The organism is Nonomuraea solani (assembly GCF_900108335.1).
Taxonomy (GTDB): domain Bacteria; phylum Actinomycetota; class Actinomycetes; order Streptosporangiales; family Streptosporangiaceae; genus Nonomuraea; species Nonomuraea solani.
Window position 1 is genome coordinate 693357 of sequence record NZ_FNVT01000003.1, and the last position, 230686, is coordinate 924042.

The 230686-nt window shown below is 70.8% G+C and carries 201 protein-coding genes, 1 other RNA gene and 1 pseudogene (2 of these 203 only partly in view); 78 read left to right on the forward strand and 125 right to left on the reverse strand.

From position 1 onward, the window contains the following. A protein-coding gene (locus C4V41_RS14285) for a serine hydrolase domain-containing protein (protein ID WP_103956291.1) crosses the window boundary here: on the forward strand, positions 1 to 766 show its 3' portion. 329 nt of this gene lie to the left of the window's left edge; the window shows 766 of its 1095 coding nt (coding positions 330-1095); its start codon lies beyond the left edge, outside the window; the stop codon is at positions 764 to 766. Position 767: 1 nt separating this feature from the next. On the opposite strand, the gene C4V41_RS14290 is transcribed toward C4V41_RS14285, so the two are convergent. The 3 genes from C4V41_RS14290 to C4V41_RS14300 all read right to left on the reverse strand — a co-directional run bounded on the left by C4V41_RS14290 (position 768) and on the right by C4V41_RS14300 (position 4431). Then, complete coding sequence (locus C4V41_RS14290; RefSeq protein ID WP_103956292.1) at positions 768 to 1073, reverse strand: hypothetical protein; 306 nt, start codon at positions 1071 to 1073, stop codon at positions 768 to 770. Between the two features lie 11 nt (positions 1074 to 1084). Then, positions 1085 to 3214 (reverse strand): hypothetical protein, encoded by a 2130-nt coding sequence (locus C4V41_RS14295; RefSeq protein WP_103956293.1) that lies wholly within the window; start codon positions 3212 to 3214, stop codon positions 1085 to 1087. A gap of 68 nt (positions 3215 to 3282) precedes the next feature. Next, positions 3283 to 4431 (reverse strand): DUF418 domain-containing protein, encoded by a 1149-nt coding sequence (locus C4V41_RS14300; protein ID WP_103956294.1) that lies wholly within the window; start codon positions 4429 to 4431, stop codon positions 3283 to 3285. A gap of 460 nt (positions 4432 to 4891) precedes the next feature. Here C4V41_RS14300 and C4V41_RS14305 point away from each other — a divergent pair, with 460 nt between their 5' ends. Further along, entirely contained in the window at positions 4892 to 5599 is a 708-nt protein-coding gene (locus tag C4V41_RS14305) for a hypothetical protein (protein ID WP_103956295.1), read from the forward strand. 58 nt (positions 5600 to 5657) lie between these two features. On the opposite strand, the gene C4V41_RS14310 is transcribed toward C4V41_RS14305, so the two are convergent. Next, complete coding sequence (locus C4V41_RS14310) at positions 5658 to 6200, reverse strand: hypothetical protein (RefSeq protein ID WP_103956296.1); 543 nt, start codon at positions 6198 to 6200, stop codon at positions 5658 to 5660. Positions 6201 to 6450: 250 nt separating this feature from the next. Continuing rightward, on the reverse strand, positions 6451 to 9219 hold the full coding sequence (locus tag C4V41_RS14315) for a helix-turn-helix transcriptional regulator (protein ID WP_235030113.1): 2769 nt from the start codon (positions 9217 to 9219) through the stop codon (positions 6451 to 6453). 102 nt (positions 9220 to 9321) lie between these two features. On the opposite strand from C4V41_RS14315, the gene C4V41_RS14320 reads away from it, so the two are divergent. The 3 genes from C4V41_RS14320 (at position 9322) to C4V41_RS14330 (ending at position 11328) form a co-directional block, all read left to right on the forward strand. Next, positions 9322 to 9936 carry a LysE family translocator gene (locus tag C4V41_RS14320; protein WP_103956298.1) on the forward strand — a complete coding sequence of 205 codons (615 nt, stop codon included), beginning with the start codon at positions 9322 to 9324 and terminating at the stop codon, positions 9934 to 9936. A 5-nt stretch (positions 9937 to 9941) separates the two neighbouring features. Continuing rightward, the gene (locus C4V41_RS14325; protein ID WP_103956299.1) at positions 9942 to 10481 is read left to right on the forward strand and encodes a TetR/AcrR family transcriptional regulator; all 540 of its coding nucleotides are present in this window, start codon (positions 9942 to 9944) and stop codon (positions 10479 to 10481) included. A gap of 124 nt (positions 10482 to 10605) precedes the next feature. Further along, positions 10606 to 11328, forward strand: coding sequence for a polysaccharide deacetylase family protein (locus C4V41_RS14330; protein WP_200823971.1), 723 nt, complete (start codon positions 10606 to 10608; stop codon positions 11326 to 11328). A 6-nt stretch (positions 11329 to 11334) separates the two neighbouring features. Here the strand turns inward: C4V41_RS14330 and C4V41_RS14335 are convergent, their stop codons facing one another. Genes C4V41_RS14335 through C4V41_RS14360 form a run of 6 tightly spaced genes read right to left on the reverse strand, consistent with a single transcriptional unit; the run spans position 11335 to position 19345 of the window. After that, complete coding sequence (locus C4V41_RS14335) at positions 11335 to 12525, reverse strand: hypothetical protein (protein ID WP_103956300.1); 1191 nt, start codon at positions 12523 to 12525, stop codon at positions 11335 to 11337. Between the two features lie 9 nt (positions 12526 to 12534). Continuing rightward, positions 12535 to 12915: a RidA family protein gene (locus C4V41_RS14340; protein WP_103956301.1), complete on the reverse strand. Its 381-nt coding sequence runs from the start codon at positions 12913 to 12915 to the stop codon at positions 12535 to 12537. Between the two features lie 9 nt (positions 12916 to 12924). Beyond that, entirely contained in the window at positions 12925 to 13992 is a 1068-nt protein-coding gene (locus C4V41_RS14345) for an alanine racemase (RefSeq protein WP_235030114.1), read from the reverse strand. A gap of 48 nt (positions 13993 to 14040) precedes the next feature. Further along, positions 14041 to 15570 carry an N-acyl-D-amino-acid deacylase family protein gene (locus C4V41_RS14350; RefSeq protein WP_103956302.1) on the reverse strand — a complete coding sequence of 510 codons (1530 nt, stop codon included), beginning with the start codon at positions 15568 to 15570 and terminating at the stop codon, positions 14041 to 14043. Between the two features lie 8 nt (positions 15571 to 15578). After that, entirely contained in the window at positions 15579 to 18665 is a 3087-nt protein-coding gene (locus tag C4V41_RS14355; protein WP_103956303.1) for a DUF4153 domain-containing protein, read from the reverse strand. Further along, positions 18662 to 19345, reverse strand: a complete 684-nt coding sequence (locus tag C4V41_RS14360) for a response regulator transcription factor (RefSeq protein ID WP_407669990.1) — start codon at positions 19343 to 19345, stop codon at positions 18662 to 18664. Before C4V41_RS14360 ends, C4V41_RS14355 begins: the two co-directional genes overlap by 4 nt. 72 nt (positions 19346 to 19417) lie before the next feature. Here C4V41_RS14360 and C4V41_RS14365 point away from each other — a divergent pair, with 72 nt between their 5' ends. From C4V41_RS14365 to C4V41_RS14375, 3 genes are all read left to right on the forward strand, one after another. Continuing rightward, positions 19418 to 20272 carry an arylamine N-acetyltransferase family protein gene (locus C4V41_RS14365; RefSeq protein ID WP_103956305.1) on the forward strand — a complete coding sequence of 285 codons (855 nt, stop codon included), beginning with the start codon at positions 19418 to 19420 and terminating at the stop codon, positions 20270 to 20272. A gap of 16 nt (positions 20273 to 20288) precedes the next feature. Next, positions 20289 to 21350, forward strand: a complete 1062-nt coding sequence (locus C4V41_RS65825; protein ID WP_103956306.1) for a protein kinase domain-containing protein — start codon at positions 20289 to 20291, stop codon at positions 21348 to 21350. A gap of 124 nt (positions 21351 to 21474) precedes the next feature. Beyond that, entirely contained in the window at positions 21475 to 21669 is a 195-nt protein-coding gene (locus C4V41_RS14375) for a hypothetical protein (protein WP_103956307.1), read from the forward strand. A 76-nt stretch (positions 21670 to 21745) separates the two neighbouring features. Here C4V41_RS14375 and C4V41_RS14380 read toward each other — a convergent pair whose 3' ends face one another. Then, entirely contained in the window at positions 21746 to 22057 is a 312-nt protein-coding gene (locus tag C4V41_RS14380) for a DUF3817 domain-containing protein (protein WP_103956308.1), read from the reverse strand. 2 nt (positions 22058 to 22059) lie between these two features. Further along, positions 22060 to 22845 (reverse strand): SURF1 family protein, encoded by a 786-nt coding sequence (locus C4V41_RS14385; protein WP_235030116.1) that lies wholly within the window; start codon positions 22843 to 22845, stop codon positions 22060 to 22062. Between the two features lie 105 nt (positions 22846 to 22950). Between C4V41_RS14385 and C4V41_RS62920 the strand changes: the two genes are divergently transcribed. Both C4V41_RS62920 and C4V41_RS14390 read left to right on the forward strand, forming a co-directional pair. Further along, on the forward strand, positions 22951 to 23124 hold the full coding sequence (locus tag C4V41_RS62920) for a hypothetical protein (RefSeq protein ID WP_200823972.1): 174 nt from the start codon (positions 22951 to 22953) through the stop codon (positions 23122 to 23124). A 92-nt stretch (positions 23125 to 23216) separates the two neighbouring features. Then, on the forward strand, positions 23217 to 24686 hold the full coding sequence (locus tag C4V41_RS14390; protein WP_103956309.1) for a flavin-containing monooxygenase: 1470 nt from the start codon (positions 23217 to 23219) through the stop codon (positions 24684 to 24686). Here C4V41_RS14390 and ggt read toward each other — a convergent pair. Continuing rightward, positions 24676 to 26403: a gamma-glutamyltransferase gene (gene ggt, locus C4V41_RS14395; RefSeq protein ID WP_103956310.1), complete on the reverse strand. Its 1728-nt coding sequence runs from the start codon at positions 26401 to 26403 to the stop codon at positions 24676 to 24678. The two genes, C4V41_RS14390 and ggt, sit on opposite strands and share 11 nt — an antisense overlap. Positions 26404 to 26498: 95 nt before the next feature. On the opposite strand from ggt, the gene C4V41_RS14400 reads away from it, so the two are divergent. After that, positions 26499 to 27605, forward strand: a complete 1107-nt coding sequence (locus tag C4V41_RS14400) for a sensor histidine kinase (protein WP_103956568.1) — start codon at positions 26499 to 26501, stop codon at positions 27603 to 27605. Then, the gene (locus tag C4V41_RS14405; protein ID WP_103956311.1) at positions 27602 to 28249 is read left to right on the forward strand and encodes a response regulator; all 648 of its coding nucleotides are present in this window, start codon (positions 27602 to 27604) and stop codon (positions 28247 to 28249) included. Before C4V41_RS14400 ends, C4V41_RS14405 begins: the two co-directional genes overlap by 4 nt. Here the strand turns inward: C4V41_RS14405 and C4V41_RS14410 are convergent. After that, positions 28230 to 29669: an FAD-dependent monooxygenase gene (locus C4V41_RS14410; protein ID WP_103956312.1), complete on the reverse strand. Its 1440-nt coding sequence runs from the start codon at positions 29667 to 29669 to the stop codon at positions 28230 to 28232. The genes C4V41_RS14405 and C4V41_RS14410 overlap by 20 nt on opposite strands. Before the next feature lie 51 nt (positions 29670 to 29720). Here C4V41_RS14410 and C4V41_RS14415 point away from each other — a divergent pair, with 51 nt between their 5' ends. From C4V41_RS14415 to C4V41_RS14445, 8 genes are all read left to right on the forward strand, one after another. Then, positions 29721 to 29924 (forward strand): hypothetical protein, encoded by a 204-nt coding sequence (locus tag C4V41_RS14415; protein ID WP_407669991.1) that lies wholly within the window; start codon positions 29721 to 29723, stop codon positions 29922 to 29924. Positions 29925 to 29933: 9 nt separating this feature from the next. After that, positions 29934 to 30389: a Clp protease N-terminal domain-containing protein gene (locus tag C4V41_RS14420; RefSeq protein WP_103956313.1), complete on the forward strand. Its 456-nt coding sequence runs from the start codon at positions 29934 to 29936 to the stop codon at positions 30387 to 30389. Positions 30390 to 30439: 50 nt separating this feature from the next. After that, positions 30440 to 31204: a class I SAM-dependent methyltransferase gene (locus C4V41_RS14425; RefSeq protein WP_103956570.1), complete on the forward strand. Its 765-nt coding sequence runs from the start codon at positions 30440 to 30442 to the stop codon at positions 31202 to 31204. Further along, positions 31188 to 31559 carry a VOC family protein gene (locus C4V41_RS14430; RefSeq protein ID WP_103956314.1) on the forward strand — a complete coding sequence of 124 codons (372 nt, stop codon included), beginning with the start codon at positions 31188 to 31190 and terminating at the stop codon, positions 31557 to 31559. Before C4V41_RS14425 ends, C4V41_RS14430 begins: the two co-directional genes overlap by 17 nt. A 129-nt stretch (positions 31560 to 31688) precedes the next feature. After that, positions 31689 to 31964, forward strand: a complete 276-nt coding sequence (locus tag C4V41_RS14435) for an SHOCT domain-containing protein (RefSeq protein WP_200823973.1) — start codon at positions 31689 to 31691, stop codon at positions 31962 to 31964. 91 nt (positions 31965 to 32055) lie between these two features. Continuing rightward, entirely contained in the window at positions 32056 to 32256 is a 201-nt protein-coding gene (locus C4V41_RS62925; protein ID WP_200823974.1) for a hypothetical protein, read from the forward strand. A 20-nt stretch (positions 32257 to 32276) separates the two neighbouring features. Further along, complete coding sequence (locus C4V41_RS14440; protein WP_268808604.1) at positions 32277 to 33152, forward strand: urease accessory protein UreH domain-containing protein; 876 nt, start codon at positions 32277 to 32279, stop codon at positions 33150 to 33152. 54 nt (positions 33153 to 33206) lie between these two features. Next, on the forward strand, positions 33207 to 34592 hold the full coding sequence (locus C4V41_RS14445) for a tetratricopeptide repeat protein (protein WP_146103657.1): 1386 nt from the start codon (positions 33207 to 33209) through the stop codon (positions 34590 to 34592). Here the strand turns inward: C4V41_RS14445 and C4V41_RS14450 are convergent, their stop codons facing one another. The 3 genes from C4V41_RS14450 to C4V41_RS14460 form a co-directional block, all read right to left on the reverse strand. Continuing rightward, the gene (locus C4V41_RS14450; RefSeq protein WP_103956317.1) at positions 34593 to 34958 is read right to left on the reverse strand and encodes a VOC family protein; all 366 of its coding nucleotides are present in this window, start codon (positions 34956 to 34958) and stop codon (positions 34593 to 34595) included. An 8-nt stretch (positions 34959 to 34966) separates the two neighbouring features. After that, positions 34967 to 36076 carry an alanine dehydrogenase gene (gene ald, locus C4V41_RS14455; RefSeq protein WP_103956318.1) on the reverse strand — a complete coding sequence of 370 codons (1110 nt, stop codon included), beginning with the start codon at positions 36074 to 36076 and terminating at the stop codon, positions 34967 to 34969. A 61-nt stretch (positions 36077 to 36137) separates the two neighbouring features. Beyond that, complete coding sequence (locus tag C4V41_RS14460; RefSeq protein WP_103956319.1) at positions 36138 to 37520, reverse strand: aspartate aminotransferase family protein; 1383 nt, start codon at positions 37518 to 37520, stop codon at positions 36138 to 36140. A gap of 296 nt (positions 37521 to 37816) precedes the next feature. Here C4V41_RS14460 and C4V41_RS14465 point away from each other — a divergent pair, with 296 nt between their 5' ends. From C4V41_RS14465 to C4V41_RS14475, 3 genes are all read left to right on the forward strand, one after another. Beyond that, positions 37817 to 39172 (forward strand): dipeptidase, encoded by a 1356-nt coding sequence (locus C4V41_RS14465; protein ID WP_103956320.1) that lies wholly within the window; start codon positions 37817 to 37819, stop codon positions 39170 to 39172. Between the two features lie 773 nt (positions 39173 to 39945). Continuing rightward, positions 39946 to 40560 carry an RNA polymerase sigma factor gene (locus tag C4V41_RS14470; RefSeq protein ID WP_103956321.1) on the forward strand — a complete coding sequence of 205 codons (615 nt, stop codon included), beginning with the start codon at positions 39946 to 39948 and terminating at the stop codon, positions 40558 to 40560. A gap of 65 nt (positions 40561 to 40625) precedes the next feature. Beyond that, positions 40626 to 41519, forward strand: coding sequence for a CU044_5270 family protein (locus C4V41_RS14475; protein WP_146103658.1), 894 nt, complete (start codon positions 40626 to 40628; stop codon positions 41517 to 41519). Here the strand turns inward: C4V41_RS14475 and C4V41_RS14480 are convergent. Continuing rightward, positions 41507 to 42046, reverse strand: a complete 540-nt coding sequence (locus tag C4V41_RS14480; RefSeq protein WP_103956323.1) for a TetR/AcrR family transcriptional regulator — start codon at positions 42044 to 42046, stop codon at positions 41507 to 41509. The two genes, C4V41_RS14475 and C4V41_RS14480, sit on opposite strands and share 13 nt — an antisense overlap. 92 nt (positions 42047 to 42138) lie before the next feature. Between C4V41_RS14480 and C4V41_RS14485 the strand changes: the two genes are divergently transcribed. After that, entirely contained in the window at positions 42139 to 42543 is a 405-nt protein-coding gene (locus C4V41_RS14485; protein WP_103956324.1) for an ester cyclase, read from the forward strand. Here C4V41_RS14485 and C4V41_RS62930 read toward each other — a convergent pair. The 4 genes from C4V41_RS62930 to C4V41_RS14500 all read right to left on the reverse strand — a co-directional run bounded on the left by C4V41_RS62930 (position 42537) and on the right by C4V41_RS14500 (position 44526). After that, entirely contained in the window at positions 42537 to 42710 is a 174-nt protein-coding gene (locus tag C4V41_RS62930) for a hypothetical protein (protein ID WP_200823975.1), read from the reverse strand. The two genes, C4V41_RS14485 and C4V41_RS62930, sit on opposite strands and share 7 nt — an antisense overlap. A gap of 9 nt (positions 42711 to 42719) precedes the next feature. Then, positions 42720 to 43307 carry a winged helix-turn-helix domain-containing protein gene (locus C4V41_RS14490; protein WP_103956325.1) on the reverse strand — a complete coding sequence of 196 codons (588 nt, stop codon included), beginning with the start codon at positions 43305 to 43307 and terminating at the stop codon, positions 42720 to 42722. A 45-nt stretch (positions 43308 to 43352) separates the two neighbouring features. Beyond that, positions 43353 to 43856 (reverse strand): pyridoxamine 5'-phosphate oxidase family protein, encoded by a 504-nt coding sequence (locus C4V41_RS14495; protein WP_103956326.1) that lies wholly within the window; start codon positions 43854 to 43856, stop codon positions 43353 to 43355. A 139-nt stretch (positions 43857 to 43995) separates the two neighbouring features. Then, the gene (locus C4V41_RS14500; protein WP_103956327.1) at positions 43996 to 44526 is read right to left on the reverse strand and encodes a cysteine dioxygenase family protein; all 531 of its coding nucleotides are present in this window, start codon (positions 44524 to 44526) and stop codon (positions 43996 to 43998) included. Positions 44527 to 44636: 110 nt separating this feature from the next. On the opposite strand from C4V41_RS14500, the gene C4V41_RS14505 reads away from it, so the two are divergent. The 3 genes from C4V41_RS14505 to C4V41_RS14515 all read left to right on the forward strand — a co-directional run bounded on the left by C4V41_RS14505 (position 44637) and on the right by C4V41_RS14515 (position 52261). Next, positions 44637 to 45497 carry a LysR family transcriptional regulator gene (locus C4V41_RS14505; RefSeq protein WP_103956328.1) on the forward strand — a complete coding sequence of 287 codons (861 nt, stop codon included), beginning with the start codon at positions 44637 to 44639 and terminating at the stop codon, positions 45495 to 45497. 21 nt (positions 45498 to 45518) lie between these two features. Then, on the forward strand, positions 45519 to 46145 hold the full coding sequence (locus C4V41_RS14510; protein ID WP_103956329.1) for a LysE family translocator: 627 nt from the start codon (positions 45519 to 45521) through the stop codon (positions 46143 to 46145). Between the two features lie 92 nt (positions 46146 to 46237). Beyond that, positions 46238 to 52261: a tetratricopeptide repeat protein gene (locus tag C4V41_RS14515; protein ID WP_103956330.1), complete on the forward strand. Its 6024-nt coding sequence runs from the start codon at positions 46238 to 46240 to the stop codon at positions 52259 to 52261. Here C4V41_RS14515 and C4V41_RS14520 read toward each other — a convergent pair. The 5 genes from C4V41_RS14520 to C4V41_RS14540 are packed head-to-tail and all read right to left on the reverse strand — an operon-like array spanning position 52251 to position 58486. After that, positions 52251 to 53837, reverse strand: a complete 1587-nt coding sequence (locus C4V41_RS14520; RefSeq protein WP_103956331.1) for an acyl-CoA synthetase — start codon at positions 53835 to 53837, stop codon at positions 52251 to 52253. The two genes, C4V41_RS14515 and C4V41_RS14520, sit on opposite strands and share 11 nt — an antisense overlap. A 45-nt stretch (positions 53838 to 53882) precedes the next feature. Beyond that, positions 53883 to 55031, reverse strand: coding sequence for a thiolase domain-containing protein (locus tag C4V41_RS14525; protein ID WP_103956332.1), 1149 nt, complete (start codon positions 55029 to 55031; stop codon positions 53883 to 53885). Positions 55032 to 55033: 2 nt separating this feature from the next. After that, positions 55034 to 56053 carry a thiolase domain-containing protein gene (locus C4V41_RS14530; protein ID WP_103956333.1) on the reverse strand — a complete coding sequence of 340 codons (1020 nt, stop codon included), beginning with the start codon at positions 56051 to 56053 and terminating at the stop codon, positions 55034 to 55036. Further along, positions 56050 to 56949, reverse strand: coding sequence for a Zn-ribbon domain-containing OB-fold protein (locus C4V41_RS14535; RefSeq protein ID WP_235030117.1), 900 nt, complete (start codon positions 56947 to 56949; stop codon positions 56050 to 56052). Before C4V41_RS14535 ends, C4V41_RS14530 begins: the two co-directional genes overlap by 4 nt. After that, entirely contained in the window at positions 56939 to 58486 is a 1548-nt protein-coding gene (locus C4V41_RS14540; protein WP_103956335.1) for an acyl-CoA synthetase, read from the reverse strand. The genes C4V41_RS14535 and C4V41_RS14540 overlap by 11 nt, the downstream gene beginning before the upstream one ends. 187 nt (positions 58487 to 58673) lie before the next feature. Here C4V41_RS14540 and C4V41_RS14545 point away from each other — a divergent pair, with 187 nt between their 5' ends. Further along, the gene (locus tag C4V41_RS14545; protein ID WP_103956336.1) at positions 58674 to 59483 is read left to right on the forward strand and encodes a crotonase/enoyl-CoA hydratase family protein; all 810 of its coding nucleotides are present in this window, start codon (positions 58674 to 58676) and stop codon (positions 59481 to 59483) included. A gap of 64 nt (positions 59484 to 59547) precedes the next feature. Here C4V41_RS14545 and C4V41_RS14550 read toward each other — a convergent pair whose 3' ends face one another. Further along, positions 59548 to 59901, reverse strand: coding sequence for a cupin domain-containing protein (locus C4V41_RS14550; RefSeq protein WP_103956337.1), 354 nt, complete (start codon positions 59899 to 59901; stop codon positions 59548 to 59550). Between the two features lie 85 nt (positions 59902 to 59986). On the opposite strand from C4V41_RS14550, the gene C4V41_RS14555 reads away from it, so the two are divergent. Next, positions 59987 to 60907 (forward strand): LysR family transcriptional regulator, encoded by a 921-nt coding sequence (locus C4V41_RS14555; protein ID WP_103956338.1) that lies wholly within the window; start codon positions 59987 to 59989, stop codon positions 60905 to 60907. Here the strand turns inward: C4V41_RS14555 and C4V41_RS14560 are convergent. Both C4V41_RS14560 and C4V41_RS14565 read right to left on the reverse strand, forming a co-directional pair. Continuing rightward, on the reverse strand, positions 60894 to 62000 hold the full coding sequence (locus C4V41_RS14560) for an NAD(P)H-dependent flavin oxidoreductase (protein ID WP_103956339.1): 1107 nt from the start codon (positions 61998 to 62000) through the stop codon (positions 60894 to 60896). The genes C4V41_RS14555 and C4V41_RS14560 overlap by 14 nt on opposite strands. A gap of 162 nt (positions 62001 to 62162) precedes the next feature. Further along, positions 62163 to 63086, reverse strand: a complete 924-nt coding sequence (locus C4V41_RS14565) for a DUF3068 domain-containing protein (RefSeq protein ID WP_103956340.1) — start codon at positions 63084 to 63086, stop codon at positions 62163 to 62165. Between the two features lie 179 nt (positions 63087 to 63265). Between C4V41_RS14565 and C4V41_RS14570 the strand changes: the two genes are divergently transcribed. Then, complete coding sequence (locus tag C4V41_RS14570; protein ID WP_160150280.1) at positions 63266 to 64411, forward strand: acyltransferase family protein; 1146 nt, start codon at positions 63266 to 63268, stop codon at positions 64409 to 64411. Here the strand turns inward: C4V41_RS14570 and C4V41_RS14575 are convergent. From C4V41_RS14575 to C4V41_RS14590, 5 genes are all read right to left on the reverse strand, one after another. Beyond that, a complete protein-coding gene (locus C4V41_RS14575) occupies positions 64332 to 68459 on the reverse strand; it encodes an alpha-(1->3)-arabinofuranosyltransferase domain-containing protein (RefSeq protein ID WP_160150281.1) in 4128 nt (1375 codons plus the stop codon). The genes C4V41_RS14570 and C4V41_RS14575 overlap by 80 nt on opposite strands. After that, positions 68456 to 69568: a glycosyltransferase family 4 protein gene (locus C4V41_RS14580; protein WP_103956343.1), complete on the reverse strand. Its 1113-nt coding sequence runs from the start codon at positions 69566 to 69568 to the stop codon at positions 68456 to 68458. Before C4V41_RS14580 ends, C4V41_RS14575 begins: the two co-directional genes overlap by 4 nt. After that, positions 69565 to 70368: a glycosyltransferase gene (locus C4V41_RS14585; RefSeq protein WP_103956344.1), complete on the reverse strand. Its 804-nt coding sequence runs from the start codon at positions 70366 to 70368 to the stop codon at positions 69565 to 69567. The genes C4V41_RS14580 and C4V41_RS14585 overlap by 4 nt, the downstream gene beginning before the upstream one ends. A 12-nt stretch (positions 70369 to 70380) precedes the next feature. Next, positions 70381 to 70515: a hypothetical protein gene (locus C4V41_RS65315; protein ID WP_268808600.1), complete on the reverse strand. Its 135-nt coding sequence runs from the start codon at positions 70513 to 70515 to the stop codon at positions 70381 to 70383. Between the two features lie 86 nt (positions 70516 to 70601). Further along, positions 70602 to 72161, reverse strand: a complete 1560-nt coding sequence (locus tag C4V41_RS14590; protein ID WP_103956345.1) for a hypothetical protein — start codon at positions 72159 to 72161, stop codon at positions 70602 to 70604. A gap of 82 nt (positions 72162 to 72243) precedes the next feature. Here C4V41_RS14590 and C4V41_RS14595 point away from each other — a divergent pair, with 82 nt between their 5' ends. Continuing rightward, complete coding sequence (locus tag C4V41_RS14595; RefSeq protein ID WP_103956346.1) at positions 72244 to 74073, forward strand: hypothetical protein; 1830 nt, start codon at positions 72244 to 72246, stop codon at positions 74071 to 74073. 14 nt (positions 74074 to 74087) lie between these two features. Here the strand turns inward: C4V41_RS14595 and C4V41_RS14600 are convergent, their stop codons facing one another. Together C4V41_RS14600 and C4V41_RS14605 are read right to left on the reverse strand one after the other, a co-directional pair. Next, positions 74088 to 76265, reverse strand: coding sequence for an acyl-CoA dehydrogenase (locus C4V41_RS14600; protein ID WP_103956347.1), 2178 nt, complete (start codon positions 76263 to 76265; stop codon positions 74088 to 74090). 64 nt (positions 76266 to 76329) lie between these two features. Beyond that, the gene (locus tag C4V41_RS14605; protein ID WP_146103659.1) at positions 76330 to 77466 is read right to left on the reverse strand and encodes a hypothetical protein; all 1137 of its coding nucleotides are present in this window, start codon (positions 77464 to 77466) and stop codon (positions 76330 to 76332) included. A gap of 80 nt (positions 77467 to 77546) precedes the next feature. On the opposite strand from C4V41_RS14605, the gene C4V41_RS14610 reads away from it, so the two are divergent. Together C4V41_RS14610 and C4V41_RS14615 are read left to right on the forward strand one after the other, a co-directional pair. Next, positions 77547 to 78977: an AMP-binding protein gene (locus C4V41_RS14610; protein ID WP_103956349.1), complete on the forward strand. Its 1431-nt coding sequence runs from the start codon at positions 77547 to 77549 to the stop codon at positions 78975 to 78977. An 18-nt stretch (positions 78978 to 78995) separates the two neighbouring features. Next, positions 78996 to 80057, forward strand: a complete 1062-nt coding sequence (locus tag C4V41_RS14615; protein WP_103956350.1) for a S1C family serine protease — start codon at positions 78996 to 78998, stop codon at positions 80055 to 80057. 1 nt (position 80058) lies between these two features. Here C4V41_RS14615 and C4V41_RS14620 read toward each other — a convergent pair whose 3' ends face one another. The 5 genes from C4V41_RS14620 to C4V41_RS14640 form a co-directional block, all read right to left on the reverse strand. Further along, a complete protein-coding gene (locus C4V41_RS14620) occupies positions 80059 to 80601 on the reverse strand; it encodes an OmpA family protein (RefSeq protein ID WP_103956351.1) in 543 nt (180 codons plus the stop codon). Next, on the reverse strand, positions 80585 to 81166 hold the full coding sequence (locus C4V41_RS14625) for a hypothetical protein (RefSeq protein WP_103956352.1): 582 nt from the start codon (positions 81164 to 81166) through the stop codon (positions 80585 to 80587). Before C4V41_RS14625 ends, C4V41_RS14620 begins: the two co-directional genes overlap by 17 nt. Positions 81167 to 81280: 114 nt before the next feature. Beyond that, positions 81281 to 84121 carry an AfsR/SARP family transcriptional regulator gene (locus C4V41_RS14630; RefSeq protein WP_103956353.1) on the reverse strand — a complete coding sequence of 947 codons (2841 nt, stop codon included), beginning with the start codon at positions 84119 to 84121 and terminating at the stop codon, positions 81281 to 81283. Positions 84122 to 84172: 51 nt separating this feature from the next. Next, entirely contained in the window at positions 84173 to 85651 is a 1479-nt protein-coding gene (locus C4V41_RS14635; RefSeq protein WP_103956354.1) for a serine/threonine-protein kinase, read from the reverse strand. 10 nt (positions 85652 to 85661) lie between these two features. Further along, positions 85662 to 86642, reverse strand: coding sequence for a GlxA family transcriptional regulator (locus C4V41_RS14640; RefSeq protein WP_103956572.1), 981 nt, complete (start codon positions 86640 to 86642; stop codon positions 85662 to 85664). A gap of 99 nt (positions 86643 to 86741) precedes the next feature. On the opposite strand from C4V41_RS14640, the gene C4V41_RS14645 reads away from it, so the two are divergent. Next, a complete protein-coding gene (locus C4V41_RS14645) occupies positions 86742 to 87149 on the forward strand; it encodes a hypothetical protein (protein WP_103956573.1) in 408 nt (135 codons plus the stop codon). On the opposite strand, the gene C4V41_RS14650 is transcribed toward C4V41_RS14645, so the two are convergent. The 9 genes from C4V41_RS14650 to C4V41_RS14690 all read right to left on the reverse strand — a co-directional run bounded on the left by C4V41_RS14650 (position 87094) and on the right by C4V41_RS14690 (position 99491). After that, the gene (locus C4V41_RS14650; protein WP_103956355.1) at positions 87094 to 88257 is read right to left on the reverse strand and encodes an ARPP-2 domain-containing protein; all 1164 of its coding nucleotides are present in this window, start codon (positions 88255 to 88257) and stop codon (positions 87094 to 87096) included. The genes C4V41_RS14645 and C4V41_RS14650 overlap by 56 nt on opposite strands. Next, positions 88254 to 89639, reverse strand: coding sequence for a hypothetical protein (locus tag C4V41_RS14655; RefSeq protein ID WP_103956356.1), 1386 nt, complete (start codon positions 89637 to 89639; stop codon positions 88254 to 88256). The genes C4V41_RS14650 and C4V41_RS14655 overlap by 4 nt, the downstream gene beginning before the upstream one ends. A gap of 120 nt (positions 89640 to 89759) precedes the next feature. Then, positions 89760 to 90377, reverse strand: coding sequence for a hypothetical protein (locus tag C4V41_RS14660; protein ID WP_103956357.1), 618 nt, complete (start codon positions 90375 to 90377; stop codon positions 89760 to 89762). After that, positions 90374 to 91210 carry a hypothetical protein gene (locus C4V41_RS14665; RefSeq protein WP_103956358.1) on the reverse strand — a complete coding sequence of 279 codons (837 nt, stop codon included), beginning with the start codon at positions 91208 to 91210 and terminating at the stop codon, positions 90374 to 90376. The genes C4V41_RS14660 and C4V41_RS14665 overlap by 4 nt, the downstream gene beginning before the upstream one ends. A gap of 287 nt (positions 91211 to 91497) precedes the next feature. Beyond that, a complete protein-coding gene (locus C4V41_RS14670) occupies positions 91498 to 91839 on the reverse strand; it encodes a DUF6300 family protein (RefSeq protein WP_103956359.1) in 342 nt (113 codons plus the stop codon). Beyond that, positions 91836 to 95390, reverse strand: coding sequence for a DNA polymerase III subunit alpha (gene dnaE / locus C4V41_RS14675; RefSeq protein WP_103956360.1), 3555 nt, complete (start codon positions 95388 to 95390; stop codon positions 91836 to 91838). The genes C4V41_RS14670 and dnaE overlap by 4 nt, the downstream gene beginning before the upstream one ends. Positions 95391 to 95534: 144 nt before the next feature. After that, complete coding sequence (locus tag C4V41_RS14680) at positions 95535 to 96644, reverse strand: DUF917 domain-containing protein (protein ID WP_103956361.1); 1110 nt, start codon at positions 96642 to 96644, stop codon at positions 95535 to 95537. Then, entirely contained in the window at positions 96635 to 98212 is a 1578-nt protein-coding gene (locus C4V41_RS14685) for a hydantoinase/oxoprolinase N-terminal domain-containing protein (RefSeq protein ID WP_103956362.1), read from the reverse strand. Before C4V41_RS14685 ends, C4V41_RS14680 begins: the two co-directional genes overlap by 10 nt. Then, positions 98196 to 99491 (reverse strand): purine-cytosine permease family protein, encoded by a 1296-nt coding sequence (locus tag C4V41_RS14690; RefSeq protein WP_235030118.1) that lies wholly within the window; start codon positions 99489 to 99491, stop codon positions 98196 to 98198. The genes C4V41_RS14685 and C4V41_RS14690 overlap by 17 nt, the downstream gene beginning before the upstream one ends. A gap of 683 nt (positions 99492 to 100174) precedes the next feature. On the opposite strand from C4V41_RS14690, the pseudogene C4V41_RS14700 reads away from it, so the two are divergent. Continuing rightward, a pseudogene (locus C4V41_RS14700) lies at positions 100175 to 102880 on the forward strand (S8 family serine peptidase). 353 nt (positions 102881 to 103233) lie between these two features. Here C4V41_RS14700 and C4V41_RS14705 read toward each other — a convergent pair. The 6 genes from C4V41_RS14705 to ftsE all read right to left on the reverse strand — a co-directional run bounded on the left by C4V41_RS14705 (position 103234) and on the right by ftsE (position 109255). Continuing rightward, the gene (locus C4V41_RS14705) at positions 103234 to 104367 is read right to left on the reverse strand and encodes a Fic family protein (RefSeq protein WP_103956366.1); all 1134 of its coding nucleotides are present in this window, start codon (positions 104365 to 104367) and stop codon (positions 103234 to 103236) included. A 218-nt stretch (positions 104368 to 104585) separates the two neighbouring features. Further along, positions 104586 to 104969, reverse strand: a transfer-messenger RNA (tmRNA) gene (gene ssrA / locus C4V41_RS14710). 293 nt (positions 104970 to 105262) lie between these two features. Then, complete coding sequence (locus C4V41_RS14715) at positions 105263 to 107122, reverse strand: penicillin-binding transpeptidase domain-containing protein (RefSeq protein ID WP_103956367.1); 1860 nt, start codon at positions 107120 to 107122, stop codon at positions 105263 to 105265. A gap of 20 nt (positions 107123 to 107142) precedes the next feature. Next, positions 107143 to 107610, reverse strand: a complete 468-nt coding sequence (smpB, locus tag C4V41_RS14720) for an SsrA-binding protein SmpB (protein ID WP_103956368.1) — start codon at positions 107608 to 107610, stop codon at positions 107143 to 107145. Positions 107611 to 107633: 23 nt separating this feature from the next. After that, entirely contained in the window at positions 107634 to 108545 is a 912-nt protein-coding gene (gene ftsX / locus C4V41_RS14725) for a permease-like cell division protein FtsX (protein ID WP_103956369.1), read from the reverse strand. 20 nt (positions 108546 to 108565) lie between these two features. Then, complete coding sequence (gene ftsE / locus C4V41_RS14730) at positions 108566 to 109255, reverse strand: cell division ATP-binding protein FtsE (RefSeq protein ID WP_103956370.1); 690 nt, start codon at positions 109253 to 109255, stop codon at positions 108566 to 108568. 202 nt (positions 109256 to 109457) lie between these two features. Between ftsE and C4V41_RS14735 the strand changes: the two genes are divergently transcribed. After that, positions 109458 to 109649: a hypothetical protein gene (locus C4V41_RS14735; RefSeq protein ID WP_103956371.1), complete on the forward strand. Its 192-nt coding sequence runs from the start codon at positions 109458 to 109460 to the stop codon at positions 109647 to 109649. Here C4V41_RS14735 and prfB read toward each other — a convergent pair. Then, positions 109635 to 110750 (reverse strand): peptide chain release factor 2, encoded by a 1116-nt coding sequence (gene prfB / locus C4V41_RS14740; RefSeq protein ID WP_103956372.1) that lies wholly within the window; start codon positions 110748 to 110750, stop codon positions 109635 to 109637. The two genes, C4V41_RS14735 and prfB, sit on opposite strands and share 15 nt — an antisense overlap. Positions 110751 to 110797: 47 nt before the next feature. On the opposite strand from prfB, the gene C4V41_RS14745 reads away from it, so the two are divergent. From C4V41_RS14745 to C4V41_RS14755, 3 genes are read left to right on the forward strand one after another with little or no spacing between them, the layout of a single operon-like run. Then, entirely contained in the window at positions 110798 to 111847 is a 1050-nt protein-coding gene (locus C4V41_RS14745; RefSeq protein ID WP_103956373.1) for a hypothetical protein, read from the forward strand. Positions 111848 to 111892: 45 nt separating this feature from the next. Continuing rightward, positions 111893 to 112120 (forward strand): hypothetical protein, encoded by a 228-nt coding sequence (locus C4V41_RS14750; protein ID WP_103956374.1) that lies wholly within the window; start codon positions 111893 to 111895, stop codon positions 112118 to 112120. Further along, positions 112117 to 112599, forward strand: a complete 483-nt coding sequence (locus tag C4V41_RS14755; protein ID WP_103956375.1) for a Clp protease N-terminal domain-containing protein — start codon at positions 112117 to 112119, stop codon at positions 112597 to 112599. Before C4V41_RS14750 ends, C4V41_RS14755 begins: the two co-directional genes overlap by 4 nt. Positions 112600 to 112710: 111 nt before the next feature. On the opposite strand, the gene C4V41_RS14760 is transcribed toward C4V41_RS14755, so the two are convergent. The 4 genes from C4V41_RS14760 to C4V41_RS14775 form a co-directional block, all read right to left on the reverse strand. After that, positions 112711 to 117585 (reverse strand): NAD-glutamate dehydrogenase, encoded by a 4875-nt coding sequence (locus C4V41_RS14760; protein ID WP_103956376.1) that lies wholly within the window; start codon positions 117583 to 117585, stop codon positions 112711 to 112713. Positions 117586 to 117623: 38 nt separating this feature from the next. Further along, positions 117624 to 118430: a tryptophan 2,3-dioxygenase gene (locus C4V41_RS14765; protein WP_200823976.1), complete on the reverse strand. Its 807-nt coding sequence runs from the start codon at positions 118428 to 118430 to the stop codon at positions 117624 to 117626. 85 nt (positions 118431 to 118515) lie between these two features. Next, positions 118516 to 118713 (reverse strand): zf-HC2 domain-containing protein, encoded by a 198-nt coding sequence (locus C4V41_RS14770; RefSeq protein ID WP_103956377.1) that lies wholly within the window; start codon positions 118711 to 118713, stop codon positions 118516 to 118518. After that, a complete protein-coding gene (locus tag C4V41_RS14775) occupies positions 118713 to 119267 on the reverse strand; it encodes a sigma-70 family RNA polymerase sigma factor (RefSeq protein ID WP_235030119.1) in 555 nt (184 codons plus the stop codon). Before C4V41_RS14775 ends, C4V41_RS14770 begins: the two co-directional genes overlap by 1 nt. Positions 119268 to 119406: 139 nt before the next feature. Here C4V41_RS14775 and C4V41_RS14780 point away from each other — a divergent pair, with 139 nt between their 5' ends. The 5 genes from C4V41_RS14780 (at position 119407) to C4V41_RS14800 (ending at position 125556) form a co-directional block, all read left to right on the forward strand. Beyond that, positions 119407 to 120021: a DUF4142 domain-containing protein gene (locus tag C4V41_RS14780; protein ID WP_160150282.1), complete on the forward strand. Its 615-nt coding sequence runs from the start codon at positions 119407 to 119409 to the stop codon at positions 120019 to 120021. Next, positions 120018 to 121523, forward strand: a complete 1506-nt coding sequence (locus C4V41_RS14785; RefSeq protein WP_235030120.1) for a DUF1996 domain-containing protein — start codon at positions 120018 to 120020, stop codon at positions 121521 to 121523. The genes C4V41_RS14780 and C4V41_RS14785 overlap by 4 nt, the downstream gene beginning before the upstream one ends. A 49-nt stretch (positions 121524 to 121572) precedes the next feature. Further along, on the forward strand, positions 121573 to 122400 hold the full coding sequence (locus tag C4V41_RS14790) for a ferric reductase-like transmembrane domain-containing protein (protein WP_103956379.1): 828 nt from the start codon (positions 121573 to 121575) through the stop codon (positions 122398 to 122400). Positions 122401 to 122461: 61 nt separating this feature from the next. Then, the gene (locus C4V41_RS14795) at positions 122462 to 124054 is read left to right on the forward strand and encodes an NADH-quinone oxidoreductase subunit NuoF family protein (protein WP_103956577.1); all 1593 of its coding nucleotides are present in this window, start codon (positions 122462 to 122464) and stop codon (positions 124052 to 124054) included. A gap of 110 nt (positions 124055 to 124164) precedes the next feature. Continuing rightward, positions 124165 to 125556 carry an FAD-binding oxidoreductase gene (locus C4V41_RS14800; RefSeq protein ID WP_160150283.1) on the forward strand — a complete coding sequence of 464 codons (1392 nt, stop codon included), beginning with the start codon at positions 124165 to 124167 and terminating at the stop codon, positions 125554 to 125556. 1 nt (position 125557) lies between these two features. On the opposite strand, the gene C4V41_RS14805 is transcribed toward C4V41_RS14800, so the two are convergent. The 4 genes from C4V41_RS14805 to C4V41_RS14820 form a co-directional block, all read right to left on the reverse strand. Next, positions 125558 to 126250 (reverse strand): L,D-transpeptidase family protein, encoded by a 693-nt coding sequence (locus C4V41_RS14805; RefSeq protein ID WP_103956381.1) that lies wholly within the window; start codon positions 126248 to 126250, stop codon positions 125558 to 125560. Positions 126251 to 126354: 104 nt separating this feature from the next. Next, positions 126355 to 127074 (reverse strand): ABC transporter permease, encoded by a 720-nt coding sequence (locus tag C4V41_RS14810; RefSeq protein ID WP_103956382.1) that lies wholly within the window; start codon positions 127072 to 127074, stop codon positions 126355 to 126357. After that, positions 127071 to 128588 carry an ABC transporter permease subunit gene (locus C4V41_RS14815; protein ID WP_103956383.1) on the reverse strand — a complete coding sequence of 506 codons (1518 nt, stop codon included), beginning with the start codon at positions 128586 to 128588 and terminating at the stop codon, positions 127071 to 127073. Before C4V41_RS14815 ends, C4V41_RS14810 begins: the two co-directional genes overlap by 4 nt. Further along, positions 128585 to 129502, reverse strand: coding sequence for an ATP-binding cassette domain-containing protein (locus tag C4V41_RS14820; RefSeq protein WP_103956384.1), 918 nt, complete (start codon positions 129500 to 129502; stop codon positions 128585 to 128587). The genes C4V41_RS14815 and C4V41_RS14820 overlap by 4 nt, the downstream gene beginning before the upstream one ends. A 113-nt stretch (positions 129503 to 129615) precedes the next feature. Here C4V41_RS14820 and C4V41_RS14825 point away from each other — a divergent pair, with 113 nt between their 5' ends. Together C4V41_RS14825 and C4V41_RS14830 are read left to right on the forward strand one after the other, a co-directional pair. Beyond that, a complete protein-coding gene (locus C4V41_RS14825) occupies positions 129616 to 130875 on the forward strand; it encodes a sensor histidine kinase (RefSeq protein ID WP_200823977.1) in 1260 nt (419 codons plus the stop codon). Further along, the gene (locus C4V41_RS14830) at positions 130872 to 131531 is read left to right on the forward strand and encodes a response regulator (RefSeq protein WP_103956385.1); all 660 of its coding nucleotides are present in this window, start codon (positions 130872 to 130874) and stop codon (positions 131529 to 131531) included. Before C4V41_RS14825 ends, C4V41_RS14830 begins: the two co-directional genes overlap by 4 nt. A gap of 20 nt (positions 131532 to 131551) precedes the next feature. On the opposite strand, the gene rhaS is transcribed toward C4V41_RS14830, so the two are convergent. The 5 genes from rhaS to C4V41_RS14855 form a co-directional block, all read right to left on the reverse strand. Further along, positions 131552 to 132634 (reverse strand): rhamnose ABC transporter substrate-binding protein, encoded by a 1083-nt coding sequence (gene rhaS, locus C4V41_RS14835; protein ID WP_103956386.1) that lies wholly within the window; start codon positions 132632 to 132634, stop codon positions 131552 to 131554. Then, positions 132634 to 133605 (reverse strand): ABC transporter permease, encoded by a 972-nt coding sequence (locus tag C4V41_RS14840; RefSeq protein ID WP_103956387.1) that lies wholly within the window; start codon positions 133603 to 133605, stop codon positions 132634 to 132636. The genes rhaS and C4V41_RS14840 overlap by 1 nt, the downstream gene beginning before the upstream one ends. Then, positions 133595 to 134638: an ABC transporter permease gene (locus C4V41_RS14845; RefSeq protein ID WP_235030121.1), complete on the reverse strand. Its 1044-nt coding sequence runs from the start codon at positions 134636 to 134638 to the stop codon at positions 133595 to 133597. Before C4V41_RS14845 ends, C4V41_RS14840 begins: the two co-directional genes overlap by 11 nt. Then, on the reverse strand, positions 134635 to 136131 hold the full coding sequence (locus C4V41_RS14850) for a sugar ABC transporter ATP-binding protein (protein WP_103956388.1): 1497 nt from the start codon (positions 136129 to 136131) through the stop codon (positions 134635 to 134637). Before C4V41_RS14850 ends, C4V41_RS14845 begins: the two co-directional genes overlap by 4 nt. Before the next feature lie 118 nt (positions 136132 to 136249). Then, a complete protein-coding gene (locus C4V41_RS14855) occupies positions 136250 to 137200 on the reverse strand; it encodes an AraC family transcriptional regulator (protein ID WP_103956389.1) in 951 nt (316 codons plus the stop codon). Between the two features lie 89 nt (positions 137201 to 137289). Here C4V41_RS14855 and C4V41_RS14860 point away from each other — a divergent pair, with 89 nt between their 5' ends. Beyond that, complete coding sequence (locus C4V41_RS14860; protein ID WP_200823978.1) at positions 137290 to 138168, forward strand: NADP-dependent oxidoreductase; 879 nt, start codon at positions 137290 to 137292, stop codon at positions 138166 to 138168. Between the two features lie 7 nt (positions 138169 to 138175). Here the strand turns inward: C4V41_RS14860 and C4V41_RS14865 are convergent, their stop codons facing one another. Genes C4V41_RS14865 through C4V41_RS14875 form a run of 3 tightly spaced genes read right to left on the reverse strand, consistent with a single transcriptional unit; the run spans position 138176 to position 141964 of the window. Beyond that, positions 138176 to 140134: an acetoacetate--CoA ligase gene (locus C4V41_RS14865; protein ID WP_103956390.1), complete on the reverse strand. Its 1959-nt coding sequence runs from the start codon at positions 140132 to 140134 to the stop codon at positions 138176 to 138178. A gap of 58 nt (positions 140135 to 140192) precedes the next feature. Further along, on the reverse strand, positions 140193 to 141050 hold the full coding sequence (locus C4V41_RS14870) for a serine hydrolase (protein WP_103956391.1): 858 nt from the start codon (positions 141048 to 141050) through the stop codon (positions 140193 to 140195). Continuing rightward, positions 141047 to 141964, reverse strand: a complete 918-nt coding sequence (locus C4V41_RS14875; protein WP_103956392.1) for a LysR family transcriptional regulator — start codon at positions 141962 to 141964, stop codon at positions 141047 to 141049. The genes C4V41_RS14870 and C4V41_RS14875 overlap by 4 nt, the downstream gene beginning before the upstream one ends. A gap of 87 nt (positions 141965 to 142051) precedes the next feature. Between C4V41_RS14875 and C4V41_RS14880 the strand changes: the two genes are divergently transcribed. Next, a complete protein-coding gene (locus C4V41_RS14880; RefSeq protein ID WP_103956393.1) occupies positions 142052 to 143677 on the forward strand; it encodes a penicillin-binding transpeptidase domain-containing protein in 1626 nt (541 codons plus the stop codon). A gap of 290 nt (positions 143678 to 143967) precedes the next feature. Here C4V41_RS14880 and C4V41_RS14885 read toward each other — a convergent pair whose 3' ends face one another. The 5 genes from C4V41_RS14885 to C4V41_RS14905 form a co-directional block, all read right to left on the reverse strand. Further along, entirely contained in the window at positions 143968 to 144675 is a 708-nt protein-coding gene (locus tag C4V41_RS14885) for an HAD family hydrolase (RefSeq protein ID WP_235030122.1), read from the reverse strand. A 72-nt stretch (positions 144676 to 144747) separates the two neighbouring features. Then, on the reverse strand, positions 144748 to 145374 hold the full coding sequence (locus C4V41_RS14890; protein ID WP_103956395.1) for an HAD family hydrolase: 627 nt from the start codon (positions 145372 to 145374) through the stop codon (positions 144748 to 144750). Positions 145375 to 145460: 86 nt separating this feature from the next. Continuing rightward, positions 145461 to 145907 (reverse strand): DUF2690 domain-containing protein, encoded by a 447-nt coding sequence (locus C4V41_RS14895; RefSeq protein ID WP_160150284.1) that lies wholly within the window; start codon positions 145905 to 145907, stop codon positions 145461 to 145463. A gap of 99 nt (positions 145908 to 146006) precedes the next feature. Continuing rightward, positions 146007 to 146516, reverse strand: coding sequence for a DUF6912 family protein (locus C4V41_RS14900; protein ID WP_103956397.1), 510 nt, complete (start codon positions 146514 to 146516; stop codon positions 146007 to 146009). Positions 146517 to 146602: 86 nt separating this feature from the next. Continuing rightward, positions 146603 to 147250, reverse strand: a complete 648-nt coding sequence (locus tag C4V41_RS14905; protein WP_103956398.1) for an HAD family hydrolase — start codon at positions 147248 to 147250, stop codon at positions 146603 to 146605. A 143-nt stretch (positions 147251 to 147393) separates the two neighbouring features. Here C4V41_RS14905 and C4V41_RS14910 point away from each other — a divergent pair, with 143 nt between their 5' ends. Beyond that, a complete protein-coding gene (locus C4V41_RS14910) occupies positions 147394 to 148188 on the forward strand; it encodes a F0F1 ATP synthase subunit A (RefSeq protein WP_103956399.1) in 795 nt (264 codons plus the stop codon). Here C4V41_RS14910 and C4V41_RS14915 read toward each other — a convergent pair. The 6 genes from C4V41_RS14915 to C4V41_RS14940 form a co-directional block, all read right to left on the reverse strand. Then, complete coding sequence (locus C4V41_RS14915) at positions 148185 to 149462, reverse strand: glycoside hydrolase family 3 protein (protein ID WP_103956400.1); 1278 nt, start codon at positions 149460 to 149462, stop codon at positions 148185 to 148187. The genes C4V41_RS14910 and C4V41_RS14915 overlap by 4 nt on opposite strands. Before the next feature lie 48 nt (positions 149463 to 149510). Next, positions 149511 to 151181, reverse strand: coding sequence for a phosphoenolpyruvate--protein phosphotransferase (gene ptsP / locus C4V41_RS14920; protein WP_103956401.1), 1671 nt, complete (start codon positions 151179 to 151181; stop codon positions 149511 to 149513). Next, a complete protein-coding gene (locus tag C4V41_RS14925) occupies positions 151178 to 151438 on the reverse strand; it encodes an HPr family phosphocarrier protein (protein WP_103956402.1) in 261 nt (86 codons plus the stop codon). Before C4V41_RS14925 ends, ptsP begins: the two co-directional genes overlap by 4 nt. 134 nt (positions 151439 to 151572) lie before the next feature. Next, positions 151573 to 152019, reverse strand: coding sequence for a PTS sugar transporter subunit IIA (locus C4V41_RS14930; protein WP_103956403.1), 447 nt, complete (start codon positions 152017 to 152019; stop codon positions 151573 to 151575). Between the two features lie 10 nt (positions 152020 to 152029). Then, a complete protein-coding gene (locus C4V41_RS14935) occupies positions 152030 to 152266 on the reverse strand; it encodes a glucose PTS transporter subunit EIIB (protein ID WP_103956404.1) in 237 nt (78 codons plus the stop codon). A 38-nt stretch (positions 152267 to 152304) separates the two neighbouring features. Then, entirely contained in the window at positions 152305 to 153339 is a 1035-nt protein-coding gene (locus tag C4V41_RS14940) for an SIS domain-containing protein (protein WP_103956405.1), read from the reverse strand. 125 nt (positions 153340 to 153464) lie between these two features. On the opposite strand from C4V41_RS14940, the gene C4V41_RS14945 reads away from it, so the two are divergent. From C4V41_RS14945 to C4V41_RS14960, 4 genes are all read left to right on the forward strand, one after another. Then, the gene (locus tag C4V41_RS14945) at positions 153465 to 154205 is read left to right on the forward strand and encodes a GntR family transcriptional regulator (protein ID WP_103956406.1); all 741 of its coding nucleotides are present in this window, start codon (positions 153465 to 153467) and stop codon (positions 154203 to 154205) included. Between the two features lie 61 nt (positions 154206 to 154266). Next, positions 154267 to 155607 (forward strand): PTS transporter subunit EIIC, encoded by a 1341-nt coding sequence (locus C4V41_RS14950; protein ID WP_103956407.1) that lies wholly within the window; start codon positions 154267 to 154269, stop codon positions 155605 to 155607. 67 nt (positions 155608 to 155674) lie between these two features. Continuing rightward, positions 155675 to 157000 carry a PTS transporter subunit EIIC gene (locus C4V41_RS14955; protein ID WP_103956408.1) on the forward strand — a complete coding sequence of 442 codons (1326 nt, stop codon included), beginning with the start codon at positions 155675 to 155677 and terminating at the stop codon, positions 156998 to 157000. A 194-nt stretch (positions 157001 to 157194) separates the two neighbouring features. Beyond that, complete coding sequence (locus C4V41_RS14960; RefSeq protein ID WP_235030123.1) at positions 157195 to 157641, forward strand: Rv3235 family protein; 447 nt, start codon at positions 157195 to 157197, stop codon at positions 157639 to 157641. A gap of 72 nt (positions 157642 to 157713) precedes the next feature. On the opposite strand, the gene secA is transcribed toward C4V41_RS14960, so the two are convergent. Then, on the reverse strand, positions 157714 to 160503 hold the full coding sequence (gene secA, locus C4V41_RS14965) for a preprotein translocase subunit SecA (protein ID WP_103956409.1): 2790 nt from the start codon (positions 160501 to 160503) through the stop codon (positions 157714 to 157716). A gap of 225 nt (positions 160504 to 160728) precedes the next feature. Between secA and C4V41_RS14970 the strand changes: the two genes are divergently transcribed. After that, complete coding sequence (locus tag C4V41_RS14970; protein ID WP_103956410.1) at positions 160729 to 160989, forward strand: HGxxPAAW family protein; 261 nt, start codon at positions 160729 to 160731, stop codon at positions 160987 to 160989. 392 nt (positions 160990 to 161381) lie between these two features. Further along, positions 161382 to 162566, forward strand: a complete 1185-nt coding sequence (locus C4V41_RS14975) for a winged helix-turn-helix domain-containing protein (protein WP_103956411.1) — start codon at positions 161382 to 161384, stop codon at positions 162564 to 162566. 620 nt (positions 162567 to 163186) lie between these two features. On the opposite strand, the gene C4V41_RS14980 is transcribed toward C4V41_RS14975, so the two are convergent. From C4V41_RS14980 to mtrA, 6 genes are all read right to left on the reverse strand, one after another. Beyond that, positions 163187 to 163885, reverse strand: a complete 699-nt coding sequence (locus C4V41_RS14980; protein ID WP_456093852.1) for a transcriptional regulator — start codon at positions 163883 to 163885, stop codon at positions 163187 to 163189. Between the two features lie 172 nt (positions 163886 to 164057). Beyond that, positions 164058 to 164726 carry a ribosome hibernation-promoting factor, HPF/YfiA family gene (hpf, locus tag C4V41_RS14985; protein ID WP_103956412.1) on the reverse strand — a complete coding sequence of 223 codons (669 nt, stop codon included), beginning with the start codon at positions 164724 to 164726 and terminating at the stop codon, positions 164058 to 164060. Positions 164727 to 165352: 626 nt separating this feature from the next. Beyond that, the gene (locus tag C4V41_RS14990) at positions 165353 to 166054 is read right to left on the reverse strand and encodes a ComF family protein (RefSeq protein ID WP_200823979.1); all 702 of its coding nucleotides are present in this window, start codon (positions 166052 to 166054) and stop codon (positions 165353 to 165355) included. A gap of 31 nt (positions 166055 to 166085) precedes the next feature. After that, positions 166086 to 167813 carry an LpqB family beta-propeller domain-containing protein gene (locus tag C4V41_RS14995; protein ID WP_103956413.1) on the reverse strand — a complete coding sequence of 576 codons (1728 nt, stop codon included), beginning with the start codon at positions 167811 to 167813 and terminating at the stop codon, positions 166086 to 166088. Next, positions 167800 to 169548, reverse strand: a complete 1749-nt coding sequence (gene mtrB / locus C4V41_RS15000) for an MtrAB system histidine kinase MtrB (RefSeq protein WP_103956414.1) — start codon at positions 169546 to 169548, stop codon at positions 167800 to 167802. The genes C4V41_RS14995 and mtrB overlap by 14 nt, the downstream gene beginning before the upstream one ends. Before the next feature lie 18 nt (positions 169549 to 169566). Next, a complete protein-coding gene (gene mtrA, locus C4V41_RS15005) occupies positions 169567 to 170244 on the reverse strand; it encodes an MtrAB system response regulator MtrA (protein WP_043620615.1) in 678 nt (225 codons plus the stop codon). A 495-nt stretch (positions 170245 to 170739) separates the two neighbouring features. Between mtrA and C4V41_RS15010 the strand changes: the two genes are divergently transcribed. From C4V41_RS15010 to C4V41_RS15030, 5 genes are read left to right on the forward strand one after another with little or no spacing between them, the layout of a single operon-like run. Next, the gene (locus tag C4V41_RS15010) at positions 170740 to 171771 is read left to right on the forward strand and encodes a glycerophosphoryl diester phosphodiesterase membrane domain-containing protein (RefSeq protein ID WP_235030125.1); all 1032 of its coding nucleotides are present in this window, start codon (positions 170740 to 170742) and stop codon (positions 171769 to 171771) included. Continuing rightward, on the forward strand, positions 171768 to 172394 hold the full coding sequence (locus C4V41_RS15015) for a DUF4129 domain-containing protein (protein ID WP_103956416.1): 627 nt from the start codon (positions 171768 to 171770) through the stop codon (positions 172392 to 172394). The genes C4V41_RS15010 and C4V41_RS15015 overlap by 4 nt, the downstream gene beginning before the upstream one ends. Next, on the forward strand, positions 172391 to 173572 hold the full coding sequence (locus C4V41_RS15020) for a DUF4350 domain-containing protein (RefSeq protein WP_103956417.1): 1182 nt from the start codon (positions 172391 to 172393) through the stop codon (positions 173570 to 173572). Before C4V41_RS15015 ends, C4V41_RS15020 begins: the two co-directional genes overlap by 4 nt. A 13-nt stretch (positions 173573 to 173585) precedes the next feature. After that, positions 173586 to 174542, forward strand: a complete 957-nt coding sequence (locus tag C4V41_RS15025) for an AAA family ATPase (RefSeq protein WP_235030126.1) — start codon at positions 173586 to 173588, stop codon at positions 174540 to 174542. After that, positions 174542 to 175915 (forward strand): DUF58 domain-containing protein, encoded by a 1374-nt coding sequence (locus tag C4V41_RS15030; RefSeq protein WP_103956419.1) that lies wholly within the window; start codon positions 174542 to 174544, stop codon positions 175913 to 175915. The genes C4V41_RS15025 and C4V41_RS15030 overlap by 1 nt, the downstream gene beginning before the upstream one ends. 246 nt (positions 175916 to 176161) lie before the next feature. On the opposite strand, the gene C4V41_RS15035 is transcribed toward C4V41_RS15030, so the two are convergent. Then, positions 176162 to 177154 (reverse strand): stage II sporulation protein M, encoded by a 993-nt coding sequence (locus C4V41_RS15035; protein ID WP_103956420.1) that lies wholly within the window; start codon positions 177152 to 177154, stop codon positions 176162 to 176164. A gap of 51 nt (positions 177155 to 177205) precedes the next feature. Between C4V41_RS15035 and C4V41_RS15040 the strand changes: the two genes are divergently transcribed. Continuing rightward, positions 177206 to 178105 carry an RDD family protein gene (locus C4V41_RS15040; protein ID WP_103956421.1) on the forward strand — a complete coding sequence of 300 codons (900 nt, stop codon included), beginning with the start codon at positions 177206 to 177208 and terminating at the stop codon, positions 178103 to 178105. A 22-nt stretch (positions 178106 to 178127) separates the two neighbouring features. Here C4V41_RS15040 and C4V41_RS15045 read toward each other — a convergent pair whose 3' ends face one another. Both C4V41_RS15045 and C4V41_RS15050 read right to left on the reverse strand, forming a co-directional pair. Further along, positions 178128 to 179498, reverse strand: coding sequence for an LVIVD repeat-containing protein (locus C4V41_RS15045; RefSeq protein ID WP_200823980.1), 1371 nt, complete (start codon positions 179496 to 179498; stop codon positions 178128 to 178130). Between the two features lie 207 nt (positions 179499 to 179705). Further along, complete coding sequence (locus C4V41_RS15050) at positions 179706 to 181109, reverse strand: LVIVD repeat-containing protein (RefSeq protein ID WP_103956423.1); 1404 nt, start codon at positions 181107 to 181109, stop codon at positions 179706 to 179708. Positions 181110 to 181270: 161 nt separating this feature from the next. Between C4V41_RS15050 and C4V41_RS15055 the strand changes: the two genes are divergently transcribed. After that, positions 181271 to 181918, forward strand: coding sequence for a DUF305 domain-containing protein (locus tag C4V41_RS15055; RefSeq protein WP_103956424.1), 648 nt, complete (start codon positions 181271 to 181273; stop codon positions 181916 to 181918). A gap of 4 nt (positions 181919 to 181922) precedes the next feature. On the opposite strand, the gene C4V41_RS15060 is transcribed toward C4V41_RS15055, so the two are convergent. Continuing rightward, a complete protein-coding gene (locus C4V41_RS15060; RefSeq protein WP_103956425.1) occupies positions 181923 to 183158 on the reverse strand; it encodes an adenosylhomocysteinase in 1236 nt (411 codons plus the stop codon). 81 nt (positions 183159 to 183239) lie between these two features. Continuing rightward, positions 183240 to 184667 (reverse strand): adenosylhomocysteinase, encoded by a 1428-nt coding sequence (gene ahcY, locus C4V41_RS15065; protein ID WP_103956426.1) that lies wholly within the window; start codon positions 184665 to 184667, stop codon positions 183240 to 183242. Between the two features lie 102 nt (positions 184668 to 184769). Here ahcY and C4V41_RS15070 point away from each other — a divergent pair, with 102 nt between their 5' ends. After that, positions 184770 to 185105 carry a MerR family transcriptional regulator gene (locus C4V41_RS15070; protein WP_103956427.1) on the forward strand — a complete coding sequence of 112 codons (336 nt, stop codon included), beginning with the start codon at positions 184770 to 184772 and terminating at the stop codon, positions 185103 to 185105. Here C4V41_RS15070 and C4V41_RS15075 read toward each other — a convergent pair. The 5 genes from C4V41_RS15075 to C4V41_RS15095 are packed head-to-tail and all read right to left on the reverse strand — an operon-like array spanning position 185102 to position 189109. After that, the gene (locus tag C4V41_RS15075) at positions 185102 to 186031 is read right to left on the reverse strand and encodes a cation diffusion facilitator family transporter (RefSeq protein ID WP_103956428.1); all 930 of its coding nucleotides are present in this window, start codon (positions 186029 to 186031) and stop codon (positions 185102 to 185104) included. The two genes, C4V41_RS15070 and C4V41_RS15075, sit on opposite strands and share 4 nt — an antisense overlap. A 48-nt stretch (positions 186032 to 186079) precedes the next feature. Continuing rightward, positions 186080 to 187186 (reverse strand): SIS domain-containing protein, encoded by a 1107-nt coding sequence (locus C4V41_RS15080; RefSeq protein ID WP_103956429.1) that lies wholly within the window; start codon positions 187184 to 187186, stop codon positions 186080 to 186082. After that, positions 187183 to 187350 carry a Trm112 family protein gene (locus tag C4V41_RS15085; protein WP_103956430.1) on the reverse strand — a complete coding sequence of 56 codons (168 nt, stop codon included), beginning with the start codon at positions 187348 to 187350 and terminating at the stop codon, positions 187183 to 187185. The genes C4V41_RS15080 and C4V41_RS15085 overlap by 4 nt, the downstream gene beginning before the upstream one ends. Then, positions 187347 to 188696, reverse strand: a complete 1350-nt coding sequence (locus C4V41_RS15090; protein WP_103956431.1) for a phosphomannomutase/phosphoglucomutase — start codon at positions 188694 to 188696, stop codon at positions 187347 to 187349. Before C4V41_RS15090 ends, C4V41_RS15085 begins: the two co-directional genes overlap by 4 nt. A 44-nt stretch (positions 188697 to 188740) precedes the next feature. Further along, positions 188741 to 189109 carry a DUF3499 domain-containing protein gene (locus C4V41_RS15095; protein ID WP_103956432.1) on the reverse strand — a complete coding sequence of 123 codons (369 nt, stop codon included), beginning with the start codon at positions 189107 to 189109 and terminating at the stop codon, positions 188741 to 188743. A gap of 267 nt (positions 189110 to 189376) precedes the next feature. On the opposite strand from C4V41_RS15095, the gene C4V41_RS15100 reads away from it, so the two are divergent. Together C4V41_RS15100 and C4V41_RS15105 are read left to right on the forward strand one after the other, a co-directional pair. Then, positions 189377 to 189817 (forward strand): metallopeptidase family protein, encoded by a 441-nt coding sequence (locus C4V41_RS15100; RefSeq protein WP_235030127.1) that lies wholly within the window; start codon positions 189377 to 189379, stop codon positions 189815 to 189817. An 84-nt stretch (positions 189818 to 189901) separates the two neighbouring features. Beyond that, positions 189902 to 190795, forward strand: coding sequence for an NAD-dependent epimerase/dehydratase family protein (locus C4V41_RS15105; protein WP_103956434.1), 894 nt, complete (start codon positions 189902 to 189904; stop codon positions 190793 to 190795). Here the strand turns inward: C4V41_RS15105 and C4V41_RS15110 are convergent. From C4V41_RS15110 to C4V41_RS62935, 4 genes are all read right to left on the reverse strand, one after another. Then, on the reverse strand, positions 190792 to 191067 hold the full coding sequence (locus C4V41_RS15110) for a DUF1905 domain-containing protein (protein ID WP_103956435.1): 276 nt from the start codon (positions 191065 to 191067) through the stop codon (positions 190792 to 190794). The genes C4V41_RS15105 and C4V41_RS15110 overlap by 4 nt on opposite strands. A gap of 13 nt (positions 191068 to 191080) precedes the next feature. Beyond that, positions 191081 to 191464: a VOC family protein gene (locus C4V41_RS15115; protein ID WP_103956436.1), complete on the reverse strand. Its 384-nt coding sequence runs from the start codon at positions 191462 to 191464 to the stop codon at positions 191081 to 191083. 279 nt (positions 191465 to 191743) lie between these two features. Next, positions 191744 to 192004: a WhiB family transcriptional regulator gene (locus C4V41_RS15120; RefSeq protein ID WP_020546325.1), complete on the reverse strand. Its 261-nt coding sequence runs from the start codon at positions 192002 to 192004 to the stop codon at positions 191744 to 191746. Positions 192005 to 192321: 317 nt separating this feature from the next. Further along, the gene (locus tag C4V41_RS62935; protein ID WP_200823981.1) at positions 192322 to 194346 is read right to left on the reverse strand and encodes a hypothetical protein; all 2025 of its coding nucleotides are present in this window, start codon (positions 194344 to 194346) and stop codon (positions 192322 to 192324) included. Positions 194347 to 194525: 179 nt separating this feature from the next. Between C4V41_RS62935 and cofD the strand changes: the two genes are divergently transcribed. The 3 genes from cofD to C4V41_RS15140 are packed head-to-tail and all read left to right on the forward strand — an operon-like array spanning position 194526 to position 197542. Further along, positions 194526 to 195464 carry a 2-phospho-L-lactate transferase gene (gene cofD, locus C4V41_RS15130; protein WP_103956437.1) on the forward strand — a complete coding sequence of 313 codons (939 nt, stop codon included), beginning with the start codon at positions 194526 to 194528 and terminating at the stop codon, positions 195462 to 195464. Beyond that, positions 195461 to 196768, forward strand: a complete 1308-nt coding sequence (locus C4V41_RS15135; RefSeq protein ID WP_103956438.1) for a coenzyme F420-0:L-glutamate ligase — start codon at positions 195461 to 195463, stop codon at positions 196766 to 196768. The genes cofD and C4V41_RS15135 overlap by 4 nt, the downstream gene beginning before the upstream one ends. 60 nt (positions 196769 to 196828) lie before the next feature. Beyond that, positions 196829 to 197542, forward strand: a complete 714-nt coding sequence (locus C4V41_RS15140) for a lytic polysaccharide monooxygenase (protein WP_103956439.1) — start codon at positions 196829 to 196831, stop codon at positions 197540 to 197542. 31 nt (positions 197543 to 197573) lie between these two features. Here the strand turns inward: C4V41_RS15140 and C4V41_RS15145 are convergent, their stop codons facing one another. From C4V41_RS15145 to C4V41_RS15175, 7 genes are all read right to left on the reverse strand, one after another. Then, entirely contained in the window at positions 197574 to 199325 is a 1752-nt protein-coding gene (locus C4V41_RS15145) for a substrate-binding and VWA domain-containing protein (protein ID WP_235030128.1), read from the reverse strand. 81 nt (positions 199326 to 199406) lie between these two features. Next, a complete protein-coding gene (locus tag C4V41_RS15150; RefSeq protein WP_103956441.1) occupies positions 199407 to 201953 on the reverse strand; it encodes a bifunctional FO biosynthesis protein CofGH in 2547 nt (848 codons plus the stop codon). Between the two features lie 49 nt (positions 201954 to 202002). Continuing rightward, on the reverse strand, positions 202003 to 202896 hold the full coding sequence (locus C4V41_RS15155; protein WP_200824007.1) for a DNA-3-methyladenine glycosylase family protein: 894 nt from the start codon (positions 202894 to 202896) through the stop codon (positions 202003 to 202005). Positions 202897 to 203011: 115 nt separating this feature from the next. After that, complete coding sequence (manB, locus tag C4V41_RS15160; RefSeq protein WP_235030129.1) at positions 203012 to 204091, reverse strand: mannose-1-phosphate guanylyltransferase; 1080 nt, start codon at positions 204089 to 204091, stop codon at positions 203012 to 203014. Between the two features lie 32 nt (positions 204092 to 204123). After that, entirely contained in the window at positions 204124 to 205239 is a 1116-nt protein-coding gene (locus C4V41_RS15165) for a glycosyltransferase family 4 protein (RefSeq protein ID WP_103956443.1), read from the reverse strand. Between the two features lie 93 nt (positions 205240 to 205332). Next, a complete protein-coding gene (locus C4V41_RS15170) occupies positions 205333 to 206241 on the reverse strand; it encodes a lysylphosphatidylglycerol synthase domain-containing protein (RefSeq protein WP_235030130.1) in 909 nt (302 codons plus the stop codon). After that, positions 206238 to 207065 (reverse strand): class I SAM-dependent methyltransferase, encoded by an 828-nt coding sequence (locus tag C4V41_RS15175; RefSeq protein WP_103956444.1) that lies wholly within the window; start codon positions 207063 to 207065, stop codon positions 206238 to 206240. The genes C4V41_RS15170 and C4V41_RS15175 overlap by 4 nt, the downstream gene beginning before the upstream one ends. A 105-nt stretch (positions 207066 to 207170) precedes the next feature. Between C4V41_RS15175 and C4V41_RS15180 the strand changes: the two genes are divergently transcribed. Genes C4V41_RS15180 through C4V41_RS15190 form a run of 3 tightly spaced genes read left to right on the forward strand, consistent with a single transcriptional unit; the run spans position 207171 to position 210292 of the window. Then, a complete protein-coding gene (locus C4V41_RS15180; RefSeq protein WP_103956445.1) occupies positions 207171 to 208241 on the forward strand; it encodes an SPFH domain-containing protein in 1071 nt (356 codons plus the stop codon). 17 nt (positions 208242 to 208258) lie between these two features. Continuing rightward, positions 208259 to 209314: a hypothetical protein gene (locus C4V41_RS15185; RefSeq protein ID WP_103956446.1), complete on the forward strand. Its 1056-nt coding sequence runs from the start codon at positions 208259 to 208261 to the stop codon at positions 209312 to 209314. Between the two features lie 9 nt (positions 209315 to 209323). After that, positions 209324 to 210292: a lysylphosphatidylglycerol synthase transmembrane domain-containing protein gene (locus C4V41_RS15190; RefSeq protein WP_103956447.1), complete on the forward strand. Its 969-nt coding sequence runs from the start codon at positions 209324 to 209326 to the stop codon at positions 210290 to 210292. On the opposite strand, the gene C4V41_RS15195 is transcribed toward C4V41_RS15190, so the two are convergent. From C4V41_RS15195 to C4V41_RS15205, 3 genes are all read right to left on the reverse strand, one after another. Then, positions 210193 to 211254: a glycosyltransferase family 4 protein gene (locus C4V41_RS15195; RefSeq protein WP_103956448.1), complete on the reverse strand. Its 1062-nt coding sequence runs from the start codon at positions 211252 to 211254 to the stop codon at positions 210193 to 210195. The genes C4V41_RS15190 and C4V41_RS15195 overlap by 100 nt on opposite strands. A 2-nt stretch (positions 211255 to 211256) precedes the next feature. Further along, positions 211257 to 212186: a glycosyltransferase family 2 protein gene (locus C4V41_RS15200; RefSeq protein ID WP_200823982.1), complete on the reverse strand. Its 930-nt coding sequence runs from the start codon at positions 212184 to 212186 to the stop codon at positions 211257 to 211259. An 82-nt stretch (positions 212187 to 212268) separates the two neighbouring features. Beyond that, positions 212269 to 214266 carry a glycosyltransferase family 39 protein gene (locus C4V41_RS15205; protein WP_103956450.1) on the reverse strand — a complete coding sequence of 666 codons (1998 nt, stop codon included), beginning with the start codon at positions 214264 to 214266 and terminating at the stop codon, positions 212269 to 212271. Between the two features lie 88 nt (positions 214267 to 214354). Here C4V41_RS15205 and C4V41_RS15210 point away from each other — a divergent pair, with 88 nt between their 5' ends. From C4V41_RS15210 to C4V41_RS15225, 4 genes are all read left to right on the forward strand, one after another. Beyond that, positions 214355 to 215779, forward strand: coding sequence for a hypothetical protein (locus C4V41_RS15210; protein ID WP_235030131.1), 1425 nt, complete (start codon positions 214355 to 214357; stop codon positions 215777 to 215779). 264 nt (positions 215780 to 216043) lie between these two features. Continuing rightward, positions 216044 to 217609, forward strand: coding sequence for an LCP family protein (locus C4V41_RS15215; protein ID WP_235030132.1), 1566 nt, complete (start codon positions 216044 to 216046; stop codon positions 217607 to 217609). Between the two features lie 172 nt (positions 217610 to 217781). Beyond that, positions 217782 to 218999 (forward strand): acyltransferase family protein, encoded by a 1218-nt coding sequence (locus tag C4V41_RS15220; protein ID WP_160150285.1) that lies wholly within the window; start codon positions 217782 to 217784, stop codon positions 218997 to 218999. A 56-nt stretch (positions 219000 to 219055) separates the two neighbouring features. Further along, positions 219056 to 220018 (forward strand): glycosyltransferase, encoded by a 963-nt coding sequence (locus C4V41_RS15225; protein WP_103956452.1) that lies wholly within the window; start codon positions 219056 to 219058, stop codon positions 220016 to 220018. A 95-nt stretch (positions 220019 to 220113) separates the two neighbouring features. On the opposite strand, the gene C4V41_RS15230 is transcribed toward C4V41_RS15225, so the two are convergent. Then, the gene (locus C4V41_RS15230) at positions 220114 to 221028 is read right to left on the reverse strand and encodes a hypothetical protein (protein WP_103956453.1); all 915 of its coding nucleotides are present in this window, start codon (positions 221026 to 221028) and stop codon (positions 220114 to 220116) included. Continuing rightward, a complete protein-coding gene (locus tag C4V41_RS15235; protein ID WP_103956454.1) occupies positions 221018 to 221494 on the reverse strand; it encodes an RNA polymerase sigma factor in 477 nt (158 codons plus the stop codon). The genes C4V41_RS15230 and C4V41_RS15235 overlap by 11 nt, the downstream gene beginning before the upstream one ends. Before the next feature lie 78 nt (positions 221495 to 221572). Here C4V41_RS15235 and C4V41_RS15240 point away from each other — a divergent pair, with 78 nt between their 5' ends. Beyond that, entirely contained in the window at positions 221573 to 222289 is a 717-nt protein-coding gene (locus C4V41_RS15240; RefSeq protein ID WP_103956455.1) for an acetoacetate decarboxylase family protein, read from the forward strand. A 2-nt stretch (positions 222290 to 222291) separates the two neighbouring features. Here the strand turns inward: C4V41_RS15240 and C4V41_RS15245 are convergent, their stop codons facing one another. The 6 genes from C4V41_RS15245 to C4V41_RS65325 all read right to left on the reverse strand — a co-directional run bounded on the left by C4V41_RS15245 (position 222292) and on the right by C4V41_RS65325 (position 228021). After that, a complete protein-coding gene (locus C4V41_RS15245; protein ID WP_103956456.1) occupies positions 222292 to 223176 on the reverse strand; it encodes a glycosyltransferase family 2 protein in 885 nt (294 codons plus the stop codon). A 183-nt stretch (positions 223177 to 223359) separates the two neighbouring features. Beyond that, complete coding sequence (locus tag C4V41_RS15250; RefSeq protein WP_103956457.1) at positions 223360 to 224127, reverse strand: CDP-alcohol phosphatidyltransferase family protein; 768 nt, start codon at positions 224125 to 224127, stop codon at positions 223360 to 223362. Continuing rightward, a complete protein-coding gene (locus C4V41_RS15255) occupies positions 224105 to 225145 on the reverse strand; it encodes an iron-containing alcohol dehydrogenase family protein (protein WP_200824009.1) in 1041 nt (346 codons plus the stop codon). The genes C4V41_RS15250 and C4V41_RS15255 overlap by 23 nt, the downstream gene beginning before the upstream one ends. A 28-nt stretch (positions 225146 to 225173) precedes the next feature. Further along, positions 225174 to 225908: a phosphocholine cytidylyltransferase family protein gene (locus C4V41_RS15260; RefSeq protein WP_103956459.1), complete on the reverse strand. Its 735-nt coding sequence runs from the start codon at positions 225906 to 225908 to the stop codon at positions 225174 to 225176. Positions 225909 to 225985: 77 nt separating this feature from the next. Next, positions 225986 to 226594: a DUF5941 domain-containing protein gene (locus C4V41_RS65320; protein WP_268808602.1), complete on the reverse strand. Its 609-nt coding sequence runs from the start codon at positions 226592 to 226594 to the stop codon at positions 225986 to 225988. An 11-nt stretch (positions 226595 to 226605) separates the two neighbouring features. Continuing rightward, complete coding sequence (locus tag C4V41_RS65325; RefSeq protein ID WP_103956461.1) at positions 226606 to 228021, reverse strand: CDP-alcohol phosphatidyltransferase family protein; 1416 nt, start codon at positions 228019 to 228021, stop codon at positions 226606 to 226608. 111 nt (positions 228022 to 228132) lie between these two features. Between C4V41_RS65325 and C4V41_RS15275 the strand changes: the two genes are divergently transcribed. After that, entirely contained in the window at positions 228133 to 229419 is a 1287-nt protein-coding gene (locus C4V41_RS15275; RefSeq protein WP_103956462.1) for a bifunctional cytidylyltransferase/SDR family oxidoreductase, read from the forward strand. 26 nt (positions 229420 to 229445) lie between these two features. Then, positions 229446 to 230686 carry the 5' portion of a CDP-glycerol glycerophosphotransferase family protein gene (locus tag C4V41_RS15280; RefSeq protein ID WP_235030133.1) on the forward strand. Its footprint extends 499 nt past the window's final position, so only the first 1241 of its 1740 coding nucleotides appear in the window; it begins with the start codon at positions 229446 to 229448; its stop codon lies beyond the right edge, outside the window.

The window sequence follows — 230686 nt, forward strand, 5'->3', positions numbered from 1 at the left end:
GCATTCGACGGGCGTACCGGGGCTGCCCGCGGACCTCACCCCCGAAGACCTGTGCGACTGGGAGCGGATGTGCGCGCTGATCGCCGGCGCGCGGCCCTGGTGGGAGCCGGGCGCCCGGACCGGCTACCACTCCTACACCTTCGGCTACATCGCCGGCGAGATCGTCCGCCGGGTGGCCGGCGCGCCCATCTCCGAGGTGCTCAGGCAGGAGGTCGCCGGGCCTCTCGGGGCGGCCGGGGAGCTGTTCCTCGGCGCGCCGCGAGCCGAGCTGGGCCGGTTCGCCCGGCTGGAGGACGCTCCGGGCTATGACGAGGCGCCCGACGGCTCTCCCGCGCTCGCGGTGGCGCCGCGCGGGGTGTGGCCCAGTGCCGCGTTCGGCAACCGCGCGGACGTGCTGTCGGCCCCGATCCCGGCGGGCGGCCAGATGACGGCCCGGGCCATGGCCCGCATGTACGCCGCCCTGCTCGGCCCGGTGGACGGTGTACGGCTGATCTCCGCGAACCGGCTTCGCGACGTGACCAGGCCCCTCGTGGATGACGTCGACCAGGTCTTCGGCAACCGCGCCGTCCTGTCGTGCGGCTTCGCCGTCGGCCGGCTGGGCGCCGATCCCGGCGACGCCAGGACCGTGTTCGGCTGGCCGGGCGCCGGCGGCTCCTACGCCTGCGCCGACACCGCCACCGGAGTGGCGTTCGCGGTGGTCAAGAACCGCCTCACCGCCGATTTCGGCACCGCCCAGACCATCGCCCGGATCGTCGCGGACGCCTGAGTCACCCGATGGTCAGACTGCTGTCGCCGTCGATGAAATAGAGGAAGTCCTCGTCCCCGCCGACCGAGGCGTCCGTGTAGTCGCCGTGGTGCGACCACGCGCCCCCGTCGTCCGCGACCGGCTCGGGAGCGGCCGGGGCCTCCCACCCCTGGTCCCAGCCGTCACCCCAGCTCTCTGTGGCCACGGCCGCCGAGGTGACCGCCACCGCGATGGCCGCCGGGATCCAGAACCGGGTCTCCGACGCCTCCCCGGTATACGCCCGCGCCGTCTCCCGTGCCCGGTCGAACTGGCTGGTGAAGATCGACATGGCGGCCTCCGTCAGAAGTCCAGGAAACGCGGTGTCCGTACGGCCTCGCGGGCGGCACGCAGATGGTCGGCGATCTCGCCCCGCCGCAGCCGTACGCCGGTGCCGCCCGGATAGCGGCGCATCACGTCAAGAATGGCCAATCGCCGCGCCACCGCGCGCAGCACCGCCGGCCGGGCGGCCTCGGGCGCGGCGGCCAGCTCCTGGCCGATGCGGCGGGCGGTCTCCCAGCGCAGGCCGAACACGTTCTCGGTGAGGACGTACCCGAGCACCGGCAGCGTGGTGGCGACCAGCGCGTTCCAGCGGTCCAGCACGATCGCCCAGCCGCGCTCGGCCTGGGCGGTCACCTGGGCCTTGCGCTGCTCGCCCTGGGCGTGCGACGAGTACGCCTGCGAGATGCCCGACACCGCGAACACCGGGTTGAGCAGCGCCGCCGCACCCAGCGACAGCGCCGCCGCCGCGTAGCCGACCTTGGGCAGCGCGTCGGGGTCGAGGTCCATCACCCGGGAGAGCCGCCCGGCGAGCTGCCCGGTCTCCGCCGCCGCCCGCTGCACCGGGGCGAGCGCGGCGCGCAGCCGGCCCTCCTGGGCCTTCAGCCAGTCCGGCTCGGCGCCGTTCGTGACCGCCGCCAGCAGCCGCGCGTCCCGGTGCCGCAGGAAGGCCGGCAGCACGGAGGCGACCTGGTCGAGGTGGGCCTGCAGCTCACCCAGCCCGACCTGCAGGACCGCGGCCACCCGCGAGCGCTCCTCGGCCTCTTCCGGCAGAGTGACCTCCTGGGACAGCCCGTCGGCGCCGACGTCGCCGAGCAACGCCGCGTGCAGCTCGTAGAACGGGCCGAACACGGTGTAGAGCAGGTAGTCCTCCTCCAGCCCGACGGCGGCCCGCAACATGCCGGGCACCCGCGCGGGCTCCGCGCACGCGTTGCTCCACGCCCTGACCTCGATGTGCAGGGCCTGGACCAGCTCGGGCGCGGCGACGACCTCAAGCTCGGTCCGCTCGGTCGTCAGCCGCACCGCCGCCCGCGGCAGCCCCGGCCGCCCCTCGACCGTCCTGATCGACTGGTACGGGATCCGCAGGTTGACCCCGGCCCCCTTGACCCGCATCCCGTCCGGCGCGAACGCGCACGCCACCGGCCGCCCGTCGGCCAGCTCGGCGGGCAGCACGCCGGAGGTGAGAGTGCGCTCGGCGGCGGCCCGCAGCTCCGCGTTCTGGTACAGCCGCCGCCCGAACACCTCGGAGGCGCACTCGACCGTCACCGGGCCGTGCGCCGGGCTGAACACGACGAACCGCTCGACGGTCCCGGCGATCCGGAGCCGCGGGTCGCCGAGATCGAAGTGCGCAAGCACCTCCTGAGTGTCGGGCGACTGGAACTCCAGCTCGTGCGCGCTGAGCACACAGTCCGCCTTTCCGTCGCCGCCTCCGTTCAGGCCGCGGAGCGTCACCGGCGCGGACGTGCCCACCGTGCGCGGCCCTGGGCCCGCCGACCCCATGACGGCCATGAAGGCCTGCCGGACCTGCGGGGTCACCAGGTGCAGGGTCGCGCCGGTGAGGAAATGCCCGCCGAGCAAAGCGCCGCCCCGCAGCGTGACTGCGCTCGGCCCGACGGGAGTCACGGTGACCCGGTTCACGGGCCACTCGATGGGGATGTCGCCGCGGCTGCGCAACTGCAGCCGGCCTCCGGCGACGACGACGTACGCGGCCAGCTCCTCCGGCGCGGAGCCGTCGGGCGCTGATTCGTACGCCAGGGTGATGGAGATCGCGCACGGGCTGATGAAGTCCGTCGCGGCGGCCCCGGGCATCAGCCGGCCGCGCAGCCCGGTCAGCGCGGTGAGGGCGGGCTGGTCCAGTTCGCCCGAGGTGAGCTGGATCGTCCTGCCCTGCGGCAGCCGCAGGTCGGCGACGAGCCTGGTGCTCGCGTCGACCAGTTCGATGGTGGCGTCGGGGTCGGCCGCCGGGTCGAGCGCGGTGACGACCGGGGTGCCGAGCCCGCCGGTGTCGTGCACGTACACGGCCGGCTGGTCGGTCAGCAGCAGGGAGCGGGTCCCGGTCCACGAGAATCCGGCGGACTGCCGCTCCATGAACAGGGGATGCAGGGAGCTGTCGAAGACGACCCGTCCTCGTACGGTTCCCCAGGCCACCGGCACGGCTGCTCCCTCCTGCCGTTTCTCCAGAATCGTGCTCTCCCAGAGCACCGGCGTACAGGGAGAAATACCTATTGGGCGATGGTGAGGCGGCGAAGGACGTACTCGACGGGGCCGTAGCGGTGGTTCCGCAGCCAGAGCGCGCTGAGCCAGAGCAGGACCGTGTAGATCACCAGGGCCACCCCCATCACCGCGATCGGCGCCAGCTTGCCCGCCAGCGCCAGGCCGTACCCGGTGAAGACCAGGCAGGCCAGGATCGACTGCCCGACGTAGTTGGAGGCCGCCACCCGGCCGGCGGGCGCCAGCGCGCGGCCCACGGCGGGGACGCGTCTGATGATCCTCAGCAGGGTGGCGACGTAGGCGGCGGCGAGCAGGATCGAGGTGACGCTGTTCAGGGCGGTGACGGCCGTCCCCGCGGCGCCGGAGCCGCTGGCGGTCACCGCGAGCAGGATTCCGCCCGGGATGCCCGCGCCGAAGCCGATCCACTGGATCCGCGGCAGCAGCCGGGACCATCGCCCGGTGTCCTCCAGCAGCCTGGACTTGCCCGCCGCCAGCCCGAACAGGAACATGGCCAGCGCCATCGGCCCCTGGAAGACCCAGACCATCGCGACGAGCGGCGGATAGAGCTTCAGTTGGAGGGTCAGGAAGTCGAGCGGGCCGCCGGTGGCCAGGGCCAGCGTCCGCGCCGCCACGGCCGGGTCGGCCGCCTGGGCCGCTCCGGTCTCCGGGACCAGGAGGCTCAGGAGCGCCAGGGCCGACAGCAGCAGGGTCATCACGCCGACGATGACGGACCCGGTGATGACGGCCGTCTTCGGCTTGACGTTGCGCATGGCCAGCAGGATCAGGCCGAGGACGGCGTACAGGGTGAGGATGTCGCCGACCCACAGCAGGATCCCGTGCAGCACACCGATCACGAACAGGCCCAGGCACCTGCGCAGAGTCCTGGCCGTCACGCTCGCGCCCGCCCGCTCGGCCGAGCGCATCTGCAGCGTGAACGAGTAGCCGAACAGGAACGAGAAGATGATGTAGAACTTGGTCAGCACGAAGGCGGTGATCGCCATGGCGACCGGCCCGTCGGGGATGGGCATGGTGCCGTCGATGGCGTAACCGGGGTCGGCGAAGAAGCCGATGTTCGCCACCAGGATGCCCGCCAGCGCGAACCCCCGGATCGCGTCGATCTCGTGGACCCGGGCGGGGAGTGGCGTGCGCAGTTGCGTCATGATCCCGAAGCTACGGACGGCGGGCGGGGCCCGGCATCGAACCTTGGTCGCGCCCCTGGCTACCAAAGCATCGCCCTGGGGAGTTTGTGGGGTAGTTGGGGCGCAACGTACAGGACTGCACCACAATGGGGGAATGGCATACCCTCCACAGCCTCCGCAGCCACAGCCCCACCCGCAAGGGCCCTGGGGTGCGCAGGGTCAGGGAGCGCCGCAAGGGTACGGCCCGCCCCAGCCTCATGGACCTCGGCAACCGCCGTACGGACCCCCGACCCAGCCAGGCCAGCACCCTCCGACCCAGCCTCAGAACCAGTACCCCCCAGGCCAGCACCCCCCAGGCCAGCACCCCCCAGGCCAGCACCCCCCGGGCCAGTACCCTCCGACCCAGCCCGGCCAGTACCCCCCGTCCGGCTACATCCCGCGCCCCCCGGCCAAGAGCAACACCGGCCTGATCATCGGCCTGGTGGCGGGCGTGGCCGTGCTCCTCCTGGGCGGCGCCGGCATCGGCGCGTACTTCTACCTGAGCTCCCCCGGCCCCGCCCCCATCAGCATGCCCACCATCACCCAGTCCTCGGACCCGCCAGCGTCCGACCCGCCATCATCCGCGCCTGCGGAGACTCCGACGGCCACCCCTTCCGAAACCCCGACGGACCCGGAGCCGTCCGAGACCACCGGCACCTCGAAGCGCGCGCAGCCGAACTCCCCGCTCACCCATAACGAGTTCAGCGACTGGAACTTCGCCCTGGGCGGCGTCAAGCACAAGGCCGACAAGGTGGCCGGCTGGACCTACAACTCGTGCGACCCGGTGGACGGCCAGGGCGTGCTGGCCAAGAACAAGTGCCAGCGGGCCGTCGAGCTCGCCTACTCCGCGTACGGCGGCCACCTCAAGGCGGTCCAGCTCATGATGTCCTTCCCCACCGAAAAGGCCGCCAAGACCGCGGCCGACCGGCTGGCGAAGCTGAGCTCGGACGCCGTGACCTGGCGAAAGAACAGGGCGCACAGCACGTACGCGTACGGCAAGGTCCGTTCGGGCGCGTCCAAGAAGTATCTGGTCGTCACGATCGTCACCGCGGACAAGTCGGCCCGCTCCAAGGCCACGAGCTTCCACGCGTACCTGCAGAGCGACCACGCCGGCTACTTCCTCCTGCGCGACCTGACCATCACCAGCTGACCCCGGACGCACGACGGTGGGCCGGCTCCCGAGAGCCGGCCCACCGGTCTCCACCGAATCAGCCGATGCTGAAGTGGCCCTTGAAGCCGGCGCTCTTCACCCCGCCGAACAGCGCGCCCGCCGTGCACTTGCCGGCCCCGCCCAGCAGGTTCGTGTCGAACTCACCGGTGAACCGCTGCCCCTCGAACACACCCTTCGTCACGACACCGGACACCTTGGCGGTGTTCAGCATGGTCTCGTCGATGGTCAGGTCGACCGTGCTGGTCTGCTTGCCACCGTTCACGGTCCACTCGATGGTGGCGGTACCCGTGCCACCGCCGAAGTCGCTCGCCACACAGCTCAGGTCCACGTCGCCGAACGTGGCGCTGAGGCGGGCGGAGGTGATGCCCATGTCGCTGTGGTCGATGCAGCCCCGCTCGGTGCCACGGTAGGCGACGGCCTCGGACTGCGGGAACATCTGCACTCCCGGCGAGAAGTGCGTGTCCCCCGCGGCGTCACAGGAGATCTCGGTGACGGCCTGGGCGGGCTGCGGGGCGGCGAGGAAGAGTGCGGACACACCGAGGGTGGCGAGGGCGGGAAGGGTCTTGGCGAGCTTGGACATGAACTGCTCCTTTCGAGGGCAGGACGAGGCGGCGGCGGCGATCACCGTCGCCGCCCCCGTGAAGGGTTCTCGATCACTGGACGCTACGAGCCGTAGCGCAAAGATCACCCAAAGCGATCGCCCGTGGTCTTCCAGTTGTCGCGACAACCCCGAAAAACCCCGCTGCGCCCGACGCCGATCGCGCCGGCACCTGCTCACCGCCGCTGACCCGGTCGCCGGCCAGCCGCCAACCCAGCCGGCTCAGCCGAGGTCAGTCCAGCAACCCCCGTTGCCGTGCCGTGGCGGCCGCCTGCGTGCGGGTGGAGGCGTCAAGTTTGCCCAGGATGTTGGACACGTGCACGCTCACCGTCTTCTGCGCGATGAACAACCTCTCAGCCACCTCCCGGTTGGTCAGCCCCTCCGCGACCAGCCGCAACACCTCGACCTCCCGGGCCGTCAGCCCACCATCACCAGGAACGCCCGCACCGGACGAGCCGCCAGAGCCGCCACTCCCGAACCGGGCCCGCCGCCCGAAGTCCAGCAGGGCGTTCTCCAGTGGCGCCGCCCGCAGCTTGCCCGCCGTCTCCCTGGCCAGGCCGAACTCCACCTGGGCGGCGTCGCGGTCGCCGGCCGCCAGCAGTGCCTCGGCCAGCCGCCACCGTGCCCGCGCCACCTCATACACGAACCCGAAGTCGAACGCCGACACCACCCCCCGCCACAGCTCCACGTCGAGCCGCCCGTGCACGCGGTGCCACTCGGCCTCCACCCGCGCGGCCCAGGCCAGCCCTTCGGCGCCCATGTGCCCGCCGTCCCCCGTGGGGCCCGCCTCGACGGCCAGCCGGGCGCTCGCGCGCAGCTCGTCGGCCCCTTCCGTGGTGCCCAGCTCGGCCAGCGCCCACAGCCCGACGGCGGCCAGCCGCACCACGCCGGTCTCGCCGGGGACCAGCGGCGCCATGGCCGCGCGCACGTGCTCGAGGGCTCCCTCGGGATCGCCCTGCCACAGCGCGTGCTCGGCCGCCAGACCCCTGGACATGTAGGAGACCAGCTCGTCGGGCCAGAACGGACGCAGCCAGCTCAGCCGCCCCTCGACCGCCGGCAGGCCGCGCGCCACCTCGATGAACAGCGCGAACGACGACAGGATCGCCTCCGGCACCGTGCCCACCCGCGCCCCGAACCCGGCCGCCACCGCCTCCGCCTGATCCCACTCCCCGGCCAGGTAGTGGATCAGGAAACGCAGGAAGCGCAGGTCGGTGCCGTAGGTGCTCCACTTGAGCCCGGTCTCGAACGCCAGGCGGACACCTCCGTCGGCCACGTCGGCGGCGTCGGCCAGCAGCCCCTGCTCGTAGTGGATGCGGGCGTGGTGGAAGCGGGCGCGCAGGTCCATGGCCAGGTTGCCGGTGCCCTCGGCGGAGGCGGTGTCGACCAGCTCGTGGGCCCTGGCCAGGTCGCCCCGGACCTCGACGAAGGTGGCCAGCGTGAGCATGGCGCCCGCCTCGGCGTCGCGGGCCCCGGCGGCACGGGCGGTCTCCAGCGCCCGCGTGGACAACTCCTCGACCTCCTGGTGACGCGACGTCCAGAGCAGCGTGCGGGCGTAGGTGGCCAGCGCGCGGGCGAGCGCGACCTGGTCTTCGGCGCTCTCCACCGCCCGCTCGGCCGCCTCGATCGCGCCCTCGCGGTCGTCGAGCTCGTAGAGGTAGTAGGCGAGCCGCTCGCTCACCCGGGACGTCGGCGGCAGCGCGCGGAGCTGGGTGGCCGCCCGGTGGTTGTCACCGCTGTCGGCCGCCATGAGGGCGCTGCGGAAGGCCAGCTCCACGCGGCTCTCCCCGGCCAGCCGCTCCGCCTCCCGCACGCGTTCCCACAGGCTGAGCGCCTGGTCGTAGTGGCTGTGCGCCTCGGCGGGCGCCCCGACCCGCTCGGCCAGCCGGCCCGCCTCCACTGACGCCGACAGCGCCCCGGCCAGGTCGTGGCCCGCGAGGTAGTGGTGCGCCAGCTCGGCCGGCGAGGTGAGCAGGCGGGCGAAGGCGGCGTGCAGCCTGGTGCGCTCGCCGGGCAGCAGGTCGGTGTAGACGGCCTCCTGCAGGAGCGCGTGGCGGAAGGCGTAGCCGTAGCCGTCGACCCGCAGCAGCCCGCGCGAGACGATCTCCCTGACCACCTCCTCGAACTCCGCCGCCGGCAGCCCCGACACCTCGCGCAGTAGCTCGTCCTCCACCCGGCGCCCGGCCACGGCGGCGGCCCTGAGCACCCGCTGCCCGGCCTCGGACAGCAGCTCGACCCTGGACATCAGCAGGCTGGCCAGCTCGTCGGGCAGGCTGTCGCCCTCGGCCATGGCCGCGAACAGCTCCTCCGCGTAGAACGGGTTGCCGTCGGCGCGGGCGACGATGAGGCCGAGCCCGTGCGCGTCCACCTCACCCAAGGTGGCGACATAGTCAGACATTTCGCCCGAACCCAGCGGCCCCAGCTCCACGCTCATCACCGTGGGCAGCCGCTTCAGCTCGGCCAGCACGGAGCGGAGCGGGTGGCGGCGGTGCAGGTCGTCGGTGCGGTAGGTGCCGACGACGCAGACCCGCTCGCTCTGCACCATGCGGCTGAGGAAGACCAGCAGGTCGCGGGTGGAGCGGTCGGCCCAGTGCAGGTCCTCGATCACGAACAGCACCGGCTGCAGGTCGGCCAGCAGCCCGAGCAGCGAGCCGAACAGCCGCTGCTGGGTCAGCCCGGCCGAGGACGCGTTGTCCGTGCCCGGCAGCAGTTGCCCCAGCATGGGATGGGCGGCGGCGGCCTCGCGCACGGCGGGCTCCGCGCCGCGCAGCGCGTCGGCCAGCGGCAGGTAGGGCAGCGCGTCGCCGAGCTCGGCGCACTGGCCGATCAGCACGTGGAAACCGCGCTCGCGGGCCTCGGCGGCCAGCTCGGAGGTCAGCCGGGTCTTGCCGATCCCGGCGTCGCCGCCGACGAGCGCCACCCCGGCCGTGCCCTGGGCGGCCGAATCCAGCACCCGCATGAGTCCGGCCAACTCCGCTGAGCGCCCGACGAGAAGACCGTCCACGTCAGAAACTATGCCATGCTCCGCCGACATTCGATTGGTCTATAAAACCGGCCGCGGATTGGCACTCATCGACATACCAAACCCAACATACGCTGCTGTTTCGTGATCCCTCCAACGACCTTCGCCCTTTTCGTGACGGCCTCGCTCGCCCTGGTGCTCATCCCCGGCCCGAACCATCTCTACATCACCGCCAGAGGGCTGGCCCAGGGCCGTTCGGCGGGCCTGGCCAGCGCGCTCGGGGTGGAGACGGGCACGCTCGTGCACATCGCGGCCGCCGCGGCGGGCCTGTCGTACGTGATCTCACAGTCGGCGACGCTGTTCGCCATCGTCAAGTGGGCGGGCGTCGCCTACCTCATCTACCTGGGCGTACGCGCCTTCACCGGCAAGCAGACGGAGACGGGCGCCCCCGAGCCGCAGCCGCTGCGCAAGGTCTTCCTCGAAGGCATGCTGGTCAACGTGCTGAACCCGAAGGTGGCGCTGTTCTTCCTGGCGTTCCTGCCGCACTTCGTCGACCCGGGCGCGGGCTCGGTGGCGGCGCAGGTGGTGGTGTTCGGCCTGACGCTGCTGCTCCTGGGCCTGATCTCCGACATCGTGTACGCCCTCACCGCCGGCGCCCTCGGCACCCGCCTCAAGCGCGCCGCCAAGACCCTCCGCTACGTCAGCGGCATCGTCTACCTGGGACTGGGAGTGGCCACGGCCTTCGCCGGGAGAAAATGAGCCCTATGGCGCCGAGGAAACAGCAGGAGATCTTCGATGCGACGCTGCGGCTCGTCGCCGAGAAGGGCTACGACGGGCTGACCGTCGAGGGGGTGGCCGAGCGGTCGGGCGTCAACAAGACGACGATCTACCGCTGGTGGCCGTCGAAGGCGGCGCTCCTGGGCGCGGCCCTGGTCGAGTCCGATGTGCTGGGCTTCGAGGCGCCCGACACCGGCAGCCTGCGCGGCGACCTGGTCGCCCTGGTCGAGGGCATCGTCCGGCTGCTGACCGAGCCGCCCGCCAGCGAAATCGCGGTCGCCGCGCTCGGCGCCGCCGTCCGCCATCCCGAGCTCGACGCCCGGCGCTTCTTCGCCGACCGGTTCGCCAGGGAGCGGGAGATCTTCGAACGCGCGGTGCGCCGGGGCGAGCTGAAGGCGTCGGTCGACCCGATGCTGATCATCGATCTGCTGGCGGGGGCGGTGTGGATGCGCACGGTGTTCAGGGGCCTGCCGGTGACGGACGACTTCCCCGGCGAGGCGGTCGCGGCCATCCTCGACGGCGTCTGACCTCGTTTCTTCCACATGTGCCGAGTCGCCACAAGCGCACCGGCCTCCTTCCTTCCAGAAGGACTCCCGCCGGAGTGCGGCGGAAAGCCGGTGGGGGCCAGGAAGTTGATCATAGGATCCTCTGGTGGCCGTTCAGAAGACAAGACGCCGTTGGCCGGTGATCGTGTTCGCCCTCGTGATCACTCTGCTGCTGGGGGCCGCCGGTCTCTATCAGGTGGCGAACGCGCGTTCGTTCCAGCTCGCCGGAAAGCTGACGAACCGTGTGGAGACGACCGAGAAGCTCGTGGCGCTGACGTTCGACGACGGGCCGGACGAGCACACGCAGGAGATCATCGACGCGCTCGCGGCCGAACGTGCACCGGCCACGTTCTTCGTGGTCGGCGCCCAGATGGAGGCGAACCCCGGGATGGCGGAGGCGCTGGTCAAGGCCGGGCACCAGCTCGCCAACCACACGTACACGCACCGAAGAATGATCTTCGTCTCCGAGGAGACGGTCGCCGGCGAGATCGAACGCACCGACCGGCTGATCAGGGCCGCGGGGCAGCAGGGAGAGATCTTCTTCCGGCCTCCGACCGGCAAGAAGCTGGTCACGCTGCCGCTCTACCTGTCCGAGCACGACAGGCACACGGTGATGTGGGACCTGGAGCCCGACTCCGGCGCCACCCCGACGGCGGCCGAGATCGTCACGCAGGTCGGCCAGGAGGTCAGGCCCGGCTCGATCATCCTCCTGCATCCCTGGTATCAGAGCGGCCAGAACACCCGCGACGCCATCAAGGACCTCACCGCCACGCTCCGCGCCGACGGCTACCGCTTCGTCACGGTGGGCGAGCTCCTGGCCCGCGCCTGACCGGGCCTACAGGGCCAGCGCGGCCGGAATGCGGTCGAGTACGGGGTGCGGCACCAGCCCGTACGCGTAGAAGTCGACCGCCAGCGCCCCGGCCGCCTTGGCCCCGCGCGCCTTGGCCACCAGCCGGTCGGTGGAGTCGCTGTCGGGGTAGCCGGGCCGCAGCACCGCCCGCACCTCCCGGTCCTTGCCCACGGACCGCAGGTAGGCGCCCACGTCGTCGGCCACCCGCGCCGCGTCCCGCGCGTACGCCAGCACCCCGAACGCCGGCACCAGGTCACCCAGCGCCACCAGGTCGACCCCGAGCTGCCAGGCGTCGTGCGCGGCCAGCCCGGGCGTGGGCAGCCCGTCGGTGTAGCCCTTGACCGCCCCGGTCGAGTCGATGAACACCAGCCTCGACCCCTCCTCGGCCACCGCCGAGGCCACCTCGGACACCAGCGTGGTGACGGTCTCGGAGCGCGCCCGCGCGTAGGCCACCACCTCGGGCCCCGCGTACGCGGTCAGCGCCGCCCTGGTCACCTCACCCTGCGCGGGCGGGTCGCCGTCGAACACCCCGCCCACGATCCTGGCGCACTCCTCTCGCGCCACCTCGGCGTTGACGCCCAAATCGGTGGCCCGGCGCATGCAGTAGTCGCAGAAGCAGAGCCCGAACAGGTAGGCGTCCATCGGCCCGAGCGGCACGAACGAGCGCTGCGGCTTGAGCGGCCTGAAGTGCAGCGACTCGGCCACCACGCTGTCGACCCCGAGCCTGGCCACCGCCCTGGCGAGCGCGACCGCGTAGTCGCGGGCGTCGGGGTGGGCGGGGCACAGGTCGGTGAGCGAGCCGCGGTCGCCGAAACAGTCGCGCACGGTCACATCCGGATGCTCCGTGCCGAGCGCCGCGTTGCGCAGGAACACCGTCCATCCGTGGAGCTTCATGGACCGCTTCGCACACTCTTCGCGCAGCCCGTCGAAAGCATCCAGATAGCCCGGCACGGGAGACAGCCGGAGCCCGTCGAACAATTCGGGCGGCGGGGTGAAGTGCGCTCCGTCGTGGCGGAGGGTCAGCCGGGACAGTCCGTGCGGGGTGACGTCGCGGGAGGCGTGGTGCACGGCGCCGACGGTGATGCCGGAGACGCCGTAGCCGCTGATCCTGTCGAGCACCCGCTCGACGCCTTCGCCGCGCAGGTCCTCGACGAAGACGTACACCGAACTGTCCACAACCGAACCTTAAGCGCTCTTGTACGCGACGAAGTCGATCTCCACCAGGATGTCCATCAGGTCGGACCCCACGGTCGTGCGCACGGGGAACGGCTGGTTGAAGTACGACTTGTACACCTCGTTGTAGGCGGCGAAGTCGCGCTTGAGGTGCTGCAGGTGGACCGTGGCCTTGATCACGTCGTCGAAGCCGAGGCCGTGCGCGGCCAGGATGGCACCGAGGTTGCGCATGGTCTGGTGAGTCTGGGCGGCCACGTCGTCACCGACCACCTCGCCGGTCCGCGGGTCGAGCGGGCCCGCGCCGGAGGTGTAGACGAAGTCACCGACCACGAGACCCTGGGAGTACGCACCGATCGGGGCGGCGCCTTCCGTGGTCTTAAGCTCCTTTTTCACGAAATCTCCCTAGAAGTTGGTGCTTATCGTGCCTACGACACGGTAGTCCCGGTCCACGAGCGGCAGCACCCGCCACTTGTCGAACGCCGTGCACGGGTGGGAGATGCCGAAAGCCAGCAGGTCACCGGGCTTGAGCCCGTCGGCGCGCACGATGGTGTGCTGATCCTGCATCTTCATGATCGTGACCCCGCCGCGGCGCGGAATGGGCAGGCCCTCGTCGTAGGGGGCATCGCGCTTGCCCATGCCCACGATCGCCAGACCCGGCTCGGGCGTGGACAGCACGTGCGCCCACACCTCCAGCGCCGGGCGCAGCTCGCCCTCCATCCGGTTGAACGGCGTGCGCTCCCGGTAGTAGCCGTCGTCGTGGCTGACGTAGGCGCCGCTGCGCAGCAGGATCCTGGCCTGGGTGGCGACGAGTTCGCGGCCGATCACGTCGAACCACTGGCTGCCGCCGACGGTCAGGATGGGATTCTTGACGCGGACGTATTCGATGGCCTCCTGCAACGAATCCAGATATTTCCGGACCTCGTCGCCGGTCGTGAGCCCGCCCTCGTACCCGGCGATCCCGGCCGGCTCAACGCCGGGCGTCGCCTGCACGTGCGCGGCGACCTCCAGCACCCCGGCCAGTGTCCGGCACCCGGCCCGCCCGCCGTCGTGCCCCACCTCCACCAGCACCTGGAACGGCCTGGCCCCGGCGTGCCGGGCGAGCTGGTCGACCCCGGCGATGGAGTCGACGAAGCTCAGGAACTCGAAATCCGGGTCGCGCTCCAGCTCGGCCGCGGCCCAGGCGAGCCCCACGGGGTCGACGACCTGGTTGGCCACCATGATCCGGCCGACCCCGAACCCCCTGACCACCTGGGCCTGCCGGGTGGTCGCGACGGTGAGCCCCCAGGCGCCCGCCTCCAGCTGGAGCGCGGCGATCTCGGGGGACATGTGGGTCTTGGCGTGGGGGGCCAGCTCCATCCCGTGGTCACGGACGAAGGCCGCCATCGTCGCGACGTTGTGCTCCAGGGCGTCCTGGTGCACCACCATCGCGGGAAAGCCGAGCCCGCCGTCGAAGATCGACTGCCCGAGCACAACACCCCCTTCGTCCGCGTCCGACCCTATCCCAACCAGCCCTCAGCCTCAGGGCCGGAGCGCGCGACCGGCGGTGGCGCCCGTCAGCTCACCGGCCGCCAGCACCGGCACCCCCGACACGACCACGTCGTCCACCCCGGCGGCCAGCGCGCGGGGCTCCTCGTAGGTCGCCAGGTCGCCCACCACGCCGGGGTCGAACACCACGACGTCCGCCGCGAACCCGCGCCGCAGCAGCCCCCGGTCCATCAGCCCGAACCGCCGGGCCGGATGCGCGGCCAGGTGCGTCACGGCCTGCTCCCACGTCCAGTCGCCCAGCTCCCTGACGTGCCGCCCGAGGAACCTGGCGAACGCCCCGAACCCGCGCGGATGCGGATGACCGCCCACGTAGATGCCGTCGGAGCCGCCGGTCTGGGACGGGTGGCGCAACATCCGGCGTACGGACTCCTCACCCTCGGGCCCCTCGTCGGGCCGGGCGGACACCACGCCCGCCTCCAGCCGCGTCTCCGTCAGGAGCCGCCGGCAGAACGCGGCCGGCTCCACCCCCGCCCGCTCGGCTGCCGCCACCATGGTCAGCCCCTCGGCCCACTCCAGCCCCGGCGCGTGCGAGATGGTCAGCCGCGGCCAGGTGCCGGCCAGCTTCGGCCACCACTCGTCCAGCCCGTCGGAGGCGATCATCTCCAGGGCGAGGTCGGTCTCGGCGCCGGGCACGGTCGGCGGCAGCACCACCATGGCCAGGATCGTGTTGCCGCGCAGGTAGGGATAGGTGTCGAAGCTGAGGTCGACGCCCTGGCCGAGCGCCTCCTCGACCAGCGGGAGCAGCACGTCGGCGGGCCCGTGCAGGTGGGAGACGTGCACGGCGGCGCCCGAGCGGCCGGCGATGTCCATGACCTCGGCCATGCCCTCCCCGGCCCGCGTGCCGTAGGCCCGCATGTGGGTGACGTACGGGAGCCCGCCGAGCGGGACGCACAGGGCGGCCAGCTCTTCGGCGGAGGCGTACCGTCCGGGCAGGTATTCCAGCCCGCTCGACAATCCGGCGGCGCCCTCCGACAGCCCCCGCTCGACGTGCCGCAGCATCGCGGCCAGGTCGTCGCGCGAGGCCGGGCCGGATGAGGGGCCCATGACGTCGTAGCGGATGGTGCCGTGCGGCAGCAGGTAGGCGGTGTTCACCGCCACGGCCCGGTCGTAGCCGTCGAGCAGCTCACCGACGGTCAGCGGCCCCTCCTGCGGGAGCGGGCCGTTGACGGCGGCGAAGTAGCGGGCCGCGTAGGCGACGGTCGCGGCGGAGCCGGGCGCGTAGGAGAGCCCGTCCTGCCCGAGCACGAACGTCGTCACCCCCTGCCGCAGCGCCGCCCGCTGCACGCCCGGATCGAACACGGCCGCGTCGCCGTGCGCGTGGCAGTCCACGAAACCGGGCGCGACCAGCCGTCCCGTCGCGTCGATCACGCGCTCCGCCACCGCGCCGTCCAGCCTGCCGACCGCCGCGACCCGGTCGCCCGAGATCGCCACGTCCGCCCGGTACGGTGGCGCGCCCGTGCCGTCGAGCACCCGCCCACCGCTGATGACCACGTCGAAGCTCACCCCAAGATTCAATCAGAGCGATCCTGGAACAACGGATGACACCGCAGTGACCTGTCCACGGGCCGCTCCGCCATCAGGTCGACGGCCTGCGATCGGGCCAGGTTCCAGCCGTTCCACGGGTCGTGGCCGAGCAGCCCGTTGGTCGCGGACACCCGGGCGAGCACGCAACTGCGCTGCGGCTCGGGCAGCCGGTCCAGGGCGGGCACCGCCTCCGCGCCCAGGTCGCCGAGGTAGGTGAGATCCATCTTGGCGACGGTGCGCACCGCCACCTGCGACTCCGCCACCCGCAGATCGGGATTCACGAGCGCGAACGCGCCCAGCCCCAGCCCGGTGACCAGCACGATCGTCCTGGGCAGCCACCCGGACCCGCGCCCGGTCAGCCGCGCCGCGCCGGCCAGCAGCACGAGCGCGAACAGCGCGCCCATCCACCAGACGACGGCCTCCACGGACAACCGCAGCCGGGACAGGCCGTAGGCGTCGGTGTAGAGGTTCATCCGGTGCAGCGCCGAGGCCAGGATCACCATGGTCAGCCCGCACAGCACACCGAGCAGCAGCGCCACCGGCCAGCGCTCGTGCCGCTCGACCTTGACCAGCCCGGCGGTCACCGCCACGATGCCCAGCACGAACACGCTGACCACCACGAGCTGGAAGAACCCCTGCCTGGCGTATTCGGCGTAGGTCAGCCCGGCCGTCTTGAGCACCCAGGTGTTGCCGCCGAACAGCGCCGTGATCTGCACCGCCACGAACGAGGCGAACAGCAGGTTCACCGCCGTGAGCGGCACGGCCCAGAGGCTCCTGCTCACCTTGAACCGGGTGTTGGGCCCGACGGGGTCGACCACGGGCCTGAGCGCGACCAGCACCACGGCCGCCAGCAGCACCGCGAACGTCCCGAACAGGATGATCCGCGACGGGATGGACTCCGCCCAGTCGGGCGCGGCCGTCACCCGCTCCAGGAAGGCGGCGAACACGGCGTCCGCCGAGGCGAACAGCAGCCCGAACACCAGCAGCAGCACCGCCGTGATGCCCAGCGCGGCCACCATCGGCAGGATCCGCCGCTTGGCCGTCAGCCCTTTCAGCGGCTTGGCCAGGAACCACGGCACCGGGCCGAGGGTGATCAGCACGGACATGCCGCCCCTGATCACGCCCAGCCAGCCGGCGCCCGCGCCGGAGACGGCCAGCGCGCCCAGCCCCGCCCCCGCGAAGAGCAGCGCCGCCACCAGCCAGTCGGCGTCGCGCACCGCCGCCATGGAGATCAGCCAGTACGCCGTCACGCCGAACGCCACCGTCCACGGCGTCATCCGCCGCAGCACGGCCGGCAGCGCGGCGGCGCCGAGCACCATCGCGACCAGCACGATGCCCAGCCCGACGTGCGCGCCGGGCAGCGCCACCGCCGCGAACACCCCGGCGCCCGCCGCCGCGGGCAGCAGCCATCGGGGCGGCTCGGGCAGCTCGGGCCTGGGGAAGAGCGGCGGCGGCACGTAGGGCGCCGCCGGCCCCGCCTGATTCCGGTACGGTGCCGCTCCCTGGGCGGCCGCCTGGTACGCCGCCGCGGCCCGCCGCCCCGACCCCGCGCCCATGGCCGCGCCGACGCCGCCCAGGACGGCGACGCACATGACGAACGTGACGAGCGCCAGCCCGTCGCCCACGGTCACACTGACGAGCACGGCCGCGAACATGCCGATCAGGAACCCGATCAGCAGCCCGATGACCCCGCCCGCGACCATCCGGGCCAGCCCGCCCCCGGTGGGCGCGGGCGGCACGAACCCGCCAATGGGTGGCCCTCCGGGAACACCGGGCCCGCTCAGTCCAGGCGGCCCATAGGCCCCGCTGAAAGCACCAGGAGCCCCGCCGAAAGCGCTCGGCCCGGACATTCCCGCAACACTCAGACCGGCCGGCCCGGCACCGCTCAGAACGGGCGTTCCACCAGAACCCACCCCAGGCCCGCTCACCTCGGCAACGGCGCCCTCGGGCTCCCGGGCCTCACCGGCGGCTGCCCCCGCCGCCGCGCTCACGGCCGGCACCCGCTCCACCTCGGCGGCGGCCCGAGCGACCTCGCGCTCCTCTTCCCCCTTGGCCGGCTCGGCCTCAAGCGGTACGTCCGCCATCGTGGTCCTCCCTGGTAAATCGACCACCATGCGGCATCCCGCGCAGTCGTCGATGCGAATGGATCCCCCGTGCAGTTCGACGATCTCCTTGACGATGGCCAGCCCCAGCCCGGCGCCTCCGGCGTCCGCCGTCCGCCCGGCGTCCAGCCGGGAGAAGCGCTCGAACACCCGCCCCCTGGCCGACGCGGGAATCCCGGGCCCGAGGTCGGTGACGGAGATCCGCACCCCGGCCCCCTCGGGTGATCCGCTCACGGTCACCACACCGTCCGGCGGGCTGTGCCGTACCGCGTTGTCGAGCAGGTTGGCCAGGACCTGGGCCAGCAGGTCGGGGTCGGCGCGCACGACCAGGCCGGAGGGGACCGCCGGGCGGATCACGACGTCCTCGCGCGCCAGCCCGGCCTCCCTGACGGCCTGCTCGACCAGCGTCGCCAGCTCGATGGACTCGGCCTCGATCGGCCGCGCGCCGGAGTCGAGCCTGGACAGGTCCAGGAGCTGGGCGACGAGCCGGCCGAGCCGCTCGGTCTGGGCGAGCGCGGTCCGCATGGTCACGGGGTCGGGGGCGGAGACACCGTCCACGACGTTCTCCAGCACGGCGCGCAGCCCGGTGATCGGGGTACGCAGCTCGTGGCTGACGTTCGCGACCAGCTCGCGCCGCTGCCGGTCCACCTCGGCCAGGTCGGCCGCCATCGCGTTGAACGCCCTGGCCAGCTCCCCCACCTCGTCCCGCGACGTGGCGCTCACGCGCAGGCCGTAACTGCCCTTGGCGATCGTCTGGGCGGCCCTGGCCATCTGGCGCAGCGGCTTGGTCATGCCCATGGCCAGCACCTGGACCATGATCAAGGCCAGGATCACGGCGACCGCGATCCGTACCTCCCGGGAGAAGCCGGAGGCGATGCCGACCTCGTTCACCACGAACGCGGTCGCCACGGCCAGCACGATCACGATGCCGAGCTTGACCTTGATCCGGCCCAGGAAGTCGAGCGGCCTCATCGCCGCACCAGGGCGTATCCGACGCCGTGGACGGTGCGCACCACGTCGGAGCCCAGCTTGCGGCGCAGCGCCCGGACGTGGCTGTCCACCGTCCTGGTGGCGGCCGCCTCCGAGAAGCCCCACACGTCGGACAGCAGCCGGTCGCGCTCGAAGACCTGCCCGGGCCGCTCGGCCAGCCGCCGGAGCAGGTCGAACTCGGTCCTGGTGAGCTGCGCCTCCACGCCGTTGACGAACACCCGGCGGGCCGCGGTGTCGATCTCGACCTCGCCCACCCTGATCACCGTGTCCTCGACCGCGAGCTGTGCCGCCCGCTCCACCCGCCGCAGCAGCGCGTGGATCCGGGCGACCAGCTCGCGCATGCTGAACGGCTTGGCCAGGTAGTCGTCGGCCCCGACGCCGAGCCCGACCAGCACGTCGGTCTCGTCGCCGAGCGCCGTCAGCATGAGGACGGGCACCGGCCTGGCCGCCTGCATCCGACGGCACACCTCCAGCCCGTCCAGACCGGGCAACAGCCGATCGAGGATCACCAGGTCCGGATCGGCCTTGCCGTACTGGACCAGGGCGTCCTGCCCATCTCCCGCCACCCGGACATCGAAGCCCTCGGCGGCGAGCCGGTTCCGTACGGCCAGGGCGATCGTCACATCGTCCTCGACCACGAGGATGCGTCGCTGCTCTGCCACGTACGAAAGACTAGAAGCGCGCTGTGCAGACGACACTCCTAAATATGTGCACATACAGTGCAGACTTGGCTGGTGAACACAGCCGGATACCTCCGCCGCCTCGGCCTGCCCGCCCTGCTCAACGCCCCCACGAGCGCGGAGAACCTGCGGGCCCTCCACGTCGCGCACATCGAGAAGGTCTCGTACGAAGCGCTGGAGATCTGGCTGGGCCGTCCCACCACCGTCGATCCCGTGGAGTCGGCCGAGCGCATCATCCAGGGCCGCGGCGGCTACTGCTACCACCTCAACGGCGCCTTCTCCGAGCTGATCGCGGCCCTCGGCTACGACGTGACCAGGCATGTCGGCGGCGTACAGAACCGCGGCGCGGAGCCCGGCATCACCGCCAACCACCTGGTGCTCACGGTGCGCGGCCTGCCGTCGGCGGACAATCCGGGCGGCGAGTGGCTGGCCGACCTCGGGCTCGGCGACGCGCTGCACGAGCCGCTGCCGCTGGTCGCGGGCACCTACCGGCAGGGCCCCTTCCAGTACGTCCTGCGCCCGTCGGAGGTCGCCCCCGGCGGCTGGCGCTTCGACCACGACCCGAGCGGCTCGTTCGAGGGCATGGACTTCGGCCTGGCCCCCACCGGAATGTCCGCGTTCACCGACATGCACCACCACCTGACCACGTCGCCGACGTCCGGCTTCGTCCGCGTGGCCGCGGTGCAGCGGCGCGACGCCTACGGCGTGGACACCCTGCGCGGCCTCGTCCTGACGCGGCTCGGCAACGGCAAGCAGACGGTCACCCTGAGCAACGCGGCCGACTACTACGCGGCGCTGGCGGACATCTTCCTGCTGCCGCTCGACGACGTGAGCGCCACGGAGAAGGACAAGCTCTGGCGCCGGGTGCACGACGCGCACGAAAGATGGCTCAGCGGCGACCCCGCATGATGGACTGGGGCTCGACATGGCTGAGACCAGGAAGCTGAACGGTCGCTACCGGCTGCTGAACGCTCTGGGCACGGGATCCGTGCGCCTGGCCTTCGACGAGGCGGAGCATCGTGACGTCGCCGTCAGGGAGTTGCGCGTGCCCCCGGAGCTGCGGGACGCCGCGCTGCACGAGGCCCGCCTGGCCGCGGGGCTGCGGCACGCCTCCATCGTGCGGGTGCTCGACGTGGTGGTCGAGGACGGTGCTCCGTGGCTGGTCATGGAGTTCGTCTCCGGGACGTCGCTGGAGCACGCCGTGCACTCGCACCGCCCGCTGCCCGTCGCGCAGGCCGCCAGGATCGGCGTCTACGTCCTGTCGGCCCTGACCGCCGCGCACGAGGCCGGGATCGTGCACGGCCGGGTCGCGCCCGGCAACGTGCTGCTCACCGCGACCGGCCGGGCGGTGCTCACCGGCTTCGGCTTCCCCAGTCTCAGCATGCTGCCTTCCGCCGACCTGTGGTCGCTGGCCGCCACGCTGCACTTCGCGGTGGAGGGCCGCCCGCCGGGCCAGGTGCCCGCCGGGGGTCTTGACCCGCTGAGGTCGCTGGTCAGGGCGATGCTGCGGCCGATGGGGGCGCCGCCGGTGGAGGTGGTGCGCGAGACGCTCGACCGGCTGGCGGTGGACCGCCCGCTCGACGCCCTCGTCGCGGCGTCGGGCCCGCTGCCGCCCGCCACCGTGGCCATGATCGGGCTGGCCGTGATCGACCGGCTCGCGGCCTGGGGCGAGTTCCACGGCGGAGTGCAGCCGGGCAACGTGCTGATCGACGCGGGCGGCCGGGCCCGGCTGACGCCGCTCCTCAGGTCGGGAACGGTCCCGGCCTACACGGCGCCCGAGGGCGCCGCCACCCAGGCCGCCGATCTGTGGTCGCTCGGGGCCACCCTCTTCACCGCCGTCGAGGGCACCCCGCCCGCGCCGGGCGCGCCGCTGCGGCGCGCGGGAGCGCTGGCGCCCGTCCTGTTCCGGCTGCTGTCGGGCAACCCCATGGAACGTCCCACGCTGGACGAGCTCCGCCGCGACCTCCTGGCCATCGCCCCACCGTGAAAAGTGCGACAACAATTGCGATACATCGCGTTATGGAACCCAGAGGGTGGGTTCACACGTTGGACAGGGGACGCACAATGTGGGAGAGGCGGGGCGCGCGCTCCGCGTTCGGAGGATGTTGAGGATGTCGCCAGTCCAGAAGTACGCCATTGGCGCAGGCGCCGCGGTGCTGCTCTCTCTGATCATCTTCGGAACCGGATGGATCACCCTTCTGGTAATCCTGGGCGTGGTCGCCGCCCCGGTGGTCGGATACCTGATGCTCGACCCGTCGCAGCGCGAGCGGCTCAAGAGGGCCCGCAGGCGCGGCATCGGCCACTGAGGTCGCTGAGGTCGCTGAGGTCGCCGAAGCCACGCTGAAGCGACGCTGGGGCCGCCGAGGTCCGGCGGCGGGGGCCTCAGGCCTCCGCCGCGGCCGGCGCCGCCTGCACGCGCTGGGTCACCCGTCGCTCGACGTAGAACGACAGGAACGGCACCGTGCCGCCGAGCATGACACCGAGCATGTACGGCCACGCCCAGCGCGCCTTCATGCCCAGGTTCATCACCGCGACCAGGTAGAGCATGTAGAGCCCGCCGTGAATGGGGGCGATGATCTTCGAGAGCGACGCCTCGCCGAAGCCGTAGCGCAGCACCATGGCCACGCAGAGGATGAGCAGCATGACGCCGACCACGTAGGCGAGCACCCGGAAGGGCTTGAGAGCCGATTCCACCGTTAACCTTCCAGAACCATCTCAGGGGACGACTTGCCGCGGTCCCGATCACTTCGCACGGCATCGCGCACGAAGTGGAACCACATGAAGACGGCGAATCCAGCGAAGATCCACCAGTTGGCGGCATAAGCCAGATTACGCCAGGTCAGTGTGCCGCCGACCACCGGCGGAGCGACCTTGACCGGTGTCAGCGAGCCTGACGCCGCCTGCGCCACGACGAAGCCGGTGCGCACCTGCTGCCCGGCCCACAGGTTGACCAGCTCGCCCGTGGACACGGTCTGCACCTGGCCGGCGGGCAGCCCTTCCGCGCGCCGCTGCACGCTGTCGGTGCCCTGCTGCGGCCGCAGCCGCCCGGCCACCGTGACCCGGCCCTGCGGCACGGCCATCGCCGCGGCGTCGCCGGCCTTGGCCGTCCAGCCGCGTACGACGGGCATCAGCGTGCCGTCGTCGAGCTTGACCGGGGTGAGGACCCAGTAGCCGTCGTCGCGCGAGACGTTGCCGCCGGGGGCGTCGACGTCGGCCCGCCGGTCGGCCACCAGGAGCTGGCGGCCGGCCTCGTAGACGCCTTCGGCCGTGACCTGCCTGCCGACGGCGTCGCCGGGCATCTGCGCGCCCACGGGGGCGAGCGTGGCGACCCCGACGGGCGCGGGATCCGTGGCGGCGTGCGGCTTTCCCGAATCTTGGAAGACGCCGAGCTGCCAGCGGCCGAGCAGGATGAACGCGACGAGAACCCCGGCCGTGAGCAGGTGCAACCCCATGACACGGGGAGAGAGCAGGGTCCTCAGCATGCTTCAAAGCTATCCGCCGTGGTGGCCGGTCCCCTAATCAGCCCATCCCTATAGATCCCGCCAAAAGGCGCAAACGACGCAGGCGATCACGCTAGGCTGCTGGCCATGTCTGACCAGCACATAGACCCGGCGGGCAACACCCAGGCCTTCCGCGCGTTCGCCAACGCGCGCGAGCAGGAAGCCGCGGTCCCGCCCAAGAAGTCGCCCCTCGTGCCCATCATCGCGGTCGTCGCCGCGATCGTGATCATCGGCGTCGCCGCCTTCCTGCTGCTCCGGTAGCCATCAAGGAAGGATCACCCGCCGCGGGGGCCGTGGCGGGTCTTCGTCGTTCCCGTACGTGACACGCCGACCTCTGCTCCCTATATTGGATTATGCGTCCAATAAGCGTGGGAGGGCCAGTGATAGCGATCATCGGGTCCGGCTTCGCCGGGATCTGTATGGCCATCAAGCTCAAAGAAGCCGGATATCACGACTTCGTCATTCTGGAGAAGGCCGCGGAACCGGGCGGCACCTGGCGCGACAACACCTATCCCGGCTGTACGTGCGACGTGCCCTCGCACATGTACTCCTTCTCGTTCGAGCTGAACCCCGCCTGGTCGCGGATGTTCTCCCCGCAGCAGGAGATCCAGGACTATCTGCGCGCCTGCGTCACCACGTACAACCTCACCCCCCACCTCCGGTACGGCAAGAACGTCGTCGGCCTCGAATACGACGACGACCGGCGCGACTGGTCGGTCACCACGGACGACGGCGTCACGATGCGGGCGAACGCGGTGGTCTCCGCCATAGGCGCCCTCCATATCCCGAAATTTCCGGAAATTGTGGGGCGGGAGTCGTTCGCCGGGCCCGCCTTCCACTCCGCCGAATGGGACCATTCGGCCGACCTGACCGGCAAACGCGTCGCCGTCATCGGCACCGGCGCCTCCGCCGTCCAGTTCGTCCCGCAGCTCGCCCCCACCGCCCGCCACCTCACCGTCTTCCAGCGCACGGCCCCCTGGCTCCACCCCAAGCCGGACTTCGCCTTCTCCCCCGCCGCCCGCCGCGTCCTGCGCCTGCCGGGCCTGGCCAGAACCCTGCGCGGCGGCATCTACTGGGCCCTGGAGAGCAGGGCGCTCGGCTTCGCCGTGGACCCCCGGCTGATGAAGGGCCACGAACGGCTCGCGCTCCGGCACCTCCACGCCCAGGTCTCCGACCCGGGCCTGCGCCGCGCCCTCACGCCCGACTACCTCATCGGCTGCAAGCGCATCCTCATCTCCAGCGACTACTATCCGGCCCTCACCCGGCCGGACGTCACGCTGGTCACCGACGGGATCACCGAGATCAGGGAGCGCTCGGTCGTGGACACCACGGGGACCGAGCACGAGGCCGACGCGATCGTCTACGGCACCGGCTTCAAGGTCGTGGACGCGATGAGCGGCCGGCACCTCGTCGGCAGGGACGGCCTGAAGATCCAGGACGCCTGGCAGGACGGCGTCGAGGCCTACTACGGCATCACGACGTCGGGCTTCCCCAACCTGTTCTTCCTGCTCGGCCCCAACACCGGGCTGGGGCACCAGTCGGTCGTGTTCATGATCGAGTCGCAGGTCCGCTACATCGTCGAGTGCCTGCGGCTGCTCTCGCGCACCCAGGCCAGGGCCGTGGACGTCAAGGCCGGGGCGCAGCGGGCGTTCAACGAGCGGCTGCGCGCCCGGCTCGACCCGCTGGTGTGGAACGCGGGCGGCTGCTCGTCCTGGTATCTGGACGAGCACGGCGTGAACCGGACGATCTGGCCGGGCTTCACCTTCGAGTACTGGGCGCGTACGAAGAGGGTGAAGCCCGGCGCCTACGAGCTCATCTATTAGTCGAGACCACCATCGCGCTGCCGCCGCCGCGCCGGGACGGCTCGGCCACGGCCTGGATGATGCCCCTGCCGCGGAGCTCCAGCGCCGTGGCGGCCCCGATCTCCGGGTTGAGGGCGAAGCTGTGCCCCTTGGCCTCCAGTTCGGCGCGGTAGCGGTCGAGGAACGCCTGCTCGGCCTGCGTCTGCGCGGTGTTGCGCTGGGTGGCGCGCGGCGCGGCGAGGGCGTCGGGCAGGTTCATGCCGAACTCGTACCGGTTGATCAGGATCTGCAGCACGGTCGTGATGATCGTCGAGCCGCCGGGCGAGCCGGCCGCGAGCACCGGCCTGCCGTCGTCGAACACCAGCGTCGGCGCCATCGACGAGCGCGGCCGCTTGCCGGGGGCCGGCAGGTTCGGGTCGCCGGGGGCCGGGCCGAAGGTGAAGTCGGTCAGCTCGTTGTTGAGCAGCACGCCGCGCCCCGGCACCACGATGCCGTTGCCGCCGGTGGACTCGATGGTCAGGTTGTAGGCGATGACGTTGCCCCAGCGGTCGGCGACGACCAGGTGGGTGGTCTCGGGGCCCTCGTCGGTGATCGGGGTGGCGGTGCCGGTGGGCCGGCCACAGCCCCGGTAGGAGCCGTCGGGCTCGCCCGGCAGGGCCGGGTGCGCGATGGCGGTGGCGCCGATCTGGCAGGACCGCTCCTTGGCGAAGCCGTCGGAGAGCAGCTCCTTCAGGGGCACGCCGGGGATGTCGCCGACGTATTTGCCGCGGTCGGCGAAGGACAGCCTGGACGCCTCCAGGTATTCGTGCAGGCCCACCCGCGGCAGGGCTTCGAGGATGTTGAGCGCCTCGCCGACCGTCGAGCCGCCGGAGGACGGCGGGGCCATGCCGTACACGTCCATGCCCTTGTAGGAGATCTTGGTGGGCTCGCGGAACAGGGCGCGGTAGGCGCGCAGGTCGGAGAGCTCCATCAGGCCGGGCCGGACGTTGCGGGTGCTGCCGGGGGTGACCGGGGGCCGCTTGACGGTGGCCACGATCTCCTTGCCGAGCTGGCCGTCGTACAGCCAGCTTGGCCCGCGTCTGCCCAGCTCACGGTAGGTGGCGGCGAGCTCGGGGTTCTTGAAGACCGACCCGACGGGCGGCGGGGCGCCGTTCGGCAGGTAGAGCTTGGCCGTCGAGCTGATGTCCTTGAAGCGGGCGGCGTTGGCGGCGGTCTGGTCGAAGAAGGTCTGGTCCACGACGAAACCGTTGGAGGCGACGTCGATCGCGGGCTTCAGTGCCTGTTCGAGCGAGATCGTGCCGAATCTGCGCAGGGCCAGGTCCCAGTTCGCGACCGTGCCCGGCACGCCCGCCGACAGGCCGCTGGTGACGCCCTCCTCGAACGGGATGCCCTCCAGCGAGGTCGAGGTCATGGCCTGCGGCGCGGTCTCACGGCCGTCGATCGTGAAGACCTTGCGCTGCCTGGCGTCGTAGTAGACCATGAAGCCGCCGCCGGCCAGGCCCGACGAGTACGGCTCCGTGACGCCGAGCACCGCGCCGGCGGCGACGGCGGCGTCCATGGCGTTGCCGCCCTTCCTGAGCACGGCGATGGCCGCCCTGCTCGCGTCGAGGTCGACGGTGGCGACGGCGCCACCGTACCCTTCGGCGACGGGGACCTTCTGCGGGGGCTCGGCCAGCGCGGGAGGCGCCGACACGAGCGAGACGAGGACTGCTGCTGCGGGAACGATCACACGGCGCATGGTCTCCACGATGGCGTAGCTACGCCCATCGCGGTAGGGCCCCCTGCCACCCAGGGATGATGCGCTGGTCAGAGGGGTGATCTAGCGTGGGTGACGTGCGCAGGAAGTACGGCTTCGATCCCTATGCCGCTCTTATCGTGGCGGTCGCCCAGCTGGTCATCGGCCGGGGCGCCTCCTGGGGTCAGCGGGAGACCAGGGAGGCTCTCGACCCCCTTGCCATCGGGCTGCTGCTGGTCGGGCCGCTGGCCATCCTCGTCCACCGCCGCTTCCCGCTGCTGTCCACCGCCGCCGCGCTGGCCGCGTGCGACCTGTTCCTGATCGGCGGCTACGCCTACGGCCCGAGCTTCATCAGCCCGGGTGTGCTGCTGTTCCTGCTGGTCGTGCAGGGCAGGCGGCTGCTGGCCTGGGTCATGGCCGGGATGACGCTGCTGTCGTTCCTGAGCTACGGCTGGCTGGTCGGCAACCGCGACGTCTTCCACAACGTGTGGATCCTCACCGTCATCCTGCTGCTCATGGTCGTGGCCGAGCTGGTCAGGATCCTCAAGGAGCGCCGGGCCGAGCGGGAGCGGATCGCCGAGGAGGAGACCAGGCGGCAGGCCAGCGAGGAGCGCCTGACCATGGCGCAGGAGCTGCACGACGTGCTCGCGCACAACATCTCGCTCATCCACGTCCAGGCGTCCACCGCGCTGCACCTCATCGACGGCAACCCCGAGCAGGCCAGAACGGCGCTGGCCACCATCAAGACGGCCTCCAAGGAGGTGCTCGGCGAGATGCGCTCGGTGCTGAACGTCCTGCGCGAGGGCGCCCCCCGCTCGCCGACGGCCGGGCTCGACCGCCTCGACGAGCTGATCGAGCGCTCGGGGCTGCGGGTCAAGCTCAAACGGGTCGGCTCGCGACCGCTGCCGTCGCAGGTGGAGCGGGCCGCGTACCGGATCGTGCAGGAGTCGCTCACCAACGCCGGCCGGCACGCGCCCGGCGCGGAGGTGAGCGTGCGCCTGGAATACGGCGAGACGGAGCTGGCCGTCCTGGTGAGCGACTCCGGGGCGACCAAGCCCGCCGTGCTGTCCGAGTCGGGCAGCGGCAACGGCATTCCCGGCATGCGCGAGCGGGCCTCCGCGCTTGGCGGCACCCTGGTGGCCGGCCCGTCGGACGGCGGCTTCCAGGTCGAGGCCCGGCTGCCACTACCCGAGGAGACTTCATGATCAACGTGCTGCTGGCCGACGACCAGGCGCTGGTCCGGGCGGGTTTCAAGGCGCTGCTCGACGCCCAGCCCGACATGACCGTGGTGGCCGAGGCCTCCGACGGGGCGGAGGCGGTCCGGCTGGCGGCCGAGCACGGTCCCGACGTGGTGCTGATGGACATCCGCATGCCGGGCACCGACGGCCTGACCGCCACCCGGCAGATGCCGCCGGGGCCGCACATCATCATCCTGACGACGTTCGAGCTGGACGAGTACGTCTTCGAGGCCCTGCGCGGCGGGGCCAGCGGCTTCCTGGTCAAGGACACCGAGCCGGCCGAGCTGATCCAGGCGGTGCGGGTGGTGGCGGCCGGCGAGGCACTGCTGTCGCCCAGCGTGACCCGCCGGCTGATCGCCGAGTACGCCACCCGCGCCAAGGCCCCGGTCGCCACCGACGGCCTCGACCAGCTCACCGAGCGCGAACGCGAGGTGCTCGCCCTGGTCGGCACCGGCATGACGAACGACGAGATCGCGGCCAAGCTGTTCATGTCACCGGCCACGGCCAAGACGCACGTGAGCCGGGCCATGATGAAGCTGCACGCCCGCGACCGCGCCCAGCTCGTCGTCATCGCCTACGAGTCGGGGCTGGTCAAACCCGGCTGGCTGTGAGCCCCAACCACTCCCTGGCCGCCTCGGTGGGGTCGCCGTCGCCCGCCCAGGCCACGTATCCGTCGGGCCGGATCAGCAGCGCTCCTGCGGGCGGGTCGTCGCAGCGGGCCCTGACCACCTCGATCCAGTCGTCGTCGAGCGTGACGCCGGCGCCCAGGTCGAGCAGCACGGGACGGCCCGCGCGCATCAGCTCGGCCACCCTGCCGCCGCCCTCCAGCGGCAGGTCGGGCACGAACCGGCCGGTCAGCGGGTGCCCGCCGGTGCCGTAGCGGACGCCGGAGTCGTGCAGCAGCGTGGCCAGGTGGCGGGCGGGCTGCTCCAGGGCGAACACCTCGGTGAGCAGTTCGAGCAGCGCGCCGTCCTCGCCCTCCAGCCGGTCCATCATCGCCTGGGCGCGGGTCTGCATGAGCGTGCGGGCGCCGATCGCGCGGCGCTCCGGCTCGTAGGTGTCGAGCAGCGCGCCGTGCCGAGTGTCCGGCACCCGCCCGCGCAGTACGGCGGCCAGCTTCCAGCCCAGGTTGACCGCGTCCGTCATGCCGACGTTGAGCGCCGAGCCGCCCGCCGGGAACAGGTGGGCCGCGTCGCCCGCCAGGAACACCCGCCCGGCCCGGTAGCGCTCGGCCAGCCGGGCCTGCGCGACCGTGCCTGACAGCCAGATCGGCTCGCCGAGCGCCAGGTCGGAGCCCCACACGCGGCGCACGGCCGCCTGGAAGTCCGCCAGGGTGACGGGGCCGTCCGGGGCGATGCCCGGTTCGCGTACGCCGGCGATGAGCACGCCCTCGTGCAGCGACGTGAGCAGCAGCCGGCCGCGCGGCGTACGGTTCCAGCCGGGCCGCAGGCCGTCGGTCTCCAGGGAGTCGAACACGCCTATCCCGGTCTTGAAGTGGCCGATCAGCAGCCCCTCGTCGTCGGTGGTGCCGGCGAACTCGATGCCGGCCTGCTCGCGTACGAGACTCCTGGCCCCGTCGCAGCCGGCCACGTAGCGCGCCCTGAGCCGGTCACCGTCGCCGAGCTCCAGCGTCACCCCCTCCTCGTCCTGGGAGAGCGAGCGCACCTCGCACCCCCGCCTGATCTCCACGCCGAGCTCCAGAGCCCGCTCGGTCAGTAACCGCTCCAGCCGGGGCTGCTGGATCAGCAGCAGCCGCATCGGGATGTCGTCGAGCCCCTCGAACCGCAGCGGCACGCCGCCGAACGGGAACCCGGGCGCCCGGCCCGAGAACGGGCTGCCGACGCTGAAGCGCTCCAGCAGCCCCCGGTGGTCGAGCAGCTCGACGATCTGCCCGCCGAGGCCGTTGGCCTTGGGCAGCTCGCTCGGCTCGGCCCTCTTCTCCAGCACGATCGGGCGGACTCCGGCCAGGCCCAGCTCGCACGCGAGCATCAGCCCCACGGGTCCCGCCCCCACGATCACGATGTCGTCCATGCCTGTCAGGCTAGATTGACAAAAATCGGCTTGTCAAGCTAGCCTGACAGCGTGGACGTTACAGAGCTGTCCGAGCGGATCAGGGCCAACGACCCGGCCATGGGCCTGCGGGCGGTCGGCGCGCTGCACCGGCTGGCCGAGCAGGTCGAAGCGCTGTCCGTGGCACAGGCCAGGGAGCAGGGCTGGACCTGGGAGCAGATCGGCGACGCGCTCGGCATGTCACGGCAGTCGGTGCACGCCAAATACGGGAAGTGAGGGCTGACGATGTTCGGCAAGGAGAAGAGCCCGGTCTGGGTGATCATCAAGGCCGCGTTCGAGGAGGCCCGCCTGCGCGGCGACCGGCGGATGGGCACCGAGCACCTGCTGCTCGGCCTGCTGCACCACGACGCGTCGGCGCGGGCGCTGGGGGTCGACGTGGCCGCCGCCCGGGCGGCGCTCGACGAGCTCGACCGGGCCGCCCTGCGCATGCTGGGGCTGGAGATCGGTGACGCGCCCAAGACGCCGCGCAAGCATCCGGCGGTGCCCAACACGGCGCTCACCTCCAGTGCGCGCGCCGTGCTCAACGCGGCCATCAAGGCCACGACGCGGAAGACCAGGGACGCGGAGACGCCCCGGCACCTGGCGCTCGGGCTCCTGGCGCAGACGCGGCCCGACCCGGCCGCGCAGGTCATCGACCAGCTCGGCCTCGACCGCGCGGCGATACGTGCGCGCGTGGCTTGACCTGAATTGGGTTGATCGGCCGGGCGGGGCGCTGAGATGGTCGGAGCATGATGCGGCGCACGTACGACGACCTCGCCCACGAGGCCGGCACCGTCTCCGTCGACGGCTGGGACTTCTCCTGGCTGAACGGGCGGGCGAGCGAGGAGCGGCCCTCCTGGGGCTACGCCCGGCTGCTGGGCGACCGGATGGCCAGGGCGCGGGCCGCGCTCGACCTCCAGACCGGCGGCGGCGAGATCCTGGCCGGCCTGCCCACCCTTCCTCCCATAACCGTGGCCACCGAGTCGTGGCCGCCCAACCTGGCCCTGGCCGCCGCCCGGCTGCGCCCGCGCGGCGCCTGGGTGGTGGCCGACGACGACGAGCCGCGCCTGCCGTTCGGCAACGGCGTGTTCGACCTGGTGACCAGCCGCCATCCCGTGGCGACGTGGTGGGCGGAGATCGCCCGCGTGCTGCGGCCCGGCGGCACCTACTTCTCCCAGCAGGTCGGGCCGTGGAGCGTGGCCGAGCTGACCGAGTTCATCATCGGGCCCCACGACGGCACGGGACGCGAGCCGGACCGGGCTCAAGAGGCGGCCGAGTCCGCCGGGCTCGAAGTCGTGGACCTGCGATATGAGCGGCTGCGGATGGAGTTCCACGACATCGGCGCGGTCATCTACTTCCTGCGCAAGGTGATCTGGATCGTGCCCGGCTTCTCGGTCGAGCGCCACGAGGACAGGCTGCGCGAGCTGCACGACCGGATCGAGGCGGAGGGCCCGTTCGTGGCCCATTCCTCCAGGTTCCTCATCGAGGCGAGGAGGCCCGATGGCCCGGCTGCGTGACGTGGTGGTGGACTGCCGGCATCCGGCCTCGCTGGCCCGGTTCTGGGCGGCGGCGCTCGACGGGTACGCCGTGGCGCCCTATGACGAGGCCGAGCTGACGCGGCTGCGCGAGAACGGCGTGCTCGACCCGGAGGACGATCCGACGGTGCTGGTCGAGGGCGGGTCGCCACGGCTGTGGTTCCAGCGGGTGCCGGAACGCAAGATCGGCAAGAACCGGCTCCATCTCGACCTGCGCGCCGACGACCTCGACGCCGAGATGGACCGGCTGACCGCCCTCGGCGCCAAGCTGCTGGCCACGCATGACGACTGGGTGGTGCTGGCCGACCCCGAGGGCAACGAGTTCTGCCTGGCCTGACGTCTACAGCGGCCGGAGTACGTCCGGCCGCCCGCGCACTCCCGGCGATGCAGCGCGAACCGCGACCTGTGTCCGATTCGCCGCGCCCTCTTCCGGCGGACCCTTGAGGTACACGTCAAGGAGGAGACCATGAACATGATCACCCAATGGGCGCCGCACTGGGGCGCCGGGGGTTTCTCGCCGATCTTCCCGGCCTTCTGGGGCCTGTTCTGGATCGCGGTCGTCGCGCTGGTCGTCACGGCCCGGCGCAGGGGCTGGTGGGGGCCGCGCCGTACACCGGCGACGGCCGGACCCTCGCCCACCGCGTCCGCTGAGCAGATCCTCGCCGAGCGGTACGCCCGGGGCGAGATGAGCGACGACGAGTACTTCGAGAGGATGTCCGTACTCAGGGGCGGATCGTCGTAAACGTCACCATGAGTGCGACAACTGTCACTGGCCGCGTTCACCAGGCGGCGTTACGTTGCGTATACGGCTTCCTAACGGAGTGGGGACGCGCATGCGGTCCATCGCCAGGTTCTGCGGCCAGTGCAGTTGCGGCTGCCCCGAACTCTTCGTCGACCACGATGCTCCCGCCGAGCGCCAGGTGGTCATCACCGACGACTTCGGGCAGCGCGTGGAGATGAGCCTCGACCAGTTCGGCTCCGTCGTGGAGGCGGCGAAGAGCGGGGCCCTCGACGGCCTCGCGCTCGTCCGCTGAGCGCACAGGCCGCCGGCCTGCTGGCCGGCGGGCTCGCCGCCGGGCTCGTCGCGGGGACCGCCACCTGCACCGCCGCACAGGGCGGGCTGCTCGTGGGCCTCGTCGGCGACCGCCGGGGGCGCGATCCCGTGCTGGTCGGCTGGTTCCTGGCGGGGCGGCTGGTCTCGTACACCGTGGCCGGGGCGCTGCTCGGGCTGCTCGGCTCGGCCGTCAGCCTGCCGCCGCGGGCGCGGGCGGTGCTGCTGGTCGTCGCCGGTCTCACGGTCGTCGCCTTCGCGCTCAGGCTCATCCGGCGCGGGCGCGCCGGGTGCGCGCCGCCGGCGCCCCGGGCCCTGTCGCGGTACCGAGCGCCGCTGCTGGGCGCGGCCACCATCCTGGTGCCCTGCGGCGTGACCCTCGGCATGGAGATGCTCGCCGTCGCCAGCGGCTCGCCGGTGGCGGGGGCGGCGGTCATGGCGGGGTTCGTGGCCGGCACAGCGCCGGCGTTCGCGCTGCTGGGGTACGTGCTGCGGCGCGTCTCGCACACCCGGCTGGCGCGGCTGGCCGGGGTGGTGGCCATCGCCGCCGGGCTCTGGACCGCCGGCATCGGGATCAACCTGGGCGGCTGGCTCCTGCCGCCCAGGTTGATCCCGGCGCCCGCCGAGGGGCCCGGGGCCGGGACGGTCACCGTGTGGGCGACCCGCGAGGGGTATCGTCCCGCGATGGTGACGGCGCGGGCGGGCGTACCCGTCGAAGTGGTCTTCAAGCTGGTCGATCGGGGCTGCACGGCGACCGTCACGATCGGCGGGCGCGACGTCGCGCTGCCGGCCACCGTGCGCCTGCCGCCGCAGCGGCCCGGCTCGATGCGGTACGTCTGCGGGATGGGCATGTACACGGGCTTCATCAACTTCTCGTAGGCCTTGTCGGCGATTACTGTTCGCGATCGCGTGATCACATGCCACTCTGTCGCCATGTCCTGGCAAGGAGAGGTGGCGGCGCCGGCCGTACCGGCACCGCGGGTGGGAGACGAGTCCGAGTTGCTGACCGCCGCGCAGGCGGGTGACGCGACGGCCGCGCATCGGCTCGGCAAGCTCTACGCGCAGCACGGCGACCGCGGGTCCGCCAAGCACTGGTGGGAGCGGGCCGCGGCGGGCGGCAACATCGACAGCGCCTACAACCTGGGCATCTGGCACGAGAAGCACGGCAGCCTGGAAGAGGCCGTCACCTGGTACGAAGCCGCCGCGAGCACCGGCGACACCGAGGCGGCGACGAACCTGGCCACGCTCCTGCTGGAGCAGCGCGGCGACGCCGAGGCGGCCAGGGTGTGGTTCGAGAGCGCGGCCACGGGCGGGTCCAGGACGGCGGCCCGCAGGCTGGCGTTGTTGTGCGAGGACGCGGGCGAGCTGGCCCAGGCGCGCGAGTGGCACCGCCAGGCGGCCGGCGACGGCGACGTGGCCTCGGCCCACGACCTGGGCTTCCTGGCGTACTCGTCGGGCGAGGACTCGGAGACCGTGCGCTGGTGGGAGTGCGGGTCCAGGGGCGGCCACGCGGAGTCGGCGTACTGCATGGGCCTCTACCTGCACGCCAGCCGCGACCCCGAGGGCGCCGAAGCCTACTACCGGCTGGCCGCCAGGAGCGAGCATCCCGGCGCCGCCTCCCGGCTCGGCGGGGTGGCGCTGTCGAGGGGCGACCTGCGTACCGCGCGGGCCTGGTTCGAGCAGGCCGCCGCGGCCGGGCGGGTGGAGGACCAGCGGATGGCCGGGTTCGTCTGCGTGGAGCTGAGCGACAGCGCGGCGGCCAGCCACTGGTTCGGCCGCGCGGCGGCCGGCGGGGACGCCGAGTCGGCCTACAACTACGGCCTGCTGCTCATCGCCGAGTTCGGCGACCTGGCGGGCGGGCAGCACTGGTTCCGGCAGGCCGCGCAGGCCGGGCACCACGAGGCCGCGGTCGAGCTGGGCGGGCTGCTGTCGGTGGCCGGCGAGCACGGCGAGGCCCAGGAGTGGCTGTCCGACCCGCCGCCGCCCGCCTGGGGCCGCCCGGCCGAGCCGGAGCTGACCGCGCGGGCGGAGCTGGCCTCGGCCGCCACCGGCCGCCGGGGCGGTGTCGCGCTGCCGGTGGCGGACCTGGCCGAGGTCCTCGGCACGTGGGACCTGGTCACCAGGCCGCTGCACGACCATTCGGACGTCCAGGGCTGGCTGGTGGAGCGCAGCGGCGTGCACGCGAGCGCCGTGGAGCACCTGGCGTCGGTACGCGGCACGCTGCTGCGGCCCGGCAGCTCGCCCTGGCCCAGCCCGGGCGAGCTGCGGCACGTCCTGGCCACCGCCCGCGACCTGCGGCGGCGGCTCGGCATGCGGTGATCAGCGCTGGCCGAGGTGGAACAGGTGACCTTCCTCGTCCTTGAACACCGCCGACCAGCCCCACGGCTGCCGCGTCGGCTCCTGCGTGAACTCGACACCGCGCGCCGCCAGCTCCCTGTGCGTCTGGACGATGTCGCCGGCCTCGAACATCACGTAGCCGGGCAGGTCCTTGCCGAGCGCCGGCCCCTTGGGGTCGGCCTTGTGGAGGACCAGCCGGGGGCCGCCGTCCGGTGCCTGGACCTCCAGCCAGCGGTCCTCGCCGTACGGCATGTCCCTGGTGATCTCGAAGCCCATCTTGCCGGTCCAGAAGTCGGCCGCCCGCTGCTGGTCCTCGACGTAGATGGTGATCTGGCTGATGCTGAGCATCTTCGCCCCTAGATCAGGTCGGCCACCGGCGTGTACGGCAGGCCGAGCGCCTGGGCGACCGGCTCGTTGGTGAGCAGGCCGTTGTGCGTGTTGAGCCCGCCCGCCAGGCCGGCGTCGGCCTTGAGCGCCTCGCGCCAGCCCAGGTTGGCCAGCTTGACGGCGTACGGGAGCGTCGCGTTGGTCAGGGCGTAGGTGGAGGTGTTGGCCACCGAGCCCGGCATGTTGGCCACGCAGTAGAAGACCGACTCGTGCACCTTGTACGTGGGCTCGGCGTGCGTGGTCGGACGCGAGTCCTCGAAGCAGCCGCCCTGGTCGATGGCGATGTCCACCAGCACGGAGCCCGCCTTCATGCGTGACACCAGGTCGTTGGAGACCAGCGTCGGAGCCTTGGCGCCGGGGATCAGCACCGCGCCGATGACCAGGTCGGCCTGGAGGACCTCCTGCTCGATCGCGTACCGGGTGGAGATCAGCGTCTTGAGCCGGCCCTGGTAGATGGCGTCGATCTGGCGCAGGCGGTCGATGTTGGTGTCGAGGACGGTGACGTCGGCGCCCATGCCGACGGCGATCTGCGCGGCGTTCAGCCCGGAGACGCCGCCGCCGATCACGACCACCTTCGCCGGGGCCACGCCGGGCACGCCGCCCGGCAGGACGCCCCTGCCGCCGTTGAAGCGCATCAGGTTGTACGCGCCCACCTGCGGCGCCAGCCGGCCCGCGACCTCGGACATCGGGGCCAGCAGCGGCAGGGCGTTGCCCACCTGGACGGTCTCGTACGCGATGCCCGTCGTCTTCCCCGCCAGCAGCGCGTCGGTGCACGGCCGGGAGGCGGCCAGGTGCAGGTACGTGAACAGCACCAGCCCCTCACGCAGCCGGTGGTACTCCTCGGCGATCGGCTCCTTCACCTTGAGCACCATGTCCGCTTCGCCCCACACGGCGTCGGCGCCGTCCAGGATCTTCGCGCCCGCCGAGAGATACTCCTCGTCGGTGATCTGGGAGCCCAGGCCCGCGTTCCGCTGGACCAGGACGTCGTGGCCGTTGCGAACCAGCTCGTGTACGCCGGCCGGAGTGGCGGCGACGCGATATTCGTGGTTTTTGACCTCGGCCGGGACGCCGATCTTCATTGCGGTGGATCCTTTCGGGAACCGGCACACCGTTGTGCCGGATTGAGGGGTGTTACAGCTCTTACAGCCGTGCCCACGCTTCGGTGAGCACGCCGCGCAGGATCTGCCCGATCTCGTCGAACTCCTTCGGCCCCGCCACCAGCGGCGGCGCGAGCTGGATCACGGGGTCGCCACGGTCGTCGGCGCGGCAGTAGAGGCCCGCGTCGAACAGCGCCTTCGACAGGAACCCGCGCAGCAACCGCTCGGACTCGTCGGCGTCGAAGGTCTCCTTGGTGGTCTTGTCCTTGACCAGCTCGATGCCCCAGAAGTAGCCGGCGCCGCGCACGTCGCCGACGATGGGCAGGTCGCGCAGGTCGTCGAGGGTCTGCTGGAACAGCGGCTCGTTCTTCGTGACGTGGCCGAGCAGGTCTTCGCGCTCGAAGATGTCGAGGTTGGCCAGCGCCACCGCCGAGGACACCGGGTGACCGCCGAAAGTGTAGCCGTGGGCGAACATGGTGTCGCCGTTCTTGAACGGCTCGAACAGCCGCTCGTGCGCGATCATGGCGCCGATCGGCGAGTAGCCGCTGGTCATGCCCTTGGCGCAGGTGATGATGTCGGGCACGTAGTCGAACTTCTGGCCGCCGAACATGGTGCCCAGCCGGCCGAAGGCGCAGATGACCTCGTCGGAGACGAGCAGCACGTCGTACTCGTCGCAGATCTCGCGCAGGCGCTGGAAGTAGCCGGGCGGCGGCGGGAAACAACCGCCGGCGTTCTGTACGGGCTCCGCGAAGACGGCGGCCACCGTGTCGGGGCCCTCCATCTCGATGGCGCGGGCCACCCGGTCGGCGGCCCAGATGCCGTACTCCTCGGGCGTCATGCCCTTGACGCCGGTGATCTCGTCGGCGCGGTAGTGGTTGGTGTTGGGCACGCGCACGGACCCCGGCACCAGCGGCTCGAACATCTGCTTGAACGCCGGGATGCCGGTGATCGACAACGCGCCCTGCGGGGTGCCGTGATAGGCGATCTGGCGGCTGATGACCTTGTGCTTGAGCGGCTTGCCGACCAGCTTGTAGTACTGCTTGGCCAGCTTCCAGGCCGACTCGACCGCCTCGCCACCGCCGGTCGTGAAGAAGACGCGGTTGAGCTCGCCCGGCGTGTAGGCGGCCAGGCGCTGGGCCAGCTCGGCGGCCTTCGGGTGGGCGTAGGACCACAGCGGGAAGAAGGCCAGCTCCTGCGCCTGCTTCGCGGCGGCCTCGGCCAGCTCCTGGCGGCCGTGGCCCACCTGGACCACGAACAGCCCGGCCAGCCCGTCCAGATAACGCTTGCCGTGGATGTCGTAGATGTGGGATCCCTCACCCCGCACGATGGTGGGGATCTCGGCCTGCTGGTAGGCGCTGTGCCTGGTGAAGTGCAACCACAGGTTGTCCTGCGCGGCCTTGAGGACGTCGTATTCCGGCTGCGTCATGGCTATCTTCCCTCGTATCTCAACTTCCCACAGTCTGCAGGTTCCCCTGTCGATTTGCCAAGCGAATCGGTCGCACCACTATGCAAGAAAACGGGTATCCGCAGAACCGGTATGTAACGGCAACGAAATCCGAAGGTAGATTGGCCCGTGGGTCAGGGCCAGGCCGCCTGCCCCGTTTCCGCAGCGTGGGGCCGGTTGTGATCCAATGAGAGCGAACCATTGCTAACCGCTAAGAAGTGCTGTAGACCGCCGATCCTCGTTGATACCGATGAGAACGACCCCCGGGGGACCGTCCTGTGACTCCTGACCAGATTGAGAGCGCTGTCCGCGCCGCGATGCCACAGGCCATTGAGGACCTCAAGCGTCTGGCCGCCATCCCGTCCGTGGCCTTCCCGGGGCATCCGGAAGAGCCCGTCTACGCCGCCGCCTCCCTGACGGAGGAGCTGCTGCGCTCCGCCGGCCTGCCGCGCGTCCAGCAGGTGCAGGTGGACGGCAGCTTCCCGGCCATCTACGGCGAGGCGCCCGCGCCTCCCGGCATGCCGACCGTCCTGCTCTACGCGCATTACGACGTCCAGCCGGCCGGTGACCCGGCCGCGTGGCGCACCCCGCCGTTCGAGCCGACCCTGATCGACGGCCGCCTGTACGGGCGCGGCTGCGCCGACGACAAGTCCGGCGTCATCTCCCACATCGCCGCCCTGCGCACCTTCCAGGGCCGCTTCCCCGTGGGTATCAAGGTCATCATCGAGGGCCAGGAAGAATACGCGGGCGAGCGCCTGGAGGCGTTCGTCGAGCGCAACCCCGACCTGCTGCGGGCCGACGCCATCGTGGTCGCCGACACCGGCAACCCGCGCGTCGGCGACCCTGCTGTCACGACCTCGCTGCGCGGCATGGCCGCCTTCACCATCGAGGTCCGCACTCTGCAGGGCGCCGTCCACAGCGGCTCGTTCGGCGGCGCCGCCCCTGACGCGCTGGCGGCGCTCATGCGCATGCTGACCTCGCTGCACGGGGACAACGGCGACATCCGCGTACCCGGGCTGCCGCGGGGCGCCTTCCTGGGGCAGGGGCCTTCGGAGGAGGAGTTCAGGAAGACGGCCGGGGTGCTCGAAGGGGTGTCGCTGGTGGGCTCGGGCTCGCTGGCGGACCGCCTGTGGTCGTCGTACGCCATCACGGTCACCGGCCTCGACGTGCCGTCGGTTTCGGGCGCGGTCAACGCCGTCCAGCCGGCCGCGCGGGCCCGGGTGACGGTCCGCGTACCTCCGGCGGGCGACCCGAAGACGACCGTGAACGCGGTCGTGGAGTTCCTGCGCCAGGTGGCGCCATGGGGCGTACAGGTGTCGTTCGGCGACTTCACGGTGGGCTCCGGCTTCCAGGCGGACTCGGGCGGCAAGGCCCGCGCGGCCCTCAACCGCGCCATGGAGTGGGCCTTCGGCCGCCCGCCGCGTGACGTGGGGGCTGGCGGCTCGATCCCGCTGGTGAACACGCTGCTCAAGCAGTTCCCTGCGGCGGAGATCCTGCTGTTCGGGGCGGAGGACGAGGACGCGGCCATCCACGCGCCTAACGAGCGGGTGGACCTGGAAGAACTCCGCAAGGTGGTCACCACGGAGGCCCTGTTCCTCCACGAACTAAGCCTGCCTTCGGCATTGGGCGTCTGAGGTTTTCGCAGGGGGCGCTATGAGCACAAGCCTCAGGCGCCTCCCCCACCCGTTGCCCGATTACCGGGTGGGCCGCCCGACACCCACCCCAAAAGGGCTTCGCAAGGGGGCGCTACGCGCCACAGGGCTCAGACGCTCTCATTTAGGCGCCTCCGGCGCAACCCCCGCGCCTCCGGCGCCATCGCCCACCCGCTGCCCGATTACCGGCCTCAGGGAGCCCACCCGGACGCCCGCGTCAGCGCCGCGACCACGGCCTTGGGGTCATTTCCCCCGGCTCCACCACAGGTCAAGGCCGCCGCCTGGCATAAGTAGCGGCGCTTTCACAACAACCTGCCCCGAGTCAGGCGTTCGGCTCGTGTGAGAACGAGTCAACAAACGCCTCAACTCCGGACGCGGTGCCGGTCCACGGCCACCATCGACAGCTCGACCGGATCGCGCATCGAGCGGAAGTTCGCCACCTCGAAGCGGATCAGCACTGCATCACTCCTCGCATAGGCATTATTTCGTCGAAGATCTGCGAAATCGGAGCTCTGACTGCATCCGAAGTGCGCGCCGCAACTCGCCTTCAAGCGTCCAGACGCGCCTCAACCTGGTCTCGGTCGGTCGATGCCGCCGTTCCAGGGGAGTCGGCCCTCGAAGCAGGTCTGCTTCCGGTGCTGTTGTGAAGATCTTGCAGGAGTCCGTCGTGTGTTCCTCCGGAAAATTCATGGAACCGCCGCCCCGGCTCGTGGCAATTACTCCTGTCATGTCCAGAGACACCCGAGAGGCAAGAGATGCGACACGAAAGCCGGGCGAGCGTTTCGTCACGGCCCGGCGCCGCGGGGGCGGATGGCGGGGTCGTGGGGGGCGGGCTGTCCCGGTACGAGTCCGAGCGGGTCGGCTCCCTGTTCGTCCAGCATGCCCCCGAGCTCAAACGGTACGTGGTGCGGCGGCTGGGGCTGGAGCCGGCCGATGACATCGTGGCGGAGACGTTCGCCGTGGCTCTGCAGCGGCTCGACTCCTACGACGGGAGGCTCGGCGACGAGCGGTCCTGGTTGTACGGGATCGCCACCAACCTCATCGGGCGCCACCGTCGCCGTGAGATCGGCCTTTACAGAGCACTGAGCCGGACAGGGGCCGACTCGGTGATCGAGCCGTTCACCGATGAGGTCGATCGGCGGGTGGCCGCCGACGGGGTGAGCCGGCGGCTGGCCAAGGCGCTGGGTGGGCTGTCGCAGAAGCATCGGGACACGTTGCTGCTGGTGACGTGGACGGAGCTCACGTACGAGGAGGCGGCGGTGGCGCTGGGTGTGCCCGTGGGGACCGTGCGATCCCGGGTGAACCGGGCTCGGAGCAGGTTGCGCCGGGTGCTGGCTGGGATCGATCCGACCGTGGTCGACGAGGGATGAGGGGATGGCCGATGGTAGACGAGATCGAGCTGCTCAGGAAGATGCGGGGCGAGGTGCCTGAGCGTATGGACGTCGTGGGGGCGGAGCGCAGGCTGGCCGCGATGGTGAACGGGGCTCCTGCCGTGCGGCGGCCGAAGCCTGTGCATCGGGTGCGGATCGGGCTGGCGCTGGCCGGGGCCTGTGCGGTGGTGGTCGCCGCGGTGGCGGTGGTTCAGGCGCAGGAAGGTAAGGATGTGGGGGTGCGGCCGCCGGGTGGGAACGGCCTTGCGCGGCCGTCAGGGGGGAGCAACGGCGTGGTGGCGGTGTTGGAGCGGGCGGCGCTTGTGGCGAGCCGGAGTTCCGTTGCCGGGATTCGGTCTGACCAGTGGTTCTACCTGAAAGAGTCGCAGCACCTGGGTGGCGATCTGCCGGCCTTCGAGAGCTGGGATCGGATGGACGGCCGCAGGTCGGCGGTCCGGGTGGAGGGCGAGGAACTGCGGGTGGGTGCCGCGGAGAAGGGGCCGACGCACGTGGGGCGTACGCAGAAGGAGGTCGAGGCGTTGCCGTCCGACCCGGACGCGCTTTTGCGGCACTTCCGGGGGCTGGAGAAGGAGCGCAGCCCTTTGTCGATCTGCCACCCTCGCTGCGCGCCGGAGATCGCGGACGACGTCAAGGTGTTCGGGGCGATCGGGTGGTACATGAAGTTCGGGCCGATGATTCCGCCGGAGACGGTGGCGGGGATGTACCGGGCGCTGGCCAAGATTCCGAACGTGTCCGTCGAGGAGGGCGTCACGGACGCGGACGGCCGTCAGGGCATCGGGGTGGTGTTCGATGCCGGCGACGGAGTCAAGGGGTACTACATCCTCGATCCGGATGATTACCACTACATGGGGGTCAAAGTGGTGCGGGCCGATGGTGAGTCGGCGGGGATGTCGGTGCTCGGTTCCGGCATCGTGGACGAGCCTGGTCAGACGCCATGACAGCGTGACACGAGGGACAGGAGGCGTTCGGCCTGAGAGCGGTCGGTGGCGGCCAGGGCTATGCCTTTGACGAGGGTCAGCAGGTCGCGTACGTCCAGGTCGGCGTGGACGTCGCCGGCTCGTTTGGCCTCCTCCAGCAGGTTCGAGGCGGTGTCGAGCATGGCGCGGTGCCAGTCGGCGTGTTGCGTGGCCGAGTCGTCGGTGACGGCCAGGGCCAGGTCGCGTTTGGTGGTGATGTGGTCCATGAAGAGCCGTAGCCAGTGGCGGAGTGCCTGGGCCGGTGGCTCGGTGGTGCGCAGGGTCTCGGCGCTGGCGCAGAGCTGGGCCACCTCGTCGGCGTAGACGGCGGCCAGCAGGTCGGAGCGGGTGGGAAAGTGCCGGTACATGGTGGCGTTTCCGACTCCGGCGCGGCGGGCGACGTCGTCCAGCGGGGCTTCGGTGCCGCGTTCGGCGAACAACTGGGCGGCGGCGGCCAGCAGGAGGTCGCGGTTGCGCTGCGCGTCGGCCCGTAGAGGGCGCGGTTTCAATGAGCACTCCTTGCTAAGTGGGGAAGTCCCCGGTTAGTGTAGCCGGGGATACGAAACGGGGAACTCCCCACTTAGGTCAGGAGGGTGCGCCAATGAGAGCAGGAGATGTGCATCGGCGGATACTTGAGCTATATCCGGAGGTTCTCGCGACCGGGCGGATGGACGAGGCGCTGGACCTCATCGACCCTGACGTGATCGACCATCGGGGCGGTACGGACGGCGACCACCACGGGCTGGCGGCGTGGCGGCAGAAGTGGGAGCGGGCGGTCTCCGGGGAGACGGGCTTCCACGACGTTTCGGTCACGGTCGAGCAGAACGTCTGCGATGGCGATCTGTCGGCCAACGTCTATCTCAGCCGGGGGACGCACACGGCCTCAGGCCGCCGGTACGAGGTGCGTGGCATGGACCTGATCCGGGTACGGGACGGCCGGATCGTCGAGCACTGGGCCGTCAGGGACGCGGTGGCCATGCGCCACCAGCTCGGATTCGATCAGTAGTCGACGGTCCGCCGGTGGACGAGGCGTAGGCCCGTTTCGATCAGGGCCCAGCCCAGCCGTATCTCCCACATGCGAGGCGCGGGCCGCGTCAGGCGGTGGTGGTCGGCGGCGGCTCTCAGTTCATGGGCTCTTGCCTGCTCGACATACAGGTATATGTCGGGATCCATTGGGCTCTCCTAAGTCCGGAACGGGAATCCGTGCGCGTGCACGGCGACGTTCTCGCGGCCCTCCATGTCGCCCGCCTCCCGGGCCGCCTTGGCCCGGGTCTGCCACCGGGCGACGAGCTCGTCGAGCTCCTCCTTCAGCTCCCGCAGCTCGTCGGCCGTGAGCGGCATCAGGTATTCGGAGCCGAAGGCCGCATTGCGCCAGCCGGTGTCCCAGGTCTGCTTCGTGTCGAGGTAGGTCTCGTACATCTCGCCGTGCTGCCGGGCGTACACACGCGAGACGGCGGTGTGGACGGCGGCGCGCTCGGGCGCGTCGCTGAAGTCCTCGTCCATGGTGGTGATCCGGGTGGCCACCGGCTGCCACCAGCGCTCGCGGCCGTCGCCGCGGCCCGCCTCGGCCTCCTCGATGATGCCGTGGGTGGCCAGCTTGCGCAGGTGGTAGCTGACCAGCGAGACGGCCTCGTCCACCTGGTCGGCGAGCTGCGAGGCCGTCGCCGTGCCCGCCACGTAGAGCGCCCGGTAGAGCTTGATGCGCAGGGGGTGCCCCAGGGCCTTCAGCGTGTCGAGGTCCTTGACGCGGTGGATCTTCCTGGTGGCCATGACACCACCATAAAAGCAAAAGGAAAGTTGCGCAAATAAATTTTCCTAATCGGTGGCGGGACTCCAGCGGATCTGCGCGTAGTCGCCCTTGCGGAAGCCCAGGACCTTCGCCGGGGCCACCTCGAAGACCAGGGCGGGCCCGGCGTCGGGGTTCACGAAGACGCCGTCGCCGACCTCGTAGTGCCATTCGGCGCCGTACTTGGACTCCCAGGCCTCGGCCAGCCGCTTGAGCCTGCCGGGGTCCGTGACCCGCTCGGCCAGGCCCTCCACCACCAGGTCAAGGCCCTCGTGCAGGGAGCTGGCGCCGGTAGTGAGCGCGCAGTGGCGGTTGGACTCCAGGTTGCGGGCCTTCTGCTCCTCCGGGCCCGTACAGAAGTAGATCGCGTCGTCCCGCCAGACGGCCATCAGCGTCGTGACGTGGGGGCGGCCGTCGGTGCGTACGGTGCTCAGCCAGTACGTCTCCGCCCGTTCGAGTTGGTCGCGCGCCTGCTCCCAGGGCGTCGGAGCAGTGTCGGGGGCGCTGAACCGCGTGTCCAGTTTCGTGTCCATGGTCACTCCTCTGTCTCAAAGGACAGACCTGCCCGGGAGCGGGAACTCATCGCCCCGGGGGAAGGGGACGCCGGCACCGTGGTCGACGCGACCGCCGCGACCTGGTCGTGGTGGCCCATTCGCGGGGCCGCTCGACGAGCTATCTGATCGGCAGGTCGTAGACGCGGCGCACGCTGCTGCCGAGCCGGCTCACGTCGGCGCCGTAAACGTGCACCGACACCCCGACCTCCGCGCTCGTGTTGCGCACCCGGTGAATGTCCCCGGGCGGCGCGAACCCGCTGACCTCCCCCGGCAGGTTGTCGGCCCGCCCGATCTCCACCAGATGGTCGCCCATGTCGCGGTAGAGCGTCTCGTGCTCGATACCGCTGAGGATCCCGAACGTGCACCACGACACGTGGTCGTGGATCACCGTGTACTGGCCGGGCCGCCACACCACGGCCACGACCGAGAAGTGCTCCTCGGCGTACAGGATGTGGGAGAGGTAGCCGTCGGGTGAGCCCGCGCGCTCCTCGGGCGTCAGGAGGTCGAGGTCGGGAAGGTGCGCGCGGAGCACGTCGGCGACGGCGGTCGCGCTCTCGCGGAGCCCGAGCCTCCGGGCGACGACCTGGGACACGCCCGACACCAGCGGGTGGAGTCCTGGCCTGATGGCTGTGGTGGCGGCCATATTCATGGGATTCCCCTAGGGAAAATCAGTAATCTGCCTTCCCCTCCTACAGTCCTGCATCTCGACCGATAGGTCCAACAGAAGTCTTCTGGGGCATCCATAGATATGATTGATGAATGCTAGACGTCGTGCGCCTGCGCGTCCTCGTCACGGTCGCCCGCAAGGGCTCGCTGACCGCGGCGGCCAAGGAGCTGCACTACTCCCAGCCCTCGGTCAGTCACCACCTTGCCAGGCTGGAGGCGGAGACCGGCGCCAAGCTCATCCAGCGCGCGGGGCGCGGCATCAGGCTCACCGAGGCGGGCCGGCTGCTGGCGGAGCGGGCCGCCGACATCATCGGCCGCCTCGACGCCACCGCCGACGAACTGGCCGCGCACGTGGGGCTGCGCTCGGGCCGCGTACGGCTGGCCGCCTTCCCCTCCGCGCTGGGCACGTTCATCCCCAAGGCGGCCGGGCTCCTGGCCGGCGCGCATCCCGGGCTGCGGCTGCAGCTCACCGAGACCGAGCCGCCCGAGGCCCTGCGGCTGCTGCGGGCCGGGCGGGTGGACGTGGCGGTGATGTTCCGCTACGACGACACCGCCCCCGAGGACGGCGGCCTGCACCTCGTCCACCTGCTCGACGACCCCAGCTACCTGGTGTCCAACGGCCCGGCGGGCGCGCTGGCCGACCACGCCGATTCGGCCTGGATCGCCGGGTGCGACCGGTGCCGCAGCCATCTGCTGGACGTCTGCGAGCGGGCGGGGTTCGAGCCGCGGATCGCGTTCACCAGCGACGACATCGTGGCGGTGCAGGCGCTGGTGGCGGCCGGGCTGGGGCTGACCATGCTGCCGGGGCTCGCGCTGCGCGCCCATCGCCATCCCGACGTCGAGGTGGCGGAGGTGCCGGGCTCGACCAGGCACGTGTACGCCGCCGTCTACGGCGAACCCCCGTACCCACCGGCCACGGACGCTCTTCTGAAGGCCCTCGAAGAAAGTCTTTGACGCGACCTTTACCATGGCCCCATGCCGGACATTTCCACCCTTGCCATCTTCTGTGCGGCCACGCTCGGGCTGCTGATCGTGCCCGGGCCGGCGGTCCTCTACATCGTCACCAGGAGCGTCTCCCAAGGCCGGGGCGCGGGCCTGATCTCGGTGCTCGGCGTGCACGCCGGCTCCCTGGTCCACGTCGGCGCCGCCGCGCTCGGCATCAGCGCCCTGCTGGCGGCCTCGGCCACGGCGTTCACCGTGGTCAAGTACGTCGGCGTGGCCTACCTCCTCTGGCTCGGCGTGCGCAAGCTGATGCGCAGGGGCGACGACCAGGAGCTGATCGAGATCCAGGTGCAGTCGAAGCGGCGGCTGTTCTGGGAGGGGTTCGTGGTCAACGTGCTCAACCCCAAGACGGCCATCTTCTTCATGGCGTTCCTCCCGCATTTCACCGACCCGGCCGCGGGGCCCGTCGGTGTGCAGATCCTGGTGCTCGGGGTGCTCTGGATCGTGCTGGGGATGGCCTCGGACGGGACGTACGCGATGCTCGCCTCGGCCCTCGCCGGCCGGGTACGCGGTTCCGCCCGCGCCCGCCGCCGGCTGGACGTGGGCAGCGGGGTGGTGTACCTCGGGCTGGCGGCCTGGCTCACGACCGAGAAGGCATGACAAGCCGCGAAATTTCTAGGCCATAGTGCGATAGTGAGATCACAGGCTGACCGGGGGCGGCACGTCGGGACGTAGCTAATGGGCGGGACCTCATGGACGCGCCACCGCACCGCCTCGGGCTCGAACGGGCCGTCGAGGTCTATTCGGGGCACGACGACCTCGTCGGCGTGACCGGCTCCGGATACGTGCTCGGCCCTGACCTGGTGCTGACCTCGGGAGCCGTGGTGGACCCCGAGGTGCCCTGCCAGGTACGCGCCCCATGGTCGGCCCGATGGGCGGCGGCCGAGCAGGTGTGGCGGGGCGCGGACGCCGTGCTGTTGCGGGTACCGGACTCCCCCTGGGCGAACCTCCCGGGCGTCGAGCACACCCGCTGGGCCCGGGTGGTCTCCGACGCACCGCTGCGCTGTGTGATCAGGGGCTTTCCACGGGCGGGGCAGCGGGCCGGGTTCCGCGACGCCGCCACGGTGCCCGGGCTGGTGGACGTGCCCACGGGCGTGGTGTCGAAGGCCCTGACGGTCGGCGTGCCGGCGTCGGTGCGCGGCTCGCTCCTGCGCGGACTGCCGGGCGCGGTCCTGCTCGCCGAGCCCGCCGGGCAGGTCGTCGGCGTGATCGCGGCCGGGGGCGCCGAGCACCGCCTCGACGCCATCCCCGTGACCGCGCTGCTCGGCGACGGACGGTTCCGTGAGCTGGCGGGCGTGGCTCCCGGGCCGCTCGAAACCGTGGCGGAGGGCGACTCCTCGGTGAACCTGCCGGGGCTGCTGGTGCCCGCCCGCGAGGCGTTGCCGCAGGACCGCGCGGACTGGACGCTGCTGATGGCGCGCCATGCCGTGGTGCCGTTCCTGGGGCGGGTCGAGGAGCTGGCCGAGCTGCGATCCTGGGCCGCCGGTCCGGCCGCGCTGTCGATCGCGATCGTGACGGGGCGCAGTGGCACGGGGAAGAGCCGGCTGGCGGGCGAGCTGTGCGCGGAGCTGGCGGAGGCGGGCTGGGACACGGGGTTCCTGCCCCTGGAGCCGCTCCGCGAGCCGCTGTCGGGGCCTATGCCGGGTTTGGATGCGTTGCGGCCCAGTCTGCTCGTCGTCGATCGGCCCGAACCGTACTCGCCGCTGCTGGGCGAGCTGATCCGGCGGCTGGCCAAGCACGGGCGCAATCCCCGGATACGGCTGTTGCTGCTGGTCAGGGAGCCCGGCGAGGCGGACTGGTGGCGGCGGCTGGACACCGCGGCGGGCGGCTGGCTGAGGCGGCTCAACACCACGACCGTGCAGCTCAACACCGCCCCGCTCACCCTGTCCGAACGGCGGGAGCACGTGCTGACGGCCATGAAGGCGTTCGCCCCGAGCCGGGCCGCGCTGCCCGCGCCGCCGCGGCTCGACGACCCGGACCACGGCCTTCCGCTGCACGTGCACGTGGCCGCCCTGCTGCGGCTGCGCGACGGTGACCCGGACGCTCATGACAGCCGGTCCGAGGTGGGCGGCGGGCTGTTCGGGCGGTTCGTCGCGCACGAACGCGATCGATGGGCGCGGGTGTGGCCGGACGGGGTGGAACGCCTGGGCGAGGTGACGGCGCGGCAGGTGGTGGCGGTGCTCACGCTCACCGCGCCCACCTCCGCCGAGTTGCCGGGGCTGCTGACGGCCGTGCCCGGGATCCGTGGCCGTGGGGTGAGCGCCCTGGAGGTGGCGGGGTGGCTTGGCCGGATCTTTCCCGATGGTGAGCCGCTCGGGCCGGATCTCGTGGCCGAGCAGTTCCTGGCCGGTACGGAGGATCTGGACGCGCTCGTGCTCGCCGTACACGATCATGAGGGTCGTACGGCCGAACACCTGGTACGCATGCTCGACGTCCTGCGCCTGTCGGCCACGCGGGAACGGGTCAGGGCGGCACTGTGGTCGCTGGTCGCCGGTAGGGCCGGGAAGCTGGTCGCCGAGGCCGTGGCGAACCCGGCGACCCGGCTCGGCGACGTGCTCGACTCAGCGCTCGCCCTGTTCGCCGCCGACCGCCACCTCGCCGAAGCCGTGGCCACGGCCGTGACCGAAGCGCCGGTCGCCGCGGCGGTACGGCGGGACGCGGGGCCGGGGTCGCGGGCGCTCAAGGTGACGCTCGGCGAGCTGGCCGTGCGCCATCACCGGGCGAGCGGGGCGCGGATCGCGCTGGCCGGGGCGCTGACCTGGTCGTCGGGCGGGCTGGCGGCCGTGGGCAGGGTGGGCGAGGCGGTCGTCGCGGCGGCCGAGTCGGTGGAGATCTATGCCGCCGCGCCCCCGTACGAGGAGGCGGCCGGGCGGGCGGAGGCGCTGTTCGGGCTGGGCTCGTGCCTGCTGCTGGCGGGAGAGGCGGGCAGTGCGCTCAAGCCCGCGCAGGAGGCGGCGGCCAGGTTCCGCATCCTGGCCGAGGAGGATCCGCGCTACGCGGAGCGGGCGGCGCGGGCGCATCACAATCTGGCGTGCGCGCTGCTGGAGGTCGGCCGGCCGGCCGAGGCGGCGCGGGCGTTCGAGGCGGCGGGCGGCGACACCGCCTTCGCGGCCGACGTGACGGGCATCCTGTCCGTGCTCCCGAACCCGGAGCCGGAAACACCACCGGCGACGTTCCCCCGCCCGCCGGCCACCACACCGCCGAAAGCACTCCCGCTTTCCGCGCCGCCGGGAGCGCCGCCGGGAGCGCCGCCGGGAGCGCCGCCGGGAGCGCCGCCGGGAGCGCCGCCCAGTCTGCCCCCGCCGTACCAGGCGTTCCACCCGACGGGATCGGCCAAGAAGCAGCGGCGGCAGGAGTCCAAGTTCGCCATCCAGCGGCCCCGGCCGGTGGCCGCCGCCTTCGTCCAGGCGGCCAAGCCGCCGTCGGCCCCCGTCGTGACCAGGTCGCCGGAGCCGCTGGCCCCGTTCGAGGAGGCGGACGCGGCCGCGCTGCCCGAGGTGGCCGCCTGTCTCGCGGTGGCCGTCGCCGCAGCCGTCAAGTACGCGGCCCCCACCAGCAGGGACGTCGCCCACCGCCTGCACAGGATCGCCGTCTGGCTGGAGGAGCGCGACCGGCCGGCCGACGCGCTCGTCCCGGCGGCCCAGGCCGTGACGCGGCTGCGGGCGCTGGCCGGTGAGGAGCCCGGGTTGCGGGCGATGCTGGCCTCCGCCGCCGCCCTGCCGGCCAGGCTGCACGCCCGCCTGGACGACCTGGACGCCGCCGAGCGGTCCGCCGCCGAGGCCGTACGCAATCTGCGGACCCTCGTCACCCTCGACCCCGACGCGCACCGCCCGGCGCTCGCGGGACAACTGCTGGACCTCGGCGAGCTGCTGCTGATCGACGACCGCCCGGACGCCGCGCTGGGCCCGTTGCAGGAGGCCATGGCCGTGGCGGCGGAGGGGCACGCGGCGGCGCAGGCCAGGGGCCGGCGGCTGCTCGGCCTCTGCCTGGACGAGCTGGGCCGGACGGCGGACGGCCGGGCGCAGCTGGAGATCGCCGCCGAGCTGTACGACGTGCTGAGCGACGACGACGGCCTGCGTCACCGCTCCGAGGTACGCGCCCGGCTGCGCAGGTGGGAGGCGGCGCCGCCCGCCGATCCGGCCGGTGGGCGGCCGTGGTTGCTGGCGCTGGTCGTGGTCCGCCCCGACGAGGCCGTACGCAGGGCGCAGGCGCAGTTGGCCGAGCGCAGGAGGGCGGTCGAGAGCGGCGGCGGCGGGCTGGGGCGCGAGCAGATCGACGCCTATCTGTCGGCCCAGGCCATGCTGGCCGCCGCGTGGGCGAACGCGGGGCGGGCCGGGGAAGGGTTCGGGCTGGCGATGCAGGCGGCCGAGCTACTGCAGCGGCAGGCCGCGCCCGACGGGCCGCACGTGCTGGCCGTGGGCATGGTCGCCGCGGCGCTCGGGCGTTCGCTCGTGGGGCTGGGCCGGCACAAGGAGGCCATTCCGCACCTGCTCACCGCCATCGAGTCGTACGAGCCGCACACCGGGACGAGCCTGGTGTTCCGTACCGAACTTGCCGAGCTGCTGATCCTGGAGACCGTGGCGCTGTCCCACGCCGCCTGCCCGTCCGACGCGGAGGCGGCCGCGGACCGGCTGGTCGAGCTGTACGCGGGGCTCGTGGCCGAGCGGCTCGAAGAGCCCCTGGCCCTGGCCGGGGCGCTGCGGCTGCAGGGCGGCATCCGCTTCACCAGGCAGGACCCGGAGGGCGCGCTCCGCTCGGTGGGCCGCGCGCTCGACCTCCTGCCGTCGGACCCGACGGACCCCGAGAGCCCGGAGCCGACGCGCCTGCTCGCGGCCACCTGCCTGGAGCTGGGCGGCCTGTGCCTGGCCCGGCTGGCCGACGGCGACGTGGCCATGGAGCGGCTGGCGGCGGGGACCGCGCTGATGACCCGGCTCGGACCCGTGCCGCACGACCTCGTCTCCGTGCACCTGCTGGCGCTGGTGCGGCTGGCCCGGCTGCGGGTGCGGGAAGAGGGTCCGGCGGCTGGAGTCCCCCTGTACGCGCAGATCCTCGGCATGCGGCCGCTTCCTGGGACGGATGTGCTCGAAACGCTCATCGAGGAGCTGTCCGAGCACGTGGAGACGGTGGCGGCGCCCGAGCTGGTGCCGCCGCTCACGGCCTTCGCGGAGGCGCTGGAGCGGGAGGTGCCGCTGAGCGCCTCCCCTGGAACGCACGACCGGTACGGCCGGTGCCTGGCGCTGTTCAGTGCCACCGCGGCGCGGGCGGGTGACCTCGGGAGCGCCGTCGCGGGGGCCGAGCTGGCCGTTCGCGTCTACCGGGGGCTGGCCGCCTGTTCGAGCGTCTATCGCGGGCCGCTCGGGTCGGCGCTCGCCGCGCTGGCACGGCTGCGGCCCGACGACGCGGCCGGGCTGGAGCAGGCCATCGACCTGCTCGGCGGGCAGCAGGATCCGGCGCTGGCGGAGACCCTGCACCTGTACGCCGCAGAACTGCTCGAACGCGGCCGTCCCGTCGAGGCTCTGGCCCAGTGCGAACGGGCCGCCGACCTGTGCGACGAACTGGACGATCCGGCGGTGGCCGCCGCCATCTACGCGCAGCTCGGCGCCACCCTGGCCGCCCTCGACCGCCCCCAGGCCGCCCTGGAGGCCATCACCTGGTCCCTCGCGGAGCTGGACAAGGCCGGGACAGACGTAGGGCGCGTGCGGGCGCGGGCCGTACAGGTGCGGGGTCGGGTGCTGCGGGCGTTCGGACGGGAGCGGGAGGCATTGGCGCACCTCGTGGAGGCGCTGCGGCTCTTCACCCTGCTGCCCGAGCCGCGCGCCGCCGCCGAGACGGCCGCCATGATCGCCGACGACCTCCTGGCCGCGGGACGGCCGCAAGAGGCCGTCGAGTACGCCGCCATCGCCCTGACCGGCCACGACCCGGGCACGGTCAAGCACGCCCTGGCCACCCAGCGGCTCGTCAGGTGCCACATGATGCGCGGCGAGCTCAAGGAGGCCAACGACCTCGTCGAGGGCCTGATCCCGCCGGCCAGACGGTCACGGGACGACCTGACGTACCGGGCGGTGCTCGCCGACTCGCTGGCGCAGAGCTCCGAGCTGATGCCCCTCCTCGACCTGGACGGCGGCACGGAGGCCGAGGCCAGGGCCCGTGAGGCCATCGCGATCTACGACGAGCTACTGACCACGGGCATGAACGCGCACGCCCTGCACACCAGCCGCGCCGGAGCCTGCCTCACGCTGGCCGCCGCGCTCAGGATGCGGGGCCTGGCGGCCGAGGCGATCCAGCCGCTGCGGGAGGCGGTCGCGGCGCTGGAGCGGTTCTCCCCCGGTAACCCGCTGCAGGCCGGGCTGCTGTCGCGGGCGATGCTCATGCTGGGCGACGCGCTCATGGAGGCGGGCCGGGCGCTGGAGGCCGGGCTCGTGTTCCACCGGGGCACGCAGGTGACGCGCGACGAGCTGTCCAGGGCCGTGGCGCACGCCCGGCTCGGCTTCTGCCAGCGGGAGCTCGGCAGGAACGACGCCGCCGACGCCGCGCTGCGGGCCTCCGCCGGCCTGCTGCGCGGCCTGCTCGCCGCGCAGCGGGAAGCCGAGCCGGAGTCCGAGCCGGCCCGCCTGCTCCTTGACGTGCTGCGCGGCAGGGTCACGGTGCTGGAGCGGGCCGGACGGGACGATGACGCGAAGGCGGTGGAGGACGAGCTGCGCCGCCTCAGCCGTTGATGGCCTCCACCGTCTCCTTGGCCCACCGGTAGTCGGCCTTGCCCGCCGGTGAGCGCACCATTTCGGTCACGAACGCGTACGTACGAGGCACCTTGTACCCCGACAGCAGCGTCCTGCAGTGTTCGTCCAGTTCGGCTGCCGTGACCTCGACGCCGGGGCGCGGCTCGACCACGGCGCACACCCGGTTGCCCCACCGGTCGTCCGGCACCCCGGTCACCACCGCGTCGAACACCGAGGGATGCCCCTTCAGCACCGCCTCGACCTCCTCGGGGAACACCTTCTCCCCGCCGGTGTTGATGCACTGCGAGCCGCGGCCGAACACGTTGACGGTGCCGTCGGTGTCCACCGTGGCGAGGTCGCCGGTCAGCAGCCAGCGGGTGCCCTCCTCGTCGGTGACGAACGTGCGGGCCGTCTTCTCGGGGTCGTTGTAGTAGCCGAATGCCACCGTCCCCGACCTGGCCACCGTGCCGAGGTCGCCGGAGCCGGGCCGGACGGGCCGGTGCGCCTCGTCGAGCACGGCCAGCTTGACCACGGAGTTCGGCTGGTAGCGCAGGCCCTTCTCCGGTGAGGAGCCGGCCACGCCCGAGGCGGTGTAGCCGGACTCGGTGGAGCCGAAGTTGTCGAGGATCATCACGTTCGGGAGGAGTTCCTGGAGGCGGTCGCGGACGGCGCCGGACAGGATGGCCCCGGTCGAGCTGATCACGAACAGCGAGGAGACGTCGTGCTCGCCGCTCTCCAGCGCCTCGGCGAGGGGTCTGGCCATGGCGTCGCCGGTGATGTTGATGGTGGCGACGTTCTCCCGCTCGACGGCCCGCCAGACCTCGTCGGCGTCGAACTTGCGCACGTACACCATGGTCGAGCCCATCCACCAGGCGATGAACGTGGCCATCTGCGCGGCCCCGTGCATCAGCGGCGGCGCGGCCATCATGACCATGGGGTTGGCCTTGACCGCCTCGTCGATGACCTCCTGCGGGGTGGTGCGCGGCTCGCCGTACGGGTTGCCGCCGCCGAAGCCCATGAACAGGTCCTCGACGTGCCACATCGCGCCCTTGGGCATGCCGGTGGTGCCGCCGGTGTAGATGATGTACACGTCCTGGCCGGAGCGCGGCGGGAAGCCCCGTTCCGGCTTGCCGCTTTCCAGGGCCGTCTCGTACGGCACCGCCGAGGCGATCCCGGGCGGCCCGCCCACCGAGATCAGGTGTTCGAGCAGCGGCGCGTCGCCTGCCACGGCGGCCACCCTGGGCTCGAACTCCACGTCGTAGACCAGCGCGCGCAGGTCGGCGTCGCGGTACAGGTAGAGCAGCTCGGCCTCGACATAGCGGTAGTTCACGTTGATCGGCACGGCCCTGATCTTGAGGGCGGCCAGGAGGCCGGCGATGTACTCGATGCCGTTGTAGAGGTGCAGGCCGACGTGCTGGCCCGGCTGGACGCCCAGGTTCATCAGGTAGTGGGCGAGCCGGTTGGACTCGGCTTCGAGCTCGGCGTACGTGCGCCGTTCCTGACCGCAGATGACGGCCGTCCTGTCCCCGATCGCGTCCGCGAGACCTTCGAACAGGTCAGCGTGGTTGAACTCCATCGAAAGCCTCCCATTGATTCGGGGTATGCGAGGTGTCCCCGCAGGTCAGGGCTTCTCCCGTCCGACGATCCACATCGCGAAGAACTGGGCTCCCCCGCCATAGGCGTGACCGAGCGCCGTACGGGCGCCGTCCACCTGGTGCTCGCCGGCCAGGCCGCGCACCTGCTGCGCCGCCTCGGCGAACCTGATCAGTCCCGAGGCCCCGATCGGGTTGCTGGACAGCACCCCGCCGGAGGCGTTCCACGGGATGTCACCGTCGAGCGCCGTGGCGCCCGACTCGGTGAGCTTCCACCCCTCCCCGTCTGCGGCGAACCCCAGGTTCTCCAGCCACATCGGCTCGTACCAGGAGAACGGCACGTACGTCTCGGCCACGTCGATCTGCCGCCGCGGGTCGGCGATGCCGGCCTGCCGGTAGACGTCGGCGGCGCAGTCCTTGCCGCCCTGCGGGCTGACCGTGTCGCGGCCCGCGCGGAAGATCGGCTCGGAGCGCATGGCCGTCCCGTGCACCCAGGCGGGGGTGCCGGTGACCGCCGACTCCGACGACAGGATCATCGCGCAGGCGCCGTCGCTGGACGGGCAGGTCTCCAGGTAGCGGATGGGCTCCCAGAGCATCGGCGTGGACTCGACCATCTTCTGGTCGATGCCGGGGATCTTGAGGTGCGCGTACGGGTTCTTCAGCGCGTTCAGCCGATCCTTGACCGCCACCAGCGTGCCGATGTGATCGGGGGCGCCCGACCTGCGCATGTACTCACGGATGTGCGGCGCGAAGTAGCCGCCCGCGCCCACCACCAGCGACGCGCTGAACGGCAGGTGCGTGGACAGCGCCCAGGTGGCGTTGGACTCCGACTGCTTCTCGAACGCCACGACCAGCACCCGGTCGTGCACCCCGCCCTGGATCAGCGAGGCGCCGACCAGCGCGGTGGAGCCGCCGACGCTGCCGGCCGTGTGCACGCGCATCATCGGCTTGCCCGCCGCGCCGAGCGCGTCCGCCAGGTACGCCTCCGGCATCATCACGCCCTCGAACAGGTCGGGCGCCTTGCCGATGACCACGGCGTCGATGTCCTTGAACGTCAGCCCGGCGTCCGCCAGCGCCCGCAGCGCGGCCTCGCGTACCAGCCCGGCGATGGAGACGTCGCGCCGCTTGGTCGTGTAGTGCGTCTGCCCGACGCCGATGATCGCGCACCGGTTGCCCATGCTCATGCCTCCAGGACGGTGACGAGGTTCTGCTGCAGGCAGGGACCGCTCGCGGCGTGGCCGACGGTGCGGCGCGCGTCGCCGTCGTGGATGCGCCGCGCGGCCTCGCCGATGCGGATGAGGCCCGTGGCCATGACGGGGTTGGCGGCCAGCGGCCCGCCCGAGGGGTTGATCACCGTGCCGTCGCCGAGTTCGAGCGCCCGGCGCAGGACGAGCTCCTCGTGGGGGAACTGGGCGTGCAGCTCCGCGACGTCGACAGGGCCCTTGCCGACCCCCGCCGCTCGTGCGGCATCGGCCGTGGAGGCCGACAGGGCCAGATTGCGCATACCCAGGTAGTGCGGCTCTATTCGGTGGGCGATTCCCCTGATATAGGCGGGGTTGGCGCACAGCCGCCCGGCCAGGTCGCCGGTGGCGAGCACGATCGCGGCGGCGCCGTCCGTGATGGGCGGCACGTCCGTCTTCCTGAGCGGTTGCACCGCGTCGTCCTCGCCGTCCGGGTCGGGCAGATCGAGCGCGTACGGGTTGCTCCTCCCGTCCGCGCGGCTGCGCCGGACGATCTCGTCCAGTTCGGCCCGGTCCGCGCCGACCGCGTTCGCCTGGAGCGCGGCGAAGGAGAGCTGGTCAAGGCCGAGCGGCTCCAGATAGTACGGGTCGAGCTGGAGCGTCATGATCGTGCGCAGGTCGCCCAGCGAGGACTTGCCGAAGCCGTAGACCAGGGCGGAGTCGATGTCGCCGTGCTGGAGGCGCACCCAGGCTTCGTACAGGGCCCAGGCGGCGTCCATCTCGACGTGGCTCTCGGAGATCGGCGGCCAGGCGCCGAGCGCGTCGAGCGCGGACACGAACGAGAACGGGGCCCCGGCGAGGTAGTCGCAGCTCCCCGAGCAGGTGAAGCCGAACCGCTTCAGCCCGGTGCGCTCCTTGACCTCGTTGATCACGGGCAGGATCAGCTCGGGCTCGGTCAGGCCGGTGTCCTGGCCGGTGTGCCGGGTCTGCGCGAAGGCGACGATCGCCACGTCTCTCATGACAGCTCCACATCGGGCTCGCCGGTGGGGGCGAACCAGCGGATGTTCGCCATGGACGCCGTGCGTTCGCTCTCGGGGACCCAGACCGCCTTGACGCGCATGCCCTGGCGTACCTCGTGTGCGGGAATGTCGCCGATCAGGGCGATCATGGGGATGTCGGCGTTGTCGAGCAGGATGTACGCCGACACGAACGGCACCTGCGGAGCCCGGGGGTCCGGCAGGTTGTTGATGGCGAACGTGGTGATCGTGCCGGTGTCGGGGAGTTCGACCGGATCCTCGATGAGGCTGCCGCATTCGGGGCAGGACAGGCGGACCGGGACGTACACCTTGTCGCAGGTGCCGCATCGGCCGCCGAGGAAGACGCCGCGCTCGATGCCCGCCAGGAAGACGCGCAGCGCGCCGCCCACCTGGAGGCGGTATTCGGAGCGCACGGGGGACACGATCTTCGTGACCTCCGGGGCGAAGTACGAAATGTCGGTGATGTGGCCAGTGGGCCGGTCGCACCAGACCGGCCAGACGCGTGTGCCCGCCGCGATCGCCTTGGCGTTGCCCGCGTCCACGGCGTGCAGCAGCGCGGTATCGGCGCCGTCGAGCTCGATCAGCGCCCAGGCGAAGGGGCGGTCGAGGGGGTGGGATGGGAGCGGCTCGTCGACCCAGGCCCAGGTGGTGACCGTGCCGGCCGGGCCGACCTCGACGTACTCGCCGGTCACCGGCTCGCCCGTGTCGGGGTCGTACTCCAGGGGCGGCACCAGCACCCGGCCTTCCGCCGTGCGCACCCCAACGAGGCGGCGGGCGCGCAGCTCGGTGAGGAAGCGCCCGATCACCGGGCCGGTGGTACGCGTGTAACCGCCGGGGAACTCAAGGACGTGCTGAGCGACCAGCGGATCAGATGGCACGGTCGTGTCCCTCCCAGTACGGGGCGCGGAGTTTGCGTTTGAGCAGCTTGCCGTTGGGCTCGCGGGGCATCTCGGCGATGAAGTCGACGCTCCTGGGCCACTTCATCCGGGCCAGCCGGCCCTCCAGCGAGGCCAGCAGCTCGGCGGCCAGCCCGGGGCCCGGCTCGATGCCCGGCGCGGGCTCGACCACGGCCTTGATCTGCTCGCCCCACTCCTCGTCCGGGATGCCGAACACGGCCACGTCGGCCACCTTCGGGTGGACCATCAGCTCGTTCTCGATCTCGGCCGGGTAGATGTTCGCGCCGCCCGAGATGATCATGTCGGCCTTGCGGTCGCACAGGAAAAGGAAGCCGTCCTTGTCCAGGTAACCGATGTCACCGACGGTGAAGTGGTCCTTGAGCCGGTTCGCGGCGGTCTTGGCGGGGTCGCCCTTGTACTCGAACGTGGCGCCCATCATCTTCATGTAGATCGTGCCGGGCGTGCCGGCCGGGACCGGGTCGCCGTTGTCGTCCACGATGAGCAGCTCGCTGATCGGCCACGCCTTGCCGACCGTGCCCGGGTGCTCCTTCCAGTCCTGCGGGGTGGCCAGGGTGCCGCCGCCCTCGGTGGCCGCGTAGTACTCGTACACGCACTCGCCCCACCATTCGAGCATCGCCCACTTGACCGGGACCGGGCAGGGGGCGGCGGCGTGGATCATCCACCGCAGCGAGGACAGGTCGTAGCGCGCGCGGGTCTCCTCCGGCAGGGCCAGCAGCCGCTTGAAGTGGGTCGGGACCAGGTGCGAGTTGGTGACGCCGTAGCGCTCGCAGAGCCGCAGCAGCTCCTCGGCGTCCCAGCGGTCCATGTAGACGAGCGTGTGGCCCATGTGCAGGGCGGTGCCGCCGAACTGGGTGACCGCCGTGTGGTAGCTCGGCGAGGTGACCAGGTGCGCGTTCGGGCGGCCCGGGGTGATACCGAACAGTCCGAGCAGGAACGTCATGAGTTCTGCGGAGTCGTCCGGGTCCAGGCCGCTGAGCTTGCGCCGGACGCCCTTGGGCTTGCCGGTGGTGCCCGAGGTGTAGTGCATGGTCAGTCCGGCCGTACGGTCGGGCGGGGCGCTGTCGGGTTGCCCGTCGGTCAGCTCGCGGGCCGGGCGGAACCCCTCCGCGCCCTCGCCCAGGATGAACCGGCGGTGCGGCTCGACCGCCTCCGCGCCTATGGCGCCCGCTTCGGCGAAACGCGGGTGGACGAAGAAGGCCTTGGCCTCGCTGTCGGCCACGATGTAGGCGATCTCCGGGCCGGTGAGATGCCAGTTGACCGGGGTGTAGTACCAGCCGGCCTGTAACGCGGCCAGATAGAGCACCAGGCCGTCGGCGCCGTTCGGGACCAGGCCGCAGATGCCGTCACCGGGCTGGAGGCCGAGTGCGCGCAGGCCGTGCACCAGGCGGTTCGCCTGGGCCAGCAGCTCGCCGGCGCGATGCTCCGTACCGTCGGGATCCACTGCCGCGATCCACTCGGGATCCGCCTGGGCGAGCCTCCAGAAACCGAGCGTGCCCATCTGATCTCCTCAGCTCAGGGCCAGCAAAACAGGAACCTGTTCTCGTTTGCTGGTGGGAGCGTATCCCGGCGGAGAAGCCCTGAGCAAGCGCTTGATCTGTGAGTTGCGACGGGCATCGTGCCGGCGGCCGGGGCGGGGTATGATCGCCACCTAACAAGCGCTTGATTCAGCGACTTCGGAGGCATCCGTGGAGCTTCTGCCGATCAGCACCCCGCACTGCCGGATCGAACGCGACGGCCAAGTCCTGGTCGTCACCATGAACCGGCCGGAGGCCCGCAACGCGCTCTCCTCGGACATGCTGATCGGCCTGGCCTCGGCGTGGCAGTACGCGTCGGCCGAGCCCGGCGTCCGGGTGGCGATCCTGACGGGCGCGGAGGGCACGTTCTGCTCGGGCGCCGACCTCAAGGCGATGGGCCAGCCGTCCACGGACCCGGAGGTCCAGGCCAGGGCCGCCCAGATCGCCAACTTCCACTGGAAGGGCCTGCTGCGCGAGGACCTGCCCACCAAGCCGATCATCTGCGCGGTGGAGGGCTACGCGGTGGCCGGCGGGACCGAACTGCTGGTGGGCACGGACCTGCGGGTGGTGGCGGAGTCGGCCACGCTGGGGCTGTTCGAGGCCAAGCGCGCCCTGTTCCCCATGGGCGGCAGCGCCGTCCGGCTGCCCCGGCAGATCCCGTACTGCCATGCCATGGACCTGCTCCTCACCGGCCGCCCGATCACGGCGGCGGAGGCACTGTCGATGGGCCTGATCAACCGCGTGGTCCCGGACGGCCAGGCCCTGACGGCGGCCCGCGAACTGGCCGACGACGTCGCCGCCTCGGGGCCGCTGGCGGTGCAGGCGATTTTGCGCACGTACCGCGACACCCTGGGCCTGCCGGAGCCGGAGGCCCTGAAGGTCTCGGACGACCTGGGCTGGCCGGTGATCGGCTCGGAGGACGCCAAGGAGGGCACCCGCGCCTTCCGCGAGAAGCGCCCCCCGACCTACCAGGCGCACTGACGTTACTTCACACGTAACTTGGAAGCCGTAGCACGGTGAGCTGCAAGGAGCCATCGGGAGCCGTCTAGGGCCAGTGTGGGGTTTCCCTGGGAGCGGTCTCGGTCCAGTCGGTGCGGGGCGGGGAGAACGCCTCCACCACCACGGCCCCGTCCGGACCGGCCGTGACCTCGTGCGGGACGTCGGCGCGGATACACCACGTGCCGCCAGGGCCGAGGTCGCGGGTCTCGTCGCCGACCCGGAACGTGAGCGTGCCGGTCAGGCACAGGCCGAGTTGTTCGTTGGCGTGATGGTGCTCGGGAACCACACCCCCAGGGGGCAGTTCGACGACCGCCAGGGTGAGCCGGTCACCCTGGACGACCCTGGCCAGGACGTCCTTCCAGATGCGCGTGGGCGCGATGGCGCTCAGATCCGTCAGCATCACACACCTCCGTACCCGCGAATCTAGGCAGGGCGAGCGTTAAGGACAATCGACAGCTTCTTAACGCGGGGTTTAGCGTTTCCACATGCTCGACCTGGCCAGGCTCAGGGTGCTGCGCGAGGTGGCCCGCCATGGGTCGCTCACCCGCGCCGCCGCCGCGCTCTCGTACACCACGTCGGCCCTGTCGCAGCAGATCGCCGTGCTGGAGCGGGAGGCGGGCGCGCTGCTGCTGGAGCGGCACGCCCGCGGTGTGCGGCTGACGGAGGCGGGCCGGGCCCTGGTACGGCACACCGAACGCGTCCTCACCGAGTTGCGCGCCGCCGAGAGCGCGCTGGCCGCGATCTCCACGGGCGAGGGCGGCCGGCTCCGGTTCGGCTCGTTCACCACGGCCAACGCCACGCTGATGCCGCCGGCCGTGCGCGCCTTCCAGCGGGCCAGGCCCGGGGTCGAGGTGGAGCTGACCGAGGCCGACCGCGACGAGGCGATGGCGGCGGTGGCCGCGCACGAGCTGGACCTGGCGCTCGTCTACGAGTTCCCGGTCGTGCCGCTGGAGGTGCCGCCCACCGTCGAGGTACGCCCCCTGCTGGCCGACCCGCTGCACATCGCGCTCCCGCCGGACCACCGGCTGGCCGGGCGCGAGCGGATCAGGCTCGCCGAGCTGGCCGGCGAGCGGTGGATCCAGGGCGTGCACCGCGGCTCGACGATCGACGTGCTGCCCAAGGCGTGCCGGGAGGCGGGGTTCGAGCCCAGGATCGCCTTCAGGACCGACGACCAGATAACGGTGCGGGGGCTGGTGGCGGCGGGACTGGGGGTGGCGCTGGCGCCGTTCCTCACGCTGCCCGCCACCGCGCCCGACCTCGTCGTACGCCCCCTCAGCGAACCCTCGCTGACCAGGACCGTCATGACCGCCACGCCCGCCGGCCGCTACCGGCTGCCCGCCGCCACCGCCATGATCGAGCACCTGCGGGCGGTGGCCGCGGACCTGACGCGGATCAGTCCTCCGTGATGCGCTCCAGCCGTTCCAGGGCCTCGCCGTACTCCGTCACCAGGTCGAATACGACGTCCTTGGTCGACCTGACCTGGTTGGTGATGCCGATGATCTGCCCGGCCGGGAACGTGGCCAGCTCCGAGGCGTCCGAGCGCCCGATGCGGCGCAGCGCGTCCGACACCAGCATGAACTGCAGCGGCATCGGCAGCGTCCCCGGCGACTCCTCCGACTCCCACGCCTCGGTCCACTCGTTCCTGAGCAGCCGCGCCGGCTTGCCGGTCCAGCTCCGCGAGCGCACGGTGTCCCGGGAGGTGGCCTCCAGGATCCGGCGCTTGGCCATCTCCGGCGTGTCCGCCTCCTCGACGGTGAGCCACAGGGAGCCGGTCCACACGCCCTCGGCCCCCAGCGCCATTCCGGCGGCCATCTGACGGCCGTTGCCGATGCCGCCGGCGGCCAGTACGGGCACGTCCACGGCGTCCACGACCTGCGGGATCAGCACCATGGTGGAGATCTCGCCGGTGTGCCCGCCGGCCTCGGTGCCCTGGGCGACCACGACGTCCACCCCGACCTCCACCTGCTTGAGCGCGTGGCGCGGGGTCGAGGCGAGGGCGGCGACCTTGACGCCGTGTTCGTGGGCGAGGTCGACCACGTCGGCGGGCGGCGGGCCCAGGGCGTTGGCGAGCAGCGCGATGGGGTGGCGCAGGGCGACCTCGACCTGCGGGCGCGCGGTGGCGTCGGTCCAGCCGAGCAGCACCTTCCCGGCGTCCGCGTCGGCGGAGAGCTGCGGGACCCCGTGCTTGGCCAGGAGGTCTTCGACGAACGAGCGGTGGCCCTCGGGGATCATCCCCTGCAGGCGGCCGACCAGCTCCTCGGGGGCGAAGTCGGCGCCCTCGTACGAGGCCGGCATGACCACGTCGACGCCGTACGGCCTGCCGTCCACGTGGTCGTCGATCCATTTGAGCTCTGTCTCAAGCTCTTCCGGCGTGAAGTAGAGCGCCCCGAGCACCCCCATGCCGCCCGCGCGGCTGACGGCGGCGACCACATCCCTGCAGTGGCTGAACGCGAAGATCGGGAGCTCGATTCCGAACATGTCCGTGACACGGGTCCGCATGGCCCGACAATACGTCCGGCCACCGGCAAACTGCAACGTGTTCTAGACTAGAACCTTTCGTCTGGTACCGGTGAGTAACCTTCGACTATAACGAGTTCTAGTAAAGGCGGGCAAGGCAAAGAAAAAGGGCCCGTTTTCACGGGCCCCCAAAAACGTGGCCGATTACTCGGCGGCGGCCGGGCGGCGACGGCCCAGAAGAACCCCGGCGACGACGAGGACGACCCCGACGACGAGCAGGATCAGCGGGATGGTGTTGCGCACCAGGGTGATCATGCTCTTGCCCTCTTGGGCGTTCTTGACCAGGTCGCTGACGGTCTGCTCGGTCATCTTCGCGGTCGCGACGAAGGCCGCCGTGCGCTCCACGCCGTCCTGGGTCTTCAACACCTCGTGGCGCTGCATCTCCTGGCGGACGGGGGCGCCGGTGACCGGCTCGACCCAGAACGTCGTCTTGCCGTCGTACCAGCGGTCCACCTGCACGTCGCCGGTCGTGCCCGTCATGCCGAGCACGTTGGCGGGCGCCGAGCGGGTCTCGGTCTTGGTCGGCGGCACGGTCTGCTCGAAGACGTAGACGGGCATGCCGTTGACGTTGTCCTCGCGGACGAACTTCGCGTCGAACGCCTTCTGCGCCGTGGAGTTGAACACCTTGTACGTCTTCTTCTGCACGTCGAAGGGGAACTTGTAGATCTGCCCCTCCAGCGTGACCGGCGCCTTCTCGATGCTGGTGCCGCAGCAGTTGACGCCCAGGCCGGTGTACCGGTCGAAGGCGCTGCGGCGCTCGGAGAGGTCGATCTGCGGCCGGCCGTTGGTCACGTCGTTGACGACCGTGGCCTCGTCCCAGACGACCCGCTGGCTGTTGGCCTCCTTCACGTCGCCACGCGTGGTGACGATGATGTCGAGGTCCCCGGTGAGGACCTTCAGGTCCTGGAGGGAGAAGTATTGAGCCCCCTTGGCCTCCAGCCGCGAGATGCCGAACTGGTCCGCCGGGGCGGAGATGATCTGACCCGCCGCCCAGAATTTCAGCAGCGGCGCCAGTGCGATGAAGAAAGCACCGAACCCGATGAGGACAAGTGTGGAGATGCGACCCATCGAGGCCTCCGCATTTGTAGAACGTGTTGTCGTCTGGTGCGATCGTCGAGCAACAAAGTATGACAGTGCGTGATCCCCGTCACCGCCGGGCATATCACCGCAACCAAATCGATAGAAACAAGTTCTATCGTGGTTTGGCCAGTGGTTCGGCCATCGAATCCGAGAGATTGGGAGCAGCGATGAGGAGCAGGGACGCCGCCCTCGACGGCATCCGCGCGTTCGCGGCGCTCGGCGTCTGGCTGCTGCACGTCGGGAGCAACACCGGCGTCATGTACCGCGAGGGCATGTTCGCCTGGATGATGAGCCGTCTGGGCATCGCCGTACCCATCTTCTTCCTCCTGTCGGGCCTGCTGCTCTACCGCCCGTGGGCGCGCGCGGTGATCGACAATACGCCACGGCCGAAGCCGCTGCGCTACCTGTGGCGCCGGGTGCTGCGGGTCATGCCGGTCTACTGGCTCGTGACCGGGCTGGCCCTGTGGGCGTGGAGCTCGTTCGACTGGCTCGGCTGGGTCAAGTGGATGCTGCTGCTGCAGAACTTCTTCCAGGGCGACCCGGTGCCCGACGGGCTCTACCAGATGTGGACGCTGCCCATCGAGATGTCCTTCTACGTGGTGCTGCCGCTGCTCGCCTGGCTGCTGCACAGGTTCGCGCGGAGAGGGAACCGGCCGGTCCGGCTGCTGGTGGGCATCGGGGTGCTGCCCGTGATCTCGATCGGCACCGTGGCCGCCGCGCGGGTGTTCGAGGTGCCGCAGCTCGCGCTGCTGCTGCCGTACCACCTGGTGTACTTCGCCTGCGGCATGGCGATGGCCGTGCTGTCGGTCTGGATCGGGCACAGCCGGGTGATCGACTCGCTGGCGCCGCAGCTCCTGGTGCTGGCCGCCCTGCTGTACGCGGCGCTGAGCACCGGGCTGGCCGGGCCGCGCACGCTCACGCTGCCGACCATCTCGCAGTCGTTGTGGCGGGTCACCCTGGAGGCGGCCGTCGCGGTGCTGCTGGTGGCGCCGTTCGCGCTGGCGTCCAGGCCCGACTCGCTCAGGAACCGGGTGCTCGGCAACCCCGTCGCCGCCTACCTGGGGCGCATCTCCTACAGCTTCTTCCTCTGGCACGCGCCGGTGATCACGCTGCAGCTCAAGCTCACCGGCGCGCCACCGTTCGCCGGTGACTTCACCAGCGTGGCGGTGGTGTCGTTCCTGGCCACGCTGCTGCTGAGCGTCGGCAGCTATCACCTCGTCGAGGTGCCCGCTCTCAGGCTCGGCCGGCACCGGTCAGCACCTTCTCTTCCGCCGACGCCGGCGGCTCCGCGGCCGGTCGCGCCGGCTCCGTGACGAGCTGGCCGAACAGCACGCCCACGGCCGCGCAGGCGGCGAGCTGCGGCACCTGGTCCAGGAGCGGCGCGAGCGCCACCCCGTAGTCCCGCAGCACCAGGGCCGTCGCCAGGGACAGCGTGGCGGCGCCGAAGATCCCGGCGGCGAGCCAGTGGGCGGGCCACCCGCGAGCGCGCACCAGGAGGGTCACGAGGACGGCCGCGACGACCGCGATCATGCCCTGCCAGTTCGCCACCCAGCCGCCGAACGCCAGGCCGAGCACGACCGCGTACGGCGCGCGCAGGCGCGACATCCGCGTGGCCGGGGCGGCGGCGGTCTCGCGCACGTGCTCGGGACGCGGCCCGCGCAGGATCAGCGCGAGCAGCGCCAGCAGGGCGATCCCGGCCAGCCCGAGGATCAACGCCAGCCGGTACGCCTGATCGGGCAGGTACTCCAGCCGGACGGTGCCCGCCGTGCCCGCGGGCAGCTCCCAGCCCTGCTTCCAGCCGTCGATCCGCACCGGTTTGAGCGTCTTGCCGCTGATCTGGGCCCGCCAGCCGGGGTTGTGGTTCTCGTTGACGACGAGGAAGGAGTCCTTGGGCGCGCTCACCTTGAGCTCGCGCACCGACGGGGTCCATGAGCTCTGCACGGCGGCGCCCTCCACGCCGCGCGGCTCGTCGGGCAGCGTGCCGACCACCAGGCCGTCGATCACGAACGAGTCCCAGCCGGCCACGCGTACCCGGTTGTCACCCTCGACGACCCGCGCCTTCGCGCAGCCGAGGACCTGTACGGGCCGCTGTTCCAGCAGGTCGGCGTGGGTGCCGGCGACCTTGGTGGGAATCGTGCGGCCGTTCACCTCGATCCTGGGCCCGAGCCCGCAGGCCAGCCGCAGCGGGATGTCGGCGGGTCGTCCCACCGGGTCCACGCCGGGGATGACCAGCTCGGTCACCTGCAGCCGCTTGGAGAACGGGGTGAAGCGGAGCTTGAGCCGCGAGGTGGACATGGCCTTGAACGTGAGGGTGCCCCGCTCGTCCACCCGGCCGGCGCGTACGACGCCGCGGTCGCCGGTGACGATCACGTCGACCGGCTGCTTGTCGCCTCCCGGGCGGCCGATCTGGATACGGGAGATCGTCCGCCTGCCCTTCCAGGCGATGGAGAGCGTGGGCTCGGCGTCGTCGCCGTGCGGAATCCAGGTGGTGCTGCCGTCCGCGTCGAACGCCGATCTGGGCGACACCACGGCGTCCTTGCTGATCTGGGACGAGCCGGTCACGGTGGTCAGGTCGGCGCGGACGCGGGTGAACCGGTCGATCAGCCCGGGATCCTTCAGTACGGCGGTCCCCCGCACGTTCGCGCTCGCGGCGGACTCCGCGCTGAAAGTCCGGTCGAACCCGGTCTCTTCGCCCTGCTTGGCCAGCACCACGTCGTTGCAGATCCACCGATGCTGATTCCGCATGCACCCGGGCCGCTCGTCAAGCCCCCGGTCCATGACGAAGACGTCGCCGCCGTCGCCGGGCAGCCGGACCGAGCGCCCCGCCGTGACGCCGGGGATCGACAGCTCGATGATCCCGATCCGCTGCCCGTAGCTCCACTCCTGCGCGGCCGTCGCGACCACCTTGATCCGTACCCAGCCGGTGGTCCCGGCGGGCACGCGCAGCCGCTGCGGATCGGTGGTCCGGCGAATGTCCTGGACGAGGCTGCCCGACTCGGTCTCCACGGCCACTTTCCTGATCACCTGGCCGAGCAGCAGGTCGGGGGCGAACATGACGTCCACGTACGGCACCCGCACCTGCCCGGCCAGGTCCACGCGCAGCCACTCGCCCTGCGGGGCCTTCGAGCCGTCGCTCTCCCACCCAGTGCCGACGTTGCCGTCCATGGCCGCCCACGGGCTGCGCCCGGTGGTGCTGATCCCGGCGATCGCGTACGGATCCGCCACCGAACTGGAGGCGCTGATGCCGGAGATGCCGTGATACTCGGCCACGGCCGTCTCGTCCAGCCAGCCGTCCTCCAGCAGGTCGAGCTCTCTGACCCCGGCGAAGTCCGCCTTCTTGTCGGCCGTCAGCGTGGTCGACCAGTTCGACCTGATCTCACCGAACGAGCGCTCGCGCAGCCGCAGCGCGTCACTGACCACGGTCGGCGCCTCCCGCCTGCCCGCGTCGCCGTTGACCAGGATCGGGCCCTCGCGCAGCAGGCCGAGATCGCCCATCGTGAGCAGCGAGTCCGGCCCGCCGCGCACGGCCGTGGCGTCGGCCACGGGCTGTACGGACACCAGGTCGGAGCCGCCCGACACCTCGTAGAGGTCGAGCGCGGGGAACGGCGCGTCCACGGAGTTGACCGCGTCGTCGGTGTCCCTGTCGCCGATCATCTCGCCGAACGAGCGCACCTTCTTGATGCCGGGCGACTCGCGCAGCGCCTCGAAGATCCGGGCCGGCCAGGCGCCCTGGAGGTGCTGCCGGTTGAGGTCGTTCCTGACGAGCAGGTAGCGCACGCCCATCCTGCGCAGCACGGCCGTCACGCCCGCCGAGCCGTGGCCGGCGGTCAGCCGCTGGTCGATGACGTCGAGCAGCCTGGTCAGGCCCACGGAGCCGGGGGGCGTGATCTGCCGGGTGGTCCAGCGGGCGGCGGACAGGGCCTGCATGGGCTCGTCCATGGGGCGGCCCCAGACGTACTCGCCGAACTTTGCGCCCGGCACGATCAGCACGCCGTCGTCGCCGGCGTTCTCGTCGAGCCAGGCCGCCGCCTCCGTCCAGTGGGACGGCACCTCCTTGAAGTCGCCGGGCGCGGCCAGGCCCTGGTTGAAGACGGGCAGCACCAGCGCGGCGGCGGCCGTCACGGCCAGGGTGCGCAGCGGCAGCCGGGCCCTGACCAGCAGATGGGCCAGGCCGAAGGCGAGCGCGAGCCGGACGAGGGGGTCGAACTTGCGCAGGTTGCGCAGCGGCGCGAGCGGGCCGTCCAGCAGCCAGCGCACCGGCTCGGCCACGATCGGCTCCAGCGCGCTCGCGTGCCCCGCGACCAGCGCCGTCACGCCGACCAGGAACAACGCCACCACGAACCCCCTGGCGGGCAGGTCGCGGCGGGACAGCCCGGCCAGGCCGAGCGCGGCGATCACGCCGGTGACCACGACCATCGTGGCCGAAGTGGCGATCCTGAAGCCGGGCGGCTGCTCGAAGACGCCGTTGAGCGGCAGGTAGCGCACCCAGTCGGAGGCGCCGCGCAGCACGTTCGTGAGCGAGGTGACGGCCGTCGTGGTGTCCGCGGTCTCGGTGTACGGCAGGAACGAGAACGCGTAGCGGCCCACGAGCAGCAGCGGCAGCGACCAGAACAGGGTGGCCACCGCGACGGCGGCCGACCACCAGCCGAGCATCCGCCAGCGCGGCACCGGGCGCGGCCGGGTGAGGATGTACAGGACGGGCGCGACCAGCACGGCCAGCACCGCGACCGCGTTCACGCCGCCGCACAGCGCCACCGCCAGCGCCGACCTGATGGCGCCGCGCGCCCGCTGGCCCGTCTCCGAGGCGGTGAGCAGCGGGATGAGGATCCACGGCAGCATCGCGGCGGGCAGCCACTCGATGGAGATCTCGCCGAGGATGGACAGCGTGCGCGGGGCCAGCGCGTACGCCAGCGCCCCCGCGATCCTGGTCCCCGGCGTGCCGAGGCCGAGCTGCCCGCTCAGCCGCTCCACCCCGAGGAAGGCCACGCACATCAGCACGGTCAGCCAGAGCCGCTGCGTCACCCACGGCTGCACGCCGGCCAGGTCGCCCAGCGCGAAGAACGGCCCCATGGGGAAGATGTAGCCCGCGACCTGGTTCTGGAGCTGGCCGAAGTGCTGCAGGTCCCACAGGTGGCCGGCCCGCTCCAGCCAGCCGACCGGGTTGAGCGCCAGGTCCATCTTGGTGTCGGAGATCAGGTAGCCCGGCTTGGTGGTGAACGCCAGCAGGCCGAAGCCGAGGCAGCAGAGCAGCAGCCAGAAGCGGCGTTTCGCCGGTGCGCCGACGGGGCGGCCCGCGCCCGTGCGCCGCCCGGCCACCAGCTTGTCGGTCGGCAGCAGGGACCTGATGACCCGCTCGCTCACCGTTCCTCCCAGCCGGGTCCCGGGTCGTGGCCGAGCATCAGCGCGGTGAGGCGTTCAGCACCGCGGTCCCAGGAGAAGTGGTCCGCCCAATCCCGACAATTCACGATATAAGTGTGGTCCAGCTCGTCGAGTGCGGCGGCTATCCCCTTGGCCAGGTCCGTACCCTCGGGGCCCTCGGGGCCCTCGGGCAGGAGCCAGCCCGTCTCACCGGGCCGTACGGCGTCCCGCAGCCCGTCGACGTCGAACGCCACCGTGGGCACGCCGAGCGCGGCCGCCTCCAGCACGCTCAGCCCCCAGCCCTCCCCCTGCGAAGCGCTCACGTGCAGCCACGCCCGCGCGACCAGCCGCGCCTTGTCCTCCTCGGACACGTACCCGTGCAGCGTCACGCCCTCGGGCAGCCGGGCCCGCAGCGCCGCCTCCTCCGGGCCCCGGCCGATGATGTCCACGACCAGGCCGGGCCGGCGTTCGCGCAGCTCCGCCACCGCGTCGAGGAGCAGGCCGACGCGTTTGTGGGCGACCAGCCGCCCGAGGCAGACAAGCCGCGGCTCACGACTTTTCACGACATTTGCGGGTTGAGCGATGCTCACCCCGTTCGGCACGATGTGCACCGGCCCGCGCCACCCGAGCCGCTCCCGCATGGCCAGCACCGTGGACGGCGAGACGGCCACGCTCTCGTGCCGCCGATAGCTCCACCGCGACACCGGCCCCTCCAGGAACCGCCCGAACGCCGCCAGCCACCCCGGCATGTGCACCCCGAACTGCCGGTCGTGCACGTGGTGCACGACGCAGAGCACCCGGGTACGCCGCCGCAGCACCCAAGGGGTGAAGAACGGGATCCCGTTCTGGCAGTCGAGCACGGCGTCGAAGCGCCCGCGGCGCACCAGCAACCAGGCCAGCACCAGCGGATAGACGGTGAACACGCCGCCCATGCGGACGATCCGTACCCCATCGGCGACGTCCCGTCCGCGTTGACCGGGCGCCCGCGCGGTGACGAAGCACACGTGGTGCCCCGACCCCGCGAAGCGCCGGGCCATCTCCCAGGCGAAGGTCTCCGCGCCGCCCGCCTGGGGATGCCAGGGGTCACGCCAGTTGACGACAGCGATCTTCACGGATATCCGACGGGGTCGAGCGGCGGCTCCCAGGCCGGGCGCGCGGCGGGAGCGGGCCGGGCGCGCAGCCGCAGCCAGATCCGGCCGAGCTCCAGCACGATGCCGAACGTGTGCCGGGCCGGCGAGAACCGCGAGCCCGGCATGTCACGCCAGCGCACGGGGATCTCCTGGACCTGCGAACCCCGTTCGACACAGCGGGCGAGCAGCTCGACGTCGAAGGCGAAGCCCGGCGTGCGAAGCCGCGCGGCGGTCTCGCGGGCCAGCACGCCGTCGAAGAACTTGAAGCCGCACTGGGTGTCGCTCACCCCGGGCACGAGCACGCCGGCCAGCGCGCGGAAGCCGAAGGCGCCCAGCTCGCGGACCCGGCTGTGCCGGTTCTCCACGAGGGAGGCCCGGTGCGCCCTGGAGCCGATCACCACCCGCTCACCGGACAGCAGCAGCCCGAAGGCCACGTCGATGGCGTCGAGGTCGGTGGCCATGTCGGCATCACAGAAGCCGACGAACGGAGCGCTCGTACCGAGCAGTCCGGCACGGACGGCGGCTCCTTTCCCTGGGGTGGCGCACTGGATGAGGCGCACGGGCACGGGGCCGCGCGGCCGGTTCTCGACGATCTCGGCCGTACGGTCCGTGCTGTTGTTGTCGACGACGATGACGGCTGTCGGGAACGGCATGCGGGCAAGCTTCGCGCACAGCTGCAGGAGCCCCCCGGGTAGTCGCCCTTCCTCGTTGTGAGCGGGAATGACGATCTCGAGCAGTGGTGGCCGGCTCGTCCCCTCGTCCCCTCGCGGAGAGGGCGGCATGATCGACTCGGGTTACCGCTCGCCGTAGTTGTAGAGCGGCTGGTTGACCGGCGTCGCGGTGGCACCGGTGAGGGAGACCGTCGTGACCGTCGCCACGAGTGCCGCCACGGCGATGCCGATGATCGCTGCTAAGAGGATCTTGATCACGAGGGTTCCTCCTCGAGCGGGCTAAGGTGCGGGCGTCCCCAAACTTAGAACCAATTCTTGCTACTCGGAAGTAGCTCTACGAAATCTTAATAAATCCGCTGATCAGCGGCCTGGTCCGCCCCGACGGGCCCGTCGAACCGGTACAACCGCAGGTCACCGGTATCGACCAGGGTCCTCGCGCTCCGTAGCCACACACCGAACCGCTGCCGTTCTTCACCTGTCCCCGCGTCCACTATCACGTAGCGAAAGCCAGCTCCCGCCAGATCCGGCGAGGGCCCTTCTAGTACGCGTTCTACCTCTTGGGCGCGTGGATCCTCGCTCCTGATGACCATGTCGCCGACCCGTACGGCGTCATTGGACACCACCCGCCGCCCCCCGACGGCGAAGAACCGCTGCGCCGGATCCAGCACCGGCCGGCCCCCGTTCCACGGGAAGCGCCGGTAGGACTCGAACGGCAGCACCAGCACGTCTCCGGCCGCTCGGTCGCGCGCGACGATCTCCCGCGCGGCCGTCCAGCTCTCCGGGTACGGCACCGACCCCAGCGTCCCGAGCGCCCCCCACGCCATGGTCGGCAGCACCGCCACGGGCACCAGCGCCATCGCACCCACCCACGCCCGGTCCCGCGCCACCGACTCGCACAGCAGCCCCAGCCCGAGGGCCGCGACCAGCGCCAGCGGCGCGACGAACTGCTGGGCGTCCCTGAACACCGCGAACCCGCCCCACACCTCCACGAGCCGGCCGAACGCCACCCGCCCCGGCTCACTCACCCCCACACAGGCCACGCCCAGCCCGATGCCGGCCGCCACCGCCAGCCCCTTCTTGTACGGCGCCGCCCCCCACAGGAAGGCGGCCACCCCGGCCAGCGTCAGCAGCAGCCTGGCCACCGCCCCGACCACGCTCTCGTAACCCGGCGGCACCGCGTGCGCGTTCCAGATCCCGCCCAGCGACAGCAGGCTCCCCACCGCCCCGAACGGCGTGTCTGCCCTGGCCGCGAACGCCGCCACGCCCACCGGATCGCCCGCCAGCCCCTGCGGCCGCAGCGCGGTCGGCACCAGCCACGGCAGGCTGAAGGCCGCCAGCACCAGGACGACCCGCGCGACCGCCTTCCAGCGAGGGACCGCGACGGGCAGCGCCGTGATCGCGGTGACCGTCATCGCCGCGAACCCGCCCACCGCCGCCGGCAGCACCGCCAGCGCCACCCGCCGCCCCGACCACACCGCCCGCACCACCCAGGGCAGGCCGGCGTACCCGAGGAGCAGCGCCCACTGCCCGATCAGCAGCCGCTCGGCCACGTACGGATTCCACACGTAGAAGGCCCCCGCCACCAGGCGCGGCCCCAGCGACTCCGACGGCAGCAGCAGCGCCGCCCCCGAGCACCCGAGCACGAAGATCGCCAGCAGGATCAGCTTCTGCACCAGCTCGGCGGGCAGCACCTGGGCCAGCGCGGTCACCACGGCGTCGCTCGGCACCACCCGCGCCGCCCCGCCCGCCAGCCCGAACGTGAACCGCGAGAACTCCGGATCCGGCACGAACACCAGGTCGTGCAGGAGCGTGAACCCCCAGCCCAGCGCGGGCCCGAGGGCCAGGCAGCCGAGCGCGAGCCCGAGGAGGGCGGCGGCGGTCCCTGCTCGGGCCGTGTGCGGCATCCCGCTATGACATCACAACCGGACAACGATCATTCCACCGAAGACGGTCAGGTGGTTACTCTTCGCCGGGAGGCACGGGGCGATGACGACGATGACGGCCACGGGGGCACGTCAGCGGTCACGCGGCGGCGACGCCGTGCTGGCCGCCGGCCTGGTGATGGTCGCGGTACAGCTCGTGTGGAAGTTCGAGCTGGTCAGGCAGACCTATTTCCGGCAGGACGACTTCCACTACATCATCAGGGGCCAGGAGAGCGGCTTCACGTGGGACTACCTCATGTGGGTCGACGTGGGCCACCTGCTGCCCGGGGGCTTCGGCATCTCGTGGGCGATGGCGCGCCTCGGCGGCTACAACGAGGTGCTGGCGCACACGATGACGATCGCGCTGCAGGCCGGGGCGAGCCTGGCGCTGCTGCGGCTGCTGCGGCTGCTGTTCGGGGCCCGGCCGGCGATCCTGGTGCCGCTCGGGTTCTACCTGCTGACGCCCATGACGATCCCGTCGCTGTCGTGGTGGGCGGCGGTGCTGGAGACGCTGCCGCTGCAGCTCGCGCTGCCGATGGCGCTGTCGGCCCACATCCTGTACGTGCGCGACGGGCGGCTGCGGCACGTACTGGCGGCGTGCGCCTGGACGGTGTTCGGGCTGCTGTTCTTCGTCAAGGCGGCGTTCATCCCGGTGCTGATGTTCGTCGTCACCGTGGGCTGGCTGGGGGTGTCCTGGAAGCGGCTGTGGCGGGCGTGGGCGCCGTACACGGCGATCCTGGCGGCGTACTCGGTGGTGTTCTTCACGGGGCTCTACAGCTCCGTGCAGATCAACAACGCGACGCAGACGCCGGAGCTGCCCGACCTCGGGGTGGGCGTCGAATTCGCCTGGATCCTGGGCTCGCGCGGGCTGGTCCCGACGATGCTGGGCGGGCCGTGGGCGTGGCAGCCGATCGGGGACGACTACGCCATGGCCGCCACGCCCGGCCCGCTCGCCTGGGCGGCGCTCGGGGTCGCGGCCGTCGCGGTCGCGGTCACCGTGCGGATCCGGCGGCGGGCCTGGCTCGCCTGGCTGACGTTGCTGGGCTACTTCCTGCTGGCCGACGTCGTGCCGGTGCTGCTGGGGCGGATCGAGCTGCTCGGTCCTGGGGTGCTCGGCTACGAGCTGCGCTACCTGGCCGCCACGGCCATGGTCGCCGCCATCGTGATCGGGCTGGCCGTCATCCCGATGAACGGGGAGGAGTGGCCGCGTTCGCGGTTGACGTGGGCGTGGGTGCCGCTGGCGGCGGTGTTCACGGCGGGCTCGATCTGGTCGGTGACGGCCTACGCCGACCGGCCGCTCGGCAGGACCGCCAGGAGCTACGTGGAGACGGCCAGGCTGGCGCTGTCACGCGTCCCGCCGGGCTCGCTCGTCCTGGACACGCACGTGCCGCCCACGGTCGCCGCCGCGGCCTTCTTCCACGAGTACGCCCGCCACTCCAAGCTGCTCGGCGTGCCCGACCGGAAGCCGGTGCGGTGGATGGAGCCGCTGACGGGCACCGTGCGGCACCCGCTGATGTTCGACGAACAGGGCCGCCTGCTGCCGGTGGCCATCGAGGGCACCCTGGTCCCGCAGGGCGCCACGTGCGTGCCCGTCGGCCCCAAGGAGGTCCGCTTCCCCCTCCCGAGCCCGCAGCCGGGCGGCGACTGGACGGTGCAGATCTCCTACCTGAACGGCACCGAGACCACCCTGTCCGTACGCCTCGGGCTCGGCCGCGCCACGGCGCCCGCGAGCAAGGGCCTGGGCAGGACGTTCACCCGGATCCAGGGCCAGGGCCCCGAGCTGGCCATCAGCGCGCCCGCCGGCTCCGGCGCCTGCGTCGGGGAGATCAGGATCGGCCGCCCGGTCCCGGCCAAGAACGCCGCGCCCGTCCCCCCACAGGCCGTGGGGGGATAGGCCCGGCCGATCGCCTACTTGCCCGGCTCGGGGTCTCTGGGCAGGCCGAGCATGCGCTCGGCGATGATGTTGAGCTGCACCTCGGTGGTGCCGCCGTAGATGGTCATCGCCCTGGTCGCCAGCACCGCCCGGTTCCAGTAGCCGGCGTCGCCGAGCTTCATGTCGGCGGCCACCACGGCGGCGGCGCCGAGCAGCTCGACGGCGGTCTCCGATACGTGCTGGGCGTGGGAGGTGGACAGCAGCTTGCGTACGGAGGCGTCCGCGCCCGGCTCGGACCCGGCGAGCTGCTTGAGCGTGACCCGCAGCGACAGCGCGTTGATCGAGTGCCCCTCGCAGACCACCTCGGCCACCCGCTGGGCCTCGACCGGCGTCAGCTCCCGCCCCAGCCGGCCGATCAGGCCCAGCAGGTCGCTCACGGACGCGCCGGTGCCGCCCGAGCCGGACGACAGCGAGACCCGCTCGTTGGACAGCGTGTTGCGGGCCACCTTCCAGCCCTGGCCGACCTCGCCCACGACCAGGTCGTCCGGCACGAACACGTCGTCGAGGAAGACCTCGTTGAACAGGTTCTCGCCGGTCATCTCGGTCAGCGGCTTCACCGTGACGCCTGGGGCCTTCATGTCGACCAGGAAGTACGTGATGCCCTCGTGCTTGGAGCCCTCGCTGGAGTTGCGGGCGATGCAGATGCCCCACTCGGCCACGTGGGCGACCGAGGTCCAGACCTTCTGGCCGTTGAGCCTCCAGCCGCCCTCGACGCGCTCGGCCTTCATCTGCAGCGAGGCCAGGTCGGACCCGGCGTCCGGCTCGGAGAAGAGCTGGCACCAGATCATCTCGCCGCTGAGCGTCTTGGGCAGGAAGCGTTCCTGCTGCTCGGGCGTGCCGTACGCGGCGATGGACGGCACCACCCAGGCACCGATGATCATCTGCGGCAGGCGTACCTTGGCGGCCTTGAGCTCCTGGGCGATGAGCACCTGCTCCAGCGGCCTGGCGTCGCGGCCCCACGGCTTCGGCAGGTGTGACATCACGAACCCGCGGCCGGCCAGGGCCCGCTTCTGCTCCTTGCCCTCCAGCGCGGCCATCTCCGCGACCTCGGCGCGGATCGACTCGCGCAGCTCCTCGGCGTCCTCGGGGAGGTCGATCTCCATCTCACGGGCCACGCCCCGCAGGGAGAGCGCGGCCACGGTGGCGGCCCACTCGCCCGACGAGCCGAGCAGGGCGCGCAAGGTGAGCGCGCGGCGGTAGTAGAGGTGGACGTCGTGCTCGAAGGTGTAGCCGATGCCGCCGAAGGTCTGGATCGCGTCCTTCGCGCACCGCACGGCGCCGTCGGGGGCCATCACCCCGGCCACGGCGGCGGCGAACTCCAGCTCTTCACCCTCCGCGCGGGTGGCGTCCCAGACCGTGGCCCTGGCCTGCTCCAGCGCGACCAGCATGCGGGAGAGCTTGTGCTTGATGCCCTGGAACTGGCCGATCGGGCGGCCGAACTGGACGCGTACCTTGGCGTAGCCGGCCGCGGCCGTGACGCACCACGAGGCCAGGCCCGCCGCCTCGGCGCCGAGCACGATCGCGGCGAGGTGGCGCACGTCGGAGCTCTCGACGCCGCCCAGGATGCCCTCGGCGGGAACGGTCACCTCCGACAGCTCCACCTTGGCCACCGGCCTGGTCACGTCGAGCGACCTGATCTCGGTGACGGTGGCGGCGGAGGCGTCGATGAGGATCCACTCCTCGCCCTCGTCCGTGGCCACCGGCAGCACCAGCACATCGGCCAGCGAGCCGCCCAGCACGGGCTCGGCCGTGCCGGAGACGACCAGCGAGCCGTCCTCGGTGCGAGTGCCGCGCAGCGCCCCGGTCAGCGCGACGGCCCCGGTGAGGGTGCCGTCGGCGAGCGACTCCAGGTGCTCGGGGCGCTTGGAGGCGTTGATCACCGCACTGGCCAGCACGGTGGGCACGTAGGGCCCCGGGGCCATGCGCTCGGCCAGCGCCTCGACGGCCACGGCCGCCTCCAGCAGCCCGTAGCCGGAACCGCCGTACTCCTCGGGCAGGTGCAGGCCGAGCAGCCCCTGCTCGGCGAGGCCCGGCCAGAACGGGGGGCGCCCGTCGGCCCCGGCGCGCAGCAGCTCCGAGGGGATGTTCCGCTCCGCCCAGCCGCTCACCGACTCGTGGAGTGCCTCGTGCTCCTCGCTCAACCCGATCGCCATGTGTTCATCCTCCAGCCAGGTCCAGGTCTATGCCCAGAACCATATTCTAGAGCATGCTTCTGGCCTAGAGCGGACGAACCTGCGCGGCGATGGTGTTCAGGTCGCGCCAGCGCTGCTTGTTCGACTCGGGAATAGAGCCCAGCAGCATCGCCGGCTTCGTCTTGCCCACCTCGACGACGGTCACCACGGCCTGGGCCTCCTGCTCCTTGCCGCCCAGGATGTAGGTGACCTTGTAGGCGAGCGTCCAGCCCTTGCCGACCGGGATCTTCTTGGAGGCGTTCCACGCGTCGAGCTTGGCGCCCGCGGGATACTGCGTGCGGATCGACCAGCGGGCGGCCTCGGCGGCGAGCGCGCGGTAGTCGGCGTTCGTGGAGGGCTTCTTCTCCGGCGACTCACCCGGGTACATGGCCGAGGCGATCACGGTGTGCGGGGCCGCCACCTTCCCGATGCGCTGCGCGATCGAGAACGGCGGGAACGACTTGGCCTTCCACGGCGAGGCCAGCCTCGGGTAGGTGATGCCGACGGACTTGTCGGTGATCAGGCCGGTGACCACGGACGCCGTGCCGGACAACTGGGCGTACGCCTTGCTCGCCGGCACCGGCGGCAGCACGACCGGGCTCACCGTGGGGGTCGCGCTGGCCGACGGCGAGGGGGTGGCGGTGGTGGGCACGGGGGCGACGCGGACGACCTGCTCGCCCTCCGGTTGGTTGGTGGGCACGTCACCGGAGAAGACCACGAAGATCAGCACGACGGCCAGGACGGTCGCCAGGATGGCGCCGAGCAGGTAGACGGCCTTGATCGGGATGTCGCCGAGACCGCGCGACGGGGGCTTGGCGGGGAGCGGCGCCATGGGCTGCGGGCCGGGCTGCGCGAACGGCTGCGCGGCGGGCCGGTGCGCCTGCCCCCCGACCGGGCCCGGGCCCGGTGCCGGCCGTGGCGGCGGCCACACGGGGGTCCCGGCCGGAACCGGCAGCCCACCCTGAGGCGGGGTCTGTGCGGGGGCCTGGTTCTGCGGCGGGGTCTGGTTCTGAGGCGGGGTCTGCGTGGGGGCCTGGTTCTGACCTGCGGGCCTTATCGGGCTGGACGGACCTGGCGCCGGAGGCTTGGCGATCCGGATCGTCTCCTCCGCGGGCAGGACGATCTTGCGGAACGGTGTCGTGGGTGAGTCATACGCAGGTCGCTCGTCGCCGTCATCCGCCATGGCCTTCAGGTTACGTCACCGCGGAGGAGGATAATTCCCCTATTCCCCCTGCAGAATCTAATTCTGTATGGTCGGCGGACATGAGGGGTTTCTACGAGATCGCCGCCGACGACCCTGAACGCCCCGCCCTCCTCGGTGACGAGGGCACTACCTACGGAGAGCTGCTCGCCCTGGCGAACCGCGCCTCCAACGGCCTGACCTCACGCGGAACCGCCCCGGGCGACTGCGTGGTGACCGTGCTGAGGAACGGGCTCGACGCCCTGACGATGATGCTGGCGACGTACCAGATCGGGGCCTATCTCGTTCCGGTCAACTGGCACTTCACGGCCGAGGAGATCGACTACATCGTGGCCGACTGCGGGGCCGGGGTGACGATCTCGCCGGGGACCCTCACGGTCGGCGAGCTCGTGGCGGGGCAGCCGGACACCGCCCCCGCCCACCGCCGGGCCGGGTCCATGATGCTCTACACCTCGGGCACCACCGGACGGCCCAAGGGGGTGCGGCGGCGGCTGCTGGACCTGACGCCGGAGGAGCTGTACCCGATCCTGATGCGCAAGAGCTGGCGGCACTTCGGGCTGCCGATGGGCGGCGTGCACCTGGTGTGCTCGCAGCTCTACCACTCGGCGCCGTACGGGCAGGCGATGATGGCGCTGCAGCTCGGGCACACGATCGTGGCGCCCGAGCGGTTCGAGGCGGCGGCCGCGCTGGAGCTGGTCGAGCGCCATCGGGTGACGAACGCGTTCATGGTGCCCACGATGTTCCACCGGCTGCTGGCGGTGCCGGAGCGGGCGTCGTACGACCTGTCGTCCCTCACCCACCTCTACCACGGGGCCGCGCCCTGCCCGCCGGCCACCAAGCAGGCCATGATCGACTGGCTGGGCCCCGTGGTGTGGGAGTACTACGGCTCCACGGAGGCGGCCGTGGCGACCATGGTGTCGTCGGAGGAGTGGCTGGCCAGGCCGGGCACGGTCGGCAAGGCCCTGGACGGGATGACGTTCACGATCGTCGGGGAGGACGGCAGGGAGGCCGCGCCCGGCGAGCCCGGGCTGGTCTACATCGGCGGGATCAACCGCTTCGAGTACCACGGCGACCCGGACAAGACGGCGGCCTCCATGCGCGGCCAGGACTACACGCCCGGCGACATCGGCTACCTCGACGACGACGGCTACCTGTTCCTGCTGGACCGGCGGACCGACCTGATCATCTCCGGCGGGGTCAACATCTATCCGGCCGAGATCGAGGCGGCGCTGCTGGAACACCCGTCGGTGGCCGACGTGGCGGTGATCGGGGTCCCCGATCCCGAATGGGGACACAAGGTCGTGGCCCTCGTCCAGCCGGTGACCGGGATCCCGGGCGGTGACGAGCTCACGGCCGAGCTGCTGCGGCACTGCGCGCCCCGGCTGGCCCGGCTCAAGCATCCACGGGTGATCGAGTACCGGGAGTCGCTGCCCCGAACACCGACGGGGAAGCTCAGCAGGCGGAACGTCCGGGAGGCGTATCTTTCCCGCTGAGCTGGGCAGGAGCCCCCCATGAGGGAGCTCGCCGCAGGTCTGGCCGCCGCCGTCGTACTGATCGCCGCCTGCGGGCCGCCTCCCCCCGCGACCCGGAGCACCGCCACGCCGTCGTCGGCCCGGCCCACGCCGTCTCCGACGGCCTCCCTGCACTCGCTGGAGGCGGCGTACGAGCGGGTCATCACGAACGTCCTGCCGTCCATCGTGCAGATCACCACCAAGGTCGGCCTCGGCTCCGGCATCGTCTTCGACTCCAGCGGCCACATCGTCACCAACGCCCACGTGGTCGGCCAGGCCAAACAGATGAACGTGACGATCGCCACGGGCGGCGCCGCGCGGTCGGCCAGGCTGGTCAAGTCCTTCGCCGCCGGCGACCTGGCGGTGATCAAGGTGGACAAGCCCGACGGGCTGCGGCCGGCGAAGTTCGGCGACTCCGCCAAGCTGCGCGTGGGGCAGATCGTGCTCGCCATGGGCAACCCGCTGGGCCTGTCGGGCAGCGTCACGAACGGCATCGTCTCGGCTCTGGGCCGCACGGTCACCGAGCCGCAGAACCCCGGCTCGCCGGGCGCCACCATCGCCGGGGCCATCCAGACCTCGGCCGCGATCAACCCGGGCAACAGCGGCGGCGCGCTCGTGGACCTGTCGGGCCAGGTGATCGGCATTCCGACGCTCGCGGCCACGGACCCGGAGCTGGGCGGCGGCGCCGCGCCGGGCATCGGCTTCGCGATCCCGAGCAACACGGCGACCGACATCGCCGCCCAGATCGTCAAATACGGCAAGGTCACCAACACCCACCGGGCCGCGCTCGGCATCCGGGGCAGCACGGTCGTCGGCTCGGACGGTCAGCCCAGCGGGGTCGCGGTGGCCACGATCGAGCCGGGTGGGGCCGCGCAGAAGGCCGGCATCGAGGCCGGCGACACGATCGTCTCGATCAACGGCAAGGAGACGCCCACGATGGCGCAGCTCGCGGAGTTGCTCACGACCCTGCGGCCCGGCGCCCGGGTCAAGGTGGGCGTGACCCGGCCGGACGACACCCAGGAGACCGTCAACGTCACGCTGGGCCAGTTGCCGGGCGAGTGAGTCACTGCCTGGCGGTGAAGACGATCTCTACGCGACGGTTCTTGGCGCGGTTCTTCGCCACGGGCTTGCCGTCGATCAGGTTGGGCAGTTTGGGCCGGGTCTCGCCGTACCCCTGAGCCTGGAGGGTGACGCCCGCGCCGGCCAGGTGGCCGCGCATGACGGCCTCCACGGCCTGCGCCCGCCGCCGCGACAACGTCACGTTGTACGCGTCCGCGCCCTGGTCGTCCGTGTGCCCCTCGATCCTGACGACGCCGCCCGCGCTCTCGGCCTCGACCCTGCCGGCCACCTTCGCCAGCCGCTGCCTGGCCTTGGCGTTCAGCGTCCACTTGTCCAGCGCGAACAGCACGTCGCTGGTCACCGACACCGTCACCTCCCGGCCCTGCTTGGACTCGCTCTCCGTGCCGTCCATCGACTCGATCTCGCCGACGATGTCCTCGACGGGCAGCACCAGGTCCTCGATCGCGCCGTTGGCGTCGGCCGGCACGCTGGGCTGCGGCGTCGGTGACAGGACGAGGACCAGGGCGGCGCTAAGAGATCGGAACATCGGTGATCACGCCGATCATGGGCATCTCGATGTTGAGCTTCGTGACGTCCGCGGGCGGGGCCGCGAACACCGCGTACAGGGTGGACGCCTCGTCCTTCTCCAGGAACTGGCCCTGGGTGCCCGAGCACACGCACTCCGCGTCCTCGCCGGTGCCGTTGCGGGCCGTACGGTAGCGCTTGGCGTTGACCGGGTCGATCAGCGAGACGGCCGAGACGGTGAAGTCGAGCGGCGCCGTGCCCATGCCGTTGTGCACGTTGACCTTGCCGTCGGTGGCGGTGATCGTCCAGTTGAGGGTGAGGGTCTTGCCCTGGCGCTTGAGCGCGGTGATGTCCGCCCGGGCCTTGCCGTACATGTCGCCCGCGCCGACGCTGGCCTCGCGGGTGGCGATCACGCTGTCGGGCTGGGCCGTCTGCTGGGGTGCCCGTTCGGGGGTGGCGGACGTGACCTGCTCCGGCGTGGCGGCCGGCGGCTGCTGCTCCTCGCCACCGCCGCCCTGCTGACCGGGGAGCACGCCGCAGCCTGCCAGCGCGACGGCCGCGACAGCCAGCGCGATCGTCTTTCGCATGATGTGTTCACCTTCGTCGTCGGGGTTGTGCCCTCACCGTAGGGAAGCGACCTTCAGGATCCGCATAGTCCCCACCCAGGGCCGTCAAACCCTCCCATAGTTCGCTTTAGGGTCTCAACCGGTCGCTTGGCGTATCGACCGGGCCTGTGCGGCATTTCTGTGGTCCCCGTACGAGGTGAACGTCTCCAGCGCCGCCCGCGCGGCCGCCGCGGCGGCCTCTTGGTTCCCTTCCGCCTGGGCGATCTCGGCCAGGACGAGCTGCGCGACCGCCTCGGGCAGCCGGTCGCCGAGCCGCCGGTTGACCTTCAACCGCCGCTCCGCGCAGTCGCGCGCCTGGGGGTGACGGCCGGCGGCGAGGTGCAGCCTGGCCAGGTCGAGCAGCGCCTCCGCCTCACCCCGGGGGTCACCCAGCTCCTGGTACGCCGCCAGGCTCTCCACCAGGGCGCCCTCGTCCCCGCGCGCCGCGCCGAGCGCCCGTAAGGCGTCCGCCCGGCCACGGCGGTCCCCGGCCTCCTCGAACACCCGCAGGGCCCGCAGGAACGCCCGCTCGGCCGCTCTCGTGTCCGCCTCGACCAGGCCGAGCCGGAGCGTGACGCGGGCCAGCTCCAGCCCTTCCACCAGCGGCTGAGCCGCCCGCAGCGCCGCGGCGGCGGCCTCTGTGCGGCCTTCCGCCCGGTGCAGGTCGGCCAGGCCGCGCAGCAGGAGCGCCTCGCCGTGCCGGTGACCCGCCGCCCTGGCCGCGTCGAGTCCGGTGGCGGTGGTCGCGTGCCAGTCGTCGTGGTGGGCGCCCAGCTCGAACAGCGGGACCAGGTAGAAGGCCAGCCGCCACGCGGGCTCGTACAGGCCGGCGCGGAAGAAGTCCTCGACACTCGCCACCAGGAACCGGCGCTCGGCACTCAGCCACCGAGCCTCCTGCCGCAACCACCCGGTCTCCAGCCCCGAACCGGGGTATCCCGGCAGACTCGAACCCGGGTGGCCCTGCACAGGGACCCCTTCCAGGCTGAGGGCCGGGTGGCCTGGCAGGTGGGCCTCGGTGCGGCCGGTGCCGGGTTCGGCGGGGAGCAGGGACTCCCTGGCCTGCCTGGTCCGCTCCAGGATCGCGCCCGCCCTGACCGCCAGCACGCGGGCCGGGCCGCCGTCCTCGTCCCGCAGGCGTTCGGCGGCGTACAGCCTGGTCAGGTCGTGCCAGCCGTACCGCTCCTGGCCCGCCTCGTCCAGGCCGCGCGACTGCAGGAGCCCGGCCTCGGCCAGCGGCTCCAGGTCCGCGCCGAACACCCAGGGCGCGAAGTCGGGAGCGGACAGAGCGCCGAGCTCGCGCAGAAGCCGCCGCTCCGGATCGGGCAGGCCGCGGTAGCCGAGCCCGAGGCTGCCTCGCACGGCCAGGTCGCCCGCGCTGAGCTCGTCGAGCCTGCGCCGCTCGTCGCTCAGCCGGCCCGCCAGGTGGTCGAGCGTCCAGCCCGGCTTCCTGGCCAGCCGGGACCCGGCGATCCGCAGGGCCAGCGGCAGGTGGCCGCAGAGCCGGACGATGCGCAGGGCGGCCTCCGGCTCGGCGGCCGTCCGCTCGGGTCCCGCCACGCCGCCGAGCAGGGCGACGGCCTCGTCCTCGCCGAGCACCCCCAGCTCGTACGCCCGCGCCGCCTCCAGCCCTGCCAGCGACGACCGGCTCGTCACCAGGGTCACGCTGCCCGGCCCCGTGGGCAGGAGCGGGCGCACCTGGGCCTCGTCGGCGGCGTCGTCCAGCACGACGAGGAGCCGCTTGCGGGCCGTCATGCTCCGGTAGAGGCGTACCCGCTCGTCCAGGACCGGCGGCACCGCACGGTCCGGGCAGCCGAGCGAGCGAAGCAGGTCTTCGAGCACGGCACTCGGCGGGCGGGCACCGAGGACGGCGTAGAGCCGGCCGTCCGGCGGTTCCAGGCGGGTGGCGGCATGCACGGCGACGGCCGACTTCCCGCAACCGGGCGGGCCGTGCAGGACCAGGTGCACGGGGGCGGAGGCGTTCTCGTCGACCGCCCGCGCGATCCAGTCGAGCACGGCCCGCCGCCCGGCAAAATCCGAAATATCCGGCGGCAACGCATCCACCGGCGCCCACAACCCCGGCCCGCCCAGCGATACCCCGTCCGCCGGGAACCCCCGACCGACCGGCGGCACCCCGTCCGCCGCGAACCCCGGGCCGATCGGTGGCGCGGCGTCGGCCGGGAATCCCCAGCCGGCCTGCGGATACCCGGCCGCTGTGACCGGGGGCGGGTCCTCGGACAGGACGCGCTGGTGGGCGGCGGTCAGTTCGGTGCCTGGTTCCAGGCCCAGTTCCTCGACCAGGGTGCGCCGGGCGTCCTGGTAGGCGCTCAGGGCCTCCGATCGGCGGCCCGCCTGGTGCAGGGCCTCGATGAGGTGGACCCAGGCACGTTCGCGTAGCGGGTGTGCGCCGACCAGCGCCCGCAGCTCTCCGACCACCTCCGCGCCCCGGCCCAGCCGCAGGTCCAGTCGTATCCGTTCCTCCAGCGCGGTCAGGCGCAGTTCCTCCAGCGGTACGCCGTGCGCCCGCCGCAGCGCCGACGACTCCACGTCGGCCAGTGCCGAGCCCCGCCACAGAGCCAGCGCCGCCGTGTACCCGCCGGCCGCTTCCACCACCTGCCCCGCCGCCCGCAGCCGCCGGGCCTCGGTGACCAGCCGCTCGAAGCGGTGGCAGTCCACGTCATCTCGCCCGACGTCGAGCAGGTAGCCGCCGGGCACCGTACGGATGCCGTCCACGAGCTTGCGCAGCGCGCTGACGTACACCCTGAGCACCGACTCGGCCGACGCCGGTGGCCGGTCGTCCCAGACCACGGACATCAGCCGCTCGACCGGCACCTGCTCCCGCGCGGACAGCAGCAGCGCCGCCAGCAGCGCCCGGTGCTTGGCCGGTCCGGGAGCCTGGCCGCCGTCGATCCGCAGCGGCCCGAGCACCCCGAACCGCACCGGGCCCGCATGTGCCGGGCCCTCGGGGGCCGGTTCCTCCTGGCGCACGTGTCAGCCGCCGGTCGCCGGTCTGGCGGCGAAGGAGTCGAAGCGGACGCGGACGGACCCGGTGGCGGCGGAGGCCGCGTGGACGCCGGCCTCGTCAGGGCCGTACGGGGCGTCGGCGTCGGAGACGTCCGCGACCAGGCGTCCGTTCAGCCACATGCGCAACGTCACCTTGCTCCCGCTCTGGCCGCACTCCGCCACGATGCGGTTGGTGGCCATACTCTGCGCGTTCGCCGGACCGTACAGGACCGTGCCCTGGGTGCCCGTGCGGCGCTTGACGATCGTGACCTCGCCCGCGCCGCTCACCCCGAACTCGTAGCGATCTCCTGAGCCCGCCGAGCCGTGGCACCACACACCGTACTGCCCGTCGCCCTCCTCCAGGGTGGCCTTCGCGCTGACGATCACCCCGCCGTCCGGCTCCCGTACGGGGGCCGACTTCCACAACCGCCAGCCCCGCTTGACGGTGAGCTCGTAACCGGTGCCCGTCACCCGCGCGTTCCCGCCACCGGACGCGCCGTCCGCCCACGAGCCGAACCCCGCCTCGTACGGCCACGCCTGCCGCCAGAGCGCCGGCACGGCGGCGGACACCATGAGAGCGACGATCCCCACGGCGGCGACCCACGGCCACCGCCGGCGGCGCCGCACGACGGGAGAAGGCCGGCCCGTCCACGTGCGTTCCACCACTTCGGTGGCCGTGGCCAGGCGGGTGCCGCCGACCAGGTCAGCGAGCAGTTGCTGGGCCGTCGGCCGCCGGCGCGGGTCTTTGGCCAGCGCCCGCCCCACCAGCTCCCTGATCCCCTCGTCCAGCCCGTCGAGCCGGGGCTCCTCGTGCACGATCCGGTACAGCGCCTCGGAGGACCCTTGCCCGAACGGCAGCCGCCCCGTCCCCGCGAACGCGATCAGCGCGCCCCAGGCGAACACGTCGGCCGCGGGCGTGAGCGGTTCCCCCGTCACCTGTTCCGGCGCCATGAAGGCGGGCGTTCCGAGGATCGCCTGGCTGGCCAGGCCGTCGTTCGCGACGATCTGCGCGATCCCGAAGTCGATCACCCGCGGCCCGAGCGGCGAGAGCAGCACGTTGGAGGGCTTCAGGTCGCGGTGGATCACCCCGGCTCCGTGGATGGCGCTGAGCGCGGTCGCGATGCCCACCGCCAGCGCCTCCAGGTTCCCGCCCGACAAGGGGCCCTGCTCGTGGACGGCCTGTGCCAGGTCGGGGCCCTTGACATATTCGGTGACGAGGTAGGCCATCTCGCCGTCGATCCCGGCGTCCAGGACGGGCGCGGTGCAGAACCGGGCCACCCGCCGGGCCGCCGCAACCTCCCGGTCGAAGCGCCGCCGGAACGCCGGGTCACGGGCCAGCGCCGGATGGATGAGCTTGACCGCCGCCAGGCCGCCGGTGGGCGTGGTGGCGAGGTGCACCTCGCCCATGCCGCCCCGGCCGAGCAGGCGCCGCAGCGCGTACCCGCCTATGACCCGGTCACCGTTCATCGGAGACACATTAGCCAGAAACGGACATCCCAACCGGCACCTGGGTGAGGCGGTAGCGGGAGGGCGGGATGCCGTACCGGTCGAGGAACGCCTGCCGCAGCGTCTCCGCGGTGCCGAAGCCGCACCGCACCGCCACCGCCGCCATCGGCAGCGACGTCGAGGCCAGCAGGTGGGCGGCGGCCTCGGTGCGGGCCTGCCGGACGTACCGGCCGGGGGTCTGGCCCAGGTGTTTGAGGAACAGCCGGGTGAGGTGGCGTTCGCTGACGCCCGCCGCCGCGGCCAGCACCGCCGTGCTCAGGTCGTCGCGCAGGTGGGCGCCGATGTGCTCGATGGTGCGCCGGACCAGGCTGTTGGCCGGTGAGGGCGCGTCCACGAATATGCTCATCTGCGCCTGGTTGCCGGGCCTCTGCAGGTAGGTGACCAGGTTTCTGGCCACGGTCCTGGCCAGCTCGGTGCCGTTGTCCTCCTCGACGAAGGCCAGCGTGAGGTCGAGCGCGGCGGTGATGCCCGCGGAGGTGGCGACGTTGCCGTCCCTGATGAAGATCGGGTCGGGGTCCACGGTGACGTCGGGGAAGCGGCTGGCCAGCACCTGCGCCTGGTGCCAGTGCGTGGTGCAGCGCCGCCCGTCGAGCAGGCCGGCGGCGGCCAGGACGTACGCTCCCGTGCAGACCGACGCGACGCGTCTGCTCTCGCGGGCCAGCCGCCGGATGTGCCCCACGATCAGCGGGTTCGCGGCGGCGTCCTCGTGCCCGATCCCGCCCGCCACCATGAGCGTGTCGAGCGGCCCGGTGACCCGTTCCAGGGCGAGCTGGGCGTTCAGGGTCAGCGCGCTGGCGGTGGTGACGGGGTGGCCGCCGGGCGTGGCCACGCGATGTTCGTAGTAGGGCTGTGCGCCGTGCCAGTTGGCGCTCTCCAGCGTGGAGGTGATGCTCGCGATCTCCAGCAGTTCCGCCGCCTCGTACGCGACGATCACGACCCGTCTCGGCTCCATGGCCATGACTGTAGGTCCGAAGGACCAAGGACCCAAGTTTCCGGACCTTCCCGGCCCTCGATCTTGGCACGCGGAGGCGTCATGGGACACGGTTTCGGCATGACTTCGACAACCGCCAAGCCCGGTCGCCGCTGGGGCCGGTTCGCCCTCCACTACGTCGAGATGATCATCGCCATGTTCGCCGGCATGTTCGGCCTCGGCATGCTGCAGTCCGCCCTCGGCCTGGAGCTCTCCCACACCGCGCAGCCGGAGCTCTCGTACCTGCTGATGGCCTTCAACATGTCCGTGGGCATGGCCGTGTGGATGCGGATCCGCGGGCACGGCTGGGCGCCGACGCTGGAGATGTGCGCCGTGATGTTCGCGCCCGTCGTGCCGCTCTATCCGATGTTGTGGCTCGGGATCATCGACGGCGGCACGCTGATGATGGTGGCGCACGTGGCGATGTTCCCGCTCATGCTGGTGGCGATGCTGCGCCGCCTGGACGAGTACGCCGGGCACGCTCATTGACCTGCTTGCGGTAGCCGTCGAGCACGTCCTGCCGCAGCAGATGACCGAACCCCGCCTGCACCAGCCGCATCCCCAGCGCCGCCTCGCTGATCCGCAGCGTGGCGGCGCTGCCGGGCAGGCTCCAGCCGTGCTCGGCCAGCACGCTCAGCAGGTGGCCGCGCCGGGTCTGCGCCACCGACAGCCGGAACGTCTTCAGGTACGCCAGCCGCCCGTCCGCGTCGGTGATCGTCTCGCCGATGTGGTTCTCGGCCTTCCGCTCGAAGCCGGGCAGGAAGCGGCTCAGGGTGTAGCGGCCCATCCGGTAGACGTCCTCCACCTGCGCGGGCGCGCTGATCAGGCCACCGGCCATCACCGAGTCGTGGAACGCCGCCCACTCCCGCTCGTGGCGCACCGCCTGCGCCCGCAGGTCGGCCGGCGACGAGACCAGGCCGTCGTCGATCACGGCCGGGAAGTCGGCGGCCGGGTAGAACAGGGCGTAGTCGTAGATCAGCTCGCCGTACATGTCGCGGATGAGCGTCGGGTGCAGCGCCCGGTAGTCCTCCGGGTGCGGCACCACGAAGGCACTGGCCAGCGAGTCGGCGGCGTACACCAGCAGCCCGCACTGCCCCGGGTAGATCTCGAACACCTTGAGCGCGTCGTCGAGCCCGGCGATCTCGGCGCCGTAGTAGACGTCCTCGACGCGCGGCGACAGGCCGTGCGTGAACGCCTGGCGCGACCACTCCTCCCACGCGAGGTCGGGGCCGCCGAAGTGCAGCGCGAGGAAGCCCTCCACGGCCAGGTGCAGCGGCAGGAACCGCAGCCGCCTCTTGTCCACCCGCCGGGCCATCCGTCGCCGTGACCTGACGGCCATGTGCCGCAGCGGCTCACCTAGCTGGGTCCCGTACGCGGCCGCGGGGGTGTCGCCGTCGCCCCAGGTCGCGACGAAGGCGTGCGGCACGTACGCGGTGTAACACGACCTGTCCGGCAGGGACACCATGGACAGCTCGTCGCCGTACACCTTGGCGTGCAGCCGCAGGTCGTGGATGGGCTCGCGGCGCACGAGCGGCACCAGCCGCAGCCCGCCCCAGGTCTGCGCGGGCCGGGTCTCCAGCCCCGTGAAGTCGATCATCGCCGGGCCGCCCGCTCCTCCAGATACGCCCGCAGCTCCCCGAGCCCGCTCCGCCCCTCGGCGAACCTGGCCAGCTCCACCAGCGCGGGCAGGTCCTCCGCGTCGCGGATGCCGGCGGTCGGCACCACCGTGGACAGTCGCCGTACCTCCAGTTGACCGGCGTCGAAGACCGGGTTCAGGTGCACGATGCCGACCTCCCCTCCCGGGTCGAGCTTGCGCCGCCAGACGCGCAGCACCTCGGCCGCCAGCCCGGGCGGCGCGTTGTCCCAGCCGTCGGAGACGATGACGAGCAGATCGGGCCGCCCTTCGAGGGCGTCGATGACGCGCCGTCCCAGCGGCGTCGGCCCGGACGGGCGCGCCTGCAGCGGGTCGCTCCGGCCCGTCAGCCACAGGTCCCGGTACGACCCGGCCAGCGCCTCCAGCAGGTAATGGCAGGCCAGCGCGACCGCGAGCGGCCGGCGGCGCTTCACCGGCGAGCCGAACGAGGAGAAGCTGTCGTCGAGCACCGCCGCGACGCTCCCCCACGTGCCCGCCCGCGCCCCGGCCACGCGCCGGGCCGCGGCGCGCAGCGCGCCCTCCAGCTCGTCCCGCCGCCGGGTGCGTACGTCGCCGGCCAGGGACAGCACGTACGAGGCCAGCCTGACCAGCGGCAGCGCGGCCAGGTCCGCCTCGGTGTCCACGCCCCGCTCCGACGCCGACTCCGTCAGCCGCAGCCGCTCCAGCCGGGTCAGCTGGGGCGCGATGCGCTCCATGAAGATCGTCCGGTCGATGCCGTGGCGGGCCGCGAAGCCCTCGGCGACGGTGTACGGCAGCTCGTACAGGGCCTTCTTGTCGTAGTGGGCCCGCCGCCACGTCTCCAGGATCGGCGTGTCGTAGCGGGGCCGGCTGAACGGCGCGAACAGGAAGTCGGCCAGCTCGCCCGCCGGCCGCAGGTGCGCGTGCCGCACCGCCGACTTGACCGCCGAGCGATACTTCACCGCGTCGAAGGCCAGGTCGGGCCGGGCCGCGAGCCAGTCGCGGATCAGGGCCCTGGTGCGCCGGTTGTTGACGCCGTCGCGGCGCAGCCCCTGGAAGAGGCGGTAGACGCGGGGCGGGCTCATCCGGCCCAGCCGCCACGCGATCAGCCGCCCATCGCCCACGCCGCCCCGCTGCCGGAGCAGGTTGGCGATGATCATCGCCGCGTTGTGGTCGTTGATGTCGAGGGCCAGCGTCGCGGCGTACAGGTCGGGGTAGTTGCCCTGGATGTAGCTGTGCAGGAAGGCGAGGGAGAGCCGCTGCTCACCGGCCGCGCTGTGGAACTCGCGCTGGCCGGTCGAGGTGATCGCCGCGTTCGCGAAGAGCAGCACGTCTTCGCACTCGATCAGGTCGGCGTAGGTGTCCATCGGGCTCCCCGGAAGGTCTGGGACCGGCCGGGGAATGGGGGCACGAGCTGCGAACTATCGCTGTACAGGCGGATTCCGGAAGTCGTACCTGAAGTCCCGCGGCCGGTCTGATTCCGGACCCTACTCGGCGTTCCTGGCCGGCGCGACGGGATTTACGCGGGCCTTGATCTCGCCGAGCGTGACCTGGCCGGTCCTGATGTCGGAGATCAGCACGTACGCCACCAGCAGCAGCCCCAGGCACAGCACGTCGGCCGCCCACCACGGGATCTCGGCCAGCAGCAGGTAGCCCTGGCCGTCGCTCAGCGACCTGATCACCACCGTGACGACCGCCACGACCACGGTGACCATCAGCCAGCTCCGCAACCGCGGCAGGTTGCCCTCCTTCCACAGCCGGATCCGCCAGTTCACGAACACGGCCAGCACGCCGAGCAGCGCGCAGAACCCGATCAGCCACCAGGGCAGCGCGAAGGCGGTCTGCTCGGAGATCTGCTCCCGCGTGACGCGCAGCTCGGACTCGGCCTTGCGCTGGGCCTGCACGGCGGCGTCGAGCTGCCGCTTGAGCTGGGCCACGCTCTTCTCCTGCCGCTGCGGCGGCGTGGAGGGCTCCGTCGGCAACATCCGCGCCACCACGGTCAGCATGATCGCCACAAACGACAGCGCCAGCACGATGGCCATGAACAGGTCGATGAAACGCAGGTCGAGCGGCGGGGCGAACGACCTGGCGGGCCGCTTCCTCACGGCTCCCTCACGAGCGTGTACTTGTGCGGCCGGGCCTCGGCGGCGCTCAGCCGCTCGACCGCCGTGCGCAGCGCGTCCAGGCCCTTGACGAGCTCCTCGGTGCGGCCCCTGGACTGGGCCAGCTCCTGGGTGAGCCCCGCCATGGCCGGAGCCGCCTGCTTGGCGGGCAGGCGCGCGATGTAGACCAGGAACACCTCGTCCGCGGCCACCACGGACGCCCGCTCGGACCGCTCGACGAAGGCCATGGTGCCGAACGCGATCACGCTCAGGAACAGCGCGACCAGCGTGACGCCGAACGCGGAGGCCAGCTCGGGCAGGACGTACTGCTTGAGCGCGGCGATCAGCACACTCGGGTCGCCCTGGCCGTCCAGCGCGTTGGAGAACGAGTTCACCATCGCGCCCATCGTCAGCGCGGTGCCGATGAAGCCGAAGACCGGCAGCGCCCAGATGAGCGCGTGGTCGAGGTGGTGCTTGTTGGCCATCTCGCTGTCGTCCAGCGCCGAGCGGGCGCTCAGCACCGCCTCACAGTCGTTGCCGGCCTCCGCGGCCTCCTTGAACAGCTTGAGCCGCCGTCCGACCAGCGTGTCCTCGGACGGCTTCACCGCCCCGATGTTCGTCACGGCCCGCGCGGTCGCGGCACTTTCGCGCCGGATGTCCGGTACGGCCCTGACGATCCTGAGGACGGCGGTCAGGAACACCGCGATGATGAGGGTGACCACGAGCTCCGCCGCCACCGGTGCCGTGGTCGCACCCACGGACACCAGCAGCGCCTCCACCGCTCCGGCCACCATCAGCAGAGCGGACACCATCAGGCTCACCACGGGTGCGAACACCGAGTGACGCCAGTCGTACCTTGACACCCTTCAACCCCACTCCGGCACACATTAAGTCAAAGCAACACCTAAGCACACGTATAGCAGTGTGTGGTGGCGGAGTGCCAATCTGTGACTTAGTCGCACTTCTGGGTGGAGACCCGCTTGGTTGGCCGACACGTCCGCGATGGGCAGCGGCGGGGCGACCGTCTCCGGCGGGACGACGGGCTTCGTGGCCAGGGTTCGGACGGCCGGTGGCGATCCGATCGAGCAGCCGGACAGGACGAGCAGGGCCGCGCACCACAGGGCTAACGCTCGCCCAGAGTCCACCGTTCGACCTCGTCCTTCAGCGCCCGTTCGTCCAGCGCCGGGATGACCACGCCGGCCGTCCACGCCACCAGCAGCCGGACGAACTCCTCGTCCGTGTCGTCCGCCCGCCCGTGGACGTGGAACCACGTGATCAGCGCCGCCGCGTGCGGCCGGTCGGCGTCGCAGGACCCGCACAGCACCACGCCGCTGTAGCCCTCCACCCGCCCGCCCGTCGCGTTCTCCCAGCCGTGCGGCACGCGCGCCCACAGCAGGGACGCGCCGCCGCAGCGGGGACAGTCGGGCGGCGCGGCCTCGGTGACGACCTCGATCCGACGGTTCACAGCGACAGGGATTCCGGCCCGAGCAGCGCCTTGATGTCGGCGGCGAAGCTGGGCTCGGCGTTGACCGACCACTCCGGCAGCGCCATCACCATGACCTTGCCGGCCGGCCGCCGCAGGTTGACGTGCAGCGGCACCCGGCCCTGGTGCAGTTTCAGCACCTGGCGCAGCTCCTCCAGCAGGGTCGGGGTGATGCGCTCCTCCCGCAGGAGCAGCGTGATCGGCGCCCCTGACTCGCTGTTGACGCCGGACACGTCGATGGGGGTGAGCTCCTGGGCGAAGACCGAGATGGCGCCGTCGCGGTTGTTGATCTGGCCGCCGACCGAGACCACGATGTCGGGCCGCAGCTCGGGCCCGTACAGCTCGTAGTTGCGCGGGAAGAACAGGCACTCGACGGCGGCGTCCATGTCCTCGACCGTGAGGATGGCCCACGTGTTGCCCGCCTTGTTGACCCGCCGGTCGACCTTGGTGACCAGGCCGGCCACCCGGACGTCGCCGCGGTCGTCGCGGCCGCTGTCCAGGAGGTCGACGATCGTGGTGTCGCGGTTTCTGGCCAGCAGCCGCTCGGTGCCGGCCAGCGGGTGGTCGGACACGTAGAGGCCGAGCATCTCGCGCTCGAAGTCGAGCTTGGTCTTCTTGTCCCACTCGCCTTCGGGGATGGCGATGGAGAACACCTCGTCGTCGCCGTCGTCGGCGAGGCCGCCGAACAGGGAGTCCTGGCCGTGCGCCTCGTTCTTCTTGATGTCGATCACCGACTCGACCGCCTGCTCGTGGATCATCAGCAGGCCCTTGCGGGGGTGTTCGAGCGAGTCGTACGCGCCCGCCTTGATCAACGATTCGATGACCCTCTTGTTGCAGGCGGTCAGCGGCACCTTGCCGAGGAAGTCGTTGAAGTCGGTGAACTTGCCCTTCTCGGTGCGGGCCTTGACGATGCCCTCGACGACGTTCTCACCGACGTTACGGACCGCGCCCATGCCGAAGCGCACCTGGGTGTCACCGACGGCGACGAAGTCGAGCTGGGAGTCGTTGACGTCCGGCGGCAGGACCTGGATGCCCATCTTGCGGCATTCGGCCAGGTAGACGGCCGCCTTGTCCTTGTCGTCACCCACCGAGGTGAGCAGCGCGGCCATGTACTCGGCGGGGTAGTTGGCCTTCAGGTGGGCGGTCCAGTAGGCGACCAGTCCGTAGCCGGCGGTGTGGGACTTGTTGAACGCGTAGCCGGAGAAGGGCAGCATGACGTCCCACAGCGCCTGGATCGCCTCGTCCGAGTAGCCGTTGCCGCGCATGCCGGCCTGGAAGTTCGCGAACTCGGCGTCCAGGATCTCCTTCTTCTTCTTACCCATGGCCCGGCGCAGCAGGTCGGCGCCGCCGAGGGTGTAGCCAGCCAGCTCACGGGCGACGGCCATGATCTGCTCCTGGTAGACGAGCAGATGGAAGGTGGGACCGAGGATCGGTTCGAGCGCCTCCTTGAGCTCCGGGTGGATCGGCTCGATGTCCTGGCGGCCGTTCTTGCGGTGGGCGTAGTTGGTGTGCGCGTTGGCCGCCATCGGGCCGGGCCGGTAGAGGGCGAGCACGGCGGCGATGTCCTCGAACCGGGTCGGCTCCATCAGCTTCAGCAGCGACCGCATGGGGCCGCCGTCGAGCTGGAACACGCCGAGCGTGTCGCCGCGGGCCAGGAGCTGGTAGGTCTTGGCGTCATCGAGCGGCATCGTCAGGGTGTCGAGCTCGATGCCCCGGTTCTGCTTGATGATCTTGATGGCGTGGTCGATGATGCCCAGGTTTCGCAGACCCAGGAAGTCCATCTTGACCAGGCCCATGTCCTCGCACGACGGGTAGTCGAACCCGGTGATCACCACGCCGTCCTTGTCCCGCCTGTGCATCGGGATGAGGTCGAGCAGCGGCGTCGAGGACAGGATGACGGCGGCCGCGTGCACGCCGGTGCCGCGGATCAGGCCCTCGATGCCGCGGCCGGTGTCGATGACCTTGCGCACGTCGGGGTCGTTGTCGTAGAGGGCGCGCAGTTCGGTGCCCTCGTTGTAGCGGGCGTGGTTCTCGTTGAACAGGTCGGCGAGGGGGACGCCCTTGCCCATGACGTCCGGCGGCATCGCCTTGGTGATCTTGTCGCCCATGGCGAACGGGTAGCCGAGGATCCGGCTCGCGTCCTTCACGGCGGCCTTGGCCTTGATCGTGCCGAACGTGTTGACCTGCGCGGTGTACTCGCTGCCGTATTTCTGGGTGACGTAGGCCACCATGCGGTCGCGCTGGCGGTCGTCGAAGTCGAGGTCGACGTCAGGGGGGTTGATGCGCTCGGGGTTGAGGAACCGCTCGAACAGCAGGCCGTGCTCCAGCGGGTCGAGCTCGGTGATGCGGGTGGCGTAGGCCACGATGCTGCCGGTGGCGCTACCACGGCCGGGGCCGACCGCGATGCCGTTGTCGCGGGCGTATTTGCAGATGTCGGCCACCACGAGGAAGTAGGAGGAGAAGCCCATCGGGCCGATGACCTTCATCTCGGTCTCGTAGCGCTCCAGCACCTCCTCGGGGATCGGGCTGCCGTAGCGCATCTCCAGGCCGCGCTCGCACTCCTTGCGCAGCCAGGACTCCTGCGTCTCCCCCTCGGGCACGTCGGGGTAGTCGGGCATCCGGTCCACCTGGGCGAACACGTCGCCGTAGTCGCCGATCATCTCGGCCACGAGCAGCGTGTTGTCGCACCCCTCCGGCAGCTCGGGGAACAGGGCGTACATCTCTTCGGCCGGCTTGAGGTAGTAGCCGGAGCCGTTGAACCGGAACCGGTTCGGGTCGTCCTTGTTCTTGCCCACGCCGACGCACAGGAGGCTGTCGTGGGCGTCGGCCTGGTCTTCGGTGACGTAGTGGGAGTCGTTGGTGACCAGCAGCGGGATGTTGAGCTGCTTGGACAGCCGCAGCAGGTCGGCCCGGACCTCCTGCTCGATGCTGATGCCGTGGTCCATCAGCTCGAGGAAGTAGTTTTCCTTGCCGAAGATCTCCTGGTATTCGCCGGCGATCCGGACCGCCTCGTCGTACTGGCCGAGCCGGATCCGGGTCTGCACCGCGCCGGACGGGCAGCCGGTCGTGGCCACGATGCCGGAGGCGTACTGCGAGACCAGGTCCTGGTCCATGCGCGGCTTGGAGTAGTAGCCCTCGAACGAGGCCAGGGACGACAGCCGGAACAGGTTGCGCAGGCCGTCGGCGTCCTTGGCCCACATCGTCATATGGGTGAACCGGCCGCCGCCGGAGACGTCCTTGCCGCCCTCGCCGTCCGCCACGCCGGTCTCGGCCCGCTGGCCCCAGAACACCGGTTTCTTCACGAACCGGTTCTCGGGCGCCACGTATGCCTCGATGCCGATGATCGGCTTGACCGGGGAGCCCGACGCGACCTTCTGGAACTCGTACGCACCGAACATGTTGCCGTGGTCGCTCATGGCGATCGCCGGCATCTCCAGCCGCTCGGCCTCCTTGAACAGCGGCTTCAGCTTCGCCGCGCCGTCAAGCATGCTGTATTCGGTGTGCACGTGCAGGTGCACGAAGGACTTGCTCACCCGGTCCCCTAACGTTCGCCCCGGCCAGACTTGCCCCATGAGCCTATTCCGTCTCATGGGGCTCTTGGGGCAATGCGCCCGCCGTACGGCACCTTGTTGCCGCCCTGTTGCCGACGCTCCGTACAAGATCGGCGACACGCGATATCACCGCAGGTGAGAGGCGGTAAGTTCCTCCACCGGGGTGTAGGGCTCGGTCAGCCCGAAGCCCGCGGGCCCGAAGCAGTCCAGCGCCTCGGGGGTGCGCATGATCGCCGGGGTGCTGATCGCGTAAACCGTCAGCCGCTGGCCGAACGAGAGAGCTTCCGTGGTCACCGGCGAGCCGGTCTCGCTGTTCAGCGTGCAGATCAGGTCGGGGACGATCGCCGCCGGCCGGCCGTTGCGGCGGGCGACGAGGTGCTCGTTCTGGAAGGTGATCTCCATCACGTCGGCCGGGTCGTCCATCGCGGCCAGCCGGACTCCGCCCCGGGCGAAACCGTCCACGGTCCGCCGGTCGACGTCGATGACCTTGCCCCGGAACAGCACCAGCCCGTGGCTGTAGATGGTGCCGGCCAGCATCGCCGTCAGCGCCTCGAACGGGTCGCGATGCCGCTCCCGCGCCGTCCTGAGCGTCTCGCCGATCCGCCGCGCCAGCGTCAGCGTTCCCGGTACGGCGGTACGGCGCACCGTCGCGGCGTCCATCGGATAGTCGCAGATGTACGCCGACCCGCCCATTTGCACCGTCATCGCCCGGGCGAGCCGCTCCATCCGCTTGTTGTCCACGGCGTCGATGATGCCCGCGTCGCCGTGGTCGGAGGCGATCGACATCGGCGAGCCGGGCACGCCCATGACGGCGAACGTCTCCATCTGCAGCTCGGGGAACGCGCGGCCCATCCCGTCGGCGTCCACGACGGGCAGGCCCGTCTCCGCGCCCAGCAGGAGCGGGATCATGGAGTTGAACCCGCCGCACTCGATCGGCATCGTCGCCGCCGCCCTGCGGCCCAGATGCGCCTCCAGCGTGCGCAGCGCGGTCGTGATGCCCTTGGGGCCGGGCAGTTTCTCCCAGAACACGGTCGGTGCCCCCATGAGCGCGCACGGCAGGACCAGCGCGTCGTCGGGCAGCTCGGCCACGTCGATGACGCGTACCGTGCGGCCCGCGCGCAACTGCCGCTCCACGAGCAGCCGGCCCACGTACGGGTCGCCTCCGCCGCCTGTGCCCAGGACGGCCGCGCCCTCCGAGAGGTCGCGCAGGGCCGGCAGGGTCAGCTCTACGCCCACTGGTCGTCCTCTCCGTCGCGCCGGCCGGCGAGGTCGAGTTCGCCGACCGCTTTGACCCGGACGCGTACGGCGTTGCCCGGCAGGTAGGCGACGTGCACCTCGTCCACTTCCTTCACCTCCACGGTGCCCGGGGCCGCCCCCGCGGCCGTCGCCCGCTCGATCGCCTCGGCCCGCGCCTCCTCCAGCACCGCTTCACGGGTACGGGAGGCGGTGATCGTCCACAGCCGGTCCACGTCGCCGCCGATCTGGCCGATCGCCGCGCCGATCGCGTTGGCCACCCCGTGGTGCTTGGGCCGGTGTACGGCCGACACGCCGGGCAACTCCGGAGGAATGAGCACGCTGCCGCCGCCCACCAGGACCACCGGCAGCGGAGCGGCCGAGATCCGCATCCGATCCACCAGTTCGGCGACCTTCTGGACCATCCACTCGATGCCGCGGCCGACGAGATCGCGGTCCAGGTGCCGTACCAGGGACACGTCGCCGAAGTCGGCCAGGCCCGCGGCGACCGCCAGGTCCGACGCGGTCAGGACCTGTCCGCCGAACACCAGGGCTTCGCTGGTGAGCCGATAGCCGACCGAATCCGGGCCGACCTCCACGGGGTCGCGGGTGACGCGGCTGCCGCCTCCGAGGCCGAACGACAGCACGTCGGGCATCCGGAAGTTCACCCGGACCCCGCCGAACTCCACCTCACCGCCCGCCTGGCGCGGATAGCCGCCGGTCAGCACGCCCACGTCGGTGGTCGTGCCACCGATGTCCACGACGGCGCAGTCGAGATGGTCGGCGAGGAACGCCGCGCCCCGCATGCTGTTGGTCGGCCCGGAGGCGAACGTCCGGATCGGGTAGCGGCGGGTGAACTCGGCGTCCATGAGGGTGCCGTCGTTCTGGGAGAGATACAGCGGCGCCGTCACCCCGACCAGGCGCAGCGCGTCGGTGAACGCCGCCACGATGTCGTCGGCCAGGTCGCGCAGGCACGCGTTGACGATGGTGGCGTTCTCCCGTTCCAGCAGCCCGATCCTGCCGATCTGGTGGGAGAGGCTGATGTGCAGGCAGGGCAGCTCGGCCAGCAGGATCTCGGCCGCGGCCTCCTCCAGCTCGGCGTTGACCGGCGAGAACACCGAGGAGATGGCGACCGTGCCGATCTCCTGCGCCGCCAGCTCCCCCGCGACGCGTTTGAGCTCGTCGGGCCGCAGCGGGGCGATGGGGCGGCCGTCGAACTCGTGGCCGCCATGGCACAGGTGGATGCTCGGCCGCAGCGCTCCCACCAGCCGCTCGGGCCAGTCGACCATCGGTGGCAACGCGGCCGTGGCGGGCAGCGCCAGCCGTACCACCGCCGTCCTGGCCAGGCCGCGGCCGGTCACCAGGGCGTTGGTGAAGTGGGTGGTGCCGATCATGACGCCGTGGACGGCCGAGCGGTCCACGCCGGACTCGGTCAGCAGTCGTTCGAGGGCGGCGACGATGCCGCCGGTCACGTCGAGGGTGGTGGCCGTCTTGACGGAGGCCAGGACCGTGGTCCCGTCCATCAAGACGGCGTCGGTATGGGTGCCGCCGACGTCAATCCCGATCCGCAAGGAGACTCCGTTGGGTGGATCCGGTCAAGCCGAGCCTGCCCGCGATCGCGTACAGGATGAAAGCCGCCAGCAGCGCGTTCAGCGCGGGAATCCCCACGGTGACGTAGTGGCCGACCGCCGCGGCCACCAGCCAGATCACCAGCGCGGCCGGAACCCATCCGGGAGCGGAGGCCGGCAGAGCGCCGGATTCCCGCGACTCGTCCAGGACCGGGCGCCAGGTACGCACCACGTAGTACTCGGCCACCATGATCCCGGCGATCGGCGGGATCATGACCCCGAGCAGGATGAGGAAGTCCACCAGGTGGTCGGCGATGCCCAGGGCGGCCAGCGCGGTGCCGACGACGCCCAGGACGATCGTGACCACGGCGCGGCGGGCCTTGATGGCGAACGCGGTGTGCAGCGCGCTCGTGACGCCGAGCGAGGCGGCGTACAGGTTCCAGTCGTTGGTCTTGGTCGTGGCCGCGACCAGCACGATGGTGCCGACGACGCCGGAGGTCGTGGTGACGATGGCCACCACGTCGCCGGTCCGCAGCGCGTGCGCCAGGAGCACGCCGACGAGCGCGAGCACGTACTCGCCGAGGGTGATGCCGATGATGGTCTGCTTCACGACGTCGGCCGCGGATTTGTTGAAGCGGCACATGTCGGGGCTGATCACGGCGCCCACGATGAACCCGCCGGCGACCAGGGTGGCGCCCTGGGCCAGGCTCAGCGCCGGACCGGGCGGAGCCGAGGCGATCAGCTCGCCGAGCGGCTGCTTGCCGAGCTCGACCACGACCGCCCACCCGGCCAGCGCCAGGAACGCCGGCACGGTGATCCACGCCGTCCAGGCCATCCCCAGGAACCCCGGAACCACGATGGCCGTGATCGCCAGCCCGCCGACGATCGCCCACACCCAGGCCGGCCCTCCGAGCAGGGAGGCCATGCCCTGGCCGAGCACCGCGGACTGGACCCCGAACCAGCCGAGCAGGCACACGGCGATGACGATGCCGACCAGCCCGGACCCGTGCCGCCCGAACCCGCTCCAGCGGGCCAGCACGGTGGTGGACAACCCTTCCCGCATGCCGGCGATGCCGATCGCGATCGCGACGATCTCCAGGATGACGGCCCCGAGCGTCACGGCCAGAACGGCCTGCCAGAACGTCATGCCCATGCCGAGAGTCGCACCTAGAAGGAACTGGGACAAAGCGCTGAGGAGACCGAACCGCTGAATGGCCACGGTCGTCCAGCCGTAGCGGGCACCGGCCGGAACGCGCTCAAGGGCGTAATCTTCGCGAGCCAACCCTTCGCCTGCCGCGCTCGGCGGCGACGCTGTCGAGGTCATAGACGCATCTATCCCTTCGAGTCAGTGCATGGAAGAGACGTTAAAACGAACACGCACTCGACGGAAGGGGTGATCCACCAACCCGGCAGTCCGGCCCTGCACGTACAGGGAAAACGGTCCGCGGGACGAACCGGCGCACTCTCACTTCAGTCCATGGCTCAGTCGTCCCACGATCAGGCGCGGGCAACCTTCGCCCCATCTCACGCGTAGATCAGTGCGAAATCGCACGACTGATCCCTCGCCGACGAGAGGCATGCCCATTGAAGCCGGTCATCAGTGCCTTACTCCTGCTGGTACTCCCAGCACCCACGCTCGACACCACCACCAGCGCGGCGAAACCGGTCGAAGGCCGGGCGGGGGCCGTCACGCTGATCACCGGGGACGAGGTCCGCCTGGTCGAGGGCGGACACGTCATCGAGCGAGGCCCGGGTCGCGAGGACGTCACCTTCGCCGTCGACCAGGCCGGCGACAGGCTTCGGGTGGTGCCCAGCGACGCCGCGCCGCTCCTCGCGTCCGGCCGGCTCGACGACCGGCTGTTCAAGGTGACGAACCTCCTGGACTTCGGCTACGACCGTCAGGAACCCCTCCCGCTGATCATTTCCCACGACGGCCCCACGGCCAGGAGCGGCGTACGCGACCGGATGTCCACCGCCGGCGCCCGCGTCGTACGTGAGCTGCCCAGCATCGACGCCCTCGCCGTCCAGGCGGAAGGGAAGGACCGCGGCAAATTCTGGGCCGAGCTCACCGGGCGCGGTCTGAAGGCCACGGGCGTGAAGAAGATCTGGCTGGACGGCCGGATGAGGCCCACGCTCGACAGAAGCGTGCCCCAGATCGGCGCACCGGCCGCATGGGCGCGCGGGCTCACCGGTACGGAAGTGAAGGTCGGCGTGGTGGACACCGGCGTGGACGCCACCCACCCCGACCTCGCCGGACGGATCGCCGGACAGCGTAACTTCACCTCAGATCCGGAGGAGAACGACGTCGTCGGCCATGGCACCCACGTGGCCTCGACCATCGTCGGCGGCGGCGAGGCCTCCGGCGGGCGGAACCGCGGCGTCGCGTACGGCGCGACGGTGCTCAGCGCGAAGGTGTGCGGGGAGTCCTGCCCGGAATCCGCGATCATCGCGGGCATGTAGTGGACCGCCGAGCAGGGCGCGAAGGTGGTGAACATGAGCCTGGGCGGAGGGGACGACCCCGGGCTCGACCCCGTGGAGCAGGCGTTGGAGAACCTGACCGCCCAGCACGGCACCCTGTTCGTGGTGTCGGCGGGCAACGCGGGAAGGCAGCGTACGATCGGCAGCCCGGGAAGCGCCGACTCCGCGCTGACCGTCGGCGCGGTGGACAGGAACGAGCGGCTCGCCCCGTTCTCCAGCCAAGGGCCGCGCATAGGAGACCACGCGCTCAAACCCGACATCACCGCTCCAGGCGTCGGCATCGTGGCCGCGCGGAGCACGCACGCGCATGAAGGGGAGGGCTCCTACCTCTCCCAGTCGGGCACGTCGATGGCGGCGCCGCACGTCGCGGGCGCGGCGGCGATCGTGGCCGCTCAGCACCCGGGCTGGACTCCGGCCCGGCTCAAGGCCGCGCTGATGGCCTCGGCCCGGCCAGGGACGATCGGCGTGTACGGCCAGGGCGCGGGCCGCGTGGACGTCGACCGGGCCACCACCCAGCTCATCACGGCGAACCCGCCCGGCCTGGGCTTCGGACACCAGCGCTGGCCGCACACCGACGACGAGCCGATCACCAGGACGCTGACCTACACCAACACCGGCCCGGCACCGGTCACCCTCGACTTCTCGGTACGTGCCCTCGACGGTGGGGGCCGGCCCCTCGACGCGGCGCTGTTCAGCGTGACCCCCGGCTCCGTCACCGTTCCCGCCGTCGGCAGCGCCGAGGTGTCGGTGACCGCCGACACGCGAGCGGACCTCCCGGACGGCCCGCTCGGCGGGTATCTCACGGCGACCGGCGGCGGCACCGAGGTCATTACGCCGCTCGGCGTGGACAAGGAGGTGGAGAGCCACGACCTCACGCTCAACCAGACCGGCCGCGACGGCCGGCCCGCGACGAGCATCAGGACGGTGCTGCATCGCCTGGACGGCGGCTCCGAGGACATGATCGTGCTCATGGGCCAGCAGGCCACGACCACGCTCCACCTGCCCAGAGGCACCTGGTCCATCAGCACGACCTTCCTGGGCACGACCGGAACCCTCCTCACGCACCCCGGGCTGGAGTTGACCGCCCCGCGTACGCTCGACCTCGACGCCAGGCTCGGCATGCCCCTGTCGATCACCCCACCCGATCCGACGGTCAAGCAGGTCAACGCCCAGGTCGGCTACCGCGGACGGCTGGCCGACGGCACGTTCTTCGCGAGCCTGGTCACCAGACCCTCGTTCGAGACCCTCTACGGCGCACAACTCGGCGGCGACCAGACCTACCCCCATGCCCTGAGCAAGGTGTCAGGCAGCTGGGCCGGTGGCACGGACGACAGTCCCTATGCCTACCATCTGGGTTACTTCACCCCCGGCCGGATGGTCACCGGCTTCCAGCGAAAGGTGACGCAGCAGGAGCTGGCGACGGTCAAGGTGGACAACGCTCAGCAGTTCGCGGGCACGACGGGCACCACGGCCACCGGTCCGCAACCACGGGACGGCGATTTCGCGCACTCGTACGCCGGCAACGGCATCGCGCTGCCCTCCGTCCAGACCGAGTACGTCAACACCGACGGCGGGATCCGGTGGAAGCGCTGGTTCCACGAGACCGGCGCGGAGGGCGACGAGGTCCAGAGCGTCAATGGCCGGCCGACCACCTATCAGCGCGGCCGCACGCATACGGAAGAGTGGAACCGTGGCGTGTTCGCCCCCGCCTACGAGGCGGCGGGCGTGAAGGGCGAGGGGATCACCAGGAGCGTCGACCGGATCTTCGTGCACTTCGACTTCTACCACGGTGACGGGCAGGGGCGCCCGGGCTCTTCCTCGGCGCCACGGCAACGCTCGGCGCTCTATCGCGACGGGGCGCTGGTGGCGAAGGGGACAGGGGTGGGCGCCCAGGTGTTCACCGTCCCGCCCGAGGCGGCGACCTACCGGGTGGAGACCGAGGCCGAGCGGGACGAACCCTTCACCTCCACCCGGATCCTCACCGCATGGACGTTCAGGTCCGAGCAGGCGCCAGACGCCGTACGGCTCCCGGCCGCGACGATCAGCTTCGCGCCCGCGCTGGACAACCGGAACATCGCCCGTGGCGGCGTGCCGTTCACGGTGCCCGTCACCGTGTGGCCGGCATCGGGCTCCGAGGGCCACCGGCTGAAGGACCTGACGGTGGAGGCGTCCACCGACGACGGAGCGACCTAGAGCACCCCCAAGCTGGTCAGGACGCCGGCGGGCGGTGTGCTGTTCCTGCGGAACCCGGCCACCGGCCACGTGTCCTTGCGCGCCAAGGCCACCGACGCCTCCGGCAACATCGTCGAACAGACGATCATTCGCGCCTACCGTACGGCGTAAGCAGGACCCCACAACAAAAAACCGCCTCTGATCTGCCGGAAAATCAGCAGCTCAGAGGCGGTTTTCACAGTGGACCTGCTTACCACTCACTCGAACACCCCACCGCGGGTGGCAGCTCTGTGCGATGTTCTCAACCCGGCTTGATGGAACGCGCCGTCGTCCCGCCCCAGCAGGCCCGTGCCTCGACGGTGGCCTAAGATCAATCATTTTCGGTAGGGGGACGTCAGCGAGATCGGTGTACGGGCGACCTCAAGTGCGGGCTCCGGGAAGCGTCGGCCGGCCGGGTAGTAGCGGGATCTGGTCCGGCCCACCGATTCCAGGACTCCCGCCGCGACGAGATCACGGAGGTCTCGCTGCGCTTGCTGGGTGGTCAGCGCCTCGGCGTGCTCGTAGCGTAGCCGTCGAACGCGTCCGGCCATGGCCACCTCGTGGAGAGCCGAGATCACCCGTTCATCGAACGTCTCGCGCTCGACGAAATCCGCGAGGATCGTCCAGACCCTCCCGGATCGATGGAGGCGGGCCCGAACGGTCTGGGCCTGCTGGTGGTAGGCGGTCAGGTTGAACCGAATCCAGCTGTGGACCTCCTGGTCGGGGAGGTAGGTGGCGCCGCGGGCGCCGAGCTCGCGGTAATACTCCCAGGTGTTGCCCGGACGGCCGAGCCAGGCCTCGATGGAGGAGAATTCGGGAGCCAGGACACCCTCCCGAGCGATCATCAATGTCTGCAGGGAGCGGGACATCCGCCCGTTCCCGTCGCTCCACGGATGGATCGACACCAAATGCAGGTGGGCCATCGCGGCGCGCACCAGCGGATGCGTCCCATCCTCGGCGTTCAACCAACCGACGAGTTCCGACATCAGCGTCGGAACTTCGGCCTCGTCAGGGGCCGTGTAGGCGGCGATGCCCGGATCGCGCGCGTCGGTGACGTAGACAGGCCCTCTGCGCCACTGGCCGGCCGGCTTCCTGGCGGCGTGCCGATGCCCCTGGAGCATCCAGTGGAGCCCGTTCAGCAATCCCTTGCTGTAGGAGAAGTCCTCCACGTCGTGGAGGGACTGGATGTAGTGCATCATCCGCTGACAGGCCAGTGTCTCCTCGCGATCCTCCTCGGACACCTCCACATCGCGCTCCCCTTCCATCAGATCCGCGACATCGACGGTGGACACCCGAAAACCCTCGATCGAGTTCGAAGCGGCAACGGCGTCGGCGGTGAGGAACTTCCGCAGGCCGGCTGTCCACTTCGCCGGAGCGCTCACCTGATGGCGCAGCTCACGACGCATCTGCTCTATCTCTTCGAGAACCCTCTGGTCCTCGGAATCCAACGCCGGGGTCGGGAACAACATAGAGCGATGATGCATTGACGCAATCACTGCGTCACCACGTCACACGCTGGACGTCGGTTCTCCACCACCCGTTGAGGCTCCTCATGGGTCATGAAAGCGGTGCGGCCCTCCCGGCCCGGGGAACGTGGGCAAGCGTGCTCTTGCACCCACATTGCCCCCTTAGACGCGAAAACCGCCCCCTGCCTACGGAATGTCCGCAGGTAAGAGGCGGTTTGATCTCGTGGAGGTGGCGGGAATCGAACCCGCGTCCTTCAACCCCAAGTCAGGGCTTCTCCGGGCGCAGCCTGTTGTGCTTTTCTCAGCCCCGGCGATCACACAGGCGAGACGCCGACGGGCTCAGCCACTGTTTGGTTTCCCGATCTCCCCCGTGGCCGGGTCGATCGGTTGAGCCTTCTAGCGATGCCAGACCCCGGGCCGAAGGCACTCCCGGGCTGACAGTGGTTTCGCTGCTTAGGCAGCGAGGGCCAGGGAGTCCCTGGCCGCCACAGTGCTCTTGGAATTGGCACTTGTAGTTTGCGGTCACAGGATTAACGAGGTTATGTCCGCAGTCCTCGGCCCGCTTCACCTGGCTTGCAAGGCCAAAGTCGAAGCCAGTCACCCCCTGTGCAGTTATCAACACGCCCCCGCGAAGGGACGAGCAACACTGAATGTACATGGGATAACACCCTCAACGCCAACTTAATTCCTGCGTGGCGAAACCCCCGGGAGCGCGGCACAGCAGCACGCGCTCCCGGGGGCCGACCGGCAGGGTCGAGCCGGTCCGGACGGCAGGACTTCCCCCGAGATGAAGTCCTGATCTCATCACGGCGATTGGGACCGCAACCCCCCGAGCGGGCCCAATCACTGAGTAAGACGCCACCGGACGCCGCGATGGTTGCTCAGCGTCACAACATTTTCACGGACGGCTTCCGAGGCCCGCGAAGAAGCTGCCCGCCACCGCCCCCGCGTTGTAGCTCTTCGCCAGCACCGCGATCGCCACATCGCCCTGCCAGCCGACGAACCAGGTCTGCTGATCGCCCGCCGTGGCCGTGACGCCGTAGACCTTGCCCTTGCCACCCTGCGCCGGGGTGCCGGCCGCGCCGGCCCGCATCATCGTCGTCAGGAGGGAACGGACCTTGGGGTCGACGGGCACCGGGGCCGGCTGGGCCGCCGGCGTCGCCTCGGCCGACGGGTCGGGCGACTTGGGCTCGGTCACCAGCACGGGCGCGTGCCAGGTGCCCGAGGCCACCGCCGCCGCCACCAGGGCCATGCTGAGCGGGCTCACCTCGACGTTCTGGCCCGCGATGGCCTTGGCCTTCTCGGCGTCGCTGGACAGCGCCGGCAGCGCCCCGCTGAACGACTTCAGCGGCAGCCGCCACGGCTGCCCCACGCCGAACGCCTTGGCGCTCTTGGTCAGGTCGTCGGCGTTGACCCGGCGGGCCAGCGAGGCGAGCGCGGTCACGCAGCCCCTGGCGAAGTTTTCCTGGAAGCTGGCCGAGGTCGTGATGCCCGTGGACTGGCCGAGGTGCACGAACTTGGCCCCGCCCACCGTGCGCTCCTGCGGGCAGGCCAGCCGCTGCTTGGGGCTCATCCCCGCCTTGAGCAGCGCGTCGGCGGCCACGATGGAGAACGCCGTGCCGGCCGGGAACTTGCCGGCCAGCGCGTCGCGCTCCTGGTGCAGGTCGCCCTTGGTGCTGACCGCGAGGATCTCGCCGGTGTCGCGCTGGACGGCCACCAGGGCGCTCGTCTCCGTCTCGGACACCGCCTGCTCGGCCGCTGCCTGGATGCCCCGGTCGATGGTGGTCTTGACCGAGACGTTCTGCCGGCCCGGCCACTCCTTGAGATTGGCGACCTCTTTCCCGGTCTTCAGATCGAGGGTGATCACCCTGGTCTCCGTGGAGCCGGTCAGGTAGTCCTGGTAGGCCTGCTGCAGGCCGCTCTTGCCGAGCGAGTCGCCGGCCTTCTGCGGGCCGCCGAGCTCCTGCTCGGTCTCGGGGGTGAGCGCGCTGACGGTGCCGACGATCTGCCGGGGCGCGTCCGGGTTGACCGGCTGCTCCTGCGGCTGCGTCTCGATCCCGGCGATGGCGCCGAGCTTGGCCTGCATCGACTGGTAACGCGAGCGGCCGAACGTCACCAGCGGCACGAACTTGTCCGGCGGCGACGACCTGACGCGGCTCAGCAGGCGGTCTTGGGCGTAGCCGGTGACCTCGGCGAGCTTGGCGACGGCCGCCTCCGCCTGGTCACCCACCTTGGCGGGATAGACGCCGGCGACGTAGAGGACCTGGTTGCTCTGCAGCGCGTCACCGGCCCTGTCGACCACCGGCTGGCGCGGCGTGGGGTTGGTGTCGACCGCGAACCGCTGCCCCTCCTTGAGCTGCGGATGCAGGACGGAGGGCGACCAGCGCACCTTCCACGAGCCATCGACGAGGTGCAGCGGCAGCACTCCGTCGTATTCCCACAGGGGGTTGTTCTCCCCCAGGTCGACCTCGGCGTGGAAGCCGGCCTTGGACTGGTCGCCGGTCACGCTGACGCTCGTGATCTTGAAGCGGAACGAGGCCGCGTCGAGCTCCACCTTGGCGTCGGCCAGCGCCTCGCGCACCTTCGCGACGTCTCCGTCGGTGCGCTGGGCGGCTAGGTCGTAGTCCTCGGACTGCCAGCCCACGAGGAAGTCGCGCACCGCGTCATGCGGTGACGACTCCTCGAAGCAGCCGGTCAGCGTCATGCTCGCGACCGCCAGGGTGACGGTCGCGGCAAGGGTGCGGCGGGCGCGTCTCATTGGTTAAGGTGCCGCCGCTCTCATCGGTTGCGGTGCCGCATGGCCCGGGCCATTTCCCGTTTGGCCTGCTGCTCCGCCAGCGACTGCCGCTTGTCCCAGTCTTTCTTGCCTCGGGCGAGCCCGATTTCGATCTTGGCCCTGCCGTCCTTGAAGTAGAGCGACAGCGGCACGATCGTGAGCCCGCCCTCCTTCGTCTTGGCCGCGAGCTTCTCGATCTCCTTGCGGTGCAGCAGCAGCTTGCGCTTACGGCGCGCCGTGTGGTTCGTCCACGTCCCCTGGGAGTATTCGGGGATGTGGACGTTGAGCAGCCACGCCTCGTTGCCGTCGATGCTGGCGTAGCCGTCGACGAGCGACGCGCGGCCTTCGCGTAGCGACTTCACCTCGGTGCCCTGGAGCACGAGACCCGCCTCGAAGGTGTCCTCGACGTGGTAGTCGTGCCGAGCACGCTTGTTCTGGGCGATGACCTTCCGCCCGGTCTCACGTGGCATGCTTCGACTTTACCGGCGATCCATTACACCCTGAGGTAACGGCGGAGCGTCAGGAACGATGCCAGCACACAGATGATCACACCGATGCCCATGGTGATGGTGATCGTCTGGGCCACGTCGTTCCAGCCGAGCTGGGCGGTCGTGGTGCCGACGAAGTATTGGACGATCTCCTCGAACAGGAACACCTTCGCCACGATCAGGATCACCGCGGCGAACACGCCGCCGATCAGGCCCGCGATCGTGCCCTCCATGACGAAGGGGAGCTGGATGTAGAGGTTCGACGCGCCGACCAGCCGCATGATGCCGGTCTCCCGGCGCCGGTTGAACGCCGACAGCCGGACCGTGTTGCCGATCAGCAGCGCGGCCGCCAGCACCAGGGTGATCGCGACCGAGAGGGCGGCGACCGAGAGCTTGTCCAGCATGCCGAAGAACTTGCCGATGAGCTGCTTGTGGTCCATCACCGAGGCCACGCCGGGCTGGCCGCTCACGGCCTGGACGACGGGCTGGTAGTTGTCCGGGTCGACGAGCTTGATCCGGAACGACTCAGGCATGTCACCGACCTTGGCGGTGTCCACCAGGGCCTTGTTGGTCGTGAACGACTTCTGGAAGTTGGCGTACGCGGTGGCCTGGTTCTCGAAGTAGACCGCCTCGACACCCTGGGTGCCCTTGATGTGCGTCTCAAGGGCCTTGGTCTGCGCGGGTGTGATGGCCTTGCCTTTGCACGCCGGCATGGCCGAGGTCTTGCCGCACAGGAACACCGAGACCTCGACCTTGTCGTCCCAGTAGCCCTTCATCATGCCGACCTGGGCGTTGATCATCAAGCCGACGCCCAGCATCGCCATGCCGACGGCCACGGTGATGATGACCGCGATCGTCATGGTCAGGTTGCGACGGAGGCCGATCCAGACCTCGGAGAAGATGAAATTCGCCCGCATTTTATGTCTGCAGCTCCCTGTCAGTACGCCTGGCCGTACACGCCACGCGACTGGTCACGGACGATCTTGCCGTCCTCCAGCTCCACGACACGTTTGCGCATGGAGTCGACGATGGCCGCGTCATGCGTGGCCATGACGACCGTGGTGCCAGTCCGGTTGATGCGGTCGAGCACCTTCATGATGCCGATGCTCGTCGCGGGGTCGATGTTGCCCGTGGGCTCGTCGGCCAACAGGATCATCGGCCGGTTGACGAACGCGCGGGCCATGGCGACGCGCTGCTGCTCGCCGCCGGACAACTCGTCGGGCATACGGTGGGCCTTGCCTTCCAGGCCGACCAGCTCGATGACCTCGGGAACCACCTTGCGGATGAACCGCCGGGGCTTACCGATGACCTCGAGCGCGAACGCCACGTTCTCGTAGACGTTCTTGTTCGGGAGCAGCCTGAAGTCCTGGAACACGCAGCCGATGCGGCGGCGCAGGTGAGGCACCTTGAAGTTGGAGAGGCGCGCCAAGTCCTTGCCGGCGACGTGAATCGCCCCGGAGTTGGGCCTCTCCTCTTTGAGGATCAGACGCAGGAACGTCGACTTGCCTGATCCCGAAGGGCCGACGAGGAACACGAACTCGCCCTTGTCCACGTCAACGGATACGTGGTCGAGAGCGGGCCGGTTCTGGTTCGTGTAGACCTTGGTGACATTATCGAAATGGATCACGAGAGCATCACGGCATGCCAGTCTAGGGGTCAGGACGGAAGCGAGGGTGGCATATGCCCACTTCCCGCCGCCGGCCGAGCGGGGGCGTCGTCTTTACTGATGATCGACGTTCCGATTGGCCAGACGACAGTCTAGGGGGAAGACTGGCATGGAACGTCCATAACGGAAACAAAACGATTGTGCGGCTAGACTTGGGGCTGTCATGAGTTGCGAACACCTCGTATGCGCGCAGTGCGCCCACCCCGTGATCGAGGGCCGCTGCCCCCTGTGCCGCGCCAACAGAGAGCGGATGCACAACCACGGCTTCGCCGGGCTGTCACCCGCCCTCATCATCGGTCTTCTCGTCGCCCTGCTCTTCCTGAGCCTGGCGGTCAAGCACCTAAGCGGTCTCTGACTCCTGGCGGCGCATCCAGCGGATCTCCGACTCGATGAACGCGTCGAGGTCGCCGTCGAGCACCGCTGACGGGTTGCCCGCCTCGGTGCCCGTGCGCAGGTCCTTCACGATCTGGTAGGGGTGCAGGACGTAGTTGCGGATCTGCGTGCCCCACGACGTGGTGGTCGCCCCCCGCAGCTCCGACATCTTCTCCGCCTCCTCCTGCCGCTTGCGCTCCAGCAGCTTGGCCTGCAGCACGTTCATGGCGGAGGCGCGGTTTTGCAGCTGCGAGCGCTCGTTCTGGCAGGAGACCACGATGCCGCTCGGGAGGTGCGTGATGCGCACCGCCGAGTCGGTCGTGTTGACGCCCTGGCCGCCGGGACCGCTCGAGCGGTAGACGTCGACCCGGAGCTCGTCCTCGATGATGTCGATGTGGTCGGTCTGCTCGACGACCGGCACGATGTCCACCCCGGCGAACGAGGTCTGCCTGCGCCCCTGGTTGTCGAAGGGGCTGATGCGGACCAGCCGGTGGGTGCCGTGCTCGCCCCTGAGCGTGCCGTAAGCGTAGGGGGCCTTGATCGTGAACGTGGCCGACTTGATGCCGGCCTCCTCCGCGTAGGAGGTGTCGTAGACCTCGGTCCCGAAGCCCTTGCGCTCGGCCCACCGCAGGTACATCCGCAGCAGCATCTCCGCCCAGTCGGCCGCGTCGACGCCGCCGGCCTGGGAGTTGATCGTGACCAGCGCCTCACGGGAGTCGTATTCGCCCGAGAGCAGGGTGCGGACCTCCAGGGCGCCGATGTCGGCCTTGAGCGTCTCCAGCTCCTTGTCGGCCTCGGCGCGCGTGTCGTCGTCGGCCTCCTCGGCCGCCAGCTCGTAGAGGACCGTCAGGTCGTCGAGGCGGCGCGCGACGCCCTCGACGCGGTTGAGCTCACCCTGGAGATGAGAGAGCTTACTGGTGACCTTCTGAGCCTGCTCAGGGTCGTCCCACAGGTCGGGCGCGGCAACCTGCTGCTCCAGCTCAGCGATCTGCTTGCGCATCGCGTCGAGGTCGAGCACGTCCTGGATGCTGCGGACCGTGCCCGCGAGCTCGTTGATCTCTTCTGCCGGATCGATGCCTGCCACGTCTCCCAAGGGTACGCGACCCTCGCGGGCCCGAATAACATGGCCAGGTGCGTGCATACGGTCGGACGAAAGCGCTGGCGCTCGCCGTCGGCCTGCTCGCCGCGGTGACCGCCTGCACCGGTGATGCCCGGTCACCGGCCACGAGCCCGGCCGCGGCGGTCACGACCAGCCCTCCGCCTTCGCCTTCCCCCGGCGAGCCCGTGGTGACGCGGGAGGAGGCGGCCCAGGCGTTCACCGATGTCACCGTCACCGACGACGAGGTGCGGGCGGCGCGCGATCCGCAGGGCCGGACCGAAGAGGAGCTGCAGGGCCGGCTGAAACTGGCCGAGGACCTGACGACCGGCAGCCAGACGGCCCTCACCGTGGCCGCCTACCTGTCCACGGGCTACGCGCCGCACCGCTACCGGTGGGGGCCGCCGACGCTGTTCGTGCCCAAGTTCCGCCAAGGGGAGAAGGCGCCCTGGTTCAGCGCGCTGGCGACGCGCGACGGGCGGCCGACGCTGCTGACGTTCGCCAAGGCCCGCATCTGGCGGCTCAGCTCCGCGGCCGAGCTCCTGCCGGGGCAGCGGCTGCCGGACATCGAGCTCGACGCCGACGGCTACGCGACGTCGGTGCCGCCCGACGACAAGACCATCACCATCAGCCCCCAGTTCATGGGGCCGGTGCACGCCAGTGTGGCCGAGACGGGCAAGTCGGGGGTCACGGCGGGGCTCCTCGCGCCGGGGCCCTACACGACGGAGGTGGCCGAGCAGATCGCCACACAGCGCGACGACGCCAAGTTCCGCGAGCTGAGCTACGACTCGATCTTCAGCGCCGACAACTACCCGGTCTACGGGCTGCGGACGGCGAACGGCGGGGCGCTGATCCAATACTCACTGTCACGCAACAGCACCACGAAGAACATGCTGGACGAGACCTACCGGGCGATCACCGTCCCCAAGGAGGCGAGCTGGTGGATCTCCTCCGAGACCGTGCCGCTCAGCCTCAAGCTCACGGAGATCCACCAGTACGCCACCGCCGTCCCGCCGCTCAGCGCCCCCGCGCCCGCCCCCGTGATCGCCCATGAGGGCGCGCTCACCCGCGCCACGGGCGACTAGCAACCCAAGTTGACCTGTACGTAATCGCTCACTTACCGTTGCCGCATGCCGGAGATTCCCGTTCCCCAGGAGCCCGCCGACGCGCTGGCGGCCGTGGCGGCGTTGCGGCGCCTGGCCGACCAGTTGGAGGACGCCGCGGTCGAGCAGGCGATGCGGGCGGGCTGGAGCTGGCCCCTGGTCGCCGAGGCACTCGGAGTCACCCGCCAGGCGGTCCACAAGAAGCACGCCAAGCGGCTGATCGCGGCCGGCGTCACGCTGAGGAGACGACAGTGAGCGCCATCGACCACTACATCAACGCCGTCATGGAGCGGGGCGAGGCCGAGGCGCGGGCGGACGGGTCGGCGGCGGTCGAGGCCCACCACCTGCTGCTGGGGATCGCGGCGCACGCGGAGACCGCCGCCCGCGCCGTCCTGGAGTCGGCGGGGCTCGATCGCCCGGCGATCCGCGCGGCGCTGGACCGGGAGTTCGAGCACAGCCTGAGCGCGGCCGGGGTGTCCCTGGCCGCCTACGACCTCCCGGCCGCGGCCCCGGACCCGGAGCGCCGGGTGGGCGTGGGGGCCTCGTCCCGGCTCGCCCTCGAACGGGGGTTCGCCACCGTGGACCGCAAGAAGGACCTGCGGCCCGCGCACCTGCTGCTCGGCGTCCTGGAGGCGGAGGTCGGCACCGTCCCCCGCGCGCTCGCCCTGGCCGGGGTCGCCCGCGAGGACCTGGCGAACCGCGCCCGGGAGGCGGCGGCCACAGAGGCCTGGTGACCGGCCCGACCCGATCCGGTCCACGAAGCGCTGGTCCTCCACGAACCACCGGTCCTTCACGAACCACGCGCAAAGCGGGCGCCGTGAAAAACGACGCCCGCTTTTGCGGGCCTACGCCTCCGTGTGCGGAAGGTTGCTGGCCGCCACCAGGGTCCTGATGGCGCGCAGCGCGACCGACAGGGTGGCCAGGTCGAAGTTGTCGCTCTCCCAGATCTCCGACAGCGTCTGCCGCGCCCTGGACACCGCCGCCGAGTTGGCCTCCGACCACCGGGCCAGCCGCTCCTCGGGCGCCAGCCCCGGCGTGCTGTGGGCCAGCACGTCGCGGGTCAGCGAGGCGTGCGCCGCGTAGAGGTCGTCGCGGAGCGCCGAGCGGGCCATCGAGTTCCACCGGTTGTCCCGGGGCAGCGCGATGATCCGCTCCCGCAGCCGGGCGAGCTGCAGCCGGTCGGCGAGGTCGAAGTAGACCTCCGCCACCTCGTTGACCGGCCGCCCCGTGACCGAGGAGACCTCCACCAGGTCGAGCGTCGAGTACGCGGGCACCATGGCCGCCACCCGCTCGGCCAGCTCCTGCGGCACGCCCCTGGCCGCGAAGGAGTCACGGCGCTCCTCGTACGCCGCCAGGTCGGGCCCGGTCAGCAGCTTGGGGACGTGGGCGACGAGGCTGTTGACCCCCTTCATGAAGAAGTGCACCGACCCGGCCAGGTCGAGCGGCGGCCGCCGGTTGACCAGCAGCCAGCGGGCGCCGCGCTCGGCCAGCTTCCTGGCCTCCAGCAGCATCGCGATCTGGGTCGCCGTGTCCACCTTGTTGTCCAGGGCCTCCACGGCCCGGTAGAAGCCGGGCAGGTCGAACACCTCGCGCGCCACCAGGTAGGCCCGCACGATGTCGGTCGTGGAGGCGCCGGTCTCCTCACCGAAGCGGTACATGAACGTGGTGCCCGCCGAGTTGACCAGCTCGTTCACCACGCAGGTGGTGATGATCTCCCGTCGCAGCGGGTGTTCGTCCATGTACGTACGGAACCGCTCCCGCAGCGCCGACGGGAAGTACGACACCAGCCACGACGCCAGGTAGGGGTCGTCGGGCAGGTCGGACCCGAGGATCTCGGCGTCGGCGACCAGCTTGGTGTAGGCCAGCAGCACCGAGAACTCCGGCGCCGTCAGCCCCAGCCTGGCCTGGCGGCGCTCGGCCAGCGTCTTGTCCGAGGGCAGGAACTCCAGCTCCCGGTTGACCAGCCCGTCCCGCTCCAGCCGCCGCAGGTAGCGGGCGTGGATGTGGAGCATCTCGACGGCCTGGGCGCGGGAGGCGGCCAGCACCACGTTCTGGGCGTAGTTGTCGCGCAGCACCAGGGCGGCGACCTCGTCGGTCATCGAGGTGAAGACCTGGTTGCGCTGCTTGTCGGTCAGCTCGCCGTCGCGGACGACCTGGTCGAGCAGGATCTTGATGTTCACCTCGTGGTCGGAGGTGTCGACTCCGGCCGAGTTGTCGATGAAGTCGGTGTTGACCAGCCCGCCGTTCCGCGCGAACTCGATGCGGGCCAACTGGGTGAAGCCCAGGTTGCCGCCCTCGCCGATGACCTTGCAGCGCAGCTCGGAGGCGTTGATCCGGAGCCCGTCGTTGGCCTTGTCGCCGACGTCGGCGTTCGACTCGGCGGCGGCCTTGACGTAGGTGCCGATGCCGCCGTTCCAGAGCAGGTCCACGGGGGCCCGCAGGATGGCGCTGATCAGGTCGTTGGGCGCCATGGAGGTGACGCCGTGGGCGATGCCCAGGGCCTCGCGCATCTGCGGCGTGATCTGCACGGACTTGGCGGTGCGGGGGAAGACGCCGCCGCCGGCCGAGATCAGCGAGGTGTCGTAGTCCTCCCACGAGCTGCGCGGCAGCTCGAACAGGCGCTGCCGCTCGGCGTACGAGCGGGCCGCGTCGGGCGAGGGGTCCACGAAAACATGCCGGTGGTCGAAGGCGGCCACCAGCCGGATGTGCTGCGACAGCAGCATGCCGTTGCCGAACACGTCGCCCGACATGTCGCCGACGCCGGCCACCGTGAAGTCGGTGGTCTGCACGTCCACGCCCGTGGTGCGGAAGTGGTATTTCACCGACTCCCAGGCGCCGCGGGCGGTGATGCCCATGGCCTTGTGGTCGTAGCCGATCGAGCCGCCGGAGGCGAAGGCGTCGCCCAGCCAGAAGCCGTACTCCTTGGCCACGCCGTTGGCGATGTCGGAGAAGGTGGCGGTGCCCTTGTCGGCGGCGACCACGAGGTAGGTGTCGTCGCCGTCGTGCCGGACCACGTCGGGCGGCGGCATGACCTTGCCGTCCACGAGGTTGTCGGTGACGTCGAGCAGCCCGGAGATGAACATCCGGTAGCAGGCCACGCCCTCGGCGAGCAGGTCTTCCCGCGTTCCGGACTTTGGCGGACGCTTCACGACAAAGCCGCCTTTGGACCCGGTCGGCACAATAACGGTATTTTTCACCATCTGCGCCTTGACCAGCCCGAGAATCTCCGTCCGGAAATCCTCCATTCGGTCAGACCACCGCAAACCACCCCGCGCGACTTTCCCGAACCGCAGATGCACACCTTCGACCCGCGGCGAGTACACGAATATCTCGAACTTCGGCCGCGGCAACGGCAACACAGTGATGGCTTGCGGGTCGAACTTGAGCGAAATGTACGGTTTGCGACTTCCATCTACCTTCTGGAAGTAATTGGTGCGCAATGTCGCCTGAATCATCTCCAGGTACGCCCGCAGAACCCGGTCCTCGTCCAACGAGGCCACCTCGTCCAGCGCCCCGAGAATCTCCTCGTTGAGCGCCTCCACGAGGTCCACCCGCACGTCCTCACCGCGCCGCGGGTCGAGCTTGGCCTCGAACAGCCGTACGAGCAGCCGCGCCAGCCGCACGTTGCCCATGAGCACCCGCTCCATGTACGGCTGCGAGAACGTGCTCCCCGCCTGGCGCAGGTATTTGGCGTAGGCCCGCAGGATCTCGACCTGCTCCCACGTCAGCCCGGCCGTCAGGATGAGCGCGTTGAAGTCGTCGGCCTGCACCCGGCCCTTCCACAGCGCGGTGAGCCCGTCCTGGAAGAGCCGCTTGAAGTCGTTCCTGTCCACCTCCGCCGACGGCGTGTAGCGCAACCCGAAGTCGTAGATCCAGGCGTTCTTGGTGCTGGGGTCGTTGTCCCGGTCGACCTCGTAGGGCCGCTCGTCCACGACCTCCACGCCGAGCCGCTGGATGAGCGGCAGCGCGTGGGACAGCGAGATGGGCGAGCCGACCTTGTAGATCTTGAGCCGGCGCTCCCCCTCGGCCGCGTCGTACGGCTCGTACAGGTTGATCCCGACCTTCTCGCCGTCACCCGCCTCGACGAGCTGCTCCAGCCGCCGGAGGTCGACCACGGCCACCTTGGGCGGGAAGTCCGCTTTGTACCCCTCGGGGAACGCGGAGGCGTACCGCCGGATCAGCCCGGGCGCCTCCTCCTCGGAGGCCATCTCCCCCAGCGCGGCGGCCAGGTCGTCCTCCCAGGAGCGGGTGATGGCCGCCAGGCGGGCCTCCAGCTCCTCCACGTCGACGCTCGGCGGCGGCAGCGGGTTGCCCCGCGAGCCCCGCACCACCACGTGCAGCCGGGCCAGCACCGACTCGCCGATCATCGCGCTGTAGTCGAGCGACGCGCCGCCCAGCGCCTTGAGCAGCACGTCCTGCATCTTCAGCCGCACCTTGGTGGTGTAGCGGTCGCGCGGCAGGTAGATCAGGCACGAGATGTAGCGGCCGTAGTCGTCGCGCCGCAGGAACAGCTTGACCTGCTTGCGCTCGCGCAGCCGCAGCACGCCCAGCGCGATCGGCAGGAGCTGGTCGATCGAGGTCTGGAACAGCTCGTCGCGCGGGAAGGTCTCAAGGATCTCGATGAGGTCCTTGCCGTCGTGGCTGTCGGGCGCGAGCCCGGCCTGGTCGAGCACGTCGGCCAGCTTGCGCCGCAGCACGGGGATCCTGGAGATCGACTCGTTGTAGGCCACGTGCGTGAACAGGCCGAGGAAGCGCCGCTCCCCGATCACCTCGCCGTCGGGCGAGAACAGCTTGACCCCGATGTAGTCGAGGTAGGTCGCCCGGTGCACGGTGGCCCTGGAGTTGGCCTTGGTGGTGATCATGAGCTGCTTCTCGCGCGCCTTGGCCCGCACCTCGGCCGGCAGCGCCATGAAGCTCTCGGAGCCGACCTTGTCGTCGCGCAGGATGCCCAGCGCCGCCCCGGGCAGCGCGCGCAGCGTCTCGCCCTCGTCGGTGTCCTCCAGCCGGTATTCCCGGTAGCCGAGGAAGGTGAAGTGCCCGTCGGCGAGCCAGCGCAGCAGGTCGATGCTGTCCTCGACCTCGGCGGGCTCCAGCGGCGGCGGGTTCATGCTCAGGTCTTCCGCGGTCTGTACGGCCAGCGCCCGCATCTTCCTGAAGTCCTCGACCGCGTGGCGCACGTCGTTGAGCACCCGGTCGAGGTCGTTCTCTAGCTCCTTGAGCACCTCGGGGTCGCCCTGCCGGTCGATCTCGATGTGCATCCAGGACTCGACCAGCATCTGGCCGGTGACGTCCTCCTGGCCACGGCCGAGCATCCGCCCGGTCATGTCGCGGCGGACCCGCATCTGCGGGTGCACCACCAGGTGGACGCCCAGGTCGTGCCGGTCGAGCTCCATCGTGACCGAGTCGACCAGGAACGGCATGTCGTCGGTGACCACCTCGACGACGGAGTGCCCGGGGTCCCAGCCGTTCTCGTCGAGCGTGGGGGTGTAGGCCCGGACCACGGCCCTGCCCTGGGGGCGGATCTCCGCGAGCTTGCGCTGCGACATCGCGGGGCCGTAGACGTCAACGGGGTTGCGGTGCAGCAGGTCTTCGGGGGCCACGTGCCGGTAGTAGAACCGCAGAAAGGACAGGGCCTCCTCGGTGCTCACATGTTCGCTGCCCACCGCGCAACTCTCGGCGGCTCGCTGGAGCAGCTCATCCTTGGCCTCGTCGAGCGGCATTTCGCTCTCACTCCTTTGTGAGGGTTCGCCATGACTGTTCATAGCCTGGCCCGTAAGTCCCACAGCAGCGGGAAATAATGCATGCCCGTCCTACCGTGGAGGTAGGGGGCACCCGTCGAACCGCCTGTGCCCGACTTGGTGCCGATCTGGCGTTCGACCATCTGGACGTGGCGCATCCGCCACAGCGCGGCGAGCTCGTCGTGCGTCAGAAGGTCTTCGGCGAGTTGCCACAGGTCGTCATGAGACCCGCGATCCCTCGCCACGGCCAGCAGCGAGCGCATGATCTCCTTGTCGTCGGAGATCCGCAGGCCACGCTGGGAGAGGGCGGTGAGATAAGCATCCCACAAGGTGGGTTCCTCCAGCCTGCGGCGCAGCCTGGCCAGCTCCTCGTCGCTGATGTTCCTGAACCTGCCGAGGTAGGCCGGGTCCTTCCGACCCGACAGGAACTCCAGTTCACGGAACTGCACCGACTGGAAGCCGCTGGCGGGCGCCAGCTTGGCGCGGAACTCGAGGAAGTCCTGGGGCGTCATCGTCTCCAGGACCTCGATCTGCTCGAACAGCACCCTCTCGACCGCGTGCACCCGTCTGAACAGGTGCCTGGCCAGCCACAGCTCACCGGCGGACATGGCCTCGCGGGCGGCCTCCAGCTCATGGAGCAGCAGCTTGAACCACAGCTCGTAGACCTGGTGCACGGTGATGAAGAGCAGCTCGTCGGGCGCCTGCGACTGCGGGAGCTGCTGGGCGAGGAGCTCGGGCAGGCGGAGATAGCCGCCATACGACAGCCGGCCACCTTCTTCGCCGAACCGCCGTCGCGGGGGACCGGGCGCATCGCCGTCGATGCCCACCGAACACCTCCCCCTGACCGCCCGGCCACGCGGGACCGGGCGCAACGCCTCGCCGTACCGATACCACCCGAAAAGGTCATAGACGTCAACGTGACATGGACATCGGGGGATCGTCGTCGGAGGCCGAGGGAGTGTTCTTGAGTCCGTCGAGCTGCTCCGGCAGCTCGGCAAGCTCAATCAGCTCCGCCTGGCACTGCTCGCACGTATCGAGGTGGCGTTCGAACGCCTCGTGTTCCTCATCATCGAGGACGCCGAGGACGTAGGCGGCCACCCCGTCATGCATCAGCCGGCTACCCCCTTGTCCCGCAGCAGCTCGCGGAGAGCCCGGATCCCGTAGTAGAGCCGGGACTTCACCGTGCCCGGCGGGATCCCCAGAATCGCCGCCGCCTCACTTATCGTACGGTCTCGGAGGTAAGTCTGCTCAATCACTTCGCGGTGTTCTTCAGACAGGGATCGGAGAGCGTCCGCGACGACCATCGCCGATAACGCCCGTTCCGAGCCGTCTGGCACCGCCATCATGTCGACTTCGGGTGGCTCGACCTCCTGCGGTCTCACACTCTTCCGCCGACGTCCGTCAATGACTATGCGACGGGCCACCGTCAGTAGCCACGCCCATATGAGGCTCGGTTCCCATTGCAGTCTTGCCGAGTTCCGCCAGGCTCGGACGAGCGTCTCCTGCACCACGTCCTCAGCCCACTGAAGGTCGTTACCTGTGGATTTGCGGACGTGTCGCAGTAGAGGGCCGCCGAACTCCTGGTAAAGCACCGCAATGCGATGCTCCGCCTCGGCATCCGCACTCTCGAACCTGCCGTCGAGGTGACTTAGCACGGGGCACATCTTTACACCTTCGTTATCCAAGCGGTAGCCACTCCGATAACTCCAGTCATTTCTAACTATCTCCGGCCATAGCCTGAACCTTGCGAGGCGTGCCCGCGTACCTCCGACCATGCACAGGCTTTTGCGCGGAGAGTTGTTCATGCTCGGTGGCTTCGTCGTAGCCGCCGCCGCGACGATCGCGCTGGTCATGCCGCCGTCCATCGATCCGGCGGCGTCCCAGTCCACAGAGACGTCGTCGGGGCCGCTCACGGCCGCCGACCGCGATCTGCTCGTGAAGGTACGCCAGGCAGGCCTCTGGGAAATGCCCGTGGGTGAGTACGCGCAGACGCGTGCCCAGTCCCAGCGGGTCAAGGAGGTCGGCCGGCTCATCAACAAAGAGCACATGGACCTCGACCTGCTGACCCGCCAGCTCGCCAAGAAGCTCGGCGTGGCCCTGCCGGACGAGCCGAACCCCGACCAGCAGCGCTGGATGGCCCAGCTGGCCGCGGAGAGCGGGCCGGCCTTCGACAAGGACTTCGCGAACCTGTTGCGTGCCGCGCACGGCAAGGTCTTCACCGTCGTGGCAGGTGTTCGGTCCGGGACGCGTAACTCCGAGATCAGGAAGTTCGCCGCCGAAGGCATCAACTACGTCATGCGTCACATGTCGTACTTGGAGTCCACCGGCCTGGTGAACCACGACGATCTGCCCGAAGCACCGACCCCGGCCCCGGCGCCCCCCATCGCCATGGCGGCCGATACGAGGAGACACTCATGACGAGATCCAGACGCATGGCCGCGGCCATGTCGGCCTTGGCCGTGGTGGCCACCGGGTTGGTGTCCGCGGCAGTCATCGGCGTAGCGTCCCCGGCCATCGCCGACCACTGCGACCCGGCGGAGCAGGGGCAGGGTCAGAACCAGAACCAGAACCGGCAGGGTCAGCAGCAGGACCAGGACCAAGGCCAGCAGGACCAAGGCCAGCAACAGGACCAGGGCCAGCAGGATCAGGGTCAGGGGAACCAGGACCAGAACCAGCAGGACCAAGGCCAGCAGAACCAGGACCAGCAGGGTCAGCAGCAGGACCAGGGCCAGCAACAGGATCAGGGCCAGCAGCAGGACCAGAACGGCGACCAGCAGCAGGCGCCCCAGGGCGGCAGCGTCGCCGTGCTCGACCCCGACCAGAACCAGGACCAAGGTCAGAACCAGGATCAGGGTCAGCAGCAGGACGAGCAGCAGGACCAGGGCCAGCAGCAGGATCAAGGTCAGCAGCAGGACCAGGAGGCCGCCGAGCCGGAGCAGACCGCTTCGACGTTCGGCCGCCGCGGCAACAACCGCCCCCGCCCGAGCCAGAGCCCGACCGCGTCTCCGTCGCCCTCCCCCACCGGTGGCGGCGACGAGGAGCAGTGCGCCGACCTGGGCCCGTTCCCCGAGGACTTCGTGGACATCCGCCAGGTGCGGGGCAACGGCGGCCTGCTGAACCCCCGCTTCGGCAGGAACGGCTCGCGCGGCTCGTTCGTCTCCCAGTGCGGCACGAACCGTAACGGCCACAACAACCCGGACAACTTCATCGTCGCCCCCGGCGTGAGCAACGGGGCGCACCACCTGCACGACTACGTGGGCAACGTGTCGACGGACGGATTCTCCACCGACGAAAGCCTGGCCGCGGCGGGGACGACCTGCCGGCTCGGCGACAAGTCCACGTACTTCTGGCCGGTGCTCAGAGACCGCAAGTCGGACGCCAACTCCAACGACCCCGACGGCAACGTCGGCCAGGTGCTGCGCGCACGCTCCGTGACGCTCCAGTTCCGCGGCAACGCCAACTCCCGGGTCGTCGCCATGCCGAGGTTCCTGCGGGTCATCACCGGTGACGCCAAGGCCGCGACGAACGGCACCGCCAACGCCCGCGCCGCCTGGAGCTGCACCGGCTTCCAGAATCGGGTAACTGCCGACAAATATCCGCTTTGCCCGCGCGGCAGCCAGACTCTCCGTATCCTGGACTTCCCCAGTTGCTGGGACGGTCAGAACACCGACAGTGCGAATCACCGGACTCACATCGTCTTCCCCGACCAGAACGGCACATGTCCCCAGGGCACCAGGGCGGTTCCGCAATTGCGCATGACCCTCGCGTACGTCGCACCTCAGGGTCCTTCGTTCGCCTTGGACGCGTTCCCGGAGCAGAAGCACAATCCGGTCACCGACCATGCCGACTTCGCCAACGTGATGCCCGACCGGTTGATGCAGAACGTCGTCTCGTGCATCAACCGGGGCCGCCGTTGCTGACCTGAACAGCCTTCCGAGTCGCACCCTCACCCGACCTTGGAGGGAATAGATGCTCCACCGACGACACCCCAGGCACGCCCCCACCAAGCTGGACTCTCGTAGCTTCCGGCTGGGGGCGAGCGCCTCGATCGCGGCGATCGTCCTGGCAGGCTTCGTGCTCACCAGGACAGAGCGCGGCATCGCGATGCTCGGCCAAGGGGTCGGCTTCCTCGAGTTCTACGCGGGCGTGTTCGGCCTGGTGCTGCTGACCGCGACCGTCGCGCTCGGCCTCATCACCACCGAACGCGTCTTCCTGTCACCGGCCAACCGGGTCAGGGCCCAGCTCGCTCACCGGGCCACCGCGCTCATCGGGATGGCGTACCTGATCACCCACATCTCGCTGATGATCAGCCTGGGGCACATCCAGCCCGGGGCGGCGGTCGTGCCGATCGCCGGGCTCTACGTGGGACTCGGCACGCTGGCCTTCGATCTGATGATCGTGGCCGTGGTGACGGGGATGCTCCGGGGACGGTTCGCCGTACGGACCAGGCCATGGGTCTGGCGGGTCATGCACTCCGCCGCGTACCTGGCCTGGCCCATCGGGATCATGCATGGACTGACGGCCGGCCGTCCGCCGGCCGGATGGGTGGCCTGGTCGTACGTGGCCAGCATGGCGGCGGTCGGCTCCGCGCTGATCGTCCGTGTGCTGGCCTCGCTCCGCCGGCCGCCCGTCATCTCCGAGAAGGTCGCAGGACCCGCGGTGACCGCCGCCGCCACCGCGGAAGTACCCGTGGAACGGCCGCAGAAGACTCCGGTTCCCGCCGGGGTGACCGCGGCGCAAGGCAACGCACCCGTGAGCCTCGCGGAGGCTCGGCGCAGATATCGGGAGGCCGGATGAGCCTGCTCGCAGTTCTCCAGGAGCGATCGTGATTCCGGCTCGAGTTCCTCGAGTGCTGCGCATGGGTCCGGCCCGGCTGACCGCCGGGCTGGACCATTGCCGCCGCCTCGACCTGCCCGCCCACCGCACCCTCCACGGCGTTCTGGAGCCGCGGGACCTGGGCGAGCTGATCTCGTACGCGAACGAGGTGGACATGCGGGGCCGCGGCGGCGCGGCCTTCCCGTTCGCCCGCAAGCTGAAGGCCGTGGCCGACGCGGCGAAGGGCGGCGACTGCGTCGTCCTCATCAACGGGGCCGAAGGTGAGCCGGCCAGCTCCAAGGACGCCATGATGCTCACCCGTAACCCCCATCTGGTCCTCGACGGCGCGGTACTGGCCGCCGAGGCTTTGGGCGCTCGTGAGGTGGTCCTCGCCACGGCCGGTGGCGAGGTCGCCGAGGCGTCCGTGAACGCCGCCGTCGCCGAGCGCCGGGCCGCCAACATCTCCGGCGGCGCCGAGAGCCGGATCCCGATCCGGGTGGTCGGGATCAAGGAGCGCTTCATCTCCGGCGAGGGCGGCGCGCTCGTCAAGGCCGTCAACGGCGAGGAGGGCATCCCGCCCGGCCGGAAGAAGCGCGCCGCGACCAGCGGTGTCGACGGGCTGCCCACGCTGCTGTCCAACACCGAGACGTACGCGCAGTTCGCGCTGCTGGCCGAGTACGGGCCGGAGAAGTACGCCCAGGTGGGCACCAGCAAGGAGCCGGGCACGATCCTGCTCACCGTCAGCGGCGGCGCCGCCCACGGCGCCGTCATCGAGACGCCGACGGGCACCCTGCTGGCCGACGTCCTCGCCCTGTGCGAAGCGGATGTCGGCGAAGGGGTGCTCATCGGCGGGTACCACGGCGCGTGGCTGTCCGCGGAGGCCGCCCAGACGGCCGTCATCTCCCGCGAGGGCATGAAGCTGGCCGGGGCCACTCTGGGGGCCGGCATCATCGTCCCGCTCGGCGAGACCACGTGCCCGCTGGGCGAGGCCGCCAGGGTCGCGTCCTATCTGGCGGCCGAGTCGGCGGGCCAGTGCGGCCCCTGCCGGCTCGGCCTGCCGGACATGGCCAGGGCCATCAACGCCCTGGTCGAGGGCGCGGGCTCGGTGGACGCGGTACGCCGCTCCGTCCGCGTCGTCGAGCGCCGCGGCGCCTGCTTCCACCCGGACGGCACGGCCAAGTTCGTGCTGTCGGCGCTGGAGGCGTTCGAGATCGAGATCGCGACCCACCTGGAGCACGGCTCGTGCGGCCGCCCGGTGCGCGGCGTGCTGCCGATGCCCGAGCGCGAGGCCGAGCCCGAGTACCGGCTGGAGGTCGACTGGTCCCGCTGCGTGGGACACGGGCTCTGCGCGCACCTGCTGCCCGAGTTCGTGGACCTCGACGACTACGGGTTCCCCTCGTTCAGGAAGATCCCGGGCTTCATGGCCAAGGACGCGCGGCGCGCGGTCGACATGTGCCCGGCGCTGGCCCTGCGGCTGGCCCAGACCAACGGGGACGGCCACGGCGGGAAGCCCGCCGGCTCGCCGCTGCGGCTGGTCAAGGACAGAGGCGGGAAGAAGGGCGAGAAGGGCGCGCCGCAGCTCCCGCGCACGGGCGGCCTGCCACGGATCTCGAAGGTCGGAGGCACCGCCGGGTGATCCTTAGATGAGAGTCCCGGCGTGGTTTCCGAAGTGATGGAGATGTGACCAACCCGGCGGATCCCCCGTACGTCTCACCGATGGTCGTCCACGATCTTCGGGGAGGCGTTTTGGACCGCCGTGACTTCCTGCACGCCGCCGCGCTCGCCCCGCTGGCACTCTTCGCGCCGCCGCCCGACTGGGCCAGGCTGCGGAGACGGCTGGCGGGCACACTCGTGTTGCCGGGCGACGCCGGATACACCTCCGCGCGCCGCCTGTACAACCCGGCCTACGACCGCGTCAGGCCGGAGGCGGTCGCCTACTGCGCGAGCGCGGCGGACGTTTCTGCGTGCCTGGCGTTCGCGCGGGTCAACGGCGTGCCGGTCACGTCCCGCTCGGGCGGCCATTCCTACGCGGGCTGGTCCACCGGCACCGGGCTGGTCATCGACGTGTCCAGGATGAGCTCGATCTCGTACGCGGGCGGCCTGGCCACCATCGGCGCGGGCGCCAAGCTGATCGACGTCTACGACCGGCTCTCCCGCCACGGCGTGAGCATTCCCGCGGGTTCCTGCCCCACGGTCGGGATCGCGGGCCTCACGCTGGGCGGCGGGCTCGGCGTCGTGTCCAGGGAGCACGGTCTCACGTGCGACTCCCTGCGGTCGGTACGGGTCGTCACCGCCGACGGCCGGCTGCTCACCTGCGACGCCCGGCACCACGCCGGCCTCTTCTGGGCCTGCAGGGGCGGTGGCGGCGGCAACTTCGGCGTGGCGGTGTCGTTCACGTTCAGGACGCACGAGGCCCGCGACCTCACCCTGTTCTTCCTGGACTGGCCGTGGGCCAAGGCGCGGGCGGCGGTGCGGGAGTGGCAGGCGTGGGGGCCGTCGGCGCCTCCCGAGCTGTGGTCGTCGCTCCGGCTGTCGCGCTCGGCGGACGGGCTGGGCGTGCGGATCCTCGGCACCCACTCCGGGGGCAAGGCCGTGCTGGAGCGGCTGCTGGGCCCGCTGGTCGCCACGATCGGGCGGCCGTCGTCGCGGTCTGTGCGCACGGTGTCCCATCTGGAGGCGATGAAGGTCATGGGCGGCTGCTCGTCGATGCCGGTGGCCGAGTGCCGGCGGAGCCCGCGGACGGCGTTCTCGGCCAAGTCGCATCTGGCGTACCGGGGGTTGTCGCGGGACGGCGTGCGGGCGCTGGTGGCTGGAGTGGCGCGGGGCGGGCGGCACTCGGTGCTGCTGGACGCCATGGGCGGGGCGATCGGGCGGGTGGCGCCGACGGCCACGGCGTTCGCGCATCGGGCGGCGCTTTACAGCGTGCAGTATTACGCGGACGGGACGTCGCGGCGATGGTTGCGCGGAATTCACGACGACATGTCCCAATATTTCGGGAATCATGGCTACGTGAATTATATTGACCCGGATCTGGGGAATTGGCGGAGCGCTTACTACGGGACCAACGCGCCGCGCCTGGCCGAGGTGAAGGCCACCTACGATCCCGGCCGGCTGTTCCGGCTGCCGCAGGGGGTGTAGGTCAGACGATCTTGCCCCGGACGTACACGGGCTCGCCGGGCTTCACCATCGCGTACAGGCGCTTGGACGTCGTGAGCGGGACCCGCACGCAGCCGTGCGAGGCCGGGCGCAGCGGCACGCTCGTGGAGCCGTGCATGGCGATGCCGCCCGTGAAGTAGAGCGAGTTGAACATCGAGCCGAGCCGCCCGGTCGTCCAGCCGGGCGACCGCCTGCTGACACGGAAGTCCCCCACCGGCGTGACCGCGTTGCCGCAGTGGCCGTTCTCGCAGTAGTGCTCCTCGGCACCGGAGGAGATGTGCGTGATCAGCGCCGGGCGGTTGCGCCGGTAGACGGTCAGGAGCTGGTCGCGCAGGCTGATCTCGACCCGGTTCGAGGCGCCGCGCGGCACCAGCGGCCGGTGCCGCGCCCGCCGGTCGAACGCCGCCCACATCTCGGGCCCGACCGTGTTCTCCGGCCTGAGCCGCCGGTCCTTCTGGAACGCCCACACCGCGAACTTGGTCTGCTCGTCGAAGACCCCGTTGGCCCGGCTGTGGTAGTAGTGGCCGGCGCGCAGCCGCTCCTGCAACATCGCGACCGCCTCCCCCCGATCGCCCGGCCGCAGGACGAAGGTCTCCCCCTCTGCGGCGGCGGGCGGCGTGAACACGAACGGAAATCCGATGGCGACGACGGCTATTCCCAGCAGCTTTCTTCTCATAAATCACGCCTACCCCGATCACCGTGAATTCCATCTCATAAAGAGGTTTTGCCAAGCAAAACCCAGCCCCATTCTGCAAATCCGCCTAAATGACGAAATACAGGTCAGGCGTCGCGCCGCCGCACCAGCAGCCCGCCGCCCAGGAGCGCCGCGGCGGCCCAGGCGGCCGTCACGCCCAGCCCGGCCCACGGACCGAGGGGCAGCACGTCGGTGGTGGCCTGGACGGCCAGCCCGGCGTTCGCCGGCGAGAGCCGCCACAGCAGGAGCTGCTGGTCCTCGTTCCTGAGCATGAGGATCGCGACCGGGAACAGGTAGAGCAGGCCGAGCACGGCCGCGGTGGCCGCCGCCGAGTCCCGTACGGCCGTCGCGACACCCAGGCTGAGCAGGGCGATCAGCACCAGGTAGAGCACGGAGCCGGCGGCGGCGCGCAGCGTGGGGCCGTCGGCCGGCAGGTGCGGCAGCAGGAGCCGGCCCGCGAGCAGTGAGCCGAGCACGGCCAGGGTGCCGGCGCCCAGCGTCAGGCCGGTCAGCACGCCCGCCCTGGCCGTCAGGGTGACGATCCGGCGCGGCATCGCGGCCAGGCTGGTACGGATCATCCCGGTGCCGTACTCGCCGCACACCGCCGTCACGGCCAGCAGCGCGACCAGCCCCTGGCCGAGCTGGACGCCGAAGAGGCCGATCCGGGCCGCGTCGCGGCCGGGGCCCGCGGTCACGCACGCGACGGCGCTCGCGGCCACGGTCACCACCACGATCCCGGCCGCCAGCCACCGGGGACCGGGCACGGTGCGCAGCTTGGTCCACTCCGCGCGCGCTTCCCGCCTCACGCGTCCCTCCTCTCGATCCGGTACGCGGCCACCCCGAGCGCCAGGCCGGCGTAGGCGCACAGCACCGCGAAACCGGCCCACGGCGGCAGCGGGAAGTAGCCGGACGCCGGCGCGTAGTGGCCGGTGACCTGCTCGTACTCGGGGATGCTCTGCTGGATGGCGAACCCGGCGGCCGGGGTGAGCCGCAGCAGCCACCGCGAGACCTCGTCGGGCAGGATGGACGCGATCGCCAGCACGTACGGGACCACGAGCCCGGCGATCGCCGCGATGACGGCCGTCGAGCCGCGCCGGAAGAGCGTGCCCAGGGCGAGGGCGAAGACGGCGGCCACGGCCAGCAGCGCCGCGACCCCGGCGATCACGCGCCACTCGGTCCACGCGCTCACCGGCAGCGTGAACACGCCACCGCCCTGGAGCCGCCCCGCGAGCGGCACCGTGACGGCGGTGGCGGCCAGCCCGAAGACGAACGTGGCGCCGCCCGCCACCACGGCCTTGGCCGCGAGCGTCCGGCCGCGCCGCGGGGCGGCCAGCAGCGTGGTGTGGATCAGCCCCCGCCGGTATTCGGCGGTCACGAACTGCGCCGCGACCACGATCACCACGATGAGCGCGATCAGGGAGCCGACCAGCGAGCGCTCGATGGTGCTCTCCGTCGTGTTCGGGGCGATGTCGCCGGTGCCGGTGACGGCGAAGGTGCCGCCGTTCCTGACGAGCCCGCCCCCGTGGTGCACGCTCCCGTCGGGCTCCACCTCCGCGCCGACGTCGTCGCGGCTCCAGGAGCCCCCGGTCGCCGCGCCCCGCACGCCGACCTCGTCCATGGTCGCGGTGACCTCGGCGAAGCGGGAGGACACGGCGGAGCCGCCGAGGGTGTTCGGCGTCACCCGCACGTCTCCCGGGGAGGCCGCGAACAGGCCGACGCGCACCCTGGCCGGGAGCCCGGGCAGGCGGGCCGTGCCGACCTTGATCCACCGCTCGCCGTCGGCGGACTCCTCGCCGGTGATCGTCTCCCCGGTGCGGGTCAGCCGCAGCCAGCGCGGGGATCCGCCCGCGGTGCCCGCGACGTCCTCGGTGAAGTCGTGCTGCATCCGTACGCCGTGGGCGCCGGTGACCATCACCGCCGCGTACGCGGATCCCGGCTCGGTGCTCCGCTTGATCATGACGCCCGCCTTGGCCCAGGGCACGACGCCGGAGACGACGTTCCGGACGCCGGGGGTGGCGTCGGGCAGGCGGATCTGGCCGGTCATGGAGCGCACGCGGGCGGTGATCGTCCCGTCGCCGTCCAGCGGCTGGTGCACGAAATAGAAGCGGTCCTGGACCGCCTCGCCGTCCGGGCCGAGCGGCGGCACGAGGCAGGGCACCTCGACCGGCCCATTGCTGCACGAGGAGTGCGAACCGGTCGCGAAGAGCACGCCGATCCCCACGATGAGCAGCGCGGCCGCGGCCAGACCGGCCATCCAGCCGCGTACCGTCCTGAGCTTGGTCCACTCCGCGCGCAGCAGATGACGGAAGTCCGAGGTCATCGCGCAGCACCCCGGAACTCGACGGCGTCCCTGGTCAGATCCAGGTACGCCTCCTCCAGCGTCGCCCGATATCCGCTCACCTCGGAGAACGGCACGTCGTACGCTCCGAGCAGGCGCACGATCCGCTCGGCGGGCAGCCCGGAGACGACGAGGGCCTCCCGGTCGCCCGCCGCCACGGTGGCGCCGGCGCCGGCGAGCGCCGCCATGGCCCGCGCCCGCGCGGCGGTGCGCAGCGTCACCCGGTCGCGGGACGCCCTGGCGATCAGCTCGGCCACCCCGATGTCCGCCACGACCCGCCCGCGGCCCGCCACCACGAGATGATCGGCGCTGTCCTGCAGCTCGCTCATCAGGTGGCTGGAGACCAGCACGGCGCGGCCCTCGGCGGCCAGCGCCCGCAGGAGCCCGCGGATCCACACGACACCCTCCGGGTCGAGCCCGTTGACGGGCTCGTCCAGCATGAGGATGGGCGGGTCGCCGAGCAGCGCCGCCGCGATCCCGAGCCGCTGCCGCATGCCGAGCGAGTAGCCGCCGGCCCGCCGCCGCGCCGCCGTGGTCAGCCCGGCCTGCTCGATCACCTCGTCCACCCGCCGGGCTCCCAGGCCCTGGGAGTGGGCCAGCCACAGCAGGTGGTCGCGGCCGGTGCGGCTCGGCTGCAGCGCGCCGGCGTCGAGCAGCGCGCCGACGTGGCTCAGCGGGCGCCGCAGACTCCGGTACGCCCTCCCGCCCACCAGCGCGTGCCCCTCGTCGGGGGCGTCCAGGCCGAGCACCACGCGCATCGTGGTGGACTTGCCGGCGCCGTTCGGCCCGACGAAGCCGGTCACCTGGCCGGGCCGCACGGTGAACGTCATCCCGTCCAGCGCCGTCGTCCGGCCGAAGCGTTTGCGCAGACCGCTGACTTCGATGGTCGCTTCCATGACGAGGGACACTAGGCGGCGGCCCCCGGAGCGGTCGTCACGCCAGGGAGTGATCCTCGCCGTCACTCGTGTGAGGGACGCCGCACTGGTGCGGGGCGGGAACAATGGTCGTCGTGGAGCGAGTGTACGGTCGGCTGGGCCTGAAGACGGGTGCGACGCCATGGGTGCTGATCGCGATCGGCGTCGTGCTGGCGCTGCTGGGGGTGGCCGAGGCGCTCGCCCAGGCCGGGGCCCCCATCCTGCTCGGCGACACGGAGCCCGCCCCCGTGAACGGGCCTCTTAACAGCCCGGTTCCTCAGGTCGACCCCTCGCGTTTCGTCATGATCCTGCCCCTGCTGGCGCTGGCCACCACGCTGCCGATCGCCCTGCTCTGGCACCAGCCGGCCGCGACCGCGCTCCTGGTCTCCGGGATGAGCGTGCTGTCGATCACGGCCTTCCACATGGTGACCATCGCCGGGCTGGTGGCGCAGCTCGTCGCGGGCTACCGGCACGGCCGCCACGGGTCGCCGGTGCCGGCCGTGCTCGTCACCGTGCCGTTCCCGCTGCTGGCCATGGGGTTCGCGACGGCCGGTGGGCCTGACAGTCCCTTACGGCTGTCCTCCCTGCTGCTGGCCTGCCTGCTCCCTGCGGCGGCGCTGGCCGGGATCGCCCGCCGCGCCCGCGGCGAGGCCATGGCCGGCACGGCGGCCCGGCAGGTGGTCGCCGACAGCCTGCTGGAGCACACGGCACGGGGCGAGCGCGCCCGCATCGCCCGCGAGCTGCACGACGTCGTCGCCCATCACATCTCAATGGTCGCCGTGCAGGCGGAGGCGGCCCGGCTGGCCGTGCCCGGCATGCCGGAGGCGGGGGCCGAGCGGCTATCGGCGATCGGTGACACCGCCAGGGCGGCGCTGACCGAGATGCGGCGGCTGCTGGGCGTGCTGCGCGAGGACACCGAGGAGCAGCCGGACTGGCGGCCGCAGCCCGGGCTGAGCCTCGACGAGCTCAACGAGCTGCTGGACGAGTCGCGTGAGGCGTCGGGCAGCGGCACGCGGCTGATCCTGCGCGGTGCGCCGGTGGAGCTGGATCCTGGGGTGGCGCTGGCGGCATACCGGATCGTTCAGGAGGCGCTCACCAACACCCGGCGGCACGCGCCCGGGGCGGCGGTGGACGTGGAGCTCGACTACACCGGCGACATTCTGCTCCTGACCGTCCGCGACAACGGCCCCGGCCCGTCCGAGCCCTCTGACGACACGGAATCCTCTGGGCTCGGGCTGACCGGGATGCGAGAGCGGGCCGCGGCGGTCGGCGGGGAGCTGCGGACGGGGTCCGCGCCCGGCGGCGGGTTCCTGGTGGAGGCCCGCCTGCCGCTGAGCGAGCAGGACCCTGAATGAGCACGATCAGGGTGCTCATCGCCGACGACCACCTGGTCGTGCGGACGGGGTTCGCCGAGCTGCTCGACACGCAGCCGGACTTCGAGGTGGCCGGCGCCGCCGCCGACGGAGCCGAGGCAGTGCGGCTGTGCCGCGAGTTGTCCCCCGACGTCGTGCTCATGGACGTGCGCATGCCGGGCATGAACGGCATCGAGGCCACCCGGCTCCTGGCCGGCCCCGAGGGGCCGCGGGTGCTGATCCTGACCACGTTCGACCTCGACGAGTACGTCTACGACGCCCTGCGCGCCGGCGCCAGCGGCTTCCTGCTCAAGGACGTCACCGCCGAGCGCCTCTTCGACGCGGTACGCGTGATCGCCGCCGGGGAGGCGCTGCTGGCCCCGGCCGTCACCCGCCGCCTCATCGGCGAGTTCGCCCGCCTCGGCCCCCGAGGTCCCGAGGTGGCGCTCTCCGCGCTCACCCCGCGCGAGACCCAGGTGCTGCGGCTCGTCGCCGAGGGCCTGTCCAACCCCGAGATCGCGGCCCGGCTGGTGGTCACGGAGGAGACGGTCAAGACCCACGTGAGCCGGATGCTCAACAAGCTCGGCCTGCGGGACAGGACCCAGGCCGTCGTCACGGCGTACGAGACGGGCCTGGTCGTGCCCCGTGGCAGGGCGTGACCAGGCCCATCGGAAAGCCGTCAGAAGTCGAAGTCGTCGATGTTCTCCTTGTTGAAGACGGTCGGCTTGCCGAGCAGCACCTCGCCCTTGGCCCCGACGGTGTAGTCGCCGAGCTTGCCGGCCTTGAACTTCTCCCCCTCGGCCCCGGTGATCTGCCCGGAGGCCAGCGCGGCGGCCGCGTACGAGGCCAGGTAGCCGAGGTCGGCCGGGTTCCACAGTTCGAACGCCTCGATGGTGCCGTCCTTGACGAACTTGCGGAGCTGGTTGGGGGTGCCGAGCCCGGTCAGCTTGACCTTGCCCTTGGACGGCGAGTCGGACAGGTAGCGGGCCGCGGCGGCGATGCCGACGGTGGTGGGCGAGATGATGCCCGCCAAATCGGGATATGAGCGGAGAAGGCCCTGGGTCTCCGTGAACGACTTCTGGTCGTCGTCGTTGCCGTAGGCGACCTTGACCAGCTCGATGTCCTTGTACTCGGGCTTCTTGAGCTCGTCCTTCATGAAGTCGATCCAGGTGTTCTGGTTGGTCGCGTTCGGCGTGGCGGACAGGACCGCGATCTTGCCCTTGTTGCCGATCTGCTCGGCCAGGAGCTGCACCTCCGTCCGGCCCAGGTCCTCGGCGCTGGCCTGGTTGACGAAGATGTGGCGGCCGTCGGCGGCGGTGTCGGAGTCGTAGCTGACGACCTTGATCCCGGCGGCCATCGCCTGCTTGAGCGCGGGCACCACGGCGTTGGGGTCGTTGGCGGAGATGACGATGGCGTCCTGCTTCTGCTGCGTCAGCGTGTTGATGTAGGACACCTGCGAGGACGCGCTCGCGTCGGACGGCCCGACCTCCTTGCCCTCGCCGCCGAACTCCTTGGCGGCCGCGATGCCACCGCCGTCGGCGATCGTGAAGTACGGGTTGTTGACCGCCTTCGGCAGGAACGCGATCTTGAGTCCCTGCTTGAGCGGGGCGTTCGGGTTGGCCGCGGCCGACGACGCGGCGGCGGTGGCCGGGGCGGACGACTGCTGGGCGACGTCGCTCTTCGTGGTGCCGCCGCAGGCCGCTGTGAGCAGGGCGAGCCCGGCCAGGAGCGCCGTTCGCCGCCAAGGGATACGCGTACTCATTATGCGGACTTCCCTTCCAATTGGGGTGATGTGCGCCGCCGCCAGACCGCCCCGAGATTCGGCGCCAGCACGGATGCGACGAGCAGCAGGCCCGTCACGAAGTTCAGGACCTCGTTGGCCACGTCGGCCAGGATCAGCGCGTTGCGTACGACGCCGAGCAGCAGCACCGCCATCAGGACCCCGGGCAGCGTGCCGCGCCCGCCGAAGATCGACACCCCGCCGAGCAGCACGGCGGCCACCACGGCCAGCTCCAGCCCGGTGCCGTTGTCGGCGCGGGCGCTGGCGTAGCGGAAGGTGTAGACGAGGGAGGCCAGCGCGGCCATCACGCCGGAGGCCACGAACAGCCAGAACTTGATCCGCTTGACCCGCACGCCGGCGAAGTAGGCGGCCTCCTCGTTCGAGCCGAGCGCGAAGATCGAGCGGCCGAGCCCGGTGGCGTGCAGCACCACGGCCGCGATCGCCGCCAGCACCGCGACCAGCACGGTGGCCAGCGGAACCGGGCCGATCGAGGCGGTGGCCAGGCTCGTGTAGGCGGGCGGCAGGTCGGCCACCGCCTGGTCTCCGAGCATCACGTACGCCAGGCCGCGGAACAGCGCGTACGTGCCGATCGTGACCGCCAGCGAGGGCAGGCCTAGCCGGGTCACGAGCAGGCCGTTGAACGCGCCGCAGGCCGCCCCGACCAGCAGGCAGATCGGCATGATCAGCTCGATGGAGAGCCCGGCGTTCCACAGCCAGCCGAGCACCGCGCAGGACAGGCCCAGCGTGGAGGCCACCGACAGGTCGATCTCGGCGGCCACGATGACCAGCGTCATGGTCAGCGCCATCAGGGCGATCTCGGTGGTGTCGAGCAGCAGGAACGAGACGTTGGAGCCGTTGGCGAAGCCGTCCACGCCGAGCGAGGCCCACATGACAACGGCGGCGAGCAGGACCAGGATCAGTCCCTCCCACCGGCGGACCAGGTCAATGCGCATCGTGGAACCTCCTGCGGCGCAGCGCGGCGGCCACCCGCAGCGCGAGCACCCGGTCGAGAACGATGGCGGCGATCAGCAGCGCGCCGTTGATCGCCGTCTGCGCGAGCGCGTCCACCCGGAGCACGGCCAGCGCGCTGGTGATCCCGGTGAGCAGCAGCGCCCCGAGCGCGGCCCCGTAGACGGTGCCGCTGCCGCCGAAGATGGCCACGCCGCCCACCACGACGGCCGCGATCACGTCGAGCTCCTTGCCCGTCGCCACGGTCGCGTCCACGGTGCCGAACCTGGCCGCCCACATGACGCCGGCCAGCCCGGCCAGCGCCCCGCTGGCGACGAACGCGGCCACGATCCGGCGCCGGACGCCGATCCCGGCCAGGACCGCGGCCTCGGGGTTGGAGCCGATGGCGTACAGCTCGCGGCCCGAGCGCAGGTTGCGCAGCATCCAGCCGACGACCAGCAGGACGGCCAGGGCGACGAGCGCGAGCAGCGGCACGCCGAGCACGGAGCGGGCGCCCAGGGCCAGGAAGTCGTCGGGCATGTCGGCCGCGTTCACCTGGCGGCCGCCGGCCCAGGCGTAGTCGATGCCGCGGAAGGCGTACAGGGTGCCCAGGGTGGCGACCAGCGCGGGCACCTTGGCCGCGCCGACGAGCAGGCCGTTGATCGCCCCGCAGAGCGCGCCCAGCGCCACGCAGCCGGCGATCACGACCGGGATCGGCACCCCCGGGTAGTCGGCCAGGATCAGCGCGCTCCCGAACGCCGACAGGCCCACCACGGAGCTGACCGACAGGTCCACGTTCCTGGTGATGACGACGAGGGTCTGGCCGACGGCGAGCAGGGCCACGATGGCGGAGTTCAGCAGGATGTCGCGCAGGCTGTCGTAGGTGAGGAAGCTCGGGTTGACCGCGCCCGTGACGCCGAACAGCACGCCGAGCGCGACCACGATGCCCAGCTCGCGCACGCGGGCGACGCGGTCCACGAGCCGCCGCCCGCCGTTGCGCCGCACCCCCTCCTCGGGCCTGGCGGCCGTCGTGGTCACGCGGTGCTCCTTCCGGTGGCGGCGGCCATCACGCTCTCCTCGGTCGCGTCCGCGCGGGCGAACTCGGCGGCCAGCCGCCCTTCGTGCATGACCAGCACCCGGTCGGCCATGCCCAGCACCTCGGGCAGCTCGGAGGAGATCATCAGCACCGCCACCCCGTTCCCGGCCAGCTCCGACAGCAGCCGGTGCACCTCGGCCTTGGTCCCCACGTCGATCCCCCGGGTCGGCTCGTCCACGATGAGCACCGACGGCCTGCGCGCCAGCCACTTGGCCAGCACGACCTTCTGCTGGTTGCCGCCGGACAGCACGTTCACCGGGTCGGTCAGCTTGGCGAACTTGAGCCGCAGCCGCACCGCCCAGTCCTTGGCCCGCTCCCGCTCGGCCGGCCGGGAGATGAGCGGCCCCTTGCGGACGTCGGCCAGCCCGGCGAGCCCGATGTTGCGCTCGATCGACAGGTCCATGACCAGGCCCTGCTGCCGCCGGTCCTCGGGGACCAGGGCCAGCCCGGCCGCCATCGCCGCCGTGGGGCTGGCCCGCCGCAGCCGCCTGCCGTCCACCTGGACGCTGCCCGCGTCCCAGCGGTCGATGCCGAACACGGCCCTGGCCACCTCGCTGCGCCCGGCCCCGACCAGCCCTGCCAGCGCGACGATCTCGCCGCGCCGCACCTCGAAGGACACGTCGGTGAAGACTCCTTCGCGGGTGAGGCGGCTGACCCGCAGCGCCACCTCGCCGGTGTCGGTCTCCTGTTTGGGGAACAGGGCCTCCAGCTCTCTGCCGACCATGCGGCGTACGAGGTCGTCGGGGGTGATGTCGTCGATCAGGTCGGTGGCCACGAACGTGCCGTCGCGCAGGGTCGTGACCCGCCGGCACAGCTCGAACATCTCCTCCAGCCGGTGCGAGACGAACAGCAGCGCGCACCCCTGCTCCCGCAGCGCCTTGGCCACGCCGAACAGCCGGGCCACCTCCTTGCCGGACAGCGCGGCGGTGGGTTCGTCCATGATGAGCACCCGGGCCTGCCGTGACAGCGCCTTGGCGATCTCCACGAGCTGCTGGTCGGCGATCGACAGGCCGCGGGCGGGCCGGCCGGGGTCGAGCCGCACGCCGAGCCTTTCGAACAGCTCGGCGGCGCCCGCGCGCATGGCGCGCCGATCGATGCCGAAGCGGGAGCGGGGCTGGCGGCCCATGAAGATGTTCTCCATGACCGACAGGTCGGGGAACAGGGTCGGCTCCTGGTAGATCACCGCGACCCCGGCCCGCTGGGCGTCGGCGGGGCCGGCGAACTCGACCGGCTCGCCGTCCAGCAGGACGCTGCCGGAGTCGGGCCGGTGCACGCCTGAGAGGATCTTCACGAGCGTGGATTTGCCCGCGCCGTTCTCCCCGGCGAGCGCGTGCACCTCGCCGGGATGAAGGTCCAGAGAGACCTCGCGTACGGCCCGTACGGCGCCGAACGCCTTGCTGACCTGTGAGAGGGACAATACGGGAGTCTGATCCATGTGCCGCACTCCCGGCAAAATCGTTTTAAGCGGTGGGAGGACGGTAGATCAGCCGACGGCCGCGCGTCAATGGCCTGTTTTCACAGTGTCGTCACGGGCTCATCTCGTGCGGGAATTGTTACGTTTTAAGCACTTCGCTCGCGGGAAAAGGGCAGACCTCGCGGCGGAAGCGGCCGGGCGCCACGCCGTGTTCGCGCTTGAAGGCGTTGGCGAAGGAGAACTCCGAGGTGTAGCCGACCCGGGCGGCGATCGCGTTGAGCGCATCGTCCGACTCCCGCAGCAGCCGGGCCGCGGTGGCCAGCCGCCACCAGGTCAGGTACGCCAGCGGCGGCTGCCCCACCAGAGTCGTGAACCGCCGGGCGAACGCGGCCCTCGACAACCCCGCCCGCTCCCCCATCTCCCGCACCGTCCACGGCCGCGCCGGATCGCGGTGCACGGCGTCGAGCACGGCGCTGATCTGCGGATCGGCCAGCGCCGCGGCCCAGCCGCCGACCTGGCAGCGATCGGGCTCGGCGGTGAACCAGGCCCGCAGAATGTAGAGCAGCAGCAGGTCGAGCAGCGACGACACGACCGTGTCGGCGCCCAGGCGCGGCCGGTGCACCTCGGCGCCCAGCAGCTCGACCGCGGCCCGCAGCTCGGTGTGCCGGCCCAGCTCGGCCGGCAGATGGATCAGGTCGGGCAGGTCGCGCAGGATCGGATGGACGCGGCTCTCGTCGATCCGGTAGCCGCCGCAGAGCAGCACCGTGGCCGCGCCGGGCCCGTCGATCGAGGCGGAGTCGAACAGGTCGAGCCCGTCCAGATCGCACTGCGGCTCCTCGATCGGCGTGGACGGGGAGTCCGCGATCGCGTAGCCGTGCCCTCGAGGGAAGAACAGCACGTCACCTGCCGACAAGGGGACCGGGTCGCCGTCCGGCGCGATGAGCCAGCCCGAGCCCCGCAGCACGACCTGAAACCCGGCGGAACCGGGCACCGAGGGGAACCGCTGCCCCCAGGGGGCGCGCCACTCGACGCGGGCGGAGCGGGGGCGGCCGGTGCGCATGAGCGCGATCACGTCACTGAGCACATCCACGCCGACAGTCTAGGCCACGAGACGGGCACGTATGAAAGACGCGGTTCTCACGCATTGGCCGTCTTCTCTGGCTCTTCTAGGGTTTCCCCATGCGAACCATGAGAGCGGCCAGGATCCACGAGTACGGCGACACCTCGGTGATCCGGCACGAACACGTCCCCGTTCCCGCCCCCGGCCCAGGAGCGGCCCTGATCGAGGTGGCGGCCATGTCCTTCAACCCGGCGGAGATCGGCCTGCGCCGGGGATACCTGCACGAACTGCTCGGCGTGAGCCTGCCGTACACGCTCGGCTGGGACGTCGCGGGCACGGTGGCCGACGCGGGCGACACCGGCCTCAATGTGGGCGACCGCGTGTTCGGCCAGGTGGAGGGCGCCGCGGCCGACTACGTGGCGGCCCCGGCGAGCCTGCTGGCCCGGGCGCCGGAGAGCATCCCCCTGGCCCACGCCGCCGCCATCCCGGTGGCCGGGCTCACCGCCTGGCAGGCGGTCTTCGAGCACGCCCGCATCACCCCCGGGCAGCGGGTGCTCATCAACGGCGCGGGCGGCGGCATCGGCCTGTTCGCCGTACAGCTCGCCAAACACGCCGGCGCCATCGTGACGGCCACGGCGAGCCCGCGCAGCGCGGCGGCCGTGGCCGGGCTGGGCGCGGACGAGGTGGTCGACTACACGGCCGGCCCGCTGCCCGGTGACATGGACGTGCTGCTCAACCTGGCCGCGGTCACCGAAGAGGACGCCGCCGCCCTGGCCGGGCTCGCGCGCACGGTGGTCACCGTCGCCACGCCGATCGAGGGCGGAACCCACTTCATCACCCGCAACGACCCCGAACAGCTCGCCCTGATCGCCGCGCTGATCGACAAGGGCGAGCTGACCGTCGAGGTCGCCGAGACGCACCCGGTGTCCGAACTGGCCACGATCCACCTCCGCGCCGAGGCCGGCGACACGCGCGGCAAGATCGTGCTGACGATGTGAGCCGCCGTCAGGGCGTGAAGTGGCGCAGGACCTCCGGGTTGGCCATGGCGTCGGGGTTGGCGGCCTGCTCGACGGGGGTGCCGAGCAGGATCTTGCGCACCGGGACCTCCAGCTTCTTGCCGGACAGTGTCCGGGGGATGCCGGGGACGACGCGGATCTCGTTGGGCACGTGCCTCGGGGACAACTCTTTGCGCAGGGCGTCACAGATCGCGCGCTCCAGCGGCTCGGCCAGGTCGGCGCCCTCGGTGAGCGTGACGTACAGCAGCAGGCGGCCCTCCTGGCCGAGCTGCCCGGTGTCGATCACGAGGCTGTCGGCGATCTCCTCGAAGCGCTCCACGACCCGGTAGAACTCGCTGGTGCCCATCCGGACGCCGCCCCGGTTGAGCGTCGAGTCGGAGCGGCCGTAGATGACGCAGCCACCGTCTTCGTTGATCTTGATCCAGTCGCCGTGCCGCCAGACGCCGGGATAGACGTCGAAGTAGCTCTCGGCGTAGCGCTCGCCGCCGGGGTCGTTCCAGAACATCACCGGCATCGACGGCATCGGCTGGGTCAGCACCAGCTCACCCACCTCGCCGACGACCGGCCGCCCGTCGGGATCGTACGACTCCACGTTCGCCCCCAGCGACCGGCACGGAATGATCCCGGCCCTGATCGGATGGAGCATGGTGGCCCCGACGAACCCGGTGCACACGTCGGTGCCGCCGGAGAAGGACCCGAGCGGGATCCCGGGCAGCTCGGCCGCCACCCAGGCGAACCCTTCGGGCGGCAGCGGCGAGCCGGTCGAGCCGACCCCGCGCAGCCGGTCGAGACCCTCGGGACGGAGACCGGCCTTCTGCGAGGCCATGAGGTAAGGAGCCCCGACCCCGAAGTAGGTCACCTCCTCCGAGGCGGCGATCCGCCACAGCGCGGCGGGCGAGGGGTAGGTGGCCGAGCCGTCGTACAGGACGGGCGTGGCCCCGACCAGGAGGGCGCCGATGAGGTAGTTCCACATCATCCAGCCCGTGGTGGTGTACCAGAAGAACACCTCGCCCTCGCCCAGGTCCTGGTGGAAGGCGAGCGACTTCAGGTGTTCGAGCACCACGCCGCCGTGCCCGTGCACGATCGGCTTGGGCAGCCCGGTCGTGCCGCTGGAGTAGAGGATCCACAGCGGATGGTCGAAGGGCACGCGCTCGAACTCCAGCGGCCCCTCCTCGGCCCGCAGCCCCTCCCAGCCGATCACCTCACCGTGCGGCAACTGCTCGGTGTGCGCGGGCGCCGGCTCGGCGAGCTGCGGCGCCCGGCCCTCCTCGGCCGCCGCCAGGTACGGGATCCACACGGTCGCCCGCAACGACGGCAGCTCGGCGGCGATCTCGTTGACCGCGGCCGAGCGGTCGTAGCTCTTGCCGTTGTAGTGGTAGCCGTCGACGGCGATGAGCACCTTGGGCTCGATCTGCTTGAACCGGTCGACGATGCTCGGCACCCCGAAGTCGGGCGAGCCGGCCGACCAGATCGCGCCCAGCGACGCGGTGGCCAGGCACGCGATCACGGCCTGCGGGATGTTCGGCAGGTAGGCGGCCACCCGGTCGCCGCGCCCCACGCCGAGGCGGGCCAGCCCGGCGCGGACGCGGGCGACCTCCTCGCGCAGCTCGGCACAGCTCAGCTCCTGCCGGCCGCCGTCCTCGGAGACGAACACCAGGGCGGTGCCCTCGGTACGGCGCAGCGCGTTCTCGGCGTAGTTGAGCGAGCCGCCGGCGAACCAGGTGGCCCCGGGCATCGTCCCGGAGAGCACGGGCCCGTCGCCCCGGTCGCCGATCACCTCGAAGTAGTCCCAGATCGAGGTCCAGAACTTGGCGGGCCGGTCGACGGACCACCGCCACGCGTCCTCGTAGTCTCCGGATCGGCCCAGCCACCGCAGGTAGTGGGTCAGCCTGGCCGACTCCACGACGTCTTCGCCCGGCTCCCAGAGAAGCTCGCCCTCAGCAACCATATGTCCCATCCTGTCGCCCGTCTGGCGGAAAGTCATACCCGGCTTTCCCCATAACTTGCTATCTCCGTAGGTGGTCCACCGCCATACGCGCGGCCGTACCGATCACCGCGTCGGCGCGCGGCTGGTTGAGGGCGGTGCCGAAGGAGTGGGTGAAGACGGACACGGCGTACCGGGCACCGTCAGGGTATTCGACGACGCCCGCCTCGCAGCGGAGCGTGGGGATCGTGCCGGTCTTGCCGCTGACGGCCACGTCGTCGTACGGGAAACCGGAGGCCAGCCGGTGCGGCCACACCTGGGCGTTGAGCACGGCCCGCATCCAGGCGCACGACTCGCTGGAGGCCGCCTCGTCGCGCCAGATCAGCCCGAACAGCCTGGCCGTCTCGCGCGGGGTGCTGCGGTTGGCGATCGCCGGGTCCAGCGCGGTCAGCCGGGCTATGTCCGCCGGATCCACATAAGGCCACCCGTGCCCGGTGTCGGCGCGCATGCTCTCGTGCATCTCGCGCGCGCTCTGCGTGACGCGCGTCTCCGCCAGCCCGAACGACTTCAGCATCGCGTCGACCGCGTCGAACCCCACCCGCGCCAGCAGCTTGTCGGCCGAGCTGTTGTCGCTCACCGCCATCATCAGGTACGCCAGGTCGCGCAGCGAGATCGTCACGTCGTCGAGCATCATCGAGATGCCCGTCGGCCCCGGCACGCGATCATCGGCCGTGACGGTGACCCGTTCGGTGGGATCGAGCAGCCCGGCGTCGGCCTGCCGGCAGAACGCCACCAGCAGCGGTACCTTGAAGATCGACGCCGTGGGGACCGGGTCGTCGGCGCCCAGGCCCACGTCATGCCCGGTGTCGAGGTCGGCGGCGTAGATCCGGCCGGTGACGCCGGCCAGCCGGAACAGGTGCTCGAAGTCGGGTGCGTTCATGCCAGCATCCCCGGCCTGCGGCTGATCCGCCGCACGGGCACGGCGCCCTCGTCCGTCATCCCGGCGCTCTCCTTCAACGTCCGTACGGCCACGTCCGCGAAGTCATCGACAGGCGCCGTCGCCACGCGCCAGGCGGTGGAGACCCGGCTCGTGATCGGCGAGCCTAGCAGCGGCCGCCAGGCCAGCCCCGGCACCTCCGCCCTGGGCCCGAACGCCACCGCCGCCCCCGCCAGCACCAGCCCCAGCCCCGCGCCCTGATGCACCTGTACGGGGACGAAGCCGTGGCCCCGGCACTCCGACAGCGTCTCCGCGTGCCAGCCCGGCTCGCCCTCCTTGGGCGGCATGAGCAGCTCCCGTCCGGCCAGGTCGGCCAGGTGCACCTCGCCGACGCCGGCGAGCGGGTCCCCCTCGGCCAGCAGCACGCCCTGCGGCTGCACCAGGATCCGGCCGTAGCGCAGGCCGGGGGCGGTGACCGGATGGCGTACCAGGCCCACGTCGATCGTGCCCTCGGCCAGGGCGGTCACCTGGTCGGCGGTCCAGATCTCGGCGGGCGCGAGGCGTACCTCGGGGTGGCTCTCGCGAAAGGCCGCGACCAGGGCGGCGAGCACGGTGGCGGCCAGGTCGGGCGGCACGCCGACCTTGAGCACGGTGCCCTCGCCCTGCCTGGCCAGCTCGTGCAGCCGGTCCACCCTGGCAACGATCTCGCGGGCCTCGCCCAGGAGGAGGCGGCCGGCCTCGGTGAGCCTCACCTGGCGGGCGGAGCGGTCGAACAGCTTGACGCCGAGCTCCTCCTCCAGGCGTTTGATGCGCTGGCTGAGGGGCGGCTGGGCCATGCCGAGCCGGATCGCCGCGTTGCCGAAGTGGAGTTCCTCGGCCACCACGGCGAAGTAGCGGAGATGTCGGACTAGGTCCATGACCAGCCAATATATCCAGATTTATATCCCGACGGCTGCCATATCAGTATTGGACACTTGTAGGCCGCCTCTGGTGTCCTCTGCGTCATGGCACCACAAACGGGGACAACCTACGCCTCTCTCCAGCCGGAACGGCCGCCGCGCCGTCGCCGTACACGATGGCCCTGGATCCTGGCGGGGCTGCTGGTCCCGGTCGTCGCGGCGGGCGGCGTCATCTGGGCGCTGCGCACGGAGGGCTCGGCGGAGGAGACGGCCGACCGGTATCTCCTGGCCTGGTCGGAGCAGGACTACGCGGGCATGCGGGCGCTGGTCGCGGACCCGCCCGCCGACTTCGAGAGCCGGCACCGGCGCTTCCTGGCCGACCTCAAGGTCGCCGAGGCCACCTTCGACCGGCCCAGCCCGTCGGGGGTGTTCGCGGACACGGGGCCGGACGCCGAAGGGTACATCGGCTTCTCCGCCAAGCTGCGGGGACAGCGCGACTTCGACTACGGCGGCCGGCTCCGGCTGGTCGAACGCGACCGTACCTGGAAGGTGGCCTGGACGACCACCACCCTGCACCCCCTGCTCAAGGCGGGCCGCTCACTGCGGGTGGTCGCCCGGACGGCGGACCCCGTGAAGGTCGTGGCCGCCGACGGCACCCAGGTCAACACGCCTGAGGCGCCCGGATCGGTGCAGCAACTGGTCGAGGGCATGCGGCAGACCTTCCCCGACCGGTTCAAGGCCCCCGGCCGCTCCCGGATCGACCTCTACGAGGGCGACCGGGTCGTCGAAACCGTCGCGGAGCCGGGCGGGAACCGGCCGATCCAGACCACGATCGACCTGAAGGTGCACCAGGCGGGGGCCCGGGCGCTCAAGGGCGTGGACAAACCGGCGTCCCTGGTGGCGCTGCGGGCCTCCACCGGGGAGATCCTGGCCGTCGTCAACGCGCCTGGCGGGTTCAACCGGGCGCTGCTCGGCAAGTATCCGCCCGGTTCGACGTTCAAGGTCGTCACGGCCTCGGCGCTGGTCGCGGACGGCGTACGGCCGGATCGGCAGGTCACGTGCCCGGCCGAGAAGAACATCGGCGGCTTCCCGTTCCACAATGCCGGCTTCGAGGACTTCGGCACGCTGTCGTTCCGCGACGCGTTCGCGCACTCGTGCAACACCACGTTCGGGGAGATGAGCGTGGCCGAACTGAACGGCGGCCGGCTGGGGGAGGTCGCCAAGAGCTTCGGCTTCGGCACCGCCATCACGCCGGGGGTACCCGCCGTACGGGCCGAGTTCCCCGACCCCAAGGACGACACCGACCTGGCCTCCGCCTCGATCGGCCAGGGCCGGGTGCTGGCGAGCCCGCTCAACATGGCCTCGGTCGCCGCCGCCATCGCCTCGGGCGCCTGGATCCCGCCCAGGCTCGTCACCGGGGAAGCGATCCCGGACGCGCAACCGGACAATCCACGTCCGCTGGAGGAGGGCGTGGTCAAGGCGCTGCGCACCCTCATGCCCGCCGTCGTCACCGACGGCACCGCCCATGGGGTCCGCTTCCCCTCCGGCACGGCGGGCAAAACCGGAACGGCCGAGTACGGCTCGGGCACGGAACCGCCCGCGCATTCTTGGTTCATCGGGTATCGGGGGGACGTGGCGTTCGCGGTGATCGTCGAAGGCGGCGGCGCCGGCTCAGCCGTCGCCGCCCCCATCGCCGCCCGCTTCCTCCAGTCCCTCCCCCAACCCAACTAACCCCCCACAGGTCCCTTCACCGGAAGGGGGCTGACCGAGGCGGCCCATCAGGGACGTCACACCCCCGACCGCCACTCCCACCCGCCCCCGAAGGACCTGACCGCCATACTCCGGCACAGGTCCCTTCGCTGAAGGCGGCTGACGTGACGGCCCGTCGGGGACGTCACACCCACGACCACCGCCCTCGCCAAAGGGACCTCAGCCCCCGTGGAGCTCAAGCCCGCCCCTCTCCCCCAGAAGGACCTCAGCCGAAGTGCGGTGGGAAACGGGGTTCGGCCCGGCGAGGGGCCTCAGCCGGCCTTGCGGTCCATTGGGGTGGTCAGGCCGGCGACCGCCGCAACCACCTCAGAGGCGTTGGACAGGTCAGGGAGCACGAGGTCGGCACCCGCCTCGCGGAGTTCGGCCGCCGTCGAGCGCCCCGAGGCGATCCCGATCATCGCCGCCCCGCCGATCTTGGCGGCCTGGACGTCCCGCGTCGAGTCACCGATCACCACCGTGTTGGCCACCGTGAACGGCGTCCCGAGCCGCTGTTTGGCCCGCGACTGCGCCACCTGCAGCAGCGTCGCCTTGGGATAGACCTCCTCGCCATAGCCGCCCAGCTCGAAGTCCACGTGCTTGTCGAGCCCGAACGCCTTCAGCTTGTGCACCGCGTTGCTCTTGATGGTGCCCGTCAGCACCGTCTGCACCACACCGTCGAGCCGGGACACCGACTTCAGCGCGTCCTTGGCCCCGGCCATCATCCGCCCCTCCTTGGCCAGCCGCCCCCGCCGGTCCGCGAAGGCCAGGGCGAGCGCCGACAGGAATCGGGGCAGGTGATCGTCCTCGGACACGATGCCGTTGACGGCCAGCGTCTCGAAGACGATCTCGGAGTCCGGGCGGCCCAAGGGAGGCACGAGCTTGACCAGCGGCCGCCCGGTCACGATGCGGAACGCCTCGGCGTAGGCGTCTCGGGTCACGATGGCGACGTCGACGAGCGTCAGATCGACGTTCCACAGCACAAGGCGGTTGATGGCTGCCTCCTGAGGGGGGTTCCTGCAAGAGTAAGGCCCAAACCGCCCAACCAGGCGGGTTCAGGCGTAGTCGAGCGCCTCGGCCAATGTGTCGACCACCGGCAGCCCGGTGCCCGCCAGTTCGGCCCGCGTGGTCATCCCGCCGGTGTAGAGCACCGCCCTGGCCCCCACGTGCCGGGCCGCGAGCCCGTCGTCCACGCTGTCGCCGATCACCAGGACCTCTCCGGCGTCGACGCCCATGGCCTCGATGTGCGCGGTCATGTGTACGGCCTTCTCGCCGCCCGTCATGCCGAGCAGCCCGTCGATCCTGGTGAAGTGCGTCGTGATGCCGAACGAGTCGACCTTGGGCACCAGGTGGTCGTGCGGCGCCATCGAGCAGAGCGACTGGGTGCCCGTCCAGCTCGTGAGCGCGAGCAGGGCGTCGGCGGCGAGCCCGCACACGTCGCTCAGCCGGTAGTAGTGCTCGTGGAACCCGACGTCGAGCAGCTCCCACTCGCCCTCGTTCAGCGGGCGGCCGAGCATGCGCTCATAGGCGACCCAGATGGGGCGGGTGTAGACGGCGCGGAATCCGTCGGGGGTCAGCTCGGGCAGCGCGTATGGCCTGAAGACTTCGTTGGTGGCTCCGACCACGGCGTCGATGTCGTGGAAGAGAGTGCCGTTCCAATCCCAGATGATGTGCTTTGTCATGTCGCTCCCAGCCTAATCGGCCGGCCCGACATTCCGCTCCGCATTATGGGGCCGCGGCCACCCGGCCACGACCCCTTCAGCGCAGGCTACTTGCAGGCCTTGCCGGTGGTGCCGGAGCCGTTCTGGCCGCCCTTGCCGCCGTTCCACTGCACCGAGACACCGCCCCAGGCGCACATGTTGTTCGCCCAGATCATGTTGCCCCAGTGGCGGCCCTTGTTACCGGGCTTGAAGCTGAACCTGTCGTAGCGGCCGTCCGCGGCGTACACACTGATGGTGCCGCGCGCGGACGTGGCCGTCTTGACCTCGATCCAGTTCGTCCTGCACTTGCCGGACCACTTCAGCGCGATCGTCCCGACCTGGCCGTTGGCCTTGCTGTTGATCGTCGCGGACCGGACCGTACGGGCGGAGTTCCCGCAGCCCGACTTGTAGGGGTCCTTGTGGTCGTACGGCTTCAGCGTTGCCTGGGCGTTCGCGGGAGAGCCTGCGAGGAGCGTCGCCGCACCTATGACGACCGCTACCACTCGACGCTTCACGTGAACCGACTCCTTCAGTCAAAGAATGTTGCTGCGTCGGGACCTTAGCGAGATCGGGCTCTGCGCGGTCAAGGAACTGTGATCGATGTAACGTCAGCGTTATGAGCTCAGCAGATCGGGGATCTCCTGGGTCGCATACCACATGAGCTCGTGGGCCTCCGCGCCGTCCACGGCGAACCGCGCGTCGTCGTCGCCCTGGTCGGAGGCGGGCAGCGCGTCGATGGCGGCCTCGATGTCGGGGATCGCCCCGGGGTCGTCGATGTGCACCGCGGCCACCTTGGTCAGCGCGATCGCCTCGACGAGGCGTACCGTCGCCCGCTCCTCGATGCCGGGGGCGGTGATGACCGACCCGTCGGGCACCTCGGCGGCGATCACCACGCGCCGGGCCGCGCCCTCCACGCCGTCGGCGCGCTCGGCGGCCAGCAGCCGCAGCGAGGCGCGGGCCGCCTCGGTGAGTGCGACGTATTCGAGCTCCTCGGTGTCGCCCGAGGCGTACCACTCGGTCAGCGCGGGGGTCACCGCGTAGCCGATCAGCGGGGCCGGGCCCAGCCCTCCCGCGCCGACCGCGGAGGCCAGCGTCGGGAGAGTGCACGGCAGATAGACGCGCATGACGAACCTTTCCAAGCTTGCACGCAAGGGAGAACCCTGCGCCACCCTACTCATAATGCCTGGTCAAGACCGGCGTAACTCAGTGATCAGGCCCGGCGCAGCGTGAGGCGGAGCATGGACTCGAGCTCCGTGATGGTCGTGTCGGCGTCGCGGTGGTGGATGCCGGAGATGCCGAGCGCCCTGGCCGCGACGATGTTGGCCTCGATGTCGTCGATGAACACGCACTCCTCGCCGGCCAGCCCGATCCGGCCGAGCGCGTGGCGGTAGATGCGCTCCTCGGGCTTGCGCATGCCGACCTCGCCGGAGATCACGACCGCGTCGAAGATCTCCTCCCAGTCGTCCCGTGGGTAGGTGTTGGACCAGGAGTTGGACAGCAGGCAGGTCTTGACGCCGTGGCCGCGTACGTCGCGGAGCATGTCGTACATGGCCTCGACCCGGTCGAAGCCCGCGAACATGCGCTCCAGCAGCCCTTCGGCCACCGGCGGCACCCCGTCCACGGTCAGCAGCCGGGCGGCGAGATCGCGTTCGAAGGCGGCGCCGTCGAGTTCGCCGCGCTCCAGCGCGTGGACGATGCTCTCCCCGTCGCCGTTGCCGTAGGCGTGGTCGATCATCCGGCGCATGACCTCGCGGTAGTGGTCGCCGTCGATCCTGTCCGCCACGATCCACCGCGCGATGGAGTCGGTGAGGCTGGTCGTCAGCACCCCGCCCCAGTCGATGAGCACACCCGTAACCATCGTTCTAGCGTAAAGCGTCACGGATGCGAGTTTCGCCGCGACCCCTCCTTCCTAAAAGGCATAAAAACCCTTAAAAAGGGTGCCCGATATATCCGGTTAAGGTGTCCTTCCAGCGCTAGAACCGCTACCCAGAAGGGACCGCCGTGCGGACGACGATCCTGATCACCTCCCCTGACCAATGGACCGCCCCGGGAGTCGAACTCTTCCAATTCGCCCCGATCATTCCCGGCGGCCCGGACTGGTTCACCAAACCGGTTCTCATCGTGATGATGAGCGCGGTCATCGCCATCGCCCTCTGCTGGGCCGCGTTCGCCAGGCCCAAGATCGTCCCATGGGGCTGGCAGGGCGTCGGCGAGTACGCCTACGTCTTCGTACGCGACCAGATCGCCAGGCCCAGCCTCGGCAAGGACTCCGACCGCTGGATGGGCCTGCTCATCACGATCTTCCTGACCGTGCTCATCTGGAACCTGATGGGCGTCATCCCGTTCGTCCAGTATCCCGTCGCCGCCAACGTCAACTTCGCCGCGGCGCTGGCGTTCGTCGTGTACGCCCTCAAGCTCTACCTCGGCGTCAAACACCACGGCGTCCGCGGCTACCTGCGCGGCATCGTGCACCTGGAGGGCCTGCCCGGCTGGGCGTACGCCCTCTACGCCCCGATGATCCTCGCCGAGGTGTTCGTCACCTCAGTGTTCACCCACTTCATCCGCCTGTTCGCGAACATGTTCGCGGGCCACCTCCTCATCGCCTTCTTCAGCTCGGTGGGCTTCTGGTTCATCTTCGAGCAACTGAGCCCGCTCACCGCCGGCCTCGGTGTGCTCGGCGTGCTGATGACGATCGTGATGACCGCGTTCGAGATCTTCATCCAGTTCCTGCAGGCGTTCCTGTTCGCCATGCTGGCCGCGATCTTCATCGCCAGCGGGCTGCACGGCTCGCACTAACGGGCGACGCGCGCGGCCAGCTTGCGATGCTCGCCGGAGCGGAGCACACCGGCCGCCGTCTTCGCCGAGGCGACGGGCGCCTCGGTCAGCAGCCCCCGGTTCTGCTTGAGCGTGAGCAGCCGGGTGACCGACTGGTCGAGGCGCTCCTTGGAGATGCGGCCCGACTTCACCGCCGCCAGCACCGCCTCGTACGCCTTCGGCAGGTCGTTCGGCATGAGCAGCAGGTCGGCCCCGGCCAGCACGGCGCGGACCGCGATCTCCCCGTCGTTGTACTTCTTGCGCACCCCCGCCATGTTGAGCGCGTCGGTGGAGATCACGCCCTTGAAGCCGAGCTTCTCCCTGAGCAGCCCGGTCAGGATGGGCTTGGACAGCGTGGCCGGGTCACCCGACGGGTCGAGCTTGGGGAAGACGATGTGGGCGCTCATCACGGCGTCCACCCCGGCCCCGATCGCGGCCCTGAACGGCGGCGCGTCGATCCGCTCCCACTCCGCCTTCGTGTGCTTGATCACCGGCAGCCCGGTGTGGCTGTCCACGGACGTGTCGCCGTGCCCGGGGAAGTGCTTGGCGGTGGAGGCGATCTTCGCGTCGCCGAACCCCTCGACCGCCGCGGCCACCATCTTGGCCACCTTCTTCGGGTCGTTCCCGAACGCCCGCCGCCCGATGACGGGGTTGCGCGGGTTGACGTTGACGTCGGCGACCGGGGCGAAGTCGAGGTTGACGCCGAGAGAGCGCAGCTCGTCGCCGGTCGCTTTGGCCACCGCCCGCGACAGGCCGAGGTTCTTGGTCGCGCCGATCTCTGCGGCGCCCGGGAAGTCGGTCATGAGCGCGGACATCCGCGACACCAGGCCATTTTCCTGGTCGGTGCCGATCAGCAGCGGGACGCCCTTCGCGGACTGCTGCAGGCCGTTGGTGAGGCCGACGACCTGGGCGACGCTCTTGACGTTCTGCGGGAAGAGGATCACGCCGCCCAGGTGGTATTTGGCGACCACCTTGGCGGGCGTCTGGGCGGCGTAGCGGGCCTGGTTCTCGCCCGAGACCGTGTCGGCCGCGGTGCCGTACAGGACGGGCATCAAGAGCTGGCCGACCTTCTCCTCGGTGCTCATCTTCGACAGGACGCGCGCCACCGGGCTCGCCTTGGCCTGAGGCGGGCTCTCCAGCGGGCTCTGGGACGGCGTCGTCCGAACGGGCGGCGCCGTCTGCGCCGATCCGCCGCCACCCCCGCACGCGGTGAGCGCGATCACCAGGAGCCCTGTCGTGCCGATCCGTCGAAGCATGAGTCCAAAGGTATCCACCCGACGACCCCACCGGATCCCTCGCCGCGACTACAAACCGAGCCGGCCGAGCTCGGGCAGGTGCACGCGGGCCGCCGCACGCGCGTCGGCCGCCGTCTCCTGCTCCCGCGCCACGCCGGCCGCCCGCCGGCACTGCTCCAGCGTGTGCGCGCCCAGCCCGGCACGTACGGCGGCCAGCGCCGACGGCGCCATCGACAGCGTGCCGGCCCCCAGCCCGACGAGTACGCAGGCCAGCGCCGGGTCGGCGGCCGCCTCACCGCAGATCCCGCACGGCTTGCCCGCCTCCCCCGCGGCGCCCGCGGCCAGGGCCACGAGGTCGAGCAGCGCCGGCTGCCACGGGTCGTGCAGCGCGCTCATGGCGCCCAGCCGGCGATCGGCGGCGAAGGCGTACTGGCTCAGGTCGTTGGTCCCGATCGAGACGAAGTCGACGGCGGCCAGCACGTCACCGGCCCGCAGCGCGGCGGCCGGGATCTCGATCATCACGCCGACGTCCGTCAGCCCCTTGGCCCGGCACATCTGGGCGAACCACGCGGCCTCCGCCGCCGTGGCCACCATCGGCGCCATCACCCGCAGCCGTTCGGAACCCACGGCCGCCAGCGCGCCGAGCTGCGTCTCCATCACCCCGGGAAATCTCCTGAACCTGCGCAGGCCCCGCTCCCCGAGCGCCGGATTCGGCTCGGCGGCGGGCGCGGGCACGAAGGCGAGGGGCTTGTCCGCGCCGACGTCCAGCGTCCGCACGACCACCTTGCCGTCCGGGAACGCCGCCAGCGCCTCCTCGTACGCCTGCCGCTGCTCCTCCTCGGAAGGCGGCTCGGACCGGCCGAGAAACAGGAACTCGGTGCGATAGAGCCCGATGCCCTCGGCCCCCGCGCCGGCCGCGTCGCGCAGTTCGCCGGGGCCGCCCACGTTGGCCAGCAGCGGGACCTGGTGCCCGTCCGCCGTCCTGCCGGGCCCCTGCCACGAGGAGAGCGCCGCCCGCAGGGCCGTGGCGGCGGCGGTCGCGTCGGCGACGTCGGACTCGGCCGGCTCCACGCGTACGTCGCCGGTGGTGCCGTCGACCATCACCCGCACACCGGCCGGGATGCCGGTCGCGCCCGCGCAGGCCACGACCGCGGGCACGCCCATGGCCCTGGCGATGATCGCGGTGTGGCTGGTGGGGCCGCCCTCCTCGGTGACGAACGCGGCCACGTGCTCCCTGGACAGCAGCGCGGTGTCGGCGGGGGCGAGGTCCCTGGCGACCAGCACGTACGGCTCCGCGGGCGCGGCCGGCAGCCCCGGCATCGCGTGCCCGTAGAGCTGCGCGACCACCCGGTCCCTGATGTCGGCCACGTCCGCGGCCCGCTCGCCCAGATAGCCGCCGGAAGCAGCCAACATGTCCTGATATCTCGTGAAAGCGTCAAAGACCGCCCTGGGCGCGGCCAGACCGCGGTCGATCAGCGTTCGCACCCGTACGACGAGGCCGGGATCGTCGGCCATCAGCGCCTGGGCCTTGAGTATCTCCGCGGCCTCGCCGCCCGCCTGGTTGCCGCGGGCCTCAAGCTCGCCCGCGACCTGCGTGAGCGCGGCGATCGCGCGCTCCTTCTCCGGTTCCGCCTCACCGGTGTACGTGGCGCCCTCGGGGGGTTCGGGCACGGAGGCGGACAATACGTACGAGGGCCCATGCCCGACACCCGGGCTGACCCCCACCCCCCGTAGGTTCATGGCGTACTGGCGATCTCGGCCAGTTCGTCGAGCACCTGGTCGGAGCCTTCGCCTTCCGCGCAGATCACGACGGTCTCGCCCTGACGGACGTCGAGTGCCATGATCGCGAGAATGCTCTTGCCGTTGACCGGGCCCGCACCGTGGGGCTTCGCCACCGAGATGTCCATCGGGGCCTCCTTCGCCCGCTTGACGAACGTCGCCGCGGGCCGGGCATGCAGCCCTACCTCCGCCGCCACGGTGACCTTGCGCTCACCCATCTTGCTACTCCTCCTCGTGTGCCGGTCCAGACCAGCCGGACTCTCGTACAGTGGCGCCCGCCGATCGCGGTCATTTCGGGCGGCCTGCCTATTCTGACGGCTCATTCGCGCGCTCGAACCCGCCGGGGCGGCTGCTATTCCCATTGGAAGAGCTCGTCCCCCACGTGCACCGCCCCCTCCACGACCTCCGTCACGGATTCGGAGAGGGCGTCGAGCGCGACGACCGGGCAGACCGGCGAGCGGCCGCCCGCCTCGATGGCCGCCGGGTCCCAGGCCACCACCGGCTGCCCGGCGCTCACCCGGTCGCCCTCCGCCGCCAGCAACTGGAACCCCTGCCCTTTGAGCTGGACCGTGTCGATGCCCAGGTGCACCAGCACACCTTTGCCGTCGTCCCCGACGATGACGTACGCATGCGGATGCAGTTTCATTATTTTTCCCGCTATGGGGGCCACGGCCTTGCCAGGCCCCCTCAGCGGGTCGATCGCCGTTCCCGGCCCGACCATGCCCGCGGAAAACACCGGATCGGGCACGGCGGCCAACCCCACAGCTGCCCCCTCGACCGGGGCGAGAACAGTCGTCATGGTCTCGCCCTTAGCCGATGATGTCCTCGATGTCGCTGGCGATCGTGTCCGCCTCCGGCCCGACGACGACCTGGACGACGTTGCCCGCCGCCATCACGCCGTGCGCGCCGGCCGCCTTCAGCGCCGCCTGATCGACCTTCGACGCGTCGCGCACCTCCGTGCGCAACCGAGTGATGCAGGGCTCGATCTCGATGATGTTGCCGGCGCCACCCAGCCCGGCGATGATCGCGTTGGCATCCGCCGCCATCAGGTCCTCCCTAGGACTCGCACTCTGACCAGGCTAGATCAGTCGGTCTGGGTGACCTTGTTCAGACCGCGCGGCGCGTCGGGGTCGATTCCGAGCCGGCGGGCCAGCGCCTCGGTCAGCAACTGCCCGGGCACGATCAGGCCCATCGGGGCGACCCATTCGGGCAGGTCGGGGCCGTTCAGCGCGGCCGTACCGGCTTGGGCGAGCGCGGTGCCCCCGCCGATCGTGTACGCCGCCGCGCCCGCCGCCACCACCCGCTCGGCCAGCGCGACCGTCCCCTGCAGCGTGGGGCTGTTCTCGGCGGCCACCAGCAGCGCGGGCGTGTCCTCGTCGACCACGGCGATCGGGCCGTGCAGCAGGTCGGCGTACGACAGGCCCATGGCGTGCAGGTAGCAGGCCTCCTTGAGCTTCAGCGCGGTCTCCAGGGCGGTCGAGAACGCCAGCCCGCGCCCCGACACGACCACGCCCGGCTTGTCGAGCAGCCCCTCGACCACGGCGTCCAGGTCGCCGGGGGCCGCGATCAGCTTCTCCACCGCCTCGGGCACCCGCCGCAGGTCGTCCGCGTCCACGTCCGCGCCGAGCCCCAGCGCGAGCACCGCCAGCGCCGCGAGCTGCGTCGTGTACGTCTTCGTCGCCGGAACGGCCTTCTCCTCGCCGGCCACCGTGCACAGCGCCACGTCGGCGGCCTGGGCCAGCGGGCTGTCGGGGCCCCCGTTCGTGATCCCGACCGTGGCGGCCCCGCAGTCCTTCGCCCAGGCCAGCGTCTCGACGATCTCCTCGGTCCGCCCCGACTGCGAAATCGCGACCGCCAGCACGCCGTCCAGGTCGAGCCGCCGCTTGTACGTCGTCGCGATCGAGGGCGCGGCCAGCGCGGACAGGCGGCCGGCGTGCGATTCGACGAGGTAACGGCCGTAAACTGCTGCGTTGTCGGAGGTACCACGCGCGATGAACAGCAGCTGGCGAGCCCGCTCGCCCATGGCTTCGATCTCACGGACTTGGGGCAGCAGGGCGTCCAGCGTGGCCTGCAGCGCGACCGGCTGCTCGGCGATCTCGCTGCGCATCTTCGTGGTCATCTCGGGTTCATACCTCGGCTTCTGGGGGTGCGGACTTGACCGTCTTTCGGGACATGTGGTCTAGTCCGGACTAGACCAGTACGAACCATAGCCCATTGTCCAAGGTCAGATCGAGGGGAGGATCCGTGGCGCACATCGATCCGGACAGCCCGGTGCCCAAGTACTTCCAGCTTCGCGAGATCCTGCTGGACCTCATCGACAGCGACGAGCTCAGCATCGGCGCGGCGATCCCGTCCGAGCGTGAGCTCTGCCAGCGCTTCGGGCTGTCCAGGATGACCGTGCGGCAGGCCGTGGACCATCTCGTGTCCGAGGGCCGCCTGCACCGCGTACCCGGGAAGGGGACGTTCGTCGCCCGGCCCAAGATCGAGCTGGCCCTGCAGCTCACGTCGTTCACCGACGACATGCGGGCGCGCGGCATGATCCCGGGCTCGCGCGACCTCGATCGCCGGGTCGTGCGCGCCAGCGCCCACCTGGCCAAGGAGCTGGGGATCCAGCCGGGTGAGGAAGTGCACTTCATCGAGCGGCTGCGGACGGCCGACGGGGAGCCGCTGTCCATCGAACGGGCTCACATCCCGGTCAAGCTCGCCCCCGACCTGGCAGACCACGACTTGTCCGACAAATCGTTGTATGAGCTACTGGAGAGCCGCTACGGCCTCGTCATGGACGCCGGCGAGCTCACCATCGACGGCGGCATCGCCGATCCGAGCGACGCCGACCTGCTGAAGCTGCCGCGCGGCGGCGCCGTACTGCTGCTGCAGCGCAGGTCGTTCTCCGGCGGCGTCTGCGCGGAGCTGGGCGTGTCCACCTACCGCGCCGACCGCTACCAGCTGCGTACCCTTCTCGAAATGCCCGTCAGACGGGGCTGAGGCCTCACTCCGCCTCGAAGACCCGGAGGGGCGGGCTCCACCCGCCTCGGAGGAACGCCCGGTGAACGAGACCACCGCCGCCCGGCCTTCGCCGTTCGCTCGCGTGATGACCGTGCTCCAGCGGCTGGGCCGCTCCCTGATGCTGCCCATCGCCGCCCTGCCCGCGTCCGCCCTGCTGCTGCGCTTCGGCCAGCCCGACATGCTCGGCTCCAACGGCCGGGCGCCGGGCGGGCTGGCGGACGTGGCGGGGTTCGCCTGGATGAACCAGGTCGCGGCCGTGCTGGCCGCCGCCGGGGAGGCGCTGTTCGAGAACCTGCCGCTGCTGTTCGCGGTGGGGGTGGCCATCGGCTTCGCCCGCAAGTCCGACGGCAGCACCGCGCTCGCCGCCGTGGTCGGCTACCTGGTCTTCGACCGGGTGACGAAGGTGATGTTCTTCGGATCCGATATCAGGGATACGGTCCTCATCAAGGAGGTCCAGGCCCAGGGCGTCAAAGAGATCATCGACTACGGCATGCAGAACCCCACCAAGGTCCTCGGCGGCATCGTCATCGGCCTGGTCACGGCGCTGCTGTGGCAGCGGTTCCACCGCATCAAACTGCCGTCGTGGCTGGCGTTCTTCGGCGGGCGCCGGTTCGTACCGATCATCACCTCGATCGTGGCCCTGCTCATCGCCGTGGGCTTCGGCTGGCTCTGGCCGGTGCTCGCCGACTGGATCCGCCACGCCGGCGAGGCCCTGACCGCCATCGGCCCGATCGGCACCGGCATCTACGGCCTGATCAACCGCCTGCTCATCCCCCTCGGCCTGCACCACTTCGTCAACTCGGTGGTCTGGTACGTGGTGCCGCAGTGCGACGTCGGCGGGCGGGTGCTCGGCGGCGACTGGAACTGCTACTTCGGCGGCGACCCGCAGTCGGGCCAGTTCATGGCCGGATTCTTCCCCGTCATGATGTTCGCCCTGCCCGCCGCCGCCCTGGCCATGTGGCGCGCGGCTCCCGTACACCGGCGCGCCACGGTGGGCGGCATCATGCTCTCGGCCGCGCTGGCGTCGTTCGTCACGGGCATCACCGAGCCGATCGAGTTCGCCTTCATCTTCGTGGCGCCGCTGCTGCTGGTGGTCCACGCGGTCCTGACGGGCCTGGCGATGGCGCTGACCACGCTGATCGGCGGGCAGCTCGGCTTCGGCTTCTCGGCCGGCCTGCTCGACATGCTCCTGAACGCCAGCAAGTCGAACACCCAGAACTTACCCGGCATCCTGCTGCTGGGCGTGATCTACGGCGTGGTCTACTACGTCGTCTTCACGTTCCTGATCCGCCGCCTCAACATCCTCACCCCCGGCCGCGAACCCGAACCCGACGTCGACTCCGGCGAAACCACCCATCCCCCTGACGTCCCCTCGAAATAGCTTGCCGTTCCCCGCCCCCGGGTAGGGATCCGTCATTCCCCCGCGACGTCATGCGTCCGGGGGAGGGATGACCACGAAACAGACACTCCCGGCCTGGTCATCGACCTTCGCCGTACTCCAGCGCATCGGCCGCTCCCTCATGCTGCCCATCGCCGTGCTCCCCGCCGCCGGCCTGCTGTTCCGCTTCGGCCAGGACGACCTGCTCGGCAAGGACGGCCTCGGCGGCGCACTCCCCTGGCTGCTCCCGGTGGCCAGGGTCATGGCGGCGGCCGGCGGCGCCCTCTTCGACCACCTCCCGCTCCTGTTCGCCGTGGGTGTGGCCATCGGCTTCGCCCGCAGGTCCGACGGCAGCACCGCCCTCGCCGCCCTCGTCGGCTACCTGGTCTTCGACCGGGTCACCAAGACGCTGTTCTTCGAGGCGGGCGAGGGCGCCGTCTACGCCAAGGTGGCACTGACCCTCGAAGACGGCACCCGGGTGCTCGACACCGGCGCCCAGAATCCCACGGGCGTGCTGGGCGGCATCCTCATCGGTCTCACGGCGGCCCTGCTCTGGCAGCGCTTCCACCGCCTCAAACCGCCCGCCTGGCTGGCCTTCTTCGGCGGCCGCCGTTCCGTCCCCATCATCACCGCCGTCGCGGCCCTCGCCCTGGGGGTCGCCTTCGGCCTGCTGTGGCGCCCGGCGGCCGACCGGCTGGCGGAGATCGGCGACTGGCTCTCGGCCCACGGCACGGTCGGCACGGGCCTCTACGGCGTGGCCAACCGCCTGCTCATCCCCCTGGGCCTGCACCACTTCCTCAACACCATCGTCTGGTTCACGCTCCCGGAGTGCCACGCGGGCGTCAACGGCGCGACCAGGGACGCGGCGGGTGACCTGAACTGCTATTTCGCCGGCGAGCAGGGGGCGGGCCTCTTCATGACCGGCTTCTTCCCCGTCATGATGTTCGGCCTCCTGGGCGCCGCCCTCGCGATGTGGCAGGCCGCCCCGCCCGGCCGCCGCCGCCCGGTGGGCGGCATCATGCTCTCGGCCGGCCTGACGGCCTTCGTCACCGGCATCACCGAACCCCTGGAGTTCGCCTTCATCTTCGTGGCGCCGCTGCTGCTGGTGGTCCACGCCCTCCTGACGGGCCTATCGATGGCCCTGATGGCCGAACTGGACGCCCGCCTCGGCTTCACGTTCTCAGGCGGGGCCATCGACCTGCTCCTGAACGCCGGCAAGTCCAACACCCACGGCCTCCCCCTGATCCTCTTCTTCGGCCTGGCCTACCTCCTCCTCTACTACGCCCTCTTCACCCTCCTGATCCGCACCCTCAACCTCCCCACCCCCGGCCGCGAACCCTTGGAAACGGACGCGCGCCAAAACCAACAACCGCCCGGCCGAAAGACTTTGGGATAGCCCTCAAGCCGGCGTCCCGCGCCCTGAACCACGGGGTGGCCGTCCCTGAGGGGATCCAGCTTCAACAATTCTTTATCCCCAAAACCAGACAAAGCCGGGCCGCAATTTCACAACCTGGTGGCATTTGTATTCCTGAGCCGAACCGAAAACTCCTTATATCGATAGTTGCTCCCACTGAGAATTTGGAGGAACGCGTGTCCACAGCCCCCCGCATCGGTCTCACCCCCGCCCCCGAACCGCCGTACGACGACGACCAGCCCTCCGCCCGAACCCCGGCCACCGACGGCGCACTGGCTCTGGACGCCCGCCCTCTGGTGTGGGGCCCGCCGGGATCCATCCCCGACGAGCGCAAGCTCCGCCACCTGGCCCAGGCCCTGGCCGAGGTGTTGTCCGGCCGCCGCCCGCCGGAGACCGTCGCCGACCGGCTCACCGACCGCGCCTACCGGGACCTGGTGAGAGCGGGCCGGATGATAACCGCCGGCCGCCCCCCATTCGCCGGAGCCGTCCATATGAAGGAACCCCGGGAGGGCGCCATTGAAATGTGCGTCCTCGTCCACTGCGGCGACCGCAACCACGTCCTCGCCGTACGCCTGGAACGGCGCGGCGTGCAATGGCTGTGCACCGACTTCGAAACGGCCTAGAAAACCGGAAGACCCCCGCTCTCCCGTGACGAACGGGAAAGCGGGGGTCTCCGAACGAAACCGGAACCCGGATCAGGCCGCGTGCTTCGGGTCCCCGTGGCAGCGCTTGTACTTCTTGCCCGACCCACACGGGCAAGGCGCGTTACGCTCCACGTTGCCGTACGCGGCCCGCTCCGCCTGAGTCGTGCGGACCTTGGTGTGCTCGACCTCGCCCTGCTCACCGGGCGCCGAGTATTCGAGCTCCGCCGGCCGCTCAGGCCCGCGCAGCCCGCGCGCGATGATCGAACGGGTCTCCGCGAGAACCGCGTCCTCCTCCTCGACGATCGGGTTCTCCTGCACCTCCACCTCGAGGTTGAACAGGAACCCGACCGAGTCCTCCTTGATGCCCTCGAGCATCGCGGCGAACATCTCGAAGCCCTCGCGCTGGTACTCGATCTGCGGGTCCTTCTGCGCGTAGGCCCGCATGCCGATGCCCTCGCGCAGGTAGTCCATCTCGTAGAGGTGCTCGCGCCACTTGCGGTCGAGGACCGACAGGATCACGCGGCGCTCCAGGTCGCGCGTGGTCTCCGGGCCGAACTCCTCCTCGCGCCTGGCGTACGCCTCCAGCGCGTCGGCCTTGACCTTCTCGGTGATGAGCTCGGCGGACAGCTCCTCGCGGCCGCCGGCCTCCTCGACGAGGTCGTCGATCCGGATCTTGATCGGGTAGAGCTCCCCGAACGCCTTCCACAGCTTGTCGAGGTCCCACTCCTCGGCGAACCCCTCGCTGGTGGCGCCCTGGACGTAGCCCTCGATCACCTCGCCGATGAAGCCGCGCACCTGCTCGTGCAGGTCGGCCCCCTCCAGCACGCGGTGGCGCTCGGCGTAGATGACCTTGCGCTGGCGGTTCATCACCTCGTCGTACTTCAGAACTTCCTTGCGGATCTCGAAGTTCTGCTGCTCGACCTGGTGCTGGGCGGAGGCGATGGCCTTGGAGACGATGCCGGACTCGATCGGCTGGTCGTCAGGGATGTTGAGCCTGGTCATGATCATCTCGACCCTGGCCGAGTTGAACAGGCGCATGAGGTCGTCGCCGAGCGACAGGTAGAACCGCGACTCGCCCGGGTCGCCCTGACGGCCGGAACGACCGCGCAGCTGGTTGTCGATGCGGCGCGACTCGTGCCGCTCGGTGCCCAGGACGTAGAGGCCGCCGAGCGAGGTGACCTCGTCGTGCTCGGCCTTGACGGCCGCCCGCGCCTTCTCCAGCGCCTCGGGGTAGGCCTTCTCGTATTCTTCCGGCGTCTCGACCGGGTCGAGGCCGCGCTGGCGCAGCTCCAGGTCGGCGCGGAACTCGGAGTTGCCGCCGAGCATGATGTCGGTGCCTCGACCGGCCATGTTGGTGGCGACGGTGACGGCGCCCTTGCGGCCGGCCTCGGCGATGATCGACGCCTCACGCGCGTGGTTCTTCGCGTTGAGCACCTCGTGCTGCACGCCGCGCCGCTTGAGCGCCTTGGACAGCCGCTCGGACTTGGCCACCGAGGTGGTGCCGACGAGGACCGGCTGGCCAGCCTCGTAGCGCTCCTTGATGTCCTCGACCACCGCGTCGAACTTGGCGTCCTCGTTCTTGTAGACCACGTCGGCCTGGTCCTTGCGGATCATGGGCCGGTTGGTCGGGATGGGGACGACGCCCAGCTTGTAGGTCTGGTGGAACTCGTTGGCCTCCGTGGCGGCCGTACCGGTCATGCCGGACAGCTTCTCGTAGAGGCGGAAGTAGTTCTGGAGGGTGACCGTGGCGAGAGTCTGGTTCTCGTCCTTGATCTTCACGCTCTCCTTGGCCTCGATGGCCTGGTGCATGCCCTCGTTGTAGCGCCGGCCGTGCAGAATGCGGCCGGTGAACTCGTCGACGATCAGGACCTCGCCGTCGGCGACGATGTAGTCCTTGTCCTTCTTGAACAGCTCCTTGGCCTTGAGCGCGTTGTTCAGGAAGCCGACGAGGTGGGTGTGCTCCGGCTTGTAGAGGTTGTCGATGCCGAGCCAGTCTTCGACCTTCGCGACACCGGACTCCAGAATGCCGACCGTGCGCTTCTTCTCGTCGACGATGTAGTCGCCGGTGCTCTCTTCGCCGGGATTCTTCGCCTCGACGCCCTTGCGCAGGCGGGGCACGATCTTGGCGAATTCGTTATACCACTTGCCCGACTGCTCGCCGGGACCGGAAATGATCAACGGGGTGCGGGCCTCGTCGATCAGAATCGAGTCGACCTCGTCGACGACGGCGAAGTTGTGGCCCCGCTGAACGCACTCTTCGAGCGACCACGCCATGTTGTCGCGCAGGTAGTCGAAGCCGAACTCGTTGTTCGTGCCGTAGGTGATGTCCGCTTCGTACTGCTTGCGGCGCTCGTCCGGCTGCTGGCCGGAGACGATGCAGCCGACCTCGAGGCCGAGGAAGCGGTGGATGCGGCCCATGGTGTCGGCGTCACGCTTGGCCAGATAGTCGTTGACCGTGATGACGTGGACGCCCTTGCCGGAGATCGCGTTGAGGTACGCCGGCAGCGTACAGGTCAGCGTCTTGCCCTCACCGGTCCGCATCTCGGAGATGTTGCCCATGTGGAGGTTGGCGCCGCCCATGATCTGCACATCGTACGGACGCTGGCCGAGCACGCGGCGAGACGCCTCGCGCACGGTCGCGAACGCTTCGGGAAGTAGATCGTCGAGACTTTCGCCGTCCGCGTGACGCTGCTTGAATTCGTCCGTCAGCGCACGCAACTCCGCGTCGGACAGGCTCGTGAAGTCGTCCTCGATGGAGTTGACCTGGTCTGCGATCCGCTTGAGCTTGCGCAGAGTCTTGCCTTCGCCGGCACGTAGGATCTTGTCGAGAAATGCTGCCACTTTATGTAAAGCTCCTCGCAGGTCTACCCCGGCGGCGCCGCCGAGAGGAGAGGCCGAGACAAACTTCCCCGTTAGCCATCGTAGGCGGTTCCGCAAGCAGACACAGCCACCGTGACGGCGAGGGCGCAGGACTCGTCTGGGACAATGGGGGCAAGGCAGAGGGTATGCCGGTTGAGAGCCGGCTCGCGCCAATAAGCGGGATATCCGGCAAAGGAAGGATTGGGCATGGTTGAGGGGAAGAAGTCGGAGCACACGGAGAATCTCGGCAGCCACGGCGGACGGGCATCCTCGTGGCTCGCGGTGACGGTGATGGTGGTGGGAACCATCGTGGCCGGCTTCGGGCTCACGGCCGCCAACTGGACGCTCGTCTGGATCGGCGCCGGCGTGTTCGTCATCGGCGGTGTCCTCGCCCTCGTCTTCGATATCTTCACCGATGTCGTGATCGACGCGCCCCGGGTGGGCATGCGCGCTGAAGATCACCGCTAGGTCGGCTCCGTCCGGCGGGCGCCCACCCCAACGGGCCGCCCGCCGTTTTCACGCGCACCCTTCCCTTCCGGCCCTTCCGGTACGACAACCGTCCGGTTCGGTACGCGGCCGTTCGCTCGGGCGCGGCGCGCTTCGGGTATGGCGATCACGCGGTCAGGACGACCGTCATGTACAACGCCGCGAGCGCCCCGAAGGTTCCACGCACCACGAGCACCCCCTCGGGTTGCGCTCCCAGCGCCGCGAACGTCCCGTATGGTCCGTTTTCTCGCGCGTCTGACGCTCACCCCGTCCCGCCCCTCCCATCACCGGCTCTGGCTCTGTGAGGGCTCTTCCGGTTTTGTCGGTGGCCGCCGCTAGATTGCTCGCATGCATCGCCCTACCGAATCGCCGACATGACCGTCGTGACCGACCTGACCGCCGACGAGGCGCGCCGGATCGTCCTGCGTTCGCAGGGGTTCATCGGCGCCGACGCGCGCAAGGGCGGGCCGCACGCCATGCTGCGCAGGCTCGGCGCCGTGCAGCTCGACACGATCTCGGTCCTGGCCCGTTCCCACGAGCTGGTCGCGTATGCCCGGCTGGGCGCGGTCGGCCGGCCCAAGATCGAGCGGGCCTACTGGCACAACCCCGCCCAGAGCTTCGAATACTGGTGCCACGCCGCCTGCATCCTGCCCATCGAGCACTGGCCGCTCTATTCGTTCCGCCGCCGTGCCTTCCGCGCCAGGCGCCAGCGCTGGCACGAGGTCCCCGACGGCGTGGAGAAGCTGCTCGACCAGGTGCGCGAGTCGGGCCCCCTGACGACCTCCGACGTGGGCGGCGCCAAGAACGGCGGCCCGTGGTGGGACTGGTCCGACTCCAAGATCGGCCTGGAGTGGCTGCTCGACATCGGTGAGCTGGTCTGCAGCCGCCGCGTCGGCTGGCGTCGCGTCTACGACCTGGCCGAGCGCGTGGTGCCCGCCGAGCTGCTGGCCGAGGAGCCGTCCGACGAGGAGTGCGTCGTGCGCCTGGCCGCCATCGCGGGCCGTGCGCTGGGCGTGGCCAACCGGACCGACCTCATCGACTTCCTGCGCCTCAAGGGCCACTACGCGGCGATCCTCGACGAGGTGCTGCTCAGTGGCGCGGCCGGCCTGGTGCCCGTGACCGTCGCCGGCTGGCCGGGCAAGAAGGGCATGGGCAACGCCTGGGCCGACCCCGAGGCCCTGGCCGCCGAGCCGCGCGGGCGGCACCGCACGACGCTGGTGTCGCCGTTCGACTCGCTCATCTGGCATCGGGAGCGCACGAAGCGGGTGTTCGGCTTCACGTACACGCTCGAGCTCTACGTGCCCAAGCCCAAGCGGGTGCACGGCTACTTCACGATGCCGGTGCTGGCCGGTGGCCGCCTGATCGGCCGCGTCGACCCGGCCCGCGAGGGCAGGACGCTGGTGGCCAGGCAACTCAGCCTGGAGCCCGGCCTCTCGGCCGCCCGCTGGGGCGAGGCCATGCGCGAGGCCCTGTGGACGGCCGCCGAATGGGTGGGCTGCGACTCCGTACGAGTCGAACGCGCCGACCCCCCGGAACTGATCGGCACCCTCACCGCATAACCCTGACCACCAAGGGGGCAGGCGGGCCCGAAGCAGTCAGGGCCCGCCACTCACCGGACCGCAGAGGGACGAAAGAGCGGACCCGGAACCAAGGTCCGCCACACACGACAACCGCAGACAAGCCGGGCTGGGGCCACTGGGTCCGCTGGGGTCCACCGCCCGGCTGGGGTCACCGCCCGGCCGGGATCCACCGCCCAATTGAGGGCCGGCCGCACGCCACGCCACTGACGCAACGCCACGGACGAGGCGGGCCCAGGAGCGGGTCTGTGCACGGCCGTGCCGGGGCCTGGATCGGCCGGAACGCGCAATCCGGGATCGCGAATCGCGCGCCGAAGCGGCGGAGAGCCGACCCGATCGCGGATCGCAGGCAGAGGTGGCGGTGAACCGGCCCAGATGGCGACGACCCAACCCGGCGGCGGTGAGCCGGCCAGGGGCGGTGAGCTGGCCCAGGAGTGGGGATCGCGCGAGGAGATGGCGGTGAGCCGATCAAAGGGCGGTGAGCTGATCAGGAGTGGGGATCGCGCAGAACGTCGCAGAGGGCCGGCCCCAAGGGCGTGGGCGGGCGTGGCGGAGGGCCGATCCCGGGATGGTGGATCGGCCGCACTCGCGCACCAAACCGCTCAGGTGATTTCGAGCATGCGCTCCCGCACCGCGTACACCACGGCCTCCATCCTCGAATGCAGCTGTAGCTTGTCGAGGATGTTGCGCACGTGGTTCTTCACGGTGTTCTCGGAGATGAACAACTGCTTGGCGATCTCGCGGTTGTTCATGCCCTTGGCCACCAGCCTCAGCACCTCCATCTCCCGATCGGTCAACCGGGGCACGGGAAGCTGGGGCGGCCGCTCCGACTCCTTGCGGCTCATGTTCGCGAACTCGCTGATGAGCTTGGCCGCCATCGCCGGGTTGATTAACGACTGGCCTTCGTGCACGCCGCGCACAGCCGCGGGCACGTCGTTGATCTGGACGTCCTTCAGCAGGTAGCCGGTGGCCCCTGCCTTGATGGCCTCGAAGAGATCTTCTTCCTCGTCGCTCACCGTCAGCATGATGATCCGGGTGCTCGGCACGGAGGCCTTGATGCCCTTCGTCGCCTCGATCCCGTCTTGCCGCGGCATGCGCACGTCCATGAGCGCGACGTCAGGCATGAGGCGATCGGCCAGTTCGACCGCCTCTTGCCCGTCGCTCGCCTCACCGACCACCTCGATGTCGGGCTCGGCCGCCAGCGCCAGGGCCAGGCTCCGTCTGATCAGCTCGTGATCGTCAACGATCATCACGCGGATCGGCTCGCTCGCTGACATGCGAACCTCGTCAGACTCGGTCACAAGGTCTCCTTGATCCGCCTCGCGACTGCCTTTCCCTCGCTGCGCTCGCTCGACTGAACCTGACTGAGCTCGCTCACGTCTCCTCCTCGTCGGGGGGCCAGAGCCGTTGAACCGCCATGATGGCACGTGAACCGCGGTTCTCGGGTGGTCGAGAAGATCTTTTAGCGCGCGATCAGGGCTCTACGAGCCGCAACACGCCGTAGTTGTAACCACGTCTGTTGTAAACGACGCACGGCTGGCCGCTCTCCTTGTCACGGAACAGATAGAAATCGTGTCCGACCAGTTCCATCTCGAGCAGGGCCTGGTCGATGGTCATGGGTTCCGCCCGGTGGAACTTCTCGCGCACGACGAGCGGGCCGTCGCCGTCCATCTCGATCGGGACGATGTCGTCATAGAGCTGGTCGCTCTTCTGCTGGAGCTCGTCCTCGTCAAGCTCGGCCTGCTGGGGGACGGAGGGAGCCGTCCGCGGAGCGAGGTCGGCGACGTCGGGGATGGTGGCGGTGAGCTCGGCCACGGAGGGCGGGCAGTGGTTGCCGTGGTGGACCTTGCGCCGGTCGGCCAGCCGCCTCAGGCGACCTTCCAGCTTGTCGAGGGCTACGTCGAAGGCTGCGAATCGGTCGTCGGCCGAGGCTTCGGCCCGGATGGCCGGTCCTCGGGAGTGAATGGTGAGCTCGACACGCTCTCGCTGATCGGCGAGGCGCGGGTTGCGTTCCTTCGACACCTCCACATCGACTCGGATGAGTTTGTTGTCCAGACGTTCGATCCTGGCCAGCTTGGTCGTCACGTGGTCTCGGAACCGCTCACTCACTCCTGTGTGCCGGCCCTTGACGATGATGTCCATGCAACAGCCCCCCTTCGTCTAACGACTGAGCAAGAGCGCCCGACGACGTGCATGCCGGGCGGGGTCTTCTGTCTGCCTTCCTGTCACCGTTACCCTCTTCCGACTGGAGATCACCGGGAACTCGGTTGGCACCCGCCCGGCCGACCTGGTCTTCGACCCCACATCCGCCTGCTGAGGATTTCGCGGCTCTGTTGCCACTACTGCCCTTCTCTTCTGACGGGGGACATCTGGACCCCCGGGAAGGCAGGACTTACCCCTAAGCCGCACCGTGATCGGTCGACAAAGAGTCGCCTTACGTGGACCGTTTTGCCTGCGGCTGGCATCGGCTAGCAGAGCCGGGGACCCCGGCCCTGCGCAACCACGGACCCGAACGGGTGCCATGTCAGAACGCTATCCGCATCCAGCACGAATGTCAGCCGGAGCCTTGGCCAAAGGATCACTATCCGTGATTTTGTCAAGAGCGGTAAGCGCCTTCCGCTGCCCTGTTTAACCGATCGGCATCCCTTATGAGTACGGGCCTCCCGTCCGCTGAGCTGCCCCACCGCCGCCGCCAGGGAAGAGACATGTGACCTCCGGGCCAGGTTCACGATTTGGATCTTTCTTTACTCACCGTTACCGCACAACTTTCAAGATCTTCGGCGTGTCGCGCTTGCGGTCACCGCGAGCGGCACTCGCAGCCCCGCCGAGCGCAGTGCCCTGGCCGCCTCCGCGAGCGTGGCGCCGGTCGTGACAATGTCGTCCAGGAGCAGCGCAAAGGCCGCTGGAGGGCCTTTCGCGCCTCGGTCGACCTGGAGTGACCCGGCGAGGTTCGCGCTTCTCTCAGCGCAGCTCAGACCCGCCTGGTCCGCCACCCGCCGCGCCTGCCTCAGCCCCGCCCACGACTCGGCCCGCAGCCCGCATGCCCGCAGCCGCCGGGCCGCCAGCACCGCCAGCCGCCCCACCGGATCGTGCCCCCGGTCACGCAGGCTCCTACGGGCACTGGGCACCGGAACGACGGCGAACCCGCCGGCCGCCCACCCGCGCGCGGCCCCCGTACGCTCCAAGGCCGTCACGGCGGTGCGCGCCACGGCCTCCGCCAGCACCCCGGCCAGCGACACGGCGCCGCGCTCCTTGTAGGCCACGATCGTCGCGCGCACCACGCCCTCGTAAGGCGCGGCCGACCAGCAGCCGGGCAGCCCGGCGGGCGCCGGCACGGGATCGCGCCGCGCCGGAGTCCCGGCCAGCGCGGACCGGCAGCCCGGGCAGCACGGCGCCCCCTTGGCGCCGCAGCCCGCGCACGAGGGAGGCAGGACCAGATCCAGCACGGCGCTCAGCACACGGCCCAGCATGCCGACCGGCACCGACAAATATCAGGAAGGGTCAGCCCAGCGGGAACAGCGGCGCCCCGGCGTTGGTCTCGACCTTGGGGGTCCAGTTCTGCCGGTCCTGGTTGAGCTCCAGGATCTTGGTGCCCTTGTCCGTCGTCGACTCCGCCAGGATCCGGTCCTCCAGCGCCGCCAGAGACTCCAGCCGATCCTTCAGCGGCACACCGACCGTCTCCCCGTCGCCCACGTTGATCTGGTTGAGGATCTGCACCGCCTTGCTGCTCTTCACAAGCACGAGCACGTGCTCGTCGTCCTCCCAGGCCACGTCGACGACCTCGTCGCTCTCCTCGGTGGTGGTCAGGGCCTGGAAGTTCCCCAGCATCATCCCCGCCCCCTCACCGGTGAGCGCGCCGATCTGCACGGTGTTCTTCCCGGTGGCCACCACCACCCGTACCCCGTCCCTGGCGATCCGCAGCTTCGTGACGTCCAGCCCGACCAGCTTGGGCGCCGCGACCCGCTCGGCCCCGCGCCCGCCGGCCGGGTCGTACCGCAGCAGGACCGCGTTCGCGCGGTCGTAGGTCCACAGGGAGCCGTCGCGATGCCATGTGGGCGGCGTCAGGTCGGTGCCCGGGATGACCTCCTGCCAGCGCCCCTCCTGCGTCAGCCCGGCCACGGAGATGCCGGTCGCCGTCCTGGCCGCGATGGAGGCGTTGCTCTCCTTGGACAGGGCGAAGTCCTCGTAGCCCTCGCGCGGCTCCCCCGCCGCGCCGGGCACCGCGCCCATGGGGCCGTCCTTGCCCAGCGAGTGCAGCGCGCCCTTGCTGATGTAGTAGGCGCTCTCGCCGCCGTTGCTCAGCCAGTTCTCGTCGGAGTTGGGCCGGTCGACGGTGTAGGGCTCCCCGTCCACCTGGATCTCGATGATGCGGCCCTTGGCGATGTCGTTCTTGTTGAGGGTGAACCTGATCTGGGCCCTGAGGGCGTCCTCGGCGCTCAGGTCGAGGAGGTCGAGCGGGCCGGAGAGGTTGATCACCACGCGCTCCTCCCCCGACGTGACCGACTCGATCTTGGTGCCGGGCGGGAAGCTCGACAGCACGGCGCCCTGCAGGGCCCCGGTCGGCGGCTCCAGCAGCCGCTCAAGGACGGTCTGCGCGAACCTCTCCGTCGGCTTCAGCCGCAGGCGCAGGCGGTCGACGACGAGCCTGTCCTGGGTGTTGCGGCTGGGGTAGTAGAGATTAGTCGGCCGGTACGCCCGCGCCACGTCGGAGGCGGTGAGCACGAGCTCGTTGGGCAGGGCGTCGATCAGGTAGCCGCCCTTCGGGTTCTTGACCAGGTCGTACACCCTGTCCATCCCTCCCACCGTGGGCAGGTACGAGTCGTCCTCCTGGATCGCGGCCACCCAGCGGCCCTTGATCGAGACCTTCTGCACCGTCTCCGTGCCGTCACGCGAGGCGTCCGGCACCACCTCGTACTGGTCCTCGATCACCGCCACCGGCCCCGAGGCGTTCCACTTGGCCCGCGCCTTGGGGGTCAGGTATTTCAGCAGCGTCTCCGGGTCGTCGGGGTAGGCGGCCATGGCGGCCTGCATGCCCCTGATCGTCTGCTCGGGGCTCCAGGACGGCTGGGGCTCGATGGCGATCATGCGCTGGAACGGCTTGCTCAGCGGGTCGCCCGCGCCGGCCTCGTCCACGGTGTACGGGCCGCTCGCGGGGATCACGGTGCACCCCGAGCAGCACACGGAAGCCGCGATGGCGGTGATCGCGACGAACCGCCTAATCCTCGTCATGGTCCGCCCCGTCCCCGGACGCCGGCAGCAGCACGGGCGTCATGGCCGTACGCCACGTACGGCGCATCTCGATCTCCGGCGGCACCAGCGACAGCGGCGAGCCCTTCAGGTCGGCCCCGGCCAGCCTGGGCAGCGTCAGCCTGAACTGCGAGCCCTCGCCCGGCTGCCCCCACGCCTGCAGCCACCCGCCGTGCAGCGCGGCGTCCTCGCGCGAGATCGCCAGCCCGAGCCCGGTCCCGCCGATGGTGCGCGCCCGCGATGGGTCGGCCCGCCAGAACCGGTCGAACACCATCGTGTCCTCGCCGTTCTTCAGCCCGATCCCGTGGTCGCGCACCGCGATGGCCACCGCGTCACGGTCGGCGCCGACGGTGACCACGATGTCGCGGCCCTCGCCGTGCTCGATGGCGTTGAACAGCAGGTTGCGCATGATGCGCTCGACCCTGCGGTTGTCGATCTCGGCCATGCACGGCTCGTTGGGCAGCCTGAGCTCGAAGCGGGTGGTGTGCCGCTCGGCCAGCGCCTCGGAGTCGCCGATCGCCCGCAGCACCACGTCGCGCACGTCCACGGGGTCGAGGTCGAGCGTGGCGGCGCCGGCGTCGTAGCGGCTGATCTCCAGCAGGTCGGCCAGCATCGACTCGAACCGCTCCAACTGGGCCTGCATGAGCTCGGCCGAGCGGGCGGCCATGGGGTCGAAGTCCTCGCGGGCGTCGTACAGCAGGTCGGCGGCCATGCGCACGGTCGTCAGCGGGGTGCGCAGCTCGTGGGAGACGTCCGAGACGAACTGCCGCTGGACCTGCGAGAGCTCTTCGAGCTGGTGGATCTTCAGCGCCAGGTTGACGGCCATCTCGTTGAACGAGTTCGCCAGCCTGGCCAGGTCGTCCTCGCCGCGTACTTTCAGCCGTTCGTCCAGTTTGCCGGAGGCGAGGCGTTCGGCGGCCTCGCGCGCCAGCCGTACCGGGGAGACGACCTGCCGCGTGACCAGGTACGCGATCGCCGCCAGCAGCAGCACGAGCCCCATGCCCACCACGACGATGGCGAGCCTGACGTTGACCAGCAGTTCCTCTTCCTCGTTGAACGGGAAGAAGTGGTAGACCTCGTAGTTCTCACCGGTGGCCGGGATGTGGACGATGCCGCCGACCACGTACGTGAGCCTGGCCTGGCTCTCACCCGCGAACTTGATCTCCTGCGTGAAGCCTGAGGTCTTGTCGTACTTGTACTCCCTGATGTTGCCCAGCAGCCTCAGCCTGAGCCCCATCGGCACGTCGCCGGGCACCACGCTGCCCGAGGCCCGCGACTTGCCCGGGGCCGTCAGGTTGAGTATCAGCACGTCGTAGCGCTTCTCCGAGCCGCCCTCGCCGGAGCCGGTGACGACGTCCATGACGTCGTCGAGCGGGTTGGCCGCGCCCTTCTTGCCGCCGTCGGCGGGCTCGGTCTCGCTGTCGGCCTCAGGGGTGAGCGCGTCGGCGATCTGCAGGCGGTCGGCGAACGCCTCGCTGGTGGCGGAGAGCTTCCTGCTGTCCACGACGGACTTGTTGATCTGGCCGAACAGGAACGTCCCGAGCACCACCACGACGATCACCGAGATCACCAGCGTGCTGGTGACCACCTGGAGTTGGAGCGAGCGGCGCCAGATCCGGCGTACCCTGCCCGCCGCACGACGCACCCGCCGGCGCACGCCGCCGAGGATCTGGCGGAGTGTACGTCGGCGGGCTCTCTTCTTCTTCGTCGGGGGCATGGCGGGGCGAGGCGACGGTTAGGCGGGGCCGGCTTTGTAGCCGACGCCGCGCACCGTCACGACGATCTCGGGGTGCTCGGGGTCCTTCTCGATCTTGGCCCTGAGCCGCTGCACGTGCACGTTGACCAGCCGCGTGTCGGCCGCGTGCCGGTAACCCCACACCTGCTCCAGCAGGACCTCGCGGGTGAACACCTGGCGCGGCTTGCGGGCCAGGGCCACCAGCAGGTCGAACTCCAGCGGCGTGAGGTTGATGGTCTCCTCGCCGCGCTTGACCGAGTGGCCGGCCACGTCAATGGTGATGTCGCCGATCTGCAGGATCTCGGGGGTCGGCTCGTCGGTACGGCGCAACCGCGCCCGCACCCTGGCCACCAGTTCCTTCGGCTTGAACGGCTTGACAATGTAGTCGTCGGCACCCGACTCGAGCCCGAGCACGACGTCGATCGTGTCGCTCTTGGCGGTGAGCATGACGATCGGAACCCCCGACTCGGCCCTGATCCGCCGCGCGACGTCGATGCCGTCGGCCCCCGGCAGCATCAGGTCGAGCAACACCAGATCCGGGCGTGTATCCCGGAAAGCGTCGAGGGCCTTGTCGCCATCGGAGACAAATGACGGCTCGAAGCCTTCCCCTCGCAGCACGATCCCCAGCATCTCGGCGAGAGCGGCGTCGTCGTCGACGACCAGCACGCGACCTTTCATGGCCCCTCATTCGTTCTACGCATTGTGGGACATACCCGCACGATCGCTGAAGGTTACCCTTAGCAGGCCCATGAGTGAGACTCGAGCCCTACAAAAGGCGAATTTTAGGTCCGCCGCGACCGGCAATCTCAGTCTGCGGTAACAGAGCGACTTTCGGCCATCCCCGGAAGGGAAGCTTGCCCGGATTCGCCCGGGAATGCGGGCTAGATCGGGCGGCGAATCCTCTCTGTGACACCAATGCCCCGCTCAGCGTGCCAGGATTGGGATATGTCAGACGGTCACGGTCCCTCGCCCGAGACGCCATCAGGCTGGTCGGCCGAACAGCCCCCGCCCTACAGCGCCCCGCCGGCCTCCCCGTGGACCGCGCCTGGCGCGCAGCAACAGGTGCCCGGCGGGCAGCCCCATGAGCCGCCCCAGCAACAGCAGGCGCCTTACGGGCCCGGGCCCCAAACACCATATCCGCCTTATCCGCAACAGCAGCCAGGATACGGCTACATGCCCCCGCCCGCGCTCAGGCCGGGCATCATCCCGCTGCGCCCGCTGGGCCTCGGCGACATCCTCGACGGCACGATCAAACTGATCAGGTCCAACCCCAAGGCCGTGCTCGGCCTCTCCGCGGTGGCGGCCCTGCTGGCCGCCGTGCCGCTGGCCGTCGGGCAGGCGTTCGTGCTCAACGCCGCGGGCAGCGCGCTGCGCGACCCGGACAACATGGCCGCCGCCGGTGACCTCACCAGCCTCTACGGCCTGGCCGCCCAATACGGCGGCACGCTGATCTCCTACGCGGTGCAGTTCGTCGTGGTCACGCTGCTGACCGGGGTGATCACCCGCATTCTCGGCCGGGCCGTCTTCGGCGGCAACCTCACCGCGGGCGAGGCGTGGCAGCTCGTCAAGGGCCGGGTGCCGGCGTTGTTCGGCGTGGTGGGGCTGATGGCCGCCATCATGCTGGCGCCGGTGATCGTCTACGCGCTGATCGTCGTGGCCTTCGCGATGAACGCCACGAGCGCGGGCGACCTCGGCTGGCTGGCCCTGATCACCATCGTGTTCATCGTCCTGTACATCGCCTACTACCTGTTCTTCAGGACCCGCTTCGCCTTCGCCTCGCCCGCCGTGGTGCTGGAGGGCCGTGGCCCCATCGATGCCATGCGCCGCTCCTGGCACCTCGTGACCGGCGACTTCTGGCGGGTGCTCGGCATCATGCTGCTCACCTCCCTGCTGGTCGGGCTGGTGGCGGGCGTGCTGACGGTGCCCTTCACGCTGGCGGGCACCGCGTTCGGCATGTTCGGCACGAGCTCGGCGGCCACGGCGATCGTCTCGGCCGTGCTGATCGCGATCGGCGCCACGCTCGGCGCGATGTTCACCTATCCGTTCGAGGCCGGGGTCGCCGGTCTCCTGTACGCCGACCGCCGCATGCGCAGCGAGGCGTTCGACCTCGTGCTGCAGACGGCGGCCATCGAGCAGCAGCGCCAGGGCTGGGTGCACGCCTCGGCCGACGAGCTCTGGCACCCGTCCAACTCGGCCAGGCCGTGACCCCGATCGGCAGGGACGAGGCCGCGCGTCAGGCCGCGGGCGAGCTGCTCAAGCCCGAATACGCCAAAGAGTCGCTGCTCGACCAGATCTACCGGCGGGTCATGCAGTTCCTCGGCGACCTTCTCGACGCCGCCGCCGGCGGCGGCTCGACCGGCGGCATCATCGCCTCCGTGCTGATCACGCTGATCCTGCTCGGCGTGATCATCCTGGTCGCCTGGCGGCTGCGGAAGACGGCCCGCAAGCGGGGGCTCGCCGCGGGCGGGCTGTTCGGGGAGCGGGCGATGAGCGCCGCCGAGCACCGGCAGGCGGCCGAACGGCTGGCCACGGAGGGCAACTGGACGGAGGCCGTCCAGGAACGCCTCCGCGCCATCGCCCGCGACCTGGAGGAGCGCGCGCTGGTCGACGGCATGCCCGGCCGCACGGCCCACGAACTGGCCACCGAGGCCGCGGTGTCGCTGCCCGCCTTCACCGGCGAGCTGGCCGCGGCGGCGCGCTCGTTCGACGACGTGACCTACGGCGGCGTGCCGGGCACCAGGGAGTCCTACGAGTCGATGACCAGCCTCGACGACCGGCTCGGCCAGGCCCGCCCCGCTCCGCTCGTCGCCGCCGGAGGGGTGGCATGAGCGTCCTCACCCGTCCCGGTGAGACCGGGGAGTCCTCCTCCACGTCTCCCACGGCGCGCTCCACCTGGCGCTCCAGCCGGCTCTTCGTGCTGCTCGGCGCCCTCGTCGTGCTGGCCGCCGTCCTCGGGGTCCTGCTCAGGCCCGACCAGGGCCCCTCCCGGCCGCTCGACCCCGCAGACACCTCGTTCGCGGGCTCGAAGGCGCTGGCCGAGCTGCTGCGCGACCGGGGCGTCACCGTCGACAGGGTCGACTCCGCGCAGGCCGCCGCCGGCAAGGCCGGCACGGGCGACCGGCTGCTGCTGATCACCGACACCACGTTCATCGACGAGTTCGGCCTGGCCGAGGTCCCGGGTGACCGCCTGATCGTCGGTGACGTCCTGGGCATGGAGCTGCTGGCCCCCGGGGTGCGCACCGAGCCCGGCCAGGCGCGCACCCGCTCGCGCGAGCCCGAGTGCGGCCTGCCCGCGGCTACGGCGGCCGGCAGCGCCCACCTGGGCGGCGCGATCATGCGCGGTCCGTCCGGCTCGACCGGCTGCTACCCCGCCGATGACGGGCACACCCTGGTCAGGTTCGCCAACCCGGAAGGCGGCGTCACCACGGTGGTCGGCGACGGCTCCTTCATGAGCAACCAGCGCCTGGCCGAGGACGGCAACGCGGCGCTCGCGCTCAACCTCATCGGCACCGGCAAGGCCGTCACCTGGCTCGTCCGCCCGGAGACCCCGCCCGCGGCGCGACTGCCCGGCGAAGAGGGCAAGTCCATGTACGAGCTGATGCCCGGCGGCATCCGCTGGGCCATCTACATGGCGATCATCGCTCTGGCCGTCACCGTCTACTGGCGTGGCCGGCGCCTGGGCCCCGTGGTCACGGAGAAGCTGCCCGTCATCGTGCGCGCCGCCGAGACCGTCGAGGGCCGCGGCCGGCTCTACCGCGCCAGACGCGCCAGGGAACGCGCCGCCGACGCGCTGCGCGAGGGCACCATCGACCGGCTCACGCCTAGGCTGGGGCTCGGCTCGGGGGCCGGCCGGCACGAGATCGTCGCGGCCCTCGCCGCCCGTACGGCCCAGGACGCCCAAGACGTCGGCGCCGCACTCTACGGCCCGGCACCGGGCGACGACGCCGGGCTCGTCGGGCTGGCCACATACTTGGAAACGCTTGAGAGGCAGGTCAGTGAACTCTGAGGATACTTTCCGCTTGACGAGCTCGGGCGACTCGGCCAGAGAGGCGCTGGGCGCGCTGCGCGCCGAGGTGTCCAAGGCCGTGGTCGGGCAGGACGCGGTGGTGACGGGGATGGTCATCGCGCTGCTCTGCAAGGGGCACGTGCTGCTGGAAGGCGTGCCGGGGGTGGCCAAGACCCTGATGGTCCGTACGCTGTCCGCCGCCCTTTCCCTTGACTTCAAGCGGGTGCAGTTCACGCCCGACCTGATGCCGGGCGACGTCACCGGGTCGCTGATCTACGACGCGAAGACCGCGGAGTTCGAGTTCCGCGAGGGGCCCGTCTTCACGAACCTGCTGCTCGCCGACGAGATCAACCGCACCCCGCCGAAGACGCAGGCGGCGCTGCTGGAGGCGATGGAGGAGCGGCAGGTCAGCGTGGAGGGCTCGGCGCGGCCGCTGCCCGACCCGTTCGTGGTGTGCGCGACACAGAACCCCGTCGAGTACGAAGGCACCTACCAGCTCCCCGAGGCCCAGCTCGACCGGTTCCTGCTCAAGCTGACCGTGCCGCTGCCGCCCCGCGACCAGGAGATCTCGGTGCTGGAGCGGCACTCCCGGGGCTTCGACCCGCGTGACCTGTCGGAGATCAAGACCGTCGCCACGGCCGACGACCTGGAGGCGGGCCGTCAGGCGGTCGCGCAGGTGCACGTGGCGCCCGAGGTGCTCGGCTACATCGTCGACATCGCCCGCGCCACCAGAAGCTCCCCGTCCCTGCAGCTCGGTGTCTCCCCCCGAGGTGCGACGGCGCTGCTGGCGGCCTCGCGGGCGTGGGCGTGGCTGTCCGGGCGGCCCTACGTCACGCCCGACGACGTCAAGGCGCTGGCCAGGCCGGCGCTGCGGCACCGGATCCAGCTCAGGCCCGAGGCCGAGCTGGAGGGCGCGACCTCCGACGGCCTGCTCGACGGCATCCTGGCCTCGGTCCCGGTCCCGCGCTGATGGCTCTGACGGGACGTGCGGGGCTGCTCGCGGCGCTCGGCATCGTGGTGGTGCTGCTCTCGCCGCAGCCCGGGGCCGCGCTGGCCGGGATCTGCCTGCTGCTGGCCGCCGCGATCATCGTGGACCTGGTGTTCGCCGGCGCGGTACGCCCGCTCAGGTTCCATCGTTCCGGCGACACGCTGATCCGGCTCGGCCAGCAGGCCACGGTGGAGCTGGTGGTCGAGAACCCGGGGGGCAGGCGCGTCCGCGGTGTGCTGCGGGACGCCTGGCCGCCCTCCGCCGGCGCCACGCCGCGGGTCGCTCAGGTGAACGTCCCTCGCGGCGAGCGCCGCAAGATCGTCGTGACGCTCGCTCCGACGAGGCGCGGCGACCGCTCGTCCGTGGCCGTCACGGTGCGCTCGGTCGGCCCGCTCGGCCTGGCCGCCCGCCAGGGCAACCACCAGGCTCCCTGGACCGTACGCGTGCTGCCGCCGTTCCTGTCGCGCAAGCACCTGCCCTCCAGGCTGGCCAGGCTCCGCGAGCTCGACGGGCAGCACCCGGCGCTCGTCCGGGGGCAGGGCACCGAGTTCGACTCGCTGCGCGAATACGTGGTGGGCGACGACGTGCGCTCCATCGACTGGCGGGCCACCGCGCGCCGCCACGACGTGGTCGTCCGCACCTGGCGTCCCGAGCGCGACCGCCGCGTACTGATCGTGCTCGACACCGGCCGCACCTCCGCGGGCCGGGTGGGTGACGCGCCGATCCCCCTGGCCGGGGCCACCGGTGGCGGCGGCGGGCTGCTCGTCCGGCCCGACCCTCGGCCCGCGCCCGGCTGGCCGCGGCTCGACTGGTCGATGGACGCCGCGCTGCTGCTGGCCGCGCTGGCCGCCAAGGCGGGCGACCAGGTGGACTTCCTGGCCTACGACCGGGCCGTACGCGCCTGGGTGGGTGGGGCGTCGCGCACTGAACTGCTGTCGTCGCTGGTCAACGTGATGGCGCCGATCGAGGCGGAGCTGATCGAGGCCGACTCGCAGGGGATGGTGGCGGCGGTCCTGTCGCGGGCCAAGCGGCGCTGCCTGGTCGTCCTGCTCACGGACCTCAACTCGGCGGCGCTCGACGAGGGCCTCATGCCCGTACTGCCGCAGCTCTCCTCACGGCACCTGGTGCTGGTGGCCGGGGTGTCCGATCCGCGCGTTTCGGCCATGGCGGGGCGGCGGGGGTCGGTGGAGCAGGTGTACGACGCTGCGGCGGCCGAACAGGCCCAGCTGGGGCGGCGGCGCATCACGGCCCGGCTGCGACGGCACGGGGTCGAGGTCGTGGACGCACCCCCGGACGACATCGCACCCGCCTTGGCGGACGCCTACCTGGCCCTGAAGGCCGCCGGCCGCCTGTAAGGGCCCGTTGTCACACGTCAGGCCCCTCTCCACCGCACTTCGGCTGAGGTCCCTTTGTGAAAGGGGCCGGGCGGGGTCGGTCGGGCAGGGACGCTCGAACCCAGCGGGCGGGTATCCGGCGGGCGCGAGCGAGCCGAAGGGTCAGGCGGTCGGGCGGTCGTGGCCATGCGGCCGGCCGTGACCATGGGCCGGTCGAGCCGGTCGAGCCGGGTAGGCCGGTCGAGCCGGTCGGGCCGGGTGGGGCGGTCAGGCGGTTGGGGCGACGTCGGGGGCGTGTTCGATGTCTCCTGTTTCGTGGTGGTGGGTGGCGCGGCGGCCGAAGATGATGATGTACGCGAGGAAGGCCACCAACGCGAGTGCGCCGATGGTGATGCGGGCCCATGTGGGCAGGCCCGACGGCGTGACGAAGGCCTCGATCAGGCCCGAGACGAACAGCACCACGACCAGCCCCAGCGCCACGCTCATCACCGCCCGGCCCTGTTCGGCCAGGGCCTCGACGCGTTTACGGGGGCCCGGGTCGATGACCGTCCAGCCCAGGCGCATGCCCACCGCCGCCGCCAGGAACACGGCGGTCAGTTCGAGGAGGCCGTGCGGCAGGATCAGGCCGAAGAAGATGTCCAGCTTGTCCCTGGAGGCCATGAGGCCGCCGGAGACGGCGACGTTCTCGGCGTTGGCGTACAGCACGTACGGGATCGGCAGCCCCAGCAGCACCGCGTACATGATCATCTGTGCCGCCACCCACGCGTTGTTGAGCCACACGCGGCTGGCGAACGAGGCGGCCGGGTTCTCCGAGTAGTAGTCGGCGAAGTCCTCGTCGACGAGTCGCGTGATCTCGTCCGGGCTCGCGATCGACGCCTGGACCTCAGGGTTGGCCGCCACCCACGCGCCCATCACCCACCCGACCACCAGGAACGCCACCGCGCTCCCCAGCCACCACCACCGCGCCCGGTACGCCACCACGGGGAACGACACCGTGAAGAACCGCGCCAGCTCCCGCCAGGCCGGCGTGTGCGCGCCGGTCACCGCGGACCTGGCCCTGGCCACCAGCGCGGACAGCCGCCCGACCAGCATCGGGTCCTTGGAGGACGAGCGCACCATGGACAGATGCGTGGCCACCCGCTGATACAGCTCGACCAGTTCGTCCACCTCGGTGCCCGTCAGCGACGAGCGGTTCTTGACGAGGTGGTCGAGCCGGTCCCACACGGGGCGGTGTGCTGTCACGAACGCGTCGATGTCCACCTGAACATTCTGGCTGCTCAATCAAGCGCACATAGCCGTTAGGCTCCACATATGTCAGAGGTTGTGACCGGCGACGCCGTCGTCGTCGAGGTACGGGTCGCGCAGATGCCCTCCCGCGCCTTGGCGATCATCATCGACATGGCCGTGCAACTCATCGCGCTGATCGCCGCCTACGCGATCTTAGGGTCGTTCGCGCAGTTCTCCGACCCCGCCATGTTCGCGGCCGTCATGATCGTGATGCTGGTGCTGGTGATGGTCGGCTATCCCGTGATCTTCGAGTCCCTCAGCAGGGGCCGCAGCCTCGGCAAGCTGGCGCTCGGGCTCCGTGTGGTCAGCGACGACGGCAGCCCTGAGCGCTTCCGGCAGGCGTTGTTCCGCGGGCTGGCCGGAGTCGTGGAGTTCTGGGTGCTGTCGGGGGCGCCGGCGCTGATCGCGTCGCTGGTCTCGCAGCGTGGCAAGCGGCTCGGCGACGTCTTCGCGGGCACGATCGTGATCTCCGATCGGGCGCCGCGCGACTCGGGGCAGGCCGTGGTGATGCCGCCGCAGCTCGCGGGCTGGGCGTCCGCGCTGGAGCTCTCCCAACTGCCCGACGAGGTGGCGCAGGCGGCCAGGCAGTATCTGGCGCGCTGGCACGACCTGTCGCCGCAGGTCCAGCACGAGATGGGGGTGCGCATCGCGACCCAGATGGCGGCTTTCGTCTCGCCGACGGCGCCCGCCGGGGTGCCGCCGCACGCGTACATGAGCGCCGTCCTGGCCGAGCGCCGCCGCCGGGAGCAGGTACGGTTCGCGCAACGGATGGGCACCGCACCCCCTCCCCAGACGCCACCGGACCCGCGGCGGGCGGCCTACCCCCAGCCACCGCCCCCGCCGTCCTACCGGCCCCAGCCTGGGCCCGCTCCCGCGCCGGAGCCGCCGCAGGCGACTCCGGGCGGGTTCGCGCCGCCTCAGTGAGCGCGGTCACCGAGCGCGCGAGCTAGCGGTGGTACGACTCCTGTGTCTGCACGTTCAACCGGTCGGTACGAACGTGCCTGGCGCTGTCGGTCAGCCGATCACTGATCTTGACCACGTCGAGGCCCTCGTGGAAGTCGGCCCCGTAGATGTAGCCGTTGTAGTAATAGGCGGACCAGATCCCCCCGCCATCACCGGCCGCGCGGGGACCGCGCTCGAAGTAGCCGATCTCCCTCGGGCGGGAGGAGTCGGTGAAGTCCCAGATCGACAGCCCGCCCATGTACCAGGCCTGCACCATGATGTCGCGGCCCTTGACCGGGATCAGCGAGCCGTTGTGCGCGACACAGTTCTCCGTGTCGGCCTGGAAGCGCGGGATCTTGAAGTAGCTCCTGAACACGAGCTGCCCGTTCCTGATGTCATAGATCGCGTCCGCGCCGCGGTTCGGGCCGATGGCCTCGTTGCAGGTGGCCGCGCCGCCCCCACCGAGCTCGTCGGTGAAGACGACCTTCCTGGCGTTGTTGCTGAACGTGGCCGAGTGCCAGAACGCGAAGTTCAGGTCCGTGGTCCTGGCGGTGACCTTCGGGTTCAGCCGGTCCCTGATGTCGAACAGCACGCCGTCACCCATGCACGCGCCCGCCGCGATGTCCTTCTCGGCGTAGACCGTGATGTCGTGGCAGCCCGAGGTCGGCACCAGCAGGCCCGGCTGGGTCTCGTTGCCACCGTCGGGGAACACCACCGGCGTGGCCGCGACCGCGGCCGCCGTCGGGTTGGCGAGCGGCACCTTGATGATCGAGATCTTGTCGTGCGGTGGCGGGCAGTCGGGGAAGGTGGCGGACGGCGAGTACGAGGAGACGTACAGGTAGACGTTCCTGTGCCGGTCGCGCCCCTTGCCGGGCACCAGCGTCAGCGTGTGCGAGCCGCAGTTGGTCTCGACGGACTTGATGTACCGAGGGTTCGCCTTGTCGCTGATGTCGAAGATGCGGACGCCCTCCCAGGACTCCTTGACCGTGGCCGACTGGCTGACGCTGGCGCAGGAGTCGTTGTTGCGGGAGGAGTCCACGGCGCTGAAGAGCAGGTTGCCGTAGACGCTGACGTCCATCTGCGCACCCGGGCAGACGACCGAGCTGACGACCTTCGTCTTCCTGGGGTTGCTGATGTCGTAGATCGAGAAGCCGCCGTAGTTGCCGACGTAGGCGTAGTTGCCCTGGAATGCGAGGTCGGTGTTGATGGTGGCGGCGATCGGGGCGGGTTTCGGGATGTTCGCGACGTGGGTCACGTTCGGGCTGGTGACCACGGTGTCGGGCGGCGGGATGTCTGCGGCGAGCGCCGGCATACCCGCCAGCGCTAACGCGGCGACTGCCGCCGCCGTGACAAGGGCACGGCGTTTCCTGGACACTCGGGAGCCTCCTTGATCACGTATGTCCTAGAGAAGACACAAGTGACCAAATCGTGAGCCTTGGCAAGGCAGTCATCCAGGTGTCACTTTGTCAAGAAATATCGTGTTTTGTCGTCTTGTATTGGATGTACCTCTCGCCTAGCATGTCGCGCCGCATGACAAAGCGGCGAGAACCTTCCGGTTCCCGCCGCCGTCACGCTCCAGAGACTACGGCCGCGTGCCGCCACTCTCCGGGTACGAGCCCTGCGTCTGCGCGTTCAGGATGTTGGTCCGCACACTGGCGGCCGCGTCCGTCCGCGGGTCGTTGAGCTTCAGCACGTCCAGGCCCAGGTTGAAGTCCGAGCCGTAGATGTAGCCGTTGTAGTAGTACGCCGACCAGAAGCCTCCGCTGAGCGGCGGCGCCGTGTTGTCCGGCCCGCGCTCGAAGAAGGCGATCTCCTGCGGGTTGGCCGAGTCGGTGAAGTCCACCACGACGATGCCGCCCTGGTACCAGGCCTGGACCATGATGTCCTTGCCGGGCACGGGGAGCAGCGAGCCGTTGTGCGCGACACAGTTCTCGGTGTCGGCCTGGTGGCGCGGGATCTTGTAGTAACCCTTGAAGATCAGGTTCTTCCCGCGGTTGGCGATGTCGTAGTACGCGTTCGCGCCCTTGAGCTGACCGATGGCCGCGTTGCAGGTGGCCCTGCTGCCGCCGCCCAGCTCGTCGGTGAAGACGACCTTCGTGCCCTCGTTGTTGAAGGTCGCGGAGTGCCAGAAGGCGAAGTTCACGTCGTCGCGCGCGGTGGCGGTGATCTTCGGCTGCTCGGGGTTGGTGATGTCCATCAGGACGCCCTCACCCATGCAGGCGCCGGCGGCGATGTTCTTCGACGGGTACGCCGTGATGTCGTGGCAGCCGGTCGTGGCCGACGTGCCCTCGGGGTAGGCGTTGCCGTCACCGGGGTTGCCACCGCCCGGGAACAGGTTCGGAGCCGCGATGACTCCGGCCGCCGTCGGGTTCGCCACCGGGATCTTGATGATCGAGATCAGGTCGTGCGGCGGCTGGCAGTCCGGGAAGGTCGCACTCGGCGCGTACGACGAGACGTACACGTAGACGTTCTGACCCGTCTTGTCGGGGATCAGGGTGTTGGTGTGCGATCCACAGTTGGTCTCGACGGACTTGACGTACTTGGGGTTCGCCTTGTCACTGATGTCGAAGATGCGGATGCCTTCCCAGGACGCCTTGTTCGTGGCGCTCTGGCTGGTGCTGCTGCACGAGTCGTTGTTCCGGGAGGAGTCAACGGAGCCGATCAGCAGGTTGCCGTACACCGACATGTCCATCTGGCCACCGGGACAGACCACGGAGCTGACGAGCGACGTCTGCGCCGGGTTGGCGATGTTGTAGATGGAGAAACCGGAGTAGTTGCCTACATAGGCGTAGTCGCCCTGGAAGGCCATGTCCGTGTGGATATCGGCCAGGGCCGTGGGCTTGGGCACATTGGTGACGTGCTCGACGTTCGCACTCTTGACGATCTCGCCAGGAGCCGGAATGGCCTGTGCCTGAGCCGGCAGCGAGGAACTCACCATCGCCACCGCTGCCGCCACCAGGATGAGAGCTCTGCGGGGGGTTAACACTCGGAAAAACCTCCGATAAAGGGGGCATAAATCTACGCCATCTTCGCCTCAACCGCCCCACCAGGACCAGTGACCAATGTGTCAAATTTTATTCCGATTTATCCTCTTTAAATGATCTTTGCGATGATCTAGGGTACGCATTCTTGACCGAAGGAGGCTGGGTGCGCTCTGCGCTCATTGTCATCGCGGGCACAGTGGCCGCCACGGCGCTCGCCGTCGTCACGGGCTGCACGTCCAGCCCGCCGCAGGCGCCACGGGCCGACTCCACCGCACCGGTGATCGCACCCGGGCGGCCGGGTGAGGTGGCCAAGACGCTGGACCCCAGCGTGGCCGCCACGATCGTGCCCTCCCCGACGGCGAACGCGGCGGACGTCAAATACGTCCAGGACATGATCGTCCACCACGCGCAGGCGCTCGACATGGCGATCCTCGCCCCGAACAGGGCCGCCTCAGCCCAGCTCAAGACCCTGGCCGACCGCATCAAGGCCGCCCAGGGACCGGAGATCCAGTACATGACCACGTGGCTGCGGGAGCAGGACCAGAAGGTCCCCGACCATCACGCCAAGCACGAGGGCATGGCGGGCATGGCGACGCCGCGGCAGATGGAGGATCTGAAGGCGGCCTCGGGCAAGGCGTTCGACAAGCTGTTCCTGCAGCTCATGATCAACCACCACCTGGGCGCGATCAAGATGTCCGAGCAGGTGCTGGGCGGCGGCTCCCACATCAAGATCGAGGAGCTGGCCGGCGACGTCAGCGTCACCCAGTCGGCCGAGATCCGCCGCATGCAGGGCATGCTGAAGGAGCTGTAACCCCTTAGGAGCCGACCCGCCACGAGTGCAGGTAGTCCTCCTGCTCGGGGGTGAGCCCGTCGATCCCGATGCCGGCCGCGGCCAGCTTGAGCCTGGCCACCTCGTGGTCGATGTCCTCGGGGACGTCATAGACGCCGGGCCGCAGGTTCGCCCGCTCTCCCGCCAGCCACGCCACCGCCAGGGCCTGCGCGGAGAACGACATGTCCATGACGGCCGCGGGATGGCCCTCGGCGGCGGTGAGGTTGACCAGGCGCCCCTCGGCGAGCAGCAGCAGCCGCCGGCCGTCGGGCATGACGTACTCGTCGGTGTTGGGCCGTACGGCCCTGTGCACCTCGTGGGCCAGCTCGTCCAGCGCCCGCACGTCGATCTCGACATCGAAGTGCCCGGCGTTGGCCAGGATCGCGCCGTCCTTCATGACGGCCAGGTGCTCGGCCCTGATCACGTCGCGGTTACCGGTCACGGTGACGAACAGGTCGCCGGTCAGCGCCGCCTGCGCCATCGGGCGCACCTCGTAGCCCTGCAGGGTCGCGTCGAGGGCCTTCACCGCGTCGATCTCGGTCACGATCACCCGCGCGCCGAACCCCTTGGCCCGCTCGGCCACCCCCCGGCCGCAGAACCCGAACCCCGCCACGACCACGGTCCGCCCGGCCAGCATGGTGTTGGTGGCCCGCATGATCCCGTCGAGCGTGGACTGCCCGGTGCCGTACCGGTTGTCGAACATGCGCTTGGTCCGCGTGTCGTTCACGGCCACGACGGGGAACCGCAGCGCACCTTCCGCGGCCATCTGCCGCAGCCGGATGATCCCGGTCGTGGTCTCCTCGCACCCGCCGCTGACCCGCTCCAGCAGATCGACCCGCTCGGTGTGCAGGATGTTGACCAGGTCGCACCCGTCGTCGAGCACGAGATCGGGTTCGAGATCGAGCGCCTGGTGGATGTGCCGGTAGTAGGTCGCCCGGTCCACCCCGGCGCGGGCGTGCACGGCGATCCCGTAGAGCCGCAGCGCGTCGGCCACGTCGTCCTGCGTGGACAGCGGATTGGACGCGGCCAGCGCGATCTCCGCCCCGCCCGCCTTCAGCGCCCCCATGAGCACGGCCGTCTCCGCGGTGACGTGCAGGCAGGCCGCGATCTTCAACCCGTCGAGCGGCCGTTCGAGCGCGAACCGCTCGCCGATCGCGGTCAACACCGGCATCGCGCGAGCGGCCCAGGAGATCTGCCGCTCGCCGCTTTCACTGAGATCCATGGGGCGCCTTTGGTGCCGGAGGGCGTGGCTTGCCGTAAAGGAATGCTCCGAGAGGCGCGGAGGCCCCTCGGAGCATTTTTCTTAGTACCGGTAGTGCTCGGGCTTGTACGGGCCCTCGACGTGGACGCCGATGTAGGCGGCCTGCTCCTTGGTCAGCTCGGTGAGCTTCACGCCCAGAGCGTCGAGGTGCAGGCGGGCGACCTTCTCGTCCAGGTGCTTCGGCAGCGTGTAGACCCCGATCGGGTATTCGGAGGTCTTGGCGAACAGCTCGATCTGCGCGATCACCTGGTTGGTGAACGAGTTGGACATGACGAAGCTGGGGTGGCCGGTCGCGCAGCCCAGGTTCATCAGGCGGCCCTCGGCGAGGACGAGGATCGAGTGCCCGTCCTCGAAGACCCACTCGTCGACCTGCGGCTTGATGTTGTTCTTCACGATGCCGGGCTGCTTGGCCAGGCCGGCCATGTCGATCTCGTTGTCGAAGTGGCCGATGTTGGACACGATCGCCTGGTGCTTCATCCGCGCCATGTGAGCGGCGGTGATGATGTTGAAGTTGCCCGTGGTGGTGACGAAGATGTCGGCGATGCCGACGACGTCCTCCAGCGTGGTCACCTGGAAGCCGTCCATGGCCGCCTGGAGCGCGCAGATCGGGTCGATCTCCGTGACGATGACGCGGGCGCCCTGGCCGCGCAGCGCGTCGGCACAGCCCTTGCCGACGTCGCCATAGCCGCAGACCACGGCCACCTTGCCGCCGATCAGCACGTCGGTGGCGCGGTTGAGGCCGTCGATGACGGAGTGGCGGCAGCCGTACTTGTTGTCGAACTTCGACTTGGTGACCGAGTCGTTGACGTTGATCGCCGGGAAGAGGAGCTGGCCGTTCTTGTGCATCTCGTAGAGACGGTGCACGCCGGTCGTGGTCTCCTCGGTGACGCCCTTGATGCTCTCAGCGATCTTGGTCCACCGCTTGTCGGCGCCGACCGTGCGGGTGAGCAGGTCGATGATGACGTGCCACTCCTCCGGGTCGTCGGCGGTGGCGGCGGGGACGGCCCCGGCCTTCTCGTATTCGGCGCCCTTGTGGACCAGCAGCGTCGCGTCGCCGCCGTCGTCGAGGATCATGTTGGGGGCCTCACCGTTGGGCCAGGTCAGCGCCTGCTCGGTGCACCACCAGTATTCCTCCAGGGTCTCGCCCTTCCACGCGAACACCGGAACACCCTGCGGGTTCTCGACGGTGCCGTTGGGGCCGACGACCACCGCGGCGGCGGCGTGGTCCTGCGTGGAGAAGATGTTGCAGCTCACCCAGCGGATCTCGGCGCCGAGCGCCACCAGCGTCTCGATGAGGACGGCGGTCTGGATGGTCATGTGCAGCGAGCCCATGATCTTCGCGCCGCGGAGGGGCTGGGAGGCCGCGTATTCCTTGCGGATTGCCATGAGGCCGGGCATCTCGTGCTCGGCGAGCCGGATCTCCTTGCGGCCGAAGTCGGCAAGTGAAAGGTCGGCGACCTTGAAGTCCATCGGGTTTCCCCTCGCGTCGGATGGTTGTCCGCCGACGAGTTTAGGCGCCCCTGAGAGGCGGACGCACCCCGAGGACGCGGAATCTGACGTAAGAATGTAAGAATGCGCATCACGGAAGCGGCCAAGCGGCTCGGCATGTCCCCACGAATGCTCCGATACCGGGAGGCACTCGGCCTGCTGCCGCCTGTCCGCGAGCAGGGGGCGCACCGGCGCTTCGGCCCCGAGGAGCTGGCCGCGGTGGGGCAGGGGGTCGAGCTGGAGAAGCGGTTCGACGTCTCACCGGCGGAGCTCGCGTTCGCGCTCCGGGTGCTGAGCGAGCCCGCCGTGGCGGCGGCCGTCAGAGATCTGGGGGTGCGGATCGGGCGCATCCAGGTGCCGCGCAGGGCCCTCGACTTCGAGAAGGAGAAGGCCCTGCGGCTGCTGCGCGGCTCTCGTTAGGCGGTGGTGGTCTTGGACGACCGGTCGAGGTCGGGCTCCAGGTAGATCACCCGGGCGATGGGCACGGCCTCGCGGATCCGGCGCTCGGCCTCGTCGATGCCGCGCGCCACCTCACTCGCCGTGTCGTCGTGGTTGACCGCGATCTTGGCGCCCACCAGCAGCTCCTCCGGGCCGAGGTGCAGCGTGCGCATGTGGATGATCCGGTCGACCTCGGGCGTGCTCTCCAGCGCCTTGCGGATCCGCTCCTCGTCCTCGGGCGTGGCACCCTCGCCGACCAGCAGCGACTTGGTCTCAAGGGCGAGCACGATCGCGATGATGGCCAGCAGCACACCGATCATGACGGTGCCGATGCCGTCCCAGCGGCCGTTCCCGGTGATGACCGCCATCGTCACGCCGAACAGCGCGAAGATCAGGCCGAGCAGCGCGCCCAGGTCTTCCAGCACGATCACGGGCAGCTCGGGTGACTTGGAACGGCGGATGAAGGAGATCCACGACTGGTTGCCGCGTACCGCGTTGGACTCCTTGATCGCCGTCCTGAACGAGAACGACTCGGCGATGATCGCGAAGATCAGCACGCCGAACGCCCAGATCGGCTGCTCCACCGCATGCGGTGCGGTGATCTTGTGAATGCCCTCGTAGAGCGAGAACGCCGCGCCGATCGTGAACAGCACCACGGCCACCACGAACGCGTAGAAATAGCGCTCACGGCCGTAGCCGAAAGGGTGCTCCTTGGTGCTGGCCCGGGCCGCTCGCTTGCCGCCCACCAGCAGCAGCACCTGGTTGCCCGAGTCGGCGACCGAGTGAATGCCCTCCGCCAGCATCGAGGACGACCCGGTGAAGACCGCGGCCACGAACTTGGCCACGGCGATGGCCAAGTTCGCGGTCAATGCCGCAACAATCGCTTTGGTTCCGCCGCTCGCGCTCACCGGTCTGCTCCACTCTTAAAGATCTAGTACATACGCCAAAAAGCGATCCTATTGGGAAATTCTGGCCTTTACCTCAGTGATCGCCGACACAGGGGTGGGATCGATGGCGTATCCCAGTGCGAGATAGGTGCTGGCATAGTCGCCGAGCCCGATGAGGCCGGCCATGCGCTCCAGCGGATGTGTGCCTTCGGCCAGCAGCTCGGTGACCGGAACGTCGCGTTCGCGCGCCAGCCGTAGCGACGCCTCGCGCCGCCGCGTCACCTGGGGGTGCTCCTCGACGTCGCGCAGGACCACGAGCCGCAGCGTGCGCCCGCTGGTGTCGGCGAAGATGTCGCGCTCGGCCATCGGCCCGTCGAACGCCTCCATCTGGTGGTGGCCGACCTCGGGCAGCTCTCCCCACATCGCGGGATATTTCGCGTTCGTGTGGAGCTGACAGGCCAGCCGGTACGCCGCCACGGCCGCCGACGGCGACGACCCCCAGATCATCGGCACGGTCTCGGCCAGATCGGCCGCCAGCGCCTTGCCCGGATTGATGAACGACTCGCTGGACGGCCGGCACCGGTTCGCCATGTCCTCCAGCGACTTGGCCACCCGCTCGAACAGGTCCGCGTCGGCCGGCACCAGCCGCAGCGCGGCGGCCGCCACGATCAGCGGCACGGTCAGCAGCCAGAGGTCGGCCCTGGACGCGCCGGTGACCGGCACCGGCACGTAGACCGCCGACGCCTGGGTGGCGATGGCCTCCAGCGGCGAGCCGGGGGCGCCGACGCCGAGCAGCGTGCAGCCGCGCCGCACCGCCTGGGTGGCGACGGCCAGGGTCTCCTCGGTGTCGCCCGCGCCGGAGACGGCGATGACCAGGTCAGTGGCGCCGACCCAGCCGGGGAGCTGGTAGGAGCGCACGGTCACGATGGGCAGCGGCGCGCCGTTGCCGGCCACCGCCGCCAGGATGTCGCCGGCGATGCCGGAGGCGCCCATGCCCGCCACCACGATGGCCCGCGGGCGGCCCTGCGCGGCCAGGCGGTCCACGCGGGCCTCGATGGCGGCGCGGTAGCCGGTGCGCACGTGAGCCGCGGAGGCGGCGACCGCGGGCAGCATGCCACCGGGGTCGCCCTCGCTGAGGTGACGCTGGTCGTCGAGCCGCTCCGGCTCCCAGGTCACGGCTTCCTGGCCTCGTCGACGAGCAGGACGGGGATGTCATCCCGGACCGGGTAGATCAGGCCGCAGCCCGTGCAGACCAGCTCCTCGGCCTCGCTCTCGGCCTGCAGGGGAGCCTTGCACGCCGGGCAGGCCAGGATCTCAAGCAGCCAGTCGTCGATCTTCACTCTGACACCTTTCCCACAATGGCGAGGACCTCGTCCCTGATCGCCGTCATCTTGCTCTCGTCGGCCGCCTCGGCGTTCAGCCTGAGCAGCGGCTCGGTGTTGGAGGCCCGCAGGTTGAACCACCAGCCGGGCCCGGTCACGGTCAGCCCGTCGAGCTCGTCGAACTCGCCCCTGCCCGCGAACTCCTCCCGCACACGGCGCAGCGCCTCGCCCTGGTCGGACACCGCGCTGTTGATCTCGCCGGAGGCGTGGTAGCGCGAGTAGACGCCGGCCACCTCCGACAGCGACCGCTCCTGCTCCCCCAGGGCGGCCAGCACGTGCAGGGCGGCCAGCATCCCGGAGTCGGCGAACCAGAAATCCCTGAAGTAGTAGTGAGCCGAGTGCTCACCGCCGAACACGGCGCCCGTCCGCGCCATCTCGGCCTTGATGAACGAGTGCCCCACCCGCGTCCGCACGGGCACGCCGCCGTGCTCGCGCACGATCTCGGGCACGCCGTGCGAGGTGATCAGGTTGTGGATGACCGTGGCGCCCGGGTCCTTGGCCAGCTCGCGGACCGCGACCAGGGCCGTGATCACCGACGGCGAGACGGACCGCCCGCGCTCGTCGATCACCCAGCACCGGTCGGCGTCGCCGTCGAAGGCCAGCCCGAGGTCGGCGCCGCTCTCGACGACGGCCCGCTGCAGGTCGACGAGGTTGCCCGGCTCCAGCGGGTTGGCCTCGTGGTTGGGGAACTCGCCGTCCAGCTCGAAGTAGAGCGGGACCAGCTCGATCGGCAGCCCCTCGAACACGGCCGGCACGGTGTGCCCGCCCATCCCGTTGCCCGCGTCGACGACCACCTTGAGCGGCCGGATGCCCCGCAGGTCGACCAGCGTGCGCAGGTGGTCGGCGTAGCCCTTCAACAGGTCCTTCTCGACCACCGAGCCGCCCGGCGTGACCGGCTCGCCGACCAGCTCGGCGGCCCGGTCGCGGATCTCCGTGAGCCCGGTGTCACCGCCGATCGGCACGGCACCCGACCGGCACATCTTCATGCCGTTGTAGCGGGCCGGGTTGTGGCTGGCGGTGAACATCACGCCCGGCAGCCCGAGGCTGCCGCTGGCGTAGTAGAGCAGATCGGTGGAGCCCAATCCGGCGTGTACGACGTCAGCGCCGCGCGAACGGGCACCACGGACGAACGCGTCGGAAAGCGGCGCCGACGACGCCCGCATGTCGTGTGCGACCACGACCGACTCGGCTCCGGTGATCTCGACGAAGGCCGCCCCAACGGCCTCGGCGGTCGGCTCGTCGAGCTCGTCGGGAACCACCCCGCGAACGTCGTACGCTTTGAAGATCTTGGCGAGGTCGCCCACTCTCCAGCTCCGCCCTTAGGTCGTTTCCTCCGTTGAAAACGAGCCTACCGGTCACGATGCTGCTGGGCCGACCTCAGAACGCGCAGGTGCCCCCGGCGGCCGACCTCGACGCCTTGACCGACCGGTTCACCGCTGCCCGAGGGCGTCGGCCGGGCGGCCTCCCTGACCGCGTTGGCCAGCGCTTCGAGATCGTCAGAACTGGGCGAGGCACCGTCCGACGGCAGCCGCACCACCTCCCAGCCGCGGGGGGCGGTCAGTCGCTCGGCGTGTTCGGCGCACAGGTCATAACAGTGTGGCTCCGCGTACGTCGCCAGAGGGCCGAGAACAGCGGTCGAGTCGGCGTATACGTACGTGAGCGTGAAGACGGCAGGCTGACTGCAAGCGGTGCGGGAACAGCGGCGGACGGGGCTCACGGAGGGACCGTATCTGGTAAGAGTGCGAGGCGCCACTATCTGGGCACTCTTAACGAGCGTGTCGCCACAATTCGGACACCTGTCGCAGCCTTTCCACCCACATGCCCCGGTAGGCCCCGTCCCTGGGTTCCCAAGCCCTCCGCCCTTCCTCCGACTTCCCGCCTCACCACGCGCTCAACCCCCTGACTTTCCGGACAGTTCCGCCGGCCTCGCATGCCCGCGGTTCGTGGAGCCGGGCGGCGGGGGCGCCCCCGTACACTTGCTGACGTGAATCCCAAGCGCGGTCCCCGACGGCGCGATCGCCACGGTCGCGGTCTCCGTGGCCCGCTCGCCCCCTCCCACGTCCCCATGGCCAAGGCCCGCAGCGAACGCTTCGACGACCTGGTCCTCGACGCGGTCGACCGGCTCAGGCCGCGGTGGGAGAAGCAGTTGTCGGCGGTGGAGTTCGCGGTGGAGGAGGTGCCGCCGCTGAGCGAGCTCGGTGACGGTCCGCAACTGGGCACCGACCCGATCCCCTTCGGCCGCGCCGACGCCGCCAGCGGCGGGTCGCCGGCGTCGGTGGTCGTCTACCGGCGGCCACTGGAGGCCAGGGCCCGCGACCGCGACACCCTCGGCGCCATGGTCCACGACACGGTGGTGGAACAGGTCGCCAATCTGCTCGGCCTGACTCCGGAAACGGTCGACCCCGGCTACGACGACCGCCGCTGACCGTTTGCCGTTCCGGCAAATAACTTTGCCGCCCGCGCAGTCCGTCCCGAGGATGGTCCTCCATCCAGCGAACAGGACATTCCCATGCGCGTCTTCGTCACCGGGGCGACCGGCCTCATCGGCGGCACCGTCGCCCTGCGCCTGATCCAGGCCGGCCACACCGTCACGGGCCTCGTCCGCGACCCCGCCAAGGCCCGGCCCCTCGCCGACCTGGGCGTCCACCCCGTTTCCGGCACCCTGGACGACACCGATCTGCTCACTGACCAGGCCACCCGCGCCGACGCCGTCGTCAACGCCGCCGACAGCGACCACCGCGGCGCCGTCGAGACCCTGATCGCCGCCCTCGCCGGCACCGGCAAGGCCCTGATCCACACCAGCGGCACCGGCATCGTGGCCACCGGCACCACCGGCGAACGGTCGGAGGACGTCTTCACCGAGGACGTCCTCGACTCGGGCTGGACGCCCGACCATCCCATCCGCCAGGCCCGGGTGGCCATCGACCGTCTGGTCCTGTCCGCCCGGGACGTCCGCTCCGTGGTGCTCTGCAACAGCCTGGTGTACGGGAGGGGCCACGCTCTGGCCCGCGACAGCGTACTGATCGCCGCGCTGGTCAGACAGGCCCGCTCCGGCGGCGCCCGCCACGTCGGGCCCGGCACCAACCTGTGGTCGAACGTCCACGCCGACGACCTGGCCGACCTCTACCTGCTCGCCCTGGAGCAGGCCCCTCCCGGCACGTTCGCCTTCGCGGAGGCGGGCGAGGAGTCCTTCGGCGCCATGGCCGGGGCCATCGCCCGCGCCCTCGGTCTCCCCGCCCCGCGGCCGTGGGACCCGGACGCCCCTGACAACGTCTGGGACCCGCAGTTCGCCAGGCACGCCCTGGGCTCCAACAGCCGCGTAAGCGGCACCCGCGCCCGCGACCTCCTCGGCTGGCGTCCCCGGCACCACTCGATCACCGGCTGGCTCGCCACCGCGTTCTAGATCCGTTCGCTCAGGTGAACCGTGACGCTGTCCCCGGGTCCCTTTCCGATCAGCTCGCGTACGTCGCCCTTCACGGGCAGCTTGTGCGTGCCGTCCCCCAGGGCCATGAAGGAGCTCTGGAACGGCCGCCCATCGATCGTCCCCCGCACCTTCACCAGCCCCCGCGTACCGAAGAACTCGGCGGACCCCGGCATCACGACATATGTCCATCCGCCCTTGTTCGGACTCCGCACCAGCGTGGCGGTGAATTCCTTGTCCAGCACCTGACCCATGGTCGTCACGCTCCTATTCGACGATCTCAAGACCGTTGCCGTCGGGGTCGCGCAGCGCGAACATCGGCGGCACGCCCTCCCACCGCGGCAACTCCCCCACGTCGACCCCGCGCTCGCTCAGCTCCTTGTGCAGCGACGCGGCGTCGGCCACGCTGAGCCGGATCCCCGTCTCGACCCCGGCCGCCACACCGGGCTTCGCCGGAACGAGCGCGATCGAGGTCGCGGCCCCCGACGGCGCCACCTCGATCCACCGCCCGCCGAGTTGCTCGACCGGGGCGTCGAGCCGCTTGTCCAGGCCCAGGACGTCCACGTAGAACGCGAGGGCACGATCCTGGTCGGTGACCGGGACTCCGATGGTTCTGATGGCGTTGATCGCGGTAGTCACTTGCCCGCCCACTTCTGGTCTCCTTCTGCTCACTGAGTTGGACTCGTGAGACCGGGAAAACTCATCGCGGAAACCAGACGACTACCGTGTGAGATGTCGAAGGTACGTTCCGTTACGGACGTCGGCGTAAGAGGGCTGCATGTGACCTCACCGAACAGGCGAAAAGGGTCACACGGGTGCCCGTGTGACCCTCCCACCTCCTCTATGTGCAAGAAACCCGCTCGCCAGAGCGCCGCCCGTGGTCACGACCACGGCGACGGCCCGGAGGGGCTTCTCATCGACCTCAATCGCCTAAACGGCCTGGCGCTTGATCCGTCTGCGCTCCCGCTCGGACAGCCCACCCCAGATGCCGAACCGCTCATCGTGCTCGAGTGCGTATTCGAGGCACTCGGCACGGACTTCGCACGATCGGCAGACCTTCTTGGCCTCTCGGGTGGAGCCGCCCTTCTCCGGGAAGAACGCTTCCGGATCCGTCTGCGCGCACAACGCGCGCTCCTGCCAGCCAAGTTCTTCAGCGTCAAGCTGATCCTGTGCGATGACCGGATCGGTCACTGCACACCTCCCTGCCGCCCGCCCGCAATGGAGCCCCCCATGGACGCCTTCCTTCGTACCCACCCACTGGAAGGCGTAACAACATGGTTGTAATTACACGCGTGTGCCGCACGTGGCGTCAAGCGGCATGCGGGTATCCGGGGAAAGACCAGATCTCGCCCCGGTGTGCTCGGCATGTGATGTTCGCACCGGGCAGACGCCTGTAAACAGGGCGCCGGCCTGGGTTGTGCAACGCTGTCAGCGGTCGGAACCGTACCAGGGCGGTATAGACGCCCGCCCGTGGCCCACCTTCTCTCTAGCCGTTCATTGCCGGTCCGTTACCTGCGTGGCTCATTGGGGGTGTATATGGCTGTTGGGTCGATCGGGTCGTCGCCGGGACGCCGCTGGTCGCCGCCGAAGCCCTGTCCGCCCTGGAAAGCCGTGGGGTCGAGCCGCATCGTCGACTCCTGCGCGTCCTGCCAGCTCGGCGCGGCGGTCCCGTGGGTGGGCTGGTACTGGCCCTGCTGGGGCTCGTACCCGCCGCCCTGCTGCGGGTGGCCGAACGGGTCGTCGAACTGCCTGCCGGGCTGGCTGGTGTAGTCGGGCACCCGCAGGTCCGGCTGCTGGCCGCCATTGGAGTGCTGGTAGGTCTCCGCCTGCTGGTAGGCGTCCATGAGCTGCTGCGAGCGCGGGTCCACGGGCGGGTCCGGCTCCTGGTACGCGGCCGGGGTCGCGTATTCGTGACCCGAGTAGCCCGTGAACGGCTGCCCGCCCTGCTGCTGACCGCCCTGCTGCTGGCCGCCCTGTTGCTGGTCGAACGCGTTCTGGCCGAAGAACGGCGGCTGCTGCTGACCGTAGGGGGGCTGGTCGGCCTGCGGGTACGGGACGCTCGGGGCGGTTTCCCCCGTCGGGTACGCCTGCTGCTCGTACACCGGGGCCGCGAAGGCGTTGGGCGAGGTGTCGGCCGGGGGCGCGTACGGGCTGGGCTGCTCCGCCTGCGGCGCGTACGGGTTGGGCTGGTCGTTCGCGGGGGGCGGCGCGTACGGGTTGGGGGCCGGCGTGTTGTACAGGTGCGGCTGGCTGTCCGCCGGGACGTACGGGGCGGGGGTGTACTCGCCGGCGGGCGGAGTGGAGTAGTCCGGGACCGAAGGCACCGAGGGCGCCGTGTCGGCGGGGGTGTAGGGCGACGGCGCGAAGCCGGAGTCCTGGCCGAAGCCCTGCGGCGCGAAGGCCGCGTCGGGCTGCTGCTGGTCGGAGGGGGCGGCGGGCAGCGCGCCCCTGATCGGCTGCGGCGGCCCGTAGGGGGCCACCTGCGGCTCGGGCTGACCACCGAAGCTCGGCGGCTGCTGCCCATAACCGGGTTGCTGACCGTAACCAGGCTGGTCCTGGCCGATGCCGGGCTGCTGGTCGAAACCGGAGCCGGGCTGCTGGTCGAAGCCGGAGTTGGGCTGGTGGCCGTAACCAGGCTGGTCCTGCCCGAAGCCGGGCTGCTGGCCTGAGGGCGGCTGCTGACCATAACCGGGCTGCTGGCCCGAGGGCGGCTGCTGGCCGTAGCCGGGCTGCGGACCGGCGGGAAACTGCTGGCCCGACGGGGGCTGCTGGCCGTAGCCGGGCTGCTGGCCGGTGGGGGGCTGCTGGCCATAGGCCCCGGGGTGCTCCTGCTGCCCGGAAGGAGGCTGCTGACCGTAACCGGGCTGCGGACCGGCGGGGGGCTGCTGGCCGTGCGCGGCGGGCTGGTCCTGGCCGTAACCCGGCTGCGGGCCGGCAGGGGGCTGGCCGTAAGGCTGGTCCTGGCCGTAGCCGGGCTGCGGGCCCGCGGGAGGCTGGCCATAGGCGCCGTCCTGGCCGGGCTGCTGGCCGTACTGCTGCGACGGCCCGTCGAAGAACCCGCCACCCTGCTGCTGGCCGAACTGTCCGTGGTAGACCTGCGCGGCCGGCCGCTCCGGCATGATCGAGGGAAGAAGGTAGACCAGGGCGATGGCGGTCAGCGCCAGTGCGGGCACGCCGAGCAGCACGTACTCGATCGTGGCGCGGATGGAGCCCCCGGCGAACAGGCCGAGCACGAGCGACAGCAGACCGAACACCGCCGCCAGCACCAGTCCGGCAACCGCGCCGTACGTGATCGGCTTGGCCTTGGGCGACGGCTCGCCGACCTTGGTGACGAGCAGCACCGACCCCAGCAGCAATGCCGTCACGACCGGATTCGTCAGGCTTGAGAAGTTCGACGCCGCACGTTCCATGAAGGACAAGCTGGACGCGTCAATCAATATGCGGCCGATCGACAGCACCACGGTCAGCAATCCGGTAACGAGCATGATCCAGGCACCGGGCTCTCTCAGCCGGGTGACGTCAAATTTGCTCACAACTACCCCCATCGGACCCTTTAGCCCGAAGGGAGTTTGCCACATCGCCGACTCGCCCGGCGGGAGTCCCAGGAACCTCTTGCATATCAAAACGCCCCATACCTGGAAGATCTCCCTACCAAATAGGGGAAAACCACTCCCAAGTGGGGGTTGTCACAGCCCGGTGAAAGACTGGTCACATGCACATCGTGTCACTCGCCGGCGGCATCGGCGGCGCTCGCTTCCTGCGTGGCCTGCGCGCCGCCGCGCCAGACGCCTCGATCACCGTCATCGGCAACACGGGTGACGACATCACCCTTTTCGGCCTGCGGGTCTGCCCCGACCTCGACACCGTGATGTACACCCTGGGCAACGGCATCGACGAGGAACAGGGCTGGGGCCGGGCCAAGGAGTCCCACGTCGTCAAGGAAGAGCTGGCCGCGTACGGCGTGGAGCCGCAGTGGTTCGGGCTCGGCGACCGCGACTTCGCCACCCACATCGTCCGCTCGCAGATGCTGGAGGCCGGATACCCGCTCTCGCAGATCACCGAGGCGCTCTGCGCCCGCTGGCAACCGGGCGTGCGGCTGCTGCCGATGACCGACGACCGCTGTGAGACCCACGTCGTGGTCGAGGACGAGCAGGGCAAGCGCGCGATCCACTTCCAGGAGTGGTGGGTGCGGCTGCGCGCCTCCGTCCCCGCCCGGTCGTTCGCGCTGGTGGGGGCCGACACCGCCAAGCCGGCGCCGGGCGTGCTGGAGGCGATCGAGCAGGCCGACCTGGTGATCCTGCCGCCGTCCAACCCGGTCGTGAGCATCGGCACGATCCTGCAGGTCCCGGGCATCCGCGAGGCCCTGCTGCCCAAGACCGTGGTCGGCGTCTCGCCGATCATCGGCGGCGCGCCCGTCAGGGGCATGGCCGACGCCTGCCTGACGGCCATCGGGGTGGAGACGACCGCGCAGGCCGTCCTGGAGCTGTACGGCTCAGACCTCATCGACGGCTGGCTGGTGGCCGAGGAGGACGAAGGGGTCGCCCTCGACGGCGTCCGCGTGCTCGCCCGCCCGATCCTCATGCACGACGCCGACGCCGCGGCCGACATCGCCCGCACCACCCTCGACCTCGCCCAGGAGCTGTCCGGATGACCACCCCCGACGCCGCCGCCGGACCCTCCCCCGCCCCTCAGCGGATCGAAGTGATCGCCGTGACCGGCCTCGGCGAGGTGCGGCCGGGCGACGACGTGGCGGCCCTGCTGCGAGCCGCCGGGCCGCTGCTCGACGGCGACATCGTGGTCGTCACCTCCAAGATCGTGAGCAAGGCGGAGGGCCGGGTCCGGCACGCGCCCGACCGCGCCAAGGCCATCGAGGAGGAGACCGAGCGCGTGGTCGCCAGGCGCGGCGACACCGTCATCGCCCAGACCAGGCACGGCTTCGTCATGGCCGCCGCCGGCGTCGACGCCTCCAACACCGAGCCCGGCACCGTGCTGCTCCTGCCGGAAGACTCCGACGCCTCGGCCAGGCGCATCAGGGCGGGCCTCGGCGGGCGGGTGGGCGTGATCGTGTCCGACACGTTCGGGCGCCCGTGGCGCCACGGGCTCACCGACGTGGCCATCGGCGCGGCCGGGGTGCGCCCGCTCGACGACTTCCGCGGCACCGCCGACTCCTACGGCAACCAGCTCAGCGCCACGGTCACGGCGCTGGCCGACGAGATCGCGAGCGCGGCCGAGCTGGTCAAGGGCAAGCTCGACGGCGTGCCGGCGGCGATCGTGCGCGGGCTGGCCCACCTGGTCACCGAGGACGACGGGCCAGGGGTCAGGCCGCTGGTGCGACCGGCCGACGAAGACCTGTTCCGCTACGGGTCGCGCGACGTGGTGTTCGCCCGCCGTACGATCAGGGAGTTCTCCGACCGGCCCGTCGATGCCGCGGCGGTGCGGCGGGCGGTCGCGGCGGGCATCGCGGCGCCCGCGCCGCACCACACGACGCCGTGGCGGTTCGTGCTGCTGGAGTCGCCGGAGACCAGGACGAAGCTGCTCGACGCCATGCGCGACGCGTGGATCGATGACCTGCGCGGCGACGCGTTCACCGAGCAGTCGATCGCCAAGCGGGTCAGGCGGGGCGACGTGCTGCGCGACGCGCCCTATCTGGTCGTGCCGTGCCTGGTCATGGAGGGCTCGCACACCTACAGGGACGATCGGCGCAACGCCTCGGAGCGGGAGATGTTCGTCGTGGCGACCGGCGCCGGGGTGGAGAACTTCCTGATCCAGCTCGCCGTCGAAGGGCTCGGCTCGGCGTGGGTGTCGTCCACGATGTTCTGCCGCCCGGTCGTCCGCGAAGTGCTCGACCTGCCCGAGTCGTGGGATCCGATGGGCTGCGTGGCCATCGGGCACGCCGCCGCGCCGCCTCGTGACCGGGCGCCGCGCGATCCGGATGATTTCATCCTCACCCGCTGATTTACCGTTAGGAAAGTTTCCTTTACATTCGGGTCATCCCCCCATGTAAAGGAGCTCCTCATGCGAAGGATGCTCACGTCAATCACCGTGGTGGTGATAGCGGTCGCCACCACGGTCTTCAACACGACGCCGGCGTACGCCCATGGCTACGTCAATTCGCCCCCGAGCCGGCAGGCGAACTGCGCCCAGGGCAAGGTGCCCGACTGCGGCAACATCATCTACGAGCCGCAGAGCGTCGAAGGGCCGAAGGGGCTGCGTAGCTGCCACGCCAACCTGGGCCAGTTCGCCCAGCTCAGCGACGAGAGCAAGCCGTGGCCCCGGGCCTCGGTCGGCAGCACGGTGACCTTCACCTGGACGTTCACCGCCAGGCACGCGACCTCCACCTTCGAGTACTACATCGGCAACACGCTGCTGAAGTCGGTCGCGGGCAACAACCAGCAGCCGGCGCCGACGGTCTCGCACCCGGTCAGCCTGTCGGGCTTCTCGGGGCGGCAGAAGGTGCTGGCCGTCTGGAACATCTCCGACACGGCCAACGCCTTCTACTCGTGCGTCGACCTGCAGATCGGTGGCGGTGGCGGCGGCCCGAACCCCACGCCCACCCCGACGCCGACCGTGAACCCGCCCCAGCCTTCCGGCACGTGGAAGGCCGGTACGGCGTACGCGATCGGTAACACGGTGACCTACAACGGCGCCTCGTACCGCTGCATCCAGGCGCACACCGCCCTCGCGGGGTGGGAGCCGCCGAACGTGCCGGCACTCTGGCAACGCAGCTAAAAACAAAGGGGGCGCTCCGGCGCCCCCTTCCTCATGAGGTCGCCGGTTTGCAGGTCGGGTGGCAGAGCCTGCGAGCCAGGGCGGCCAGGAAGACGTCGATGATCTCGCCCGGCTCCTGGGCCTCGTGCAGCGACCCGTTCGTGGCGGCCGTGATCTGCGACAGGCCCGCCCGGTCGACGCCCTTGCCGAACGCGATGATGACGATCTGGACGGGCCGATCCGGGTTCCACTCGCGGCGCAGCCGGTCCAGGAGCTGCGCCAGGTTCGTGCCCTTGCCGTCGTCGCGGCCGGACGTGATCACCAGGACCGTGTTGTTCATCTCCTCGCGGTAGTCGCCCGACACCTTGCGGAACCCGCTGAGGATCGAGTCGTAGAGCGAGCTGTCCAGCTTGGGATGGGCGGCGATCGTCGAGGTCAGCTCTTCCAGCCGGCTCTTGCGGATGATCTGCCCGGTCTCCGGCTCGCCGATCGGGCCGAGGCCGACGTGCTGCCGGAAGCCCTTGATGCCGCCCACCTTGTCGGCAAACTCCCACAGGCCCATGTGCGTGGTCACCGGGAAGAGCTGGAGCCCGATCTTGGCCGCGGCCAGCGCCACGGCGACCCTGCTGGTGCCGTTCAGCGGCTCGGCCATGTGCTTGGAGGTGTCGGCCAGCACGAGGATGTTCGTCGGCGGGGCCAGCCTGCTCCAGGCGCGCAGCGCCTCGTCGATGTCCTGCGGCGAGACCGAGGCCCTGGTCTTGGGCGTCTCGGCGGGGATCTGCGGGCCGGGCGAGATCGGGCCCTGGGCGCCGTCGCCCGACCTGAACCCGGCCTTGCGCACGATCTCCTGCGCCTGCGCGCCCTTCAGCCAGCTCGCGAAGACGGTGGACGCCTCGGCGACCGCCGGGTCGGTGGCGGTGACGACGTACGGGTAGTCGAGGTTGATCGTGCCCTCGCGCGGATGCAGCGCCACGACCGGGTCCGCCGACGGGCGCAGGTTGTGGTTCCACACCGACTGCTCGGGGACGATGACGACGGGACGCCGCCAGAACGTCCGGTCGTCCACGGCGCTCAGCATGCTGCGGTAGTCGGGCGCCGACCCGGCCTGCGCCCACCGGACGAACGCGGTCAGCGCCTTGTCCGCGTCGGGCCCGGTGCCGACGACGTCGCGGGCCGCGGCCACGGTCGCGATGCCGGCCCCGGCCAGGGACGGGTCGGGCACGCGTACGACGTCGGGCTCGTCGTCGGTGGGCGTCAGCCGCCCGCGCACGGTCGAGGGGAAGACCATCCGCCAGTTCATCTCGGTCTTGCCCACGGAGAAGCGCTGCGCCAGCGACGAGCGGGTGGCGAACACCAGCGGCGACGTGGCCACCACGCTCTCCCCGGCGGGCAGCGCGCTCGCGCCCTGCTGGCGGGCCAGCCTGATCCAGGCCGAGGAGTCAGCGATCCAGCCGTCGGGCCGCTCGCGCAGCACGCCCGCCCGGTCGCCGATCAGCGTGCGTAAGACCGTCGCCGGCGGCTGCTCGGTCACCTGGACCAGCACGCAGCGCCCGCCGGCCGACGTCTTCGTCTCGTTGAACCGGTCTGCGGCCTCCATGACCGCCGGGGCCACATCGACCGCGGCGGCCACGTTGACCAGAACAGGCTCTCGTGTGGTGCACAGCACGCCGCCGCCGCCGAAGAGCACGACGAGCCCGGCCGCGACGATGGCCACGGCCGTCAGCCCCGCCAGCATGCCGCGCTGCAACGCCTTCCTGCGCCGCTGCTCAGGGGGCAGCGCGGCACGGTGCCGTCCCAACCGCACGGTGAACCTTCCTCCAGAGGGAGTGACGATTCTTCCAGCGTCTCCCATGGCGGGCGCAAGTCTTGTTAGAACATGTTATAACTACGCCATCGGCAGGACCCTCCTGACGCTCTGGCAGACGCCGTCACTGGCCTCGGAGGCCCGCAGCCGCTCCTCGCCCGGGAGGCCGTACTCGGTGGTGCGCTGCCGGACCGGCCTGCCACTGACCTCGACCATCGCGCGCAGTTCGCTGATGGTCTTGTACGACCCGTTCTCGGAGCCGGCCATCCTGCTGATGGTCTCCTCCATGAGCGTGCCACCCAGGTCGTTCACCCCGCCCTGGAGCACCTGACGGCACAGGTCGTCCTGGAGCTTGACCCACGAGCACTGGATGTTCTTGATCGCGCCGTGCAGCAGGATCCTGGCCAGCGCGTGCACGGCCCGGTTCTCCTGCGCCGTGGGCCCCGGGCGCGCGACCCCGGCCAGGTAGATGGGCGCGCTGGTGTGCACGAACGGCAGCAGCACGAACTCCGAGAAGCCGCCGGTCTCCTCCTGCAGCCGCCTGATGAGCTTGATGTGCTTCACCCAGTGCAGGTGGTTGTCGACGTGGCCGTACATCATGGTCGAGGTCGTCGGGATGCCGACCTTGTGGGCCGTCGTGATGACCTCGATCCACTCCTGGGCGGGCAGCTTGCCCTTGGTCAGCACCCACCGCACGTCGTCGTCGAGGATCTCCGCCGCCGTCCCCGGCAGCGAGTCGACCCCGGCCTCCTTGGCCGCCTCCAGCCAGGCGCGGACGGACAGGTTCGTCCGGCTGGCGCCGTTGATGACCTCCATCGGCGAGAACGCGTGCACGTGCATGCCCGGCGTCCGCTCCTTGACGGCCCTGGCGATGTCGAAGTAGGCCGTGCCGGGCAGGTCGGGGTGGATGCCGCCCTGCATGCACACCTCGGTCGCGCCCGCCGCCCACGCCTCCTCGGCCCGGTCGGCGACCTGGTCCAGGCTCAGCGTGTACGCGTCCGCGTCGGTCCTGCGCTGGGCGAACGCGCAGAACCGGCAGCCGGTGTAGCAGACGTTGGTGAAGTTGATGTTCCTGTTGACGACGTAGGTGACCTCGTCGCCCACGGCCTCCGCGCGCAGCGCGTCGGCGATGGCGGCCAGCTCGTCCAGCGCCTCCCCATCGGCGCCGAGCAGGGCGACGGCCTCGTCGTCCGTCAGCCCGGCCGGGTCCGCGGCGGCCCGCTTCAGCGCCAGGCGTACGTCGCTCGGGGCGGCGGCGGCCACCGTGCCGAGGCGTTCGCGCAGGGCGTCCCAGTCGCCGTAGACGTGGTCGAAGTCGTCCCTGCGGTCGCCGGTGCGGCCCGTGGTGTCCACCTCGACGTGCAGATCCACCCGTCCGGACGACGCGAACCCGCCATCGGGCTCCTGCCAGGGACGCCCTTCGAGTACGGCGTCCTCCCGGGCCAGGCCGGTGGCCGGGTCGGCCAGGGCGGCGACGTGGGCGGCCAGGCGGGGGTCGAGCCAGGGCTCCCCGGCCAGCACATATTCCGGATATATCGTCAAACGTTCCCGGAGCCGGAACCCGGCCTCCTCCGTACGGGCCGCGAGGTCGTCGATCTGCGGCCACGGGCGTTCGGGGTTGACGTGGTCGGGGGTCAGCGGTGAGACGCCGCCCCAGTCGTCGATACCGGCCCGGATCATGAGCTCGTACTCGGCGTCCACCAGGTTGGGCGGGGCCTGGAGACGTACGCGGGGGCCGAGCACGAGACGCGAGACCGCGATCGTGGCCGCCAGTTCCTGCAGGTCGGCGTCCGGCAGGCCGCGCATGGCCGTGTCGGGCTTGGCGCGGAAGTTCTGGACGATGACCTCCTGGACACCGCCGTACTCCCGGGCCACCTTCCTGATCGCGAAGATCGACTCGGCCCGATCCTGCACGGTTTCGCCGATGCCGATCAGGACGCCGGTGGTGAACGGCACGTTCGTGCGGCCCGCGTCCTCCAGCACGCGCAGCCGCACGGCCGGGTCCTTGTCGGGCGAGCCGTAGTGGGCCTGGCCCTTCTCCTCGAACAACCGCCGCGACGTCGTCTCCAGCATCATTCCCATCGACGGCGCGACCGGCTTGAGCCGCTGGAAGTCCTTCCAGCTCAGCACCCCCGGGTTGAGATGCGGCAGCAGCCCGGTCTCCTCCAGCACCCTGATCGCCATGGCCCGCACATAGGACAACGTGTCGTCATAGCCGTGCGCGTCGAGCCACTCCCTGGCCTGGTGCCACCGGTCCTCCGGCCGGTCCCCCAGGGTGAACAGCGCCTCCTTGCACCCCATCGCCGCACCCTGCCGGGCGATCTCCAGCACCTCGTCGGGGCTCAGGAACGGGGCGGGCAGCTTGTGCGGCGCGGTGGCGAACGTACAGTAACCACAGCGATCCCGGCAGAGCCGGGTCAACGGGATGAACACCTTGCGGCTGTAGGTGATGATCCCCTCACGGCCGGCCGCCTTCAGCCCGGCGTCACGCACGCGGGAAGCGTGATCGAGCAGCGTGTCGAGGTGCCCGTCCCGGGCGTGGAGCAGGACGGTCGCCTCGGTGACGTCAAGGGTCTTGCCGTCCCTGGCGCGCGCGAGGGCGCGGCGGAGCGCGGAGTCAGAACTCATAGAGGCACAGTACGTCGGGCTGAGTTCGCCACGCGCACCCAGGGTGGCGTCAGAAGGCCCGGTAGTCGCGCACGCTCATCCGGGGTCCCCGCGCGGGCGGGCGCAGACCGGTGAGCCAGACGAGCACCGTGGCGCGATGCCGATGCCCCGCGTACGGCTCCAGCAGCCGCAACATCCCCGGGTCGTCGGTCTTCTCCCCGGTCAGCGCGTAGCCGACCAGCTTGGCCAGGTGGAAGTCGCCCACGCTCACCGCGTCGGGGTCACCGAACGCGCGCTGGCGGATCTCGGCCGACGTCCACACCCCGATGCCGGGCAGCGCGCGCAGCAGCCGGTCGAGCTCGCGCGTGGACGCGGCGGCCTCCAGCTTGGCGGCGTGCCAGGCGGCGGTGGCGATCGTCCGGGCGCGGACGGCCTCGGCGCCCGCGCGGTGCCAGTGCCAGCTCGGGATCTGCCGCCACACCTCGGGCTCGGGCACCACCCGCATTCCCTCGGGCGCCGGCCCTGGCGCCGGGTCGCCGTACCGCCGCAGCAGCCACCGCCAGGCCCGCCACGCCTCCTGCCCGACGACCTTCTGCTCCAGCACGGCGGGGACCAGGGCCTCCATGACCCGCCCCGTCCGGCCGATCCGCAACCCCGGATGCCTCCGGTACGCCTCCGCCAGGACGTCGTGCTCGGCTCTGAACCCCGTGACGTCGTCGTCCGCCCCCACGAGCCCCGGCAACATCTCCAGCGCCCACTCGGCGCCGGGCCCCCACGCCTGCCCGTGCACATGGCCGCCGCCGGCGCTCACCCGCAGCGTGCACGGCCCGCCGGGCGTCCTGGACGTGCGCCACACGGCGCCGTCGGCGCTCTGCCGCCAGGTGGGGTCACCGCCGCCGCGCTTGTGCGGCTGCAGCGCCAGCCCGACGTCCAGCGGCCCGTCGGGCACCCACCTGCGCTCCATCACGTGTCCAGTCTGCCCGGACAGAGACCCTGGTCGAAACCGGCACAAAAACCGGCGCCGGACCAGCACGGAAACCGGCGCCGAACCCGCGCCGGACCAGCGCTGGAACCGGGTGTCAGACGTCGCTGGAGTAGCGCACCGCCCGCTCAGGCAGCTCGACCCCCGGCCAGATCCGCACGCCGTTCTGCAGCTCGTTGCCCGGCCCGACCACCGCTCCGTCGCCGATCACCGCGTCGTGCACCACCGTGCCCGCGCAGATCCGCGCCCCCCGGCCGACCACGGAGTCGGTCACGGAGGCGCCCGCCTCGACCACGCAGTCGTCGCTCAGCACCGAGCCCACCACCGAGGCGCCCGCCTCGACCACGGCCCGCGCGCCGACCGCCGTGCCACCACGCACCTTGGCCTCGGGCGAGACCAGGGCGCCGTCGAGCGCCAGGTATTCGCCGGTGGCGCCGGGCAGCGCGGGCGAGGCCAGCCGGCCCAGCACCAGGTCGCGCGAGCCTCGTACGAACGCGGCGGGGGTGCCGACGTCGAGCCAGTAGGTGCGGTCGGCGTAACCCAGCACGAGCTCGCCCGACTCGATCAGCCCGGGGAACGTCTCGCGCTCCACCGACACCACCTCGTCGCGCGGGATCGAGTCGATCACCGATCGGGTGAAGACGTAGCACCCGGCGTTGATCCGGTTGGTCACCGGGTTGGGCGTCTTCTCCAGGAACGCGGTCACGCGCCCCGCCTCGTCGGTCGGCACGCAGCCGAACCGGGAGGGATCGTCCACTTCTGTCAAATGGAGCGTTACAGCGGCCTGCCGCGCTCGATGAAGACGCACTTGCTCGCCGATGTCGTGGCCGGAGAGGATGTCGCCGTTCAAGATCAGAACGGGGTCGTCGGGCCCGGCGGTGAGCGCCTCGCCGGCGTTGCGGATCGCGCCGCCGGTGCCGAGCGGGGTCTCTTCCGTCATGTATTCGAGCGAGAGCCCGAACGCCGTCCCGTCACCGAAGGCGGGCTCGAACATCGCCGCCTTGTACGAGGTCGCGAACACGATGCGGCGCACACCGAAAGATCGTGCGCGGGCCAGCTGGTGGGCCAGGAACGGCACTCCGGCGGTCGGCAGCAGCGGCTTGGGCGTGCCCAGTGTCAGCGGACGCAGGCGCGTGCCCTGCCCCCCGACCAGGAGGATCGCCTCGAGGTCTGGCAAAGAGCTCTCCATCACTCCGTGAGGTTACCGAACTATTCGATTGCGCGTTGATAGGAGCTGAGGTGCGCCTCCGCGGAGGCGTCCCAGGTGAACTCGCGGGCTCTTGCCAGCCCCGCCTCCTGCAACTGCCCTCTTCGATCGGAAGAGGCGAGCAGTTGCCCGAGTGCCATGGCGATGCTGTCGGCGTCCGGCTCAGTGTAGGCGACCGCGTCACCACCCACTTCGGGCAGCGAGCTGCGGTGCGTGGTCAGCACCGGGGCGCCGCAGGCCATGGCCTCCAGCACCGGCAGCCCGAACCCCTCGCCGCGCGACGGGAAGGCCACCACGAGCGCCCCGCCCAGGAACCCGGGCAGGTCGGGCGCGCGCAGGTAGCCGGGCCGCACGACCTTGACGGTGGCTTCCACCTCTCGGCAGGCCGCGTCCACGTCGTCCTCGTGCACGCCACCTCCCAGCACCAGCGCGGGCGGCTTGTCCAGCCGCTTCACGGCGGCGGCGAAGCCACGGATGAGGTTGGGAACGTTCTTACGAGGGTCGAGCGCGCCCAGGAAGGCCACGTAGGGCTGGCCGTGCAGGCCGATCCGCAGGGCGGTCCTGCGGATCTCCTCCTCGCTCGGCGGATGGAACTGCGCCAGGTCGACGCCGTGGTAGGCGACGTCGATGCGGGTCGGGTCGGCCGACAGCACGCGGACGAGCTCGTCCCTGGTCGCCTTGGACGGCACGATCACCCGCCGGGCGTGGCGCACCGCGGTGCGGGTGGCCGAGCGGAAGAACGACGCCCGCGGCGACTGCTGGTCGGGCTCGGTGAACCAGGTCGCGTCGTGCACCGTCACGACGGTCGGCAGGCCCGAGCTGAGCGGGATGGAGTAGTAGGGCGCGTGGATCACGTCGGCCCCGGCCTTCCGGGCGAGCAGCGGCAGTCCGGTCTGCTCCCAGGCGAGCCGGGCGGCTCTGTTGGTGATCGCGACAGGCCCGGGGATGACCCGGGCGGACGGCGCGAGGCGCCGGTATCGTTCGGCTTCCGATCGCTGGCAGACCACGGCGAGGTCCGCACCGGCCTGATGGAGCGCGGCCACCAGTCCGTCCACGTATCGGATCAATGCTCCGCGGTCCGCGGGGACCGCCGCCGCATCGACGAGCACACGAGGCATACGAAGATCTTCTCCCCTCAAGATCAACGTGGGACCGGGCGTCCCCCTCTAAAGTTCAGCTTATGACCAGCCTCCCCTAAATCGTGGGCCAAATCACACCGAGTCGCGACGCGCCGCAATTCCCGCCAAGCCTGCGCAGATCAGATCCCCCACGATGATGACAATGCGGGATGAAAGGGCCACTGCAATTGCAGCGCCCTGATCCAGTTGCGGCGCCAGCACCGCAACCATGGCCACTTCACGCACTCCCGCGCCCGCCGGCACGACGAAGGTCAGGATGCCCAGGCACCACGACATCGCGAACGCGCCGACCGCGAAGAGGAGTCCGCCCTGCGGCGCGATCAGATAGAGGTGCACGCCGTAGGAGACCCAGCCGGCCAGCGCCCAGCCGAGCGCGGTGAGCATGCCGCGCCGGGTCAGCGGGCGTTCGAGCGGCTCACGCTTGAGCTTGCGCAGGGCGAAGCCGATGACGCCGTTGACGACCTTCGGTTCGAGCAGCACCACCAGCAGCGGCAGGAACAGCAGCAGCCAGCCGTAGCGGTCCCAGCCGAGCGTGACCAGCGTGACCAGCAGGCCGGTGGCCAGCTGGATGGGCATCATCAGGAAGAACGCCGCCGCGCTGCGCGTGCGGGGCACGCCGAGCTCGCGGCCCATCTCCATCTGGGCGAGCATGGGCCAGACGGTGCCGGGGATGTATTTGCCGAGCTGGCCCACGAAGAACACCTTGGCCGCGGGCCGCGCCGGCAGCGGTGAGCCGAGGTCGGCCAGCAGGGTGCGCCAGGTGAGCATGGCCCCCAGCAGCGCCGCGACCACGGCGACCAGCGACCCGGTCAGCGCGGGCCACGACAGCCGGGCGAACCCGGCCACCACCGCGTCCCACTGCCCGGCCACCGCGTACGCGCCGAACCCGAGGGCCACGGCGAGGAACCCGAACCGCAGGAGCCGGCGCGGCCACGAACGCCGCGGAATGGCGGCCGGCTCCCCCACGACGTCCTGGCTCACAGCGGGCGGACCCGCTCGGGCGGCTGCGGCAGCGCCGCCCCGGCCGGTGGCCGCGGGGTCTTGGTGGCCACCCACAGGTATGTCGGCACCACCGGCAGCAGCAACCTGAGCACCTCGCGCGGGGTCCGCGACAGCACGGCCTTGACCACCCTGCCCGGCAGCCCGGGGAACAGCTCGCCGCCCGCGAACCGGGTGGGCGTGGCCAGCACGGGGAAGGTGTAGTCCCATACGTGGAAGGCGCGCAGCATCTTGCGCAGCCCGCGCCGCGTCCTGAAACGCTCGTAGTAGTGGTCGGCCCGCCCGGTCGCCCGCACGTAGCGGTCGGCCAGCGCGGGCGGCAGGTAGGACAGGAACGGCAGCTTGTAGTGCGGCTCCATCACGCCCAGCCGGTTGCCGAGCCCGAGGTAGAGCACCCCGTCGTCGGACAGCACCCGGTGCATCTCGGCCACCACGGAGTCGGGGTCGACCACGTGCTCGTAGATGTGGTTGAAGACCAGCACGTCGATCGAGCCGTCGGGGAACGGCAGCGCCGTGCCGTCGCCGCACACGAACGCCACCCGCTCGCCGAACCGGTCGGCGGCCTTGCGCAGCCCGGGGACGTCGATGTCGATGCCCAGCGTGTGCCCGGCCCCGGCCTTGGCCAGCTCGTCGGCGATGAACCCGGCGGAGCAGCCCACGTCGCCCACGGTCAGCCCGGCGAGCGGTCCCTGGAAGTGTTCCAGCACCGCGATGATCTTCGCCGCCTTCCGCCTGCGCTTCTCCTCGTCGAGCATGGCGGACTGGAACTCTGAGTATTCGAGCTGTGCGACCCGTTGCTTCCCCACGGTTCCCCACCGTACCGACCTCCGCACCGCCCTCTGCGCCAAACCGGCGTCAAACGGCTTTGGTACGGTGGCCGACCTGGCACGACACGGACGGATGGGGACGAAGTGGCGCTATTCGACAAGATTCGCGGTGAGTTCGTCGATATCGTCGAATGGCTGGACGACAGCCGCGACACCCTCGTCTGGCGCTTCCCCCGCTACGAGAACGAGATCAAGATGGGTGCCCGGCTCGTCGTCCGCGAGTCGCAGGTCGCCGTCTTCGTCAACGAGGGCCGGATCGCCGACGCGTTCGGGCCGGGGACGTACACGCTGGAGACCAGGAACCTGCCGATCCTGTCGACCTTGAAGGGCTGGAAGCACGGGTTCCACTCGCCGTTCAAGGCCGAGGTGTACTTCGTCGGCACCCGCCAGTACGCCGACTTCAAGTGGGGCACGCAGAACCCGATCATGGTGCGCGACCCCGAGTTCGGGCCGGTGCGGCTGCGGGCGTTCGGCGCGTACGCCGCCAGGGTGACCGACGCCCCGGCCCTGCTGCGGGAGCTGGCGGGGACCGACGGCCAATTCCGTACCGAGGAGGTGGAGGGCTACCTGCGCCAGATGGTCGTGGGCCGGCTCGCCCACGCCCTCGCCACCACCGGCCTGCCGGTCCTCGACCTGGCGGCCGACCAGCACGAGATGGGGCGGCGGCTGGCCGAGGCGCTGACCGCCGACCTGGCCGGGGTGGGCCTGGCGATCCCGGCCTTCACGATCGAGAACATCTCGCTGCCGCCCGAGGTGGAGCGCGCGCTGGACAAGCGGTCGAAGATGGGGATCGTGGGCGACCTCGGGGACTACACGCGCTTCCAGGCGGCCGAGGCGCTGGAGAACGCGGGCGGCGCCGCCGACGGCATGGGCCTGGGTGTGGGCCTGGGTGTGGGCATCGCGGCGGGCCGGCAGATGGCGGACGCGCTCACACCACCGGCGGGCCCGCCGCCGCTTCCCCGGCCCGCCCAGTGGTTTCTCGGGGTGGACGGCGAGCGGCTCGGCCCGTTCGAGGCGGCCGACCTGCCCGCCGCCGGTCTCACCCCCGACGTGCTCGTCTGGAGGACCGGGATGCCGCAGTGGGTGCCCGCCGGCGACGTACCCGAACTGGCCGCCCTGCTGAACACCGGCCCGCCCCCGCTCCCACCCGTCTGACCCGCAGGAGTCCCCGAATGACCACTCGCCCCTGCGCGGGCTGCGGCGCGGGCGTGGCGTTCGCCCCCGGCACCTCGGTCCTGCGCTGCCCCTACTGCGGCCTGGAGCAGCAGATCGCCCCGGCCGCCGGGCACGTACGCGAGTTCTCCTACGACGCCTTCCTGGCCAAGCCGCGCGTGCGGACCCTGGCGCCGCACCGGTTCGCCTGCCCGGGCTGCGCCGCCCGCACGGAGAGCGACGCGATCTCCAAGATCTGCCAGTTCTGCGGCACCGTCCTGATCGCCGACACCGCCGCCGACGCCCAGATCGCCCCCGAGGCCGTGCTCCCGTTCGCGCTGGACAGGAACGGCGCCAGGACCGCGCTGCGCGCCTGGGTGAAGAGCCGCTGGTTCGCCCCGAACCGCCTCAAGAAGGTCAGCGAGGCGGAGTCGATGAAGAGCACGTACCTGCCGCACTGGACGTTCGACGCGGGCACCGTCTCCGACTACGTCGGCCGGCGCGGCGTGCACTACTGGGTGACCGAGAGCTACACCTCGAACGGCCGGCGGAGGACCCGACGGGTGCGCAAGACCCGCTGGCACCCGGCCGCCGGCCGGGTGACGCGCCACTTCGACGACGTCCTGGTCGCCGCCACGGCCCAGGTGCCCAGGGAGCGGCTGGACAAGCTGAAGCCCTGGCCGCTGGAGCGCGCCGTCCCTTTTCACCCGAGCTACGTGGCCGGGCACCACAGCCTGCGCTACGACACCGAGCCCCAGACCGGCCTGGAGCACGCCAAGGTCGTCATGGCCGGGGTCATCCAGGGCGACTGCCGCCGGGACATCGGCGGTGACGTGCAGCGGGTGCACTCGGTGAACACCTCCTACTCCGACGTCATGTTCAAGCTGGTGTTGCTGCCGGTGTGGACGGGCAACTACCTGTTCGCCGGCAAGACGTACCAGGTGCTGATCAACGGGATGAACGGTGAGGTCCAGGGCGATCGGCCGTACAGCATCATCAAGATCGTCTTGGCCGTGCTCGCCGCGCTGATTCTCGTCGCGGGCGTCGTCTGGCTTTACCAGGTGAACCGCGCGTAGCCTGAGCCAATGCTCCGCCGCCTGCTGCGCGTCGTTCTTGCCCTGGTCGCGATAGGTTTCCTGGGCTACGGCCTTTATCGGAACTGGGACGAGACCACCTCCGCCGTGGCCGCCATGTCGCCGTGGGCGGTGCTGGGGGCGTTCTGCGCGGTGCTGCTCGGCCAGTTCTTCATGCTGGTGGCCTGGCGGGAGATCATGGCGGGGCTGGGCACGCGGGTGCCGCTGCGGATCGCCGGGCGGATCATGTTCGTGGGGCAGCTCGGCAAATACATTCCGGGCGCCGTCTGGGCTTACGCGGCGATGATGGACCTCGGGCGCGACCACGGCAGCCCGCCCCGGCGCACGTTCGCGACGATCTCGCTCGGGCTGGTCATCAACCTCGGCGTCGCGATCTCGATCGCCGCGGCCACCCTGGGCACGCTCGACGCCGTACGCGAGGCGTGGTACCTCGCGCTGCTCGTGCCGGTGATCATCGTGTGCCTGCACCCCAAGGTGCTCACCTGGGGCCTCAACCTGGCACTGCGCGTCGCGCGCAAGGAGCCGCTGGAGAGCGTGCTGCCCGGCCGCACGGTGGTCGTCGCGGTCGCGTGGACCGCGCTCGGCTGGCTCGTGTACGGCGTGCACATCTGGCTGATCGCCGGCCGGGCCGACCTCTTCGTCATCGCGACCGGGGCCTACGCGTTCGCCTGGGCCACCGGCATCCTCACCGTCGTGGTGCCGGCCGGCGTCGGGATCAGGGAGGGCGCGCTGGTGCTCGTGCTCGGCCCGATCATCGGCACGGCCCCCGCGCTCGCCGTGGCGATCGTGTCACGGCTGGCGTTCACGCTGGCCGACGCGGCGGCCGCGGGCATCGCGTTCCTGCTGAGCCGCCAGAGCGGTCAGGCGCCGAGCAGCGCCCCGGCGTACGCCGACCAGAACGGCTCGGGATCGACCGCCTTGACCCCCGACCGCAACCTCTCGGGCTCGCCGGAGACGTAGAACCGCTCGATCGCCCGCCGCAGCGCTCCGACGTCGCCCGGCTCGACCAGCAGGCCGTCGACGCCGTCGGTGATGTGCTCGGCCAGCGCGCCGACGCGGGTGGCGATCACGGGCACGCCGTGCTCGTGACCGAGCCAGACGTTCTGACTGGCCGTGGCGTTCCGGTAGGGCAGCACCAGCGCGTCCGCCCCGGCGAACAGTTTCGGCACGTCCTCGGCGGCCACGTAACCGGGCCGCAGCTCCACCCGGTCACCGATCCCCAGCTCGGCGACGAGCGCCTTCGTGTCGTCCAGCCCGCCCCAGAACTCACCGGCGACGGTCAGCCCGACGCCGTCGGGCAGCGCCTTGAGCAGCAGGTCCAGCCCCTTGTACGGCCTGACGATGCCGAAGAACAGCAGCCGCCTGTGCACCTGGGCGGACTTCTCCGCGGTCGTCGAGGGCAGGTGCGGCGGCAGCCCCGCCACGCTGACCGGCTTGCCCGTCAGCCCCCTGGCCAGCCCGGCCTGCTGCTCGGAGTGGGCCAGCACGCCGTCGACCCGCTTGAGCAGCGCCTTCATCAGCGGCTGGTCGTAGGGCTTGCGCTCGTGCGGCAGCACGTTGTGACAGAGGGCAATCGTCCTGACTTTTCGCTTGATTCCGTACAAAATCCCCAAATAGGCGGGGACCTGCACCGGGCTCAGCACCGCCAGCACCACCAGATCCGCCGACCGCAACCGCCGCCCCGCCGCCACCCACCCGTCAGGCCGCCGCCAGTCGAGCCGCCGCACGGTCCGCGGAAAGGGCGTGCCCTCGGGCGCGGAGATCGTCTGCTGCCCCGGATAGAGGAACGACGGATATTGGGCGAGCCACGACTCGATCACCACGTCGTGCCCCAGGTCGGTGAGCCGGTGCGCCAGCTCGGTGGTGTGCTGGGCCCCGCCCCCCTTGAACGGATAGGTCGGGCCGACGATCGCGATCCGCAACGTCACTCTCCCCGCGAGCGCACGATCAGGTCGGCCAGCAGTGCCACGGACCCGATCAGCAGCCCTGACAGGAAGATCATGACCGTGTTGGCCGGGAAGTAGAACGGGTGCTGGATCATGTCCCAGACGCCCTTGACGAAACCGATGCCGACCAGCCACAACGCGGGCGGCATGAGCACCTTGAGCGGGTTGAAGTACATGATCATCCGCAGCACCTGCAGGATGTAGCGGTAGGCGTCGGAGACGAAGCTGAACTTCGACTTCCCGGCCCGCTTGGCGTAGTCGGTCGGCAGGTAGTGGACGTCGTGCTGGTTCGACAGGAACGACAGCGTGATCGTGGTGACGCAGGAGAATCCGGGCGGCAGCAGCCGCAGGTAGGGCTTGGCCACGGCCTTCCTGAAGGCGCGCAGGCCGGAGTTGAGGTCCGGGATCTTCTGCCCGGCCAGCATCTCGGCGACCTTCCTGATCACGAACTTGGCCGGGACGCGCAGCAGCTTGTGCGAGCCCTCCTCGCTGGTGCGCGCGCCGACCACCATGTCGATGGTCGTGTCCTTCTCCAGGATCTGGACCAGCTCGGGGATGCGCTCGTTGGCGTAGGACATGTCGGCGTCGGTCCAGACGACGATCTCGCCCTTGGCCTCCTGCGTGCCGATCCGCCGCACGGTGCCGGCGCCGCCGTTGCGGTGGAAGGCGCGGATGCGCAGGTGGGGGTAGTCGGCCGCGGCCTCGCGCAGCTTGGCCAGCGTCGAGTCGGTCGAGCAGTCGTCCACGGCGACGAGCTCGTAGGTGTAGCCGCTCGAGTCCATCGCCTTGGTGATGCGGTCCACCTCAGCGATGACGTGGTTCTGCTCGTTGTAGCAGGGCAGGACGATCGTGACGTAGGGCGCTTCTTCCACGGCAGTTCCACTCTTGGGGGTCTCAAGCGTGCTCACGGGCCTTGAGGGTACTCTGCCCCGCTGAGAGACGAGTCCACATCAAGCCAGGTTAGAAGATCATTTCACCATCCGGACGCCGTCAGGCCACCGCCATCCACACGTTCATTCCCAGTGACCACGTGCCGTTCGGCGCCTCGGTCAGCGAGCGCTCGTCCTGGCGCGTGACCAGCCCCAGAACGTGCGTCGGCGGCCCATAAGGCGAGACCTGCGCGGCGTCGGCCGCCAGCACCACCGGGACCCGGCCCGCGCCGCGGATCCGCTCGATCAGGCGGCGGACCTGCGCCTCCGGCGCGGTGTCGGAGCCCGAGCGGGCCACCCGCGCCGCCGGGCGGTCGCACATGCCGCGGACGACCTGGGTGAAGCGGTCGCCGGTGACCCGCTCCACGATCAGCACCGACGCCTTGGGCGGCAGCTTGGCGCACATCGCCTCGACCGCCGCCGCCTCGCCCCGCTCGACCGGGGTGAACGCCGTGCCGATCGAGGTCACCGCCGGGGGCACGAGCACGAGCAGGACGACGAGCGCCGTCCCCCACCGCCGCGTCAGCGGGCCGTGCCGGTCGAACGTCGCCCCCAGCCGGGCCATGGCATACGTGGCCAGCAGGATCAGCCCGGGGATCACGACCGGGACCAGGCGGCGGGCGGCCCACGGGTGGTCGGGGGTGATCTCGGGGCGCAGCAGCGTCGTCACGGTCGTCCAGCCCACGACCGCCAGGGGCAGCAGCCATTCGAACGAGCGCCCGTTCCGCAGCAGCCGGCGGACGAGGACGGCGGCGGCGATCGTGGCCAGCAGGACGACGGGGGCGCCGACGTACCAGATGACCCAGTCCAGGGAGTTCTCGAAGTAGAGCCGGGTGCCGTCCACGGGCAGGCCGTTGGCGCGCTGGATCTGCTCGATCATCTGGAACGTGCGCCGGTCGTCGGCGCTCACGGGCACGCGGGTCACGGTCTGCAGCCACGGGCGGACGTACAGGGCCGTCATGAGCAGCACCACCAGCCCGGCCGCCGCCGTGGGCAGCCAGGCGGGCAGCGGGATACGCGCGAGTGCGGGGGCGGCGACCGCGCAGATCAGGGTGAGGACGAGGACGGCGGCGCTGACGAGCAGCAGCGGCTTCACCGAGTTCGACAGATAGTTCAGGTACGGGCGGGCGAGCAGATAGGCGGCGAGCATCCCGATCCCGGCCCCGGCCAGCAGCCCGGCCAGCAGCGGCGGCCCCGTGGCGCCCTGGGGCCTGGCGAAGCGCCGCAGCGCGATCAGCAGCCCCGCGAACGCCAGCACCGGCAGCACGTCGCGCAGCCCGTCGACCCTGACCAGCACGGCCAGCCCGAAAACCAGGCCGGCCAGCAGCCCCCGGCCCCAGCCCGGCCTTTCGAGCGCGTCGTGCGCCAGCGCCAGCCCGCCGAACAGCAGGATCAGCGACGGGATCTCGCTGAACGTGGTGCGCGAGGTGTACAGGATCGGCAGGCTCACCGCGAACGCCAGCGCGGCCACCACCGCCCACCGCGCCCCGGCCAGCCTGGCCACCACCCCGGCCAGCGTGAGCACGGCCAGCGCGCCCAGCAGCGCCGGGATCACGAACGGCGCGCCCAGCCAGTCGCCGATCGCGAACAACAGCGGCGGGCCCGGCATGAACTGCGGCACCACCGACCCGTCCACGAGGTAGAAGCCGACGCTGTCGAAGAACAGCGCGGGATCGGCGCCGCCGAACGCCTCCGCCCGCGCGGGAACGGGCAGCGAGCCGTGCTCGGCGATCCAGGCCGCGTACTGCGCATATGTCGCCGGATCGCGCCTGACGGCGATCTGCTCGCTGTGCAGGACCGCGTTGAACACGCCCGACCCCACGCTCACCGCCACCACCCCGGCGACCTGCGGGAACGTGGCCTCGACCGCCTTGCCCAGCCTTCGTGTGCCGGCCCAGCCCAGCAGCGCGGCGGCCGGCAGGCCGAGCAGCACGGCGGGCAGCGGCGCGAACCGGCCGAGCAGCATCAGGGGCAGCCCCGCGAGCAGCCAGCCGGTCACGGCCAGGGCGGGCAGCACGGAGAGCGCGGCCAGCAGCCGGCCGGGGCGAACGAGTTCCATCGGTGAGCGAGCGTATCCAACGCCCGGCCCCCGGGCGCACACGCCGCCGTGGCACGGGGGTCCCGCGATGCCGGGTAGCGTACGCCTCGTGCCGGAGAACCCCGTGCCGGAGAGCAAGGACAGGGAGGACGTGCGGGTGGTGTCGGAGGCTCGCACGAAACCCCTGGATCTCGCGCGGCGGCACGGGTGGTTCCTCGCGGTCCTCGGGCTCGGCGCCCTGCTGCGGGTCCTGGCCATGCTCGGCTACCGGCCCGCGCTGTGGTTCCCCGACTCCTACACCTACATCGTCACGGTCTTCAAACCCAGCCCCGACCTGGTGCGGCCGGCCGGCTACTCGCTGTTCCTGAAGCTCCTGGAGCCGCTGCACGCCTTCGGCGCGGTCACGGCGGTCCAGCACCTGCTCGGCCTGGCCACCGGGGTGCTCGTCTACCGGGCCGCGCGCCGGGCGCCCCGGTGGGCGGCGACGCTGGCCACGGTGCCGGTGCTGCTGGACGCGTACCAGGTCGAGCTGGAGCACCTGCTGGTCTCGGACACGCTGTTCATGTTCCTGGTCGTGGCCGCCGTCGCGCTGAGCACGACCCTGCGGCCGGCCACGGTCGTGGCCGTCGGGCTGCTGCTGGCCGCCGCCACGCTCACCAGGACCATCGGCCAGCCGCTCATCGTGGTGCTGGCGGCCTGGTTCGTGCTGCGCGGGCGGTTCCGGCTGACGGGCGTGCTGCTCGCGGCCGCGCTGGTGCCGGTGATCGCGTACGGCGGCTGGTTCTACGCCGTCCACCACCGCGCCGGCATCGTGGGCGCGAACGGCGTCTTCCTGTACGCCCGCACGATGTCCTTCGCCGACTGCGCCAAGATGAACCCGCCGGCCGACCTGCGCGTCCTGTGCGACCCGCGCCCGCCGGAGCGGCGGCCGCCCTCCCAGGAGTACATCTGGGCCAAGGACTCCCCCCTCGTGCTGCGGCCCGGGATCACGTTCACGAAGGAGAACGACGACCTGGCGGCCAGGTTCGCGACGCTGGCGATCACCGCGCAGCCGCTCGACTACGCCGCCTCGGTGCTGACCGAGCTGGGCCGCACGTTCACCTGGGGCCGCCCGGTCTACCCGGATCCCGAGATCTACGCCTATTACCAGTTCCCGGTGACCGAGCCAGGACCTCCTGGGCGCTATCCCGCGCAGGTCGGCGCCGAGTATGCCAAGCTCTACGAGCAGGGTGCGATCGGCACGGAGATCGTCGAGCCTTACGCCGGCTGGCTGCGGGCCTACCAGAGCATGGTGCGACTGCCCGGCCCGCTGCTCCTGGGAGTCCTGCTCGTGCCGCCGGTGGTGGCGATCGTCCGCAGGCGCCTCTCGGGGCCTCCGGCCTGGCTGGTGCCCTGGGCGACAGGCGTCGTGCTGCTGATCACCCCGGCCGCGGCCGCCGAGTTCGACTACCGCTACGTGCTGCCGGCCGTACCCCTGGCCTGTCTGGCGGCGGCGCAGAGCCTCAGGTCAGAGGAGCTCCAGCGGTCCCGCTAGAAAGAGTTTGGCGATGATATTCCACCTAATGTCCGGCTCTGAGTATGCTGTGCGGCGGAAACATCACGCCCGGGTCACGGTCGTTCCCCGCGGTCATGGCCCGAGCCACGCCGTGCGTGACCTAGTCTCGTGGCGCGGAGCGACCAAGCCGGCGCGTCAGGCGCGAGGACTGAGGCCAGGGGGCGTATGAGCGACTACAGGGGCATGCCACCGGGTGATCCCGGGCAGGGTCACAGGTCGGCTCCTCCGCAACCGGGCAGCAGGATGGCACGTCGAGCGGCGGCCGCCGCCGGAACACCGCCGCCACCGCCCGCCGACCGCCCCCCGCGCGGTCATCGCTCCGGCGGCGACGGTCAGGGCAAGATGCGCGTGCTGGCCTGGATCAGCATCGGCCTCACCACGGCGATGGTGGCGGGGCTGCTGACCGTCTACACGCTCATGCGCGACACCTTCGGCAACATCACCGAGAAGAGCGTCAAAGAGGACATCATCAACCCGCGTCCTCCGGAAACGGGCGCGCTCAACGTGCTCCTCGTCGGCTCCGACACGCGGGCGGGCAAGGGCAACGCCCGATATGGCCAGAAGCTGGCCAGGGAGGCCGACGCGGGCGGCAAGCGCACCGACACGATCATTCTCATGCACATCTCGCCCAACCGGGACAAGGCCCGTCTGATCAGCTTCCCGCGCGACTCCATGGTGCAGATCCCGAAGTGCAAGAACGAGGCCACCAAACAGGTGATGGCCCCGCGTCGCGACATGATCAACTCAGCCTACAACTCCGGCGGAGTCGCCTGCACCATCTCGACGATCGAGACCCTCACCCAGATCCGCATCAACCACTTCGTCGAGGTGGACTTCAGCGGCTTCAAGAACATCGTCGACGCGCTCGGCGGCATCGAGGTCTGCCTGAAGTCGGGCGTCAACGACAAGGACTCCAAGCTGGTCCTGCCGCCCGGCAAGAGCCTGCTGAACGGCGAGAAGGCCCTGGGATTCGTACGCCTGCGCAAATACGGCGACAACAGCGACATCCAGCGCATCAGGCGCCAGCAGATCTTCCTGAGCAAGGTCGTCGCCAAGGCCACCAGCAGCGACCTGCTCACCGATCTGGGCCGCCTCAGGGAGTTCATCGGGGCCGCGGCGAGCTCGGTCACCATGGACCCCGAGCTGGCGAACGACACCGAGCGGCTCATCGAGATCGCCACCAGCGCCAGGGAGATGACGGCCGGCGGCGTCCAGTTCACCACGGTCCCGTGGGGCGCCGACCCCGCCGATCCCAACCGCGTGGTCTGGAAGGAACCGGACGCCACCCAGCTGTTCACCGCGATCAAGACCGACACCGAGGTCACCGTCGCGGCGCCGAGCGCCAGTGCGAGCGCCAAGCCCAAGGTCACGATCAAGCCGGAGCAGGTACGCGTCCAGGTCCTCAACGGCACCAAGACCTTCGGCAAGGCCCGCGAGGTCGCCGACGAGCTGGTCAAACAGGGCTTCACCGTCGTGGAGCTGGGCAACTACGAGGCCGCGGGCGGCGCGAGCGTGGCGAAGAGCGAGGTCCACTACGCCAAGACGATCGAGTCGGCGGCCGACCACGCGAGCACGCTGGCCGGCGCGGTCCTGCCGAAGCCGGCCGCCGCGTCGGGCAAGGTCAAGGCGACCAACGCGCAGCCGTACGCGTCGACGGTGCCCGCCGCGGCGGGAGCGCCCGCCAAGGGCACCCCGGTGATGCAGCTCGTCGTCGGTGAGGACTTCGACTCGGTCAAGGTGACCAAGCTGCCCGACAGCGTCAGCAAGAGTTCGATCACCGCGTCCGAGCAGAAGAACGTGTGCACCTGACGCTCCAAGTTCCCTGTGTAACCGGGCATTCTGGGCTGTCCCGGGGGACAGGACCCGCGAGGCGGGATAGTCTGTTTCGGGTCGGCGACGCAGCGCGACACGGCACCGTAAGGTCTGCTGATCGTGTTCTCGTCGTGTTCCCCGGCCCCGAGCGAAGCTGAGCGACTCCCCTGTGTCTGACACCAGATCGTCCCCACCGGTCACGACCCCGCGGAGCCCTGACGAGGGCGGCCCCGCTGACACGGGGGCTCGCTGGCCGCTACCGGAGGAGACCTTCTGGAGCGAGGCCACCGACCCGCACGGAGTCGCCCCGGGCGAGCGGACCGCCCCTCAGGCGGCGGTGGCCGCGCCGCCCGCCGAGCAGCCGGAGCCGCAGCGCCGGCCCGAGCCGCCCAAGCGTAAGCGCGACCCCTATCTCGACAACGTCAAGTTCGTCCTGATCGCGCTCGTGGTGGTCGGCCACTCGCTGGTGCCGACGCTCGCGGCCGACTCCTCCAGGGCCCTCTACATCTTCATCTACGTCTTCCACATGCCGCTGTTCACGCTGCTCAGTGGCTACCTGTCCAGAAATTTCTGGAACTCCAACGCGAAGACCAACAAGCTGGTCGACACGTTCCTGGTCCCCTACGTGATCGTCGAGGTCGGCTACGCCGCGCTGCGCTTCTCGCTGGGCCAGAAGTGGAGCCTGACGATCATCGATCCGGCCTGGCTCAACTGGTATCTGCTGGCGCTGCTGTTCTGGCGGTTGTCCACACCGGTGTGGAAGCGGATGAAATATCCGGTCCCGGTGGCGATCGCGATCTATCTGTTCGCCGGGTTCTCCCAGATCACCGGCGACTTCAGCATGGACCGGTTCTTCGGCCTGATGCCGTTCTTCGTGATCGGCCTGGTCATGCAGCCCGAGCACTTCGAGATGCTGAACCGGCGCTGGATCAAGATCGCCTCGGTGGTCACGCTCCTCGGCGCGGCGGCGGTGGCCATCCTCATCGCCGGCCGGGCGAAGCTCGGCCCGCTCTACTTCAAGGAGAGCTACCAGGACCTCGACCTGTCCTGGTACATGGGCATCGGCCTGCGCACCGGGCTGCTGGTCTGCGCGCTGGCCATGTGCTTCGCGGTGCTGGCGCTGGTGCCCAGGGGCGAGACGTGGTACTCCGATCTCGGCACCCGCACGCTCTACTGCTACCTGCTGCACGGCATCCCGGTCCTGATCGCCAAGGAGATGGGCTGGCTGGAGCTCCCGTGGCTGCACGGGCCGCTCGGCGTGCTGGCGATCAGCTCGACGTGCTTCGCGCTGGCGATCGTGCTGTGCCTGCCGGAGACCCGCACCGTTTTCAAGTGGGTGCTGGAGCCCCGGCTGGTCTGGCTCTATCGCCGCCCCTCACGAAGTTAAGCGGCCGTTCCACCCGCATTAACGCCTTTGACCTGGTAGGCGCGGAGCATCGACACATGCGCGCATGTGTCGCCACGACCGTCCATCATCCCGAGGACGCCCGGATCATGCATCGGCAGATCCGGGCCCTGCTCGACGCGGGCCACGAGGTGACCTACGTCGCGCCCTTCACCTATTTCAACGTGACCCCGGCCATGGGACTCACCGCGGTCGACGTGGCCCGCAACGCCACCTACAGCCGGGCGCGCACCGCGCTGCGACGCGGCGTGCGGGGCGCGGACCTGCTCATCGTGCACGACCACCGGCTGCTGCGGGCGCTGCCCTACCGGCGCCCGCCGGTCGTCTGGGACGTACGCGAACAGGTGACCCCCCGGAGTCTCGCCCGGGCCGAACGGCGCCACCAGGTGATCACGCCCGCGGTGGTCCCGGAGGCGACCCTGGTGTCAGCCAGTCCTCCCCCTCCCGGCGACACCAGGGTCGTCCACATCGGCCGTCTGTCGGCCGAGCGCGGCGTGACGGAGCTGATCGGCCTGGCCGAGCGCCTGGTCCCGCACGGCATCAGGCTCGACCTGATCGGCGCCGCGGCCCGCGACGTCCGGCCGCTGCTGCGGGACGCGCAGCGGGTGGGGCTGCTCGACTGGTTCGGGTACGTGCCCAACCGGCACGCCCTGCGCATGGCCGAGGGCGCGCTGGCCGGTCTCTCCCTGGCCGACGACACGGTGCGGACGCTGCCCACGAAGATCATGGACTACATGGGCCGCGGCCTGCCGGTGATCACGACCCCACAGGGCGCCTCACTGGTCGAGGGGGCCGGTTGCGGGCTCGTGGTGCCCCTGGACGTGGACGCGGCGCTGAACGCCGTACTGGACCTCAAGGAGGACCCGGCACGGCGGGTGAAGCTGGGCGCGCTGGGCCACACGGAGGCCCGCCTGCGCCACCACTGGCCCGACCACGCCGCGGCCTTCGTCCGCCGCGCCGAGTCCTGGGCGGGCGTGACCAGACACGCCCTGGCCGTCTAGACCCGTTTCCCGCACGTCACCCCGATTTCTCTTGGAGGAAGGGGAGGCGGAGAGGCCGGTTCGCCTGTGACGATGCAGCGCATGCGGAGAGTCGGCTAGGGACGGTCGAGGTCGAAGGCGACGTCTCCGAGCCGGATCGTGCGCACGCGCGGGTCCTCGATGAGCTTGCGCAGCTTCCCGATCGAGGTTTCGTCCACGAAGGCGTAGGCCAGACCCTCGCGGGACGCCTTCCGCAGCCGATCCAGGGAGAGATCGAAGCTGCGCAGGTTCCGGTCGTCGTGGTCGCGCAGCATGGCCACCCAGGAGCGGAAGTTGCCCAGGCCGACGCCGCAGCCCTCCTTGTCCTCGGCGAACGGGCCGCGATCCCAGGTGATGTCGCCCCAGGTGATCGGCAGCGAGCCCGTCCTGCGCTCGTAGACCACCTTCTCCGCGCACGCCTCGTTCTGCTCCAGGAATCCCTTGAGCTCGTCGGCCCCGAGCGGTGCGGCGAACTCCACCACGGCCACCGCCAGCAGGTCGGCGGGAAGCCTGGCCAGCGCCTTACGGACCTCCTCTTTGGCCGCCAGCGCGCTGCCGACCTCGTAGAACTTGACGGAGAGCCTGGTATTGGCGCTGTTGCCCAGCGGCAGGTGGTCCACCCGGCCGAAGAAGTTCTGGCTGATCGGGTAGGTGCCGGCGACGGCCGGCTCCCGGCCGCCGCTGTCCGCGCGCAGCGGGCCGGCGCTCACCTTGAAGGACATCGACAGTGGTGTCGTCTCGCAGCACTCGCCGGAGACGACCTGGTAGCCCGGGTTGTACAGCTTGAAAGCGGTGCCGAGCACGTCCATCATGCGTTCGCCGCGGCCCCCGCGCGTCTGCACGAGCGATGAGCCCACCGTGGCCGTCAGGCCGAGCACCAGCAGCACCGCCAGCACGTACGAGGTCGTCCTGAAGAGTCCTCGCCGGACCGCCCGGCTGGCTCGCTTCGGGTCGAAGTCCGGCATTTCCAGCTCGGGCAGGTCATCGGTCATGGGGCACTCCGTAAACGTCGGCGAAGGCGGCTCTGGCCCGCCACACTGCGGTCTTGATCGAGGCGTGCTTCCTGCCGGTCATCGCGGCCACCTCGACGAGCGAGAAGCCCTCGAAATAGACCAGCGTGAGCAGCCTGCGGTGCTGCTCGGGCAGCCGGTCGAGGGCGTCGCGCACGTCGAGGGCGGCCACGTGCAGCGGGGGCGCGCCGAGCTCGTCGGGTTCGGGCAGGGGCAGCTCACGGCGGCCGCGGCGGACGTGGTCGATGAGCACGTTGCGCGCGATCGTGAGCAGCCAGGCGGCCGGATTCTCGCCGCGCCAGCCCAGCAGGGCCCTGGTCGCCTTGACGAACGTCTCCTGGGCCAGATCTTCCGCGAGATGGGGGTCACGGGTCCTGCGCAGGAGGAATCCGCACACGAGCGGCCAATGCTCGCGATACAGGTCCTCGATGATGATGCCCCCCGTAATCTTTCGGTCGTCACATCACACCTAGACGGCACCGGGACGGGAATGGTCACACGGCTCGGCGGTTGATGTACTGGGGCCATGGCATCGCATCTGATCCAGGGCCGGACGGTGAGCATGCCTGTACGGGTGAGGGACGCCGAGATCTGCAGCGCCTTCTACCCGGTGCGTGCCGACGCCGCCAGGGCGGTCATCGCATATTCCGGCCTCGACGTGACCGAGGTCCTGCCGGGCAAGGCCGTCTGCGTGCTGATGTTCGTGGACTACCGTGACGGCGACCTCGACACCTACCACGAGTTCGGCATGGCCTTCCTCGTCCGCCCGCCGGGCTCGACCGGCGCCTCGGGGCTGGCCGACCTGAAGCAGGCCGGGGTGTTCATCCACTGGCTGCCGGTCGACCAGTCGTTCACGCTGGAGGCCGGGCGGACGTTGTGGGGGTTTCCGAAGGAGCTGGCTCACATCGACCTGCGGCTGGGGTCGCCGTACAAGAGGTGTGTTCTCCGCAAGGACGGCCGGCTCGTGCTCGACATGCTCATCAAGCCGGGGGCGCCCATGCCGGGGGCCGCGGCCATGACGCCGCTCGACGCCTACACCCACCGCGACGGGGTCACCCGGCGCGTCCCGTGGTCCGTGGTGCGGGCCCGCGGCGCCCGGATCCGGCCCGGCGGGGCGCTGATCCGCCTGGGCAACCATCCCATCGCCAAGGAGCTGAGCGAGCTGGGGCTGCCCAAGCGGGCGATGTTCAGCACGACGATCTCGCGCGCCGCCATGACCTTCGGAGCGGCGCGCGAGACCTGACGTCAGACGATCGGAGGACGGCCGAGCTTGACCATGCGCCAGGCCGTCCGCCAGGCCATGGGACGCCGCTCGCCCGCCGGGGTGCGCAGGCCCTCGAAGAAGCCGGTGAACCACGCCTTGAGCGGGCCGCCGGAGGCGCGTTCGCGGACCACGGTGAGCACGACCCAGTTGGTCAGGTAGAGGAACGCCAGCGGCCACGGCAGGTTGCGTCTGGCCAGCCAGACCCGGTTGCGGGCGTTGAGCCGGTAGAACTCGGTGTGCCTGGTCGGCGGCACCTGCGGGTGGTACATCACCGTCTCGGCGTCGTATTCGATCCGGTAGCCCTCTCCCAGCAGCCGCCAGGCCAGGTCGGTCTCCTCGTGCGCGTAGAAGAACCGCTCGGGCAGGCCGCCCACCTGGAGGAAGGCCGAGCGCCTGATGGCCGAGGCGCCGCCCAGGAACGTCGTGACCGGCGAGGAGCGCTGCGGGTCGCCGGCGCGCAGGCGCGGGACGTGGCGTCGCTGGCCGATGCCGCCGTCGGGGTCCATCACCCGGAAGGAGATGACCGCGAGGTCGGGCTCGGTGGCGAAGCGGTCGCGTACGTGCGCGACGACCTTCGGGTTGGCATACCAGCCGTCGTCGTCGAGGAACAGCACGACATCGCCCGAGCACTCCTCGACGCCGCGGTTGCGGCCTGCGGGGATGCCCGTGTTCTGGTCGAGCCGGATCGATTTCACGACCGCGGCCGACCCCTCGGGTGGCGTCGCCGACACCGTGGGCACGTCGGCGCCGTTGCCCACGATCACCACTTCGACGTCGCCGTCGATCTGGTTGAGCGCGGACTCGACCGCCCGGTTCAGCTCCGCGACCCGGTTGCCCATGGTGAGGATGACGCACGAGATCTTCAACGAATCACAGTCCTGACGCGTTGAGAACACGAGCGGAGCATTCTTTCATGATCACCGAGTCTGCTAATTCGCATATTGATATGAGTGAGGCCAAGCGTATCGGAACCAGGGGTGAACCCCCACCGAACGGCGGACGTCCGATCAATACGACGGACGAGGGGCCTCTTCGGTTCCGACATGGGATCACGCGAGTCGTCTCGATGCGAGAATGCTGACCAGATGCAGCACCACCTGGAGATATGCCGCGACGAAGCAGGCGGCGACCAGCACCCGCGTGGCCGTGAGGTCGCCGGTCACCACGTCGATCACCGCGGTCACCAGCGCGAGCAGCGACAGCTCGATCGGCTGCACGATCCGGTGGAACTTCGTGGCACCCAGGATGCGCCTGCCCAGCCCGAGCAGCCCGGAGCGAAACTGCCCCACGGACGCCTCGGTGGCTCCCGGCAGGCCCCCCTTGGCCCGCGCCACGTCGACCAGGTCGGTCTCGGCCTTGATCAGGATCGCGCCGAGCGCGGCGGCGACCCCCAGCACGGTGTACCAGTCGGGCAGCACCGCCGACGCGCGCCAGCCCAGCCCGGCCAGCAGCGCCGCCTCGGCGAAGTAGGCGCCGACCCGGTCGAGGTAGACGCCGGTCAGCGAGGTCTTGCCGGTCCACCGGGCCAGCTCGCCGTCGGAGCAGTCGAGCAGCAGGTAGACCTGGATGAGCAGGGCGGCGCCCACCACGGCCCAGAACCCCGGCAGGGCGATCACGAACCCGGCCGCGACCCCCGCCACCGTCATCACCCAGGTGAGCTGGTTGGGCGTGACGGAGGTCTTGGTGAACATCCAGGTGACGTAGATGGACAGGCGGCGCATGTAGAGCACGCCCGCCCAGTGCTCGCCGTTCCTGCGCTCCAGGTGGCCCTCGGGCTGGGCGACCCGCCGGATCTCAGCTACCGAAGGAGCGGACATAGTCCCCCACCCGATCCCGGATCTCGGAGTCCTGCATGCGCAGGTGCTCCAGGATCGTGTAACGGCCGGGACGGGTCGCCGGCGCCAGCGCGACGACCTCGGCGAACTGCTCGGCGGTCAGCCCGATGTCGGCCGGGACGACGGGCAACTCGTGCCGGCGCAGGCAGTCGACCACCTGCTTGACGCGGGCGTCGTCCTCCCTGAGGAAGAAGCAGAAGGCGGCACCGATCCCGGCGAGCTCGCCGTGGTTGGAGGTGCCGGGGAAGAGCTGATCCACGGCATGAAGGATCTCATGGTCTCCACCGCTCGCGGGCCGAGATGAGCCCGCTACCACCATCGACATGCCCGACAGAATCAACGATTCGGCCAGAACGGTCAGGAACGCGTCGGACTCGATGGAGTCCGTACGGCCGATGAGCGCCTCGGCGGCCGTCCGCGACATCGAGCAGGCCAGCCCGTCGATGGGCTCGCCGCGCTCGACGTTGCCGAGCTGCCAGTCCTCGATGGCCGACAGGTTGCTGACCACGTCGCCCACGCCCGCCCGGACGAGCGACTGCGGCGCGTTGTGCACGAAGTCGAGGTCGACCAGGATCGCCAGCGGCATCGGCACGCCGAACGTGCCCTTGCCACCCTCGTAGAGCAGGGAGGCGGTCGGCGAGCAGATGCCGTCGTGGGAGAGGTTGGTGGCCACCGCGACCATCGGGATGCCCGCGAGCGACGCGGCGTATTTGGTCGCGTCGATCGTCTTGCCACCACCGACGCCCACCACGACCTCGTAGGCGCCCTTGCGCAGGTCGGCGCCGAGCGAGACGGCCGCGTCGACCGACCCGTCGGCCACCCTGAACACCTCTGCCTCGCCCAGCGTCGGGGCGATCAGGCTCTCGATGTGGTCGCCCTGGCCGGGGCCGACGGCCACGGCGACGCGCCCTGAGGTCGCCACGCGGCTGTCGGCCAGCAGGGCGCCGAGCTGGGCCACCGCACCCCGCCTGACCTCCATGGTCAGGGGGGCCGGCAACATCCTCGCTAGAAGCGGCATCCGCGCCCCCTCAGTAGCGAACGGCTATGGTGCGAGCCTTCGCCAGGTCGTCGTGGTTGTCCACCTCGACCCAGTCGACCTCACCGATGGGCGCGGCGTGGATGACCTCGCCGCGCTCGACCATCTCCTGATAGCCGTCCTCGTAGTAGAGCTGGGGGTCGCGCTCGAACGTGGTCTTGAGCGCGTCGGCGAGCCGGTCGGCCGCGCCCGGCCTGATGAGGGTGGCGCCGATGTACTCGCCGTAGGCCTCGGCCGGGTCCATCAGCTTGGTGATGCGGCGCAGCGAGCCCTCGGGCGAGAGCGTGACCTTCATCTCCTCGTCGGCCAGCTTCTTGACGTTGTCGACGGCCAGCAGGACGTCGCTGGTCTCGGGGGCCGACAGCAGCGTCTTCTCGATCGAGACCGGGTGCACGGTGTCGCCGTTGACCAGCAGCACGCCCTGCGAGAAGTAGTCGCGGGCGCACCACAGGGAGTAGGCGTTGTTCCACTCCTCGGCCTTGTCGTTGTGCACAAGGGTGAGCTTGACGCCGTGGCGCCGCTCCAGAGCGTCTTTTCGCTCGTGTACGGCCTGCGCCGCGTACCCGACGACGACCACGACCTCCCTCAGGTCCACCTCGGCGAGGTTACGCAGCGAGATGTCCATGATCGTGGTTTCGCCGTCGACCGGCACGAGCGCCTTGGGCAGCGTGTCGGTGTACGGCCGCAGGCGTCGTCCGGCTCCAGCGGCCAGAACCATTCCCAGCAACGTGCACTCCTCGGTAGAGCATGTCCATGTAAGCCCAAAGAGTATTCGCCTTTGGGCAGGGCGCGGGCAATCCGGCGTTAGTCTTGCGTTCCCATATCGGCTGCTTCCACCCCGGATCGGGGCGCGGCCAACCAGCAGGTCAGGCTCTCCCAGCCGAACAGACCCCATAGGTATATCGCGAGCACCACGTAGCCGCCGGTCACCCAGCCCGACAGGGCGGCCAGCGAGACCACCATCATCCGCCCGTCCCACCCGAGCCCGAGCGTGGCCAGCCACGGGGGCGGGTAGACGTGCTGGCGCAGCCGGTAGACCAGATCGTAATGATGGAAGCCCAGCGCGCCGATCAGCAGGAAGATCAGCACGGGGTGGATCTCGTGGGCGAACCCGCAGGAGGCGATGAAGGTGTATTCGATGAGCCGCAGGATCGGCGGCACCAGCCAGTCGACCCGGCCGTCGTGCGGATGGCTGCTGCCAGGACCGGCCAGCAGCAGCGTCACGGCGGGCGCGAACACCGCCAGCCCGTCCGACCCGGCCACGCCCAGCACCAGCAGCACGCCGGTGACGAACGTGCCGGCGAGCACCGGCGGCAGCGGCGGGAGCTGCCCGGCCACGAGCAGGCCCATGGCGCGGGAGAGCGGCCCGTCGTCGCGGTAGGCCACGACGGTGCTGCTCGGGACGGGTGTCATGTGGACCGAAATCACCTTGCCGACCTCGCGATCCGTCCGGTGAGCTGGTAGAGGGCCGCCAGGCCGCCCCAGCAGAGCAGCGACAGGAACGTCACCCTGGCGTTCCAGCCCGCGGCGGTCACCGCGATCAGCGCCATCCGCTCACCGATGGGCAGCACGATCATCTTCTTCAGCCAGCGCGCCACAGTGTCGCGCTCCAGCCGGTGGGCGAACGAGAGCACGCCGTGGTCGCGGCGGGCGTCCAGCGACTCCAGCAGGGAGCCGGCGGGCCTGCCCCACAGGGCTCCGACGCGGGCGGAGTCGGCGACGGCGCCCGCGTACGTGTAGTCGATGGCGTGCCTGACGGCCTGGAGGATCGTCGCGGTCGCCGCGAGATACCAGATCTCGGTGCCGCCGAAGCCGAAGGCGAGCCCGATGTAGACGAGGAATTCCTTCAGCCGGTCGGCCATGCCGTCGGCCCACGCGCCGAGCGGCGAGAACGTACGGGTGTAGCGGGCGAGCTGCCCGTCGAGGCAGTCGAGCGCGAACGACAGCAGCAGCAGCGCGGCCCCGGCCAGCCGCCCGCCCTGGGTGCCGGCCGAGAACCAGACCGCCGCCAGCAGGGCCAGCCCCACCGAGACGCCGGTGACCGTGTTGGGCGTGAGCTTGAGCCGCACGGCCGGCTTGACCAGGTGGCGGGTCCAGGTGGAGACGAAGAAGGTGGTGAAGAAGCCGTCGTCGTCCTTGACCGAGGTGTCGAGCCGGACCCTCGCCTCGTCGATCTCGGCCAGCCGGGTGACGGCGACGTCGGCGGAGATCTGGCCGGTCACCCGGTCGGCGTGCAGCCGCCCGATCCCGGCCGCCCGGACCGTCACGCCGGACCTGACCAGCCCGACGAGCAGCAGGTCGACCGCCTCGACCGGGGTGACGGGGCCGAGCTTGCCCGTCTCGGCCAGCTCGGCCAGCTCCTCCGCGACATCGGCCAGCGAGGCCAGGTCGGCCTCACCGACCTGGAGCAGCCCCCTGAACGTGGCGTTGGCCTCGGGGACGACGTGGAACGAGCTGCCCGCGGCGGCGATCCTGGGGCCGTCGAGCCGGACGGGCGGCCGCAGGGGCGCGGCGGCCGCGTCGTAGGAGACCAGCGCGCCGGTGTCGTGCGCGGGATGTTCGAGCAGCAGCGCGAGCGCCTCCGTGTGGGCCACCAGGTCGGCGGGCAGCACGGCCACGGCGCCCGCGGAGCCACGCGCGATCTTGGCGACCTCGCGCAGGTCGGAGCCGAGGCCGCCGCCTGGCGTGACCACCAGGACGTCGCGGACGGGCAGCACGGCGAGCTGGTCGCTGAGCCGGTCGAGCAGGGTGCCGTCGCCGCTCAGCAGCCTGCAGGCGGGTGTCGTGGCGAGCAGGACGACCGACGTGGTCGTGCTGTCGCGCGTCAATGAGTCGGGCAAAGCGCAGGTCTCCTCCCGGTCGGGGTGGAGCACGTTCACTGGGGGGTACGTAGACACAGCGTAGCGACAGGTCAACGCGATATCACGGAACAGGACCGTTACGCTCGGGGTATGAATTCGGGGCTGCGGTCGGTAGGGGTCCTCCTCGCGGGCGGCGTGGGGCAGCGGGTCGGGCGTGGCGTGCCCAAGCAGCTCATCGAGGTCGCGGGGCGGACGATCATCGAGCACTCGCTGGCGGTGTTCGAGGCGGCGCCCGAGATCGACGAGGTCGTGGTGCTGATGACGCCGGGGCACACCGACCGCGTCAGGGAGATCGTGGCCGCGGGCGGCTACCGCAAGGTGAGCAAGGTCGTGGAGGGGGGCGAGAGCCGTACCGAGAGCACGTGGCGGGCGCTCCGTGCGCTCGGCACCGAGGAGTGCAACGTCCTGCTGCACGACGCTGTACGCCCTCTCCTGGAGCCCCGGATCATCACAGACTGTGTCAGGGCACTGGAGACCCACACGGCCGTCAACGTGGCGATAGCGAGCTCCGACACGGTCCTGGTGGCCGAGCCTGGGCCGGACGGCGAGGTGATCAGCGAGGTGATCGGCGAGGTGCTCGACCGGTCGCGGCTGCGGCGCAGCCAGACGCCGCAGTGCTTCCGCCTGTCGGTGATCCGCGAGGCCTACGACCGGGCGCTGGCCGACCCGCGGTTCCCCGGCCGGCCGGCCACCGACGACTGCGGCGTGGTGCTGCGCTACCTGCCCGACGTGCCGATCCACCTGGTGCCGGGCAGCGAGCGCAACATCAAGGTCACCCACCCCGCCGACCTGCACATCGCCGACCTGCTCTTCCGGCTCCCGCCCGCCGTGCCCAAGGGCGACGCCGGCGGGCTCGCCGGCCGGACGGTGGTCGTGCTCGGCGGCCCGGAGATCGCCTCGCTGGCCACCGCCGGCGGCGCCCGGGTGCACGCCCTGTCGGCGGCCGACGGGGTGCGCGTTGACGACTTCGACTCGGTGGCCAAGGCGCTCGACGACGTGGGCGCGGCCGACCACGTGGTGTACGCGGCGGGCATGGGCCACGCGGGCACCCTCGACAGGGCCACCGGCGAGACCGTCGCCGAGGTGGTCGGCACCGGGCATCTCGGCGCGCTCAACGTGGCCCGCGCCGCCCGCCCGCACCTGCGCGGCAGCCTGCTGCTGCACGTGCCGCCGGGCTCGGGCGCGCTGCACGCCTCCGGGGCCGGTGCGGTGGCCGGGCTGACCCGGGCGCTGGCCCGCGAATGGGCTGCCGACGGCATCCGGGTCAACTGCGTCAATACCGGCGCGTCTCCGCTCCTCGTCGCGCAGACCTCGCTGGACATCCTCATCTCCGACCTATCAGGGCAAGTCATAGATCTTCGCGTGGACGGTTCTTGACCTGACGGTTGTTACCGTGCGATCACATGGGGAGACTCATCGTGATCGCGGCGCTGCTCGGCGGCTACCCCGTCCTGCTGGTGACGGCGCTCTGGCCGGCGCCGCTGCTGTTCGGGGTGGTGGCCGCGGCCTCCTACGCCGCCGAATGCCTGGCGCCGCGCGCCGCCAGGCCGCTGCCCGACCTGCTCGGCAAGGTGCACCTCGGGATCACGCTGCGCTTCGCGGTCAGGGAGACCATGGCGCTGCTGCTGGTGGCGCGGACGTCGGGGCCCGACTCACCGTGGTTCGTGGCGCTGGCGGCCGGCGTGCTCGCGATCCACGCGGTCAGGGCCGTGCACACCGGCCTCGCCATCCGGCTCGTGCAGACGCTCAGCAGGATGCCGGTGACCACCCGCAACCTCGACGTCTCCGCGCTGCGCATCCCCAAGATGCCGCCCAGGGCGCTGCGCGACGCCCGCAGCGTGCCGTTCCTCTACCTGGACGCGCTGCCGGTGCTCGGCGCGGCCCTCGGGGTGGTGCCCGCCGCGCTCGGCGCGTGGCTGGCGATCGTGGCGGGCCTGGCGGGGGCGCTCGCGCTGATCCCGTACGTGCGCCGCGCCACCCCGCTCACCGACCGGGCCAGGGTCCTGGATGTAGTGGCCGAGCAGGTCGAGCGCTACCGGCCCGAGGTCATCCTGTACTTCTCCGGCGCCACCGCGGCCGCCTACCAGGCCAGGATGTGGCTGCCCACGCTCGAACGCCTCGGCCGCCGGGCCATCGTCGTGCTGCGTGAGCGCGGCATGGCCAGGCACCTGGAGACGACCGGCCTGCCGATGGTGTGCATCCCGTCGTCGGCCGACCTGATGAGCTTCCGCGCCCTGTCCAGCGCCAGGCTCTGCCTGTACGTCGCCAACGTCGGCAGGAACGTGCACATGCTGCGCATCCCGACCCTGCGCAGCGTGTTCCTCAACCACGGCGACAGCGACAAGGAGGCCTCGTTCAACCCGTTCTCGCGGGTGTACGACGAGGTGTGGGTGGCCGGGCCGGCCGGTCGTGAGCGTTACCGGCGGGCCAAGGTGGGCGTCAGGGACGAGAACATCTTCGAGGTCGGCCGGCCGCAACTGGAGGGCATCTCCTCCGAGGGGCCCGGGCTGCCGTACCGGACCGTCCTTTACGCTCCCACCTGGGAGGGCTGGAACGACGACCTGTTCCACACCTCACTGATCACCATGGGGCCCCGCATCGTACGGGCGCTGCTCGACCACCGGCCGCCGCTGCGTGTGATCTA

Bases quoted from the DNA above. Each gene is read 5' to 3' on its own strand.
- C4V41_RS14290 (WP_103956292.1), bottom strand. From the start codon at position 1,073: ATGTCGATCTTCACCAGCCAGTTCGACCGGGCACGGGAGACGGCGCGG.
- C4V41_RS14300 (WP_103956294.1), bottom strand. From the start codon at position 4,431: ATGACGCAACTGCGCACGCCACTCCCCGCCCGGGTCCACGAGATCGAC.
- C4V41_RS14310 (WP_103956296.1), bottom strand. From the start codon at position 6,200: ATGTCCAAGCTCGCCAAGACCCTTCCCGCCCTCGCCACCCTCGGTGTG.
- C4V41_RS14325 (WP_103956299.1), top strand. From the start codon at position 9,942: ATGGCGCCGAGGAAACAGCAGGAGATCTTCGATGCGACGCTGCGGCTC.
- C4V41_RS14355 (WP_103956303.1), bottom strand. From the start codon at position 18,665: ATGAGGCCGCTCGACTTCCTGGGCCGGATCAAGGTCAAGCTCGGCATC.
- C4V41_RS65825 (WP_103956306.1), top strand. From the start codon at position 20,289: ATGGCTGAGACCAGGAAGCTGAACGGTCGCTACCGGCTGCTGAACGCT.
- C4V41_RS14375 (WP_103956307.1), top strand. From the start codon at position 21,475: ATGTCGCCAGTCCAGAAGTACGCCATTGGCGCAGGCGCCGCGGTGCTG.
- C4V41_RS14385 (WP_235030116.1), bottom strand. From the start codon at position 22,845: ATGCTGAGGACCCTGCTCTCTCCCCGTGTCATGGGGTTGCACCTGCTC.
- C4V41_RS62920 (WP_200823972.1), top strand. From the start codon at position 22,951: ATGTCTGACCAGCACATAGACCCGGCGGGCAACACCCAGGCCTTCCGC.
- C4V41_RS14390 (WP_103956309.1), top strand. From the start codon at position 23,217: ATGCGTCCAATAAGCGTGGGAGGGCCAGTGATAGCGATCATCGGGTCC.
- ggt (WP_103956310.1), bottom strand. From the start codon at position 26,403: ATGCGCCGTGTGATCGTTCCCGCAGCAGCAGTCCTCGTCTCGCTCGTG.
- C4V41_RS14405 (WP_103956311.1), top strand. From the start codon at position 27,602: ATGATCAACGTGCTGCTGGCCGACGACCAGGCGCTGGTCCGGGCGGGT.
- C4V41_RS14410 (WP_103956312.1), bottom strand. From the start codon at position 29,669: ATGGACGACATCGTGATCGTGGGGGCGGGACCCGTGGGGCTGATGCTC.
- C4V41_RS14420 (WP_103956313.1), top strand. From the start codon at position 29,934: ATGTTCGGCAAGGAGAAGAGCCCGGTCTGGGTGATCATCAAGGCCGCG.
- C4V41_RS14425 (WP_103956570.1), top strand. From the start codon at position 30,440: ATGCGGCGCACGTACGACGACCTCGCCCACGAGGCCGGCACCGTCTCC.
- C4V41_RS14430 (WP_103956314.1), top strand. From the start codon at position 31,188: ATGGCCCGGCTGCGTGACGTGGTGGTGGACTGCCGGCATCCGGCCTCG.
- C4V41_RS14435 (WP_200823973.1), top strand. From the start codon at position 31,689: ATGAACATGATCACCCAATGGGCGCCGCACTGGGGCGCCGGGGGTTTC.
- C4V41_RS62925 (WP_200823974.1), top strand. From the start codon at position 32,056: ATGCGGTCCATCGCCAGGTTCTGCGGCCAGTGCAGTTGCGGCTGCCCC.
- C4V41_RS14445 (WP_146103657.1), top strand. From the start codon at position 33,207: ATGTCCTGGCAAGGAGAGGTGGCGGCGCCGGCCGTACCGGCACCGCGG.
- C4V41_RS14450 (WP_103956317.1), bottom strand. From the start codon at position 34,958: ATGCTCAGCATCAGCCAGATCACCATCTACGTCGAGGACCAGCAGCGG.
- ald (WP_103956318.1), bottom strand. From the start codon at position 36,076: ATGAAGATCGGCGTCCCGGCCGAGGTCAAAAACCACGAATATCGCGTC.
- C4V41_RS14460 (WP_103956319.1), bottom strand. From the start codon at position 37,520: ATGACGCAGCCGGAATACGACGTCCTCAAGGCCGCGCAGGACAACCTG.
- C4V41_RS14470 (WP_103956321.1), top strand. From the start codon at position 39,946: ATGCGACACGAAAGCCGGGCGAGCGTTTCGTCACGGCCCGGCGCCGCG.
- C4V41_RS14475 (WP_146103658.1), top strand. From the start codon at position 40,626: ATGGACGTCGTGGGGGCGGAGCGCAGGCTGGCCGCGATGGTGAACGGG.
- C4V41_RS14485 (WP_103956324.1), top strand. From the start codon at position 42,139: ATGAGAGCAGGAGATGTGCATCGGCGGATACTTGAGCTATATCCGGAG.
- C4V41_RS62930 (WP_200823975.1), bottom strand. From the start codon at position 42,710: ATGGATCCCGACATATACCTGTATGTCGAGCAGGCAAGAGCCCATGAA.
- C4V41_RS14490 (WP_103956325.1), bottom strand. From the start codon at position 43,307: ATGGCCACCAGGAAGATCCACCGCGTCAAGGACCTCGACACGCTGAAG.
- C4V41_RS14495 (WP_103956326.1), bottom strand. From the start codon at position 43,856: ATGGACACGAAACTGGACACGCGGTTCAGCGCCCCCGACACTGCTCCG.
- C4V41_RS14500 (WP_103956327.1), bottom strand. From the start codon at position 44,526: ATGAATATGGCCGCCACCACAGCCATCAGGCCAGGACTCCACCCGCTG.
- C4V41_RS14505 (WP_103956328.1), top strand. From the start codon at position 44,637: ATGCTAGACGTCGTGCGCCTGCGCGTCCTCGTCACGGTCGCCCGCAAG.
- C4V41_RS14510 (WP_103956329.1), top strand. From the start codon at position 45,519: ATGCCGGACATTTCCACCCTTGCCATCTTCTGTGCGGCCACGCTCGGG.
- C4V41_RS14515 (WP_103956330.1), top strand. From the start codon at position 46,238: ATGGACGCGCCACCGCACCGCCTCGGGCTCGAACGGGCCGTCGAGGTC.
- C4V41_RS14520 (WP_103956331.1), bottom strand. From the start codon at position 53,837: ATGGAGTTCAACCACGCTGACCTGTTCGAAGGTCTCGCGGACGCGATC.
- C4V41_RS14525 (WP_103956332.1), bottom strand. From the start codon at position 55,031: ATGGGCAACCGGTGCGCGATCATCGGCGTCGGGCAGACGCACTACACG.
- C4V41_RS14530 (WP_103956333.1), bottom strand. From the start codon at position 56,053: ATGAGAGACGTGGCGATCGTCGCCTTCGCGCAGACCCGGCACACCGGC.
- C4V41_RS14540 (WP_103956335.1), bottom strand. From the start codon at position 58,486: ATGGGCACGCTCGGTTTCTGGAGGCTCGCCCAGGCGGATCCCGAGTGG.
- C4V41_RS14550 (WP_103956337.1), bottom strand. From the start codon at position 59,901: ATGCTGACGGATCTGAGCGCCATCGCGCCCACGCGCATCTGGAAGGAC.
- C4V41_RS14555 (WP_103956338.1), top strand. From the start codon at position 59,987: ATGCTCGACCTGGCCAGGCTCAGGGTGCTGCGCGAGGTGGCCCGCCAT.
- C4V41_RS14560 (WP_103956339.1), bottom strand. From the start codon at position 62,000: ATGCGGACCCGTGTCACGGACATGTTCGGAATCGAGCTCCCGATCTTC.
- C4V41_RS14565 (WP_103956340.1), bottom strand. From the start codon at position 63,086: ATGGGTCGCATCTCCACACTTGTCCTCATCGGGTTCGGTGCTTTCTTC.
- C4V41_RS14570 (WP_160150280.1), top strand. From the start codon at position 63,266: ATGAGGAGCAGGGACGCCGCCCTCGACGGCATCCGCGCGTTCGCGGCG.
- C4V41_RS14585 (WP_103956344.1), bottom strand. From the start codon at position 70,368: ATGCCGCCCTCTCCGCGAGGGGACGAGGGGACGAGCCGGCCACCACTG.
- C4V41_RS14590 (WP_103956345.1), bottom strand. From the start codon at position 72,161: ATGCCGCACACGGCCCGAGCAGGGACCGCCGCCGCCCTCCTCGGGCTC.
- C4V41_RS14595 (WP_103956346.1), top strand. From the start codon at position 72,244: ATGACGACGATGACGGCCACGGGGGCACGTCAGCGGTCACGCGGCGGC.
- C4V41_RS14600 (WP_103956347.1), bottom strand. From the start codon at position 76,265: ATGGCGATCGGGTTGAGCGAGGAGCACGAGGCACTCCACGAGTCGGTG.
- C4V41_RS14605 (WP_146103659.1), bottom strand. From the start codon at position 77,466: ATGGCGGATGACGGCGACGAGCGACCTGCGTATGACTCACCCACGACA.
- C4V41_RS14610 (WP_103956349.1), top strand. From the start codon at position 77,547: ATGAGGGGTTTCTACGAGATCGCCGCCGACGACCCTGAACGCCCCGCC.
- C4V41_RS14615 (WP_103956350.1), top strand. From the start codon at position 78,996: ATGAGGGAGCTCGCCGCAGGTCTGGCCGCCGCCGTCGTACTGATCGCC.
- C4V41_RS14620 (WP_103956351.1), bottom strand. From the start codon at position 80,601: ATGTTCCGATCTCTTAGCGCCGCCCTGGTCCTCGTCCTGTCACCGACG.
- C4V41_RS14625 (WP_103956352.1), bottom strand. From the start codon at position 81,166: ATGCGAAAGACGATCGCGCTGGCTGTCGCGGCCGTCGCGCTGGCAGGC.
- C4V41_RS14635 (WP_103956354.1), bottom strand. From the start codon at position 85,651: ATGAACGGTGACCGGGTCATAGGCGGGTACGCGCTGCGGCGCCTGCTC.
- C4V41_RS14640 (WP_103956572.1), bottom strand. From the start codon at position 86,642: ATGGAGCCGAGACGGGTCGTGATCGTCGCGTACGAGGCGGCGGAACTG.
- C4V41_RS14645 (WP_103956573.1), top strand. From the start codon at position 86,742: ATGACTTCGACAACCGCCAAGCCCGGTCGCCGCTGGGGCCGGTTCGCC.
- C4V41_RS14650 (WP_103956355.1), bottom strand. From the start codon at position 88,257: ATGATCGACTTCACGGGGCTGGAGACCCGGCCCGCGCAGACCTGGGGC.
- C4V41_RS14655 (WP_103956356.1), bottom strand. From the start codon at position 89,639: ATGGACACCTACGCCGACCTGATCGAGTGCGAAGACGTGCTGCTCTTC.
- C4V41_RS14705 (WP_103956366.1), bottom strand. From the start codon at position 104,367: ATGTTGTTCCCGACCCCGGCGTTGGATTCCGAGGACCAGAGGGTTCTC.
- C4V41_RS14715 (WP_103956367.1), bottom strand. From the start codon at position 107,122: ATGAGACGCGCCCGCCGCACCCTTGCCGCGACCGTCACCCTGGCGGTC.
- smpB (WP_103956368.1), bottom strand. From the start codon at position 107,610: ATGCCACGTGAGACCGGGCGGAAGGTCATCGCCCAGAACAAGCGTGCT.
- ftsX (WP_103956369.1), bottom strand. From the start codon at position 108,545: ATGCGGGCGAATTTCATCTTCTCCGAGGTCTGGATCGGCCTCCGTCGC.
- C4V41_RS14735 (WP_103956371.1), top strand. From the start codon at position 109,458: ATGAGTTGCGAACACCTCGTATGCGCGCAGTGCGCCCACCCCGTGATC.
- C4V41_RS14750 (WP_103956374.1), top strand. From the start codon at position 111,893: ATGCCGGAGATTCCCGTTCCCCAGGAGCCCGCCGACGCGCTGGCGGCC.
- C4V41_RS14760 (WP_103956376.1), bottom strand. From the start codon at position 117,585: ATGCCGCTCGACGAGGCCAAGGATGAGCTGCTCCAGCGAGCCGCCGAG.
- C4V41_RS14770 (WP_103956377.1), bottom strand. From the start codon at position 118,713: ATGCATGACGGGGTGGCCGCCTACGTCCTCGGCGTCCTCGATGATGAG.
- C4V41_RS14775 (WP_235030119.1), bottom strand. From the start codon at position 119,267: ATGTGCCCCGTGCTAAGTCACCTCGACGGCAGGTTCGAGAGTGCGGAT.
- C4V41_RS14780 (WP_160150282.1), top strand. From the start codon at position 119,407: ATGCTCGGTGGCTTCGTCGTAGCCGCCGCCGCGACGATCGCGCTGGTC.
- C4V41_RS14785 (WP_235030120.1), top strand. From the start codon at position 120,018: ATGACGAGATCCAGACGCATGGCCGCGGCCATGTCGGCCTTGGCCGTG.
- C4V41_RS14790 (WP_103956379.1), top strand. From the start codon at position 121,573: ATGCTCCACCGACGACACCCCAGGCACGCCCCCACCAAGCTGGACTCT.
- C4V41_RS14795 (WP_103956577.1), top strand. From the start codon at position 122,462: ATGGGTCCGGCCCGGCTGACCGCCGGGCTGGACCATTGCCGCCGCCTC.
- C4V41_RS14805 (WP_103956381.1), bottom strand. From the start codon at position 126,250: ATGAGAAGAAAGCTGCTGGGAATAGCCGTCGTCGCCATCGGATTTCCG.
- C4V41_RS14815 (WP_103956383.1), bottom strand. From the start codon at position 128,588: ATGACCTCGGACTTCCGTCATCTGCTGCGCGCGGAGTGGACCAAGCTC.
- C4V41_RS14820 (WP_103956384.1), bottom strand. From the start codon at position 129,502: ATGGAAGCGACCATCGAAGTCAGCGGTCTGCGCAAACGCTTCGGCCGG.
- C4V41_RS14830 (WP_103956385.1), top strand. From the start codon at position 130,872: ATGAGCACGATCAGGGTGCTCATCGCCGACGACCACCTGGTCGTGCGG.
- rhaS (WP_103956386.1), bottom strand. From the start codon at position 132,634: ATGAGTACGCGTATCCCTTGGCGGCGAACGGCGCTCCTGGCCGGGCTC.
- C4V41_RS14840 (WP_103956387.1), bottom strand. From the start codon at position 133,605: ATGCGCATTGACCTGGTCCGCCGGTGGGAGGGACTGATCCTGGTCCTG.
- C4V41_RS14850 (WP_103956388.1), bottom strand. From the start codon at position 136,131: ATGGATCAGACTCCCGTATTGTCCCTCTCACAGGTCAGCAAGGCGTTC.
- C4V41_RS14860 (WP_200823978.1), top strand. From the start codon at position 137,290: ATGCGAACCATGAGAGCGGCCAGGATCCACGAGTACGGCGACACCTCG.
- C4V41_RS14865 (WP_103956390.1), bottom strand. From the start codon at position 140,134: ATGGTTGCTGAGGGCGAGCTTCTCTGGGAGCCGGGCGAAGACGTCGTG.
- C4V41_RS14870 (WP_103956391.1), bottom strand. From the start codon at position 141,050: ATGAACGCACCCGACTTCGAGCACCTGTTCCGGCTGGCCGGCGTCACC.
- C4V41_RS14875 (WP_103956392.1), bottom strand. From the start codon at position 141,964: ATGGACCTAGTCCGACATCTCCGCTACTTCGCCGTGGTGGCCGAGGAA.
- C4V41_RS14880 (WP_103956393.1), top strand. From the start codon at position 142,052: ATGGCACCACAAACGGGGACAACCTACGCCTCTCTCCAGCCGGAACGG.
- C4V41_RS14890 (WP_103956395.1), bottom strand. From the start codon at position 145,374: ATGACAAAGCACATCATCTGGGATTGGAACGGCACTCTCTTCCACGAC.
- C4V41_RS14900 (WP_103956397.1), bottom strand. From the start codon at position 146,516: ATGCGCGTCTATCTGCCGTGCACTCTCCCGACGCTGGCCTCCGCGGTC.
- C4V41_RS14905 (WP_103956398.1), bottom strand. From the start codon at position 147,250: ATGGTTACGGGTGTGCTCATCGACTGGGGCGGGGTGCTGACGACCAGC.
- C4V41_RS14915 (WP_103956400.1), bottom strand. From the start codon at position 149,462: ATGCTTCGACGGATCGGCACGACAGGGCTCCTGGTGATCGCGCTCACC.
- ptsP (WP_103956401.1), bottom strand. From the start codon at position 151,181: ATGAACCTACGGGGGGTGGGGGTCAGCCCGGGTGTCGGGCATGGGCCC.
- C4V41_RS14925 (WP_103956402.1), bottom strand. From the start codon at position 151,438: ATGGGTGAGCGCAAGGTCACCGTGGCGGCGGAGGTAGGGCTGCATGCC.
- C4V41_RS14930 (WP_103956403.1), bottom strand. From the start codon at position 152,019: ATGACGACTGTTCTCGCCCCGGTCGAGGGGGCAGCTGTGGGGTTGGCC.
- C4V41_RS14935 (WP_103956404.1), bottom strand. From the start codon at position 152,266: ATGGCGGCGGATGCCAACGCGATCATCGCCGGGCTGGGTGGCGCCGGC.
- C4V41_RS14940 (WP_103956405.1), bottom strand. From the start codon at position 153,339: ATGACCACGAAGATGCGCAGCGAGATCGCCGAGCAGCCGGTCGCGCTG.
- C4V41_RS14955 (WP_103956408.1), top strand. From the start codon at position 155,675: ATGACCACGAAACAGACACTCCCGGCCTGGTCATCGACCTTCGCCGTA.
- C4V41_RS14970 (WP_103956410.1), top strand. From the start codon at position 160,729: ATGGTTGAGGGGAAGAAGTCGGAGCACACGGAGAATCTCGGCAGCCAC.
- C4V41_RS14975 (WP_103956411.1), top strand. From the start codon at position 161,382: ATGACCGTCGTGACCGACCTGACCGCCGACGAGGCGCGCCGGATCGTC.
- hpf (WP_103956412.1), bottom strand. From the start codon at position 164,726: ATGGACATCATCGTCAAGGGCCGGCACACAGGAGTGAGTGAGCGGTTC.
- C4V41_RS14990 (WP_200823979.1), bottom strand. From the start codon at position 166,054: ATGCTGGGCCGTGTGCTGAGCGCCGTGCTGGATCTGGTCCTGCCTCCC.
- C4V41_RS14995 (WP_103956413.1), bottom strand. From the start codon at position 167,813: ATGACGAGGATTAGGCGGTTCGTCGCGATCACCGCCATCGCGGCTTCC.
- mtrB (WP_103956414.1), bottom strand. From the start codon at position 169,548: ATGCCCCCGACGAAGAAGAAGAGAGCCCGCCGACGTACACTCCGCCAG.
- mtrA (WP_043620615.1), bottom strand. From the start codon at position 170,244: ATGAAAGGTCGCGTGCTGGTCGTCGACGACGACGCCGCTCTCGCCGAG.
- C4V41_RS15010 (WP_235030125.1), top strand. From the start codon at position 170,740: ATGCCCCCGCCCGCGCTCAGGCCGGGCATCATCCCGCTGCGCCCGCTG.
- C4V41_RS15020 (WP_103956417.1), top strand. From the start codon at position 172,391: ATGAGCGTCCTCACCCGTCCCGGTGAGACCGGGGAGTCCTCCTCCACG.
- C4V41_RS15030 (WP_103956419.1), top strand. From the start codon at position 174,542: ATGGCTCTGACGGGACGTGCGGGGCTGCTCGCGGCGCTCGGCATCGTG.
- C4V41_RS15040 (WP_103956421.1), top strand. From the start codon at position 177,206: ATGTCAGAGGTTGTGACCGGCGACGCCGTCGTCGTCGAGGTACGGGTC.
- C4V41_RS15060 (WP_103956425.1), bottom strand. From the start codon at position 183,158: ATGGATCTCAGTGAAAGCGGCGAGCGGCAGATCTCCTGGGCCGCTCGC.
- ahcY (WP_103956426.1), bottom strand. From the start codon at position 184,667: ATGGACTTCAAGGTCGCCGACCTTTCACTTGCCGACTTCGGCCGCAAG.
- C4V41_RS15070 (WP_103956427.1), top strand. From the start codon at position 184,770: ATGCGCATCACGGAAGCGGCCAAGCGGCTCGGCATGTCCCCACGAATG.
- C4V41_RS15105 (WP_103956434.1), top strand. From the start codon at position 189,902: ATGCGCGTCTTCGTCACCGGGGCGACCGGCCTCATCGGCGGCACCGTC.
- C4V41_RS15110 (WP_103956435.1), bottom strand. From the start codon at position 191,067: ATGGGTCAGGTGCTGGACAAGGAATTCACCGCCACGCTGGTGCGGAGT.
- cofD (WP_103956437.1), top strand. From the start codon at position 194,526: ATGCACATCGTGTCACTCGCCGGCGGCATCGGCGGCGCTCGCTTCCTG.
- C4V41_RS15135 (WP_103956438.1), top strand. From the start codon at position 195,461: ATGACCACCCCCGACGCCGCCGCCGGACCCTCCCCCGCCCCTCAGCGG.
- C4V41_RS15140 (WP_103956439.1), top strand. From the start codon at position 196,829: ATGCGAAGGATGCTCACGTCAATCACCGTGGTGGTGATAGCGGTCGCC.
- C4V41_RS15150 (WP_103956441.1), bottom strand. From the start codon at position 201,953: ATGAGTTCTGACTCCGCGCTCCGCCGCGCCCTCGCGCGCGCCAGGGAC.
- C4V41_RS15155 (WP_200824007.1), bottom strand. From the start codon at position 202,896: ATGGAGCGCAGGTGGGTGCCCGACGGGCCGCTGGACGTCGGGCTGGCG.
- C4V41_RS15165 (WP_103956443.1), bottom strand. From the start codon at position 205,239: ATGCCTCGTGTGCTCGTCGATGCGGCGGCGGTCCCCGCGGACCGCGGA.
- C4V41_RS15185 (WP_103956446.1), top strand. From the start codon at position 208,259: ATGACCACTCGCCCCTGCGCGGGCTGCGGCGCGGGCGTGGCGTTCGCC.
- C4V41_RS15190 (WP_103956447.1), top strand. From the start codon at position 209,324: ATGCTCCGCCGCCTGCTGCGCGTCGTTCTTGCCCTGGTCGCGATAGGT.
- C4V41_RS15205 (WP_103956450.1), bottom strand. From the start codon at position 214,266: ATGGAACTCGTTCGCCCCGGCCGGCTGCTGGCCGCGCTCTCCGTGCTG.
- C4V41_RS15215 (WP_235030132.1), top strand. From the start codon at position 216,044: ATGGCACGTCGAGCGGCGGCCGCCGCCGGAACACCGCCGCCACCGCCC.
- C4V41_RS15225 (WP_103956452.1), top strand. From the start codon at position 219,056: ATGCGCGCATGTGTCGCCACGACCGTCCATCATCCCGAGGACGCCCGG.
- C4V41_RS15230 (WP_103956453.1), bottom strand. From the start codon at position 221,028: ATGACCGATGACCTGCCCGAGCTGGAAATGCCGGACTTCGACCCGAAG.
- C4V41_RS15240 (WP_103956455.1), top strand. From the start codon at position 221,573: ATGGCATCGCATCTGATCCAGGGCCGGACGGTGAGCATGCCTGTACGG.
- C4V41_RS15250 (WP_103956457.1), bottom strand. From the start codon at position 224,127: ATGTCCGCTCCTTCGGTAGCTGAGATCCGGCGGGTCGCCCAGCCCGAG.
- C4V41_RS15255 (WP_200824009.1), bottom strand. From the start codon at position 225,145: ATGTTGCCGGCCCCCCTGACCATGGAGGTCAGGCGGGGTGCGGTGGCC.
- C4V41_RS65320 (WP_268808602.1), bottom strand. From the start codon at position 226,594: ATGACACCCGTCCCGAGCAGCACCGTCGTGGCCTACCGCGACGACGGG.
- C4V41_RS15275 (WP_103956462.1), top strand. From the start codon at position 228,133: ATGAATTCGGGGCTGCGGTCGGTAGGGGTCCTCCTCGCGGGCGGCGTG.